Genomic DNA, 230,686 nt, shown 5'->3' with positions numbered 1-230,686 from the left:
GTGGGACTTTATTAAAGGTTCATATATAAACTACAACGAGAAGAACGTTAATTACGTCGTTAATCTTTACTCAAAACGAATCATTGATTCTCTAGAAGCCACATCAGGACTTTAAGCCCACGCAAAAATATATAGAAGGCAGGCGCCTTCTATATACTTACATCAACGCTAATACACTCAAAGCCACTTAACACTTAAGCTGTTTTGGGCACAATCATTGATTCATTAATAGCATTCAATGCCACATAAATATCATTCACATCCTTCTCTTCACCTCGCTCATCCCAAAAAACCAAAGCACCGCTCGATGACAGCATCAAAAGATGACAAGCACTAGGCAGCGAGTTGGCAGCCTGTAACACAGCTGCTTTATCAATACCCTGAGGCAAAGACGCCTCAACGAATGACCACACACCTTCTTTATCCTTTATAACATATAGACCACCCGAGAACTTTACAGTCTGGCTAGAGAAATTTAAGCATTCATAAATATAGGCTCCCAAAATAAAATCTTCATACCTGACTAAACGTTCTTTAAGAGTCTTATTGGGCATTCTAACCTTTAACCCCTTACCCATAGCCCATTGACGCACTTTCATTCTTTCTCTATCTCTAGTGCTAGGCATAACCCAAAAAACAGAGCCCATTAAAGACAACACAATTAATATAACAATCCACGAACCCACAGCATTACCTTTGATTTTACAAATAGTTGATGACGAACAATAATAAGCTAAAAGAAGATTGCATTCTTCTTACACCTCATTAAAGTTAAATCTAGTAGCCTAGTTAATCGAAATAAGGGATAAGACATGACGGAATACAATAAAATATTAGCCGCGATAGATCTTACAGAAGAATCCGCCCAAGTTCTCGATAGAGCAAGAGATTTAGCTAACCGATATAACTGCACACTCGAAATCGTGCACATCATAGAACCTCTTGGTTATGCCTACGGCGGTGATATACCTATGGATCTGACTGAAATCCAGAGACAATTAGAAGATCACGCCAAAGAGTTTCTTGCAAAAGCAGGGAGCCAATACCAAGTAGATAACAGTCAACAGCATGTCATCATTGGCAGGCCTGAAACAGAGATTCACCGCCTTTCAGAAGAGTGTGATTTTGACTTAGTTGTGGTTGGAAGTCACGGCAGACATGGCATAAAACTTTTATTAGGTTCGACCGCAAACGGCATTTTACATGGCGCAAAGTGCGATGTGTTGGCCGTTAGAATACAGTAAATAAAAACTCAGAATAACGATTAGGTGCTAAGCGCCTAATCGTTGACTACAAGTATTACCCTAACCCACCATCTAAAACAGCTTTTAGCTTCTGCATCTGACTTTCCAAAGAGAAGCTAACACTTGAAGCCATTGAAAAGAAACTTAATAGCGCCTTCAAATTAGAATCTCCTTCGCAGACGGTATGAATTCTCTGCCATAACGCCTGATTAACAAGCTGCAATCGCTTATTCCTATCAACCAACCCAACCATATCCCAATCGGGGTCCCCCCCTCCACGCATCTCAAAATGCTGCTGAACAAGATAGATAGACACATTTCGAAGTATAAACTCATCATTCGAAGCAAAAGGCATGTGATGTTGCGCCATCGGTTTTAGTTCAGACAAGATAGGACATTTGCTGGTCGCTAGCACCAACCCCATCAAAGACCTTAAACCCTCTTCTAACCCGGTATGTTTCGAATAGGTTCGCTCAGGCGTAGTAACCCGAACATCCACCTTCTGAAACGCTGGTTGGGTTTTAAAATCAGCAACTAAGCGCTGTATATCAAGCGCCGCTGGACAATATTTCTGACTTTTTCCTAATGGACAGTTAGTGCACTGGCAATGCTCTAATCTAGCCCACTCTTCAGCATTCTCATCAGCCCACTCATCTGTAACCTCGGGGCGCTCAACATCAACTTGATACGCAAGTTGCTTGCTATCACTGAACTCAAAAACATAGTCAATTTTCATTCGCTAACAACACCATTTATAACGATTCTATAAAATCAAAAAACACTATTTAAATAATAGATGCATGCATTTAATCTCTATGATTTATTTATAGCTCATGTTTAAGATAAACACATCCATCTAGTTGATTTATTTTACAATTATTTTATTTTTCGAAACCGTTTTTTAAGCATACTCAGCCATACTGCTAGCCCGCCATACTCTCAAGCTCAACCCATCGATCCATTGCTTCGTTTAATTGCAACTCTATAGACTCCAGTTCTGCCAGCTTTTCACTAACCAATTCATGATCTTGATTATAAAACTCGGCTGACCCTACCGCTTCTTGCAACTGCTCCAACAAGGTTTCAAGTGACTCAATTTGTGCAGGTAACTTTTCAAGCTCTAATTTATGCTTATAACTTAGCTTTTTACCTTTTGCAGTCTCTGCTTTTTGCTTTTCCTGAGTTATTTTAGGTGCTGGACTTGGCTCAGAGACCACATTAGATTTCTCTGAGCTTTTCTCTTTGCCTAATTCGTCAAAGCCGCCAGTATAAGCTACCCAATCAGAATACCCCCCAATATACTCCTGAACCTTTCCTTCTTTTTCAAAGACCAAAGTACTTGTTACAACATTATCAAGAAAGTATCGATCATGACTGGTAATTAAGAGGGTACCTTTAAAAGCAGTGAGAAGCTCTTCTAATAGCTCAAGCGTATCAACATCTAAGTCGTTTGTCGGTTCATCCATTACAAGGATATTGGCAGGTTTACTAAACAGCTTTGCAAGCAACAGTCTATTTGTTTCACCGCCAGAAAGTGCTTTAACGGGCGACCTTGAGCGTGCAGCAGTAAATAAAAAGTCGTTTAAATAGCTGATTATATGCCTGTCTTTGCCTCCAATAGAAAGAAACTCCCGCCCCTCTGACACACTATCAATGACCGTTTTTTCAGGGTCTAACGCACTTCTCAATTGATCAAAGTAGGCAATATCAAGCTTCGTTCCTGTTCGAACAGTACCTTCGGTAGGCTCTAAACTCCCCAGCAACAATTTAAGAAGAGTCGTTTTACCCGTTCCATTTTCACCGATAAGCCCGATTCTATCTCCCCTCATTACGGCTAAAGATAGATTCTTAATGAGTGTTTCACCACCAGGGTACGAAAAGCTGATATTGCTAGCTTCCGCTACTAACTTACCTGATAGTGATGCATCATCTAGGGATATTTTCGCACGACCCTGTTTTTCTCTTCGCTCCTGCCTGACCTTTCTTAAACCTTCGAGATTTCGCACTCGACCTTCGTTTCTAGTTCGTCGAGCCTTAATCCCCTGCCTTATCCACACCTCTTCTTCAGAGAGTTTTTTATCAAATAGGGCATTTTGACGCGCTTCATCTTCTAGCAACTTACCCTTACCTTCAAGATAGCGCTCATAATTGCCCGGCCAGGACGTTAAGTTGCCTCGATCTAACTCAACAATTCTTGTCGCCAACCGCTTAATGAACGAGCGATCGTGACTGACGAATAATAAAGCCCCCCTAAACTCAATGAGCTGTTTTTCAAGCCATGAAATTGCAGGAATATCAAGATGGTTAGTCGGCTCATCTAATATCAGAACATCTGGATCATTGACCAATGCCTTTGCCAGCAACACGCGGCGACGCCAACCACCAGAAAGAGAGTTCATTTTTTTATCAGGGTCTAGGTTAAAGCGTTTAATAAGGTGATCAACTTTATTGTTTAATGACCAACCATCGCTAGCTTCTATTTTGGCCTGCACACGTTCTAATTCGACGAGGCTTGAACCAGAATCTGCATGTTGAATTAACTCATGATACCTCGCTATCCATCCCCCGACTTCATCTAAGCCTTCAGCTACAACCTCAAAGACGGTTTTGTCAGTCGCATCAGGAATATCTTGTGGGAGCGTACCAACAGTGACACCATCCTGAAAGCGAACAAAGCCTGAATCAGGCACCACATCGCCCGAGACAATTTTCAACAACGAAGACTTACCCTCGCCATTACGTCCAACCAAACAAACACGCTCACCAGCATCTACAGAAAAGTTAACCCCATCTAGCAAAGGCTTTAACCCAAATGCGAGACTTACGTCATCAAACCTAACGTTTGACATCACAAAACTCCAACTCAATTATTAGTAAACAATTAGCAATTGTTATTCGCCAAATATCTAATGTTGTCTATCCTTTAAATGACTTAGCATTCAAAGGGTTGTTAAGCCATTACGCATTCAAAAATATCGGTAACGAACAATATAATTAATACAGAGGAAGCCGCATATTTTTCTACACGTTAGCCAGTATAACCTTTATTTACAAACTTTGAGGCACCTTCATACCTCACACTAATTTTATCGCACACATATTGTCAGGAGATGATTTTGAGTGACCAAATGCAGAGCTCTAACGCCCATAACCCCGATCTTGACTGGAGCCAAGTAAGAGAAACCATCAATATGCTTACCTTAGCCGTCGCCCAGATCGAAAGCTCCATGAAAGAAAGCGAAGACGCCGTCTCTAGTTTAACCGAAACATTCACGCGCGTTGCCTCAAAGTTAAATAACCTAGCTGAAAGCGGAAAATCACTTAATGATATCAACGCCGAAGAGCAAGCAAGCGTCATAAGCACAATTAAAGATGAATCAAACGATATCAACACAGAGGTATCGAGCGCAATTGTGGCATTCCAATTTTATGATCGTTTAAGTCAACGACTCGAACACGTAAAGCGCAACCTTTTAAGCCTAAGTGGCGTTATCAGTACACCAGAGCAGCTTTACAACCCTGCCGCCTGGAAAAAACTACAAACCGAAATCACCTCCAATCATTCAGTTGAAGCCGAACGTATAATGTTCGAGCACATATTAAAAGGCGCCACCATTGAACAGGCACTCGAAATTTACAGACATCACTTTGATAAGAAAACAGAAACAGAGAGCGATATAGAGCTTTTTTAAAGTCAGGTCACACTTGCACTGAAAACCTTAATTACGACAACTAAATGATAGTTCTGCCCAACCTAGAGCCACTCGAGAATTTCAACTTTAGCTCCAACGTCTAAGGTGCCCAGATTTTTATGTACCAAATTTTGACCAAAGCAAACGCCATACTCATTTCTTCGGTAGCCCGCTAAGGTTTTTAACGGCTCCTTACCATATTTTAAGGTTGATTCATCAATCGTCGTCATAATACATCTTGAGCAAGGCTTTACTATTTCAAATTCAATCTCACCTACTCTAATACGTTTCCAGCGATCTTCTTCGTAAGCATCACAACCTGACACCACTAAGTTTGGCCTAAACCTAGACATCATAACTGGGGAGTCTAGCCTTTCATTTAACTCCAAAAGCGACGCCTCTGTGGTTAACAAAAAAGGATAGCCGTCTGCAAAACTAACACGCTGCTTATAATCAGCATACTGCCGATCAACCTGCCTAAATGATGAATTTGGCATATACACTAGGTTAACGCGCACACCCAATAAACTTGAAAACCAGTCACTCACCGAAGGCTCTGCTTTAAGCGCACCAACCGCATCCCCCCATACAACCGTATCTACATGCTCTGAAAAACGCGCTGCAGACACCTTCAACTCCGCCCCACCAGAAGCGCAAAACCTTAACGCGACACCTTGATCTTCTACACTTATCGTACCCAAAAGCGGGTATTTTCGCTGAGTAATGAAGACCCCTTTATCATCAATCAGCATCCACCGACGATCATTTTGAATGCCAAAATCGTCAACAATCGTGCTCGCTAAAGGTACGCCTTTTAATGATTTTACAGGATATTTATTGATTGATGCTAACTGCATTTCTTCCTCATATAGCACACCTTGGGCATGCAAAGTGACTGCATTTAAGTAGCGAAAACTACCGACTAACGGATAACACTTTTAAGTCTACTCTGAACAACCTCAGCTAACTCATCAGGTTGAAATTTAGATAAAAACCCGTCACAGCCTACTTTTTTTACCATCGCCTTGTTAAAGTTACCGCTAAGAGATGTGTGCAGCACAATAAATAGATGCTTAAGTCTATCGTCTTGCCTAATGGCTGTAGTCAACATATAGCCATCCATTTCTGGCATTTCTGCATCAGTAATGATCATGAGCAATTTATCAATTTCTTCAATGCCCTGTTCAGCCCACCCTTTTAATATATTAAACGCTTCAAGCCCATTAGTTGCACAAACAACGTCTAATCCTAATTTTTTAACGGTACTGCTCGCCTGCCCCATAGCAACTGGGGAATCATCCACAATCAGCACTCGCCTCCCCTCCCCTTGCGAAAGAATATTTTGGTCTAGGATATCATCAGATATATCGGTATTGTACGGTACAATCTCAGCCAACACTTTTTCAACATCTATAATCTCTACCAACGTGCCTTCATATCGAGTGATTGCGGTGAGGTAGTGATTTCTTCCTGCCCCCTTAGGCGGTGCCGAAATATCCCCCCAATTCATGTTCACAATTCTATCCACTCCACCAATTAAAAACCCCTGAACAGATCGATTATACTCAGTCACTATAATCGTCGAGTCACTCGTCGGTGTTATAGGCGGCATCTTGATAGCCATACTCAAATTAATAATAGGGACGGTTTTTCCCCGAAGGTTCGTTACCCCGCAAACAGCAGGATGCTCATGAGGCATTTTAGTTAACCCAGACAACTTCAACACTTCTTGTATTTTAAACACATTAATAGCGAAGGTTTGGCGGCCATTTAAATTAAACATCAACAACTCTAGACGGTTCTCACCGACTAACTGAGTTCGCTGATTCACTGAATCCATAACCCCAGCCATGAAAACCTCCATTAAAAATTAAGCAAAAAATGTCTATCAGATAATTAATTATCTTTAAGTGTAGATCAAGAAAGCTTGAGTAGAAGTAGACTGAAAATTATAAATTAAACGACGGGAGGAAAACTACATTTTAAACGCTATAAATGTATTATTGATAAATATTAGATAATTGAGTTAATCTTGAAATGTAAATAATCTTGATATTTCAAACACCCTGTAAACCTTGAAAAGACTGAGTATTTAAAATAATTTGGAGCGGGAAACGAGATTCGAACTCGCGACCCCAACCTTGGCAAGGTTGTGCTCTACCAACTGAGCTATTCCCGCTTAAGAAAGGTGTAGTTTTAATTCAACTATAAATTAAACTACTAAATCAACCCCCATACAATCAATGGCTTATATGTTTTTGAACCAGTGCCTTGGAAGTGGTGCTTATTATAGGGGGCTGTTTTTTATGTTGCAAGCACTAAGTTTAATTTTTTAGTTAAGGCTGCATCAATAAATGAATTGCGCGCTTTAAAATAGCTCGGGTTTTAACCTCATCGATCTCACCCTCACTAACAATCCCTTCGTATAACAAGCCCTGCACAGAACTGATAATAAACATGGCGTCTTCTTTTGGAGCAGGTGCATTGGCGATCGTTAGGAAGTCAATCAAGCGACTATACCAAATAGCCCGGTAATCTCTTGCTAATGGCTTCAAGCGCTCATCACGAACTGCCTCAAGCAAAAATGCCATTTCAGCGAGTAGATCTTCTCGTCTAAATTTCACTTGCGCCTTAATATAGGCTACACCCATACTAATTAAGTCTTCAGAAAACTTCTCTTTTGTTTCAGCGTTGTTATGAATCTGCTTAACGTCATAAGTCTCTACAAGCTTATTAAGCTCGCCATAAAACAAATCCAAAACCTGTAAGCTCTTTTCAGCAAACAGCATAAATGCATCACTGATAAGCTCTTCTATATCTTTGAAGTAGTAAGTAGTAGAAGCCAAAGGAACGCTAGCTTCTTTAGCGACAGCACGGTGTTTGACACCCCGAATACCTTCACGAGAAACGATCCTTAAGGCAGCCTCAAGAATTTCTCGACGTCGATGCTCGCTTTTGGCTCTGGCCGCTTTGCGCCCCTGATATTGAATAGAGCTTTTTAATGACTCAAACTCTTTTGTCGTTGCGACATTTTCAGCATTCATCACTTACATCCAACTTACCTGGTTGACTAAAAATCCAGCTGTATTTTTTATTTTTATTGTTTGCAGGATAACTAAATTTTAAACATTCTATCAAATTAATACGAAACGCAATATTGACCTATTCTCATTTCATTGTTTTTTTTCAAAGCCGCTTTGATATTAATCACTTCCTGCCGCTATACTAAGACCATGCACGCTGTAACGGTCATTTGTCATTAAACTATTTGAAAACACACCATTTTCTATACAGCCACCATTATGAAAACAACTCACATGGTTCCGTTTAAATAAATTTATATCGTTACAGCCTTAAACATTAATTAACAGGTAACACGTGTTGCGTATAACTAAAGGGTTTAACATTATCACACTCAAATTACTAACACCCTCAAGGCTTGGTATCATCACCCTATTGCTTTTTAGCTTAGCGACAACAGGTAACACTCAAACAGTTGAAAAACTAAAAGTGGCTTATGTTGAATTTCCGCCGATCGAGTACAAAGATGAAAACAACCAACCCGCTGGCTCATTCATCGAGATAACAAAAGCAGTATTAAACAATGCAGAAATAGAATACGAATTTGTATTTCTGCCTATTGCTAGAGCTTATTTATACCTTAAAGAAGGCAATATAGACATGTGGCCGGGCTTATCTGGCATCCCTTCACTTCAAGGTCATGTCTTAGAAAGTAAGTCTGTACCTAGCAACATCACGCTATCTGCATGGTATCTAAAAGGAACACCACCAATATCACACATAAAAGAGCTTTCAGGCACGCATACTATATTAATCAATGGTTATACTTACGCAGGCCTGATTGATAAGATAACCCACGAAGATTTTGGCATGATCGCGCTATTCACACCCACGCACAAATCTGGCCTAAAAATGCTCCAACTACAAAGAGGTGAATATTTTCTAGACTACAATGAGCCTATCAACGCTTACTTAAGAAATAACCCTGTAGATGATCTTCAGCACAGCGTTTTAAATAAACGCAACTCATCCTTTATAGTGTCAAAAAAATATAGCCATGCGGAAGAATTAATTAAAAAGCTTGATCAGTCATATCATCAACTGATCACTAATGGAACCATCACACCTAACACCAGCCACTAAAACAATGAATTATACATCAACACGCTACAAGACTACCGGTAAGCACTTCTGCGCAGTTGTTCTACTACTACTTCTATCTATCACTAACCTATCTGCAAAAGAGAATATTAAACACAGCTATCAATCATGTACCATTATTACTACCGAAATGCTAACAACGGCTCAATTTTATAACCGTGGAATTCCTCTGAATGAACTCATTGAGAGCTTGCCCAACCTTTCCTCTCAAGGCGAAAAAAAAGTAAGGTCCACTTATAAACTAATAGAAGAGTCTGATTTACTATCAGCGTACTCAGCTATCAATTCAGATTATGCCAAGTGTGCAAAGCAAGTACATACTGATCAAGGAAAGCCGTCCTTCAACTCTCCTGAGTACGGCTACTATTTTTGCGCCGGTGAAAACAAGCTAAGATACGAAATTATACTTGCCATCTTTCTCAAGCAAACGAAAGAAAACGTTATCCCACAAATTCCAAAATCAAGACGTAATATTGCAATCCATTACTTTGATCTAGCTGAAGCTGAAGGTTTAGAAGCCGTTTTTGATCTTATGGCTAGCAGCTTAAAGTATTGCATTAATCAAATTGGCTCGAACTAACCAGTAACGCCTTCCAAACCAAGTTAATAAAAGACAATATTTTTTAATACTTAGTTATTGACATAGTTACACCTCCACCATAGAATACGCGCCACCTTGACGAGGTAAAGCATTGCGTCCCCATCGTCTAGAGGCCTAGGACACCGCCCTTTCACGGCGGTAACAGGGGTTCGACTCCCCTTGGGGACGCCACTTATTCTAAAAGCCCGTGCAATCTTATTGCACGGGCTTTTTTCGTTTTAGGTTTATTAACAATCAATCCAGTAAACGCCTCCCTCTTTTTTATTTTTATTCTACACTTAAATAAATCATCCAAAGAAAGCTTCAGCAAAGAAGAAGAACCCTATCTCGAGAGCACTAATGACCGAACAAAATGTATTGTTAGCGCGACAGCCTATTTATGATACTCAACAAGAATTAGTAGCCTATGAACTTCTGTTCAGGCCAGAAGATAAATGCGATATGCCAAATTTTGATGGCAATATTGCTACGTCCAGAGTATTACTTAACGCCTTTACGGAAGGCGACATAGAAAAAGTAACCGGCAATAAACCTGCGTTTGTTAACTTTACAAAAGAACTTTTACTAGCCCCCCCTCCCTTCAACCCCGAACTCATTGTTGTTGAAGTGCTCGAAGACATCATTATTGATACAGATGTTGTAGATGCAATAAAAAATCTCAAACATAAGGGATACCGCATCGCCCTAGACGATTTTGTGATGGATGAGCGTTACAAACCCCTGCTACCTCTGGCTGATATCATAAAGCTTGAACTTCCCGCCATGAATGCCGATGAATTAAAAAGTGCAATCAACCATTTAAGACAATTTTCTAACACGCTTCTAGCCGAAAAAATAGAAACAATAAAAGACTACAACCTATGTAAAGGTTTAGGTTGCGACCTTTTTCAAGGCTATTTTTTAAGTAAACCTGAGATAATTAAAGGACAAAAACTACCGCAAAATAAGCTAGCAGTACTTCAACTAATTAGCGAATTACAAAACCCTGCCGTCAATGTAACTGAACTTAACGCCATTATATCGAAAGATCCAACGCTAAGTTTCAAGCTACTTAAACTGGTAAACTCAGCCGCTTATAGAAGAGCCGTCACTATAGACTCGATACACATGGCTGTAATGATGATAGGCATCAGCAAGATTAAGAGCTGGTCTAGCCTGCTTGCACTTAGCAAAATGGATGACAAGCCAGTATCGCTAAGACAAATATCGCTAGCAAGAGCAAGACTGTGCGAACTTCTGTCTCAAAAACTATCACCCGATCAGCCTGATTTATACTTTACAACAGGCTTACTTTCGAGCCTAGATATCTACTTCGATACACCTCTGAAAGAACTACTATTATCCTTACCGTTAGAAGCAACGATATCCGATGCACTTATCCATTACCGTGGAAAGGCAGGACTAGCAATTCATACAGCAAAGCATTACGAACAATCAAAGTGGCAGGCAATCCACTGGAATTTACTAGAACGATTCGGGATTTCAAAAATTGATTTAAATAGAATGTATATTGAAAGCGTTACTTGGGCCGGTAAGCATACAGAAGAGTAATTGAGAGCCTACATATAAGGCTCTCAACTTCATTTATAGTTTAACTTACTTCTCTTTTTTCCATCTTTAGCAAAAAAATAAGCAAACCCGACCATAAACGCCACCATCAGGCCTACGGTACCTATGCCAGCTAAAACAACAATATCTGTATACATGTGACACCCCTTTGCTAGCCCCAATCATCAAGGCTTATTTATTGATAATCATAATCAAACCATATACTCATATAGAGGTATAGTTATTGATATTGATCAAATTAGACACAGCCGCACTTGTTTTTCATCATTACCTAAGTAAAAAATAAGAACATATCTATTTCAGCCGTTATTAATAAATAATTACATAAAAAGGTATCGATTTTTCAGCAGGTTGCAAAATGCTAGTCTATTATTCTAATGTAACTTAGCTAAGTAGACTTAATAGCCTTAGGGTTCGCTTTAACCAGACATACTAAGATCTCGGTTAACCCAAAAGACCTTATAATTAGCATACAAGAGAATCCGTTCATTCGACATGCCTAACCTTTTACAGCGCATAAAGCACTTTAAATCAAGCTCACCGCTTTCGTATAAGATGCTCACTTACATTCTTATTTGTAGCTCAATGTTTACGCTGATCACAGCGGGCGTGCAAATTTATTCTGATTACAGTGAAGATATTTCGAAAGTAGATGAAAGAATGTCTGTCATCGAAACAAGCTATATGAGCAGCTTGTCGAGAAGCTTATGGTCTCTAGATCAAAAATTACTCAATGTTCAAATGCAAGGAATTCTTAACCTTCCCGATATCATACAGCTTAGGTTAAATGTTTACCCTGATTCAGAAATAGTGCTAGGTGAGTTAGATTCAAACATTTCCACCGTTTCCCACACGTTCCCCCTTATTCATAATAGTGAAGAAATCTACACCCTAGGGGAGCTGACAATTGTTGCGAGTATGGAAGGAATTTATGAGAACCTTAAACGAAAGGTGTTTGTAATTCTGACCACTCAAGCGTTCAAAACCTTTTTTATCTCAATTCTAATACTTTGGATATTCCAATACCTTGTAACTCGACATCTTGGAAGAATGGCTGAATATGCGCAAAGCCTAAACATCAAGCACCTCGATAAACCACTCGTTCTCGACCGAGAAAATACAAAATTTAATGAGTCTGACGAATTATCTCAAGTGACTAATGCCATTAATAGCATGCGGCTAACGCTCATTGATGATTTACAAAAGCAGTATGAAAGCGAAAATGAAATTCGAAAACTCTCGTTAGCCCTTGAGCAAAGCCCTTCTTCAGTGCTCATTTGTGATCGCAGTTGGAAAATCGAATATATTAATACTAAATTTTCTCAACTGACTGGATTCGAGCTAAACGATGTAATTTCCCAGCACCCGCGAGATATTAATGGTGACGTTTCGACTCAACACGCTCAACTTTGGGACAACATTCAATTACAAGTTGAACGCGTAGGTGTGTGGCAAGGTGAAATCCACAATACTCGCAAAGGCGGAGAACGCTTTTGGGAGCAGTCTATTATTACCCCCATAAAGGATAACGAAGGGAGGCCAAACCACTATCTAATTCTTGGGGAAGACATCAGTATTCGTAAGCGTTACGAACAGCAATTACTTAGACAAGCCAATTACGACATTCTCACAGGTTTACCCAATAGAATGTTAGCACTTGACCGCTTAAAGCTTGCCCTCGCTCAGGCAAGAAGGGACGACCACAAAGTAGGCTTAATGTTTCTCGATTTAGATAATTTTAAGCATATAAACGACACAATGGGGCACGATAATGGTGACAGTCTATTGATTGAAGCCTCTCGTCGTATTTCATCTTGCTTAAGAGGCACCAGCACAGTTGCACGGCTTGGTGGTGACGAGTTCCTCGTTATTTTACCCTCTCTCGATGACGATGCAGCGGCAGAACAGGTTGCGGAAAGAATACTTCAAACATTCACCCCTCCCTTTATTCTAACCAATCAAGAAGTGTTTATAAGTACCAGTATTGGTATTGCTATTTACCCAACAGATAGCGACACAAGCTCCACCCTTCTGCAACATGCAGATGCTGCAATGTATCAAGCAAAAGACAAAGGAAAGAGTTCATTCCAACGCTTTTCACCTGAAATGAATCAGGACTCGCACGAAAGACTCCAAATTGAAACCCGGCTAAGAAGAGCATTAGAACTTGAAGAGCTAGAACTGTACTATCAACCGATAGTACAGGCATCGACAGGTAAAATAATAGGTGCTGAAGCACTAATACGCTGGAACAACCCCACACTAGGCATTATATCGCCTGATAAGTTTATACCGCTAGCAGAAGAAACAGGCCTTATAGTTCCCATCGGCGACTGGGTACTCAATACAGCCTGTAAAGATATTAAACACTGGCAGCAAACGACAGGAATGAACCTTACGATTGCCGTGAACGTATCACCCAGACAATTTAGAGACGGTGGTTTTATTGAAACCGTTAACCAAGTACTGTCTGAGACTCAGTTAGACCCTCAGTTTCTAGAACTTGAAATCACAGAAAGACTTATTCTTGACAAGTCGATCGAAACATCTGGAATATTTAAGCACCTCGACGAAAAAGGTATTAAGCTTTCAATTGATGACTTTGGAACAGGCTACTCAGCACTGGGGTACTTAAAAAGTTACCCTTTTGACACACTTAAGATAGACAAGTCATTTGTACAAGACGTTATTGAGTCGAGTGAAGATGCAGCGTTAGTGACGGCCATCATTACAATGGCCCATAGCCTTGGTTTAAAAGTTATTGCAGAAGGAGTTGAAGAAGCACCTCAACTTGGTTTTCTAAACCAACACAACTGTGATTACGCTCAAGGTTACTTTTTTAGTCGACCTGTGCCTGCTGAAGACTTTAACAACTGGCTCACGAAAAATATCCAAGATAATGCCTAATGAAACATGTTTAAGCACGCCAATTAGGTAGCAGTGACAATAATGCACTGCTAATATAGCCTTTCAAATGAACGGGCATGGTAATGATTGATAATATTTCATCGAGTTAGTTAACCAATATCAATGAGCGCACACCCTATTCCACTAAAATTTAGCCCCCTACTTTTCTAACCAGTAATAAACCTATGAATAACGATACAATTCTTGTTATTAACTGTGGCAGCTCTTCCCTTAAGTTCGCACTTTTTACAGCTAAAGATTTTGACTGTGTGGCCTCCGGACTAGCTGAAAAACTTGGCACCACAGACGCCTTCATAACCATCAAAAAGGGCGACAATAAAACAACCTCAAACTTAACATGCTCAGACCATAGTACCGCTATCAAACACGTTATTAACTCATTAAAAGAGATGCAATTACTCACCCGCGAACCTATAGGTATTGGTCATCGAGTGGTTCATGGCGGGGAGTCATTTAGTAACTCTGTCAGGGTTGATAAAACCGTGCTTGCTGAAATTGAAAAATGCGCTGCACTTGCACCACTGCATAACCCCGCAAACCTCCTTGGCATTACGCTAATGGCGGAGTTTTACCCTTCTACACCACAAGTAGCTGTCTTTGACACGGCATTTCACCAGTCATTACCAAAAGCATCATACCTTTATCCTATTCCCTATCACCTATATACCGACCATGGGATAAGGCGATATGGCTTTCATGGGACTAGCCATAAGTATGTGGCTGAAATCGCAGCCAGTAAACTTAAAAAGCCCTTAAGCGAATGTAATTTTATTACGGCTCACTTAGGTAATGGCTGCAGTGTCACTGCAATAAAAGATGGACTTAGTGTCGACACCAGCATGGGGCTAACACCCCTTGAAGGTTTGATGATGGGTACACGTAGCGGCGACATTGACCCAGGCCTTTTTGAGTTTTTATGTAAAATAGGTATGAATAGCGAAAGCATCAGCCAAATGCTGAACAAAGAAAGCGGTCTTATCGGTGTGTCGGGTGAAACCAATGATATGCGTACCTTATTTGAACTAGCTGAAAACGGTAATGAAAGAGCCGCATTAGCGATTGAAGTATTTTGTTTCAAACTTGCTAAATACATTGCTGCTATGGCGTCATCTCTCCCCTCAATTGATGCTCTTGTGTTTACCGGAGGAATAGGCGAAAACGCGAGCCAAATCAGAGCAATGACACTTGCAAGACTGCCCATATTAGGCTTTAAGATATCAAGTCAGTTAAATGAATGCCATGGCGCTGAATCAGATGGACGAATCACTGATCCAAAGGGGACACTCGCTCTAGTGGTTCCAACCAATGAAGAGTTAGTCATAGCAAGAGATACTTTAAAAAACGCCTTATAACTTAAACTAAGCTTAATCGTTAATTGAAAGTAACTGCATACTAAGCAGTCATTAATTTGCAATACACACCAAAGGTGACACGTGCCAAAAACATTTTTTATAGCGCCCACGGCTCTTAACTCTGGTTTAACATCAATATGCCTCGGCCTCGTAAGGGCGCTTGATAGCGTCGGGGTCAGGGTTAGTTTTTTTAAGCCTGTCGCTCAAATACATTCGAGTGAAAAAATTGATATCGAAACAGTCGACAAGTCGATCCAGTTTGTCCGAGCAAAAACAAATTTACTCCCCCCCCAGCCTATTAGCTTAAAGTATGCACAAACCCTAGTTAGCCAAAACAAGTCTGGCAGACTCATGGAAGAAATTATTGGGCTATACCAACAAACCATTGCAGACTCAGATGTAGTAATCGTTGAAGGGTTAGTCCCTGATCGAAATGAGCCATATACTGCTCGGTTAAATGCTGAAATAGCGCGCAACCTTGATGCCGAAGTCATACTTGTCGCCTCACCAAACAATATGACACCAACAGAGCTTGATGAGCACTTAGCGCTTTCTGCTCGCCTTTATGCTGCATCAGGTGATCCTGACGTCATTGGCTGCATTCTAAACAAGGTCAACGCACCCGATACACCCGACCGTACAAGCTCATATAATTACGATCGGACACATAGCCTTCAAGATAACATTGATCACAACCCTATCAACAAGTATGAACAAGCTTGTTCTATTTTTGATCAAACGTTCAAACTTATCGGCTCTATCCCTTGGCGTTACGACCTTTTAGCCCCCAGAACAAGTGATATAGCAAAACAACTAGATGCTATTTTTATTAATAAAGGCGACCTCGAAAACCGTAGAGTTTCGTTTATTTCTGTTTGCGCTCGTACCATTCCTAATATGGTTGACCAACTTTTACCGGGCGCTTTAATCGTAACACCCGGCGATAGAGAGGATGTCATTATCGCTACCTGTATGGCTGCATCCAACGGTGTACCGCTAGCAGGCCTCGTACTAACCGGCAACTTTCAACCAGACCCCAGAACATTAAAGCTATGCAATCGCGCGTTAGATTCTGGCTTGCCAGTACTTTCGACACGTGCGGATACATTCGAAGCCGCTAACCGGCTCTCAGAAATGAGTGGTGAAGTGCCAGTTGATGACCTTGATCGAATTGAAAGGGTCATGGAAGCTGTTGCAAACGCACTTGATATTGACTGGTTACGCTCTAGGTTAACACTTATCAGAGAGCCTAGACTGTCACCTCCAGCTTTCCGCCATCAATTATCTGAACGAGCCCGAGCAGCAAACAAGCGTATTATTCTGCCCGAAGGAAACGAGCCAAGAACCATACAAGCGGCTGTTATATGTCACCAACGATCGCTCGCACAATGTATCTTAGTGGGTAACCCTGATGAGGTTCACTCAGTTGCAGAGTCACAAGGTGTGATTCTGCCACCAGACATTATCATCATCGATCCAGATGAAGTTAGAGATAATTATATTCAGCCAATGGTTCAACTTCGCCAGCATAAAGGGCTAGCACCCGACATGGCTCAAGCACAACTAGAAGATAATGTTGTATTAGCAACAATGATGGTCGCGTTAGACGAAGTTGACGGCCTTGTATCTGGTGCAGTGCATACCACGGCTAATACTATACGACCTGCACTTCAGCTTATTAAAACTCATCCACAAGCTCGCGTAGTTTCATCAGTATTTTTTATGTGTCTTCCCGAGCAGGTTTTAGTGTATGGCGATTGCGCTGTTAATCCTGACCCTGATGCTCAGCAACTCGCAGATATTGCGATTCAAAGTGCTGACTCTGCCAGAACATTTGGTGTAACACCTCGTGTTGCCATGATTAGTTATAGTACCGGTAGCTCTGGAACAGGGCATGATGTCGATAAGGTTCGCGAAGCCACTCGAATAGCTAAAGAGCAACGACCCGATCTAATTATTGACGGCCCCTTACAGTATGATGCAGCCGCTATTGAAAGTGTTGCTCGCAGTAAAGCGCCAGATAGTCCGGTTGCAGGTAAAGCGACTGTATTTATATTTCCAGATTTGAATACAGGCAACACAACCTATAAGGCAGTTCAGCGAAGTGCTAACGTGATTAGTATAGGTCCAATGCTTCAAGGCTTGAATAAGCCGGTAAATGATCTTTCGAGAGGGGCTTTAGTAGAAGATATTGTATTTACAATTGCTTTAACGGCCGTGCAGGCAACACAAACTGAAAAGTAAACGATAAACAAAAGATATTTAAGCGCCTTCATTTAAGAAGGCGCTTAAACACACCTATTACTGAGTTCTTCCTTTGTTCTTAAACGTCTTCTTAGCTTTTTGCTGAGGCTTACCTTTTACACGGGCAGCATTCTTTTGTTTGCTCGAAACAATTCTATTACCCACATCACTCTTACTCGCAAATGGGTTTTCGCCAGACTTAAACTCAAAACGAATCGGGGTGCCAGACACTTTTAAAACGCGTCTAAAGGTGTTTTCGAGGTAGCGTTTATAGCTTGCAAGAAGTGATTTTGTTTTGTTTCCATGAACAACAATAACAGGAGGATTAGACCCGCCTTGATGCGCATAACGAAGCTTAATTCGGTTTCCGCCCACCATAGGAGGCTGATGCTCTGACACACAATCTTCAAGAATACTGGTCAACTGATTTGTTGACCACTTAGCCATAGCAGAGCTATAACCCGCATCAATGGAGTCATAAAGATCACCCACACCGGTACCGTGAAGTGCAGAGATCATATGTGTATTGGCATAATTTAAGAACGTGAGTCGTCTATCAAGTTCACGACGAACTGCGTCTCTTTCGCTCTGTGTCATGCCATCCCACTTATTAACAGCAAGCACAAGCGCACGACCAGAGTCGATAGCAAACCCTATAAGGTGAAGGTCTTGTTCAACAATACCATCTCGCGCATCAATAACGATAACGACAACATTAGAATCTTCTATCGCCTTAAGCGTCTTAATAATTGAGAATTTTTCGACGGTTTCTTTAATATTCTTTCGTCGCCTAACACCCGCTGTATCTATTAGCGTATAGGGCTTCCCTCTTCGCTCATAAGGGATATAAATACTGTCTCGGGTTGTACCTGGCATATCAAATACAATAACCCGCTCTTCGCCTAACAAACGATTAACTAACGTTGATTTTCCAACATTAGGGCGACCGATAATACCAATACGAACACCTTTCGAGGCATGTTCTGCACTTAACTCAGACTCGTCAATAGGGTGACTTTCAAGTACTTCCTCTATCAATGAGCGAGTTCCACGGTTATGTGCTGCGGCCGTTAAGCGAATATCACTCATGCCTAGTGAATAAAAGTCTAGCGTAGCAACATCTGGGTCAAGCCCATCAATCTTATTAATAACAAGCCAGGTCTTTTTGTTTTTTACACGCAGATGCTTTGCAATCATTTCATCTGCGCCAGTCAACCCTGCCCGTGCATCAACAACGAAAAAGACAATGTCTGCTTCTTCAATTGCGAGCATCGATTGGGCGGCCATTACCGCATCAATACCATCTTCATCACCGGAGATACCGCCGGTATCAATAACAATAAAGCGACGATCTTCTAGCTGGCCTTCGCCATATTTTCTATCTCGCGTTAGCCCAGGCAAATCTGCAACAATAGCATCTCTAGATCGAGTCAAGCGGTTGAAGATTGTTGACTTACCAACGTTTGGTCGCCCAACTAAAGCAATAACGGGTACCATTAAATAAAGCCTCTAAAGTGCAATTTTGTAAGCAGCTAAATCGCCGCTGTTACTATAAATAAAAAGCATGTCATCGCTTATTAACATAGGCGCTCTTACACCATCACTATCCAGGTGTACTCGTCCCATAAAGCGACCATCAATTTGTGACAAAAAATGTACGTATCCTTCAAAATCTGCAACAACGGTGGTGCTGCCAAAGGCTTTGGGTGCAGTCAGCTGTCTGAATTTAAGGTTTTCTTGGCTCCAGACTTCTGTGCGCGTGGCCTGATTATAGGCAACAACGACGCCACTTGCAGTCGAAACATAAACATTACCAAACCCCAAGTCTACGCCGGTATAGCTTGACTGTTGTTTTGACCAAATCTCTTTACCCGTAGGTAAATGGATGGCCGATAACTTTCCTTGGTAAGAAACCGTATAAACAGCATCATCTCGAATAATCGGCTGTCCATCAATATCAACCAACCTTTCTAGTTCAGTTCTACCTTTAGGTATACCTATCTCAGCATTCCATACTGGCGAACCGGTAATATTTCTAAAGGCAACAAGCTCACCATTGGCAAACCCTGCCAAGGTAAGTTCATCAGTAATAACTGGGCTAGAAGTACCTCGAATGGAAAGTACGGGAGCATTACTATCGTAACGCCACATCATCTCTCCGGTCTCTGCGTTTAAGCTGACCACCTTACCATCAATTGATTGAATGACCACTTGACGACCGTTGCTTACAGGTGGTGATAGCACCTCACTGGTTAACGTTGCTCGCCATTGCTCCATGCCACCTTTACGATCAACGGCCACTACCTCACCATGGTAAGTAGCAAAGTAAAGCTGACTGTCATCGCCTCCCAAGGCGCCACTAACCGGCTCTTCGTACTCGACTTCCCAAAGCTCTTCACCGTCAGACTTGTTCAATGCTAACAGTAGACCAGAGTGATCTATTGCATAAATAGTGTCACCGATGATAATCGGCGTCAGCTTCAAATATTGGCCTTCATTACCGTTGCCTATAGACTCATCCCAGACTTTGATGATTTCAATTTCTTCATCAAAGTCTTCAAGTTCCATAGGCTCTTCTTTAATTTCGTCAGAGCTACAACCAACAATTAACAGTGAAGATAGCGCAATAAAAAGAAGTAGAAACTTTTTGTACGCATTAGGTGCGTGCATTAAGCACCCTCCTCAGTGAGTCCAAGGTCAGCCATTTTAAGCGTTAGCATCGGGCGCTGAACGCCAGCTTGTTTCATCGCCTTATAGGCCTCAACATAAGATGCTTTAGCATTTTCTAGGTCACCTGCTCGGTGATAGATATCCCCCTTAATTTCGAGGTATATCGCTGCGTAGGTTCCTGCATTTTTAGCATCAAGCAACGCAAACGCCTCTTCTTGCTTACCTTGACGATCTAATACTCTCGCTAATCGACCTTTAACCAAAGGCGCTAAAGAAGAGTCAGGGTTATTGGCCAATATCCAACGAAGCTCAACTTCAGCACCCTCTAAATCTTTTTTACCAACCGCGTTCTTTGCTAAAAATAACGCCGAGAACGTTGCGTATTCTGTGTCTTCATATTCAGACTTGAGCTTGCTGGCAATAAATTCAATTGAAGATGCAGTCTCTTCTGTAGCGGTTGGTTCTAAAGCAACTTCTAACAGTTGTTGATATAGCGCAGAAGCAGCACTTTTAGTATTTTCAACATTTTGTTGGTACATCTTCCAACCAAAAACAAGTGCTAGCGCCAAACCTACACCGATAATTAACGAGTTACCGTTGTCTTTCCACCACTGCTTAAGTGCTGCAACCTGTTCTTCTTCTGTTCTATGCTCCACCCTTATATCCCCTTGTCCTTATCATTCAATTCAAAAAGTTAACATCGTAGTTGTTTTTTAATCACGCTTGTTTGTTAATCAACACTAGACTAGATAGTCTTCAATAATATCTAAAAGATCGACAATCGGTGCTTCGATCTGTTGTCTATTATTTGACTCTTCAGCCCCTTGTGAAAGATCTCTTAAAGGTTTTACAACAACTGTTTTATTTTTAATTTCATTTTCGCCAATAATAAGCGCTACAGGTGCACCGCTCTTGTCCGCTTTTTTCATTTGGCTTTTAAAACTACCACCACCACAATGAGTGACTACTCTTAGCGATTGAAATTCATTGCGTAATATTTCAGCTAACTTAAACGCCTCTACTTGCGTTCCCTCTCCCACTGAAACGATAAATACATCAGCTGAATTGTTAACTTCCGCCGGTATTTTATCTAAACTTTCGAGCATCAGTATGAGCCTTTCAACGCCCATAGCAAAGCCCACACCCGGAGTTGGTTTGCCTCCCAACTGCTCTACTAATCCATCATATCGGCCACCCGCACATACGGTACCTTGCGCCCCCAAGTCTTGGGTAACCCATTCAAAAACAGTTTTACTGTAATAGTCTAATCCACGTACCAATCGACTATTCACCTCATACGATACGCCATTAGCATCAAGTAAGCTTAATAAGGTTTCAAAGTGCTCTTTTGATTCGGCATCGATATAATCAGCAAAGTCTGGAGCATTATCAAGTACACGCTGAGTATCTTGATTTTTACTATCAAGAATACGCAACGGATTCGACTCGAGGCGTCTTTTACTGTCATCATCTAACGCATCGAGATGACCACTCAAATAACCAACAAGTGCTGCTTTATATGCTTTTCGTGCCTCACTGGTACCCAATGAGTTGATCTGCAATGTAACATTATCCAAAAGGCCTAATGCTTTCCAAAACCGAGCTGTCATAATAATCATTTCAGCATCGATATCGGGGCCTTGCATACCAAAACACTCAACACCAATTTGGTTAAACTGGCGATAACGCCCTTTTTGCGGACGCTCATGTCTGAACATCGGCCCACAGTACCAAAGCTTTTGCGTTTGATTAAACAAAAGACCGTGCTGCTCTGCCGCTCTTACGCAACATGCAGTACCTTCAGGGCGTAAGGTTAAGCTATCGCCATTACGATCTTCAAAGGTGTACATTTCTTTTTCAACGATATCAGTCACTTCACCAATTGACCGTTTGAACAACTCAGTTTGCTCAACAATCGGCATTCTGATTTCACTGTAGCCGTAAGACTGAAGCACTCTACGAACAGTGTCTTCCAAATACTGCCATTTAGGCGTTTGTTCTGGCAGGATATCGTTCATCCCGCGAATAGCCTGAATCTTAGCCAAAGTTCTAATCCTGTTTATCTCTACTAATGTTATATCAATCTGAATGACTAAATCGTTCAGCCTTTTACAATAATTCGATCTGACTGCTGAGTGGCATCTGATGCCTCTTTAAGGGCAATCTTTGCTCTTATCGTTCTCTCAAGATTATCAACTAAGCTTTCGTTTTGTAACTTGTGATCAGGAACACCATCGACATAAAGTAAGTTCGCAGGCGAACCACCTGTAAGGCCGATATCAACTTCTTTAGCTTCACCAGGACCATTTACGATACACCCTATAATTGCAACATCTAAAGGCGTTGTAACATCATCAAGCCTAGCTTCAAGGTCGTTCATAGTCTGAACCACATCAAAATTTTGTCTAGAGCAACTCGGGCACGCAATAAAGTTAATTCCTTTTGCTCTTAGCTTAAGGCTTTTAAGAATATCAAATCCGACTTTAATTTCTTGTACCGGATCTGCCGCTAACGAAACACGAATCGTGTCACCAATACCGTCCATTAACAACATGCCTAAACCAACAGCTGACTTAACAGTCCCCGACCTAAAACCACCTGCCTCTGTTATACCAAGATGCAAAGGCTGCTCTATTTGGCTGGCAATCTTGCGGTAAGCTGCAACCGTCATAAATACATCAGATGCTTTAAGGCTGATTTTATAATCCTGAAAGTCATATCGATCCAAGATATCAATATGGCGCATCGCTGATTCAACAAGCGCATCAGGAGTGGGTTCACCATACTTCTTTTGCAGGTCTTTTTCTAATGACCCGGCATTAACACCGATTCGTATTGGTACGCCACTATCACGAGCGGCACTGATAACAGCTCTAATACGGTCTTCACGACCAATATTACCAGGGTTGATTCTCAAACAATCAACACCTAGCTCTGCCACTTTAAGTGCAATTTTGTAATCAAAATGGATATCAGCAACCAATGGAACATTCACTTCTTGGCGAATTTTCGCAAATGTTTCAGCCGCATCTAGGGTTGGTACTGAGACTCGTACAATATCAGCCCCAGCTTCTTGCAACTGTGTAACCTGCTTAACCGTTGCAGCAACATCTAGCGTATCTGTGTTTGTCATGCTTTGAACAGCAATAGGCGCATCACCACCAACAGGGACATTTCCAACCCAGATCTGCCTTGACTTGCGGCGCGTTATAGGAGATTCAAACTTCATAAGCTAACTGACTTTAGATTAATTTTAATGAGTTAATTCAAGTGAAGCGCGATTATTTCTAACCCTAACGGTTGAAAAATCGATGACCTTATCATTAAACAGCACTGTCGCTTCACTAACAGCACCTATGACCACACTAAACGGTAAACCGCCCGTATAGTTAACTTCTTCACCAGCTTTTTTGAGGTCTGCGATAACGGTCTTACCGTTGCCATTTTTAAGCGTGAACCAGCAATCACCGGTAAATTTCACATTAAGCGTGCCAGTATCTAACACGACCTCAGGTGAAGACTCTTGATTATTATTTACTTCAAGAACCTCTATGTTATTCGGCTCTACCATTACGTCTGGTTCGCTAGCATCCAGCGCGTTATCATCCGCTGCGATTGATTTAGGTATATTAACTGGCGAAACTTTTTCGACCGTTTCAGACTCTATCTCGACCGTTTCAGACTCTATCTCGACCCCTTCAGATGCTGACTCGATCGCTCCAGCTGTAGGGGCTTCATTACTATTATCATCAACTGCATCAGTTACTTCAGCAGTCTTATTCAATTCAATAGCGTTAACGTCCACTTCTAACAAAGGTGGCACTTCTTGAATAACATTGTCAGAAACATCTTCAGATGCAACGTCACGATGAACGTTGACATTAGTAGCCGATGTTGGCGTCTCGGAAATAGCAGTATCACTCATCATTTTATCGCTGAAGAAATACACTATCGTACCTGACGCCGCAATAAGAAGAAGCAATATGACAACATATTTAGAGCGTTTATTTCTCTTTGCTTTGCCATTTGACTGTTTGGTGTTGGCCTCAATTTCAGCTTTTCGCCCTATGTGCGCTTCGAGCTGCTGAATCACTACAGCTTCACTCAAATTAACCAGTCTGGCATAACTTCGTATATAGCCTTTTAGAAAAATATCACTGGGCAATACTTTGTAGTTCTCTTCTTCCATTGCGACAACAATAGAAGGCCTTAGATGAAGCTCATCCGCAACACGCTCGACTGTATAGCCTTTAGCCTCTCTCCCGCTTCTGAGAGAATGACCTAAACCAGAGGCCTGAGCCATCTGTTGCTGTTCCTGTGTTTGTTCACTCATTTTATTTCAGAGCTCTATATTGTTTGTATTCTTGAGATTCAGGATAAAGCTTCTTTAATAACAACGCATAACTTGATTCTTGGCCGCGATCATTAAAATGACGCGCAAGCTCAATACCCAACCATAAGCTTTTAGCTGAATGTGTCATGCCGCTACTCCGAATAACATTGACCATTCGGTTGTAATACTGCTGACCTTTAAGGTATTCACCCTTTTGAACCAGTAATTGCGTAATACCGATCAGCGCTTGAGCTTGGTTGCGGTCTAGTGATAGCGCTTTTTCATACGCCTTTACGGCTTGATCGCTCTGATCTAACTTAAGGTAACATTGGGCTACATTAATGAAAATAACCGATCTTCTTGGGTAATCTGTATCAGTACCCGCAAGCTCAAACTGTTCAAGTGCCTCACTGTACCTTTCTACTCGATATAAAAAAGAGGCATAAAATGTACGACCTCTTGTATTCTTTGCGTCTAACTTAATCGCTTTTTTAAAGTGTTCTTCCGCAAGTTCATTTTCTGCTTGCTGCTGATACAGTAAACCTAGTGCGGCATAAGCCTCAGAACTGTCGGAGTCTATTTCAAGTGCTCGTCCAATATTTGCTCTGGCTTTTTCGAAATCATCTCTCTGAATATAGGCTAAGCCCAACTGAATATAATTCTGTACAGCTTTGCCCTCATCAGCTTTTCGTGAAAATGCACTATCCGTTGTAGTGACACAACCAGAAAGAATAAACACTAAAAAACCAATAAAATAAAACTTCATATATCCCCAGATAACGATAAGTACACTAATAAAATAACGATAGTTTTTTGTATTTATTACATTTTAACGTAACTAGCAACCTCAGTTTAACCCGAGTGTTCTTTAAGTGGAATATACTTTTCACTTCTTCGAGTACGGTCTGCAACCTTACCCACCAACTGCCCACAAGCAGCGTCTATATCATCCCCACGAGTAGAGCGTACAGTGGTAACGTAGCCACCTTCAACCAACACATCCTGAAATCTACGCACTGCATTCCCTGATGGCTTTGTGTAATCGCTTTGCGGGAAAGGGTTAAACGGTATAAGGTTTATTTTACAAGGCAAATCTTTTAACAAATCAACCAATTCATGCGCCAACTCAAGCTGATCATTTACGCCCTCTATCAGCGTATACTCAATCGTTGCTTTACGCTTATCAGACAATGAGTTTAAGTAACCCTGAACAGCCTCTAGTAATTCACTGATGGGGTACTTCTGGTTGATAGGCACCAGTTGATCACGTAATTCATCATTAGGTGCATGTAACGAGATGGCAATTGACGCATCTGTTAAGCCCGTTAGTTTTCTAATGGCAGGCACTACACCCGCCGTACTTAATGTCAGTCGTCGCTTAGAAATACTATAAGCGAAATCATCCATCATCATATCCATTGCATCAATAACATTATCAAAGTTAAGCAATGGTTCACCCATCCCCATCATTACCACGTTGGTAACAGGACGGTCTTTTTCAGGATCAATATCTTCAAATGACTTTACAGCTACCCACACCTGACCAATGATTTCAGCCGCAGAAAGATTGCGGTTAAAGCCTTGTTTACCGGTAGAGCAAAAACTGCAATCTAACGCACACCCGATTTGGGAAGAAACACACAAGGTGCCTCTATTTCCATCGGGAATAAGAACCGTCTCGATGCTACTTCCGCCTTCCATCTCCATCACCCATTTACGGGTGCCATCAGATGAAATATCTTGATAAGTCACTTTCGGAACCGTTATTTCTGCAATATCAGCCAATTTGGAACGTAACACCTTACTAATGTTGGTCATTTGATCAAAATCTGACACACCATACTGATGTATCCATTGCATAACCTGCTTCGCTCTAAATGGTTTTTCACCAATATCAGCGAAAAATTGTTCCATTTTGGAACGCGTTAGACCAAGCAAATTTACTTTTTTGATTGTGCTCATCTTAGTTTTCCAACACCTGCGTAAATATACTAACTACAGCCATAATTTCTCTCTGGCCGCGCTAGTGTTTTTCTGCAATACCCCTATATAACCCAGCGAACTAAATACACATCACTTCGATTGAGCTACCTATAGAAGGCTTTAATTCAAATACTATTTCCACTCAACGTTCATCTTTAACGTGGCTAGATTAAGGTCAAGATACCTGCTGAGTGGAAATAATATTTTTGCGCCTTTATGACGCAGAAAAGCAGGCATCCATTAGGACAACCTGCTTCTCGCTCTGCTTTTTCTAAATCAGAGAGAAATTAGCTTCTTGGGCAAATTTCATCATCAGAGAAGAAGTAAGCAATTTCACGCTCTGCAGACGCTAGTGCATCTGAACCGTGAACTGCATTCGCATCAATTGAATCTGCGAAGTCACGACGGATAGTGCCTTCAGCTGCTTCTTTAGGGTTAGTCGCACCCATAAGATCTCGGTTAGCTAGAACAGCATTTTCGCCTTCTAGAACCTGAACCATAACAGGACCAGACGTCATAAACGCAACAAGATCAGCAAAGAAAGGACGCTCTTTATGTTCAGCGTAAAAGCCTTCTGCTTTTTCTTGAGAAAGGTGCAACATTTTAGAAGCAACAATTTTTAAACCTGCTTCTTCAAAACGGCTGTAGATTTTACCGATAACATTTTTAGCAACAGCATCAGGCTTAACAATTGAAAAAGTACGTTCGATCGCCATTCAAATTCTCCAAATTAATTTAAAATAAGTTTTAACCCAACTCCATTAAGAGAACTTAAGGCGGGTTCACTATAAACGCGCGAATTATACGCGCATTGAGCTTAAAATAATACTGCTTCCGAACGCCGCAGCCATAAGTAATTACCACCCACTCACAGTGCAATTCCCCATGCATGCTGCCGACCTACCGACGCAAAAAATCATTCCTTCCAGGTACCTGAAATTTCTCTTAATTTTTGAACCTTTTCACCAATAACGTCTAACGCCCGATCAACATCTTCTTCAGAGGTGTATCGACCTAGTGAAATTCGGATTGAAGCATGAGCCAATTCATCACTAACACCAATCCCTTTCAATACATACGAAGGGTCAAGACTAGCCGATGCGCACGCAGAGCCTGAAGATACCGCAATATCCTTTAACGCCAACATCAAAGACTCTCCATCCACCCCCTCAAATGCAACATTGAGATTACTCGATACTCGACACTCTAGATCGCCATTCACGCTAACGCCTCCTAGTGTTTTTAGTCCCGACCACAACTTTTCTCGCAGCAAGCTGATTCGCTTGCATTCGTCAGCCATACTCTCTTTTGCAATGCGAAACGCCTCCCCCATACCCACAATCTGATGGGTAGGCAAAGTACCTGAACGCATCCCCCTTTCATGCCCCCCACCATGTATCTGGGACTGCAAGCTAACATTGGGTTGACGCCTAACAAAAAGAGCACCAACTCCTTTTGGGCCATAAAGCTTATGCGCAGAAAAAGACATAAAATCAACGTTGACCTTTTGTAAATCAATGCCTATTTTTCCTGCACTTTGGGCTGCATCCACATGAAACAACACCCCCGCCTCTTTAGTGATCTCACCTATCGTTTCAATATCAGTAATAACGCCAATTTCGTTATTAACATGCATCAGCGTGACAAGAACAGTCTCTTTTTTAAGTGCCGCCTTAACGTGCTCAGGCCTAATCAGTCCGTCCACCCCTGGTTTTAAGTAGGTGACGTCGAAGCCTTCAGTTTCTAGATAAGCACAGCTATCAAGCACAGCTTTATGTTCAATAGACGACGTAATAATATGCCTACCTTGATCTCTATACGCCTCCGCAACACCTTTAATAGCCAAATTATCAGACTCTGTTGCGCCAGAAGTCCAAACAATCTCACGAGGGTCGCAATTAATCAACGAAGCCACTTGTTTTCTGGCGTTTTCAACCGCCGACTCCGCCTGCCAGCCATAAATATGAGAACGAGAAGCCGGATTACCAAAGACCCCGCCCATCGTTAAACAGTTCATCATTTTTTCTGCTACGCGCACATCAACGGGGGTTGTAGCAGCGTAATCGAGGTAAATAGGCGAGCTCATATAGCGGGAAGTCCAAACAGTTAATTAACAAAACAGATATTTTAATGCACTGCTAGCGTAGAAACAACGAGAGGTCATTTTTGAAAACGAAAGCTAGTGGGTTAAAATTAAAGGTAAAACGAAGTAAATAGACGCTTATGATCCCGTAGGAATAATATTGCCATGCGTTAAATTCTGACGGTTAGAGATAGCTTGCACATCTCTTTTTTTCATTAAGTCGCCTAAGCTAATACCACTTAAAAATTCATGTATTTGCAGACTCAAATCGGACCACAAGTGATGAGTGAGGCACTTCTCACCGTTTTGGCAGTCACCCTTTTGTTTGCATTTAGTGGTATCAATTGATTCATTGACCGCATCAACAATCTGCGCAATATAAATTTGAGACTCATGCCCGCCTAAGCAGTAACCACCGCCAGGCCCTCTTACACTTTTGACCAACTCAGACTTTCGGAGCTTTGCGAATAGCTGCTCAAGATAGGATAACGAAATACCTTGTCGCGCTGAAATATCAGAGAGACTAACAGGACCATTACCAGAATGTAGTGCCAAATCCAGCATAGCTGTTACAGCATATCGTCCTTTCGTTGTTAATCTCATTTAATACCCAACTATTTAAAACAATTTTAGCCACCTAGGAAAATTATCCTTTAACCAAGTAAAGCAGTCAAGTATTAGCGCGCTTAGCTAATGATAAGTGAGCCCCCAAAAACAAAAACCTCACCCCAAGAACATTACTGATCTTCATCCCTTACACCTTTAAAATCTTCATCATTTAAAGCGGGCATATCACCTTTTTGATATTTAGAATCAAGAGTCTGAAGCGTTTTGCACATAACTTCCATTTTTTCATCAACCGCATGCATATGATCTAAAATACTTCGTATAGAGCGTGCAACCGGATCAGGCATTTCTTCACTCACGCCATAAGCATCAAAGCCAATTTTCTCAGCCATCTTCTTGCGACGGTCTTCATCTCTCGGAGTGGCAACGATAATCCGCCCTGGAATACCCACTACTGTGGCACCTTCTGGTACCTGTTTCGTCACGACAGCATTAGAGCCAATTTTAGCATTATCACCCACCGTAAATGGGCCCAACACCTTAGCGCCTGCACCCACCACCACATGATTCCCTAACGTAGGATGTCGTTTTCCTTTATTCCATGACGTTCCACCCAAGGTAACACCTTGATATAGCGTTACATCATCACCAATAATAGTGGTTTCACCAATGACAACTCCCATGCCGTGATCAATAAAAAATCGACGACCTATTTGCGCACCAGGATGAATTTCAATCCCTGTCAGCCAACGACTAAACGTTGATACAATTCTAGCCAACCATAACAACCCATTATTCCATAGGCCATGCGCTAAACGATGAAATAAGAGCGCATGAAGCCCAGGATAATTAGTCAGTACCTCAAATGTATTACGCGCAGCAGGATCTCGCTCAAATACGCTTTTTATATCCTCTTTAATCCCATTAAACATGACTATCTACCATTTAAAATTCAAATCAATTAGAGCTTGCCAACAAACAAAAACATGAGAATAAAAAGTCTAACACTTATCTTTGATAGCCTTCAAAACCGTATTTAAGAAACCCCTCATGATATTCACTTCAATCTTATCCATTCGACTTCGCTGAAATAAACGCCTAAGCCGGGGTATTAATTGTCGAGGGTTTTCAGGGTCAAAGAATTCAGTTTTGATCATCACCGCTTCCAAATGCCCAATTAATCCTTCAACCTCATCGGAGGTTGCCAACGCTTCATCCCATCCGTCATTCTCAGGTGACAACGTTGGTGCCGCTTGAGTAGCGTCGCCTAAGCCAGAATATAACAAATAGTCCATTCTTAGCTCATACGCGACAACTTGCAATGCCATCGCGACATTCAACGAACCATAATCAGGGTTAGTGGGTATATGTACATGGTAGTTACAACGCTGTAACTCATCATTGGTCAGCCCCCTGTCTTCCCGCCCAAACACAATGGCTACTTTGTTTTGGTTCTCTTGATCACTACCAGTCTTTGGCAGTAAAGCAAACTCACGCACTTTTTTGGCACAATCTCTTGGATTCATGACTGGCCAGGGTATTTTACGCCCGCGGGCACTCGCACCAACAACCGCCACACACCCTTCCAGCGCCTCATCAAAGGTTTCAACAACTTTCGCGTCAGCCAAAATATCTTTGGCGCCCGCAGCACGTCTTTCGGCCACAATATCAGGAAATGACTTAGGTGAAACTAGACACAATTCACCCAACCCCATATTTTTCATAGCACGCGCTACTGCTCCGATATTCCCTGGGTGGGAGGTATACATCATTACAATGCGGACATTGCTATACATTGATCATTCCTATTTTTTGTTAATGTGAGCTTATTTAAAGACAAATAATACATCTGCAACCGACTGGAAAGAAAACACTTTTACAGATTAATTTAAACAAAGCAGATAAACGATGAATTTAAATAGTGAGACTGAATAAAATTTGCTATTATATCAGCCCTAATTTATCACCTCGACAGACAGAATTCATATCATGCAACCTGTAATCAACATTGCACTTAGAGCCGCCCGTCAAGCAAACGAATATATTCTTCAAACTCTCGACAAGCAACCTGTGAGTTTTTCAGACCCGGAGGCTTGTGCAAAACAGATCAGCAATCTTGAGAATACCGTTTATCGCGTATTTTTTGATGCCCTTAAAAAAGCATACCCTGCCCACCATATTGGAGAGCCAGGCGAGCCGATATCTAGCGAACACGAAAACAGCTGGAGCATATCGCTCATCCACAGCCCTGAAAATATGTTAAGAAACCTACCTTTTACTGGCTATTCAATCACCTGTCAGCAAAAAGGAAAGATTGAGCACGCACTCTTTATTAATCCTATTACAGATGACGAGTTCTCTGCTAGTAGAGGTCACGGAGCCGTATTAAACGGTAAAAGAATCCGTGCATCCGACATCAGAAATTTAGGCCAATCACTTATCACAAGTAACTTACTTGAAAATACGCGTAAGATGGATAACCCTCACGTCGGGATGGACCTTACATCTGATCTTATTCAAGCAACCTTCAGCATTAGAGCGACAGGCTGTGAAGCCGCCGACCTAGCCTATGTAGCAGCAGGACAACTTGATGCCGCCATATTAACCGATGTTGATATGAGCGAACTTCCAGCTGTACTGCTTATCTGCCAAGAAGCCGGCGTACTGACAGGCGACTTTAAAGGTACACCTACAACAGCAGGTACTAAGCGAATTATTGCCGCTAATTCAAAGCTGTTTAAATCGTTGACGCAAAAAGTTCACAACTATAACGCTAGATTCTAAACGCCATCATTGTAAGCGGTATCAATTACTGATTCGCTTACAGTTATGACAGGCAATAAAAAAGGCGGAATATCCGCCTTTTTTATTGCCTGTCTCTTATCTATCTACATTAAGATCTATGGCAGCTCTTCTAACTCTTCACCTTCTACTTCTTCTTTAACCGGTGCAATGAGATCTTCTCTCGACACACCTAGCGCTAACAAGACATTACCGGCCACGTATATAGAAGAGTATGTTCCCACTAAAACACCAATCAACAATGCTTTAGAGAAACCATTAATCATCTCACCACCAAATAGATACAAAGCAATCAACACTAACACAGTCGTTAATGAGGTTACGATGGTTCTAGATAAAGTCTGGTTAAGAGAGACGTTAATAATTTCTTCAGATGTACCTTTACGCATCTTCCTAAAGTTTTCTCTTACCCTATCGGCCACTACAATAGTATCGTTTAGTGAGTAACCGATAACCGCCAAAAGCGCTGCAAGAACAGTCAGGTCAAAATCCCACGACAGAAGCGAAAACAACCCCAAGGTGATAATGACATCGTGCGCTAGCGCAACAACCGCACCCAGCGAGAATTTAAGTTGAAAGCGCATGGCAACATAAACCATGACCACACCTAACGCAAACAGCAAGCCTAAGCCACCCTGCTCGCGCAATTCTTCACCAACCTGCGCACCAACGAACTCAGCACGTTTTAATTGTACATCAACTCCGTCAGCCTTTAATACAGCAATAACCTCTTCACCTACTGTATCGCTAAAGCCTTGAGCCAGTCGCACTAACACTGCAGTGTCTGCTCCGAAGTTCTGAACGGTTAACTTCTCATACCCTGCAGACGTTAACTGTTCACGAACTTCATTTAAGTTAGGTGCCGTTTTGTATTCAACCTCAACTAGCGTACCACCGGTAAAATCGAGACCAAACACTAGGCCTTTAAACGCTAAAGAACCTAACGATATCACCACAAATATTATTGAAATGGCCGCCGCAATTTTGCGCTTACCCATAAAGTCGATTTGCTTACTTACATTACTCATTCGAAACTCCTATTCCCTAATCAAATCGACAGTGTTTTAACGTTACGATTACCGTAAATCAGGTTAACAATCGCCCTGGTTACGACAATAGCAGTAAACATCGATGTCAATATGCCTATCGACAAGGTAACCGCAAAGCCTTTAACCGGCCCAGTCCCCACTGCAAAAAGAATAAGCGCCACTAACAAGGTGGTAATGTTCGCATCAAATATAGTAACGAATGCGCGACTATAACCCGCATGAATAGCAGATTGGGCAGGAAGCCCATTAGCCAATTCTTCCCTTATTCGTGCAAAAATCAGCACGTTGGCATCTACCGCCATACCAACCGTTAATACAATACCTGCAATACCCGGTAACGTAAGGGTTGCGGATAGTATCGACATAAAGGCTAACAGTAAGACCATATTCACAGCCAAAGCAATATTCGCAACGACGCCAAATACTCTGTAGTAGACCAGCATAAACAATAACACCAAACCAAAGCCTAGCTGAACAGACAACACACCCGCGTCTATGTTCTGCTGCCCCAAACTTGGTCCAACCGTTCGCTCTTCTACAAAGTACATGGGAGCAGCAAGCGAACCCGCTCTTAGTAGCAGCGCTAACTCAGATGATTCAGCAACCGAGTCTAGACCGGTAATTCTGAAGCTAGCACCAAATGCACTTTGAATGGTCGCCAAGCTTATAATACTGCGAACTTCTTTATTCTTTCTTTCAATAACTTCTACACCATCAACCATTCTTTTAATGGTCTTGCCTTTTTGTTCAATAAACACAACGGCCATACGGCGCTTAATGGAGTTACGTGTGACACGCCCCATCATTGAACCACCCGTGCTATCGAGTGTTATATTAACCTGCGGCGTACCATTCTCATCGAACGTTGCAGACGCGTTAGAAACACTATTACCCGTAACAATAACATCTCTTTCAAGTAGCGCAGTTCGGCTCGGATTACTTCTAAACTCAAACTCATCACTGGTTGCACGACCTGCATCAGGTTTCGCTTCTAACCTAAATTCTAAGTTAGCAGTAGCACCTAAAATTCGCTTAGCGGCAACAGTATCCTGCACGCCCGGCAACTCAACCACAATTCGGTTTCTACCCTGACGCTGCACTAATGGCTCAGCAACGCCCAACTCATTTACACGATTTCTCAGTGTTGTAAGATTCTGCTTAACCGCATAATCTTCAATTTCTTTAATCTTAGCTTCACTTAGCGTTAGGTAAATATAGTAATAATTACCCTCATCATCATCGCGTCTCTGAAACTCAAGGTACTCACTCTTGATTAAAGACGTCGCCTTGCTGCGCTCTTCATCTTTGCTGAACTTGAGCAACAACGAGAGATCGCCTTCAACAGATACTCCGCGATACCGAATCTTTTCTTCGCGAAGCTTGGTTTTAATTTCGCTTGCATAAACATCAAGACGTTGCGTTAATGCTTTTTCCATGTCCACTTCTAGCAAAAAGTGAACACCGCCACGCAAGTCTAGCCCTAGTTTCATTGGACCTGCACCCATTGAGGTTAACCAATCAGGCGTTGTAGGCGCTAAGTTTAGTGCAGCAATATAATTATCACCCAGTGCGGCCTGAATAATAGGCTTAGCTGCTAATTGATCATCGCCAGAGTCAAAACGTAACATGGCATTTTTATCAGCCACTTCAGCATCTCGATACGCTATTCCAGCGCTATCGAGTGCACGCTCAGCACGCTTAACTATCTGATCATCTATGATGGTTGAGCTACGTGAACCACTTATTTGTAGTGCGTAATCATCTGGGTATAAGTTTGGCAACGCGTAAACGACACCCAAACCAATAGCCACAAGAATTAGGATGTTTTTCCAGAGAGGATACCTATTGAGCATGGTCTGCCCTATTCCTTTTTATTGTCGTAAGAATAATTAAATAAAAAAACGCCCCTAAGAAAAGGGGCGATATAATTAAATGTCTTTTAATGTGCCTTTTGGCAATGCTGCAGATACAGCCGCTTTTTGGACTTTAATTTCTACGTTGTCAGCAATCTCAATTGCAACAAAATCATCCTTAACGTCTCTAATTTTACCTGCGATACCGCCACCAATAATAACCTCATCACCCTTACTTAGGCCACCGATCAGGTCACGATGCTCTTTTGCTCGCTTAGACTGAGGTCTCCACATTAAGAAGTAGAATATCAATATGAAGCCAGCAAAGAAGATTAACTGGCCAATCGCGCCCATACCTTCAGGTGCAGGTGCTTCAGCCAACGCAATTGCAGGGAACATCGCAACTAAAAGAGCGGCTATTTTTGAGAATTTAAAACCCATCTACATTTTCTCCAACATTTAAATTAAAAAACACTAAAAAAATCAAGGCAAAGGAGGCACTTCAGCGCCTCGCAGAGCGTAAAATTCTGTAATAAAGTCGCACAATGTACCTTGTTCAATAGCCTTACGCAATCCACTCATCAAATTCTGGTAATAACGTAGGTTATGAATGGTATTGAGTTGTGCGCCAAGCATCTCACCACACTTATCTAAATGATGGAGATACGAGCGGCTAAAGTTAGTACAGGTATAACAATCACAGGTACTATCAAGGGTTTCTGGGTCACTACGGTGCTTTGCATTTCGTATCTTGATGACACCTTCAGCGGTAAATAAGTGGCCATTACGAGCGTTGCGGGTCGGCATTACGCAATCAAACATATCGACCCCACGACGTACCGCCTCCACGATATCCTCTGGCTTACCAACCCCCATTAAATAACGCGGTTTATCTGCAGGCATATCTTCCGTTAACCCATCCAATACACCCATCATTTCATCTTTAGGCTCACCGACTGATAAACCGCCAATCGCATATCCGTCAAACCCGATATCGGTCAACCCTTTCAAGGACTCCTGACGTAAATTATCGTGCATGCCACCCTGAATAATACCGAACAGTGCCGATTCGCTATCACCGTGTGCATCTTTACTTCGCTTTGCCCAACGCAAAGACAATTCCATCGAACTGCGTGCAGTCGCTTCGTCTGCAGGGTAAGGCGTACACTCATCAAATATCATGACGATATCCGAACCCAAATCACGCTGAACCTCCATCGATCGTTCTGGCGTTAACTCAACCGGAGAACCGTTAATAGGCGACTGAAACTTAACGCCTTGTTCAGTTATTTTACGAAGCTCACCTAAACTGAAGACCTGAAAGCCGCCTGAGTCTGTCAAAATCGGGCCATCCCACTGCATGAAGTCATGCAAATCGCCATGAGCTTTAACGACGTCCGTGCCAGGTCTGAGCATCAAGTGGAAGGTATTACCCAGAATAATATGTGCACCAATTTCTTTTATATCTTTCGGTGTCATCGCCTTGACTGTACCGTAAGTACCTACAGGCATAAATGCAGGCGTCTCAACAGTTCCTCTCGGAAACGTAAGCCGGCCACGTCGGGCTTTACCTTCTTTGCCCGTGACTTCAAAATTCATAAAACATTGCCTGGTCAATTTAAACTCCTGCTTCGGCTGGCTTGCTATTAATCTTAGGGGTGATGAACATTGCATCACCATAACTAAAAAATCGATACTGCTCTTTTACTGCCTGCTCATAAGCCTTCATGACATTTACATGCCCTGCAAAAGCAGAGACCAGCATAATCAACGTTGATTCTGGCAAATGAAAATTAGTCACCAAGGCGTCGACCGATTTGAAGTGATAGCCTGGGTAGATAAAAATATCTGAATCACCCTTAAACTCCGCTAATTCGCCTGATTGACTCGCCGACTCAAGGCTTCTAAGGCTTGTAGTGCCAACAGCGACCACTCGACCACCTGCCGCCCTTATTTGCTTAACCTTATCAACCACCGCCTGCTCAACTTCAATATATTCTGAATGCATGTGGTGATCTTCGATTTTATCGACTTTTACGGGCTGAAAGGTACCCGCCCCTACATGCAATGTTACATAAGCTGTCTCAACACCTTTTTCATGTAAAGCCGCTATAAATGCTTCATCAAAATGAAGCCCCGCGGTAGGCGCCGCAACAGCACCTTCCTTTGCGGCATAAACGGTCTGATAACGCTCACGATCTGACAACACATCTTCACGATCGATATAAGGCGGTAACGGCATATGCCCTAGCTGATTGAGCACGTCAATCACACCAGACTCTTCAGGGAAACCAAGGTGAAACAAAGCCCCTTCACGCCCGAGCATATCAACCTTACGCCCGTCCTCTAAAACGAGTTTACTACCCGGCTTTGGCGACTTGCTTGATCTAACGTGCGCCAACACCTCGTTTTGGTTAAGCACACGCTCAACCAAAATTTCAATTTTTCCACCGCTTTCTTTTTTACCGAATAAACGTGCAGGAATTACGCGTGTGTTATTAAATACCAGTAAGTCCCCTTTATTCAGTTTATTGAGCAAATCAGTAAATTGGCCATGCTCTAGGCCGCCATTCTCGCCGTCCAACGACAACAAACGACTCGCCGTCCTCTGCTCGGTTGGGAAACGCGCAATTAACTCATCGGGAAGATCAAAATGGAAATCAGAAACTTGCATATACAATAACACTGCAACATATAAAAACGGGCGCACAGTTTAACGGAAATGTTTGATGGTTTCTATCAAGCCGTTCATCATAAGGCTAATATTGCAGTGACTTTGAGGCCGCTGGCCTTAGCAGCTTGGCCACTTCTTTTTTAATGACCTTTATATGTGCATTACTAAAACCTGAATGCTGCACATAAACAACCCCATCTGGCCCCACTATAAAGAAAGTAGGCATAGCCAATATCTGATAGTTATGTTGTGTCCTTCCACCTGTATTTTCATCGAGAACAGGAAAGCTCACAGGGTATTCTGTTAAAAACTTAAAGGCTTCTTCTTTTTCCATATCTACATTAATCGCGAAAATCTCAAATGCATCTTCGCTATATTCTTGATGTAACTGTGTTCTAAGCTTCTCATATGCAGGGAAAGACGCCCGACAAGGCCCACACCAAGACGCCCAAAAATCAACTAACACCACCTTTCCCTTATGGTCAGAAAGTTTAACGAGGTCTTTAGTAAACATATTAGGCAAAGAAAAGTCAGGCGCTACATCACCTTCAACCGCATGGCTCGTAGACGCCATTATTGTAAGCGTGATTAACACCTGAATGAATCGCATCTTAGTGTTTATTCCTAATTTCATAACACACCTTAGCTAAGCCAGCCTAATTAGATAAACTCACTTTTTATTTAATCGCCAATCATACTCAAGATACGCTATTGAGATATCCCCTCTTTTGAGTTTTTCTACGTCACTCTTCGCCAAATGGATGGCGTTTGAATAGCGCACAAAAAACGCTTCAAGCGCGTCAATGCCATTCCAGCCTTTTTCAAAGTCTTCTTGATACCACTTAAAAATTGAAGACACCTGCAACTCATCTCCAGACAATCGATTACGTGTATTATCCGCAAGAAATAAACGCGTTTGCTCGTCTAATTGTGCTTGCAACTTTTCTGCAGTGTAAGCCTCAGCCCTTAATGCCGGACAACCAATACTGGCGCAATTAACAGCAAAATGAATACGCGGATCGTTATATCGGCCAGACCCTCTTATTAGGTCATGTTCAACCTCATCTAAACTCAGATTTTTATTAAACGCCGAAATAAACGTCTTCTTCCAAGGAGACCTAAAAAAGCTACCGAGCTCTTTTATCGACGCTAAGTTCGGATATTCTGTCAAAATTAATTCGATCGTTGCGGCATTATAAAGATTTATAAGTATCGCTAATTGTGAATTAGCTGTTTTAGCATCAAAGTCTTGCTGAGTGATGCCTGCCAAGCTATCTAAATAACGCTGAAGCAAAACGTGGTCTTTTTGAAAACCTGCGTAATCGACCTGTGTTACTGATCCATTTTTTATCACGACGACATGTTTTTTTAACAACGTATCCCACAATTGGTGATCAAGGGGCTGTGCAGCCAGTACACACGACCCCAACGAAAAAACCAATACAAAAAAATAGCTCAATTTATTATTCATGACCCTCTTCTCCATGTATGGTATTTCTCTAAGAAACGAAGGGCCGCTTCTGGTGCGTGCGCTTTTTTCCACTCGCCCGCTGCATACTTATTTGCTTCTGCCCACGTTGGGTAGGTATGAATAGTGCCAAGTATCTTATTAAGTCCCAAGCCATGACGCATAGCAAACACAAACTCGGCCAACAAATCGCCTGCATGCTCACCAACTAAGGTCACACCCAAAATTTTATCTTTACCAGGCACCGTCAAAACTTTCACAAAACCATGCGCAGCACTTTCAGCAATCGCTCGATCAAGATCATCGATACCGTATTTCGTCACTTCATACGCAATACCCTGCTCTTTGGCTTCTTGTTCATTGAAGCCAACACGGGCCACTTCTGGGTCAACAAATGTCGCCCAGGGGATAACACTGTAATCTGCTTTAAACTTTTTAAACTGCCCAAATAAGGCGTTTACCGCGGCATACCAAGCCTGATGAGCGGCAGTATGGGTAAATTGGAATGGCCCAGCCACATCTCCTGCGGCATAAATATTTGGATACAAGGTTTCGAGGTATTCATTGGTGATGACCGTTCGATTAGTTTCGATCCCCAATGTTTCAAGTCCGTAGCCGGTCAAACGTGCTACCCGCCCGACAGCACAGAGTAAATCATCATATTCAATTCGCTGCTCAACCCCTTGATGCTCAACCACAATAAACTTTGCACCACTCTCTTGCTCACAGCGCAATGCCGAATGTGCTGTTAACACTCGAACACCATCACGTTCTAAACTCGCTTTGGCCAGCTCAGAGACCTCTTGATCTTCTCTGGCCATAATGCGCTCACCGCGCTCAATTTGAATCACCTCGCTACCTAAGCGCGCAAAGCTTTGTGATAACTCACATCCAATTGGGCCGCCACCTAATACGACTAATCGCTTGGGAATCTCATCTCGCTTGGCAAACTCATCCCATAGGGTATCGCTGGTCACATAACCCGACGCTTCAATTCCCGGTAACGGTGGAATAAAGGGGCTGGCACCCGCAGCGATGACAATACTGCGTGACGTTAACCGTTGGGTACCGCCATCATTTAATGCAACTTCAACAGTCCATGGGTCAATCAGCTTGGCATAGCCTTGTAATACTTCGACGCCCAAGCCGGTATAACGCTCTACGCTATCATGTGGCTCTACTTCAGCAATGACGTTATGAATTCGCTGCATGACTTTTTTAAATGAGAATTCAGGCTGAACATTTCTAAGTCCATAGTTTTCAGCGTTCTGCATTTTCTTGGCTAACTTGGCACTTTTTATTAAGGCTTTACTCGGGACACAACCGTAATTTAAACAATCGCCCCCCATTTTATGGGCCTCGATTAAGGTCACTTTTGCTTTTACTGCCGCCGCAATATAAGAAGACACTAAACCACCTGCTCCGGCACCAATCACAATTAAGTTACGGTCGAACGTTGAGGGCTTTGTCCATTTTTCATACACTCGTTTTGCTTGAAAGATAGCAATAATCTTTTTGGCTATTAAAGGGAAAATACCGAGCAAAACAAAAGAGAATAGCAACGCAGGCGATAAAATCCCCGACAAGCTATCGATTTGCGCTAACTGAGTACCAGCATTGACGTAAACAATGGTTCCGGCCAACATACCAATCTGACTAACCCAATAAAAGGTAGCCGCTTTAATGGGGGTTAACCCCATGAGCAAGTTGATCAGAAAGAAAGGGAAAACAGGCACTAAACGAAGCGTAAACAAATAAAAAGCACCTTCTTTTTCGATGCCTTCATTAATGGCTTTTAACCGATCACCAAATTTGGTTTGTATCGTTTCTTGCAAAAAGTAGCGTGACGCTAAAAAGGCTAACGTCGCGCCCATCGAACTGGCAAAAGAGACTATGACCGTACCCCAGAGTACGCCAAATAAAGCGCCTGCGGCTAATGTCATCACCGCTGCACCCGGCAATGAAAGCGCGGTCACTAAAACATAAACAGTTAAAAAACCGAAGGCGACCAAAAGCGGCGACTCTGATCGCCACACTTCAAAATCACTCAAGCCATTCTTTAAGCCGTCTAATGTCAGTAGGCTCTGAAGGTCATAACTAAAAAATAAAACAATAACGACCGCGATTAAACCTAGAATTATGCCTTTTTTCATCTTTATAACCTTATCAAAGGACCAATGAGCTTCAGTGTAACTGCTACTTTAACCCAACACACAAATAAAACGGTGGATGTTAACGAAATTTAAGCTTCAAACGAAAAAATTTTCTTAATGCATCGCTTACACTGCTCCGCGATAAAATTCATACAACGGTTTCAATGTCGACATTACTTACACAAGTGATCGACTTATAGAAAGCCAAAAAATAATAACCACAATAGATCAACGCCTTATTCTTTCTGGCATATTGATTGCCTTTTAGTAGCCCGAGAGATTCATCTCACAATTACGTTAATCGCCAAACCTTTCGCAAGAAGGGGACGGAAAGCCACGGGCCTAAATAATAACAAAGGCAGCCGGGTTACAAGAAGGAGCATAACTATGATTTATCGATTAATTAGCAGCGCTCTCATTTCAATAGCCTTGAGTTTTAGTGCGAGCACATTTGCAATGCCCACACTAGATTTTGACGTTGATGGCGCAGGTTCATCTGTAGACTCAAGCGGCATTACTTTGTGTTCGGGTTGTACAACCAACCTTACACTTGCGTCTGGTTTAGATAGCGAAATATTTAGTTTAGCCGCCGGCGATAGTTACACCTTTGATTTTTTTAACGCTGACCTTTATGGTCCTGCGTCCGGTTGGGGTGCCATCGGTGGGGTAGTCGAAGCGACACTCGCCTTTTCTTCTCCTGGTGCAGTTGATGCAAGCGGAACCGGACTTGGCGGAGCTGCTTGGGCTTGGGTGTTTGGCTGGGGCGGTGTGGGAGGATTGACCTTCGACCTTTCAGGACAACCTAGCGACATCACCTTAGGTGACGGCTCAATATTTGGTGTTGAGTTTTCTGCGGTAAGCGATTCTTGCGGTGGAAAAGGTTGTACATTATCTCAAACAATACAAGCGACCATAACCGCTAAAAACGTTGTTGCTTCCGTTCCAGAGCCTTCTACAATTGCTCTAATGTGCCTTGGTTTAATGGGGTTAACGTTAACTCGAAACAACACTAAAGCCTAGGCTTTAGTGTTTGTAGGTCGGACTCGCAGCCGACCTACAAACCCGCTACCTTTAGCCTAATGCGCTAACCAACTCCAATACCTGTTGGCGAGCGTTGTCTAAAGACTTCTCTTTAGACGCCTCCCCCAAATTCAAACCTTCTGCATAAATAAACTGCACATTTTTTAAACCAATAAATGCTAAAAATGTCTTCATGTACTCTGTTTGTGTGTCTGCAGGCATTCCTTGATAAACCCCTCCTCTCGCCGCAAGAATGTAAACAGGCTTATCGTCTAATAAACCTACAGGTCCGTTTTCGGTATATTTGAAAGACACACCCGCTCGTGCCAAGTGATCAAAGTACGACTTCAAGACCGATGGAATACCAAAGTTATACATAGGCAATGCAAAAACAATGGCTGATGCGTTTTGAATGTCAGCTAACAACTCATCTGCCTCTGCCACAATAGCGGCCTCACCTTCAGAGCGTTGGTCAGCCGGTGTAACCAGTGCCTTGAACCGCTCACCGTCTAAATGGGGTAATGGGTTTTTTGATAAGTCGAGTGTCTTTACTTCTGTATCAGGTTTTTTCTCAATAAGTTTTGAAACAAAGAAATCTGCTAACTGAGTCGACTGGCCCTGATCGTTTGAAAGACTGCTATTAATTTGAAGTAATTTACTCATACAACTCACCTTAATAAATCTATTTGTTTAAAGTATGGCGCTATTTAATCAGGTTAATTATTAGAAATAAATTAGATAAAATAGGTTTATTTATTCTAAAAAACAGAATAGTTTCATTAACATCCAAACAAACATTCGATGTAAACAAGTCACCTCAATCGAGTCCGAACAAAAATTTTAGTGTACCTGCGCGCTAGCTTGTTACGTTCTAACTTGTTATCGCGTTAAAAAAAGATAAGCTTTAAAGACTATTAAGTGTTGCGCTAAAAATTAGGTTTTAATAGCAACAGCCTGAGAATAAAAGCCAACTTAGCAAAGAAAGCATAAAAAATCGCCACTTTAATTCTAACGTATAGAATCAAGGAAAATATCAATGGCCTATTTATTATCGACCAAGCAGAAAGATCTCGACGGCTTTTGTGTCCGCCGAATATTGCCTAACGCCAAAAAAAGAATGATCGGCCCTTTTATCTTTATCGATCATATGGGGCCAGCAGACTTCAGCGCAGGAGAAGGTATTGATGTTCGACCTCACCCTCACATTGGCTTATCTACTATTACCTATTTAATGGAAGGCAGCTTGCTGCACCGCGACAGCCTTGGGAATAATTTGGAAATTCTCCCCGGTGACGTAAACTGGATGACAGCGGGTAAAGGGATTGTGCATTCTGAGCGCGAAACCATCGAAGTAAAAGCCGGTAAACACAAGCTAGACGGGATGCAATGCTGGATGGCATTACCCAAAGAGATGGCTGAAATAACCCCTAGCTTCACTCATATTAAATGTGCATGCTTGCCCCATTACATGCACGACGGCGTATTGAAACGCCTTATTGCAGGTGAAGCTCACGGCTGAACATCCCCCATCAAAACATACTCACCTATGTTTTATCTTGATGTGTTGGCAAAGCCTGAAAAAGACATTGATCGTCCGAACCCAAGCCAAGAATGTATGGTCTATGTGTTAGAGGGCTCTATTGAGCTAGGCGGACAAACGTATCAAGGAGGCGATGTCATCATTTTAGAAAATGAACAGTGTATGACGTCAAAAAGCCATTGCCGACTGCTCATGCTAGGCGGCGAGACTTGGCCAGAAGTACCTTTTATTGAGTGGAATTTTGTTAGCTTTGATAAAGCCCGGATAGAACAGGCCAAAGAAGACTGGCGCGAGCAACGCTTTCCTAAAATCCCAGGGGATGACAACGAACATACTCCACTACCCTAAAAGGAATAATCTATTTTGCAAAAAACCACGCTAGAACAGTGGCGCATGTTTAAAGCCGTCGTCGATGAAGGCGGCTTTAATCAAGCAGCTGGTAAAATTCATAAAAGCACCTCAAGTATTCACCATGCAGTAAATAAACTCGAAGACTCTCTCGGAGTTAAATTACTAGTAGTAGAAGGGCGAAAAACATCAATCACAGACATCGGTAAAGTCCTATTGCGCCGAGCCCACTATTTGCTTGATGAGGTTAGCCGAATTGAAGCCGTGGCAGACTCCCTAAGCTTAGGTGTTGAGACAGAGTTAAGAATAGCGGTTGATGGCGCCTTCCCTCAATGCATAATTTTTCAAGCACTAGAAAAAGTTTCGGCACTTTATCCTCAGGTTAATGTCGATATTATTGATACCGTTCTTTCGGGCACTAATGAGCTAATTATGGACAGCAAAGCTGACATTGGCTTATCGCCTATCCCGATGAAAAACGGCCTTAACGAAGAGCTTTGTCTAATTAATTTCGTGGGGGTCGCCCATAAAAACCACCCACTAAACCTGCTTGGTCGTTCAGTTAGCAAAGAAGATCTGAAATCCTACCGACAAATAATAGTTAGAGACTCAGCCAGTCAAAATAAAACAGATGCAGGCTGGTTGGGTGCAGAACAACGCTGGACCGTTAGCCATTTACGCGCCTCAATAGAGCTAATAGAGCAAAACCTAGGTTACGCCTGGCTACCCTCTCACAGCGTGAGCGACTCACTGACTAACGGCACACTTAAACACCTTGCACTCAATGAAGGCAGCAAGCGGAGTGTAAGTTTCTACTTAAACTACCTCGACAAAGATCGTATAGGCCCTGCTGCACGTGAATTTATGGGTGAGCTACGTCTATTAACGCTGGATATGCCCACATCTGACACCCACTAGACCAACAGCCATAAGTTCATTCTATTTTATAGAATAAACTGCACCATTTATTGATATTTTTAATCTACATATGCTCCGCTATTATCATCCCATAACTAACGAGGGGAACTATATGTACTACTTTAGATATGGTAATGAACGTGGCAGAGCAAATTTTGGCTGGCTCGACAGCAAGCATTCTTTCTCTTTTGGCCGTTATTATGACCCTAAACACATGGGCTTCTCGGCGCTACGAGTAATCAATGACGACACCGTTAAACCCGGTGCTGGCTTTGACACTCACGGCCATCGAGATATGGAAATTATCTCATATGTGCTATCAGGCTCTATTGAACATAAAGACAGCATGGGTAAACAATATGTTGTTCCGGCTGGTGATATTCAGCGCATGAGTGCAGGAACAGGCGTCACTCACTCTGAGTTTAATCATTCAAAAAATGACTCTTTGCGTTTTTTGCAGATATGGATTCAGCCAAACAAAAAAGGGACCACCCCAAGCTACGAACAAAAAACAGTCGAACAGAAGGGGTCTTTAACGCCACTAGTAACCCCTAACGGCCGCGACGGATCGTTGTCGATGCAGCAAGATGCCAGCCTATACAGGGTTCAGCTTAAAGCGGGAGAAACGCTTCAGCTAGATGCCCAAAAGCGACCTGGCTATCTTCATGTTATTGAAGGTTCAGTCGATATTAACGGCAACATACTAAAAACCGATGATGCTCTAGGTGTAACGGCAGAATGCTTGAACCTAAGCGCACTGACCGACCTAACCGCTCTATGGTTTGACTTGCCAGTGCTAGAAGAATATTAAGCATAAAGCCTAAGTAACGCTAAAAATGCCTACAGGCTATTGAAGTCGCTACTTAGTTTTGACTTAATTAAAACGAAAAAAGCCCGTAATCCAAATGATTACGGGCTTTTAAATAAGTGGTACCGGTGGGCGGACTTGAACCGCCACGCCCGAAGGCAACGGATTTTGAATCCGTCGTGTATACCAATTTCACCACACCGGCACTGCAATGGAGCGGAATTATACGGCAACAGATTGATACGTCAATAGAATAAGATTTCAATTTGATAAAAAAATCAAAAGAAATCATTTTTCCCGTAATCGCCCACTCATTTATAGCCGATCGAATAGCGACAAACTCGTGACCTTTGAGAATGTTGAGTAAGCCGACTCTAGAATAAATTGCTGCATTGAAAGGTTACTAATCGCTTCTGCATAATCGAGATCTTGTAGGTCTGATAATACTTCTTTAGTCAGCACTTCAATGTCTAAATGCTGCTCTCTGGTAGAATCAACCGTGTTTAACCTTGCACCTATATGGCTGCGCGTTTCTAAAATCGAGGTTTCTGCACTGTCGAGATTAGTCAGTGTATCCTCTAATAACGCATCAAAGACGTCCCGCCCCTCTGATGTGGGGTTAAAGTGGTCTAAACCGTAAATCAATTTTTCTACTGTCGTTAAAGTGCCCTGCTTTGCTGTAGATTGAACAAAGAAGGAATCGCCGGCCAGTGGTTCTCCTACGATCTCAAACTGAACGCCTTCAGCTGTAATAGGCGCCCCTGATACATACACGACATCGGGTGATAAAACTTTACCGCTTGATGACTCGATAATGTCGTATTGAAGACCTGTCAGGCTGTTTTTGAACTTAATGACCATATCTTCAGGATAGAACGCGTCATAGGCTTCTTGATCAATCACTTGCCCTGTAGTGATAATGGCCGGCGGCGATGCTTGGTTTGCTGCTCCCACTTCGGTATAAAACGTATTTTTTGCAGCGGGCAAATCCATAAATACAGATTTACCATTTTCGGTTGCTGCAATATTGACGCTGGCCTCAATTTGTATGAAGCGGCGCCCCTCATCACCTTTATAAGTATAGGACCCTGAAATGTTCTGCTGAAAGGGCTCTTCTTTACCCTGAAAACCGCCAAACATAAACTCACCACTGGCATCTTGAGAGTTCATCATCCCTGCAAGCTGGCCTAACCGTTCTTTAATTTCAGCTGAAATAAATTTAAGGTCATCGCCATTGAGCGCCCCGTTACCTGCGTTAATGGTTAACTCACGCACGCGCTGAATAACGTCATTAATACTGCCCAAAATACCATCTTCAAACTTGAGGTTGTTCTCAACCGTATTAATATTGCGTTGGTATTGATCGTTAAGCGCTAACTCTTGATTTAGCTGCAGAATACGAGTTGACGCAACTGGATCATCGGCGGGCGTCAATACTTTTTTATTCGCAGACATCTGCAACTGGGTTTTCTGTAGCTGTGCATTGACGTCATTAATCGACTCAATACCCCGTCCAAACAACTGTTGTGTAGAAACTCTCATGACAGTCTCCTCATCCTATTATTCGCCATCGTATAAACTGTGACGAGGCCTACCCTTAATCTGAACACGTTAGAAGACGCCTAATAACGTATCGAATAATTCTCTTGCTATCGATATCACTTGTGCAGAGGCGTTGTAAGCAGCTTGATACTGTATTAATTTACCCGCTTCTTCATCAAGGTTAACGCCTGAAGCCTCATTCCAGCTTGAAATTGATTGAGACAACAGCGTTTTACTGGCTTCGCTATCAAGTCTTGCTTTATGTGTAAATGTGCCGACCTCTTCAACTAACTGTGAGTAAGCTTCATTATAACTACTGACTCCACCCGATACCGTACCCGAAGTTTCCAAACCCGCAATCGCAAGCGCATTTCGGTTATCTGAAAAGCCACCAGTGTTATATCCAATTGAAAATTCATCGCCCGCACCAGCGGGACCTTTTATGTCTATTTGAAACCCTTTATATGACGACTGTGCAACTGGAGCCTGATCGAATATAGTTCCTGTATCTGCAGTTAACGTGACACCACCTGACAGTGTTGTATCAATAAACCCTCCTACTGCCACAAACTCGCCTGCGTTTATTGTTTGGCTTGATAAAGGTGGCGATAAGGGCGAACCATAAGGGTCTACTTTATTAATATCAAAACTACCACTAGCTGAACCTGTCCCTACAATGATGTCGCGACCACCTGAATTAGTCAGCGTCACTTTGATACCGTCACTCACAGCACGATAACCTAATGCGCCGAGAGCTGAGCTTTCGTTAACCGCGCTAGCTACCAAGTCTGGATCTAAGGCATCAGGGGACAGTACATTAAGCGCTTTATTGACCCCCCCTTCAGTATAATAAAGATTAAATTCAAGTCCCGCACCAGCAAGGTTTGAAATTTCAACTTGAGTATAAGCATTGGCTTCGACACCTTTGAGTTTGTTTAATGTAGCCGCTATATCGGATGCTGATGCATTGTTAGTAATCGTTGCAGTCTGGGAGGTCACTACTCCGGTTTCACTGTCTTGCGTAAAGACAGTTAAACCTTGCCCAACATAGCCATTACCAGGAAACACTGCGGGTACAGTAGGCATAGCGGGAGCACCAATGGCCGTCCCTTGCAAAATAAACGCAGCACCTTGAGCAGAAGCCACCGTTTGCCCTGGATCAACCGAAAACAAACTATTATCTAAACCCGCTATATATTTCTGGTTATTTAAAGGCGGCTTTAAAGGTTCCAGCTTTGCAGGATCAGCAGCATTAAGCACATCATAAGTCGTCTCACTGGTAAACTTTACCACCATAGGTGGGTTTATTTTCCCAGGCATTACAAAGGTGCTTAAAGGTTGGTTGGTAGCGGGGTTTGTCACATCTAACATGACCCCGGGGCTAATGACCGCATCGCCTGTATTACCTAAACTAGCATCGGTTCGTATAGGCGAGGCAAAGGCGATATTCTCAAGCCTGTCAACATTCATTGAAATATCTCGAGCACCGTATCGAGTAGGCTGTATAGTGAACCTATCACCTACTTGAAACGTCCCTGCCTCTAAATTGATCGAAATGCCATCTATATCAATGCTGGCAGGTAAAAACCCCGGCAGTGTTCCTTGAGCCACTGTCTTACCGCTTTCATCATTAACCACACGATAATCCATAGCAGTGGGACCACTAAACTGTAGCTGGTAATTGGCAGTCGTCAGTTTTGACGTGTCGAGTATTTCTACCCCGATTGATCGATCCATTGGCGGTAGGTTATCTTGATGCCCAATCACCCGAGAGTGCATTAATGCAGGGTCATTAATATCAGTAAAAAATGAATCGCCTAAATTGTTCTCTAAATCCATACCCAGTTTATGTTGCTGGTTAATCGTGTCTGCAAGCACAATGGCTATTAAGCCCATATTACCGGTAGATTCTTTAAGAATGGTGTCTCTAAATTCAAGTGCACCACCGATAGCGCCGCCTGTAATATCGCTTGTTATATTCTGAGTACCATTCGCACTCATATAAACAATGTCGTTTTGAGTCGGGTTGCTATTACTTTGAACGGTTCCTAGCTGGTTAAAGTTATTACCAACAACCAGAGGCTGCCCCTTACCAATAAACACATTAACTTGATTATCGCCCTGCGGTATAACACTCACAGTGACCTTTTCAGACAACTGCCTTAGAAGCTCATCTCGCTCATCCATCAACTCGTTAGGTTCACTTCCTTGCCCAGCACCAGTCGCTACGGTGATAGCCCCATTTAATCGAGCGATACCACTCGACAAACTATTGACCTCTGAAATTGAGGCTGATAGCTGTTGTTCTATTCCTTGTGCTTGCAGGTTAAGTCTTGAGTATAACTGGTTAAACCGTCCCACCAATGATTCAGACTGACTTAACAAAAGTTGACGCTCAGGCACTGACGAGGGGTCGGCTGCGCCTCCTTGCAATGCTTTAAAAAAATTACTCATTGAGCTCGACAACCCTGTGTTCTCGCTTGCCAATAAGTTATCTACTTGAGAAGAAAGCGAAAGTAGTACGCCCTGCTCGCTATTAACTGTCGTATCCGATCTTAATTGGGTATTGATGAACTCTTCATTTAGTCTGCGGATATTAGATACAGACACCCCTGAACCAACATACCCAGCCCCCGTAAGCTGACTTTCGTTAGATTCAAAGATAACCTCCTGACGACTGTAACCAGGTGTATTAGTATTAGTAACATTATTACCCGTCGTCGCTAAAGCACTCTGATGAGACTTTAACCCCGTAAGACCAATGTTAATTAAGTTAGCCATAAGTTATCTCCGCCAATACCGCTCTAAAGTGCAGTCTTGGTTGTAAATGAATCTGCTGACCCTGCCAGCACTTCATCATTTTCTGCGTTCAAATCAGTCGTATTCAAAGCGCCTTTAAAAACCTCTCCGCTGAGAATGCGTTGAATTTTTTGACTATATGCAGGGTCGGTTGCATAACCCGCATCTTGTAACAGTTCAGTAAATTTCTGAGGATTATCTAAATACTGTAAAGCCGGTTCGTAGCGTGGGTTCTGCTGAAGAAACTCAGCATAATCTCTAAAACTCTCTTCATAGTTATCATACGAACGAAAATCGGCTCGCTCTTTCATTGCCACGCCGCCACGGTACTCTGTGGTAACAATTTCGGCTTTATCTCCATCCCAGCGACTGTCAGCCTTGATGCCAAAGAGGTTAAAGCTAGCCTGATCATCAGGCTTCTTAATCATGTGTTTACCCCATCCAGTTTCAAGGGCCGACTGAGCTAACATTACTTTGGCGCTAATACCTGTCTCTTGTTCAACTTTTTGAGCAAATGGATACAAGTGCTCTATAAACTGCCCTGGGGTTGCAAAAGTAGCGGGTACAGCTAAAGCGTTAACAGCCTCAGTAGCATTAGCGGCAATCCCTGCTGTTTTGCTTGATTCGTTTAATTTCGCGTCTATTTCAACCAAAGCATCAGCTAATTCAACGGCTTTTTTTGCAGCCTTATCAACCGGTAAGTTACGTGGATAATCTGAGATGCTTTTGTGCAGCAATGGATTATTCGTACCTGGTTTAGAGATGCCCTCTATTTGCTTAGACATCTGACGCATCATTGCTTCTGCTACCCCCAGCCCACGTCCTTTTGACAAGGTTAAGCTTAACTGGCTATCGAACATCTCTTGATAGAACTCAGTTTCATTACTTTGTAGAAAGTTGCCTTCACTAAATGTTTTATTGGCCTCTCTCATACTTTTCATAACCATCGAAATAAACATAGATTCAAACTGTTTTGAAACAGCTTCCAGCGCCGCTTCTTTATCATGAAGCGCCTGACTTTTTAGCGCATTCAGGCCAGAAAAGTCAGTATAGGTATGTGCTTTATCAAGGTTTGAATTAATCATTCGACGCTCCTTAAATCACAATCAACTCGGCTTTTAACGCGCCGGCTGTTTTAAGTGCCTCTAATATCGCCATGATATCGCCTGGTGCTGCTCCAACCTGATTGACTGCCTGAACAATTTCGTTCAGCGTAATTGCAGGTCCAAATTTAAACATTCGTGCGGGCTCTTGTTCTATGTCGATTTCTGTTCTGGGAACTACCGCTGTCTCACCGCCTGCAAAAGCGCCAGGTTGGACCACATCTGCACCTTCGCTGATAGTGACAGACAAACTACCGTGAGTGACCGCTGCAGGTAAAACTTTGACATTTTGTCCTACTACGATAGTGCCTGTTCTGGAGTTAATGATGACTTTTGCAGACCCTTCACCTGGCTCTATTTCGATATTTTCCAGTACCGATAAAAAACTAACTCGCTGCGAGGCATCACGAGGTGCTTTGACTGATACAGAACCTCCATCCATGGCATAGGCTGTTTGAGGACCTAATAAATCATTCAACTTATCGACAACCCGCTTAACAGTTGTAAAGTCTGCGATGTGCATATTAAACGTTAAGGTGTCACCACGGTGGAACCCGGAAGGCACTGAGCGCTCTACCGATGCACCATTTGGGATTCGTCCTACACTGGGTACGTTAACTGTAATCGACGAGCCATCAGCGCCTTCAGCACCAAAACCTCCCACCACCAAGCTACCCTGCGCCATGGCATATACTTTTCCATCTGCCCCTTTTAGTGGTGTCATTAATAAGCTACCGCCTCTAAGACTCTTTGCATTGCCAATAGATGAAACAGTGATGTCGACCGTCTGACCAGGCTTAGCAAAAGCAGGTAACTCTGCATGCACAGTGACTGCCGCTACGTTTTTAAGCTTGGGGTCTGAGCCTTGCGGAATAGTAATACCAAACTTGTTCATGAGATTTCTAAAGGTTTGATCGGTAAACGGCGCTTTATCACCAGAGCCATCAAGCCCTACTACCAAACCATAACCAATCAACTGGTTACTCCGAACCCCTTGAACAGATGCCAAATCTTTAAGGCGATCGGCTTGCAAAGGCAACGATACCAATAGGCCAACCATCACAATCAGGCTTCGCCATTGGTAAAAAAATAAATTTAATGTATTCATATCGTCCCCTTAAACCCCACGTATTACCGCTTAGTATTACCGCTTATTTCTATTACCTAGAACGGAAACCATTCACTCTTAAAGAATCTTGATCCCCACCCCATGCGATTCGACTGATCAAAATCCCCCGTGCCGCCATAAGCTATCCGGGCATCGGCCACTTTGGTCGATGGAATCGTGTTGGCTGTACTAATATCTTCAGGTCTTACCAACCCTGTTAAGCGAATATATTCATCACCTTGATTTAGCGTGAGCCATTTCTCGCCTCTAATCCTTAACACGCCATTAGGAAGCACTTCAGATACTGTCACCGAAATACTGCCATCAAGACTATTACTTTGATCGCTCTCTGCATCACCATCGAAATCGCGTGAAAGACTTAAATCGGTTAGCATACTGAGATTTTTTGCTGAGATAGACGAACCCAACAAGGAGCCCTCGTCTATTTTAATCTCGCTCTCTTTACCGTATGAAGTCTCAGCTTTTTTTGACGATTTAGTTTTTTCAGCCAGTGTGACCGTCAAAATATCGCCAACATTAAGTGCTATCTGATCACCATATAGGCCAAAATTTCGACTTACTTGAAATATTGAACCATTGACTTCTTCTGGGGATCTTAGAGATTGCGCAGGCATAGGCGCATAAGCTGGATCTCCAGGCTCTGGTGCTTCCCGGTTGAGAGTGCTACAACCGCTAATAATGGCCAGCACGCCAAACGAACAGGCTAGTTTTACAATGCTCATTGAATACCCCCTAACGTTTATCATAAATGCGTCATTAAATATTCTGACTGATGTACTGCAACATCTGATCTGCAGTTGACACCACTTTTGAGTTCATTTCATACGCTCGTTGAGTGGTGATCATGTTGACCAACTCTTCAACGACTTCTACATTTGATGACTCAACCATGCCCTGTTGTAGCGTACCTAAACCATCGAGCCCTGGAGTCCCTTCTTGTGGGTCACCACTTGATCCTGTCTCCCTAAATAAGTTATTACCGATGGCTTCAAGACCTTGAGGGTTAATAAAATCGACCGTCGTAATGTTGCCAATAACTGTCGGAGCCGTATCACCCTCTATAACCGAAGAGACAGTACCGTCACTGCCAATGGTAATGGTTGACGTGTTTGCAGGCACGGTAATCGCCGGCTCTAATGGATGGCCATTAGCGGTAACGATGTCGCCATTAGAATTAAGTTGAAACTGACCATCACGAGTATAAGAGATGGTGCCGTCAGGAAGTAACACCTGAAGAAACCCGCGACCATCAACAGCAATGTCTAATGGCTGCTCGGTAACTTGCAAAGAGCCTTGAGTAAACTCTTTAGCAGTGCCAACCACTCGAACACCCGTACCAACCTGTAAACCTGATGGCAGCTCTGAATCTTGAGAGCTAAGTCCACCAGGTTGCCGCTTGATTTGATACAGCAGATCTTGAAAAACCGCACGCTCGCGTTTAAAGCCTGTGGTATTCACGTTAGCTAAGTTGTTAGACGTGGTGGTTAAGGCTGTATCTTGAGCACTAAGCCCTGTTTTACTGACATATAATGCAGGATGCATGAGCACCTCCTAGTTAGCGTATACACGGCGTTTATCTATATCGTTCTAAGGAAACGAATAGCCGCCTATCGATTTGAAAGGCGGCGAGCAATTTCCTTAAATGACGGTTTTATGCCGTTAATGTTGCTCTACTAAGAGATTTGCAATAAGCGTGCCGCTGCTTCAGAATTTTTGTCTGCGGTGCTCATTACTTTTACATGAAGCTCGTATTGACGAGCTAGAGAGAGGATTTCAGTGAGGGATTCTACTGCGTTTACGTTACTGGCCTCTAAAAAACCAGACTCTAATCGAACAGTGCCATCTAGGTCAGCCGGAGGGTTACCCTCTTTCACTCTGACTAGGCCGTCTAACCCCTTTTCAATTTGATCGTTCTCAGGGTTAACTAATTTTATTCTATCTATTTCAGCTATCGCATCTGCAGGCTGACCCAGCGGTATCACCGAAATAGTACCATCAGCGCCAATTTCCATTTTGGCAGATGGCGGAATAGCCACTGGCCCACCATTCCCCAGCACAGCCAAACCTGAGCCTGTACGAAGTATACCATTACTATCTGTTTGTAAGTCTCCGGCACGGGTATACGCCTCAGACCCGTCTGGTGCCTGTACCGCTATCCAACCTTCACCTTTGATGGCTACATCCAGCTCGCGACCTGTTTCATTTAAAGGACCTTGCTGGAAATTAGTGCCTGGCCTTTCAGTCATTGCGTACGCTCTGGTTGGGTGATGCTCACCATATACAGGCATACTTCGGGCTTGCGCAAAATCATTCTTAAAGCCTGTGGTATTCACATTAGCCAGGTTATTCGAATGCGCTTGCTGCGCCAGCATTGACTGCTTCGCGCCACTCATGGATATATAAAGTGCCTTATCCATACCCTTCCCCTTTTCAAATTTACTTAATATAAAGTGAGGCCAGTTTACGCCCTCACCTTATCATTAAATATTAAGGATTGTTTGCGTAACCTGGTCTGCCGTTTCTATCGTTTTAGCGTTCGCCTGATAGTTTCTTTGCGCAATGATTAAGTTGACTAATTGATCAGACAAATTAACATTCGACTCTTCAACCGAACTTGACTTTATTGACCCAAGAGAGGCTGTCCCAGGTGCCCCTACAATAGGACTTCCTGAATCAAACGTTTGCACCCAAGCAGTTCCACCAGAGGGGGACAAGCCTTCCTCATTATTGAAATTAGCCAATGCAATTTGATTAAGTACTCGTGACTCACCATTAGTATAACGAGCAAACATCATGCCAGAATCATCCACATCCAACCCTACAAGCCTACCTGTGGTATAACCATTTTGTTTCATGTCGTTAACCGAAAATGGACTTCCGTACTGAGTGGTCCCCCCCATATCGATCTCAAAATTCGAACTAGAAGCAGGATCAGGAATTGGCAATGAGCCTCCATCAACCACATTATTAGGCCCGGCAGCACCATTGGCATTACCTTGAGCATCGAGTGGGTTCCAGTTTGAAATTAGCACTTGATCAGAAAGGTTCGTGTTCATAGAGCCATCTGGATTGAAAACCAACCAAAAGGAGGCCCGGGTAGGCTCAACACCTACCACTGGATCCCCCACATCTTTACCATCAATCTGAACGTGCATCTGCCAAGTATTAGGCTGTGCTGCGCCTCCTGCCGATTTCTTGACAAAATACATGGTTTGAATATGAGAATTACCAAGGCTGTCATAAATTTCAGTCGAGGTAGCGTGATTATAAGTGCCAGAATCTAACGGATTAAACTCATTATTTAGAAAAGGTACGCCTGTAAAATCACCTATGATAGAAAGGTCCGGCGCAGCAGCGACGACATCTTCAGCGCTCAATGTACTCCCCTCATCAGTGATCACGGTTAGAATACCGGCCACCACAGCCCGGTTATTAGCTGTATTCAATGTTTCACTAGACGCAACATTCTCATTCGCTGCAACATCAACTGACCCTGCCAACGAAGCAACATTAAACTTAAGATCCCCCCCTTGATTATGAATAATATTTAGAGTCAACTCACTGGCTCCAGTCCCTCCATTCGTACCCGTCAGCACAGCTGACACCCCACCTAGAGAAGAGGTGTTAATATCTTGTGCCAACTGCTCCAAACGATCATCATTTGAAAGGCCAGCACCAATAGTAAAAGGAACTTGATTAATTGTGAATGTGTCACCTGGATCAAGCGAAAAAGTTGATGCCACTATAGTGGCACTCGTGGAGGCTGAAGCATCAACACCCGGCAGTGCAGATAAAGAAGCCGCTACTGCGCCAGCTGAAGCCCCCGCCGCTGTCAAAACCCCTGCAGTCGTTCCATCAGCTAAAGTGATCGTCCAGTCAACCTCTGGGAAGGTGTTTACAAGCGGATCTGCTGGAGCCCCGGGAGTCGTAATGACACCCGCAGCTGTCCCCGCATTTGCTGCATTGAGCTGCACGCCTCTCTCTTCTAGTACTGGCCCAGAAGAGTCAAGATTTAATTTAGGATCAATCAGCGTTGTTCTTCTAGGTTCAAGACCACTTTCCTCAACCTTTACATCCGCTAACACACCGCCAACATTGCCATCTTCATCCGCAACAAATCCCTGAAGATTCATGCCATTGCTATTGACAACAAAACCATCTTTATCGACACCAAACTGTCCAGCTCTCGAGTACTTTGTCTCGCCGCCGTCGTTCAATACGTAAAACCCTCTCCCTTTAATTGCCAGATCAAGACTTCGATCTGTGCCGCTAATATTACCACCATCAAACAATTGCCTAACATTTTGTACCTCTACACCCGACCCTGGGCTTCCAACTCCACCAGACAAAAATGAATTCGAGTATATATCTCCAAACTCAGTCCTCGACTGCTTAAAACCAACCGTGCTGGCGTTGGCAATATTATTACCGGTCACTTCCAAATCAGTGGAAGACGCCCTTAATCCACTCAGTGCAACGTTAAACGGCATGGGTCACCTCATACTCTGTTGTTAAAAACCACGTTATACAAACTTGGTTAAAATAGGCCCTGTTATCGTTAAGTCAACTTACATTAGCTAGACAATACAAAAGGGGTTGTTATTAAATCTGACATTTAGACCGCCAAATTTAGTGTATATAATCTGAATCATTAATTAATTTGACGAATCTCACTCAGTGGAACACCACCCATACCCGCCAAATTAAGTGTTATGCCACCCTTCCCAACGGAAACACTGTCAACATTCGCGCTCAGCATGGTGCCTAATTGCTCTGTTTTTCCACTATAACTCGCCTCTGCTTTAATCGAATATTGGCCAGCAGGCATTTGATCACCTACAGTATTTTTTCCATCCCAAAGAAACGGTACCTGACCGGCAAACTGTTGCCCCATTTCATATTGGTTAACAAGTTCTCCTGATTGGTTCAGAACTGAGATACGTAAGTCAGAAGTACTAGCAGGCACATCAACCACACCGCCAATAGTTCCTCCCATCGAAGTAGGCCCAGATGAAGCATTGACCAATACTGAACGCCCGACCATTGAGGAAGCTTGAAGCGCTTGAGTTGACTGATAGTTTGACGTAAACCCTTCAACGGTCGCCGTTAGCCCCTGCATCTCTTCTAGCGAACTGAACTGAGCAAGATCGGCGATAAATTCTCCATTACCCTGAGGTTCAAGAGGATTCTGATTATTAAGTTGAGCAATCATAAGCTCCATGAACTCATTTTTGCCCAGATCATCTCCCGATGCTTTGTTTCCGTCGGTCTTAAAAGAATACTGGCTCAACACGTCATTGGCTGGCGAAACAGTGTTAAAATCGCTCATAACTGGCTCCTGCTATTTCTCATAAACATGTTGAATTATTGGCCTAACGTTAAGATTCGCTGCATCATGGTTTTGGCTGCATCCATCACATCAACATTCGTTTGAAAGCTACGTGAGGCCGACAGCATATCTGTCATTTCTTCTACTACATTCACATTTGGATACATGACATAACCATCACCATTCGCCATGGGGTGATCAGGTTGATAGCGCATATTAAGCGGCGCATCACTTTCCACAATCCCTTTAACTTCTACCCCTTGCGACTCAGGCATATCCGTAAAAGCAGTATTGAAACCTGTTGCCATCACTGACTGCTGTATTGAAGCAAACACTGGCTTTCTGGCTCTATAAACCTCATCAGTGCTGCTACTTGCTGTATCTGCGTTGGCAATGTTACTGGCCGTGGTGTTTAATCTCATGGATTGAGCAGACATGGCTGAACCTGCAATATCAAAAATTCTATTAAGAGACATAATTAATCTCCCCTTATTGCGCTGGTAAGTCCTTTGAACTTACTGTTTAAAAACTGGAAGCTCGCTTGGTAGTCCATCGCATTTTTCATATAAGCGGCTGTTTCTTGCTGCGTATCTACTGTATTACCATCAATCGATGGTTGTGTAGGGTTTCGATACAACAGCGACTCACTAGCATCATTACTGGTTGATAGGTGCTTTGAATTAGTTTGAGCCATCGCCATTGACCCTGCACTACCCGATTGACTAAGACTGTTATTAAGCGCTGCTTTAAAATCTAAATCGCGCGCTTTAAAGCCTGGGGTGTCTGCGTTAGCTAAGTTGTTAGCCAATACTTCGGCACGTTTTACACGAAGGTTCAGCGCCTGCTCGTGAATTCCTAATGCATTGTTAAATGAGATGCTCATAGCCACTCCACTAAATTAAATGCTGTACCCGATGAAAATACGGTACGACGTTTAATTAAATACGGTTAATAATGTCCGCAAAATCTAATTACAAGTAACAAAGCAATACCGATGCCAATTAGCAATAAAGCATTGTTTTTATGGAATATGTTAATTATTCGGTCTATATCGGGCAGCATTACGGCAATGACTTACCGCAGAATAGGCAAAAAGAAGTAAATAGCGGTAATCCATCAACTAGAGGGCTATCTAAACGCATTATTAAAAAAGCGGGGGATTAACGTTAATACGCCAACCCCGTTACTCTGAGGTTAGCGCAATCAATAAACAGAAGTAATAAACGAACGTTATTACTAACGACTACTGAACCTTTAATTGGGCCAGTTTTTTACAAATGTATCGACATCATGAGTCGGAATAGTCTTAGCTTTTCCTTCTGGCGTACCCACATAAAGAAAGCCCACAATCCGCTCTGAAGCGGACAAACCTAGCGCCTCATGAACCTTTGTATTATAAGCCATTGGGCCTGTTCGCCACATGCCACCAAAGCCTTCAGCTTGTAATGATAGTAATAAATAACCCACCCCAACACCCGCAGACAACATTTGCTCTACTTCGGGCACCTTAACATCTTCTTTAATGCACCCTATGGCCACAATAACCATCGGTGCACGACAAGGCATTTTAAGGCATTTATCATATTTAGCTTGGGACAGCTCAGGCTCAGCGTCTAATGCGCTCGCTGCAAACAACTCACCCAGTTTTTCAAGCCCTTCATTTTCTATAACCAGGTAACGCCAAGGTCTAAGCAGACCATGATCAGGGGCTCTAAAAGCTGTCTGAAATAGCGTATTTAAAAGCGCACGATCAGGCGCTGGCGAAGACAGTCGAGCTGATGAGTTACGCTGTAACATTAGTTCAGTAACGGGGTGTGGCATGAGAGACCTATTTAATGAGAATTTTTATCATAACTGTAGCGAAGTGTAGCAAATATCAATAAGATACGACTAACAATGTTGAATACGTATTCGGCACCTGGCTGCAAACCATTTAACAATAATGAATTCAATGACTATAACAAATAAAACAACTCGGCAAATTAAACCCGTTAAGCAAGTCGCCATCCCACCAATGCCGGACTACAACGCCCGCGTTTTAGCCTATTTGGCCGGTGTTGCGATTATTGTTGCAGGTATCTTAAGCGACCATTTTGACCCCAATCTTATCTGGATAATTCCAGGGTCACTACTTTGGCCACACTTGCTTTATTTTGTCGTACGGTATTTTAACAGGCAACGTAACCCTATTGTTCGTCAACGTTTGTTGTTACTAGATGCCTTTCTAACAGGTCCAATAGTCGTATTGATTGATTTCAGCTTGGTTCCGACGCTGCTATTTATTTTAATGCTGAACTTCAGTTTTATTATTGTCGGCGGAATGAAAAGCTGGCTTTACGGCAACCTAGCTTGGTTCGTCAGCATCTGCCTTACATCTATGTTTTTTGGTATTAGTATCGCGCCGCCAACGCCTATTTCTGTCAGCATCATCTCTGGCCTTAGTGTTGGTATCTATATATGTGTAACGGCATACTATACCCACCAACAAGCACGTACACTGGTACATGCAAAATCTCTTATTCAGCATCAACGAGAGCAATCTATAACGCTATCTCATAAGCTAGCGAAATATCTTTCACCTCAGGTATGGCAGTCTATTTTTACCGGTGAGCGAGATGTAAGACTCGAAACACAGCGTAAAAAATTAGCCGTATTCTTCTCCGACATTAAAGGTTTTACTGAACTGTCAGAAGAAATGGAACCTGAAAGCCTGACCGAATTATTGAACACCTACTTTAATGCCATGTCACAAATTGCTCTAAAGTATGGTGGCACCATCGATAAATTTGTTGGCGATAGCATCATGATATTTTTTGGTGACCCCACAAGCCGAGGCGCAAAAGAAGATACTCTAGCCTGTGTTGCGATGGGAATAGATATGCGTAAACGCATGAAGATTCTAAGACAAAAATGGCAGAGCCAAGGTATTAGAACACCTCTTGAGATCAGAATGGGTATTAGCACGGGTTACTGCACCGTTGGTAACTTCGGTGCTGAAAACCGCATGGACTATACCATTATCGGTAAAGAAGTTAACTTGGCTAGCCGTCTAGAAAGCCTTGCTGAGCCGGGTGAGATTCTTGTTTCATACGAAACATTCTCACTGGTTAAAGATATGGTTATGTGCCGCGATAAAGGCGAAATTACCGTTAAAGGCTTTTCGCGCTCAGTGCCTATTTATGAAGTAGTTGATTTCAGACGCGAGATAGGTGCAAACCAAAGCTTTATGGAGCACGAAACGACCGGTTTTGCGATGTATCTCGATACAGGGAAAATCGGTGTAAGTGAAAAAGAGCAAATTGTTCGCGCGCTCGAATCAGCCGCACAAAAGCTTAAAGATTCTGAAGATATTGAGTAATGAGTACCCGCCCTGAAATACTAAAGCGGTACCTTTTTGTCATCCTCACCTTTGCGAGGATGACCGTCGTTTATGAACACGCATGTGTTAAATTAATTTGATGCAACAGCTCAGCCTACTGACGACTTAACCTAATATTGCCTGAAAAGCTCGAATCAGTCGTTCTTAGCGGGTTTATATCCAACCCTCCGCGACGAGTATAACGTGCATACACGGTTAGCTTCTCAGGTGCACAGCGGGCCATGATGTCGATAAATATTCGCTCAACACACTGCTCGTGAAAATCTTGGTGATTTCGATACGATACAATATATCGAAGCAACCCCGCCTGATCTATTGCATTCCCCGTATAATCAATCAATACCGACGCCCAATCAGGCTGTCCCGTTACAGGGCAGTTGGTTTTAAGTAGATGTGATACCAACTGCTGCTCAACACGATCACCTTTATTCGCCGTTAGTGTACTGGCGTCGACTTCATAACCAAACCCGTCTATATCAAGCGAGTCAATAAGTTGCCGCTGTTCGCTGCCAGAGAATAAATCCACCCCCTGCTCCAACGAGATTATATTGACCCCCACCTCACGCCCTGCAACTGCACTTAAGTCTTTTGCTAATACACCCTCAAGCTGATTAGTTGACTCAAAGACCGTCTGGTTGAGTGAGTTCAAATAAAGCTTGAATGACTTAGATTCAATAATGTTAGGCGAATCGCAAGGGATACTAAACTCTACAAGCGCAACCTGAGGCTTGCCTGAAGGGGCTAACCAAGAAAGCTCATAGCTGTTCCAAATATCCACCCCATTAAAAGGTAACTTAGACGAGTCTATCCCCAGCTCATCGCGCTTATCTAAGCGTGGCAGCGGATAAAGCAATGCGGGTGAATACTGGTCAACATAGTCAGTACTTTTTCCCAATAATGAGTTACTTAAATCGACCATAATATTATTCCGAAAATTGAGTTACATTTAGGGCGTTTTAAACCTATATGCTGCGATATTTTACAACCGGTATATATTTTAACTACGGATACCTTTCCCTTTGTTGAGCAAATGTAGCGAGTAGCCAAACAACAATACGGTAAACCCAATAATCATCACAAAGGCAAAGGCTACATTAATATCGGTAACACCCAATATTCCATATCTAAAAGTATTGACCATATATAAAATAGGGTTTGCTTTTGATACGGTCTGCCAAAACTCAGGCAATAATGATATTGAATAAAACACCCCGCCAAGATAGGTCAAGGGCGTTAAAATAAACGTGGGCACGATGGATATATCATCAAATTTAGTCGCATGCATGGCGTTGATAAAGCCGCCTAATGAAAACAAAATAGCCGTTAATAACACTACTGCAACCATTACTGGTGCGTTGTAGACTTGAAGATCAGTAAACCCTAAGGATAGCGCCGTAACAATAGCGCCGACGGCTAATCCTCGGGCAACCCCACCTGTTACATAGCCCGTTAAAATAACCCAGTTAGGCACTGGCGATACGACTAGTTCTTCAATACTTTTTTGAAACTTCATGCCAAAGAAAGAAGACACCACATTCGAATAAGAATTTGTGATCACCGACATCATAATCAAACCGGGGACGATAAAGTCCATGTAGCCATGGCCATCCATCTCACCAATTCTAGGGCCGATTAAGTTTCCAAAAACAACAAAATATAATGCCATGGTAATGGCAGGCGGCAGTAATGTTTGTATCCAAATACGCGTAAAGCGTCGTATTTCTTTTACCACTATGGTTTGAAATGCAATAAATATACGATAAGGCCCCATCTACTTGCCCTCCTCTACCATACGCACAAACAACTCTTCTAGCCGGTTTGCACGCGCTCGAATACTCACTACATCAATTGATGCTTCAGTCAGCAATGAGAAGAGCATATTAATGGTCTGCCCCTGTGAAATATCGACCTCTAAACTACCTTCACTGTTCAGTCTACTCGTAAACCCCGACAGTGATGGAGGTGTCGTTAATGGCTTGGCGACGTCTAGCACAAAAGTTTCAGAGTGAAGATTAGTCAGTAGCTCTTTTTTACTGGTATTAGCCAAAATAAGTCCTTGATCAATAATGGCTATATTACGGCAGAGAGATTCCGCTTCTTCAAGGTAGTGGGTGGTGAGTATGATCGTAGTTCCCTGCTGCTCATTGAGCTCTCTCATAAACGCCCACATTGAGCGGCGCAACTCTATATCAACACCGGCTGTAGGCTCGTCAAGTATGAGTATTTTAGGTTCATGAACCAACGCTCTGGCGATCATAAGTCTTCGCTTCATTCCGCCAGACAAAAGCCTTGAGGCTACATCGCGCTTATCCCAAAGCCCTAGCTTTCTTAAATACTTCTCTGCACTTAATTTAGCTTCTTCGGCAGGTATTCCATAATACCCTGCTTGCGTTACAACAATATCAAATACTTTTTCAAACTGATTAAAATTAAACTCTTGTGGCACAACCCCGAGCTGCATTTTGGCTTTAACAAGGTCGGTATCAATATCATACTCAAATATTTTGACCTGACCCGATGTCTTCCCTACCAAAGACGAAACAATGCCAAGCGTAGTTGATTTTCCTGCGCCATTTGGCCCAAGCAGTGCAAAGAAATCACCTTGCTCAACATTTAACGAAATGCCTTTTAATGCTTCATGGCTATTGCTGTAGACTTTACGTAGCCCTTCGATACTGAGTGCGTAATTCATATAGAACTTTTTAGTGATGACTTGAGGTGCATAATGTTGGGTCGAAAACAGTAATTTCAACCGTAAGCGGTTTAAACTCGTTTAACGGCGCACGTTATATTTATCGCCTAGTCTGAAAGGTAATTCTTACGATAAACCTCTTCGCCCATACAGCGTATTTGATAGTCGATCATATTTTGAAAGCAATTCAGCATCGTACCAACCGACGTTTCAGGCTCTAGAGCATTTAGCGCCTGAGCGACCGCCTCTACTGTTGAAAGTGAGTTTTTAAAAGGTGCTTTGCGGATTCTATAATTTGATTGCTGGGCTGGGGTCAACTGAATGCCCTGTAGATTTTTAAGTACTGGGTTTACATTGATAATCTCTCGGGTATTACGCCATGTTCCGTCCAATACAATCAACGTTTTTGGGAGCTGATCAGCATTATTCACCCCCTGAGGGCAACGTTCTTTAGCCACCCAGTCTTCAAACGTAATAGCTGACTCAGAGGGATACAAAATACCCACGCCTTCACTGGTGCCGTAAACCAATTGGTTAAAATCTACATCATCTGAGAAATCTACGCCTATCTTCAGAACTGCATTCTGCAAACTAAGCGTTACAATCTTTGCTGTCCCTAAAGGCTTTTTAACCTCATCGGAATGCTGAAGTATCACAATCGTCGTTTTATTATCTATTGGGGATATCCACTTACAGATGCAGGCAGATACTGCATTACAGCACACCTTACAACGCTCCCTAGCCATACAAATTATTCCTCATGAAAGAGAACGTGAGCTTAACATGAGGGGATCATCAAAAAATGATTAACCTGTAAAGTGACGCCAACTCCAGCGACTTGTGGCACCCGTAATCAGATAATTAGAAGGGTCTATATCAAACGAACCAGCAGGCAAGCTACCCGATATATTAAGCGTTTCATCTTTAGTTTTATCTTCGTTATACACCAGTAAATCAATCACTTTAGCTTGCTTTAACGGCTGCTTATTCTCATTTAAGACCACGGCCACTCGTGGCCAAAGCCTTCTTTTAGGGTTGTGATTGAGAACAATGCCCACTTCATTGTTGTTAAGTTCAACAAGCGTACCGGTTGGGTAAACCCCAATGGCTTTAATGAAACTTTCGACCAACTCTTCTTGAAATTCAATGTTACGGCTTTCATACAGCTTTGATACCGCCATTGCGGCAGGCGTGGGCGTTACACCCTCTCGAGGTTCGACCATTTCTTGGTAGGCGCTAACTAAACCTGCTATTTTAGCCAATAAGGGGATGCGATCCCCTGTAATGCCGCGCGGGAAGCCTGTGCCGTTATGGCGTTCGCGGTGATGTCGAACCACCTCTATAATCGAACTTGAAATATTCCCAGATGACTCAAGAATCTCGACACTGTAATCGACATACTTTTTATATTGCTCAAACGCTTCAGCATTTAATGTATGCTGATTCTCAAGAATATCTTTAGCTAACTTAGATTTTCCTACCTGCGATAAAAGTACCGAGGTTGAGAGCTGCTTAAGCACGTCTTTTTCTAGCCCTAAGAATCGTCCTAATACCAATGACCAAATCGATGCACTGATAGCATGCTGATAACTAAATTGATCATAGGTATTAATGCGGGTGAGCCAAACCAGAGCATCCGGGTTACGCACAACACTCTCGACCATTCCATCAACCGCTTTATTCACAGCTTTATAGTCGGGAGAAGCCCCAGTTTCGATTGTTTGAAAAATATCACTCAGCGCAACACTCACGTTACGCTGTAGTTTGGCGGCTTTAGATACCTCTTTTTTAAGCGACGAAACCGCCTTTTCAGACGAGATTTGTGGGTAAACGGTGGTTTTTCGTAATTTTAACGGTGGCAGTTTTAAAATATTACCAGCATCGCTGCTTGAAGCTTTATGACTTGAGCGTCTACTAGCATCAGGCACAGCGTGACTCTCATACGCCTGTTTTTTTGCTGACACAGTATCAACATAAACATGCTTACAATAGGTTTCTAGCGACTCAACTTCTGCCACACTTCTGATATAAAAACCCTGAATAGGGAAAGGCGTTTCACACCATGGGCGATCAAGATTAGAGACATACATCCCCACTTGCAGTTGGTTTACGGGTATTTTTTGTTGATTACCCAGCATGTAATTCACCCTTAACAATAAAAATAGTAATGTAGAAAAAGACTTTTAGTTACCGCCCATTTTGCATGATCAGCAGCTCAGTACAATTACACTTCTGTTGTTAAATGTATCTTGTTGTTTCAATTACAAAATATTAAAGCATTAATGATAAGTTCATCACACTGTCAATGCCAACAAGCTACCTTTGATTATTAAATCATAGACACAAACCGGTAGAGCGGGTAACTCCCGCCCCTGCTGCAAGTCAAAACATTCGAAAAGCACTTTAACTATCTGAATCACAAACTTTATTATTCATAGCAGGCGCCTTATCGGCAAGGCTATACCGTTCGACTTTTCGAGTCGCGACACTATACGGAACTACAGACGCTTTAATATAGTCGACATTAACATCTTCACCTTCGATCTTTTGAGTGGTTACGGCAGGCAAACAACGCACTGATATTAATAAGCGGCTTTCTAGGTCAACGATACTTTGCGCGCTCTTTGCATCGGTAATCGACACGCAAGCATAATTGTTATCCGGTACAGGCTTACCCGATAACGATAAGTCTGAAGCCATATCTCCACATGCAACAATCCCCTCATTCGCTGCGGTGCAATCATTGCTGGTTGAGGCCTGATCTGTCAGTGTCCACTTTCGATCACTGCACTGAGTTTCAAGAACAATCTCTGTGGATTTATTATCTGATATCGCCCAGGAAGGGTATTCAGCGGTCTTCCAAGAAAGAGCGAACATTCGCACCTCCCCTTGGGAGTTTTGTGCAGAAAAGCTACCATAATGTGAATAATAAGACGCGCAACCTACGGTGTTTAATATGACGGTGACTAACATTAATCCCTTAACTACTTTTATCATTTACCTTACAACCCTAAATTAAACTCTACCAGCTTTATCAAATAGACGAACGATACGAATGGCCAGTCTACCACGCCCACCTAGCGCAATGTATCCAGCCTTCACAAATTGAGTATTTGTAACACGCTTTTATAGCTAAAATACTACTCGTCAGGCACAAACATCAGTCCGAACCCATCTTCACCCTTTCTAACCACAACCATATCCAATATAGGCGCTTCAAAAGGCAACCCTAACATTTGCACTGTAACGACACTTCCTAATGGAGGAAAAACAGACTCACCTACGATAACGTAAACGCCACCATCTGAAATATCCCTCACATAGAATATTCCGTCGCCTACTATTTCGTGTGTCACTTTTATTTTTGCATTTAGAAGTGTTCTTGCGTGAACTCGTTTATCACCCATATTCTTAACTATCGCCTTAACAACTTAACAATATTGAAAATTCACATTGTATTCATGATCTTGATCATTACTTGATGATAGCACTGGACTTAAAATGAGCGAATAAAAATAGAATATTTATATTTATTTCTTGACAACACACACCTAATTAATGAGAATTATTATCATTAGCATTTTCATTAAGAGAGTTTTATTTTATGTTTAGCATGAAACGCCTTATCCCAACAGCCATTGCTTTAATGGGCACTACAGCCGTCACCTCCGTACAAGCCAACGAGGAGGTTAACGTATATTCGTACCGACAACCTTTTTTGATGGAGCCCATCTTTGATGCATTTACAAAAGAATCTGGCATCGATGTTAATGTTGTATTCGCTAAAAAAGGTCTAACCGAACGCCTAAAGCGTGAAGGAAAAAACAGCCCTGCCGATTTAATTTTTACTGTTGATATCGGCCGACTTAATGAAGTAGTTGAAGCCGGCGTTGTTCAAGGTGTCACAACCCCTGAACTCGAAAAGAATATCCCTGCCCAATATGTAGGCCCAGAGGGACAATGGTACGGGCTCACTACACGTGCTCGCGTAATATACGCGTCTAAAGATAGAGTTGCTGAAGGCGCTATCACACGATATGAAGATTTAGCTAAACCCGAATGGAAAGGTAAAATCTGTACCCGTAGCGGCAAACACCCTTATAACGTTGCTCTAATCGCTTCGATGATTGCCAATAACGGTGAAGCAGAAACTGAAAAGTGGCTAACGGGCGTAAAAAACAATTTAGCTCAAAAACCTCAAGGTAACGACCGCGCGCAAGTTAAAGCAATAAAAGAAGGCGTTTGTGATCTAGCCATCGGCAACAATTACTATTACGGTAAAATGTTGATGGATGAAGAGCAGTCAGATTGGGCACAAGCCGTTAACATTGTGTTTCCAAATCAAGCTGACCGAGGAACGCATGTTAATATCAGCGGTGTTTCACTTACCAAAAGTGCACCGAATAAAGATAACGCTATTAAGCTGATGAATTTTTTATCTAATGGACCTGCTCAAAAAATCTACGCAGAGCAGAACTTTGAATACCCTGTTAAGCCAGGCGTTGGCCCTTCTGCACTCGTTGCATCATGGGGTTCATTTAAATCAGACACGTTACCGCTAACCGATATTGCAAAATATCGCACCTTAGCCGCTAAACTTGTTGATAGAACAGGCTTTGACAACTAAAGTAGTCGCCTGGGCGTGTTAGACATGCCCAGGCCTTTTATTCGCTTGCTACGGCTTAATTAATGTATACACAGACCAACACACTCTCTTTTAGCCGTTTTTTTCGTAATCCTTGGTTTATGTCCTCTGCGTTTATAGCTTTCATGGTCGGCCTGCCGATTATTGCTGTCTTTTATCTCGCGTTTTATCCTGAAGAGAACATCTGGCCTCATTTAATTGATACCGTTTTACCGGGATATGTCTCTAGCACATTAATTTTAATGGCCGGTGTTGGCTCACTCAGTCTATTCATGGGTGTGGGTTCAGCGTGGTTAGTCACCATGTGTAAGTTTCCCGGACGTAAGATGTTAGAGTGGGCGCTATTGCTCCCTTTTGCAGTACCCGCCTATGTTATTGCCTATGTCTATACAGACCTGCTTGAGTATGCAGGAATAGTGCAAGGTTCACTGCGCGAAGTGTTTGGTTGGACCACATACAAAGATTACTGGTTCCCTGAAATTCGTAGCATGGGGGGCGCCATTACTATGATGGCGTTAGTGCTTTACCCCTACGTTTATTTAATGAGCCGAGCCGCTTTTTTAGAGCAATCTATGTCGTTGTTTTCTGTGAGCCGAAACCTTGGACATACCCCTCTTCAAAGCTTTCTAAAAGTCTCCCTGCCTGTCGCGCGACCCGCTATAGCCGTTGGCCTATCGTTAACCTTAATGGAAACGTTGAATGATTTCGGTACGGTAGACTTTTTTGCAGTTAAAACCCTCACCGCAGGCCTGTATGACACCTGGCTAAACATGAATAATTTAGGTGGGGCTGCACAAATAGCCAGTTTAATGCTTATTTTTGTTGTAACGCTTATCTATATGGAACGTTTTTCCCGACGAAAACAAAAGCAGTTTGAGTCAAAAAATCAAGGCCAGTCTCTTGAACAATTTCAGCTGCGAGGCATTAAAGCTGCAGCGGCAACATTTTTCTGCTTACTGCCTGTAGTGGCGGGTTTTTTAATTCCGATCTGTGTTCTGGGCTACTATGCATTTCTGTACTTTGATGTAAGCTGGACCAGCGACTTTGTAAGCCACGCAATCAACAGCTTTACACTCTCTGTCATCGCAGCCATTACCACCATTGTACTGGGTGTTGCACTCGCCTACAGTAAACGCCTTAACGCCAAAGGTATTACAAGCCTACTCGTCCGTTTTTCTGGGCTGGGTTATGCAATGCCAGGTGCCGTATTAGCGGTTGGCATTATTGTGCCATTTGCGGCGTTTGATAACGCACTCGATGACTTCTTAAGACAGCATTTCGGTGTATCGACAGGGCTTTTATTGAGCGGCACTACGTTTGCGATCATTTTTGCTTATACGGTGCGCTTTCTTGCTGTTTCAGCAGGGTCAGTAGAATCCAGTCTCGCCAAAGTAACACCAAGTATGGATATGGCTTCTCGATCACTAGGGCGCAACACCTTTAGCACGTTAATTCGTGTTCACCTACCAATCATTCGAGGCGGAATACTCACGGCAGCACTGGTAGTGTTTGTTGATTCTATGAAAGAGCTACCTGCCACATTGATATTAAGACCGTTTAACTTTGAAACCTTAGCTACACACGTGTATCAACTGGCGTCTGATGAGTTATTAGAGCAAAGCGCACTTGCCTCTCTCATTATTGTTTTAGTCGGAATAGCGCCGGTGATTTTTTTAAGTCGATCAATCTCATCTAGTCGCGCTAAAAGGTAATACGCGAACCCGTTAGACCGTTAGAATCATTCGCTTTTTTGAACCACGAACTCACCCATAAAGCTAACACAAACCTCACCGCCACAGATGATATCTGAATTAATTTTCAGACGAGATTTGCCCATCCTCCGGTATATTTTTAAGAAGCGCTGCCAAGCGGCATTATCAGATTGCTCACTGATCGAAACAAACCCAGTTGTGACAGGCTTATGGTAATGAATACGTCCGTCAAAAATCACAATCACCCCCTCTTCTTTTGCCTCCCGTAATTTTAGGTACAACACCCCCCATGCAGATAGCACTGCCGCACAATATAAACTTCCGCCAAAAGCAGTATTTTTATGATTCACATTTGCAGCAAGAGGCAACGCTATCTCTAACGTTTGCCCATCATATGACTCAACCTTTGCCTCTAACCCGCCCACTAATGGGATATTCTCATCAAAGGTCTGCTGAAGTTCCTTTACTAAATCCATTGGCCTACTCTATTTAATAAGTGTTTTGCTTACCATTCATCCTAAAAAACATACATAACGATGTAAACTAGACTTTGGACTACTTAAAGTAGATTAATCGGCACCGACACTTGACACTATTTGGCTGAACAAGGAAGATTCTCTCCTTTACAATAAAGACGTGTTATATTTCATCCGGCAATAATTTTTCGTTCATTCAATAACAAAAAAATATCAACACCCAACTAAAAGTGGAACCACTGAATGGATCGCGGCGAACCTCAGCTAATACGGAAAAGTAACAGAAAAAGTCGATCAGCCTTTATCTGCACCAAATGTAGACAAGGCAGAATGGAGCCTATAATTCAAGAAGGCGAACCAGAGTACACCGACTTATTCGAATGTAACCAATGCCATAATAAAGCCACAATCCCCTCATTAGTAATTATTTCTAGTCAGCTGGTTTCTGCAATATTGGGTGGTGCCCTATCGGTATACCTCTTTATTCAACACTTATCTAAAGTATTAAGATCTTTCCAATTCAATACCAGCGATAATCTATCGATAAATTTCACGCTATTAGCGATAGCCGGACTATTTATCGCAGGTTTCGCGTATGTGTTTTATCGCGCATTTGTAGGCATAAGCCGAAGAAGTAAATATAAACGTCATTAACCTATACAGAGGTCACCATGTTGAAGCCAATGAAACTCATTGCATTAATGCTCGCTTGCTCGGTTTCTTTAGTTGTCGCGGCAGAACAAAAATCTGTAGCGATCACTCAAATTGTTGAGCACCCAGCCCTAGACTCCGTTAGGTTAGGTGTTAAAGATGAACTTACAGAGCAAGGCTTCATAGCTGGGAAGAACCTCAAGTGGCAGTATGAAAGCGCACAAGGCAACCCAACCACAGCCGCTCAAATCGCGCGAAAGTTTGCCGGAGAAAGTCCTGATGTCATTGTTGCTATTGCCACGCCGTCTGCTCAGACAGCCGCTGCAGCCGCTCGTAATACCGCGATCGTTTTTTCTGCTGTTACCGACCCAGTAGGCGCCAAGCTTGTTAAGAACTTAGAGAAACCTGGTGGCAACATTACCGGCACGACCGATATGCTACCCGTTAAAAAACATCTAGAACTGGTCAAGCAGCTTGTTCCTAACATCAAAACCATAGGTACGATATACAACCCAGGTGAAGCAAACTCTGTCACCATCGTCGAGCTACTCGAAAAAGTGGCTCCTGAGCTTGGCATTAAAGTCGTTAGATCGGCCGCCACAAAGTCATCTGATGTGCTGACTGCGGCAAGATCATTAGTCGGTAAAGTAGACGCTATTTACCTACCGACCGACAACACGGTTATTTCTGCTGCTGAAGCCGTCATAAAAGTGGGTGAACAAAATAAATTGCCCGTCATTGCAGCAGATACAGACACCGTCAAACGTGGCGCCATTGCTGCACTAGGTTTTAACTACTATGACGTAGGTCGGCAGACCGGTGCCATCGTTGCACTGATTCTAAATGGCCAAAAACCAGGGGATATTCCGGTGCAAGGGGTTAATAAGATGGAACTTCATATTAACCCAGGAGCTGCAGAGCGTATGGGACTCACATTACCCGAAGGCATATTAGAAATAGCGAAAGAAGTGATTCGCTAAATACTATAAATTAAAGCCGTTAAGCAGGTTATACCAACTAAATAGCCCGGTTCATATCGACTAGCATCGTTATTCCGATAACGATGACTCGTACTACACGTTAAAGAGGTAATCTGTGAGTCAAATTGCATTTCTGGGTGCCATAGAAACGGGCCTTATTTTCGCGTTAGTGGCCTTTGGCGTTTACCTGTCTTTTAGAATACTAGACTTCCCAGATTTGACGGTAGATGGCAGTTTCCCACTTGGGGCAGCAGTATCTGCCGTGTTGATTGTAAATGGCTTTAACCCTTGGTTAGCCACATTTGCTGCGATTCTAGCAGGCGGTCTGGCAGGGGTTTTAACGGCTTGGATGAATGTTCGCCTTCAAATCCTCAATTTATTGGCCTCGATTCTCACGATGATCGCCCTTTACTCTATCAACCTGAGGATAATGGGTAGGCCGAATATTGCATTATTAGGCGAAAATACGATTCTTACTCCTCTTGAGCAAATTGATCTACCTTATTATGTCACTACACCTCTAGCCTTTTTTGCCATCGCTATCGTTGTACTCATTGCGCTAGTCTACTTTTTAAAGTCTGAAACGGGGCTAGCTATGCGGGCTACCGGTGCGAATGCACGTATGGCGCGAGCACAGGGGATCTCAACCTCTGCCATGATCATTCTAGGTATGGCCCTTTCAAATGGTCTAGTCGCACTCGCAGGCGCTTTATTTGCGCAAAGCCAAGGCGCTGCGGATGTGACAATGGGGGTTGGTGTTATTGTTGTCGGGCTCGCTTCTGTCATTGGCGGTGAAGCATTGATATCCACCCGAACGCTACTGTTAGCGGTTATCGCATGCCTCGTCGGCGCAGTACTTTATCGCCTTGCTATCGCACTGGCGCTTAATGCAGATTTTATCGGCCTACAAGCACAAGATTTGAACTTAGTAACAGCGGCACTGGTTGCTATGGCGATTGTATTACCTCGCTTTAAACCCTCGATGAAAGCGTCTGGTGGAGGTGCGTCATGATTAATATCGATAACCTCAGAGTCACGTTTGGCAAAGGCACCCCCCTTGAAAATAAAGCGCTAAGAGGCCTGTCTTTAACCGTCCCAAAAGGCCAGTTTGTTACCGTCATTGGGAGTAACGGAGCAGGAAAATCAACATTTCTTAACGCCCTAAGTGGTGAAACCGCTGTTGATAGTGGCGCCATCACCATAGCCGACCAACAGGTTACTCACCTACCAACCCACAAACGCGCTCACCTCGTATCAAGAGTTTTTCAAGACCCCTTGGCCGGCACATGCGAAAACCTGACCATTGAAGAAAACTTGGCATTAGCGATAAAACGTGGGAAAAAGCGCGGATTAGGGTTGGCTAATAAAAAGCAATATATAGAATTTTTTAGAGAGCAGCTTCGTTACCTTAATCTTGGCCTAGAGCAACGACTACAAGATAAAATGGGGCTGCTATCTGGCGGTCAACGACAAGCTATTAGCCTTTTGATGGCGACACTGAAACCATCTGAAATACTGCTATTAGACGAGCACACGGCTGCACTCGACCCTAAAACAGCCAAGTTTGTATTAGACCTCACTGAGTCGATTATCGAGCAACATCAATTAACCGCTATCATGGTGACCCACAGCATGAGACAAGCGCTGGATGTAGGCGACAGAACAGTGATGCTGCATGAAGGAAAGGTGGCCTTTGACATCGCCAATCCAGAGAGAGAAGGCCTTGATGTACCTGACCTACTAAACCTATTTGAGCGAAATCGAGGGGAAACCCTTGCTGATGACGGCCTACTGCTTAGTTAAAGATCAGTCAATCACTTTACCTAAATTACATACGCTTTCTTCTTAATACTATTGATCATAACGTCGCCCCCCCTTTGTCACTTCCGACATAGCAACAGGGTTTATATTTCGTTATTCTTCTCGCATCATTCTTTAGGAGACTTTACTTAATGGACGTTACTGCAACCCACCAATTTGATCATAGTGCGGAAACTCTTTTTAATTATTTTTTTGATATCAATAAAATAGAAGATAAAAACCAGCGTTTAGGCAGCCAAAATATTGAGATCGAATGCTGTGAGCTTGTCGGAAACGAGGGTAAAATTCGCTTTAGTCATGATGTTTCAGCCACTGGTGAGGTCCCTTCTTCCTTAAAGTCTTTTCAAAAAGAAAAAAATAGAGTCACACAAACAGAGCACTGGGTGATACAAGAAGACGGCTCATACACGTGCCAATATGATGTTGAAATAAAGGGTGTACCCGCCACACTAAAAGGCAAAATGCACCTCGTTCCCCAAGGTCAAAGCGCCACTAATAATGTTTCTTTAAACATAAAGTGTAAGGTCCCTCTGCTTGGACGCACGATTGCTAAGTTTCTTGCGAGTGATGCAGCTCACCAAATGGAAGCAAGCTATCAAACTATAAAAGAACAGCTTACTGCGAGTTAGTAACTCAAAATAGTTAAAACCCGCTGGCAGCAACTGCGATAATAACTAATACCGTAATAAAGCCTGCCACAGTAAATGTTAACGGTCTCTTATCCGCATACTTATAGGCTTTCTGTTGCGTCCCTGTTTGTTCTAATTCAAGGGACGCATCAGGCTCACTCACGTTTTTACCTTGCTTATCGAGCGCCACCAAAATTAGCGTAATATTGTCACTACCGCCTTTATTTAACGCTTTTTCTAACAGCACATCAGTAATCGCATCAAGTGAATAACCTTGCTGAAATGCTGACAGAATTTCCACATCATCCATTTCGTCAGATAACCCATCACTGCAAAGCAAAATTATATCATCAGGGCTCAAATCACCTTCTACATGACCCACAGTCCAATCGTCATCATTAATGCCTATTGCATGCATTAATATCCGCTGCGTTGGGTGTAAACGCGCTTCTTCAGGGCTTATTTCGCCTATATCAACTAAGTACTGAGCTTGGTTATGGTCGACCGTTAATTGACTGATACCTGTTTGACTATTGATCACGTAAGCACGACTATCCCCCACCCAGCATATCTCGTAATGCGTACCCTTGAGGTGGGCCGCTACAACGGTCGAGGCCATACCCGCAATATCAGGCTTGTCTCGCCCCAATTTAATAACGGTTGAATGTGCGCCCTTGATTGCTTGCGTTAGTGTGGTTTCTAAACCTATTTTTCTTTCAATTGTTTGAGACACTACTTGGCTGGCAAAATCCCCATGGACATTACCACCAACCCCGTCTGCGACGAGCCAAAGCCCCAGTTCAATATTTTCTATAAAACTATCTTCATTACAGGCTCTTAGGTGGCCGATGTGCGATCTAGCAGCAGATTTAAACATGCGAACTCATTAGCACACCCCCGAGGGAAACTTGAAAGAATACTGTTAAGTATAGGCTAAATTTGGGCATTTATACCCAGCCATGGCTCCCCGCAACAGCACCCGCAACCGTTACTAGGCTAATGAGTAATAGCAGCCAGTGCATATTTTGAATGGTTGTAAATGTTTTTTCTGGTTGCAGCTTGGCTCTGCGAATAAATAACGTGTGAAGGAATAAAGGCTCCAGCACAAACAGCATTAGGGTGAATATTAACCACACAACCACCATCATGGTCATCCACCAATATTCAAGCTGACCAAAGCGACTCCAGACGCCTAAACTATGTACAAGGTAGAAGCCAGAAAGGCCTGCTAGTACAGTGGTAATACGAGACTGTATAGCAAACCGACCTTCTACTTGCTCAAAAAAAGCAACGCGCTCCTCCACGGTTTTAAATCGTCGCACAGACGGTAAAAGAATCGTTGTGACCATTGCAACGCCACCAATCCAAAAAACAACACTAAGTACATGTAGCACGCGTGCCACAATCAAACCTTCCATAACATTTTTCCTGTGACAGGTATTTAAGCCTTCACGTAATGCCAATAGAAAGTAATCGAGCCATTAGCTCGGCAACTTAGACCACTATAGACTTCCTAGTGATTGATAACGTTCCATCGGTGAGTGAATGCCATGTTCACTCTCAAGATAATCTTTTATGTCGTCTGGGCAGTTGATGTAGAACAACATAAAGTTACGTCGTAGCTCAATATCATTAGTAATATCGGCAAATTTTATTAACGCTATTAAGTCATCTTCCTCTGTGAGGTGATAACGTTTTTTATATTTATTCTGGGCACGAAAAGCCATTTTTGTTAGGTGAAAAACGCAGGTTTGATTAAGCAGTAACCGTTTCATTAATTTCTCCACATAAACCCATTCAGTACGGACCCACTCCATATGGACCTATTTAATAATTAGGCCAATATTATGAAACCTGCCAGTTTAAATGACGAAAATATGAATTTATTGTGTATTTACCCTAAGGTTTATTAGAACACTGACTCACAATAAACGTTAGATTCCATATCTTTTAGTTTTTTACGCGTACAAAATATTTTAAGCTTATAGACATAACGCGAACGTTACGCTCATCCCATAAACTCAAGACCCTCAAATATGAAACGACCACACGTACCAAAACACAGTTTTTTATTACTGCTTATCAGCTTGCTTATTTTATTAATTGTCCCCTCATACGTAAGAGAATATTCGCCACTTGTATTTGAGGGTATAATGTTAAATCCGTTTATATCTGTCATTTTCTTAACGTCTCTGTATTTGGTTAATGATAACCGCCATTTCTTAATGGTAGGGTTGCTTATATTGCTGCCCGTCATCACCATAAATATTCTGTATTATTTCGACAAACGATACTTAAATTCGTTGATAGGTACGATTTCATATATCGCTTTTTTTAGTTATATCAGCATCTTTTTAGGGCGCTTTTTAGCGCAAAGTAAAAACGTATCGATTAACGTTATTTATGCTGCCGTATGCCTCTACTTTTTTATTGCCATCATCTGGTCATTTATCTATATCGCCACCTACAACACTTTAGAAAATGCATTTTCGTTTTCAGACGCACTCCCCTCCAACCTAAACCCACACGACGATTCAATATCCGTCTTTTCATACTTCAGTTTTGTAACGATGACGACTTTAGGTTATGGCGATATAACGCCCATACACCCAATCGCCAGAGCATGGGTATCAGCTCAAACAGTATTGGGTCAACTTTATCTTGCCATTGTAATGGCGAGATTTGTGGGGCTATATATTTCAGAAAGTAAAAAAGAGAATTAGTTAGATACTTGCAAGAAAGGTGAACCCCCGCTTGTGCAGGGGTTCAATAAACCCGTTTACATAGTCGTAAACTGAGTGGCTATTCTGCCTTTATACGAAATATCGTTGCATAAAACACAGGCACGATAATCAACGTTAAAACAGAGGCGAATAACAATCCAAACATGATGGTAACAGCCATCGCAATAAAGAATGCATCTCCTAACAGTGGCACCATACCTAAAATGGTAGTCAATGCTGCCATCGCGACCGGTATTAGTCTGCTAACACCAGAATCTAGTATCGCTTGGTAAGGCGGCTTACCTTCGTCTAACTCAACGTCGATCTGATCAACTAAAACAATGGCGTTTTTAATCAGCATCCCGGCCAAGCTCATAAACCCTAATAGTGACATGAAGCCAAACGGTTGGTTGAAAATTAACAACCCGGCCGTCACCCCTATTACCGCTAGTGGTACCGTTAGCCAAATAACCAATGTTTTCTTAATAGAGTTAAACAAGCAGATCACAATAAATATCATCAGCCCAAAAAACACCGGCAATGCTGCTGCAATTTGCCCTGACGCTTTTACAGACGACTCTTGCTCACCACCCCACGCCATATAATAACCCGGCATGCCTTCTATCGGAATTTGATCATTCCAACGAATCGGTACTGTTTTGGCGTTATATTTTTCACCTTCTTTAAGCGGTGATGCACCAGAATATTGTTCAAGATCAACCCCTATAGCTTGCTCGACCTTGGGTTTAATACGGGCAAATAACTCACTCGGTAACCCCGTACGTTGATCCACATGAATACGAATCATCGAAACTCTATTCCACCGCCAGATATGAGGGTCTTCAAACTCAGTTTCAAAACGAGACATCACCTGTCCAATAGGAATCATCTGCTGTGCTGCAGGGCTCCATATCCTTACTTGATCAAGACTCTCAAGATCTGCACGCTCGGACTCTGGGGCTCGAGCAATAATAGGTAGCAACTCATCCCCTTCGCGATAAACACCCGTGTTAATCCCTTCTACTGCGTATTTAAACGCATTAGCGACATCTAGCCGTTCTACACCTGCAACTGACGCGGGCGATTCTGAAAACTGAGGGCGTAATACTTTAACCTTACTGCGCCATTCATTTCTTACCGCTTTGGCATCAGGGTCGGCTTCAATTTCAACTAACGCTTTATTTGCTAAACGACGTAACTCACTGGCATCTGGCCCTAGTATTCTCAGCTGAATTTTACCCCCTGTAGCTGGGCCATTAACAAATAAACGAACGTTGACATTAGCCTCAGGAACAAACGCCTCTAGGTCTTCCTGAACCTGAGTCGTTAGCGCTGCCATTTTTTCAAAATCATCAATATCGACAATAATACGTGCGAAGCTAGCGTAATTGTATTCAGGCGTATAGGTCAGTAAGAAACGGATTTCACCACCCCCTACCTGTGAGGTCAAATGAGTAATAGGCGCATACTCTTTAAGCTTATCTTCAACTCGTGCCACTCGCTTAACGGTTTCATTAATGTCTGTTCCTTCTGGAAACCACAAATCTATATAAAACTGAGGACGAGTCGAATCTGGGAAAAAACTATTTTTGAGAAAACCAAAACCATACAAAGAAGAGCCAAATATAAGCAGCACCACACCAATAGTGACCCAACGGAAACGTATGCAACGATCTAGGAATGATCTATACGCTCTATAAAATGGCTTATCGTAGGGGTCTTCGGTTGCACCAGGCTTTTGCTTTTCGGGCTTTAAGAAGTATTCACATAATAACGGCGTTATCGTTACTGCTGTCACCCAGCTCATTGATAGTGAAATAAGAATGACAGTAAATAGTGACCGCGTGTATTCGCCAGTACTGTCGTCATTTGTACCAATAGCCGCAAACGCGGTAATCGCAATGGCCGTTGCACCCAGTAACGGTATCGAAGTTTGCCCTACAACAGCAATGGCGGCCTTTAATGCGTTCTCACCCTTATTGATTCTGATGCGGATTCCATCAGTCACCACAATTGCATTATCAACGAGCATTCCTAATGCGATAATCAATGCACCCAATGAGATTCGCTCTAATGTAATATTGAGCATCGCCATGAAGATAAATGTCCCCATGATGGTCACCACCAGAACGGCACCAATAATAAGGCCACTCCTCAACCCCATAAACAACAGCAAAATTAATACAACAATCACAACGGCTTCAATCAAATTGATTAAAAAACCATTGATAGCGTCAGTAACGGTATCAAATTGAATAGAGATTGGGTTCACATCGATACCCAAAGGAATATTCGGCATGATTAATTCTATTTTTTTGTTTAACGCCTTTCCCATTTCTACAACATTACCGCCAGAAGCTGTGGAAATAGCCAACCCTACGGCTTCTTTACCGTCATAACGTAAAAAGTTATCAGCTGGATCCTTAAAGCCTCGCTCGATTTTCGCAACATCACGTAAAAATATTTGGCTATTATTATCGCTTTGTCGCGAGCGGATTAGGAGGTCACCAAATTCTTGCTCTGATTGAAACTCCCCTGTTGGATTAAGTGCTATACGGTCAGCGCCAATGGTGACATAGCCCGAACTGATTGCTGTATTTTTTGCCCCTAACGCATGGTAGATATCATCAGGTGAGACGCCTAAATCAGACATTTTTTCTCGCAGCATTTCTATATATATAACTTCTTGCTGCACACCATAAAAGGAAATTTTCTTAACATCCTGAACCGTTAGTAGCTCACGTCTTAGGTATTTCGCTAGCTCATACAGCTCTGGATTGGTATACCCCTCTCCCGTTAGTGCGACAAAAACACCATATACATCGCCAAAATCGTCATTGACAATCGAAGGCCCGGCACCAGGTGGCAAGTGCCTCTGATTGTCGTTAACCTTTCTGCGAAGCTCATCCCATACTTGAGGTAAGCCCGTGGCATCATATTTATCTTTCATCGTGACTTTAACGATCGAAAGCCCACGGGATGACTTAGACTCGACTTTATCTAACTGCCCCATCTCTTGAGCTGCTCGCTCAATTAAGTCGGTCACTTCTTTTTCAACCTCAGCCGCTGATGCCCCAGGATACGAGGTAATCACCACCGCCTCCTTAATGGTAAACTCGGGGTCTTCAAGTCGGCTCAGATTATCAAATGCAATTGTCCCTACCACTGCCAAAATGACGGTAAGGGTCCACGTAATAACTCTATTACGAATACTCCACTCAGCAAGATTCATTAGTACGCTACCTTCTCAATCGGTCTAATGATTTTGCCTTCTCGCATTTTGGTCACGCCGCCCACAACAACCATATCCCCTAAATCAATACCGGTTACTTCAATTTCGCTTGAACCTTTTAAAGCTCCCATTACAACAGGCTTTTTCGTCACGCTCGTACTAGACTTATCGACAACCCACACAAATGCATTACTATCTTCATCTGCCACAACCGCATGTAGCGGTAACAAATAAGTACTGCTAACGGCATCGGTATTGACCTTTGAGGCCATCACTTTTGCAGTCATCCCAGGTAAAAGTGCAATCCCCTTGGTATCGTTCATGCCTAACACAACTTCAAAAGTTTGCGTGTTTGAATCTGCTTCGGTTGAAAATTCTTTCACAAATAGGTCAAACTGCTCATCTGGAAACGCATCAAATGTAGCGCTGACTTTTAGTGAATCTTTATCATTATTTCGTCTAGATACGAGGGATTCTGAAATGTTGATCACCACTTCCAACTGACTAATATCCTGCAAACTAATAACTGCTTGTTTAGCTTGTACATCTTGAAAGTTTTCAACATAACGTTTAGCAATCGTGCCTGTAAACGGCGCTTTAAGCTCTGCATCATCGAGTGCTTTTTCGGCTTTTTCTGAATTTGATCTTGCCACATCAAGCGCTGCTTTTAATTTGTCGTATTCAGCCTTCGATATAAACTTTTTAACCAGTAACCCTTCTGCTCGCTTAAAGTTTGATTCAGCATTGATTAAGTCAGCACGAGCTGCGCTTAAATTACTGCGATAGTCCCTATCATCAAGCCGCCCCAACACTTCTCCCTTTAATACTTTTTGACCTTCTTTCACAGGAAAGAATTTTAACTGCCCTGGCACCTGAAATGATAAGTTTACCCGCTGTGAAGCTCTTACTGTCCCAGGTAGCTGCCTGTTAACTTCATTACTAGCGCCTTTAACAATCATTATTTTTGCAGGCTGTATAATTTCTTTTGCAGAGCCTGTTTCTTCTTGTCCACAGCCCATTAATGCCAAGCTAATAACTAGAGGTATAAATCGTTGATAATGCATATAGATTCCGTCCACCGTCTATAAATGAGTAAGCAAGACTCTTCACACCTGTGAAATATGCTCAACCCGCGTTTATTTAGAGTTTGATATGTGATTATTTAATGAGAAGAATAGCTAATTAAGGTGTTTTTTTCACCGTTTTTCTCAATTAATTACGGTAAAAATGAACCATTTTAAAGGTCATAAGCCCTTGATAACACAAGATGATGGCGCGTTTATATAGATGTATATCGATATTAACAATTCAGAAGTGCTAAAATTTTGCTTCGATACATTGCCGTTAATGAACGCCAGCTATAACGCTGAAAATCTGTTCTTAACGCCGTATCAGGTGAAGGATAGGTTTTTAACAAACAATCCACTGCAGCAATAGACTCCTGCTCAGGAGAGTCTATATTTGACGCATATCGATACTTAACGGGGATCAACTGTCGATATGAGAGGCGGTCGGGCACCAATGGCAAGCACCCTGCAGAAACCGCCTCCATAACAGAAACCCCCTGAAACTCGTGTATTGCGGTTGATAAAACCACATCACACTGAGTCAATAACGCTTTATACGCTTGGCTATCTGCTAAATAACCAAATGTGTTGATATACGCTGAAAAACTATTTTTGATCTGTCTAAACTCATCGGGTACTTGCCTAAATGCTTCGCCCACAATATTTAGCTCAAATAGTACCTTTCTGTTTTTAAGCTCACTAATGAAGCCTAAAAGCCTATCGGGGCCTTTGTCATATTCCCATCGATGATTCCAGACCAGTTTTATAGGCGCGCACTGTTCTCGAATCAAGGGACGAGGTAACTCAAACCAGTCGTCATTAATAGGGACAGGTATAACAGATGACTTACTCGCTAACGTCTGACTCAGGCTCATCATTACATAATCGGGTAGCTTCCCCATTAAGCGATCGATACCCGCAAAAAATGAGTCTCGGTTAAATTCAGAATTGAAAAGAAGTGAGTCTGCGGACATCGCGGCGTACAGATTAACCATCTGAGGCTCGATACTGGCCGGCTGGTTTAGTGTTTTAGGGTATTCAAACTGGTTTTCATGAAAATACATGAGCGATGGCGTGGTTGCTAATGATGGAAAAATACCTTTAACGGTCGCTAAATCGACCATGGAGGTTGCAACAATAAAATCATAATCCCTCGAAAGTTCGGCGCTGTACTCAGCCAGAAAACTAATAGGGTTACCTCTAATGCGCCAACTGAAGTATCTGGCTGGCAGCGTCACAACAGTCCAGTCGTATTCAGCCAGATATTGCACTAGCCCTTCCCGCCAATAGCGATGACTGCCTGCATCATAGGCAGACAACAACAGCCCTTTCGCTTTTTTTGGCATGGCAGACGCTAGCGAGGAAGCCAAAACATCATGACAACACAAAAAACAGTCAGCAAGATCACCGCTGTTTTAAAGTTCATTCGCAGGCCGGCAATATAACCATCTCTAGCAGGCGATATAGCCATACCACACCGCTGACAGATAGGCGCCGACCCTTTTGCGATAGGCGCTTCTAATGGTGCCTGACAATTTGGACAACAACGTTCACTCATTCAAAAATCTCTACAAACCCAACTATCTCTAAATATTCATACTGCATTAGGTGGAGTATATATAATTTTGATAAGTATTGTTTGATCAGTATCAGGCTCTAAGCTGGGTTTTAGGTCGCACTACCGGAATAACTCAAATCGCCCCATCTAATCCCTAACCCCGTAACAAGCTTAAGCATATGAGAAATCAAAGTATTAGACCGCTTACTTAAATATCCACATAATATAAAAACATCAACTGCATATAAATAAAGGCAATTAACTGTCGGTGTTGTAAAACCCGCAACTTTAAGTGTCAAATAGTCTAATGACGACTAAAGAGGCACCTATAATGTCTAATGAAGCAAATCATTAAGCTTTTCATTTTATTCTCTGAGCTGAGAAGTAAACCACTTAAGGTGCTGATGGATCAGCACCTTTTTTATGTCAAGCAAAAGCACTATATATAGTGATTTTTACAAAAAATAATTCTCATCAATTAAATGGTCATTCTGTCATTGTTTAACTCTTTTTAACCCGTATAATGCCTGAACTCAGCAGCCACTATGTCTTATCGCAAGACGCTCAATCGTGTATCGCTGTACATAAAATAATAAATAATCAAACTTCACAAAACACTATATAGTGTTATACTCAACACCATCAAAGCGGATATATTGGGTTTCATCCAATTATTAACTAATAATAAGAACAAACTCCAACTTCGCTTTAAAACGCAATCAATTTTTTATATTTATCTCGTCAAATATTCGAATGCTCTAAAAACAAGGGCTCTCCTGTTAGTAACAACTAACACTACATATAGAGCCTTCGGTATTTGACCATTTTGTCGCTAGAGGGCTGAAATGAACGCTAAAGTTGAACCAATCACCACCCCCATACCCATGCAAGACGCTTCGCTGGATATCTGGAGCACTAAATACCAGCTAAAAACTAAAAATGGTGATCCGGTTGATAGCGATATCAAAGCCACTTACTCTCGCGTTGCAAAAGCGCTAGCAGAAGTCGAAAGCAAAAAGACAAAAGATAAAGTTCACAAAGATTTTGTATGGGCATTAGAGCACGGCGCTATTCCTGCTGGACGAATTATGTCTAATGCTGGCGCCGGAGATCACAAGCCTGCGACCTCTACCATCAACTGTACCGTTTCAGGCATCGTCAATGATTCAATGGACGACATTCTGTTTAAAAACCATGAAGCGGGCCTTACGCTAAAAGCCGGTTGCGGTATTGGTTATGAGTTCTCTACTCTACGCCCTAAAGGTGCCTATGTAGCGGGCGCCGGTGCAACCACATCTGGCCCTCTTTCCTTCATGGATATTTTTGACAAGATGTGTTTCACCGTTTCTTCAGCCGGAGGCCGTCGCGGTGCTCAAATGGCGACATTTGATGTTCATCACCCAGATGTTCTCGATTTTATTAGAGCTAAGCGTGAAGACGGACGCCTTCGTCAGTTTAACTTATCGCTTCTTATTACAGATGACTTTATTAAAGCGGTAAAAGAAGATGCCGACTGGAAACTATCATTCCCAGTAACACAAGAAGAACTTGATGAAGATGGTTTAGACGCAAGCGACACAACTAAATTCACTTATCGCGAGTTCCCGGTTAAAGACCAATATGTCACTAACGCTGCAGGCCTAGTTGCATGCCGCATTTACAGCACTGTAAAAGCGCGCTTCATTTGGGATAGCATCATGACATCTACATACGATTTTGCTGAGCCAGGGTTCATCCTGATCGATAAAGTCAATGAGATGAACAACAACTGGTTTTGCGAAAACATCCGCGCCACCAACCCTTGTGGTGAGCAGCCATTGCCACCTTACGGTAGCTGTCTATTAGGCTCTATTAACTTAACTAAATTTGTTGAGAAGCCGTTTACAGATCAGGCAACATTCAACTTCGATAAGTACCGTAAAGTAGTGGCAATTTTCACTCGTATGCTCGATAACGTAGTTGAGATCAACGGCCTACCACTGGAAGGACAGCGTAATGAAATCCTTAACAAGCGTCGTCATGGCATGGGGATTCTTGGCCTAGGCTCTACGCTCACAATGCTAAAAATGCCTTACGGCGACGAAGCCTCAGTCAAGTTCACTGAAGAAGTGAACCGTGAAATGGCGCTTGAAGGTTGGAGGCAAGCACTTGCGCTTGCAGAAGAGAAAGGGCCTGCACCTATCATGGATGAGACATTTACTGTCACTGAAGAAATGCTCATCAAACGTCCAGAAATGAAAGAAGACGGCTTTAAAGCAGGTGACAGCATTAAAGGTAAAGTACTACATGCTAAATACAGCCGTTATATGCAGCGTATTGCTCAGTACGAGCCAGAGTTAATTGAGAAAATTGCTGAAAAAGGCGCGCGCTTCACACACCACACATCTATAGCACCAACCGGTACTATTTCGTTATCATTGGCCAACAACGTTAGTAATGGTGTAGAGCCAAGCTTTGCTCACCACTATTCACGAAATATTATTCGTGAAAACAAAAAGACCAAAGAGAAAGTAGATGTATTCTCTTATGAGTTGCTTGCTTACCGTCACTTGATCAACCAAAAGGCCATGCCTTACAGTGAAGAAGCAGAGGCAAAACTACCTGAGTACTTTATCTCAGCAGACGAAGTAACGCCTAAGCAGCATGTTGATATTCAAGCAGCCGCTCAATTATGGGTCGACTCCTCAATATCCAAAACGGCCAACGTGCCGACTGACTTCCCTTACCCTGATTTCAAAGACATCTACATGTATGCCTACGAAAAAGGATTAAAAGGCTGTACTACCTTCCGCTTTAACCCTGAAGCATTCCAAGGTGTATTGGTTAAAGAGCAAGACTTAGAGAACACAACTTACGAATTTACACTAGACGACGGCAGTAAAGTAAGTGTAAAAGGAAATGAAGAGATCGAATACGATGGTGAAATTCATTCTGCAGCCAATTTGTTTGATGCTTTAAAAGAAGGCACATACGGCAAGTATTAATTCACAACCAAACGCGTAATACTGACAGTTCCTAACAACCAGCAAAGGGTCTGTCAGATTGATCTCAGTAACAATACAGACAACAGGCATTTGATTATGACCGTCAAAATAACTAAGAAAATTGTCGGCTACCAAGTAAAAAAAGCTGAAGCCGCTACACCTGAAACAAAAGCAGAGAACACATTCGCTCCAGTCGAGATGAATGAAAGCATCGCCCGCCCTGAGTTTTTACTAGGTTCAACCTATAAGATAAAGCCTCCGGTTTCAGAGCATGCACTGTATATTACGATTAATGACATCTTGCTTAATGAAGATACCGATCACGAAATTCGTCGCCCTTATGAAGTATTCATCAACTCTAAGTCGATGGAACATTACCAGTGGGTTATAGGCTTAACACGCGTTATTTCAGCGGTATTCCGAAAAGGAGGCGATGTCACCTTTTTGGTTGAGGAGCTTTCTTCCGTGTACGATCCCAACGGTGGTTACTATAAAAAGGGCGGCGTATTTATGCCTTCATTAGTAGCAGAAATCGGTGCGGTGATTGAAAAGCACATGAAGGCCATTGGTCTAATTGAAACAGAAGAGTTAAGCGATCATACCAAAAAGATCTTGGCAGAAAAGCGTGCTGAGTTTGAATCAAAGCAATCCAATAGCGCCAACGATTCAGATACCGCCTTCCCTGCAAACGCAACCGTATGTAAAAAATGTTCAACTAAAGCGGTCATTGTGATGGATGGTTGCAAAACCTGCCTGAACTGCGGCGATAGTAAGTGTGGTTAAACATATAAACAGCAAACTTCAGACTAAAAGCAAGACGCTCTAAAGTCCTGCTTTACTAATATCTCAAGTACCTGTTTTACTACTCAAGGAGGCATTAGCCTCCTTTTTTGTGCTCGGGCTTATCAGAATGCTTAATAAAACCACTTCAACCCTAAACATTCGGGTGCGACTCAATTACAATAGTCGCCAACGCGCTATCGACTGAGCTAGCCAACCAAAGAACAACGCATCAACATTTAGAGCAACACATCAACAGGAAGTTAGAATGATTAAGAATTGTCTATTCCCGGTTGCGGGTTACGGAACCCGCTTTTTGCCCGCTACCAAGGCAATGCCTAAAGAAATTCTACCTGTGGTCAACAAACCACTTGTGCAATACGCAGTAGAAGAAGCCGTAGCAGCAGGCATGAACAACATAGGTTTTGTAACAGGTCGAGGCAAGCGCGCAATCGAAGATCATTTTGATATTAGTTACGAGCTTGAGCATCAAATTCAAGGCAGCGGTAAAGAAGGTCTTCTCACCTCTATTCGTCACCTTATCGAAAACAATCAATTTTCGTTCACACGTCAACGTGAAATGAAAGGCCTAGGTCATGCCATTCTAACTGGTCGTAACCTAATTGGTGAAAACCCTTTTGGTGTAGTGTTAGCCGATGACCTTTGTGTTGTTGAGCCAGGTGAAGACGAAGTCATGACTCAAATGGCCAAGCTGTACAACCAATTTAGATGCAGCATTGTTGCCATTCAAGAAGTCCCAGAAGATGAAACCAACAAATACGGCGTTATTGCTGGCGAATGCATGAAAGAAGGCTTGTACCGCATCACAGATATGGTCGAAAAGCCTGATCCTAAAGATGCACCTTCTAACTTAGCCATCATTGGGCGTTATATTCTAACCCCAGACATTTTTGATATCATTGAAAATACACCGCCTGGCAAAAATGGTGAAGTACAGATCACTGACGCACTGATGACACAAGCCAGAAACGGCTGTGTACTTGCCTATAAATTTAAAGGCAAGCGATTCGACTGCGGTAGCATAGACGGGTTTGTTGAAGCGACTAATTACGTCTACGAAAACATTTACAAGAAAAGTTAATCTAAAAAGGGTGGGCAACCCCCACCCTTTTAGCACGCCCTCCCAGCAATATAAAAATCGTTTATTAGCGCTCCTTTATAGACCGTTTGGCTACATAACCTCACATTAACTGTGCTTACTTTAAATCTTGAACTAAGATAAAGTTAACACTGTGATGGAGGGTTATACGATGTGGTATTCTCTCGTAGGATTAGTTTCCTCTTTTATGTTCTCCCCTATAAGCCCGGGTGATACATCGTTCTATACCCACGGTTTTATGTTTAGCCCACCCATTTGTGAGCACAAGGTCGTCTTTCCACAACTCCCTCAACACATTGGAGTGCTGGCTGACGATGAATCAACCTATTCTGCGCAACTCTATTTGCCTAATACATTCATGAGAGCAGACTGTAAAAACGAACATCCTGATAAGCTCGCTAATAAATCAGATTGGTTAGAAATGAAGATGACTGACCATATACAAAGCCTCGGCGGAAACGCCCTTATTATTCTCAATTATTCTGTTACCGACAACCGCGCCAAGTTTTCAGCCCAAATATTCATGGATAATGAAAGCATACTGCTCAATGGTGCACTGTTTCTTGGAGGCGACACCCTCCTTACGCTAACCACGCTCGAAAGAAATAGGGTTCGCACTCAAACAGACACTAATCGCTTTATAGCCTCTACATTAATATTAAAGAACCTTTAAATTCGATCTACTATCAACCATAAAACCTACGCCAAAAAAAAGAGGATAAAGCACCCTATAAAAAAATAACTATAACTAAATAGATAAATAGAAAGTGAGATATTTATGGGAACGCCTACCGACGAAGAACTAAAGCACGCACTGAAAACGGCAATAGATATGCGCGAACAAGGAGAAGACCCACACTTTATTGCAAAGTCCCTACTTAATCATCATTATCGACTTAAAAAAATGGAGAAAGTAGTTGAAGCATCCAAGCTTTACTTAAGATCAGGACAGTCAACCATGGAGCACGCTAAAATGGTAAGGGCTCTGGAGCACTATGACAGGATTGATAATGAATCGACAGATTTCAATTCTTTTGGTTTAGATTAATCGATAAGGTTTGCCCGATTACGGGTAAACCTTATACCATCAACTGCAATATCAGCTTTTTATTTTCATCATCACTACGCCTATACCGCTTTAATAATTCAACCTCGTCTTCGGTAGGTAGCAGCTTTTCAATCTCGTTATGAAGGTAATCGAGTGACAAATTCACGTCATGCTCGTCTATAAAGGCCAAGCCAGGTAATTCTAGCTGCTCCTCACCTTCACGATCATAGTTAAGCGCTAATAAGGTTTCTAAAGGCGTACCCGTTTTAAGGCAAAGGTCTATAAGATTATCGATAGTAGGAAAGCATCGCTTTTCTGGCTGTTCGGACTCCCACGCCCTCACAACAGAAGCATCTACCTGACAAATAACGCTAATATCATCTTCTGTCAGACGCTTGTCTTCTCGTAGCTGTTTTAAATGCTTATAAAAGTTCCGCAGGTACTTCATATCTAGCCTTCCCGATAAATCAGCGTTAATCATACCAAACATCAATAGATTATGAATAGCTCTAAAAATCCATTCAGCTAACCTATGGCCACTAACCCTTAACCCTTAACCCTTAACCCTTAACCCTTAACCCTTAAAAAGACACTCACCTCTTAATCATTTGTATAACCCTATATAAAATAGCACTATTCTCGAGTATTTTTGCTAGACTAAATGTAGTTAATTTAGGAATAACAAGGAAACCTCAAATGGATGAACTGAATATATTAGCGGGTCCTATTCTGCGTCGCACAGAACAAAGCCGCGCTTGTATTTGGCTAGTTACCAACAAAGAAATCGATATAACCGGCATTCTCTATCAAGAGAGTAACAACTCACTACTAGAAATCGCCAATAGCCGTGCAAACAATGGCCACCAACAAATCCAAGTGTCAGATAGCTGCTTTGTGCACTTAATTCAAATAACAAGCTTAGAAGGGCTCCCCACTGACACCCGCCTTTTCTATGACATTTATTTCGGAGAGCCCGATAAAGGCATCAACCTAAATGCCCTTGGGTTAATCAAAACACACTACGATAACCCATCCGACGACGGCTACCTTAACCTGAATGGCCTGCCACTCCCTTCATTTTATATTCCTACGACCCTTAAGCGTTACCTACATGGCTCTTGCTTTAAGCTTCATGGAGACGGCCAAGAAAGCTTTTCAAAAGGCGAGCAATTACTTCAAGACAGCGTTGATAGCCCTATTTCAAAGCGACCCGCTTGTCTATTTTTAACCGGTGACCAAATCTATGCCGATGACGTTAGCAACACCACCATCAAACAATTAACCCAGTTTATAAGCAACACATTAAAAACAAACGAAGGCCAAGCTCCTTGGTTAGCAGACATCAAACCGCAGTTGGCTGTTGGTGAACGGGTATCTTTGTTTAGAAAGCGGTCTCATGCTCGTTTTAGAAAAGGCGAAAGAATTGGCTACCGCTATACGAAGACATTTACCTCAGGTGCAGCCGACAACCACCTTGTTTCGTTCTCCGAATTCTTTGGCCTTCACTTACTGTGCTGGAACCCAACAAACTGGGACGATAGTGTTTACTCAAACATAGGCATATCCGGTCATCGTATCCGACGCCTACTCGCGAATACCCCTACCTATATGATGTTTGATGACCACGACATCACCGACGACTGGAATATCAACCAAGCATGGCAGAGCACCGTTCAGCAAGACAATCTGACCCGAAAAGTTGTAAGCAATGGACTAGCGGCCTACTTTCTGTGCCAAGGCTGGGGCAACAATCCTGAGGCGTTCGATAGCGCCTTCATCAGCACAGTTCAAGACTATCTACACAACCTTTCAGCCCCAACACCTTTACAGAACGAGTCCTTCGAGACGACATTATGGAACTTTCATCAGTGGCATTTTTCAGTGCCGACCTCACCTGCCATCATTGCATTAGATACCCGTACAAACAGACGCCATAGAGGTAACAATAAAGTTTCAGGGCTTATTAATAATGCCGGATTTGCCGCTATACAGCCGCTATGGATAGAAGCAAACAAGCCATCCGAGATTATCTTAGTATCACCATCGCCCGTCCTCGGTCAGGAGTTTTTAGAGTGGATCCAGCAACTCATGACTAAAGTGGGGAAAATAAGTTCAGTCGATGCTGAATTTTGGCGCGGAGACAAGCCTACGTTTAACCAACTCATGCATACCTTAAACAACACCTTCAAACTAAAGCGATGCATTATTCTATCGGGAGATGTACACCACTCTTATGCATTCAAAGGCAGACTAAAACACAGCGCAGGCGAAACAATCCTCCAACAATTCACCTGTAGTGCACTGCGAAATAGAAGCCCCGCCTGGGATATTATCTATTCTCAGAAAAAACTTGATACAGCCAACTACGGCGTCCCTCGCAGCAGTATGCAAGGCTTCCACTTAAAACAAAAAGGCAAAAAGAAGCTCGGTGACGAATTCGGTGTAATTAGAACGCTACCATTAACATCTAACCTAAAGCTAGACATAGAGCCCATTACCAGTGATACAGGCCTAGCAGTCATCACCCACAACAGTATTGGTGAAATACATGACAAAGGAGCAACGATCAGTCAAACCACCCATGGTGCTTTGAGTACCCTCCTAACCGGTAAATATACCATGACATCAAACTAACCTTTTCAATCAATGAGTTAAGCCAGTGTTAACGACTTACCTTGAGCCCCACTCAATTTAGGGAGAGATCAATGACTAAACACGTTCAGCTTAAACGCCCAGCACCCAATAAAGATGTTGCGAAACTGCAGCATCTTCTTTCATCTCACGGGTATTTTTCAGACCAAATACCCTCACATGGACTCTTTGACGATACAACCCATGCCAATGTGGAGCTATTCCAACTCCAACATATTGGCCCCAACGGCCAAGCTTTAATAGTCGATGGAATTGTCGGTAAAAGCACGTGGTGGGCACTAGAAAACCCCAGCGGCACAGCGCAACGAAATCACTTTTCTGCCGTCACACCTAAAGGCTTAACCGATAAACGATTACAAATCCTTCAAGTCATCCAAGAAGAATATGCCAAGCCAGTATTCGAAGTGCCTGACGGCTCAAATCGTAGTCCTGATATTGATAACTATTGGGGCAACACCGGCGTCATCGGGCAACCCTGGTGCTGCGCTTTTGTCTCTTGGGTACTCGAAGACGTACTAGGCGAATACCCTATCAATGGCAAACACCACCTAGGTGTACAAAACATGTGGCGCGAAGCCCGTCGCCTCAAGCTAGAAACAAACCACCCCAAACCCGGTGATATTTTTATTCAAATTAAATCCGAAGGCAAAGGCCATACAGGCTTTATTATTGGCGTATCAACCGACAACACGGCTATATATACAGCCGAAGGTAACTGTGGCAACCGTTTAAAAATAGGTAAACGAGATATCCGCACTATTCAACACTTTATCGACTGCCTACAAGACCAGCAGCCTTTAGATTTTGAACGGGGAAATTTAACGGTAGAGGATGTAGGAGTAGATACGACACGGTGAAGAAATCACAAGAAGCGTGTTCATGATCTAAAGATGAGCCAGTTCAACAGGTAACATTAAACACGCGTCTTAGTGAACGAAAAACAGCAGTCTTGATGTAAAGAGGCACGACTGAAATCAGGGGTTGGTTAATCGAGAGAAGGAGCTTAGATGGCACACTGTCTCAGCTTATCAAGTCATACAATTATCACATGTCATCGTACTAGCGCTTGCAGTATCGCTAATTGTGTGGGGGTTAATGGCAAGAAAAGGCAGCCAAAATAAACAATCGACATATAGAAATCGAAGAACAGCCATAAAACGGTTTACCAGAAACTCTTCTGCCTTAAATAATAAACCTGTCACAAATGGCTCTGACTTAAAGGTATCTGGTTAAATTCTTTCAGCATTTTTCTATGACGGAATTTATTCCGACAAATATTGAAAATACCACAACGTATTTTTTAAACTATGTCTCATTCTTGTCGGTACAATCACTAACAACGAGCATAGCGTCGGAATAAATTCCGACCTACATGGCTATGCACTTGAATTAAGTTAGTTATATCCTTAAGTGAGCGGCATTCTATTCTGATCCTAATTAATCGTTTATCGCCCAACAACCTCATTCAGAGTCAGCTAAACATGTCTTTTCTGAAATCTCTAAATAGGCAAATGAAAAGAAACCAAGTGGCTAGAAAAGCGTTAGTCGAGTACTGCGATAAGTCATTTATAACTGATATAGACGACTTTAGTGAAGCGCTTTGGCGTTCAATTGCGGCCAGTACATGCAAACAATATTCGCTTGAAATTATCAGTAATGATGAGTCCTCATTAGAATTCATTGTAAAGCTATTGATTAAAATAGGGTTCAGCAGCGAAGACTCAGTAAGGCTTATGATGCGTATTCATAAAAACGGCAGTATCATCTTAGCCAAAGCAGAGGAAGATACTCTTTTAAGGCTTCAAAAATATATAAACATCCAAGCAAAAGCACATGCTTGTCAGCTTGAAAATAGAATTATAAGGACATTGTAATAAGGGATGTTTGTTTAAGGCCCTGATAAACTCAAACCAATTCTAGTGGAATTACGCCTCGCAAAAAATAGATAAATGGAGCTGACGCTTTTATCTAACCAAACATAAGCGCCACACCGATATAGCATCGAATGATTGGATTCAATTAACTGCAACATGGGTATAGCAGTCGTATTGATAGGTGTAATAAAAGAAGATATGTTTACTCAGAACCTACTGTCAGTTAAGACCCTAAATAAGCTCCCAACCCTAATTTTTATATTCAATCTGTGAGTAAAATGAAAACCCCTTATTTTTTAGCTATACCTTTAACAACATCATTATTATCTGGCTGTGTATCTCACCCAGACGTAAACGAAAGGCTTGGCCAGTTCACAGCGGCATCATCCTTTGACATTAGAAATTTGAATTATGAAAAATCTAATAAAACAGCCACGTTTGTTGAAGGTAAAACTTGTTATAAAGTCAACCCTCAAACTCTCCGCTATGAAGCAGGCCCCAAAGATAATCTTATTCAAAGGGCAATGGATGAAGCCATACGAAACGGTCAGAAAGCGGGTATTGATGGTGACCTTCTTGTAAATGCAAGAATAGAACGAAAAACAGAGCATCGAGCCGGAGCAAATATATTCCTCAAAGATCGGTTCGGGTGTGTTTTTGTTAGTGGAGACCTTGTCAAAATAAAGGCTTAAGTTATGAAGGATAAAGAGAAAATTGCGGTATTCATTGATGCTGACAATGCCCCTGCGAAGAAAATTGACAGCGTACTTTCCGAGCTTGCTCGTTACGGTGTCGTTAACATCAGAAAAGCATACGGAAATTGGAAAAACCAAAATTTAAAAGCCTGGGAAGATGCTCTTCATGAGTTTGCCATTCAACCAATTCAGCAATTTGATCTAACAAAAGGTAAAAATGCGACAGATATGGCTTTAGTCATAGATGTCATGGACGTGCTTTATACAAAGGACGTTGATGTTATCTGTCTTGTCTCATCAGATTGCGACTTCACCCCACTGGTAACAAGATCACTGGCAGATGGTAAATTTGTAATCGGCTTCGGTGAACGAAAAGCACCTCTGGCATTCGTCAATAGCTGCTCACGCTTCTTATATTTTGATGACGAAGTCGTTGACCAACAGCCTATTCAGAAGCAGAGCAAAAATATCAAAAGTGATACTAAGTTAATAAACCTATTACGACAGGCTATTGAAGCGGTTGAAGATGACCACGGATGGGCTATGCTTGGTCCAATTGGCACCCATATTTCAAATCATGCGTCATTTGATCAGCGAAATTATGGTTTTAAGAAGTTAAGCGATTTATTTATGGCGATCGACCTATTTGAAATGAAAAAAACAAACGGCTCGGTACTGTGGATTCGAGACAAAAAACGCGCGAAGCAACTTAACAAGTCATGATATGGAGGGTTCACTGGATAACCGCACGATCAAGTCTGAACATCTCTATTAGCACCTTCAAATGCAAACGTTAGAACCCCTCTACACTTCGGAAACGAAGAGCAACCATAAAACTGTTTACCTTGATTCGAGCCTTTTTTTGCCTCTCTCAGAACCATTGTTCCACCACATTTTGGGCAAGCCCTACTACTTTCTTTTTCTCTAATAATTTCTTTAACATGCTTAACGTGCTGAATATTAGTCTTAATGGATGGTGCTAATCTTCCAGAGTTAATTCTTTCAAGCACATTTGAAACTTGAGCTTCTGAAAGCAGTAGTTCAGTCTTTGATTTAATAAACTGAATATAGCCTCCCCCCTTTGTCACGTTTTCTGGCATCTGAGTTTTAAAGGTACTGTCGCCAACAAAAACGATTAAAGAAAAAACACTAGACGCGTCAATATCTAAGCACGCTTCAAGCGTTTTAACGTGTTTATAATTTTGGTGAAGTGGATTTTGAAATTTATGACTACTTCTAAAAATCTTTTGTGTCCAATATTTCTGCTTTTCATTACCAAAAATCCACCCCTTCATATTCTTAGTCTCAACAACAAATACGCCATATTTAGACACAATAATATGATCAATTTAAGTTGTACCATCTACGGTAGGTAAAGTGACATTTTTAATGAGGTGATAATCATTTTTGTTGAGGAAGAACTTGGCTGTGATGTTTACGAGAAACTCTCCCGCCTTACCTTTGAACCATGGTGATTTTATCACTGTCGCAAAAATTGCTAGCGGTACTAAATACCACATAACGTTCATTATTGGAGCAAAAATAATGGAGATGTCCATTCAAACAATTCTCTTATAATTCAACAAACTATTATTTAGGTCGGCTTCAGCAAATCTATCAAGTGTAATAACTGATTTTTAATTTCTTCTGACCCTAATTATTTTAGAGGTAGGCCTACGTGTCTGCTCTCAACCTTTTGGGCAATTCGTCACTTATTCCGGCTAACATAATAGATCTGACACCTTTTCAAACTATTTTTAGATTAACTACTCTTTAATACCCTGCAACTCCTTTTCTATCAACTCAATACTGGGTAGCTGTTGTTCCAAGTCGGCAGGCAAAGCTTGAGCGAGTTGATATTCGGCTATTCCTATTGGTTTACTGTTATCTCTAAGTGCATATTCAGCAACAATTTTATTGCGGGACTTACACAGTAATAAACCAATAGTAGGCAGGTCTTGCTCTGTTTTAATTTGGCTATCGACCGCAGACAAATAGAAATTTAGCTGGCCGGTATGTTCAGGCTTAAAGTCACCGGCTTTTAGTTCAACAACGATGTAGCACCGTAATTTCAAGTGATAAAACAATAAATCAAGATAGAAGTCATCACCGCCTACCTCTAGGTGCACCTGCTTACCAACAAAGGCAAAGCCTGCCCCAAGTTCCAACAGGAATTGACTAATATGCTGCGTTAAGGCCTGCTCGATATCTCTTTCTTTTGCGTTGGCTCCAACCGATAAAAAATCAAATATGTAAGGATCTTTCAAGGTTTGTTGTGCCAATTCTGAATTTGTGGAGGGTAAACTTTGCTCAAAGTTAGTGGTTGCCTGTCCTTCTCGCTCGATTAGTTTACTTTCAATTTGATGAACCAACACATTTCGAGACCAACCGTGTTCTATTGTTTTTTTGGCATAAAGCAAACGGATCTCTGAATTTTCTAGCTTTGCCATCAGTACTAAGTGATGCCCCCAGGGAATTTGTGCAACAGGCTGTTGCACAAATTCTGGGTCAGACCAAACTTCAGCAAATTGGCGCATATATTTCAGGTTTCGAGCTGAGAATCCTTTGATTTCAGGGAAGGCCTTTTTCAAGTCATTTGATAATAGATCAATAACCTTCGCCCCCCAACCTTGCTGTTGCTGTCGTTCCAAAATTTCTTGGCCAATTTGCCAATAAAGCGCGATAAGCTCTTTGTTTACTGACAGTACAGCGCGTTGCTGGGCTGTCTGAATATTCTTTTTCAGGCTGCCAAGCCATTGTTCATAACCTGAAGGCAAATTATTTAGCTCCACACTGCTCTTTTTGAACTCAGTCATGAATTGCTTTTCCTTAAAGGTGTCTTTCAATATTGATATTTAACTTAACGACCCTATGCATTTACAGATGAAACTCCTTCCACCTCAGACGCCTCAACCTCAACCTCTGAATTTGGGTTAGGATTACCTTGCCCTACCTTCTGTAGCTCTTCCTTAATTTTCTTTGCCGATGTAACTGGCCAGTTCTGAGAGAAAACAAAAAAAGCAAAAAAAGCGCACAGCAGTGACAAAGAGGCACCTCCGACAATAATTCCAACACTGCCTGGGTTAACTAAAAAGAAAGCTAAGAATATTACTATTGCAAAGCAAAAGAATAGACTGCCAACTCCAATGTTGTACCAATAACCAATTTTCTCAGTACACTTTTGCTTCCTTACATCAATTTTGGTATCCGATGTTGCACTTAAGTACGGAAGGGCTCTTTTTATATTTGTCCAGGTTATAGAGTGTGAAGTCTTTTCATGTAGATAAATCAGTGATTCTCGTAAACTTTTTTCTGCATATATGCCAGTTGCCACCTTAAAATATTGAGCATCGCGTAAATCTTTTATAACTTTTAATACATCCTCATTCGCAGCATCTTGATTAGCCATATACACTTCTAGCTTTTCCAGCCTCTTCTTTTCTTTTCGTTCTGATATATCGAGAAACTTAGAAAAGTCCTTGTTTAGTAAGAACCATACAAGAATGCCAATGAACATAATTAATCCACTGGGGGTTTGAATAACTCCCTCGATTGCGTCTAAAAGCTCAGAAATACTTTTAACAGCTTCTGTAGCGCCGCTAATTTCTTCAGCTAGTTTGTTCGTTGTGGACATTCCATACCTCCATGTAATTTCATAATTTATTAATGGGTAAGCCTTTACAACGAGCCCCCTTTCCATCGAGAAACTTTAGTTATCATTCATTTTTATGGTTTTGATAAATTGAATGACATCTCTATATACTCGGTGCCGTAACGCATTTGAAAATACTTATACGCAACATTTGATAAACTTGCGTACTATTTCAAGTGCAATTAGCTGCGCTTTATTTTTCTAATTAGTTAGTTTTGGATAGCTCGATACTTATTACTCACCGCACATTACCTTATAGATAAAATATCAAGTCTAGATTATTCGTTAATCAGCGATTTATTCTGCCGCGTCGATTTTATCTATTAAAAAATCAGCAAATGCTTTTGTTATTTCTACTTTGTCGCTACCGTAATTTAAAGTACCCAGTGAAAATGCACCGGCTTTTGTAACCGGCTGATCAGGATACTCAGATAGAAAAGTATCCAATAACGGCTTTCTATCCAGATCGTGCTTCCACCAACATCCACCGTAACTGGGCGACAGATTTCTGCCTTCTATATGCCATGGCCATCGCTGTTTCCAAGGCTCGGTTTGCTGCTCTTCAAATGTCGCTTCTTTAGGTGACCCGGTTATTTGGAAATAAGATAGTAAACAGCCACAGCCCACAGCAGTGGTAATGACAATATCGCCAGCTCGAATTGCACCAGTGCCTTTTTTTGAAAAATCTAGGTTTTGATGTAAATCGGAAAAATCTTTCTGATCTTCCTTCAATATAGGGTCCTCCGACACCCCTACAGGTTTCAAATAGTATCGAGGCTCTTTATTATTTTTATCCCCCTGAAAGTAAACCGAATCAAGGATATCGGATGTAGGTTGTGTTTTTTCGTCCCACTCTGGGTGATCTTTTAACCCCTGCTCAGAAAACATAACCAGCCTATCCACTAGAGATTCTGTGATGTCATGATAATCAATACATTCAAGCACTTCACTTTCCAGCTGTTCAATAGCCTCACCACTATCAATCAATAGGCCCCATTCATGGTTATTGTAAAAACCACTTTGCGTAAGGTTTGCCGAAGTTACTATAACCTTGTGTATATTGTCTTTTTTGAAGATATATATTTTCCCATGCAAACTATTATCAATATGCACCTTAACTTTCGCTTTGGGGCATTTTGCATTCATTAAGTTATAGAAGGATTTTAATGCATGAGGCTTTGTGATCTGGTCTTGATCATTTTTCTTGAGTGTTGTGACTAGCGTAATAGTCTTAACAGCTGAGAAATCTGATTTGCTAAATAATTCCTGAAAGTCTCCAGCAATAAACGGGGAAACCCAAAATAGTTCATCGTAATTATCTTCTAATAACTCAGTAATAAGTGAGCCATGACTAGACGTTAGATTAGATATGACTTTCATGTTTAAATACCCGTATATAATTATCGCTTTATGAATCCCTGCTAGGGTTTTTTATAGAACGTGAGGTATAAGTAAAGCCGCCTTCTATATTTTGAGCAGCTCTGGGCCTTTCTTGTTGAGTTTCTTCAAGCTTCTGGTGCTGCAAACTGGACGCAATTATAGTCAGATCTTTGATATTCCAACCCTGTTGAATAGCGCGTTCTCGATTCACCCCTGAAAATCTTGACTCGTCTATAGCCAAACAAACTAAATGCTTAGGCCTTGTCATAGCGACATAAAGCTGTTTCATGAATTTCGCTTTACGCTTAAGTGGGCTATCGGTTTTAACCCCGACCAAGTAATCCATCATTTGGCCAATATCATACTGATGAAATTGTGTTTCCAATACCAAGGTAGCCGCGTGAGTCTCGCCTTTAACTGAGTGTATTGTTGATATTTCTACGTCTACACTCCTTCCATTGCGTTTAACCGAACAGATATTAAGACTTGAACTGTCTTCAGCCGTTGTGATTTCTCGCTCCTTAAAAGAAGTAAATTCACTCACTCCTGGGTTGTCTATATCTAGTTCAAGCAAATCAATCAAAGGAACTAGGTTTTCAATCCAAACGCCCTCATCCGTAAAATCTTTAAACTGCAATGAAAGTACCATCTGATTGAAAGCTTTGAGTTTGTCGGTATCTTTTAACCAACGCCGCAGACGATCAACTGTTACAGGTTTTATATCACCTATCTGATCTGACAGCTGTACACCAGCGATACGGTAGCATCTTGCCACCCCATCCAATACGAGCCGATATGACTTATGATTACTACTCGCCATTTCAATTTTGTAAAAATAGTCGATCAGCTTCTGCGGTTTAAAATTGTTAGATGCTTGAGACTTATGGAAGTTTGGAAAATACTCCCCAATAGTTAAAGCTGTCGGGTTTTCATTGCCCACAGCACCAACTACTTTGATCGGCGATACTTCATCACTGTGAATATGCTCTATACATAAATCAACAAAGGAGGAGATCACCTGCCCCCTAGTTTTCTCAGAAACTACAAATATAGTATTTGGCGGATCATCTTTAGTTGCCTCATGAGACGAACAAATTGTGAGCCTTTTACTACTTAACCCAGAAACAATCTTTGCAATAGAGGAATTAAAACGGTGACTTGTTGTGATCGCAGGTAAATCAAGGTCATTATAAGTGTTACTACCGTCCCCACTGTTGAATATAGCCTGATCAGCATCACCGAACCGTTGCACCTGACAATATTCAGTATCAAAGATACTGTTGATCAAGTGATCTTGAAAATACTCTGTATCTTGCATCTCATCTACAAACACTATTCTAAATCTTGATCTTAGCGCCTCAGAAGCCCCGCTAACAGTGTCAACATAAGCTTTGCCATATTCATACATCTCACGATAAAAATGCAACCCGGAACCAATTAAACTATTCTTTATCGATGCTAGATCCTGGTAACTATTCGAATTCGAGTAAGATGGAAAGGCAGGCACAGAGGTAACAAACTCACCTTTTTCATATTTAACCTGAAGTCCGCCAATGCTCGCTCTTTTGTTTTCCAAATATTTACGAGTACCCCATTTCAACTTGCTGTTAATATAGTTACAGCAAATTTCATCATCAATTTGATTAACAGGTATACCGACAGTCCGGCAATATGGGATAGCTAAAAAACGATTTACAAATTCTTGTATTGTACCGATAAAGTGGGGGTATTTAAGAAGACGCCTGCCATCAGGGTGCTTCTCTAGACGACTAATAATTTCAAACTTTGCCACATTTGTATGACTTAGAACACAAATTCCATTTGATCCTTGGTTCCATTTTGATGCCAATAGAATCAGCTTAGCGGCAATTAACGTAGTTTTGCCACTACCAGGGCAGGCTTGAATATCATCGTAACCTTTTAAAGCAAGCCTACGAGGTTCATCAAATGACAGGCCAGTTTCCATTTCAATTAAGTCTATATCATCATCCGTGATTGTGAGTGTCATTAACTTATCTCCGAACCAACAACAGGGTCTATTGCTGAAACTCCAACTGGGTTAAAAGTTTCTGTGACATGCTCAATAGCACTAACAATATATGGAGGAAGTTTCCCTCTGAACTCGTCTGATTTTCCCTTGTATTTATCACGAAGGATCTGCGCAAGATGATAAGTTGACTCTGTTTTGCCCGACGATCTAGTCTCAATCATGCTATAGATTTTAATGGCACGCTCCTCTGCACTATATGGCAAATCATTAAACCCAATTACAGCACCTTCAGGTTTAATTGATTGAAAAACCTCACTTGCAAGACCATATTTGGCTAAACAATACTCAAAAGTCCATTCATCAGAGATAAATGTTTTAACGTTACCGCCATCCTGAGCACACTTATTTGACTTCCATGTTGCTAGGTCATCAGGCTTATCGTCATAATAGCTAAACCAACGGTTTAGATTTCCCTTCTTACGTGTTTCCCGATTCGGTTGTTTCTTTTCCTTAAACCCGACAACATTTCCGTCTTTTTTCTCGGCTTTATCTGGCCATATATCAAGGTCAGTAATACACGCCACCTTTATTGGCAGCACTGAACTGCGAACTAAAGATGTTCGGTATATCTTCGCATATCGTTTGTAGGCCAGATTACCAACATTAACAATCGAGACACCGTAATCTTCAAGAGGACGCCCCAGTAGTTCGGCTATAGTAGGAAGCAGAATATTTTCCCCATCGCCTTCGACCAACAAAACACCTTTGGCAAAAAACATATTGGCCTTAGAAACATCTAGAAACTTTTCTAAAAAAGGGTAGTCGCCATTATCCAAAGCAGTACACCCTTTTCTAAGCGGAAAAGCTTGGCCTTTGCTCATAATAATCAAGTTTTCTAATGGAACTTTCGAAGCCAAATTAGGGCTGTGTGTTGATAAAATACACTGCAAGTTGGGCTGTTGCTCGGCAAGGTATTTAATGAATTTCATTTGAAGTTGTGGGTGTAAATGGGCTTCAGGTTCTTCAATGAGAAGCAGTGGAAATCCATCCTCAGCGTCTGTTAGAAGCATTAACTCAGCTGCCATGAATAAAAGGTTACTGTATCCGAGCCCATGAGAAAGGCCTGCTTCATTAAGCCCTAGTGATAATCGCTCGACAATTGCCCTAAATACCGTATTTTTTTCGCCGGTAGTCATTTGGTCCAAATTTTTACTTCCAAGCATATCAATAACAGGCGAGAAAACATTCCCTTTGAAAGTGACTAGTTTTAAGAGGCTTTGAACAGCATCTTTAGTTTGGGAAATAGACGGATCAGCTTTGATTGATTGATTTGCTTGAATAATTAGTTCTATAAGCCGTTCCATGTCGGCAAGATTTCCACCAACACTATTTGGGCTTGCCAATAACTGAGAAAGGCGGGACATACGCCCAGCAGACAGCTCATTTTCTGCGTCTCGAAGAGGTTTAAGATAAGTTGTAGACAAATACAGGCGAACGTCTCTTTCTAGTATTGGACCATCACAATTAGATCCTGATCGAATTTCTGTTCGAATAGCCTGGCCATTTCTTCCCACACCATCACCTAATGATGCTCTCAGATTTACATAAAGAATAGTTCCTCGTTGGCCACTACTATCTTCTTCAAATGAAAGATGCTCAGCAAATGCACCTCCATCGCTAGCGGACAGGTCATAAAACTTTAACTGTATAGATAAAGTACTTGTACCGCTACTGAAATCAGTATTTTTAATACGAACCCACTCGGCTGAGTTTGTATCAAGTGCCAATCGGATTGCATCAATTAAACTGGTTTTTCCAGCATCATTCTCACCTATTAAAAGGTTAAGCCCCTTATTCAATTCTACATATGTCGACTCAAATACTCGAAAGTTGTCTGCTTTAATACTTGCCAAATACATATGAAATCCCTGTAGATAAGTTCCTTAAAACTGCATGATTAAATTAGCTTTTGCTCGGCCATAGCATCAGCTAAATGCAATTGGGTGGTTTGAGACTCACGGATGCGTTCTTTTAGGGTGTCGCATAGATCCATAAGTTTGACAATCTTAGCAACGACTCTAAAAAGTTCCTCTTTGGGTGGGAAAGGAACTAAAACTTGGCTAAGAATCTCTAAATTAATATTCTTTTGAGCGGTCGATGGGGCATATTTTTCAAGGTCACTTTTCGCTGTCCGAATAAAAAACTCAAAATACCTAACATCAATTTCTTTATCAAAAGGTGTATAGCCTACGACGCTATCGGGAAAACATGCATCGAAACCTAGCACGCTTGTATCCGCAATATTGGCTGCAATGGTGATGCACATCGTGCCTTTCGGCCAAAGTCGACTTTGAGCGAGGCCAGTTTTATTGTACAAAGCGGTATATGTTTCGATAACACCGTTAGCTCTAGAAACATCACCTGTTTGAACTAATGGTATGTTCCCATCAACATAAAGAGCCCTATCATTTCTAGGGCGGTGTTTTGATTTACCTCGTGAAAGGTCGCCAATATCAGGCAAGCGGCACCACTCCCACCCCTCCGGCAGCTCAAACGGTTTCTCATCCTCCCCAATCTCCGGCAAAGCCTTCTGCTTCTTAATCCTCCCATCCTTAATCAACTGCGCTTTCTCAGCCGCTATCTTCTCAAGCAACACACTAGCCGGTTCATCATTAGGGTCTTGCGGCACAAGCTTGCCCATCACCGCAAGTTGCAGGATGGCTTGTTTGAGTTGGTCGATGCTGTGTTCGGTGGTGAACAGGGTGTCGAAGTGTTCGGCGATTCTGGCCCAGGCTTGGTTGAATTCGCCCTTTTCGCCTGCGTTGGTGAGTGCGGACAGTAGGGTTTCTACTAGGGTTTGGTGGGCGCTGATGCTGTTTTCTTGTTGTTGTTCTAGTTGGTCGCATAAGGCCATGAGTTCGTCGACTTTGGCGACTATGCGGTGTTGTTCTGCTAATGGCGGTAAGCCAACAACAATGGGGTACACCTTTCTCCCTGAGATTACCGGTTGGGCTGTTGCGCTTTCATTTTCTTTTAGATTTGTTCCCTTCAAAAGCCATGACAGAAAATCTAAGTAGATATTCTTTTCAGAGAAAGTCGTTATGAATGCATTGTCAGTCACCCAAGCCTTTTCAGGTGTAATATGAATTGAACCGCAATAAAATCCAACTCGCCCAATAATAAGGGTTGGCTTATCAACATTCCCTTCACTATGGCACCCTGTTACCCCATTACCACCATAAACTGGAACATCTCCCTCTTTGTTCATCTTTGATGATGTCAGTCCATTACCAGAGGAAATCTGTATAATTTCCTGTAAGCGAACCCAAGTCCAGCCTTTACGCAGGCTGTAAGGCTCTTCATCCTGGGATATTTCAGGTAGCCTTTTAACTCGTTTTGCTTTTTTTTTCGAAATTAAATACTCTCGCTCTTTTTCAATATTTTTTACTAGAACTGAAGCTGGTTCATCATGTTCATCTTGAGGAACTAATAACCCACGTACCGCTAACTCCAAAATTAGCTCACGTAATTTTTTTATTCCATACAACTCAATCTTCTTACTACCACCACGCCCCTGAGAGCCCCGCCGTTTAATAGCCGATGACCAAACATCCAAATTCTCAGTGATTAACCGCTCTGGATTCCCGCCCCCACCAGTGCGTTCTCTCTCGCATTGCGATTCACCTTGATCGCGGGAATGATTTGAAGTGCTGAGGCTCATACCGCCTCCTCTATCGCCAACATATTCATAATCAACCGAATTAACGTTTCTTTTTGCGCAGGCGCTGATTCCGCTACCAATAAGGTCAGCGCTGCGAGGCCGGTGTCATTAATAATGTTCATCATAGAGCTGCCTCGATATTGGTAAACTCACTGGACGGTACATTGTTTTGGCGGTTTTTTGCCAGCGTTTTCAATTTAGCCCAATCACCCTCGATTAACGCTTGTTTTTTGTTGCGACTCCACCCCTTTATTTGCCGTTCTTTGCTCAATGCCTCTAGTCTCGTTTCAAATGCTTGCTGAAAAACTAACTGAACGGGTAAACGAGTGGCGGTATAACAGTTTTTAAAATAAGCCGAATGATGTTGTTCTAAACGGTTTTCTAGGTTGTCTGTATGACCGGTGTAAAAGCTTTTATCTTGGCATTGAAGGATGTATACATGGAATGACATTATGCTGCATCCTTTAATTTTGGAGCATCGGTAACCATCCCTTCGACAAGCTCAGGGTGAACGGGGGGGGTGGTCAACAAAATCCGTTCTTGGTGAACAGGGGGTGTGGCCAATGAGAGTCGTTCGTGGTGAACGATAAGTGTCGTTGATGAGGACCGTTCGTGGTGAACGATAAGTGTCGTTGATGAGGACCGTTCGTGGTGAACGATAAGTGTCGTTGATGAGGACCGTTCGTGGTGAACGATAAGTGTCGTTGATGAGGACCGTTCGTGGTGAACGATAAGTGTCGTTGATGGGGACCGTTCGTGGTGAACGATAAGTGTCGTTGATGGGGACCGTTCGTGGTGAGCTTGTCGAACCATTTGTTCGAACCGTTGTTGGTTGAGTGTATAGCCTTGGGTTAGATGTTCGTTAAGTAGTTTGGTAGCCCATTGTCGAAACTGCACGCACCGCTTGGAGTTAACACGATAGCCCACTGATATAATGGCGTCGAGATTATAATGTTTTATATTTCGGGTAACGTTTCGTTTGCCTTCTTTTTGAACTACCGAGTATTCCTCGGTAGTTGCCTCTTCGCTTAGCTCTTGCTCGGTATAGATGTTTTTCAGGTGCAAACTAATATTGTCTGTGGAGGTATCCAGCAGTACAGAGAGCTGCTTTTGTGTCAGCCAAACAGTCTCTTGCTCTAGCTGAACCTGTATTTCACCATTAGTACTTTCAAAAATCGCTATATCACTCATAAAACACTCCTTGTTTTAATGACTCAGTGCATCACTGAGAATGGTTTTTAATTGATCACGCAGGGCCTGAATACCTTGTTGCTGCTTTGCAAATTCAGCTAACAATTCTTCTGGGTCGTGACTGATGACTTCGCCTACATGGGGGTTTTTAATATCGAGGTTGTAGTTGCGGGCGATAATGTCTTCAATGTTCACTAACCAAGCGAATTCATTTTCTTATCGGTTGTTACGTTGAGTCTTCTCTTCAATCGTTTTCCCTTCTCCCCACCATTCGGCACAGGCGGCGAAGTCTTCCAGCTTCATGGGCTTGGTTTTGTTAAAGGCTTTTACCCCTTCTGGCAGAGGTACTTCGTAGTACCATATATCTTTTGTCGGTGTACCTTTTTCAAAGAACAGGATGTTGGTTTTAATACTGGTGTAAGGGGCAAAGACGGAGTTGGGTAATCGCACTAGGGTGTGTAGGTTACATTCGTCTAATAACAGTTTTTTGATTTTGGTTTTAACGCCTTCGCCAAACAGTGTACCGTCTGGTAATACCACGGCGGCTCTGCCCTTTTCATTTAAAACTTCGATAATGTACTGTAAAAATAAGTCGGCTGTTTCACGAGTTTGAAATTCCGAGGGGAAGTTCTTTTCGATACCGTCTTCTTCAGTGCCACCGAAAGGTGGGTTTGATACGACTACATCCACCATGTCTTCACTATCTAAACTAGAGAGTGGTTTATTTAGCGTATTACCGTGGCGAATTTGTTGTGGTACTTCGATGCCGTGTAGCATCATGTTGGTGGTGCATAACAGGTGCGGTAGCTGCTTCTTTTCGACGCCGTGAACTGATTTTTGTAAAAGTCGTTCGCCCTCGGTGTCTTTAACTTGTTTTTTTAGGGTATCTACCGTGCAGGCTAAGAAGCCACCTGTGCCCCGCAAGCAGGGTCGAGAATGGATTCGCCTAGTTGTGGGTTAATCATTTGCACAATAAAACGCGTGACAGCACGCGGAGTGAAAATAATGTCATTTTGAGAAGCATTAATAGTGTTACCTCCTTGATTTCACTACTCTAAATAACTGTAACATTTTTTTGCGTAATTTAGTGGTTTTTAAAGGGGATAGTCTTCATATTCAGGTTTAACCTGTTACATGAATAGTTAGATTTAAACTGAAAATATTTTGTTTTTAAATGCGTAATGCAAATGCATAAATTCTTTAATTTTTTGTTCTCCCCCCATGCGCCAATAGGTCTCTGATTCTTTCATTAATCCGATTAAATAACTAACCAAATAATTATTATCCTTTAGCAATCGAGGAGACCCTACAGGCGAGCTATAACTTGAACCAATTGACTGCGCATATGAAATAATATGCTGTCGAACATCAAATTTCTGTGTCTCAGGACTACGATTTTGCTGCGAACAAAAATCTAAAAAATGATGTAGATATGTATTTTTTTCATCGCATAACCCCAAAACTCCTTCTAAGTCTTCAACACAAACGAAATGTATATTCCCTAGAGGTATCTTATTTTTAATTACCCCTGTGATTTTATCCTTATATTCATCTCCCAAATATCCGACCAGTTTGCTTGCATTTCCTAAATAGAAATCTTGATGCGTTACTATTACTGCATACCGTTCTTCGTACTTTTGAATACCTGGATACCCATGGATATCCAGCAATGCCGCACACTCGCTAGCTTGCTCAATGGCTTTTATATAACTATCTTTCAGCTTATCCTTAATGATTCTAGGGGAGTCAGATATCAATATTTTTTGATGAGGCTCTACTCCTTTAGCATCAATTAATACTGTTTTCCCACCATTTAAATCTAAAAAATCGATTACTTTCCCCGTAACATATTGTTCTTTATAAAATATATTAATATCCTTTTCTCTAGTTACTGAATAATTAAACTGATTGAATAAATCAGCAATATACTCTTCATAAGCCTTCGTGAATTTATTTCTAAATGACTCTGATTTTAATTCTCTTATGACAAATTCACTAATACCAATAGTTGCGACATATGTGTGAGGTGTTGAAAAGCCATTAGGAAGTAATAATATGGGACTTTTTATGGTTAAGGGTTCAGTAAAATATTCTGCTGGTTTTAGCGGATTCTGTGATCGCCACAGCTGTATTTCATTTTTTAACTGGTCGGGAGTTGCTCCTACTAATTTCAGTAGCTTTGAGATCTTTTCAAGGCTAAATGCTGGATACAATTTAATGATTAATTCTGAATATGGAATATATGAAGCGCTTTGATTTATAAAAACTGAGTTCAAATACCATGCAAAAACAAAATACTCTCTTAACTCTAATCCTGTAATTTCTTTAAACTTGTCATTAAAAAAACTGCTCGAATTTTTATCACACATAATGCTGAATAAGCGAACCATAAAAAATAGATGCGCTATCTGATCTTTTTGGAACATTAATTGAGACAGTAAAAAAGGTCTTAGGGTTAAGTAGGTATTTTGAGATGTCGCTAGCTTCATAGCATTATCCTGCAATGCCCAAATTTTATTTAATATCCTGTATACGTCCTCATCAGTTGCTGGGGATGCATTTTTTTGGGGCGTTAGCTCAAGCGTCCAATCAAGCATTAGACACAACACCCATGGCATACCGTATCCTTTAGATTCATTCTCGTGCTTAGTGTGTAGTTTTATCAAAAGCTCATTGACCAATGATTCAGTTGTATATCTTTGAATTTGTATCCGGATTTCATCAGCTTTTTTATTAAATGCCATATTTATCACTAATCTATATCTCCATTCTGGTATTTCAACCTTTCGGCAAACCCATTGCGTTCAGCAAGAACCTGGTCATACATCCCATAAACTTGCTGAATGTGTTCCCACAGTTGTTCATTTTGAAGCTGATAAGACTCTGCGATTTTTTTGTAGTCTTCCGTACTTTTCTTTAAATGAGTAATTTTTTTCTTAAAGTGTTCAACACTTTCACTGGCTTCAATACCTGCTTTCTTGTTTTTCTGCTTCTCCTTAGCTTTATTAATTTTAAATGCTAAGTCTGGGTACCTGCTATGTATCAATGAGTGTGACACATTCGCTTTGCTTGCAACCTGACTTATATTTACCTTTTCATTATTTTCAACCATTTCGTTGAATATCTTCTCAATCAAAGTTTTAGTATCTTGTTCCATCTCAAGCCTCTTTGATATCAATGGTTAATTGGTTGATCACGGTGTTAGCGGCGCTTAAATTGTCAGTTAAGGCAGTGCTGAATGACAGAAAGCGTTTTTTCATGTCTTCCGGAAATTTTTCAAATGCTTGAAGTTGTGATTCACAACGTTTCTTAATAACAATCCAGTGAGGTAAGTGTTTCGGGGTTGCTATATATGATTGGCAATAGATGCAATGACTGGGGTCAGCAGCATTGCGTACCTTGCAGTCACTACTTTTAGTACAATAACCATGAGATAGGCCTCTAAAACTTGACGTATGCTTTGCTGCAAAAAATAACAATTCCTGCATATTTGAAAAATGAGGTGTACTGCCTGTCGTTAAGTCGTCATTTAATATTTCAGTCAGTCTACTCATGAAACTTTGACCTCCACGTCCAGCCAAAACACCATCTTCAGCTGCTTGAACCATGTCACCCATTGCTTGAGTGACCATAAATTCAGAAAAGCTTTCGGTTAGTTTTATTAGTTCCTCAATCGACTCATAGCCTCTCTGGCTATAAACCAACGTCATACTATTCTCCAAGTGCTTATACTGGTATTTAATATCGTCTAAATCACCAAGACGATTGGCAACGATAAACCAAGCAAACGTATGCCTGAATTGATGTGCCGTAAAATTGAATAACATGCCTTCTTTGTAAGGTTTTTTAAAACCTTTATGACTAGAGCTGACTGACTGGTAGTTGCAACCCATACGGTTCAAAAGCTCCATATCTTCGGTTGTAACAGAAATAGAAAACAAGGTATTAATATTAGTGAAGCTATTTTTTGTTGCCTTTGAGTGAGCTGAAAATTCACACGACTGCTTATGGTGGGAGACGTTAAACAGCTGCCGATTCAATAGACCGAATTTCATATTTAACCGCCTTTTTACCGGTAAAGCAGCGGCGTGATGAGTCAATAGAAGTTCTGCTCGCTGCCTGTAAACCTCGTTCACTCTTGCAAGCAGTACAACAGCATCATGTGTAATTTTATTTGTTATCCACTCTAGCGTTTGAGTCCCGTCAGTAGTTTTTGATAACAGTGTTTTTAAATAGTATTTACCATCGTTTTCTATGGCTGCATCATCAGGTAAAGCGATCGCCTCGCTATAACGCATGCCTGTATAACTTAAAACCAGCACAAACACATAACGGCGAAGTTTGTTAATCGTTTGATGATATTTGGCTAGTTCCTTCTTCCCACTCTTAGTTAACACGTTAATGTATGTGTCTCTAGAAAACTCAGCAGGAGGGCATGAACTAATCTTATCGTTGAGGCAAAGCTGAATGCTATGCCAGGACTCAAATGATGCATTTGCTTTTTTCACTTGTACTTCTGATTCGTGTAACAGTATTTTTAATACCCTGACAGGGATAATCGCATGCTTATTTCTGCGTTGTATGTTTAATGCCTTGTAAGGCGATAAGTATTCATTAATAACATCGAAGACACTGGAATTTTCAATCAACCCGTATAAACGAACCCAATACATTGCATCTAATAATTTTGAAGCATTTGAAGGGGATTGTTCCATATTCATATAGGAGACCATTTCATAAATGATGTTCCTAAGCATCAATTCAGGTAGATCATTTAATTCATCCAGTCCATATATATCGTATCTTTTAAGCCATGTTCCAAATCGTTTTAGGTATGAAATTAAAAGTCGAATAGTTGACCATGAAAGTGGATCCATACCTTCCCTTGAACCCTGAGTGTACATGCCTAGTGCCATTGCTTTAAGTTGATATGCTAATTTAGGACTTGTGTCATTAAATGCTATAGCTAACTTATTATTAGGTGATCGCCATGATTCATCACCAAACTTAATTATATGCCGACGATTTGTGCCGAGGTAATCCCACAGCAGTAGACCATTTACTTTATCCGTCCTGTTTTCATCAAAAGCCCTCAATCTTATAACGCCATCAATGATTAGAGTTTGATCTACGGCTTCTCCAATTCTCGTCATAAGATACCGCCTAAGTTGTTCGTTGAAGTAATGGCAAAATCCCAAAATGGGTGCATACCATTTTCATTAAGTAATTGTTGGCCTTTAGTCACTGCTGCTTTATTTTTTAGCGTTACTTGCGTCAATATCGCACCAACTCGATCATGCAAGGCTTGAATTGCATCAGTCTGAAATTCATTATTTTCTATATCAGAAACACTGGCCGACATATCAACTAAAACATAATCGCGGTAACTTAATAATTGCCAAACATGCTCAGGGTCAGCCACCGTTCTAAAATGTTTGCACCAAATACATGCCAAGAAATCACTGCACCACACCGATTTGGTGTTAGTTTTTTTCTGTAAAGCGCGGTGTTCTTTTTGATATTGTTCAGCTTCATCATCATTACCTGCTGAAGCACATTCTCCTGTCGGCGTTTTTTGTAACGATGCATCGTCAATCATTAAAACTTTAATTTCAGGGCTAATTTCCCGACCAGTAAAATAACGTTGCATTACATCTACTGCTTCATGCAATGTTTGTTGAGTCTTTATTTCATCAATGCGCTGATAATGTTTAATGAACGTGTCGAAGTCATGCCGCATATGTGATTCATATGCACGCATGTCTTTTGCTACTTTACGATAAATATGGTTAGCGCCGTTCTTTCGAATCCGCATTGAATTGTAAGATACACGACAGCCCAAGCCTTTTAATACAGCATTGATATATGAAATCACATTCTTATGATCCAGCCGATAAACTTCAGCCTTTTCGCGATAAATAAATAGACATTTATTCGGCAAAGAACCATTACCTTCACGAATAGGCTGGGTAATATCATTCTTAACGGTCTGAATATCTCGCATCACACTGTTTACAGTGCGCCCATCTAGGTTATAGCAGTCAATGTCATAACCTTTCCGTGGTTTTTGCACTAAAACACTAATAGATTTTTTAGCTGTAGGCAGTGCAATTTCGGTAATATCCGACACCTCAATATCTGTTAGAGGCGCTGTGTTCCAGCAGGTTTTTAATTGGATTTTTGCAAAGTATAAGGCTAACGTTCGCTGACTGGATTGGCCTGACTTAATACCGCTTTCAATATAAAAAACTAACTCTCGTAACTCACCTTCAGTATATAAATCCTCAATGCGAGTCCTCTTCGCATGACGTTGATAGCGTTTAAAAGATAAACCAAATGCTTCAACAACCTGCTGACCTGATGCTCCCATTACCCAACGAATTACTTCAAAATAAGAAGTTCCTGTTCTCAAACTCATCTGCTTTGCTTGAACTGACGATTGAATTTGTTGAAATATTAATTTTTGAATACGATTGTTATCTGTACTTAGGCAGGCTAAGCCAAGCTCTCCAACCTCTTTATCAAAGGCAGGAAACAAATACTTAACTAACAAACGATTGAGCTTATTAAACCTGGTATGCAGTGTTTCCATGCTGTAATTTTTTTCAGGTAATAACGATAACTCTACCTGGTGAAACGTCCTGACTTGCTCAAATAAATGCTTAGACAAACCCGCCAGCGTTGAAAAGTCTATCGTCCTGAATTTATTTGTTTTTTCAAAGTAGAATGGAAATAAGTGAAGTTGATAATCATGCCTGTGTATTGGTTTCTTGTAATGATCACCAAGAAATAGCAATAGTTCGTTAAATCGAAAGCGACTTAATGTGCCTTTAGAAAAAAGCAATAGTGAGTATTCATTATTTTTAAATGCATCTAAGCCTTCTGAGAGACATATACCTTTATTATTCTGCTTGGAGAACACTAACTTTAAAGAGAATACACAGCCTATAAATCGTTGCGTTACCGACTTTAAATCATGCTCTTTGCCTCCAGTATATTTAGGCATTTTAGCTAAAGCGGCCAGCTGCCTGACACAAATAGGGGAAACATGATGTAAATCAGTCACATCAATTATTTTATGATTTATTTCGATAATATGAGTGTTAAAAATTTCCGGTAAATAAACAGACAATAAAGCCAACAAAGATGATTCCATTACTTTGTGCTTGTCAGCGACCTCGGTCTTTTCAAAGACCTGACGATATTCAAAGGTATTAATAAACGCTTTTAAGCCTACTGTATTCAGGGAAAGCGCCCATTCTGGCGAGGCTTTACAGATATCGCGCAATCCTTTCATTGCATTTTGAGCGTAAAACAACTTCGTGCGTGGCGCTAAATGCTCAGTAGTGTCCCATGCTATGAGTGCTTCAGAGATATCTTTGCCCAGCGCTTCGCTCTGCCTGTACCACGCCAAACAATCGATATACGTTAAGTTAATGCGGACGATTGAAGGTCGAGTTACATCAGATTTAACCGTCCTTACAAAGTGCATCAAGCAACGACGAAACACCACTTCATCTTCATGAGTAAGCACCTGAGATTTAATCTCAAACTGAAGCCAATAATCACCTTGCAACAACCTTTCTACGCCATGAGTCAATAATGGTTTAGCAAAAAGCAATAATTCCTGAGATGACTTTAAAAGATGATTAAATAGTCTCAAATGCAGATGGACCTTTTTCTTATTGTTGTCCGTTATGCAGCTTTGCAAAGACTGACGTAAAACATCAATTGAAATAACACTGTCACTCACTGGAATTATCTCCCAGGGCGTTTAAAGCATCCTCTTGCAGAGGCTCTAAAAACTCACCAAATAACTGGTCGACCCAGGAAGACATTTGCTGATCGAAGGTCATTGATCTCGCAAAATTAATGTATTTTTGTGTCGTAGAAAAATTGGAATGTCCCATTAAGTCCATCAGTTTGAATTGAATAAAGCCCAGTGGTAGGTGCTTCTCCAACATGAATCCCGCCAAGTTGGTCGCAAAGGTTGAGCGAAAATCATGAAAGTCACGCTTAAGTACAATGCCGCGTACTTTTAGCTCTTTACGAACTTTAGAGATCACGTTACCAATCGACTTTGCTAGCATTTGTTCACCAGAACGATTTAAAAATAATGGCGCTTCATCACAACTCCCTTGTTTAAGTTGCCATTTTGATAATCGCGTTTGATGTTCTGCGGCTTTACGGTAATCCCAAAGTGACTGCATTAAATGGCGAGAGACCATAATGGTTCTTTCCTTGCCGTATTTTCCCACAATCTCCACATAAAAGAGGCCATTGTTTTTCAAGCTTGGGTCAACAACTAATGACGAGGGAAATGTCGCAATTTCTTCTGCTCGTAAACCACAATGACAAGCCATATCCACTCTAAGCCTGGGACCGTCTTTTGTTAGTTCATGCGTAGAGTAAAGTGCTTTCAGCTCTTCTCTTTCATAGGGTGACAACTCAGAGTTACTGGCTTTCTTTTGACGATATTTTTTGGGTATCAGTAAATCGGTGGTGGTAACCACAATGCCTTTTTCTTCAGCGCCATAACTGGTGAATAACAAATCAATATTGCCATCTTTCCGCTTTTTCTTGATCACCTTGGTTTTATACTTAAAAGGTAACTTATCTATACGGCGCTGTTTTCTAGCCCACTCATAAAAATGACGAACATGGTTGATATACAAATTGCCTGTATCACGATCAATGTCGCCAGCGACTATCCGATCAATTAAATGCTTTCGGTATCGATAAACAGGCAGCCAGTACTTAGCTTTATCACTATCAGTGACAGCATATACCTCTTGCCAGTTAACATTATGTTTTTCAATCCACTGAAGAAACAACGACATTGAATTAGCGACCGAATTCAGTGTGGTTAACGTTATACCTCCCAACTGATTTCTTTTACCACCACGCTTAGGGGGCATAAATGTCCCCTTGAATCGATGTTCAAGAAAAAGGTTTATTTCAAGCGCATCAGCGATTCGCTGCAATGACAGCACTCGCGGAAACTTTTCTACCCAATGATCATGGTGATATTGCACCCGTCGCTTAGCATGCTCATCACTCCCGTCAAAATAAGGGAGGTCACCTAAATTCACGTTTTTCTTCACAACCTTTGGATAAGATTCAATCAAAATAAGTGCTCCATTGAATTACTGCAAATAATATAATTGATGACCAGCGTGATCGTCAACACATATTTTGCATCATTTGATTACTGCATATTTATTTGACTAAGCTCTTACTATGCGCCAATATAATTTACGATTAAATAATTCGGTGGCAACATTTAGTGATGTAGATCGCTAGTGGCTCACCTAAAAACGCACTCAGTAGAGGAAAAGCTGATTAAGCCAATGAATACTACGCTTTGCGAAATAGCAGAAATTCGGCCTGGCCACCCCTTCCGTGGCACGATCGCCCCCGTTGTAGATAGCAACACGTATGTCGTACAAGTGAGGGATACTGATACATCCGGTGAAATACGCACAGATGAGATGATCACCACAGAGTTAACCGGTCGAAAACAACCAGACTGGTTACAACAAGGCGACATTTTATTTGTAGCAAAGGGGGCCAAACATTTCGCGGCCTGCGTGAAACAGTTACCGGTGCAAACAGTATGCTCGCCGCATTTTTTTATCGTGCGTATTAAAACCGAAAACACAGCAACGGTATTGCCCGAATTTATTAGCTGGCAGTTAAACCAAATTCCTGCACAGCGTTATTTCAAGACCACAGCCGAAGGTTCAATGTACGTTAGTATTCGTCGCCAAGTATTAGAAGATGTGCCAATCACGCTGCCTTCAATAGAAAAACAAGCACAACTGGTGGCGTTACATGCCTCCGCAGTTAAAGAACAAAAGATGCTACAGAAGCTCATTACCAACCGACAACAGCTGTTAGATGCTATTGCTTTGGATATTTTGACTAACTGACTTGAGCTAAAGAACAACGTTTAAGCAATTAATCATACTTAAGAACAGGAATATAAAGGGAATAAAATGCCACACAGTCAAATCAACCAAGATGACATAAACAAGGCAGTCTGGGCCGCCTGCGATACCTTTCGAGGTGTAATCAGCTCAGATACCTATAAAGACTTCATACTCACCATGTTGTTCTTAAAATACATCTCAGACGTGTATAAAAACGATCACGATAAACTCGTTGAGCAATATGGTGATAACCCTGCATTAATTAACGCGATGATGGCCAAACAACGTTTTGTATTGCCTGACGGTGCAAGCTTTTGGGATTTATACGAGCTACGCTACCAGGCAGGAAACGGTGAACGTATTGACCTAGCATTACACGCTATTGAAGAAGCCAACGGCACCAAGTTAAAAAATGTGTTCCAAGATATTACTTTCAATACAGATAAACTTGGACAAGAAAAACAAAAGAACGATCTGCTACGCCACTTATTAGAAGACTTTGGCAAAGACATCCTCAACTTAAGTCCTAGTCGTGTAGGCACTTTAGATATCATAGGTAATGCCTACGAATACCTCATCAAGCACTTTGCGGCGGGAGGCGGAAAAACGGCTGGCGAATTTTATACTCCGCCAGAAGTATCCGACTTATTAGCAAGCATCTTAGAGCCCCAAGAAGGTGACCAAATCTGTGATCCTGCCTGTGGTTCAGGCTCACTATTAATGAAATGTGGTCGCATGGTGCGTAACAACTTCAATGGTTCTAAGAAGTACGCTTTGTTTGGTCAAGAATCTATTGGTTCTACCTGGGCATTGGCCAAAATGAATATGTTCCTGCATGGTGAAGATAACCACCGTATTGAGTGGGGCGATACCATTCGCAACCCTTTGCTGAAGGATAAAGACGGCACTGGCTTATTGCACTTTGATATCGTGACGGCCAACCCTCCATTCTCTTTAGATAAATGGGGGTATGAAGATGCTGCAAGCGATCACTATGGGCGCTTCCGTCGAGGGGTACCACCGAAAACCAAAGGTGACTATGCTTTTATTTCGCACATGATCGAAACCTTAAAGCCTGAAAGTGGAAAAATGGGCGTGGTCGTGCCACATGGGGTGTTATTTAGGGCATCATCTGAAGGTAAAATTCGTCAGCAACTGATTGAAGAAAATCTATTAGATACGGTGATTGGCTTACCAGCCAACCTTTTCTTTGGCACAAATATTCCTGCTGCGATCTTAATCTTCAGAAAACATAAGGCAGACGCCAATGTGCTCTTTATTGATGCAAGCCGTGAATTTAGGAAAGGCACAAACCAAAATGAACTAACAATCGATAACATCCAAAAAATCGTCGATGCTTACAAGGTTCGTGAAACCACTGATAAGTATTCATATCTAGCTACTGTTAAAGAAATTTCAGACAACGACTTTAACCTTAATATTCCTCGTTATGTCGATACCTTTGAAGAAGAGATTGAAATTGATTTGATCGCGGTACGAGCAGAGCGACTAGACCTGCAAGCCCAACTGAAAGATATTGAAATAGAAATGGCAGGCTATATTGAGGAGTTAGGTTATGATTCCTAGTGGTTGGAGTCTTTTAAACGTAGCTGATTTTCTGGAGCGCATATCAATACCAGTAATACCAAAAGAGGATAAAACTTACCGTGAGATTGGCATTAGGTCACATGGCAAAGGTATTTTTCATAAAGAACCAACAGACGCTGTAACAATCGGAAATAAACGAGTCTTTGAAATAGTTAACAATGCTTTTATTGTCAATATAGTGTTTGCATGGGAGCAAGCTGTAGCCAAAACCACAGATAATGAAATCGGGTTTATTGCATCCCATCGGTTCCCGCAATTTTTGCCCAAAGATAATTTATGCGATATTGATTTTTTACTGTATTTTTTCAAGTCAACAAAAGGAAAATACTTATTAGGCTTGGCTTCTCCTGGAGGAGCAGGACGAAATAAAACTCTTGGTCAGAAGGAATTCGAAAAACTTGAAGTAATACTACCGCCCATCTTGGAGCAGCGAAAAATTGCCAAGATACTATCTACATGGGATAAAGCAATTAGTACCACTGGAGCACTAGTCAGCAACAGAAAACAGCAGAAAAAAGCCCTGATGCAACAACTACTCACTGGTAAAAAACGGTTTGGTGAGGGTGAATGGGAATATATCAAATTTGAAGAATTATTTAATCTAGAGATCGGTGGAACACCCTCAAGAACTGTTTCTGAGTACTGGGATGAGAATGGTGAGACTGAGAACCATTGGTTGTCAATCAGAGACTTAAAGGGAAAATATATCTCTAGTACATCTGAAAAAATCAGTGATTTGGGTGTATCCAAAAGTAATGTAACGTTGATACCAAAAGATACTATTGTTTTGAGTTTTAAACTCACTATAGGACGCAGAGCATTTTTAACTATGGACACTTATACAAATGAGGCAATATGCGGACTAGAAATTAAAGACAAGACTCGATTGGATAATAATTACCTTTATCAAGCTTTAGAGTTTGTCGATTTTGACAAAGAGATAGATCAGGCGATAAAGGGAAAAACACTCAATAAAGCAAAATTGAAACGGCTAAAACTATTAGTTCCAGATATCGCTGAGCAACAAAAAATTGCAACTGTGCTATCCGTTTCCGACCAAGAAATCGAAATTCTCGAGCAGCAACTCTCTGATTTACAGCAAGAGAAAAAAGCCCTGATGCAGCAACTGCTAACGGGCAAAAAACGCGTAAATATTACTATCCAAAACAGGAGGGCAGTATGTTAAAAGATATCATAATAAAAAACTTTAAGAGTTATTCTGAACAGCAGTTAGCTCTTGCACCATTAACCCTAATGATTGGAGCTAATGCATCAGGAAAAAGTAATGCACTTGAAGCTTTCCGGTTTTTAAGTTGGTTAAGTCAAGGGCAAAAACTTACAGTTTTAAAGCATCGAGTTGATGACTCTGAACAGGTTTTACGCGGCCAACTCAAAGATCTTGGTTATTTGGATAGCAGTGAATTTACTCTCGGCTGCAAAACGGATGATTCTGATTGGAATGACTTTCAGGTATCTATTTGTATTCGAGAGCAAGAGTTACACATCTCGCAGGAGCAAATTCAAGGAAAAGCAAGTACTGTCCCGCTATACCAAATAAAGCAGGCTGCTACAGGACTCAATAGTGATGTGTTGGTTGCCTATAATAATTTCTCAAGTGGTCAGCATAAACCGACAATTACTTGCACAGATCAAATTTCAATTTTGAATCAATTAGAGACACCAGCCGTTTTTGCTCATAGAAAATCTCAAGATGAAATACCTAAAACAGTAAAACGCTTTCAACACTTATTGGAAAATACTCTTTTCTTAGACCCTGTTCCTTCACTTATGCGAGGAGATAGTTTTGCTGAGAAAAAGTTAATGGGAGACTGTTCAAATCTTTCAGGTGTTCTTTTTACTTTATGGAAAGACGAAGCACTTCAGCCAATCATTATTGATTTTATTAAAAGCTTACCTGAGCAAGATGTAACTGGCATAGAGTTTTTCGAAGATCGTCGAGGAAAAATATCTCTTGAATTAATTGAAACCTTTGGAATAACTGCACGGAAGTGGTCTGTTGAATTATTATCTGATGGAACGCTGAGAGTTTTAGCAATTGCTGCTGCGTTACTATCAGCACCAGAAGGTGCAACAGTGGTTATTGAAGAAGTTGACAATGGAGTACACCCATCACGAGCAAAGCAGCTATTAAGAACAATGCGTGAACAAGCTACTAAACGAAATATCCGCCTTCTGCTATCTACACACAATCCTGCGCTAATGGACGCACTACCAGATGAAGCCTTGGCTGATGTCGTGTTCTGCTATCGAGATCCAATTAAAGGTGATAGTCGTTTATTACGTTTGGCTGATTTGCAAGATTATGCGGGGTTAGTATCACAAGGGCCATTGGGCGAACTAGTGACTAACGGTATCATTGATCGTTTTATTAAATCACCTGTTACGTCTGAGCAAAAAAAGAAAAACGCACTTGATTGGATTGACAAAATGCAAGGAGGCACGAGTGAGTGAAATCTGCTTAATTGATACGAGTATTTTTCTAAACCTATTGAACGTACCTGGACGAAATCAAGACAAAGAAGATGTAGTTAGTGATTTCAAAGACTACGCAGAAATGGAAGTTACTTTTATTCTACCTATGGCGACTATATTGGAAACAGGTAATCATATTGCTCAAAATGGTGATGGTGGTACACGCCGTACCACTGCAGAGCGTTTTTGCCTAGCTGTAGAAGGAGCGTTCAATGGTCAAGCCCCTTATCAGCCCAGTGAATTTCCTAACAGTTCAGAGGTGCTCACTTGGCTAAGCCAGTTCCCGGATCATGCAGGACAAAATAAATCTTCAGCTAAAACAACCGAAGGTACAAGTTTTGGTGACCTTAGCATTATTAAAGAGTATGAAAAGTGCCTTAATAAGTTTGGAATGTCTGAAATTTTTATTTGGTCATTGGATAGTGATCTTAGTCAGTTTCACCACAAGCCCTAATGTAATCAAAGAACAAACACAGACGATGAAAGGAAGCAGTAGATGACACAATCCTTAGCAAATTTCAGAGAAGAATTCAGTTCAAAAATCCCTGCATTAACTTTGCTATCGAATCTGGGCTATTGCTTTATTCCTCCAAACGACTGTGAACAATTTCGTGGGGTTCTCAATGTAGGCAATAAAACGACTAGTCAGGTTATATTACAACCGATTATGCGAGAGTTTTTAAGCCAACAGACCTTTCCTTTTGCTGGTAACTCGCACTCCCTTTCAGATTCAGCCATAGATAAAATCATTCATGAGCTGAACCCTACTATGAATGAGGGGCTCAAAGGCGCAAATGAAAAACTCTACAACGCCATGATGTACGGTGTAAGCGTAACCGAGTTTATTGATGGAAAAAAAGCATCCCCCACTATTCAGTTGATAGACTGGCATACCATTAGTAATAACCAGTTTCACTTCACCGAAGAGATGGTGATTCAAAACAGTGAAGGTACGGGTATCCGTATCCCTGATATTGTGTGTTTTGTAAATGGTTTACCTTGGGTAGTGATAGAAGCCAAGCGACCAGACTCCTCTAAAGAAGGAAAATCAACGCTTAATGAGGCGGTGTCTCAGCAAATTCGTAATCAAGGTCAAACTGAAATCCCTCATCTGTTTGCCTATAGTCAGTTATTGTTATCGGTCAATGGTCATGATGGTTTATACGGTACGTGCGGCACACCTGAAAATTTCTGGGCGAAATGGAAAGAAGAAGAAATCATCGAAGCCGAGATTGTTCGCTTAAAGAACAAGACGCTTGATGAAAGCCAGCTCAGCCGTTTATTCGACCATCGCCCTCGCGCGGCCAAAGATGAGTACTTGTCGTTAATTGCAGGCGGTGAGTTAACCGTTACCGATCAAGATCGACTATTGGTGAGTTTATTGCGCCCAGACCGCCTTTTAGAAATGACTCGTCTTTATACCTTGTTCGATAAAAAAGTAGGCAAGATCGTCGCTCGTTATCAGCAAGTGTTCGGCATTAAAGCCTTGGTTGAACGTATTACTAGCTTTGATGAAACAGGTACAAGGCAAGGTGCTCGAAACGGCGGTGTCATCTGGCATACCACGGGCAGTGGTAAGTCGTTCACCATGGTATTTTTATCGAAAGCCTTAATCTGGCTGGAAGAACTTGCTCAGTGTCGTGTCATTATCGTCACCGACCGTGTGGACTTGGAAGATCAGCTTAGTCGCACCTTTGCCTCAGGCGGCGTATTAACGGATCGTGATAAGAAAGACGCTATGGCGACTTCTGGTCGGCGTTTAGCGGAGCAAATAGGTAAAGGAAACGAGCGGGTTATTTTCTCTATCATCAATAAATTTGGTTCCGCGATTAAACATAAAGAATGTTTCAATGACAGCCCGAATATACTGGTATTGGTAGATGAAGGTCACCGCAGCCAGAACGGTGAAAACAACATTCGTATGCTGCAAACCCTACCTAAAGCCGCATTTATAGCTTTTACTGGTACGCCGTTATTAAAGGACGATAAAACCGAGAACAAATTCGGCAAAATCATTCACTCCTATACCATGCAGCAAGCGGTAGAAGATAAAACCGTAACCCCCTTATTGTACGAAGAACGTATTCCTGATTTAAATGTAAATGACAAGGCAATTGACGCCTGGTTTGAGCGTATTACCCAAAAGCTAACCGAGCAGCAGAAGACAGACTTAAAGAGAAAATTCTCACAAAAAGGTCAGATCTATCAAACGGAAGGTCGCATTGAGTTGATCGCCCATGATATTTCAGATCACTTCCAAAATTTTAAACAACAAGGTTTAAAAGGTCAGCTCGCCTGTGATTCTAAAGCCTCAGCCATTCGTTACAAGGTTGCTTTAGACAAAATAGGTAAAGTCTCCTCTGTCGTAGCGATGTCTGCCCCAGACACCCGTGAAGGCCATGAAGCAGTAGACCAAGAAAGCAAAGATATCGTACAAAAATGGTGGAAAGGTAATGTTGACCCAGACTACCGGGGCGATGAGAAAGCCTACACCAAAGCGATAATAGAAGCCTTTGGTCGCGATGACGGCCCAGACATCATGATTGTGGTAGATAAACTGCTAACGGGCTTTGACGAGCCGAAGAACACCGTACTCTATATCGACAAACCCCTTAAAGAACACAACCTCATTCAAGCCATTGCCCGTGTAAACCGCTTGCACAGCAAGAAGCAATTTGGGTATTTGATCGATTATCGCGGCATTTTAAAAGAACTCGACACCACCATAGAGAAGTATCAAGACTTAGCTGAACGGACCCAAGGTGGTTTTGATATTGACGACCTGAAAGGCTTGTATAACCGTATGGATACGGAATATAAGAAGCTACCAGGCTTATATAGCACTCTCTGGGCAATATTCGAAGACGTTAAAAACAAGCAAGACCCTGCTGCACTTCGCCAAGCACTGACGCCGAAGGTTAATGAAGTTCAAGGGCAATTAGTCGATACCAATCTAAAAAATCGTGATGAATTTTATACAGCGCTCACCGCCTTTTCAAATTGCATGAAAGTCGCCTTACAATCAGCCACTTACTTTGACGATAAGAGCTTTGAAGATAAGCGACTGCACTATAAACAAACGCTAAAAATGTTTATCGATCTACGCAAACAAGTACGTGAAGATGCCAACGAAACCATTGATTACGATGAGTATGCAGAAGACGTCAGGCAGTTATTAGATAAACACATTGCCGGAATAGAAGTGAAAGAACCAGAAGGCGCTTATTTGGTGGGTAATTTGGGTAACGATGTTAAGCCACAAGACTTAACGGATGACGAAGCCCGAAACCAAACCGATAAAATCACAGGGCGAATCACCAAGATGATCGAGCAAGATCTGGCAGATGACCCTTATGCTCAAGAGTATTTCTCTAACCTACTCAAGAAAGCTATAGCTGATACCAAAGCCATGTTCGATGCGCCTGTAAAGCAATACATCTTGTTTGCGGACTTCGAACAGGAAGTTAAAGAGCGCAAGGTGGCGGGTATGCCCATTGCATTTACTGATGCCGAAGGTAAACAAAATAAACATGCTCAGGCTTACTACGGTTTGTTCAAACACCTTTTTGATGCAGGGTTTCGCAGCAATACTGAACTAGATGATGACAAGCTCGTTAAACATGCATTTGAAATTGACAGTGTGGTTAAAACAGCCGTGGCTGAATACTCAATTAACCCTGCTGAGATAGAAAACGCCATAAGCATGAAGTTATTGCCTATGCTGTTTACTGATTTAGGTATTGAGAATGCAGAGCGATTTATTCAAGAAGTGCTGCAAATCACAAGGCTGGGCCTTTCTCGTGGGTAAGGGGCGCTCATGAAAAACATAAGCGCTGAAATAAGAACGACCACCCAAGAGCGTGGTATGTTTGCTTATGGCGAGGAAATAATCCATTACGACGTAATCCGTAAAGCGGCTGAATCAAGCTCTGACAATGCCGTTATTAATGGGAGGAAACCGTCTAAGGCTTCACATAAAGTCATTATCAAGGTTCACCCTGACCAACGTGTAGTCGCGACGGTACCGCATGATGCCACCAGTGAAGCCATTCAGAATGCAATGATCAAACGTGCTCGTTGGGTTTGGCAGAGCATCAAGGAGTTCGCATCACAGAATGATTATGTCTTGCCGAGGGAGTATGTAAGTGGAGAAACTCAGTTTTACCTTGGTCGAAGGTATGTATTAAAAGTATTAAATCAGCCTGATGAGGTTACAACGGTAAAGTTACTTCGAGGTAAGTTGGAGGTAACTCTACGCAATGAGCATGCTAACAGGTCAAAATATGTTAAAGCATTAATTGATCAGTGGTATTTGCAGCACGCAAAGAATGTTTTTCATGAGCGCTTACAGACCGTACTGCCCAAAGCCACATGGGTAGAAGGCATACCTTCTTTTCGCATTATGGCGATGAAAAAACAATGGGGAAGCTGCTCAACGAAAGGCAGTTTAATGCTTAACCCTCATTTGGTGAAAGCATCAAAAGAATGTATTGATTACGTGATACTGCATGAGCTTTGTCATATAGCTGAGCATAATCATAGCGAGAAATTCTGGCGATTATTGACACAGGTTATGCCTAATTGGAAAGAGGTTAAAGCTAAGTTGGATGACATGGCGGAGTTATATTTGAATGAATAATTTTTTGAGAAACAAGTATTTGTGAGTAATGGAATCTCACATTGAATAAATTTTTCTTTTGATAAAAAATAGGAGAGAGTTTTGAATTTAGTTAAGGGAAAACCCTTTGTGTGGACTGGTGTATTCGTCATAGTTACGATTACATTAGGTCTATTACCTTCGTTGTCACAAGTATTCTTTACAGGGGTTTGGATTACGGCTCTAATTATTTGTACGATTTTAGTCTTCTTGCTACCAGTCTCGTCTTTGGCATACCATATACATAATTTTTATGGTAAATCATTGAGAGATCTATTAATTCTTTATGTTGAAGCTGTGATTATTTTCGGGTGTGCTTATTTTTTAATAGGATACTTAGGTCAAACAGATATTCATTTTCATGGGGTAGATAACGTCACTCCAGAGCTACTGAACAAGAATCCTGAATTATTATTCACAAGACTAATTGAATACATTCATTTTAGTTTGGTTACGGTTTCAACTGTGGGCTTTGGTAATATATATCCGAAATCGGTTGGTTCATTAGTCGTCACCGCTGGTCAAATTATGCTTGGCTTATACACTGTTGTTATTGGTGTTAGTTCGGCGCTTAGCATTGTCGTTAATAAAAAAATTGCTGCTGAGGAAGAGGCAAAAAAAATACCTCTAAGGCTAGCTGCGTATGAAGATATATCTGTATATGTCAATCGAATGATGAGGCTCTTTATGAACTTTTATAAGCATTCCGTTCCTTCAGATGCACCGATAGACATGAAAGACTTTTTTTCCGTAGATTGTATGGAAACTATTTATGGCATGATCGATTTAAATGGTAGACCCGATGTTATTCCTGATCAGGATTGGTGGTCATACATCCCCGAGGAAGCTAAAAATATTATTGAGCTTGGTGAAAAGGTCCTGGTGAGGCATGCTGGCCATATAGACCCTGAGATATACAGCCTAGTGCATAGTATTGCAGAAAGTCCAGAGTTGTTAACCATGAAAATAATACCTAGATTGAAGAATTTACCGATCAGAGAAAATCACCCACCAATATTAGCTGCTAATGCGGCTACTCCTAGTCATGAATTTTTAACAAATATACTTAAGTTGCATAGTTGGTGTTGTGAATTAAAACAATCACAACCTGAATCTAATAGTCAGATGAGAGGACTATTTGAATATAACCCAAACTTTGAGAGACGCACTCCTCCAGCAAGCATGTATAGCAACAACAATGAACCTTCTAAGCAATTATCTCCTGTTTAATAAAATCAGTCGATTGATGTTCATTTTATACTGGCGCTAAGCTATTTAACGGCCTGTATTTGATGAGTAAATATATGCCACTAAACTTTGTCTCCAGTGGTTTGTGTACGAGCTATAGTGATTACATTAATTGGACTACAAAAAAAATCAAGTCCATGAGGCTCTAGGAACGAATGAGAAAAAATGATAGAGCTTTTGGGTTCAGTAAGAACTTGTTCGCCTCGATTAAATGGTGGTGCATTCCAAGTTCGTGCTCTTTCATCGTCAATCCAGAAATTTAAATTTCCATAGATCAGGTTGAAGCTACGAGTTCTATCAAAGTTTTTTTCTAGTCCGTATGTATGCGCCCGTTTTACAGCATTGTAAATGTATCTAGCTGTTTGAGCTAAACCATATCTATTTAAAGAGCGTTTTATGCTGGATATCGTTTGCTCCCCTGGACGATAAGTTAGTTTGAATACTTCGCAATAATGCATTAATAGATTTAGGGCTTCTTGCAATGCTAGCTCTCCCCATACATCAACAACAGCTAAAGCTTCTTGTATATCAAATAGCTTTTGAACAGAAAGTTGTTTTAATTGAACTAGGACTAAATCTGGGGAGTCTGCTTCAGATCCATTGATTTTGTACAGAATTTCCTCTTCATCAATAGAGTATTCAAAAGTAGATAGCATATGAACGGATTTTTTTACGGAGTCTAAGTCCAGAATAAAAATACCGCTATTTAATATGGCTTGACGATTTTTTGGGTCGACCCTCTTAAGGCTTACCTCATCCTTATTATCAATTAGGCCATATGTGAGACAATACAGACCTAAGAACAATTCTTTACAGTTAAGCTCTGAGTAATCAGGCTTGGAGCGAAAATTGTTTTTACATTTAGAAAGTAACTGCTCTGCTACTACTGATCGGTTAAGTGTTGTTTGATTAATACAGCCATCACAAGTGCAGGATTTACTTGGTTTGTGCTCACAATGTAGGCAACGAGGTAAATCAACCAAGTACCCCTCATTAGTTGTCATTACTACGTTACTGGATGATATAAAACGACAATCATAATAATTATTAAATCGATCGTGAGGATCAATTTGACAAACTTTTTCGGATGCTATATCTAAGAAAAAATTATTTGTTGTTTGACTTGCAGACCTCCTAATGAATGCTGAATGAAATGGTGCTCCACAGTATTCACATTTTATTTTTGTATGAATGTAGAGAGGAAAACATTTGAATAAAGCCTGCTTAACAGGCAAGCCAAACTCTTCAATAATCGATGAATTACTTCGTTTTTCTAAATAATATGCCTTATATATAAGGCTCCAATTCTGAATTGCTTTCATTTAAATTACCGTCAAAAATTAAGCAATTAATTACACCCATCACCCCAGTTTGGGAAACAACTATACATAGTCCCTCTTTTGGGGACAAGTGGCATTTGTCCCTAGTATGGGGACATATGTTTAAATCTATAAGTTCTGAAAAATACTTAGCTTTAATTGGCTGGCTAAAAGATGCTAGAAATGAGCAAAATCTATCTATGCGCGATCTGGCTTCGCTTATAGATGAGCCGCATCAATTTATCGGGAAAGTTGAATCTGCTGAGCGGAGACTTGATGTATATGAGTATTACCAATACTGTAAGGCACTAAATTTAAATCCAGCGGAAGGTTTAGATAGGCTCAAATAGCAGATAAATACCACAGTTACTTGAACCTCAAGACTTCAGTTTTATATCATTTGCTTCTTGAACACTAGACTAGTGTTTCCTAGATATTTTTTCGACATCGAGTTGTATCTCAAATTACCTCGCTTTAAGACAAACACGCCATTTCCAGTGTATTACCGAATTTAACTGCAATATGAATACAACTAGTCTCGGTTATATATTCACTTCTATGGAGCCACAAACTGTAAGTTATTCATAATAAACTCACTTGAAGTTTTGTAACACTTTAGGCTGCAAATTGAAGGTGGTATTTTAACTGTAAACATGTAGATGACATTATATAAAACTCCCCTGCGTTACCGGCGCTTTGTAGGTCTTTTAGGATTTGTTCGTACAGATCACCAAATAGGTGTCGCTCTTGAGAGTTGGTGAAATCAATTTCGTTGAGTTTATTCACTACCTGGCGCAAGAGTGTGCCGTTTTTCATGTAGTTGAAGGCATCACTAAAGGCTTCTTTAACCACATAACCACGCGGGTTGGTAGTAATTGGCGCATTGAGGTCTTTTAGCTCGGTAATCAGTTGGTTGTTGATAAAGCCTAGTAACTCGTCACCGGTCATGCCTTGGTTGTCTGCTGCCCAGTTGCGCCATAAGAACTGCTCTGGGATGGGTGTTCGATAGTTTTCTTGCTCGAATTCTAGTTCTTCTTCTTGGGCATCAAATATTTTAAGGAATAGTAACCAAGAAAGCTGACCTAAACGCTGTGCATCGCCATCGACACCTGCGTCTTTTCTCATAATGTCTTGTATGGATTTTATTACCGATGAAATGGACATAGGTTTACCAAGTTAGAATAACTGGATTCCCGCCTACGCGGGAATGACTAATGTGTTTAAGCGCTGTGCTGATCGTCATACAGCGCTTGTTCTAGTTCACTAATCGCCTGTTTATAGGCTTTTGGGCTGCCGAAGGCATTTTTTACGATTTCGAGTGGACGGCCCATTTTGTCGAAAGGGGCTACTTTTAAAACGTCTTTCGATTCGATCTCTGACACACCTATATCGGCATATTTATCCAGCAAGGTGTTTAATACGATTTGTGCGGCTTCGTTGTATTTGGTGAAGTAATTGCGTTTTTTAACATTGTCTGCCCGCTCTCGGCGAGTTAACGGGGGCTGATCATATACTACATGGCAGATGAGGTCGAACGGCCCCATATCTTTGCTTACATCTTGCTCTAAGGCTTGCCATATCACGCCATGGTTGGCTAATTCATCGATGATGATTTGTTTACGTTCTGCTTCATTCCACGATTTTACAAAGTCATCTAATGATTCAAACTGTTTAAGAACCGTATTACGGGTGTAGTCTTTAAAGGATTCGGTGACGAGCTTTCCGTCGGTATCGTAGTACTGCACACGCTCGGCCACTTTGGTGACATTTACCCCAGCTACGCGGTACTTTATATAATCACTTTCTTCTTTATCCCATTCGCCATCTGCTGCTGTATCACCATAACTTGCTGGCGTTTCACTTACTTCGCCTGCAGCTGGTTCATCGTCATTAATTGTATCGCCAAACTCATCATCAAAAGCGGAGTCTTCTAGATCGGTGATTGCGTCAGAACTACTGTTCATTATTTGCTCTGGTGGGCCGTCGAATTTTTCATCGGCGAAGAGTTCTGTGGCTTTTTTGAAATCTAGGATAGTGAACCAGAGTTTATTATAACGGTCGTCTATGCGTGTGCCACGGCCAATGATTTGTTTGAACTTAGTCATGGATTGGATGTTTTGATCGAGCACAACGAGCTTGCAGGTTTTGGCATCGACACCGGTGGTCATTAACTCTGAGGTGGTAGCGATGACGGGGTATGCTTTTTTGGGGTTAATGAAATTATCTAACTGGGCTTTGCCTAGCTCGTCATCCCCCGTTATTTTCATCACATATTTATCGTTTATTTTGACTTGCTCTGGATTGTGATTAATTAGAGCACGACGCATACGTTCAGCATGATCAATATCGTTACAAAACACGATCGTTTTGGCCATGGGGTCGGTACGTTGTAGATAAGCACTGATGGTTTTAGCCACTAAGTCGGTGCGTTCATCAATAACGAGGGTTCGGTCGAAGTCTTTTTGGTTGTATATGCGGTCTTTTATTAATTCGCCATTTTTGTCGATCTGCCCTTTTTCTGGTCGCCAGCCTTGCAGGTCAATATCTAAGTCCACACGCACCACTTTATAGGGTGCTAGAAAGCCGTCTTCTATCCCTTCTTTCAGTGAATAGGTATAAACAGGCTCACCGAAATAATCGATGTTTGAGACGTCTTCCGTTTCTTTTGGAGTGGCGGTGAGGCCAATTTGAGTGGCGCTGCTAAAGTATTCTAGGATCTCACGCCATGCGCTGTCTTCTGACGCGCTACCTCGATGGCACTCATCAATAATAATTAAATCAAAGAAGTCCGGGTCTACTTGCTTGTACGCTTTTTGGTATTCTTCTGGGCCGGTTAAGGCTTGATATAGCGCTAGGTGGATTTCATAAGCAGGATCAACGGTTCGGCCAGTAATTTTAGTCATCGCCTGACCAAAAGGCTGAAAATCATTAATACGGGTTTGGTCGATTAGGATGTTTCGGTCAGCCAAGAATAAAATGCGTTTTTTTTGTTTTGCCTTCCACAAACGCCAGATGATTTGAAAGGCAGTGTAGGTTTTACCTGTGCCGGTCGCCATCACCAATAGGTTGCGGTTTTCACCCCGAGAAACCGCTTCTACCGTTTTATTAATCGCTTGTAGTTGATAGTAGCGCGGCGCTTTACCGCTGCCGTCGTCATAATAGTCTTGCGTAATATACGGCATTTGGGCATCGGTATAGCCCTTCCAGACGGTAAACTTCTGCCAGAGTTGTTGCGGTGAAGGGAATTCTTCTAGGCTGATTTCATTTTCAATCGGCTGACCTTCAGAGACGGTTTTATCATGGAAAATAAAACCATCACCGTTAGAAGAGAAAATAAACGGTATATCCAACAGGCGAGCATAGTCGAGCCCCTGCTGTATTCCCTTGCCTATTTCATGTTTATTCGCTTTGGCTTCGATCACCGCCAAGGGCATGTTGGGCTTGTGGTATAAGACGATATCTGCAGATTTAACGGTTTTACGCACCCCTAACTGACCCCGCACAATCACCTTACCGTCTCGAAGTTTTACCTCTTGACGGATTTGCGTCATCGAATCCCACCCTGCCTTTTCCACATGAGGCATGATGTACTTCGAGATAATGTCGGTTTCAGTCAGTTGCTTCTTATTCATTCAGGTATCCATTCAAACTGTCCGCACTATGAACTGGCAATTCAGCATTGCGCTCATTCTCATAATCACCCATCTAGTCTTCCTGACTATGTGTGTTGGGTGTTGCGGTTTCATCCTGGAAACCTGTTGGTTTTTGATTTTTAGGTTATATGCTTGGAAACCACATAAATACTAACGTTAACGTGTAACTCCCTTATATCTAAATATTTATAACAAATAAATGCTGAGTAGACTAGGGATATTGAGGGTGTGCTGCACTGGCAGAGCAGTAAAGAGAGAATAATGCGCAAATGCTAGATTGGTGTGGCAGCAAGTACATTTGAATAACGCCGAAGATAATATCAATGATGGTAGCGTTCAGGTTCGCATTCTGATCGGGGGAGAGCCTCAACCGCAAACGGTTTTTATTGAATCCACCTAGCGACTAATATCCCGTTTGCCCTGAGCCTGTTGAAGGGTTGGATGCCTTAAATTCAACCGCTTACCATAAGCCACCGATGGTTCGACAGGCTCAGGGTGAACGGGGGGTGTGGCCAATGGCGAAACTGCACACCTTGTTGTGATTTAAATCGATAGCCAACCCAAATAATCACATCTAAATTAAAGCAATCGATCTGATAGATTTTGCCATCGGCAGCAGTTGTTGCATTTTTTAACAACTGCTGCACTGTTTAGCTCTCCGTCCTAAAACACATTACTTACGTGTCTCGATATTGTGGGTTTATCACGGTCAAATAATTGTGTCTTTTGGTTTAAACTGATCTAGACCGTTTCTTTTGCTAGCTGAACTTGTATTTCACCACTATGGGTTTCAAATATTGTTATTTCATTCATAAAAACACTCCTTGTTTTAATGACTTAGTGCATCACTAAGCATTGTTTTTAATTGGCCCCCAAGCTGTTTAATGCCTTCTTGCTGCTTTGCATACTCCGCCAACAGTTCTTCAGTTCCGTGACTGATGACTTCGCCAACATAAGGTTTTTTAATATCGAGGTTGTATTTGGTCGCTAGTTAACAAGACACCCTCCATTACTGTGATCTATTTAAGACGAAGTGATTTAGACTAGCTTCCTTCGACAGGCTCAGGACGAACGATTGGAGTGGGCGTATCAAAAACGGGTGTGGAAGGTATTGGGTTTAGTTGAATATGCGGAGGTATATAGGGAATATTTAACAGGATTTGTTTACAAGCTATCGAGGTATACTAAGCGAATAAGATATCCACGAAAATAGAGTTTGAAAAATGGAGCTGGCGGCAGGAGTCGAACCTGTGACCTGCGCATTACAAGTGCGCTGCTCTACCAACTGAGCTACGCCAGCTTTATCTTTTTTGCTTATTGCTGAACAGTTTTGCAAATCGCTTACAAACCAAAAATTATTTTCAGACATAAAAAAAGCCGCTCAGCAATGCTGTAAACGACCGATTTATGCTATTTGGTAGGACCTCTACCATGTCAAAATAAAGCCCTAAGTCATTGATAGTTGCCTAAAGCACCCTACCCTTGCCAAATATTGCCTTATGAAAAATCTACTAATGGCGATCAAGTTAATAAATAGGAATTTTAAGTAATATACCGTAATTAAGTGTCTAGACAAGACTAGTCGATTCACAAGTTATATACGATCATAACTATATATGATGGGTGTCTTGATAAATGGGTTTAAGGCGACCGTTAGATTCAGGCCTCATGATTCTGCAAGATTTGTCGCAAAACTTCATCCTCAACATCACCTTGATCCGATTTCGAATACAGGGTGACCATCGTAATGTGGGTCACGGTTTTGACATAGTAAACCACGCGATAACCACCGCTTTTGCCTTTGTTGTTATCGCTGTTCTTTACACGAATTTTAAACACAGTATAACCTACACCGGAGATTTGATCTCCTGGGGTTTTTCCGGCTTTTAACTCATTAATGACAGGCTCGATATCCGAACGGATGCGCCGATAACGGCGGGATAACTGACGTAGGTTTCGCTTAAATTCACGCGTGTAATCAATTTTCATTACGTATCTAAATCATCCCACAAAGTATCAATCGGTTGAGTATCACCGTTCACGGCTTCCTGCCAGCCTTGACGTAAGCTATCTTCAGCCGTTTTCAGGCTGACGCTTTCTCTAAAGGCGTGCACAATATTCAACAACGCAGGCAAATACTCATCCGGCACCTGGTTAATTTCATTTTGTAGCTGTTCATCATATTTGGGTAATGACATCATTTTGCCTCTGTTTTCTATTTCTTCATATATTCTATATAGTATACCTGCCATTTCTTATCTTCGCCTTCTTGGTTAATTAACTTACTGGATGACAATTAACAAGAAACCCATCATAACAGTTGACAACAAAACTATAATACTGGATATTTAAACAGTATAACCAATACTAAATTAGCTTGAAGTAAAAGGACTTTACCTCATGCCTAAGGCTAGAAAAAACCTTATATCTCTTGAAGATACCCCCTACTAGCATTGTGTCTCCCGCTGTGTTCGCCGTAGCTTTCTATGCGGTAAAGATAAACTATCAGGGGCTATTTCGAACACCGCCGCCAGCAGGTAGCAACAATTAACAAGACCTGCCCCTAAAATGCGTTACGAAACGCATTATTTTAACTTTCTATACGATGGGTGTCTTGTTAATCCGATATCTTGTTAATCCGATAAGAAGCAGGCCCTTAGGCCGATATTTTTCAAGGCAGCAATGCGAATCGAAGTAGTAGTTTTTCTGCGTTTTGTTTAGCTCGCATAAATGCGGTAACAAAGACAGTATCGGTAGGTTTGTCATACCTGTAGAGAATTTTATAGCCGCTATCGATCGTCAGCTGAAGATAATCAAATACGCCAATATGTTCTAGTTCTGGGCAAACTGGTCTTATTTCTGGGTGTTTGGCGAGCTTATCTGCTGCAATATCAAGAAGTTGTTCAGTTAATAACTCAGGCTCAGAGATAAACTCAACCATATATTGCTCAAGATAATAAAGGGTTTCGAGCCCAATATGAGTAATCTCAACATTTGCCAAAGCTTGTTAACCCTTCTTGTCTACGCTTTTTAGGGCCTCTTTAGCTTCTTCAGGCGTCATCGTATTACCTGAGCGAATATCTCTTTCGGCGAGGTTCATTAACCTCAATAAAGCGATAGCTTCATCCTTTCGTTGAGCCTGATGCTCGGACTCAATTCTGTAAACTGGTTTACCACTTTGAGTGATAACCATTGGCTCTTCAAGCTCTAAATTAGCAGCGTTCTGCTTCAAATAGCTGATAGTTTCAATTCTCAAAATGTATCCTCATACTTTAAGGGCTTGGTCTAATTATAGACCATTAAAAGACTGATTTATACAGAATAGACTTCTGCATTTTAAGACGAAGTGATTTAGACTAGCTTCCTTCGACAGGCTCAGGACGAACGATTGGAGTGGGCGTTTCAAAAACGGGTGTGGAAGGTATTGGTTATAGTTGAATATGCGGAGGTATATAGGGAGTCTTTAACAGTAATTGTTTACAAGCTATCGAGGTATGCTGAGCGAATAAGATATCCACGAAAATAGAGTTTGAAAAATGGAGCTGGCGGCAGGAGTCGAACCTGTGACCTGCGCATTACAAGTGCGCTGCTCTACCAACTGAGCTACGCCAGCTTTATCTTTTTTGCTTATTGCTGAAACAGTTTTACAAATCGCTTACAAACCAAATTATTTTCAGACATAAAAAAAGCCGCTCAGCAATGCTGTAAACGAACGATTTATGCTATTTGGTAGGACTAGGCAGATTCGAACTGCCGACCTCTACCATGTCAAGGTAGCGCTCTAACCAACTGAGCTATAGTCCTATTGTTCAGCGGGGCGTAATGTAACAAAGTTACTTTGCTTGATCAAGTGGAATATTCTGCTTTCTGGCACTTATCTATCGCACCAAAACCTTCTTGGCGGTCACTATTGATAGGGGTCAAACGTCTAGTTCGGTTAAATAGATAGAATTAACACTCTATCTTCTTATGCCTGTAGTTATATTATGAACGAACACTCCACTATCGTTTACCCTATTCGGGATTCTCTATACATCAATCTGAATAATAGATGTACGCTTAAATGTGTCTTTTGCCCTAAGTTTAATGGTAGTTGGCAGGTTCATGATTATGATCTGGCGCTTGACCATAAGCCTTCTGCTCAAGCAGTAATTGATGAGATCAAAGACCCTACCCCTTACGACGAAATAGTGTTTTGTGGTTTCGGGGAGCCGACGCTTCGCCTTAAAGAGCTTATTGAAGTGGCTCAATGGGTTAAGCATAAAGGCGGTAACGTGAGGGTTAATACTGATGGGTTGGCGAATTTAGCGCATAAAAGAAACGTGTTGCCTGAGCTAGCTAAGTGTGTGGATAGTCTTTCTATTTCTATGAACGCGCAATCAGAAGCGGTTTATAACCATCATTGCAAACCTGGCTTAGAGCACTCTTGGCGCAGTATGATGGAGTTTGTAGCTGAGGCACCTCAATATATTAGCGACGTAACAGCGACGGCAATAGAGGGCTTAGAAGGGGTTGATGTGGCGGCTTGTGAAGCATTAGCGAATGCGCTTGGGGTTAAGTTTAGAAAGCGCACTTTAGATGTGGTTGGCTAACGCGCTTTATCAAGCCATTAACCAACCACAAAGCATAACATTTAAACGTTATAGTACTCGCGATACCAAGCCACAAACTTAGCGATACCTTCTTCGAGTGGTGTTGATGGTTTATAGTCAACGTCTTGAATTAGGTCATCTACATTTGCGTAGGTATCTGGCACATCGCCTGGCTGTAACGGAAGCAGGTTCTTTTCTGCCTTCTTACCTAAACAGTCTTCTATGACTTCAATATAACGAAGAAGTTCGCAAGGGTTGTTACTGCCGATGTTATAGATACGGTAAGGGGCTTTGCTGGTGCCTGGGTCTGGGTTTTGGCCATCCCACTCGGTGTTCGGCGCGGCGACTTGATCTAATGTACGCAAAACACCTTCAACGATATCATCAATGTAAGTGAAATCGCGCCTGTGGTTGCCATAGTTGAATACGTCAATTGGCTTGCCGTCTAAAATGCTCTTTGTAAATAAGAACAGCGCCATATCAGGCCGCCCCCATGGACCATAGACTGTAAAGAATCTAAGACCGGTGGTCGGTACGCCGTACAAGTGACTATAAGTATGAGCCATTAGCTCATTGGCTTTTTTAGTGGCGGCATAAAGGCTGACAGGGTGATCGACGTTGTCATGCACAGAAAAAGGCATTGACTCATTAGCACCATAAACAGAACTACTAGACGCATACACTAGGTTCTCAACCTTATGGTGTCTGCAGCCTTCGAGTATATTCATAAATCCGACAATATTTGAATCTATGTATGCGTGGGGGTTTTCTAGTGAGTATCTAACACCCGCCTGTGCCGCTAAGTGAACGACACGTTGAGGTTTATATTTTTGAAAGAGTTCTTCCATCCCTTCTCTATCTTCGACTGACATACGGATATCAGTGAAGTTAGGATAGACCGTTAACCTTGCCAGTCGAGCTTCTTTTAAGCCCACTTCATAGTAATCGTTTAGGTTATCAACGCCGATAACCTCATCACCACGCTCTAGTAGCTGAATAGCCAACGTAGAACCTATAAAGCCTGCTGTCCCTGTAACAAGAACTCTCACTAAACACTCCTTTTTCTGCAATACGTTATATTCGGACGATAGCTACCGACTAGAAAATTAGCATAGCGCTAACATAAGGGCCATCAGACCTAGCGTCTACTTTAATGCTGCTCACTTCAGTCTTTACACCCATTGCTCGATAGCCTGCTTCAACACCAAAAAAACTCGCTCTGTAGCGTACTTTAGCTAAGAGGTCATAAACAGTGTCATCTTCTATAGAAATAGCGCTACCTTCTACACCTACTGATAAAGACGTTATTGGCAGTTCAAAAACGGCACTTCCATAAAGCATCGGAATAATGTCATCAATATCGGTTTTGCTAGAGCTGTATTTGCCTGTAATCGGGTCAGGATCTTGTTCGCGTAATAACAATAAGCCATCAAACACTTTAGCGGTCAAACCGACATCAAGATTCACCCAGTTATCTAGCACTTCATAATAAAGCGTGAAGTCATAGTTTGTCAGATCTAAGCTAGTTTGAATTCGGCCATCATATGTTTCGCCTTTAAAGTCAAAGTTGCTGACCGAATAAACGACTTGATCCATATCTGAATACTGAAAGCGGAAGTTCGGAATAATTGGCACGGGGTGGTCAAATACCGCCGTAAAAATAGCTGAGTCATCTCTGCCTAAGCCAAGATCTTTATCAACATCAATTTTTCCGCCGCCAGACTGAATGGTTCCAGATGTATCTGGAGACCAATAAGACAACGAGGCAGACATACCTAATACATCGGCATTAGCCGTCGTTGATAGTAACGAAGCCGCGATTACTGAAAACCCTATTTTAGTCAATTTCATTCCGTTCTCCCGCAATTATTGTTATTCGCTTTTTAATCGACTTAAAACTCTACGCCTAAACGTCGCCCGACTTCTTCGTAGGTTTCAATAACATTACCCAACCCTTGGCGAAAGCGATCTTTATCCATTTTATTACGTGTTTCTTTATCCCAAATTCTGCATCCATCTGGGCTAAATTCGTCACCTAGAACAATCTTGCCGTTACAAACGCCGAACTCAAGTTTGTAATCGACTAGCAGCATACCTGCATCAGCAAACAGTGCTTTTAGAACGGTATTAACTTCAAACGTTAAACGTTTCATTTCTTGCAACTGCTCTTCTGTTGCCCAACCAAATGACTGACAGTGGTATTCGTTAATCATCGGGTCATGAAGCGCATCATTCTTTAAAAACAGTTCAAACGTTGGAGGCGTCAAATCGATACCCTCCTCTACACCCAAACGGCGGCATAGGCTACCTGCTGCAATATTTCTAACCACGCATTCAACGGGAATCATATCCAACTTTTTAACTAAACACTCTTGGTCAGATAACAACCGATCGAAATGAGTCGGTATGCCGGCTTCTTCTAGTTTAGTCATAATAAATGCGTTGAACTTATTATTAACCATTCCTTTGCGGTTTAATTGGTCAATCTTCTCGCCATCAAACGCTGAAGTGTCATCCCTGAAAAGCAGCACAAAACGGTCTGGGTTATCAGTTTTGTATACAGACTTGGCCTTGCCAGTAAAGAGTTCTTCACGCTTTTCCATCGGAGTAATGCCTCAAAATTTTAAAATCAGTGTTTTGCAGGAACACCTGAAGCGCCCCTGCATTTAATAACAAACGCTAAATTAGGATATATTATCAAGCAGCAAGCTAAGAATATCCATCTCTTCTAACTGGGTCATCTCGCCATCTTTTTTATCGACGACTAACTGATATCCGCCTTCAATTTCAATTAGCTTCAGCACATAGTTATATTCAGGGCGATCGCTATCCCCTCCAGAAAATAACCCTGAGAACCATCCATCACTTTCTTCTTCTCGGCCATAATCTAAGTAAAATATGCCTTCACTTCTGTTTAAGTCGACAATCTTAATTTTAGCGCCATTCAATCCTTTAGTTGCAGAACTCCAGGCTCTATCAAACGCAAGATCAAGCTTTAAATAAGGGCGCTCATTCTGACCGGTAATTAATGCAACCTTTGAGGCACCACCAATATCTGTGGCTAATAACGAGTAGCTTCGATAAGACTGGTTATTTTCAAGGTATGAACTGATAATCTCAAGAAGCTTCTGTTCTGCCGCTTGACGTCCCGGCAAGCCTGACCACTCTTTAAACGCTTGCGGCCCTTTTTTAACGTCCAACACTCTTACTTGCAGCTCGGTAGTATTTCGTTTTACACCCTGGCCTAACTTAGCTTGTATAAGTAGCGGTCGATCAGCCGTCGCCCCACCCAAGTTGATTCTTGATAGCAACTGTTTGGATAGCAAGCTTGAACCCAGCACTTCTGTTTGCATAAGCCCCAGCCTTGGGTTTTCGAAGGTGACTTTTACACCGTTTTCATCCCAAAAATGATCAAGAGACGGCCAAATACGCCCTGGTGTTTCGTTAACCAACAGCCAAGACTGATCATCTAATGTTTCAATCACATAGTTTTCAGTCAATATCGTAATTGTTGCATCTGGCGGTGGTGGCAACATGTATTTTTCTGGAAGGCTCGTACGCTTTTCAATCGGCGGTATGGGATAGCGCGCTTTTACATCGCTACTCTTGTACCAATCCGGAATGACGATATTTTCACCATGCTCGGCATTGACGTAATCGTTGGATCGGTCTCGCACAATACCGCAGGCAGTTAGCGTTGATAATACCAACACTGCTGCAGTTAGTCTGATTAAAGTCATTAAATACACTGTCTGTTTACGGGCTAATTAATCGATTCAGAAAAAACACATGTTCTTTGCAGAATCACAAAGCACCAGCGCTTTTTAAAGCGGCTAATACATCTTGATGATAAGCGGGGCTCAACGGTGTTAGAGGCAGTCTAATACCATCTTGAATCAACCCTAACTGCTGTAAAGCCCACTTAACTGGAATAGGATTGGCCTCAACAAAAAGTTTGTTGTTAAGCGCTTCCAACCGTTGATTTATCGCTCTGGCTTCATCTGCTTTGCCCTCTAAGGCCAAGCGACACATATCTGCCATATCTTTAGGCAGCACGTTAGCCGTTACAGAAATATTGCCTTTTGCGCCCAATAAAATTAACTCAACAGCCGTCGCATCATCACCTGAGTAAACCGCCATGCGGTCACCGACAAGCTCTATCAACTCTTTACCTCGCGCTAAATTGCCTGTCGCATCTTTTACACCCGTAATATTTGGGATATCAGCTAAGCGCACCACGGTTTCGTTAAGCATATCAACTGCTGTTCTGCCGGGCACATTATATAAAATCTGGTCTACATCAACAGCTTCTGCAACCGCTTTATAATGAAGGTACAACCCTTCTTGCGTTGGCTTGTTGTAATAAGGCGTGACTAATAAGCAAGCATCAACACCTATCTTTTTTGCTTCGCGAGTAAGGTGAATCGCTTCTGTTGTGGAGTTTGCACCGGTACCGGCGATTACAGAAATACGACCTGCTACGCGGTCGACAACACGGCGTATAACGGCGCAATGTTCATCAGGGTTTAATGTTGCTGATTCCCCGGTCGTGCCAACAGCAACGATTGCATCGGTACCGTTTTCGACGTGAAAATCTACAAGCCCATCTAATCGTTCCCAATCAAGTGCTCCATCAGGGGTCATTGGGGTAGCTAGCGCGACAAGGCTGCCAGAAATCATACATCTCTCCATGCAGGGGGAATTAGTGCAAAGTAAAAAGGGATATGTTAATCGCCGCCCCTGTGTTACACAAGGGTAGAAGATAGAATTAACACGACTAAACGGCATTATTAGTAAATAAAACCTACATAATAATACTGTAATAAGTTTTTTATAAAAAACACAGCCCTAATAATGCGATATAACAGTCGATAACCTACTATTGCTTAATCTTTAACTGGGGTTGACAGCTAACCTTACTAAGCAGAACATATATTAAATTCGAGGGCACACCCTTTTCATCAAAATTGTATGTAACACAACTAGACTACAAGAAAATGGGTACTAAATTGCAACTCAGAAACACAACCTCTCTATGTTTACGTTAACTTTCGGAAATCGGACCGTTTAAATGAGCACAACATCCAATAAAGAGAACCATTTAGTCATTTCTGCGATTGGTGGCGATCGTCCAGGCATTGTCAACGAACTTGCTAAGGCCAGCTCAGAAAATCGTTGTAACATCATCGATAGTCGCATGACTGTTTTAGGCGGCGAATTTGCCGTCATTATGATGGTATCAGGGTCTTGGAATGATATTGCTAAGCTCGAGAACATTATTCCTACACTCGCCAAAAAGCTCGACCTTACGACTATCGTTAAGCATACTAAGCCACGCCAACCAAAACCGGCTATTTGTTACACTGCAAACGTTGTGGCTCTCGACAACCCTGGTATCGTTCATGAAATAGCGAACTTCTTTTCTAAGCAGAACATTAATATAGATGACCTTCAAACAGGTACCTATAGCGCCCCTCATACCGGGACGCAGATGTTCAATCTCAACATGGCGATTACCATTCCTTCAGACACTCACCTTGCAACTCTTAGAGAAGAGTTTATGGTGTTCTGTGATGATTTAAATCTCGACGCCGCTATTGAGCCTGCAAGAAACAACTAAGACGCAACCCAATAAACACTATACATCAGGCCATGTTATCCCTGCTTAAACTTGGCCTTTTCGTCTAAATTTAATACGGTAATAAATATGTCTAAGCTAGAAGTAGGCGAAAAGATTCCTCAGTTTGAGTCTTCTGCCACTAACGATACAACCGTTACACCTGACTCCCTGAGTGGAAAAAACGTCGTTATCTATTTTTACCCTAAAGACAATACACCAGGGTGCACCACTGAAGGTCAGGACTTCCGCGATCATTCAGATGCATTTACTGCAGCAAACACAATTATTTTTGGCGTATCTAGAGACAGCCTTAAAGTACACACAAACTTTAAAGCTAAGCATGAATTCCCTTTCGAGCTTATTTCAGACCCTGATGAAACGTTGTGTAAATTATTTGATGTCATAAAACTCAAAAAGCTTTACGGCAAAGAATACATGGGGATTGAACGCAGTACTTTTTTAATAGACGCAAACGGCGTACTTCAAAAAGAATGGCGAAAGGTAAAAGTTAAAGGTCACGTAGAAGAAGTGCTTGATGCCGCTAGCAACCTCTAATATCGAGCATCTAACCGCTATAACCTTTTCACCGTTGAATCTTCACCCTTTTAACCACCTGAATATGAGCGCTATTAAATAAGCGAATAGCGCTCAAAGACGCCCGCTGTATTGTAAATCTTTGTCAACACCGCCTCAATTCTCGATCAAATCACCCTGATTTGTTGAATGTGCTCACAATTTAGCCAATCTCTTCGTTTTATCAGGTACTTCAGTCTTTAAATAACATAAACTTAAAAATAGACACATCAGTTCACAAATTTTTACGTAACAACCAAGCCCCAAACAACAAAAACAAAAGGAAGTTCATAAATGAGAGCATTAAGTAGTTTTTTGTTGATTCTGACACTTATACCCTTTGCGTCACATGCGAGAAGCATAAGCGATGTCAAATTAGAAGAGATTATTAAAGTAGACGCTTCTGATGCAGAGCTAAGTCTTAACGGTGCAGCACTCAGAAAAACATACATGGTCATCAACACCTATGTAGGGGGGCTATATCTTGAGAACCCATCACACGATGAAAACCAAATTCTCGAAAGTGATGAACATCGCCGCATGCTGTTTCATGTACTTTTACGTAAAGTGACGGCTAGAAAAATAGCACAAGCACTTAAAGATGCACTGGTACTCAATATTAGCGTAGAAGAACAAAAAGAACTCGAACCCAATATCAACCAATTCATTGCGATGTTTGAAGGCAAACTTAAGCGCGGGGATGAAGTAAATATTGACTATATTCCTGGCAAAGGTACCCACGTCATTATTGGCGGTACCGACAAAGGGATTGTACCCGGAAAGCAATTTGCTGATGCATTACTATCAGTATGGGTTGGAGAAAACCCTGTTGGCAGTGGCTTTAAGCAAGATATACTAGGTTACTAAAATTTGTATATTAAGCGCTCAAGCCATCAGCTTAAGCGCTTAATATTAACCCCTTTACTTTGCCACCGGCCATGCTGTAAACACAGCTTTCAACAATGTCGCAAGTGGGATCGCAAAAAACACACCCCATAATCCCCACACCCCACCAAAGAACAGCACAGAAACAATGATAACAACGGGATGGAGATTAACTACCTCAGAAAAAAGTAACGGCACCAAGACATTACCATCTAGCGCCTGTATCACGCCATATACAAGCATCAGGTAGAAGAAATCAGACCCCCATCCCCACTGAAACAACGCAATCATAGCCACCGGAATAGTGACGATAGCGGCCCCGATATACGGCACTAGCACTGACAAACCAACCAGAATAGCCAGTAAAGCAGCGTAGTTTAGCCCCATAAATACAAATGCCACATACGTCGCCACACCCACAATAAGAATCTCAACTACTTTACCGCGAACATAATTAGCGAACTGCAAGTTCATTTCATGCCACACGCGAGTCATTAGTTTCTTTTCGGTCGGCAAAAGCGCAGCTAGAGAGCTCAGAATAACTTTTCTATCTTTAAGGAAGAAAAACACCAATATTGGCACTAACACGATATATATCAATGCCGTTACAAATACTGGAAAGCTTTCTATTGAGAACGATACAACCCACTGACCAAACTTTGCGGCTTCAGTGGTGGCTTGATTAAACAGGTTATTAACCGCGCTCTCACTTAATAGTGACGGATACTCTTGGGGTAAAATCTTTATATAGCTTTGAAGCTCCGTAAACATTCTAGGAAACTCTTTAACTAACGACGTCACTTGCCCAAGCACGAGCGGCAGCAGTAAAAACAAAAAGACGAAGAACAACCCAATAAATAAAAGGTAGACCGCTAAAATAGAGCCTGTTTCATTAAGGCCTCGCGATACCAACTTACTTACAAGTCCTTGTAAAATGAAAGCTATCACCAAACTGGCGATAACGGGTGCTAACATTCCACCCACTAAAACAACAACCGCCAAACCAGCGATTAATAAGATAAAGAGAACAACAGCCTCTTCATCTGAAAAATACTTTTCTACCCACGAACGCACTATATTTAACATTCAGGCTCCTTTAATTGGCCTTTAATATATCTCTAAAAAACAGCTATTCACCTTTTAATATCAAATAACAATAGCTGTTATTATTTTCTACGCTTTTAAGCAATTGATTAGCACTCAAATCGGTGAATGACTTAAAGTCTCTTACCGAACCCGGGTCGGTGGCTTTAACCAACAAGGTTTGTCCTGCATCCATTATATTTAATGCCTGCTTAGCTTTGAGTAAAGGCATTGGGCAATTCAGGCCTGTGACGTCCAACACCTGATCAGCATCTAACGCTTGGTCTTCCATTTTTATACCTGTCATCACAACGTGAACCGTGTTTTTATCAATTTTAAATTCTATTTATTAGTTTTTTATACGAAAAGTACTCAGAACCAACAAGTTATAGCAATTATCGCAGTAAAAGCATTAATTACCCTCAATTGTAACTTAACTTGTTTGCAATATGCTGCGGTTAAGAAAAATATCAATAAGAATGCACCTTGATGTTACCCTAATAACAGTTTATTTTTGTTACTTTACACTGTTTTACAACTTTCCTGGGCTGCGTTTACATGAATAAATGGTTCTTTTTCACCCGGATACTCTTCCTATGGTTAGCATGCACTCATGCATCGGTTAGTCACGCCACCTCAAATGAGTTGCCTACTCTGGGAGACTCTACTTCTGGATTTATCTCGCTACAGCAGGAGAAAATTTTAGGCAGCTCTTGGCTACGCTCTCTTAGAAGGCAAGTCAAAACCTTTCATGACCCCTTAACCTATAGCTATCTAACCAGCTTAGTATTTAGATTAGCGCCCAACTCAGAGCTTACTCAGCGCGATCTTAACCTTGTAATTGTAGACAGCTCTGCTATGAACGCGTTTGCGGTTCCTGGTGGCGTCATGGGGATAAACGCCGGACTGTTTATTCACTCAGGGTCAGAACAAGAATTTGCCTCAGTTATCGCTCACGAAATCGCCCACTTAAGTCAGCGACATTACGCGCGTAGTTTAGAGCGCCAGCAGAAAACCACTCCCCTCGCATTAGCGGGTCTTCTCGCAAGTGTTATTATTGCAGCGACAACCGGTTCAGATGCTGGCATCGCAGCCCTTGCAAGTACGCAAGCACTTGCCATTCAATCACAGCTAAGCTATTCACGGCAAAATGAACAAGAGGCTGACCGCATTGGTATTCAGACACTTTTTGATTCCAATATGGACCCTAAGGCCATGCCGACAATGTTTGAGAGAATGCTACGCGAAGCGCGACTCTACGGAAACAGGCCCCCTGAATACTTATCAACCCACCCTGTAACAGAATCGCGAGTTTCAGACTCTAGAAACCGTGCAGAACAATACCCTGTTAAAGCCTATACAGAAGACTTGGAGTTTCACCTCATTCGCAGCCGCGTTTTACTGCACTATTCAGAGTCTGGCGATGCAGCGGTTCGTCATTTTGAATCAGCCATCGACCAAGGTAATACATTCAATAAAGTAGCAAGCCAATATGGCCTTGCTATCGCCCTTAATAAGACAGGAAAGCCTGACGAAGCGTTAGTTGCTATAACCCCTCTTCTCGAACAATACCCTAATCGAATCATTTTCATCGTTGGCAAAGCCACTTTTATGGCAAAGAATGGACAACTCAATGAAAGTATTGAGTTATTAAGGAAACACTTGAGTAGAAATCCCGGAAACTATGCCATTAGCTGGGCGCTATCCAAGCAAATCGCGACAAGAGGCCAAATCAACGATCTGATAGAGGCCGAATCACTGCTTACAAGAATAGCAAGGAGCCACCCTAACGAACCCAAAGTTTGGTATACCTTAGCAGAGGTGAATGGCGAAGTAGGCAACATAGTGCAACTGCATCAATCTAGAGCAGAATTCTTCTATCTTATTGGCGAAATTGATGACGCCCTACTACAGCTGCAGCAAGCACTCAAGAAAAGTCAGGGGAACACTCAGGTCACTGCAATAATTCAACAACGAATTGATGATTTATATAAAGCAAAAAAGGGCATTAATTTCTAATACCCTTTTTGCTGCAAGCAATACGTTATAGCATTTATAACCGTATTACTTAAACGGCAATTGAAGCACTTGCCTTCTTCTTATTCGCTGAAAAATCAAGCATTCGCCTAAGTGGAATTAATGCTTTCTCTCTCAATTCATCATCTACGAAAATCTCCTGATCGCCCTTTTCAAGCACATCAGCTAGGTTATCTAGCCCGTTCATTGCCATCCACGGGCAATGAGCACAGCTTCTACAGGTTGCCCCTGTACCTGCCGTAGGCGCTTCTATAAACGTTTTACCGGGCGCTAACTGTTGCATTTTATAAAAGATACCGCTATCTGTCGCAACGATAAACTCGTTATTATCCATATCTTGAGCCGCTTGTATTAACTGCGACGTTGAGCCGACCACATCAGCAATATCAACTACAGACTCAGGGGATTCAGGGTGCACAAGAACCGCTGCATCAGGATAAAGATGCTTAAGGTCTAAGATACCTTTCGCCTTAAACTCTTCGTGCACGATACAAGAGCCATCCCACAACAATACGTCAGCGCCTGTCGCCTTTTTAACGTAGCCACCAAGGTATTTGTCAGGAGCCCAAAGAATCTTCTCGCCCTGCTTATCAAGGTGCTCTACCACATCTAACGCAATACTCGATGTTACAACCCAGTCAGCTCTCGCCTTAACTGCGGCTGAAGTATTAGCGTAAACCACAACCGTTCGGTCCGAGTGCTGATCACAGAAAGCCGAAAACTCATCTGCGTCACACCCTATATCGAGCGAGCAAGTCGCTTCGAGCGTAGGCATTAATACGCGCTTTTCAGGATTAAGTATTTTGGCCGTCTCACCCATAAACTTTACACCTGCAACCACCAAGGTCGAGGCAGGATGCTCATTACCAAAGCGTGCCATTTCTAATGAATCAGAAACGCAGCCACCCGTTTCTTCGGCCAACTCCTGCAAAATCGCACTGGTATAATAATGCGCAACAAGAACTGCATTTTCACGAATCAGCAAGGCTTTAATTTTTTCTTTAAAAGCCGTTCGCTCTTCAGCACTTAACTCTAATGCTTCATGCTCATGCGCAAAGTGCTCTTGTACAAGAATACTGTCAGACGTTTTACTCATTAATGATTCACCTAAAAAATACGATCAAACGATCAAAGCTGATTAACATCTATCACTGCCGAACCGATTAAAAACACAGCACCGATTTTAGATCAATTTCGATAAGGCCCGATATTTTATCAGATTCCATTTCTAGAAACGAAAAAAGGGAGCCTATTAGGCTCCCTTTTAAACATGGTGGGTCGTGGGCGGCTCGAACGCCCGACCAATTGGTTAAAAGCCAACTGCTCTACCAACTGAGCTAACGACCCAAACTGGTTTGATAATGATTGGTGCTTAATTCGTTAAACTTTCATTTAACGTTATTTCGCTTGAACTAAACCACCGATCTCTTATCTAAACTTTTTAACTTTAAATAAGTGGTGGGTCGTGGGCGGCTCGAACGCCCGACCAATTGGTTAAAAGCCAACTGCTCTACCAACTGAGCTAACGACCCAAACGAGGCGCATATAATACTGTTTTTTGACGGGATGACAAGTACAAATTTATATTTTTTAAATAACTTTTCAATTTTAGAAATTCGAAAGGTATTTCAACCACATTTATAGCTTTGTAATATATTCTTTAGCAAGCTTTGCTGCGGAGCTTTCAGGATATCGCTTTACAACTTCTGTAAGGTAAAACTTAGCATCTTTTAGGTTATCTAAGCGATGGTAGGTTGTTCCTAGCTTAAACATGGCGTCAGCTGCCTTACGGTGGTTAGGGAAACTCCCCACCACTACGGTAAATGCCTGTCTTGCCTGCTCAAATTTAGGCATTACCAAATAAACTTCGCCTAACCAGTAATACGCATTACCCGCTAAATCACTATCGGGATAAAGCGCTATAAACTTATGCAGTTCATCAACAGCCTGATCATATTTTTTCTGTTTAATCAGATCATACGCTTGCTGATATTCTCGTTGCTGCTTAGCTGAGGGCTCTGTTTTAACTTTAGCTAAACCTGCCGCACTCGTCGCCGTTAATGCTGCTGCCCCCTCTACTACAGTATTAGCACCACTAGGCGCAGAGGTATATGTGGCACCATTCAAATGAGGTGATACGTTGCTTGAGGCGCTGCTAGTCGACTCTTTAAGTTTTAGTAAGCGCTGATCCAGATCATGATACCTATCTCGTCCTTGCTGCTTTAACTGCTTAATTTGGTACTCTTGCTGCTCAACAATACCTCTAAGTGCTTGTACTTCTTGTTGCAGCTGCTCAACCAAAAATAATAATTCTGAGGTTGGACTGAGCTGTGTGGAAGTATTAGACGATTTAGAAGATGATGAAGCCGTAGACTGGGCTGAAGTAGCCTGAAATGCTGGTGTTGACTGTGCAATTGCGCTGTCTATAAAAGACAGCGCAAATACAAGAGAAAGTATTCTCTTCATGATATTGTTTTAAGACTCGTTTTATTTGTATTCGATATAAACACGACGATTCTTAGCCCAATCGCTTTCGCTCGTTCCCGCTGATGCTGGCTTTTCTTCGCCGTAGCTAACAACTTCAACCTGAGTGCGAGCTACACCATTTACAACAAGAAAACGCTCTACAGATTGCGCACGACGCTCACCTAGTGCCAAGTTGTACTCTTTAGTTCCACGCTCATCAGTATGACCTTCAAGCGCAACGTTTACATTTGGGTTGGCTGATAAAAATGCAGCATGAGCCATCAAAGCAGCACGAGACTCAGGTCTAACGGCAGACTTATCAAAGTCAAAGTAGAATGTACGGATTTCACGTAGTACCGCTTCTTCTTTTTCTTTTGCCTGACGCTCAAGCTCAGCTTGCTCTGCAGTCATGCCTTCAGTAGTCAAAGACCCAGATTCACCAGGTACGTTAACTTCAACACCACCAGATTGATCCATTGGTGTAACATCTGCACCTGAAGTCTCTACATCATCAGTAGTACTAGTAGATGCACAACCTGCTAAAACAGATGCTGATAATACAAGCGCTAGAGCGTGCTTAGTTGATATCGCTTTCATTGGTTTTCCTTAATTATAATTAAACAAAAATATTAACATGGGATATTGAGCTATAAAGTGCACACATCGATACAACTTAATCAATATCGTGCACGTTATTTAAAACAAAAAACACCTTATTAAATTCAAAATAGTACCCTATTCTAAAGCTAATAACGTTTTACTTCAAAAAAGGCGACCACGCAGGCTCCCTTACATCACCAAACTCTGCAGGTAGAAAGTATTTTGACCGTCCATCCACTGAAACTACGGCTAGTACGCCCTTTCTACCTCTTTGCGTTGAATAAATCAACATTCTATCGTTTGGAGCCAAGCTTGGGGACTCATCTAATGATGTATCCGTCAGGGTTAGCTCATTGCCAGTATCCAGATTCAACGTTGCTATATTAAAAGAACCTTGTGACCGATGCACATAAAAAATACTCTGCCCATCATCGCTAAAACGAGGGCGTGAGTTATAACGGCCTTTAAACGTAAGCCGCTCAGGAGTCTGGTCATTTATATTCATTCGATACACTTGAGGGCTTCCGCTTCTGTCACTTGTAAACACAAGCTGGCGACCATCTGGCGACCAACTGGCCTCTGTATCGATCGCATAATGCCGAGTAAGGCGTGTTAATTTTGAGGTCGCCAAATCAAGTCGATAAATTTCGGCATTACCGTCTTTAGATAACGTTAACGACAATGACTTACCATCGGGTGACCAAGCTGGCGCGCCATTCAACCCTTTATGTGCAGACACTAACTGTCGCTTTCCCGTTGCGATAACATGGGTGTAAACAGCAGGCCGGTTACTTTCGAACGATACATACGCTAGTTTTTTCCCATCTGGAGACCATGATGTAGACAAGATAGGCTCTGACGTTTTGAGTAAAGTAAATGAGCGCTGCCCATCTGCATCAGCAACCTGTAGGCGATATTCATCTTTACCATTCACGCTTTTTTGATGGGTTATAAATGAAATTTTAGTCGAAAAAGCACCTCTTATACCGGTCACCGCCTCATAAATAGCATCACTAATGTGGTGAGCTAAATCTCTCAGGCTCTTTTCACCACCTGAGACCACTTCTCCAACCACTCGTTTCTGCTGATTAACATCAAACAATTGATACTCAATTTTATAGGTTTTAGTGTATTCGGAATATTCTATCCCACCGATTAATAAGAAGTTTTGCTTCAAAAGTCGCCAGTCTCGGTAATACACCTCTTTTGCGCTCGTCGGCAAGCTCAGCATTCGATTGGTGGCCAAAGGGTCAAATTCACCACTTCGCTGAAGGTCTTCAGCAATAATCTTTCTAATATCCTGCGGGATCGCTTTTGTACTTTTATTGGCAAACGGGACGACGGCTATAGGGATTGCAGAGTCTGCCCCCTGAGTAATCTCAATCATCAATTCTGCGACTGACACGCGAGGAATGACTAAAATTATTGATAATAAAAAAGTAAGGTATACATTTCGATTTTGCAAAACTAATCTTCCTGATGACTAAATGACATACTAAATCGTCTAAAATTTCGCTCAAACACTCTGTTATCTGCAGGAACCGGATACTTCGAAATTGACGTTGCAGCACTCAGTGCTGAGCGATCAAATGTAGAGTCTCCGCTGCTTTTCAGAATTTCTGCACGGCCTAACTCCCCTGTAGGAAAAAGATGTAACTGCAGCACCACAGTTGAACCTATTTTTGCACCTGGTGGCTTATGCCAGTTTCGCGTAATTTTAGCGCGAATAAGCGCAATAAAGCGATCGACCTCATTCATTTCAGCTATTTGGTCGGCCTTTAATTGCGCTTGCTGAAGACGATCGGCTTCACGCTGCTGTTGCTGTCGTAGGCGCTCTTCAATTTCTTGTTGCCGCTCCTGCTCAGCCTTAAGCATCATTTCTTGTAATTGAGCTTCTTGCTGCTCTCGTAACAAGGCTTGTTTACGTTTCTCTTCTTCTTTCAGCTTTTCTGCTTTAATTCGTTTCGCTTCAGCTTCTTGCTTTTGTTTCTCTTCTCGTTGTTTCTTTTCCGCTCGTTTTTTCTGCTCTTCTTTCTTCTTTATCAAAGCTTTTTTTTGTGCTTCTTCTTTCTTTTTTTTATCTACCGCCTTTTTTTTCTCTAATAACTTTTTCTTTTCAGCGTCCGTTTTTTTCTTCTGTTCTGCTTTTTTCTTTTTCTCTAACGCTTTCTTTTTTTCAAGTTCTTTTTGCGCTTGTCGATCTTTTTGGCGCTGATTTTCTATTCTCTTTTTGGCCTGATCTGTTTCTTTCTTCTTTGCATCTAACACAGACGCATCAACGACGACGGCGTTAATATGCCGTGGAGCAACAACAGGCCTAACCTCTGCCTGAGAAGACCACCCCGAACCTAAAAGAGCCAACACTGCCGCATGAAGCACTAAGGCATACACAATTGATCGACGATAACTACGATCAAGTGTTTGCCAGAATTGCATTAGAAAACGTATTCCAGACTTCAATATATTTGTTTTAACTTGCTTTGCACCATTTTTACTCATGGGTTTTCAGTCACCAAACCAACACCCTCTGCGCCTGATTGCTGCAGTGCACTCATTAAATCTACCACAACACCGTATTCAACATGCCGATCCCCACGGACCAGCACATTCACTTTCGGGTTTTGCTTTAAAATAACCGCGACCCTTTCTTGTAGCGTGGATAACTCCATCGGCTTGCCTGTTTTATCACCTATTTCTAGATAATAGGCGGCATTCGAATCCACCGTGATAATCAGCGGCTCCTGTTCTGGATCCTGACTAACCGGATCAGAGGCTACTTGAGGCAAGTCGACTTTAACACCTTGCGTCAGCATCGGTGCGGTTACCATAAAAATAATCAACAACACTAACATGACGTCAATATACGGCACCACGTTAATGTCAGACATTGGCTTTCTGGATGATCTAGCCATTTAACACCTGTTTAATTGTTAGACTTAGCCCGTTTATTTACTAATAGTTGCACGTTTAAGCGTGAACTGTGCGATGCAAAATGCTCGAAAACTCATCAGCAAATGTTTCGTATGAGCCAACCAATGCATCGGCTTGAGCCGAGTAACGGTTATATGCAATAACTGCAGGTATCGCTGCAAACAAGCCCATAGCAGTTGCTACCAATGCCTCTGAAATACCAGGCGCAACCGTTGCCAAGGTTGCTTGTTGTACTTGAGCCAACCCCCTAAAGGAGTTCATAATCCCCCAAACCGTTCCAAACAACCCTACGTATGGACTTGTAGAGCCAACCGTGGCCAGAAAGGGTAAGTTTGCATCAAGTAAATCAGCCTCTCTTGACACAGCCACTCTCATGGCGCGCTGCGTTCCTTCCATAACTGCATCAGAGTCAGCACTTCCTTGCTGCCGTAATCGGGTGAACTCGTTAAAGCCTGCTTTAAATATATTTTCTAAACCACCTTGAGGCTGCTCTGCTGCGTTCAGTTCATCATAAAGCTGGTTCAGATCCATGCCCGACCAAAAGCGCTCCTCAAATGCTACTCTCGCTTTTTTCGCTTGTCTGAAAAGTGACCCTCGTTGAAAAATAATCATCCACGATAAGACCGATGCCGCTAAGAGCAAAAACATCACAAGCTGAACGATAAAACTGGCGTTCGCGACCAAGCTCCATATAGATAACTGTTCTTCCACCCATTCTCTCCCAATATACAATAATTAAAATATAGTTTGCCTTACAACGACTTAATTTAAGGCTTCAAGTAAATGCTTATCTAACGCTCTAGGCTTACCGCTATCCAGCGATACACATGCCACTTTAACTTCTGCAGACACTAATACTGTATTATTTTCATCTACTACATGCTGCTCAAAGACCAAATAGGTTTTACCCACTTTAATGATTTCTGATGTTACTGTAATCAAATCATCTAATCTGGCTGACTTTTTATATTTAATCTCTAGACTATGAACGACATAACTTATATTTTGTTGCATCCCAGTTCGTAGCTCTATGCCTAGGCTTCGAATATACTCCGTGCGAGATCGCTCCATAAACTTAAGATAGTTTGCATAGAAAACAATCCCACCGGCATCGGTATCTTCAATGTAGACGCGTATAGGTAAACTAAAGTGCTGATTTTTTCGGGTATTCATTGCCCGCCTCTCTCAAACTATCTACCTGCTTCAATGTATTAACCCTACCGCTATAGACTCGGCTGGCTTCGTTATTAACTATTGCTCGGCGCCGTTAAACCAAAATGTAACCAAGCACTTTTAGTGACCATTCGCCCTCTGGGTGTACGTATAATATACCCTTGTTGAATTAGGTACGGCTCTAACACATCCTCGATAGTGCCACGCTCTTCACTAATAGAGGCGGCCATACTTTCAATACCCACCGGACCACCTTCAAACTGTTCCATCATTGTAATTAACAGACGGCGATCCATATGGTCTAGCCCATGGCTATCCACCTTTAGTAAATTGAGTGCTTTATCAGCCATTTTTTGACTAATAACACCGTCTGATTTTACTTGTGCATAATCTCTCACGCGCTTAAGCAATCGGTTTGCAATACGCGGTGTTCCACGAGATCGCTTTGCTATTTCTTGCGCGCCTTCTGTTTCTATTTCGAGCCCTAACATTTTGGCCGACCGCATAACGATATGGGTAAGGTCTGCAGTACTGTAAAACTCTAATCGCTGCACAATCCCAAATCGATCACGTAATGGTGATGTCAGCAATCCTGCTCGGGTCGTGGCTCCTACCAAGGTAAATGCAGGCAACTCTAATTTGATTGAACGCGCCGCCGGCCCTTCACCAATCATGATATCCAACTGATAGTCTTCCATCGCTGGGTACAGTAGTTCTTCAATGGAGGCATTTAAACGATGTATTTCATCGATAAACAGTACATCACCCTCTTCAAGACTGGTGAGCATTGCCGCTAAATCACCCGCCTTTTCAAGAACAGGGCCAGACGTAGTTTTGATGGTACCATTCATTTCGTTTGCAATAATATTGGCTAGCGTGGTTTTACCCAGACCTGGAGGACCAAATATAAGCACATGATCAAGCGCTTCACCTCGCGCCGCCGCTGCACCTATAAATATCTCCATCTGCTCTGAAACCGCGGGCTGGCCGATATAGTCAGCAAGCTTGGTTGGACGAATAGCTCTATCTTGCCCTTCTTCAGAACGAGATTGAACAGACGTGGCGGATACCAGGCGATCTTCTTCGATCATTAATTACCTCTTACCATGCTTTTTAGTGCTAAACGAATCAACTCGCCACTGTTCAAGCCTTCGGCTTTACTCGCATTAACCGCCTTACTCGCTTCTTGTGGCTTATAACCTAGCGCGATTAAGGCTGACTCAGCCTCCTCGATCACACTGGATGCGCTAGGGGCGGTATTAAGTTCTCCACCATCCAGTAAATCAGCCTCTGGCATCCCCCAGTCTTTAAGCTTATCCCTTAACTCAATCAGTAGACGCTCCGCCGTTTTCTTACCCACACCAGGCAGTTTTACGAGGGTGGCAGCGTCATCGTCTCGAACACACCGCGCCAACTGGTCAGAATCCAAACCAGACAATATTGTAAGCGCAAGCTTAGGGCCTACACCATTAATTTTTATTAACAAGCGGAACAGGTCGCGATCTTTGACAGTTGAGAAGCCGTAAAGAAGTTGAGCATCTTCTCTCACAACCAAATGGGTATGCAGAATAATATCGTGATTCAGTTCCGTTAACGCAAATGACGTTGTGAATGGCACTTCAATTTCATAGCCAACCCCTTGCACATCAACAAGTAACAGTGATGGTTGTTTTTCAACTAATCTGCCTCTAATACGACCGATCAAAAGTAAATCCTCAATTATATTTGTTAGAACTGGACGCTACCTAATCTAAGTAGCAAACATCATAAAATTATTTTATTCGTCCTCGACGACTTGAGGTTGAGCCCGCTATTCGAATGAGCCCTTGGTAAGTATGCGCATGACATATTGCAATGGCCAACGCATCCGCAGCATCAGATTGCGGCTTACCAGGCAACGACAGTAGCGACTGAACCATATGCTGTACCTGAGATTTTTCAGCGCCACCATTACCCACAACTGCTTGCTTTACTTTTCGCGCCGCATACTCTGACACAGGTAGGTCTTGCATCACAGCGGCCACAATAGCAGCCCCTCTCGCCTGCCCTAATTTAAGCGCCGAATCGGCGTTTCTTGCCATAAAGACGTCTTCGATAGCGAATTCCTGAGGCGACCAACGTTCTATTATCTCAGTAACACCTGTAAATATTTGCTTCAGTTTTTCAGGTAGCGTTGTTCCTTGCATTCGAATGCAGCCGCTTGATATATACTCTGGCCGTCCCTGAACAAAGTTAATAACACCATACCCTGTGACGCGCGACCCAGGGTCAATTCCCAAAATAATAGCCATGTATCTGCCAAAGTAACCTGTAAGTGCTTATAGGTGAACGGATATAGATATAAAAAAGGCGGTCAATGGTAGTTATGCTACACCAATAGACCGCCCTTCAAAAGCCGCACTGCAAGCAAAGCGGCACAAATTGTAACTCTAACCATCAACCAAGTCAGATTAGTTTAAGCACTCAAGATCAAGCGCTTAAACTACAGACTTAATTAACTTTCTTCTTTAGCTGACTTACGAACACTAATATTGAGTTCTTTAAGCTGTTTAGCATCAACAGTACCAGGCGCTTGTGTCAACATACAGGTTGCACTCTGGTTTTTCGGGAAAGCAATGACTTCACGAATAGACTGTGATTCGGTCATCAACATCACTAGACGATCAAGACCAAACGCTAAACCGCCGTGTGGAGGACAACCGTACTTCAATGCATCCAGTAAGAAGCCGAATTTCTCCTGCGCTTCTTCATCATCGATACCCAGGATACCGAATACGGTCTTTTGCATTTCGCCATCGTGTATACGAATCGAACCGCCCCCTAACTCTGTACCATTTAGCACCATATCATAGGCTTGTGATAACGCAGTTTCTGGTGCTGCTTTAAGCTCTTCAGGTGTGCACGCAGGTGATGTAAATGGGTGGTGTATAGCGGTCAATCCACCGGTAGAGGTCTCTTCAAACATTGGGAAATCAACAACCCAACAAGGCGCCCACTTGCAGGTAAACAAATCAAGATCTTCACCCACTTTAACGCGCAACGCGCCAATAGCTTCGTTTACGATCTTAGCCTTGTCTGCACCAAAGAATACGATATCGCCATTTTCAGCCCCTAAACGCGACATAATCTGCATTGCAACATCGTCACCTAAGAACTTAACGATAGGTGACTGAAGACCTTCTGCACCCTTCTCTAACTCATTAACTTTGATCCATGCTAACCCTTTAGCGCCATAGATACCTACAAACTTAGTGTATTCGTCTATTTGCTTACGAGAAATGCTCGCACCACCTGGCACACGTAACGCAACAACACGCCCTTTAGGATCTTTCGCTGGACCGGCAAATACTTTAAAGTCGACTGGCGCGACTAGATCAGCGACATCCGTGAATTGTAACGGAATACGCAAGTCTGGCTTGTCGCTACCGTACTTAGCCATTGCTTCTGAGTAAGGAATACGAGGGAAAGAAGCAAAATCAACATTTAATAGATCGTGGAACATTTCACGAACCATTTGCTCCATGATGTTCATCAACGTGTTTTCATCTATAAAGGAGCACTCAATATCCACCTGAGTGAATTCAGGTTGACGATCAGCACGCAAATCTTCATCACGGAAACATTTTGCAATTTGATAATAACGATCAACACCAGAAACCATCAACATTTGCTTAAATAGCTGAGGTGATTGAGGTAACGCGAAAAAGTTACCTGGCTGAGTACGACTTGGAACCAGATAGTCTCGTGCACCTTCTGGCGTAGCACGTGTCAGAATCGGTGTTTCTACATCCATAAAATCCTGACCATCAAGGAAGTTACGGATATAACTTGTCACTTTAGAGCGAAAACGTAGCTTATTAAGCATTTCTGGGCGACGTAAATCTAAGAAACGATTTTTAAGACGCGTATCTTCACCCACATCAACATAGCCATCCAACTGAAAAGGAGGTGTTGCGGCAGCATTTAGAATCGTTAACTCTTTACCGAGAACTTCTACTGCCCCCGTTGGCATATCTTTATTAATCGTGCCTTCTGGACGACGACGGATACGGCCTTTGATCGCAATGACGAATTCACTACGCACACTTTCTGCTTTAGCAAACGCTTCTTCGGTATCAGGATCAACAACGACTTGCGCAATACCTTCACGATCTCGCAGATCCAAAAAGATCACACCACCGTGGTCTCTACGACGATGAACCCAACCATAAAGAGTAACTTCTTGGTCAATATGTGATTCGTTAATAGCTCCGCAATAATGACTGCGCATAGATCAATACCCGTAATTTCTGATTGTATAATTGTTATAAATAACTTTTATAAATAGCGTTTATATTAATAACATTGCCAAACCGTAGCGCTAACCTGCTTCTGCGCTACTGGGTTTGCTATCCTGAGCAAGATTCTTTTTCTTGCCGGTTTTAAAATCTGTTTCATACCAGCCCGACCCTTTTAATCTAAAGCCTGCTGCTGATATTTTCTTGGTAAACGTCTGCTCTTCACAAGAAGGACATTGCGTTAAGGGACTGTCACTTAACTTTTGCAATACATCCTTCTGGAACCCGCACGCCTTACATGCATACTCATAGATTGGCATTTAACGCACCTCTCGATACCGACCCAAAACAAAAACGCGATATTATAGACTTATTTTTTGTCAAAATCAGGTCTAGTTGATGAACTAAATTAAATTAGCGACGCTACCTGCCGATAGCTTTATCGAGAGATAGGCTAAACTATATAAAGACCAAGCAAAAAGTATCTAAAAAACAGTACGAAATTATAAAAATAACTCATAAAAACAAACATCTGAAAAATAATATGACTCTACAGATTAGCACCGAGGCAACAGAAGAGGTTATTACCGATTTCGCCAATGAATTCTATGACGCCTATGAGTTATGTGAAGTTAAGCTCGTTGAATTAGAAAACAACCCATCTAATCCACACCTCATCAATCTAATATTTCGTGCAATACATAGCATTAAGGGTAATCTTTCTTTTGTCGGACTACAGCCCCTACTCCCCTTACTGCAAAGCATGGAAGACTTACTTTCAAAAATAAGAGAAGGTGAGCTGACGTTTTCAGCTAGCCTGAGCGATGTGATTTTACTATCCATTGATCATACTAAAAGTGTCGTTGATGAGCTAACAGGGCAAGGAGAATCAGACTTAACACCGTTAGCGATACAAGAAATAAGAGATAAGTTCAGCAATATCATAAAAGCCAGCCCTGATGAACTTCAGCATGCGATCAATGCAACCATCAACACTTTAGCCCCCGAAACCATCATCACCCAAGAAGAAACGCCTCCCGCATTTGCACCCAAAACAAAACCACCTTCAGCGACACAAAACCTGTTAAAAATACTCCAGCGACACGATATTCCGCTGACAGATGATATTAATTTAATGGTATCCCTTGTTGCACCTTTTGAACTCCGGTCTCCCTACTGGCATGGCAAGTGTGCACGCCAATTACTACTCGCACTAGGCATGAACAAAGTAGCGGATAACCGTGTAAACCCCGCGCAACTTGCTGCCGCCACCATGATGCATGATTTTGGCATGTGTTTCTTCCCTATAGACTTATTGCATAAAAGCACTGAGCATTCAGCAAAAGAAAAGAAACAACTACACCAACACCCCCGAACCACTTACGAACTGTTATGCAAAATGCGACATTGGAGCGACGCTGCCGAGATGGTGCATCAACACCATGAGCACATGAACGGCCAAGGCTACCCTCACCAACTAGTAGAAGAAGAAATTTGTGACGGGGCAAAAATTATCGCCATTGTTGATACGTTTGATGCCATCATGAATGAAAGGGCGCACATAGAAATGGTTAAACGCCCCTTTATAAGGGCCGTACTAGAGATAAACCGTTATTCTGGTACCCAGTTTTCAGCTGAGTGGGTTAATATATTTAATCAGTTTGCGCAAAAACTACATCTGTCATATCGAACAAATACCCCCTGACCTAACACCCATGACATTTACACAGTAATTATAAGACTGTTCATAGCACTAAAAGGTCTTAATATAGTGCCAATAAATCTAAATTATCTGTATGATGAACATTCGTTTTATGTCAGCAACTTCTATTAACTATTAGACGACCGTTTAACGACAGAGGAAAAGCAGTGTCTGTAAGAGCCGAACAAAAACAGAAAACTCGCAGAGCATTAATGGATGCCGCTCTAAATCAGTTAACCGCTGATAGAGGTTTTGCGAATTTGAGTTTAAGAGAGGTCGCTCGCGAAGCAGGGATTGCGCCTACATCATTTTATAGACATTTTAATGAGCTTGATGAGCTTGGGCTAGCGCTAGTCGATGAAGCAGGCCTCGCATTAAGACAACTAATGAGACAGGCACGCAAGCGTATAGAGAAAAATGGTAGCGCGATTAGCACCTCCGTTGATACCTTTATGGAGTATTTGGCATCCAACCCTAGCCACTTCCGCTTACTTTTAAGAGAAAGAACAGGGCTTTCAATTCAATTTAGAACCGCTATCAAAGCAGAAATAAACCACTTCGCCACCGAGCTATCAGAAGACTTAAGAAGAGCTGGCGAGCTCAAAAACAGACCTATTGATGACCCACAATTAGTGGCAGACACTATGGTAACAGTTATGTTTAACCAAGGATCTGAAGCGCTCGACTGCTTGCCCAAAGAAAAAGCAGACCTAAAGGACCGCCTTAAAAAAGAACTTCGAATGATTCTTCGTGGCGCCGAAATAGTCACCACTGAAAATAGAGAAGCGGGTAGAACGTCTTAATCCCAGCTTTTCTCAGCCACCTGACTCAATAAGTTTATCTGGTTAGCTAGTTCAGCTGCTGAATACTTAACAACCGGATGCCTTCCCCAAACAGGCGCGGGCCAAGCGGCATCACCCTCAAAGCGCACAACGTGATGCACATGCAGCTGATTAACCACATTCCCTAAAGCCGCAACATTCAGCTTATGACCTGCATATACCGCCATTATTTGCTGCCCTAAAAACACCGACTCTTGCAACAACTGCCTCTGATCGACATCTGATAGTTGGTAGATTTCACTGGCGTCTTTACGCCTAGGCACCAAGATAACCCACGGGTATTGACTATCATTCATCAACAAAACATCTGATAGCGGCCACGATGCTAGCTTTACCGTATCATTCCTAAGGCGCTCATCTAAGTTAAAGTCTTGGTTATCCATCATATTTATCTTACCTCCGAACACGTAAACAAAAAGAGCCGACTATTTAGTTAGCCAGCTCTTTTATGTCAAACCTTGATATCGCTATAGCTTAATTAGTGCCTATCCTGAAACCCTGTAATAGTCGCCTCTTGTCATACTCGCGCACAAGGAGAATTGCGAAGCAGAGAGAGCGCCCTGGGGTGGGCGGGAGTGACGGCTGTTTCAGGTTGCTCGCTAGCTAGCATCATAAGCGATACGCCAAGCTATTAAGACTGAAATTGATTCAAGCCACGACCAATTGCGTAGTAAGTGAATCCTTTACGCGCCATTGCTTCTGGCTCGTACAAGTTACGCCCATCAAACACAACCGCTTCACTTAACGATTCTTTGATTAGATCAAAGTCAGGTGAACGGAATTCTTTCCACTCAGTCACAATAGCAAGCGCATCTGCACCTCTAAGCGCTTGCTCTTTAGTGCCACATAACACCAAACCTTCTTGGTCGTTGTAAATACGCTGAGTTTCTTCCATTGCTTCAGGGTCAAATGCTTGAACCTTAGCACCTTCTGCCCATAGAGATTCCATCAGCACACGGCTAGATGCTTCTCTCATATCGTCTGTATTAGGCTTGAATGACAACCCCCAAACGGCAACGGTCTTGCCTTTCAAATCACCCTTAAAGTGGTGTTTAATCTTATCAAACAACACACTTTTCTGAGCATAGTTAACGGCTTCAACGGCGTTTAACAATACCGAATCGTACCCTACCTGACCTGCAGTACGCGCTAACGCCTGTACATCTTTAGGGAAACAAGAACCGCCATAGCCACAACCTGGATAGATAAAGTGATAACCAATACGTGGGTCAGACCCTATTCCCTTACGAACCTCTTCAATATCAGCACCTAGACGCTCGGCTAAGTTAGCCATCTCGTTCATAAAGCTAATTTTGGTAGCCAGCATGGCATTTGCCGCATACTTAGTTAATTCAGCAGACCGGATATCCATAAACACCATACGATCATGGTTACGGTTAAAAGGCGCATAAGCTTCTCGAATCATGTCTTTTGCACGGTCGCTATTAGCACCTACAACGATGCGATCTGGCTTCATAAAGTCATTAACCGCTGCCCCTTCTTTTAGGAACTCAGGGTTAGAGACAACATCAAAATCAATCTGCTTTCCTCTTGACGATAACTGCTCTGCGATCATCGCATTCACTTTATCTGCCGTTCCTACAGGTACAGTAGATTTATCAATCACAACTTTATAGTCATTCATGTTCTGACCAATGCTTTTAGCCACAGCCAACACGTATTGTAAATCTGCAGAACCATCCTCATCAGGAGGTGTACCTACAGCAATAAACTGCAAGTCGCCGTGCTCAACCGCTTTCTCAACATCAGTGGTAAACTTCAGTCTTCCCGACTTTACGTTGGTTTCTACAACAGACTCTAGACCAGGCTCGAAAATAGGGATAATGCCATTCTCAAGATTAGTAATTTTATTAACATCAACATCCATGCATAAAATATCATGGCCAACGTCTGCCAAACAGGCTCCTGTTACCAGACCGACATACCCTGTACCAAAAATAGTAATCTTCATTTAAATCCCTTATTTAATCTAAAAAACAAACAAATATTTACAGATAAAAAGCGTTTACTTCTTAGCGCTCTTTTTCTCTTGCCACAAACCTTCCCAATTTAATGCCGACTTGACGATAACCTCTAGGTCATTATGGTCCGGTTCCCAACCAAGCACTCGCTTAATTTTACTGTTATCGGCCATCAACGCATCAGGGTCACCCGCTCTACGTCCCACCTCTTCTACCGCAAAATCAACATCGGAGCTCTCTTTTACCACTCGAATAACTTCATTTACCGTAAACCCGCTTCCATACCCACAATTAAGTACATCAGACTGACCACCTTTTGCCATATAATCTAATGCCATTACATGCGCTTTAGCCAAGTCCTCAACGTGAATATAGTCTCTTACACAGGTACCATCTCGGGTTTCATAATCAGTGCCAAACACCTTCATTCCATCTCTTACACCACGAGCACACTCACACGCCACCTTGATAAGATGTGTTGCTTCTGGTGTTGCCTGACCCAAACGCCCCTCAAGATTAGCGCCTGCTACGTTAAAGTAACGTAAGATCACATGCTTGAGATTTGATGCTGAAGATAGATCTCTAATCATCTGCTCGCTCATCATTTTGGACGCCCCATAGGGGTTAATCGGTGCAAGCGGCATATCTTCGGTCAATACTTTTTCATCTGGCATACCATAAACTGCCGCCGTTGAAGAAAAGACCATATAAGGGACTTGATGCTTCTCAATAGCACCCAGCAAGTTAAGTGTGTTACGGGTATTATTACGGTAGTATTTAAGCGGGTTTTCTACTGATTCAGGTACCACGATATGAGCGGCAAAGTGCAGAACGGCTTCAAATTGATGTTTTTCAAATAATTGATCGATTGCCTCTACATCGGCTAAATCACCAATCACTAACTCTCCGAAAGTAACGGCCCACTCGTATCCGGTTGACAAATTATCGTACACAACAATGTCATGACCCGCTTCGCCTAATTGACGAACTACATGACTGCCAATATACCCTGCTCCACCCGTAACCAGTACTTTCATAAACTTAATCCCTTGCTGTTAGCTTATTGCTTATCGATCGACTCGATAACTTTTTTGTCTCGCTTTTTCTGCGCTCTACGCTGCGCAAAAAAATCACTTATTATTAACCTGCATTCTGTTTCGCAAACACCCCCCAAGTACACTACTCGAGTATTGACCGAGTCATGATCAAACAAACAGTTTTGGCTCACTACCGCACCGGCTTTAGGCTCAGTAGCACCAAAAACAACTCGATCAACGCGCCCATGAATCAGCGCACCTACACACATCGTGCAAGGCTCAATGGTTACATATAGAACACTACCGGGTAGGCGGTAGTTGTTTTCTTTCGTACCCGCATCTCTAAGCGCCATCACTTCCGCATGTGCCGTCGGATCATGGTTACCAATAGGGCAGTTCCAACCTTCACCAATGACTTGGCCATCGCGAACAATCACCGCACCTACAGGCACTTCCCCAAGCTCATACGCTTTACGCGCAAGCAGAAGTGCATGATGCATCCATCGCTCATCTTCTGAAAGCGCTTGGCTCAATTATTCACCTTCTTTTACAATCTACACAGTCTAATAATGACACCACACTCAACCGTCATTCCCGTTCTCAACTGTCATTCCCACAGTTGACAACAACTTAGCCGCTTATTCCCACTCAATCGTAGCCGGTGGCTTAGAGGAAATATCATAGGTCACTCTCGAAATACCGGATATTTCATTAATGATTCTATTAGAGACTAACTCAAGTAATTCATAAGGCAAATGCGCCCAACGTGCTGTCATAAAGTCGATGGTTTCAACTGCGCGTAGCGCTACAACATATTCGTAACGACGAGCATCCCCAACAACACCCACAGACTTCACAGGTAGGAATACAGCAAACGCCTGACTGGTTTTGTGGTAGTAGTCTGCCCTACGAAGTTCTTCAATAAAGATCGCATCGGCACGACGCAGAATATCGGCATATTCTTTTTTCACTTCACCTAAGATACGCACACCTAAACCAGGCCCAGGGAATGGGTGGCGGTAAACCATGTCATACGGTAGACCTAACTCTAAGCCTAGCTTTCTTACTTCATCTTTAAAGAGTTCGCGTAAAGGCTCAACGAGCTTTAGCTTCATATCTTCTGGCAAGCCACCTACATTATGGTGGGACTTAATAACATGTGCTTTACCCGTTTTAGATGCCGCTGATTCAATTACATCAGGGTAGATCGTACCTTGAGCTAACCATTGAACATTGTCTATTTTAGCCGCTTCTTGATCGAAAATTTCGATAAAGGTATTACCGATAACTTTACGCTTTTTCTCAGGATCAGAAACACCTTCAAGACGAGACAAGAATAGGTCTGCAGAATCTGAGCGGATCACCTTAACGCCCATGTTCTTGGCAAACATGTCCATCACTTGATCGCCTTCGTTTAAGCGAAGCAAGCCGTTATCAACGAAAACACAGGTCAACTGGTCGCCAATCGCCTTGTGAAGCAGAGCCGCTACCACTGAAGAATCCACGCCACCTGATAAGCCTAGCAATACATGATCAGAACCGACCTGTTCGCGAATTGTTTTGATCGCGTCATCAGCAATATGGCTTGGAGTCCATAGCGCTTCACACTCAGAGATTGATAGAATGAAGTGCTCAAGCATTCGACCACCTTGCAGCGTGTGTGTCACTTCTGGGTGAAACTGTACACCGTAGAAGTGCTTCTCACGATTGAACATACCTGCAATCGGCGCACTTTCTGTAGACGCCATCAACTCAAAACCTTCTGGCAGAGTCACAACTTTATCGCCATGGCTCATCCACACATCAAGTAACGCGTCACCTTCCTCACTAACATGATCTTTAATATCAAGCAGTAGCGGGTTATCTGACCGAACAGTGATTTGAGCATAGCCAAATTCACGCTCTTCTGAGCTTGCAACCTTTCCGCCTAACTGTTCTGCCATAGTCTGCATACCGTAGCAGATACCCAACACCGGCACCCCCATAGAAAACACACACTCTGGTGCTCTTGGCGTTGAATCACCTGTTACCGACTCCGGACCGCCAGCCAAAATAACCCCTTTTGGGTTAAATTCAGCGATCTCGCTTTCTGTCATATCAAAGGCGCGAATCTCACAATAAACGCCGATTTCTCGCACTCGTCTTGCGATTAACTGGGTGTACTGAGAACCAAAGTCCAAAATTAAGATGCGATGAGCGTGAATATTTTGAGTCATAAGGAGTTAACCACTCTTGAGTAAACGCAAAACGGGGCGAAGCAATAATGCTTCATCCCCGTAATAAAATAGCAAATTTTTTGTGAATCGTTCAGGATCTTCAACAGCTCCATCATTACCCTATACGATAATTAGGCGCTTCCTTAGTAATAGTCACATCATGCACATGGCTTTCCTTCATGCCTGCAGACGTAATACGTACAAACTGAGGCTTAGTACGCATGGTCTCTATGTCTTGGCTTCCGGTGTAACCCATACTTGCGCGAAGCCCGCCCATCAACTGATGCACAATATTAGTCATCGGTCCCTTACAAGCAACACGACCTTCTATTCCTTCAGGCACTAGCTTATCAACACCAGAACTTGCATCCTGGAAATAACGATCGCTTGAACCTTGATTTTGTCCCATAGCACCTAATGATCCCATGCCACGGTAAGCTTTATAGCTTCGACCCTGGAACAATTCAATTTCGCCTGGTGCTTCATCAGTACCTGCCAACAGGCTACCAATCATAATGCAAGAGGCACCGGCCGCTACCGCCTTAGCTACATCACCAGAAAAACGAATACCACCATCAGCGATTAGTGGTACGCCTCGATCTTTGAGTGCCTCAGCTACATTCGAAATGGCAGAAATCTGTGGAACACCAATACCCGCAACAATACGCGTAGTACAAATAGAACCAGGGCCAATACCCACTTTAACGGCATCTGCACCTGCGTCAGCCAATGCGATTGCTGCTTCAGCTGTTGCAATGTTACCACCCACTACTTGAACATCAGGGTAAGTGCTTTTAACCCAACGAACACGATCAATAACACCTTTAGAGTGTCCGTGAGCGGTATCAACCACCACCAAATCTACGCCCGCTTGAACCAATGCAGTCACGCGATCTTCAGTATCAGCACCAGTACCTACTGCCGCACCTACACGTAAACGCCCTTGATCATCTTTACACGCATTGGGGTAATCTTGTGACTTCTGAATATCTTTTACAGTCATCAGACCTTTTAGTTCGAAGTCATCATTAACCACTAATACTTTTTCAATACGATATTTGTGCAGAAGGTTTTTAACCGTTTCAAGGTCAGTTCCTTCAAGCACTGTCACCAATTTTTCTTTTGGTGTCATTATTTCTGAAACTTTAGTATCTAAACGACTTTCAAAACGGATATCTCGCCCCGTTACAATACCGATAAGATCTTTACCATCAACAACTGGCAAACCAGAAATTTTGTTTGCGAAGGTAATATCAAGCAATTCTCTAACGCTCGTGTCAGGCGAAACCGTGATAGGATCCTTAACTACGCCGCTCTCATGTTTTTTTACAGCTCTTACTGCCGCAGCCTGCTGTTCAATCGACATGTTTTTGTGAATAATACCGATACCACCTTCTTGAGCCATTGCAATCGCTAGCGGCGATTCGGTAACCGTATCCATTGCTGCAGACACCAGCGGTATGTTCAAAAAGAGCTCACGGGTGATTTGAGTTTTAAGCGAAACATCCTTGGGTAAAACCTCGGAATATCCGGGAACTAGGAGAATATCGTCAAATGTTAGAGCTTCTTGCGCGATCCGCAGCATATGAACAACCTTATAAACTTGCCAAGATGAATCCGACAATTATATATAGGTCATCCAACACAGTAAACCAGGCAATAGTGTATGCAGACTAATTCCTTTGAAATAGCCGGTAAAAAAAGAGTTTCAATGACTGTTTCTGAATTAAACAGGCAAGTGAAACAACTTTTAGAGGCCAGCTTCCTTCAAATTTGGGTAGAAGGTGAGCTGACGAGCTTTTCTAAACCGTCCTCTGGGCACTGGTATTTCACCCTTAAAGATGACAGAGCACAAATTCGTTGTGCGATGTTTAGAGGACAAAATCAACGACTCCGTTTTACCCCTAAAGAAGGCGATAAAGTCGTCGTGAGAACCAAAGTGAGCCTTTACGAAGGTCGTGGCGACTATCAATTAATTGTTGAGTCCATGGAACCCGCAGGCGCTGGTGATCTTCAAAGAGCATTCGAACAACTCAAAGCCAAGCTCGCGGCAGAAGGCTTATTTGATCAAAGTAGTAAAAAACATTTGCCTTCGCACCCTAAATCAATCGCCGTGATCACCTCGCCAACAGGTGCCGCGGTGCACGACATCCTCACGGTGCTTAACAGACGCTTTCCGGACATTAAGGTAACGCTCTACCCTACTGCCGTTCAAGGCGAAGGGGCAGCTAAAGAAATCGCGCGGATGATAAACCTGGCCAACACTCGCAACGAAACAGATGTGATTATTGTGGGCCGTGGCGGCGGCTCACTAGAAGACCTTTGGGCGTTCAATGAAGAGGTCGTCGCCCGAGCGATCTACCAAAGTGCAATCCCGATTGTGAGTGCCGTTGGACATGAAGTCGATTTCACCATTGCAGACTTTGTATCTGATTACCGCGCCCCAACCCCTTCTGCAGCAGCAGAAAAATTAAGCCCTGACCAGTACGAATGGCGTCAAAATCTAGACCATCTAATGGACCGTATTAGCCATGCTATACGCCGTAAGCTTGCTATGGAAACACAAAAGGTCAGCGGGCTTCGCTCTCATATCAAGCATCCTGGAAAAAAACTACAAGAAAACCAGGCTCGATTAAAAGAACTCAATATTCGCCTAACCCAAAGCCAAAACCGTAATATTGTGAGCCTTCAACAAACGGTTAATTCATTACAGCAACGATTACGCAGCCAGTCACCCGCAGATAAAGTAACGGCAGCCAGTGCCGCACTTAAAAAAGAATTTCACAAACTGCAGCTTTCAATGAAACACACCCTAGAGAAAAAACAGCAGCAACTTGTTAGTAATATTCAAACACTGGACGCAGTAAGCCCTTTAGCGACGATATCTCGAGGTTACGCTATTGTTTCTGGCCAGCAAGGCGCCATAGTCAGATCGATAAATACTGTAACGCAAGGTGAGTCATTAAAGACCCAATTAAAAGATGGTTATATACATAGCCAAGTCGTTTCAGTTGAACCCTCAAATGACTAAAAACACTCAACATAATAAGCGCTAAATACTGACGATCAATCAACTTACGAACTAACGATTGATTAAGTAGCAAAAACTCTACTGTACGATTTGGCTTACTCAGCTTAAAATACGCACATTCACGCTCTTTGACTCACAATATTCTTAGAGCGAACACCTTATATATTTCTAATGGAACATAAATCCTATGCGCGCTAGTCGTTATCTTATTGCAACACTCAAGGAAACCCCTGCTGACGCTGAAGTGATCAGTCATCAGTTAATGCTCAGAGCAGGCATGATCAGAAAACTTGCCTCTGGTCTTTATACTTGGTTACCCATGGGGCTGCGCGTACTCCGTAAAGTCGAAAATATCGTTCGCGAAGAAATGGATAAAGCGGACGCACAAGAATTATTAATGCCCGCTATACAGCCTGCTGAGTTATGGCAAGAATCGGGGCGTTGGCAGGAATACGGCGGTGAGCTGCTACGCGTAAAAGACAGACATAATCGTGATTTCTGCGTTGGCCCCACTCACGAAGAGGTCATTACTGACCTTATTCGTAATGAGTTAAGCAGCTACAAATCACTGCCTGCTACGTTTTATCAAGTACAAACAAAGTTCCGTGATGAGCGCCGCCCTCGCTTCGGCATCATGCGCTCACGCGAGTTCATCATGAAAGACGCCTATTCATTTCATATCGACCAAGCGTCTCTTGATGAGACTTATCAACTGATGTATCAGACCTATACCAATATATTTACCCGTCTAGGGCTAGATTTTAGAGCGGTACAGGCAGATTCAGGCAGTATCGGTGGCAGCGCATCACATGAGTTTCATGTATTGGCTGATTCAGGTGAAGACGATATCGCCTTTAGTTCAAACAGCGATTTTTCGGCCAACATCGAAATGGCAGAAGCTATCGCACCTGCGGGCGAGCGTGCGGCGCCTTCAGCAGACATGCAAGAAGTCGCAACCCCTGATCAAAAAACCATCGACGATATCGCCAACTTACTCAATGTTGCGGCCAACACCATTGTTAAAACACTGATCGTAAAAGGGGTTGAAAACGAAGAAGGTCAAACGCCGTTAGTGGCCCTAGTAATACGTGGCGATCATACATTAAACGAAATTAAAGCAGAGAAAATTGACGGCATTGCATCACCGCTTTGCTTTGCGTCTGATGAAGAAGTAAAAGCAGCAACAGGCTGCTCAACAGGTTCTTTAGGCCCTGTTTCACTAAACCTCAGAACCATCATTGATCGCAGCGCAGCGCATCTATCTGACTTTGTTTGTGGTGCGAATAAAGAAGGCATCCACTTGACTGGCGTTAACTGGGAAAGAGACTGCCCTGTCGGCGAAATCGCAGATCTACGTAACGTCGTTGAAGGCGACCCTAGTCCTGATGGAAAAGGCACTATTGAGATCAAACGAGGCATCGAAGTCGGTCACGTATTTAAGCTAGGCAACAAATACAGCACCGCAATGAATGCAACCGTATTAGATATCAACGGTAAAGCTTCAATTATGGAAATGGGATGCTACGGTATTGGTGTTTCTCGTATAGTTGCAGCCTCAATAGAGCAAAACAATGACGAGAACGGCATCATCTGGCCTGACGCAATTGCACCGTTCCATATCGCCATTATCCCAATTAATATGCATAAGTCTGAAGCCGTTGCTGAAAAGTGTGAGCATTTATATCAAGAACTCACCGCAGCGGGCTACGATGTATTGTTAATGGATGAAGAAAAGGCGCGTTTAGGGGGCATGTTAGCTAACGTTGAGCTGATAGGTATTCCACACCGTATCGTCATCGGTGACAGAGGGCTTGAGAGCGGTAAGATCGAATATAAAGGCCGCCAAGATGCAGACAAACAAGAAGTAGCGAGTGATGAAATCGTTAACCTATTGTCGTCTAAAATCACCTTAAGCTAACGAATTCGGCACTTCAACGAATTCGAACAGCGCAGCGATTTGGAATAGCAATATGAATAGAAGTAGCTTGAGATCGGCAATCGCCTTATGTGTGGCCATGATGCTCGCTACTTCTGCTTTAAGCCAAACGGTTGACCCTGAGTTACGCGCGGCATTAAAGCGTAATGTGAATGAATCAAATAGCTTTGAAGATCGCTTTGATGCAGAGGTTTGGCTAGTTGATATGTCAGGCCGATTAAGCCGATACATTAAAGACCCCAGCCAGCGACTCCAGCTTCTAAGAAAGGTCCACGGTGAAGCAACAAAAGTCGGCGTAGAGCCTGAGCTTGTTCTTTCAGTGATTCATATTGAGAGTGGTTTTGACCGATTTGCAATTTCTCGGGTGGGCGCACAAGGCCTCATGCAGGTCATGCCGTTCTGGAAAAATGAAATCGGCCGACCAACAGACAACCTCACTAACATCGATACCAATTTACGGTATGGCTGCACCATACTCAAACATTATATTGATCGTGAAAAAGGTGACTTGATAAGAGCACTAGCAAGATATAACGGCAGTCTTGGAAAAACTTGGTACCCAGAAAAAGTTTTAACCGCCTGGGAAAAATACTGGTTTGTAAACAACATCTAATTAATATTCATAGATTTCATGCAAAAAATTTCAATCGACCTCACCATATCTGCTGACGAATGGCTCAAAGTATACCGAGGCTCCGCCCGAACCGTGAGCACGACAAGTTTAGATGGGCGAAAAATTCAGTTTCCCGCCAATATCCTTCAAAAGTATGTCACCCATTTTGGTATATCAGGTAGGTTTGATATCTACTTTGATGATCAGGGGAAGTTTGTATCTATTACTAAAGTAATTTGAAAAAGCCAAAGGACCCCAGCTGAGAGCGACTCCTACATGAGATGAAAGAATATCCTCCACCCCTGTAGGCGTGCCACTTTGGCGCGATATCTTCAAAATATCACTGCATTAACATTGCTACTCAACCTGGTGAGCCGTGCTCTGCGCTAGATCCAACAACTCCCTTAAGGCAACCGAATACATCGAAAACTCCGTCTCCGTTGTCGTTTTCAGCTCTGAAAGCATCACATTCCAGCGTTCAATCAAGTCTCGGTGGTAGTCGACCCAAATATCCAAACGCTTCTCAACGTCATCCGGTGCATTCCTCATTTTCAGTACACCCACAGTCAATGCCCGCTGCTGCCAATCTAAGTCTTCACGAAAGGCTTCTCGAGCCAATGCCTGCCAGTGAGTTGAAGGCGCTAGAATATTAAGCTGCTGTCCAAACCAGCTTAAATCAAGGCGATCACCCAGTGCAAAATATACATTCGCAACACGGCTGATAGACGAACTACTCATATCTTGTGCTTCAATAATCCCTAAAGCAGAGTAAAGATGCCCTGCCCCAGCTACGGTCTCAGCAAGATCCTTTGGCACACCTTCTTCAATCAATTGATTGAAAGTCTCTTCCCATTCAACTTTAGGGTCACCCGTTAGGTAATTGGACAAATTACTCGATATATCCTGAATCCCTTTGGCAAACTTCTCCATATTTGCAACAACATTTAGCTCACTACGTCGATTTCTTAACAGCCAACGACAAGCCCTACGAATTAACCTCATCAGCTCGTTCATCATTCTGATTTGAGTGGCACTGCTAACATTATAATCTAACGCCTCTATCTGCTCCCACCAGTGCTCCAACCTAAATACATCTCTTGCGATAATATAGGCTAACGCTACCGCAGCTGAACTAGAGCCTGCAGACTGCCTTAGTCGATCTACAAACGTAATCCCCATATGGTTGACCATGTCATTGGCTATTTGGGTCGCGATAATTTCACGTCGTAGTTTGTGATTATGTACTTCTTGACCAAATCTCTTAACCAATTTTTCTGGAAATACTAATTCTATTTCGCCAGACAAACATTGATCATCAGGTAACGTACTGTTGGTAATCAGTTCTTTTAAATCACCTTTAACATACGAAATAAGCACTGACAGCTCAGGGCGTGTTAGCCCCTTACCCAATGCTTTTCGTTCTGCGATCGCCTCTTCATCAGGTAAAAACTCAAGCGAGCGGTTAAGCTTGCCAGCGGCTTCCATGGTGTTAATAAGACGCCGATACTCCTCTATTCGGGGAAACGCTTCGGAACTTGCGATGCTAATAGCTTGCGTTTGACGGTAGTTATTTTTCAATACCAACTCTGCTACTTCATCGGTCATTTCGGCTAATATTTTATTACGCTGCTTTTCCGTTAAATCGCCATTGGCCACAACTTCATTTAACAGAATTTTGATATTAACCTCGTGATCAGAGCAATCAACGCCCCCTGCATTATCGATAAAGTCAGTATTCAGGCAGCCGCCTTTCAAACTGTACTCAATACGAGACAATTGGGTAAAGCCTAGGTTGCCCCCTTCACCCACAATCTTAGCCCGTATATCTCGACCATCAATACGTAAGCCGTCATTGGCCTTATCCCCTACATCGCTATGGGATTCAGTTGAGGCTTTAAAGTAAGTGCCAATGCCACCTATCCAAATCAAATCAACCTGCGCTTTTAAAATATGAGAGATCAACATGTTCGGAGGCATACGGTCACTCGTCACCCCTAATAATGCTTTCATCTCATTACTAATAGGTATCGATTTAGCAGATCGATTAAAGATTCCTCCGCCTTTTGAAATCAGTTTACTGTCGTAGTCTTCCCATGATGAGCGCGGCAATTCAAATAATCGTTTTCGTTCAACATAACTCTTGGCCGCATCTGGGTTAGGGTCAATAAAGATATGCATATGGTTAAATGCTGCAACCAGTTTGGCATGCTTAGAACGCAGTAACCCATTACCAAACACATCACCAGCCATATCACCAATGCCCACCACCGTAAAATCTGTGGTAGCTGTATTATGGCCCATCTCTCTAAACAAACGCTCAACCGATACCCAAGCACCTCTTGCTGTAATTCCCATTTTTTTATGGTCATAACCATAACTACCACCAGACGCGAACGCATCTCTAAGCCAAAAGTTATAATCACTTGATATCTGGTTGGCAATATCTGAAAACGTAGCCGTCCCCTTATCAGCCGCTACCACTAGGTAGTAATCATCTTCATCATGTCTAACAACCTGCTTCGGGGGGACTAATTCACCCTCGACCAAGTTATCCGTCACATCTAATAGTCCACGAATAAAGGTTTGGTAACACGAGATACCTTCTTTCATAAAGGCTTCTCTGTCTCCCTCTGGTAGCTTTTTAGCTACAAACCCGCCTTTTGCGCCCACCGGTACAATAACCGAGTTTTTAACTTGCTGCGCTTTAACCAACCCTAGCACTTCTGTACGGTAATCTTCATAACGATCAGACCAACGTAAACCACCCCGCGCGACTTTTCCACCTCGCAAATGCACCCCTTCTATTCGTGGCGAATAAACAAAAATCTCAAACATGGGTACAGGCAACGGCATATTGGGTATCGTTTTAGGGCTTAATTTAAACGACATATACGTTTTATCTTGCCCTGCAGGCGAGGCCTGATAGTAGTTGGTTCGCAATGTCGCTTTGATAAGATCAATATATAAGCGAAGTATCTTATCCTCGCTCAAGTTTGATACGCCATCTAAGCCTTCATTAAAGTCAATTTCAATCTTCTCTTGAGCAGCTTTACGCTTAACAGGGCTCGCATGCTTATCGAGTGAAAAGCGCGCATCAAAAAAGGCTAAAATTTTCTCTGTTAGCCCGACATTATTAACCAAGGTATTAGAAATAAACTGCTGACTATTACTCACCCTTAGCTGTCTCATATAGCGAGCATAAGATCTTAGCATCGCTATTTGACGCCAATTCAGATATGCCGCTAATACCAGGCGGTTGAACGGATCACTTTCAGCCTCGCCGTGCCACACTTTCTCAAACAACTGCTCAAATATATCCCTGACTTTATGTATATCGACAACCTGATTTGAATAAGTTGAGAGTGTAAAGTCATGAATCCAAACGCGTTTTCCCGTTCGATCTGTTGTTTCAAAGGGGTGCTCTCCTATCACTCTAAACCCCATATTCTCAAAAATAGGCAACACATCAGATAACGTGACAGGTTGATTGGCATGAAAGAGTTTAAAGTGAATCGTTTTATCGTCTTCTTCGAGCGCCCGATAGAAGCTCATTGAAAGCGCCTTCCCTTCTGATACCGCCGCGATGTGGTCGATATCAATTACCGCTCGCCTAGGGGAAAACACTTCTTTATAGCTTGATCTAAACGCGTTCTGATATAAATGAATATATCGATTGGCCAATTCTTCTCCATGCGCTTCATAAAGCGCTTCGGTTAGGCCATCTTGCCAAGATTGAGCAATCGCAATAATCTTGTCCTGCAACTCTGCCACATTCAGTTCCCGACTTTCTTCTGGGTTGACGCGAATATTAAACTGCGTGCGAGCCAGCACGGATTCAGAGAAAAATGTAATAAAGTCTATATCGATGCCGTTGACAGCCTCAACCAAGACCTTCTCCATTTTACGTCTGAGGTCTGTGTCATAAATTTCTTTTGGAACATAAACTAAGCAGGACACAAATCGACCGTAAGCATCCTCGCGCATAAATAAGCGAATCTTACGACGCTCTTGTACATACAAAATGCCCATCGCCACATCAAATAGCTCATCACTATTGATTTGAAAAAGCTCATCCCGAGGGTAAACTGATAAAATTTGATCGAGTTCCTTACCCCCATAGTCCGCTAAATTCAAGCCTGAGCGCGCAATAACATCGGCGGTTTTTCGGCGTAACAATGGAATTTCAGAGGGGCGTTCGTTATAAACTTTTGCCGTATATAAGCCAAGGAATCGACGCTCACCAACCACCTCTCCCTTGCTATTAAACTTTTTAACCGAAATATAATCTGGATAAGCAGGACGATGAACCCTTGAGCGCTCGGAAGATTTAGCAAATGTAAATATATCCGGTTTTAGAATATGTTCTTGTGTGCGCTTAGGTAAATCTGCCAGCTTAAAACGATGATGGCTCTCCGTATGGCTTTTCATGATCCCTTTTTGAGAGTCTTTAACCACCTCCAAAATGACATCACCGTTTGCGCGTTTGTAGCTATATTCAACCGACCCCAAAAATGTAAAGTGATCAGCGACCATCCATTTAATGAATTCTCCAGCTTCAGCAATATCTTCAGCGGAGAAAGATTTTGGCAGCTTACTAAACTCTTTAATTAACCCTTCAGCATTTTCTCGCATCCCTTCATAGTCGGATACCGCTACTCTAACCTCTTTAACCACTGTCTCGAGTGCTACCTTGAGCTCATCAAGATTAGCCGTTTCGTTGTGTCGATCAACTTCTATGAACATCAAAGATTCAGACTTATCAGACTCAGCTTTCGGGTCTCTTGCCAGTAATTTTTTTAAATGCCCCCCCCGATCCCGGTCTGACTCTAGTACTGCATGTTGAATCGTATGAACCGTCAGTTCGCGCTGATTAAGCGCCATCCTAATTGAGTCCACTAAAAACGGCATATTCTGGTGTAACACCGCAACAACAGTATGCGTAGATTGCCAACCATCTTCTTCTAAGCCGGGGTTGAACACCCGGATTTTGGGTTGTTTCAAGTTATGATGCTGAATAAATTTCCAACTCGCTAATACGGCACCATAAACATCAGAAAAGCGTTTACCCGTGATTTCTTCCATTGGCAAACCGCCAAAAAACTGGAAGACAAAATCGATGACCTTTTTGGCTTCCGCCTTTTCTAGTTTTCCCTCAAAAGTGTCGGCTAACTGCTTTAAAAAAACAGCTTTAGAATCAGTCGTAACGTGGTTCATCTAACTTGTCCTCAAGTTAACATCCTTAGCGAGTTGAGCTAAGGCTGAGTAGGATTTACGTTTTTTATTATGTGCTGATTATCTCAATCTAGAAGATCGCTAATATTAAGAATAGTTCATGCTTTGGAAATTGCTTATTGAAGTGAGATCTATTAGTGTAACGGCTATACAAATAACGATTTAATTCAGCGACTTTTACGCACTTGCTTAACGTTATCTGAACTTTTTTGACACCTTATTTACTATAATGACAACAGAATAAAGAGCTTCGTACAATGACGTCTCAAAGTACTGATCAAACTGAAAACATTGCGCCAATAGAAAGCGCCGTACCCTCTCAAAATGCATTTAAATCGCTTAAACAATATTTAACCCAGCAAATTATTGGCCAGGAGCACTTGGTAGACCGGTTATTAATCGCTTTATTAGCTGACGGTCACCTTTTAGTAGAAGGTGCGCCAGGGCTTGCAAAGACCAAAGCGATTAAAGAACTGTCTAAAATGCTCGAAGGTAATTTCCAACGAATTCAGTTTACACCTGATTTGCTACCATCTGATGTCACCGGCACTGAGATCTATCGTCCAGAAGATGGTCAGTTTCATTTCCAGAAAGGGCCTATTTTTCATAACTTGGTGTTAGCGGACGAAATAAACCGAGCGCCAGCAAAAGTACAATCAGCACTTCTTGAGGCAATGGCTGAACGACAAGTCAGTGTGGGCAAGCAAACCTTTATGCTTGATCGCCTATTCTTAGTGATGGCGACACAAAACCCAATTGAGCAAGAAGGGACATATCCTCTTCCAGAAGCTCAGCTCGACCGATTTTTAATGCATGTTAAAATTGACTACCCAGATGCCGAAGCAGAAAAATCTATTTTGCGGTTAGCTAGGCAAGAGTATAAAGAGCAAGACAACACGCCAATTGAGCTCGAAAAAATACAGCAAGCCAATATCTTTGAAGCACGCAATACCGTTAATCAACTGTATATGGCAGAAGCCGTTGAAGAATATATTGTGCAACTTATTATCGCGACCCGTGAGCCGGGGCGTTATGGAGATGATCTAAACCGTTGGATCGACTTCGGTGCAAGCCCACGAGGCACTATTTCATTAGATCGATGTGCTAAAGCGCATGCATGGTTACATGGCAAAGATTTTGTCAGCCCTGATGATGTTAGAGCCGTCATTCATGACACTCTTAGACATCGAATACTGATTACATTCGAGGCTGAAGCAGAAGGCATTACAACAGATAAGATAATCGATACGCTTGTTGAGCGTGTCCCTGTTGCCTAAAGCCATTAAAGGTCAACGACATGTTTCTGTTTAACCGCACGAATCAAACTACAGCCAACCGGTCAAATAGCAACAAGCAAAATCAGCCAAGCAAAACAGGGTCTGTGTACTGTGATGTTAAATCGCTGATGTTGCTTCGCTTTGAGGCTATGTCTCTTTCAATGCCGTCCGCAAGACGCGCAGTGAGGCAGCAAGCCGGTGCGCATCGCTCACCGTTTAGAGGGCGCGGCATGGAGTTTTCAGAAGTCCGACTGTATCAACCTGGCGATGATGTCAGAAGTATCGACTGGCGCGTGACTGCACGCAGGCAAAAACCGCATACCAAGCTTTTTCACGAAGAGCGCGAACGCCCTATCCTAATTATCTGTGATCAAAGTATTTCACAATTTTTTGGCAGCAAAACCACATTTAAATCTGTGCGCGCCGCTCAATCAGCCGCATTGCTTGCTTGGATGGCGATAGAAAAAGGCGACCGTGTTGGTGGCATTGTTTTTTCAGACAGCGGCCATCAAGAAATAAAACCAGCCAGAAGCCGAAAAGCGGTGATGCGATTTATTAATGTATTAGCCGACTTTAATCAAGCCTTATCCATTAAAAGCCCGAACTCGAATAACCAATCATTCACCCTTAATGATGCATTACTCGAAGCTCAACGAATTTCTAAGCCGGGAACACTGATATTTATACTCAGTGACTTTCTCGATTTTAATGCCGTGACAGAACAGCACATCCAAGTGCTCGCTAAACATAATGATGTGGCGGCTGTGCGTAACTATGATGAACTTGAAATGAAGCTACCTCCGCCGGGGACGTATTCAGTGAGTGACGGAAGTAACACCCGTACACTCGATACTCAGGCATGCTCATCTCAAGCGCTTTATGCAGAACATATTAAAGCATTCAATAAACATCTACGTGCCACAATGACGCGATTGGGTATCCCTTATATAGAGCAAGATACGGTAGAGCCAACGCGAGATACAGTGCAAAAACTAATGCAGTTCATCAACTAATATCGACTGCTCATTATGTTACTGAAATTATATATGGATAAATCGACATGACTCCTGAAGCGCTATTGAGTCAGCTAAAAGAAATACACGAACCTGCCGCCATTGGTCTTTGGCCGCCGGCACCTGGCTGGTGGATCCTCATCATTTCAACCTTATTTATCATCACATTAATGGCGTATTTAATCCGTTCATACGTTAAAAAGAATGCGTGGAAGAAAGACGCTAAGCAGGCAATCGCAGCGATTGGCCAACAGATTAATGAGCGCTCCCCTCAACAAACGCTTCACCTCATAAACCAATTAATTAAGCGCATCGCTATTCACCAGCTTAATGACCCATCAATAAAGGCATTAACGGGCAGTGCTTGGCACCAATTTTTAGTCTCATTTATAGAGGGCTCTCATCGCTTGAGTCAAGAGCAGCTAACACTGCTATCAGAAGGTCAATACAAACAAAACATGGGCGCTGATGATGAAATACAGACAGAAATCACCGTTCTCCTAACCGCACTACACAACTGGATAAAGGAGGCCTAATGTTAGAATTCGAATGGCCTTGGCTACTGTTACTACTGTTCGCACCATTATTAATTAAACCTCAAAAGATCGTCGTATCAAAGCCAACAAAAGCACTGCGCATTCCTTTTTTCAGTCAATTAGAAGCAGCTGGTTTAACCCGTGAAGGCTCCACTCAGCATAAAAAGTCGAAGTTATTACAGGCGCTTAAAGTCATTGCTTGGGTCTCTTTAGTAGTTGCGGTCAGTCGTCCTCAATATGTTGGCGAGCTTATCGAGGTCCCCATATCGGGTCGTGATTTAATGCTTGCGGTTGATATTTCCCCTAGCATGAAAGAAGAAGATATGATTCTTAGAGGCTATCAAGTGACGCGCTTAGATGTAGTAAAGTCTGTAGTCAGCGACTTTGTAGATCAACGTAAAGGCGACCGAGTGGGCTTGATTCTATTTGGTACACAACCCTACATTCAATCGCCGCTCTCGTTCGATACCGTTACCGTCAATACACTACTGCAAGAGGCATTTTTGGGCATGGCAGGACGGGCAACTGCGATAGGTGATGCGATTACCCTAGCCGTTAAACGGCTAAGAGACCGCCCACAAAATAGCCGAGTGCTTATTTTACTGACGGATGGCGCTAACACGGCGGGTGAAATTCAGCCTATTAAAGCGGCCCAGTTAGCAGCCAAAGAAAACATCAAAATATATACTATCGGTATAGGCGCAGAAGAAATGATTCAACGGGGTTTCTTAGGCTCCAGAACGGTTAACCCATCTAGAGACCTTGACGAAAAAACCCTTCAAGAAATTGCCGACACCACAGGTGGTCAATTTTTTAGAGCCCGAAATACAGCCGAACTTGAGTTAATCTACGAAGGCATCAACCGCTTAGAACCGATTGAGCAAGAAGTCAGAAGCTACCGCCCAACCCGATCATACTTTCACTGGCCGTTAGCAGTCTCATTTTTAGCATTATTAGGCATTATCTTAACTAAGTTAGTCGCGCCAAAACTACAAACGCTAACCCGCAAGACGGAGGGGTAACGTATGTCTTTTTTCGAACTCGCATCCCAGTTCCACTTTTTACGTCCGCTTTGGTTGCTCGCACTTATCATAGTGCCGATTGTGCTATGGCTATCCACAAAAGCTCAAACCTACAACGATTCTGACTGGAATAAAGCCATTCCGCCTGAGCTACTTCAACATTTAATGGTCGGCGAACAAACTTCATCCAGTAAAAGCACACAACACTGGAAATGGTTTGCAATCATCATCGCCATTATGATTCTAGCGCTTGCAGGTCCAACCTGGATTCAGAAACCTCAACCTTTACACCAACAAAGTGATAATCTCGCAGTGGTCTTAGATCTATCACTATCCATGCTGGCGTCCGACCAAAAACCAGACAGACTAACACGTGCCAAACACAAACTTCGCGATTTGCTGGAGCAACGAAAAGAAGGCAATACGGCGTTAATCGTTTACTCCGGTGATAGCTATGTTGTGACCCCGTTAACCGACGACACCAACACGCTTAAATCAATGCTGCCGCCACTAGACCCCTTTATTATGCCTGCTATGGGAAGCCGACCTGATCTAGCCATAAAACAAGCCATAAACGTCCTTAAAAACGGGGGCGGTACCGGTGGAAAGATACTCCTCATTACAGATGGCATCGAAGAAAACAACCTGCAACAAATTGAGAGCCTATTGAAAGAAACGCACTTCCCTCTTTCGGTTCTCGCAGTCGGAACCGAAGAAGGCGGACCGATTAACATCCCTGAACGTGGCTACTTAAAAGACAATGGAAGCGTCATCATCCCTAAAACTGACTTTAATCGACTCAATCAACTCGCCGCTAACCATTCAGGCATTATGGCACGAATCAGCTTTAGTGATAGTGATATCGAAGCATTAAAAGCCATCACCGATGCGGATTCAGATTCAATCAATACAAACGACAAAAATGACGATACACTCGATGAGAACAGTCTCTACGATCAATGGCATGATGCAGGCTACTTGTTTGCACTATTGCTTATTCCTATCGTTTTACTAGGGCACAGAAAAGGGGCTTTTTCATTAGTGCTACTACTGTCTTTCACGCTTCAACCCAACGATGTCATGGCGTTTGAGTGGAAAGACTTATGGAAGACACCTGACCAACAAGCCATGGAGATAGTTCACGAAGACCCGGCAAAAGCAGCCGAGCTATTTCAAGACCCTCAATGGAAAGGTATAGCCCAATATAAAGCTAAGCAATTTGAACAGGCCCAGCAGTCGTTTGAGACAGAATCGTCCACAACATCACTTTACAATCAGGCTACCGCTTTAGCTCGGCAGCAAAAATTTGAAGAGGCCGTCGCCGCTTATGATGAGGTTTTAAAACAAGACCCTAATTTTGACGATGCAGCCTCCAATAAAGCACTTATCGAAAAATTTCTTGAAGAGCAAGAACCAAAAGATCAGCAGTCATCAGAGCAATCAGAGCAATCAGAGCAAGGCGATTCTGACTCTAAAGACCAGCAGGAAAACCAAGATCAGCAGCAGAATCAAGGTCAGGATCAACAAGGCGAAAATAGCGAGCAACAAGACTCTCAAGATAGCGGTTCAGAAGGTGAGCCGCAGGATCAACAACAGAGTCAATCAGAGGGATCTGAAAACCAACCTTCAGACCAAGGTCAGCAAGGGCAAGACCCCGCTGATAAGCAATCTGAAGCGCAACAAGCTCAAGAAAAGTCAGAACAAGAAGCCGAAGAACAAAAACAAGCTCAACAAACCGATAAATCTGAACCATCTGAACAACAGTCAGCCGAAGAGCAGCAGGCTCAAGGCGCAGAACAAGATGAGTTAACCGATGAAGAGACTCAGGCGTTTGAGCAGTGGATGAGGCGCGTACCCGACGACCCCGGCGGGTTACTCAGACGTAAATTTTCTCAACAATACCAACAAAAACGAGGCCAGCAGAGTCAGCCAGAGGGACAGCCAATATGGTAAATTATACTATCCACGAGACATTAGCGAACGCCACTTTATCGCTTCTTAAGCGTTACCTTTCAGTGCTGGTATTGGTTATCTGCTCAACATTATCAACCCCGCTATTCGCAGCGGATGAAGATGAGCTATATGCCAGCGTTGACCGCACGCAAATATATCAAAATGAAACCATCGAGCTAACTATCATCGGCCAGTTAGAGCTTGAGCTGAATTTCAGCAACCTATTCAACCTACGAAATATGGAGCTACCCGCACCCGATATCGGCTCGCTCGAAAAAGACTTTGCTATTGTTGACCAGCAACAGAAATACAATATCCAGTCGATTAATGGCGACAATAAAGCCACCATTACTTGGGTCTACAGTTTAGCGCCCAAGCGAACGGGTGAACTGACCGTTCCCGCTATTAAGCACAATGAAAAAACCTCCAAACCGGTGATCATCAAAGTACTTGAAGGCAAGCCCAGCGTAGATGATGGCAGACCGCCTATGATCTTTATGGAGGCCGAAGTCGATAAACAAGAAGTTTATGTACAAGAACAAATCGTCTACACCTTAAGGCTGTATTATGCCGATAATCTAGCAGGAGGCGAGTTAAGCAGCCCAGAACTGAATAACGCGATTATCGAGCAAGTCGGTGACCAGAAAAAATACAACCGTATGCGCTACAACCAACGCTACGAAGTAATCGAACGAAAGTTTTTAATCTTTCCACAAAAAAGTGGCGAAATCACCATCGCCCCTCAAACATTCAACGGCACCATCATCGATACTCGCATGCGTAAGCGCCGTCATGTGAGAGACAACACCGAAGCAGTCACCGTTAATGTGCTTCCTCCCGCGTCAGAGTTTACAGGCCAGATATGGCTACCCGCCATCAGCCTAAATTTAAACGAAAAATGGGATAAGCCCCTTGAAAACATCTCAGTGGGTGACTCATTCACACGTACTATTTCAATACATGCACTCGGGCTACTAGGCTCAGCATTGCCACCTTTTAATCTGCCTGAAAACGGCGGTTTTAAACAATACCCCGATCAACCCAAAACCGAATCACTAGAACACCCAGCCGGCGTAGAATCGAGCAGAACGATTTCAATCGCAATGGTCGCAGTCAACGCCGGAACAATCACGCTGCCAGAAATAAAAATTCCTTGGTGGGATACCATCAACCAAGTAGAACGCATAGCGATTATCCCATCACGAGAACTAACCGTCGCGGCCAGCAGTCAAGGTGCGCAAACAGGCATGGATCAACATGATACAACCTATGCTGACTCTTCACCTGAAACTATAGCCAAAGAGCCTGAAGCATCATCTGATGGCGAATCAGTATCAAGCGACACAGGTTCAGATAACTCAGTGCTGTATATCGTTATCATCCTACTGCTCATAGCTGGCTGGGGAGCCACCACAGTCATTCTGCTAAAGAGAAAGACAGCAGATAATAACCCACAAGAAAAAGGTTCAACAACAGCCCCCGAGTCAAACGAAGAAACCGCGTTTAACGCCTTATCTGAAAGCATACGCCAGAAATCCCCCTCTATGATGGGCGATCTCGTGCAATGGGCAAAACTAAAATGGCCAACCGCCACCATAAACAGCGTTGCCGACATTGATCGATTATTAGATGATGAAGCGTTCTCTGTGTTGATTTCAAGAGCAGAAACCGACCACTACGCCTCCCCTGCCTCTAAGCAAAAAGGGACAGCCGAATGGGATAATAATGCGTTAATAAAGCGCTTGGCTAAGATAAGAAAGAAGAGTGAAGGTCAGACAAAGAAAGAATTACCGGGGTTTTACCCATAGATAGTGTAATTAAAGTGCAGACACAAAAAATGCGATCAAATTAGATCGCATTTTTATTGAAGCGAGATTATTTCGTATTTATACGTTAATCACTTCTATCAATACAGTCTTAATAATAAAACCCATTACACCCAAGCCTAACGCACCAAACAACGCGATTGTGCCGATTTTTCCAGCTTCAGAACGCTTAGCAAGATCCCAAACAATATAGCCCATATAACAAACCAGTGCGGTTATTAAAACCGTTAAAGAAATGGACTCAAATTGTGCTATAGACATAAAGCTCTCCCGTTGTCGTGCGACTAAAGTATAATACCTAACTTAATTTGTCGGGTATTATAGGGAACGAGCTTAATAAGTAAACTTAATTCACAAGATTTGACCTATATCAAAGCAATAAAAAGCCGAATCAGTGACATCAAACCCCATAAGGGCAGCCTTTGATTGCTTTGATAACTGAGGTTAATGAACGCCTTTTAATAGACCGGATACACTCAGGTCTTCATCAATATCTGGCCAATAAATACCCTCACCATCACCAAGAATTTCCCAGTTATCTCTTTGAGACTGGGAAGCCTCGAGTAATGTAGGGAACCACGAAATAGGTACAGTAATAGTGCGTCCATCTAGTAATTCAACACTTAAAATATCTTCAGTGCAGTTTACATTGCAAGCTAATGGGTGGAGTTCAACTGCTAAAGTAGCCATTCCAAGCCTCCAAGAAAGTTTTTCGGTTTTAAGACACGAGAATTTGTAGTTTGCGAAGTTCTTTGGGAGAAAATCGAGTTGAACTAGCAAGTGCAACAGGTTTCAACCAAAATTTTGCAAGCATTCTCTCACGCTGTATATGTATGTGTGCTGGCTCGCCGTCTTCGTTGCTATAAAAAAAGAAACGGTAGGGGCCAATTCTTAAAATAGTAGGCATTATGTGAGCTTACTTAATTTGTAATGCCTGCACAACTTGAAGCAATTAACAACGCGCTATATAAACCTAGTTTTATTCAAGTAACATTATGCCCCATTTCGCTCTTGTAGCCTTAATGAAGCGCAGAGGCTGTGGAAGTATTCTTTAACATCGCTTCGCGGCTAAGAGCCGCTCCTACAAATGCTCAATAAACATACGAAATCTCGTGTAGGAGCGGCACTTTGGCGCGAAAAAGGTCTAATTTAGTACGCGTTTTTGCGTTATAGAATTCAGAGGTGAATACTTTCACAGCCTCGCAGCGGAATCAGGGTTTAGGTTCTGCATTCCACAATGACCATTCCTTGATTCCAGTCGTGCTTCCTTTCATCACGGCTACAAAACCTCGATGCAGCTCTGACTTACACCCAAACGCCATTGCGCCCTTGTAGCCTTGATGCAGCGAAGCGGAATCAGGGTTTTTGTTAGGCTCCCTCAATATTCCGAGTAAACACCCAGTCATCACCTTTTGTCATTTCAGGGTTAAAGCTATAACCTTCGTAATCAAACTCTTTGATACCTTCTACATCGGTAATTTTGTTTTTAATAATATAGGCAGACATCAACCCCCTTGCCTTTTTGGCATAGAAACTAATGATTTTATATTGCCCATTTTTCATATCTTTAAATACCGGTGTAATCATTCGAGCATTCAGCGATTTTACCTTTACCGATTTAAAATATTCATTTGAGGCCAGGTTAACCAATACATTGTCATCCGCTTCTAGCTCTTGGTTCAGGCTGTCTGTTAACGTGGAACCCCAAAAATGGTAAAGGTTTGCACCGCGCGCATTATTAAACTTGGTTCCCATTTCCAACCGATACGGTTGAATCAGATCTAGCGGTTTTAATACCCCATATAACCCTGAAAGAATACGAAGGTGCGTCTGTGCAAACTCAAAATCACTTTCAGAAAAAGTTTCTGCGTCCAACCCCGTATACACATCCCCTTTAAACGCTAATACCGCTTGTTTAGCATTGTCTGGTGTAAACGGAATTTGCCAGCTTTGAAAGCGGTCTGCATTGAGCTCTCCTAACTTAGGACTGATACTCATTAAGGTAGAAATATCGTGGGGTTCCAGTAACTTCAACTGCTCAACCAATTCACAAGAGTCATCTAAGAACCTTGGGATTGAGTAAGTGTCCGTAACGGGTGGAGTTTCAAAATCAAGTGTTTTGGCAGGTGATATGACGATAATCATGACGGCTCTAATTCAAGGTTCAAGGTTCAAGGTTCAAGGTTCAAGGTTCAAGGTTCAAGCAATAAAAGAACATCGTTTGGTTCAAATGGCCAGCCGATTTCTTTTCCGTTTTGGGGGTTCTTTAATACAGGTATTCTCACACCATATTGTTCCAACAAAATGTCATCGTTGGCAATATCAATTTCATCAAGCATACAGCACTCGCCTTGCAAGGCAACCTGCAAGACCTCGACCGCCTGTTCGCAGAGGTGGCAACCGGTTGTGCTGTATAGAATAAGTTCGATCAATGAACACCTCTAGTGTAAATGTGTATATAGGCAACCTCAAACACTCTTCCTTGATTCCAGTCGTGCCTCCTTTCATCACGGCTACAAAAACTTCATTGCCTCACCCTTGTAGCCTTGATGCAGCGAAGCGGAATCAGGGGTTTGGGTTACCTTCAATATCCTGAGTTTATCGTAATCACTAAAAAGATTCCAAATCAGTCTTGGCACTCCAATTAACATCCTTCATAATCGATTACCTTTTCAGTCTATACGTTTCAGCCGATTTTTATCAACAAACGTTTTTTTACAATCATTTTTCTACAAAAACTGGATATAAAAACAAACTATGTGGTTTAAAAATATTATTGCTTACCGCTTCACCAAGCCATTTACACTGTCTGAAGAAGCACTCGAACAAAAACTTGAAGAAAGCCCTTTTACCCCTTGCGGCCCTACTGAAGTAAACAGACAAGGTTGGGTTTCGCCTTTAGGTCGCCATGGCCAGCAATTAGTACATGTTACCAATGGCCACTGGATGATCTGTTTAAAGCGTGAAGATCGTTTAGTGCCTTCAACAGTGGTTAAAGAGGCGGTAGCCGAAAAAGTCGCTGAGATTGAAGAAACGCAGATGCGTAAAGTCACCAAAAAAGAAAAAGATGAGCTTAAAGAGCAAATCACACACGAACTTCTTCCAAGAGCCTTTACCCGCTCTAAGCACACCTACGCTTACCTTTCGCCAAAAGATGGTTTTTTAATTGTAAATGCATCTTCTGCAAAAGCTGCTGACGATATTACCAGTTATTTACGTAAGACAATCGGCTCACTGCCTATTCGTATTCCTGCGGTTAATCAAGCCCCTGCGGCGGTTATGACTAGCTGGCTAACAAAAGATGCGCTCATGCCAACAGGTTTTGAAGCCGAACCAGAATGCGAACTACGCGACCCTGGTGAAGAAGGTGGCGTGGTTAGATGTAAGGGCGTAGAGCTCGATGGCGAAGAAATTAGCACTCACCTAGATGCAGGGAAACAAGCTGTCAAACTGGCCATGACATGGGAACAAAACATCTCGTTTGTCATGAATGAAGATTTATCTATCAAACGTCTAAAGTTTGGTGATGTTATGCAAGAGCAGCTAGACGATTCAGGCGCAGAAGATGCCGCCAGTAAATTTGACGCCAGTTTTGCCATCATGTCGATGGAGTTTGCTAAATTACTACCAGCGGTATTAGACGCGTTTGGTGGTGAAGACAAATCTGCGATTATTGAAGAGTAAAACAGAATAGATAAGGGGCAAGGGACAAGTGGTAAGAAGATTCCACGACCCAACTTGTCCCTTTCAACTTGCCCCTTCCTTTTCCCTATTTCAATTGCTCTTTTTGCCATTCATCCTTTGGTACATTTAACGGTAATCTTAGCGCCATCACTTCTTCTTCTGGGTCCCATTTAGATTCAAAACCCAGTTTTTCGGCGAGCCTTAGCATCGGTTTGTTATCCGGCAAAACTGAGCCTATCATTTCGACGGTGCCTCTCGACTTACAATATTCGATCATTTTGGTCATTAGTGTGAACCCTAATCGCTCACCTTTGAGTTCATCACTCACGATGACCGCGAATTCACATTGCAGGTTATCAGAGTCAGTCCAGACTCTTACCGTACCTAATGTTTCGTTGCCTGAGCCATCGTCCTTAGCAACAGTTGCGACAAACACCATCTCTCGATCGTAGTCGATTTGAACCATCTGGGCGAGTTCTTCGTGACTAAAGGATTTTCGGTAATGGAAGAACCGAAACCGTATCGATTCAGGCGACTGTTTTAGGTGAAAATCAATATGCGCGGGTTCATCTTCAGCAATAATTGGGCGCACTTGCACGCGTCGTTTTGATAAAGGTAATGTAATCCACTCAGCGAGCTCTGCAGGGTATGGCTGAATTGAAAGTTTGGCTGGTAAACCTAAATCTATCGCGATATCCACCGCGACTACACCGTCTTTATTAAACAATAGCGGTAATATTTCTAACCCTTTAATCTCGGGTATATCCACAACAATTTGAGATAATGTGATTAATGTTTCACAAACGGCTTGAATATCTTGAGCGGGTCGATAGCTGTATTCTTTTAAAAGCTGATACATGTAGGTTTGACTGAGCAAGTCTTTTGCTAACACCATGTTTAAAGGCGGCAATGCGACCCGTCTGTCAGTCATAACATTGACACTCGCACCCGCAGCACCACACACAACTAATGGCCCAAAATTGGGGTCTCGCGTAATGCCCAGACTAAACCCTAGACCACCAATATGTTGATGAGAACAGTGCACTGAATAACCTAAAAACCCACTGTTAGGAAAGTGCTCTTTATATTGCTCAAATAGCTCACCACAAGAGCTAATAATGGCGTGTTCTTCGTTCAATCGACGAATAGTTGTTTTATAACGGCCTCTGCCCGTCTTTTCTTCTAAAAACGGATGGCTGCTCTTTTCATGTAGTAAGGTAATGTTAATGGGGCCGCCTACCTTTTTGAAAACATCAACAACCTCTTCTACATCATCACAATACCAAGTCTCGACAGTGGGCACCCCATAGTCGGTGATCAACTGTCTCGCTTCTCCGTTAGAGAGATGATTGCGACCACTTTGTAATGCGTTGTGTACAATTTTTTTCGCGCTTACACGGTTGGGCGCATACTCAATATACGTAGATGGCGTTTCTCTAAGCAGCCGTTGACTACGCTGGTGATTAACCAAATGCATAAACGCTTTAATCGCTTTCTCGGGCGAAAAGAAAGTTGGGATACCCGCTTCAAAAAACGCCTCTCTGGCATCTAAAACCGTGCTCTGTCCCAGCCAACAAGTAAATATATTAAGACGCGCTCGCTTAGCTTTAGTAATAACTGAATCGGCGATTTGTAAACTATCTTCGGTTAATGAAGGCGCATACATGACCAATACATTCGATACGCCCTTATCTTTAGCGAGAATATCCATGACGGCAGCATAGGTTTCAGGGGATGCATCATAATTAAGGTCAATTGGGTTTTTTCGTGTCCAATAAGGAGGCATCAATTCTGCAATAGCGTCGATGGTTTGTTCTGATAACTCTGCTAACTCACCACCCAAATTCGCAAGTCTATCTACTGCCAGTACATTGGGACCAAGACCATTACTCATGATTACTAAGGTGTCTTTTTTTACCGGTTTCATTCTTGTTAGGGTTTCAAGTGCATCAAACATTTCATCGGCACCGTTAACCCGTAACATCCCAGCACGCCTAAAGAGTGCATCAAATACAGCATCGCCATTAGTAATACCATCAGCTAGAGGTACAGGCTCCCACTGAGACTCAGGCACTCGACCACTCTTAATGCCGATCACAAGCTTACCTCTTGATGCCGCTCGTACCGCTGATATAAATCTGGCAGGGCTGCGTATCATTTCTATATGCAGCAATATAGCCTTGGTGTGTCGATCTTGTGCGAGATAATCCATTAAATCATCTGGCTCAATATCCATGCTATCGCCAAGGGTTAAAAAATGTGAAAAGCCTACCCCTCGGCTAAACGCCCAATCCACCACGGCACTGGCAATGGTGCCAGACTGCCCTATAAAGGCTATTTTGCCTGGTAACGCCCCCATGTGGAGATAGGTTGCATTCACCTTGTTTCTTGGTGCCATAATACCAATCGTATTCGGGCCTAAAATCCGAATACCTGATTTTTTTGCCGCGTCGCGAACAGAATACATCAACGGCCGGCCACTTTTACTGTGCGTTCTCGACAAGCCGCCAGTCAAAATCATCGCCGTTTTAACCCCCATTTGGCCTAACTTTTTAATATCACGAGGAACGGATTCTGGCGGTGTGCAAACGATGGCTAAGTCTGGTGTGAACGGCATTTTCGTGACTTTTTTAACGCAAGGAATACCATGTACATTATCGTATTCATTAGGATTCACAACCAACAATTGACCAGGGTACTCAGATGAAAGCAGGTTTCTTAATACGATCCCACCTAAGTTAAGGGAGCGCTCCGAAGCCCCCAAAATAACAATAGATTTGGGATTAAATAAAGCATCAAGATGTCGGGTACTCACATTCGTCTCCTAGACAAAGGTCGAAATCACTATCACTGTGGTGTGGTATAGAATATAGTCCACTATAGCGCGCAACTCTTTCTATTTAGTTGATTTTGGTCACCATAGAAGAGCCTGTTTCAATTTCTGACCTAGATCAGATCAGACTCAGTAACTATAATACTAGTCGATGTGATCATATCTATTAATGACAGTGTTAGTTAAACTGACTCCATCGACTAAAAAACAATAATCTAGCCTAATAATAACGTTGTCTCCATTATGAAAACCGCTTATATAAGTCATCATGACTGCACGTTGCACAATATGGGGCCCGAACACCCAGAAAGCCCTCTTAGGCTGATGGCAATTTTAGATCAATTGCAAGACACCCGCCTAAATCAAGAGCTCGACTTTATGCGCGCAGAACTTGTTAAACCTGATCATGTCAGGCGCGTTCATCCTGCGACTTACGTTGAGCAACTCGATCTTATACAGCCTAAAAAAGGCCGTATATATGCAGATGAAGACACTATCATGATGCCCGACACTATGCGAGCAGCCAAGTTAGCCGCAGGCGCAGGCATACAGGCAGTTGATGCGGTAATGTCTGGGCAAAATAAAAATGCATTCTGTGCCACTCGCCCACCAGGGCATCACGCTCAACGTAATAAAACCATGGGGTTTTGTTTTTACAACAACATCGCTGTTGCGGCAATGCACGCCATTGATTTTCATGGTCTTGACCGAGTCGCGATTATTGATTTTGATGTACACCAATGCAACGGCACCGTCGATATATTTCAAGACGACCCTAGGGTGTTAGTCTGTTCAAGTTTTCAGCATCCTTACTACCCCAATAGTCATTATGCTATCGATAAGCCCAATATCATCAATTTGCCACTAGAAGCCCACACACAAGGAATAACCTTCCGCCATAAAACTGAAGCGGCTTGGCTAAAGCAACTTCAAAATCACAAGCCTCAATTAATTTTAATTTCAGCAGGGTTTGACGCTCACATAAATGACCCCATGGCCGATCTGGAGTTAGATAAAACAGATTACCGGTGGATTACAAAATTAATAATGGATGTAGCGAGGGTCTATAGTAACGACAGAATAGTCTCGATTTTAGAAGGGGGATATAACTTAAAAGCATTAGCCGAAAGTGTTGAGCAGCATTTAGAGGCTTTGGCGGGCGTATAAAAAAAGGGGCTTTCGCCCCCTTTAAATAGGTGAATGCATTGAATTAAACGATACCCTGCTCTAGTGCTTCTTCTCGAATACCATCCCAACCTTCTTTAACTTTACGTAAGTGACCCGCAACTTCTTCAAGCATTCCGATATCATTTTTAACATTAGCTTCAAATAATCGCTGCTCAATGTACACATACAAGTCAGATAAATTAGACGCGAGACCCTGACCTTCTTCTATGTTAAGAAAACTACGCAAGCCAGAAACAATTTCAATTGACTTATTGATCAACCGATTCTTGCCTTCAAAATCATTTGCCTGAATACGAGCTTTAGCCATATTAATACGCTCTAACGCGCCTTCAAACAATAACTGGATCAACCGATGTCGATCAACATCAACCACGCTCGTCTGTGTATTTACTGCTTGGTACTGGTGTAATGCATTCATAATTCACCTGATTATTAATGACTAAAAACTAATTCTATTATTGCTCAAGTTTAACGTTAGTAATATTTAATACTAATCGTCTTTAGAGCCTGTTAACGCAGCCAATTGGCTTTTTAGAAAATCCTGCGTGTTATTCAGTTGAGAAACCAAAATATCGGCAGCCGTAAACTGTGTAGCCAGTCTCGACCTCAAATTCTCAACTCTCAAATCAAGCTGAATTCTGCCTTTGGCTATTTCAGCTAACTGATCTTTTAAGCCTGATTCTTTAGCACCAATAATGCCTTCAAACTCCAGAAAGCTATTCAACTTATCAACTAGCTGATCACCTATACCTTCTATAAAGGTTACCGACCCCCGACTGCCAATAGTTGAGCCTTCTACTTTAACCGTTAAGCCTTCACTTTCATCATCAGCAGCGCCTTTAAGCAGCTGACCTTTACCTGTAGCAGCTTCACCGTTGATCGTCCCCTCTACATCAAGACCATCAACACCGGCGATCGCATCAATACCCAACGACGCCAAGGTATTCATATCGACTGAAGTAAATGACACGGTTGAGTCACTACCAAATGTACTTGAGGTAAACTGTAATTGACCACTACCATCTAGTGAGACAGATATAGCCGCCCCTGCACCACTTAAATTGGCATCAGCATCGAGCTGTTTTTGAAATTCAGTGACTAGCTGAGCTTCAGAATAAGTGCCTGCTGTTAGAGTGATTTCTGCGCTTTCGGTTCCATTAACACTAATTTTAAACGTATCGTTATTTGCATCAATGACCGTTGAAGCGCCAATAGCTGCAGTGCCCGTAAAATTACCGTTAGTCGCTGCTTGCGTAATATTAACATCATAGGTACCCGGCACCGTTTTTCCGCTTTTAGATACAAACGAAACCTGTGCATCAGACGCATGGCCCTGTTCAGCAAATAGCGCAATAACATCGTCTGGTGATTCAGTTAATGCTTTGGTAAACATATCATCATCAACCGTCAGCATACCTGTTTGTCTGTCAGTCGAAATACCAACTTCAGCCAAACTTCGAACGGCTGAACCGTCTAAACCGGGTACTACCTGTGAAAGCACGCCTCTAAGCTGAGCATTAATAGAGCGTACCGTTGAATCACCCAGTAACACGCCTGTTTCTTCAGAACTGTTTGGGTCGAACGCGGTCACTTCGTTGAGAATTGTTTTGACTTCATTAAACGCATCTACAAAGGTTTGAATTCGTTCTAGCACTTTTTCAGTGTCTTGTGTAATGGCTATCGTAGCGGGAGATCCATTGGTTTTACCGGCTAGCGTGAACGTCACACCATCAATTGCATCTGAGACTGTGTTGGATTGCCGTGAAATCGGAATACCATTTATCGAGAAAAGTGCGTCTTTTGCTATGACAGACTCAGTGAGATGGTTGTTTGCGCCATCAAATGAAAGCTGAGAAAGACCTAACGCATCGATACTATTACCATCGCCGGTATCATTAACACTAATCTCTATCGCGTTTTCTGTACCTGAATTCTGTGCCGCAAAAACCAATACAAAACCAGAACCGGTATCAATCACACTTGCATTTAACGCTAAATCTTCTTCAGCGTTTACCGCATTAGCAATACCTTCTAGTGTGTTGTTGCTACCATCAATCGTGATCTCTTTAGTAACGCCACCTACTGTAATACTCAGTGAGCCCGTACCAAGCGACGTAATATTTTTATCTGCTAATGCAGCAGTACTTAACGAGTGTGCTTGAGCAAGATCTGTTACTTCAAGCGAATATTGACCTACAGCCGCACCTTCAGCCGCAGTCGCGCTTACATTACTCGAAGAAGATTCCGCATTTAAAGACTGAAGCGCATTGGGGTTACTAAGAACACGCGTGGGAAGTCGAAGATCGGTCAGCGCACTTCTAATACGACCAACAGCCGACAGCTCTGCTTGCACCTGCTCTTCTTTACGGTCAAAGCGAAGCTCAGTGGGCGCTCGCTCTGCACTGGCTAACTGATCGATCAGATCACTGGTAAGAACACCAGAGCCGATACCTATTGATGAAACTGACATATTGATTGCCCCCACTAAACAGTTATGTAAGCCAGTTGTTTATTTAACTCTGTTAAGTACCATCGTTAAAGTAAAGCGTGTCACTGACTTACTAACTGTATCGGCAACGACAGGCAAAGCTTTGCCTTTTCCCTGTAAATAAATGTAACTTGTTGCCGATTTCACACTTTAATGTTAAATAAACTAAGTGGTTCATCCTGCTGCAAGTCTTGCGCCAACTTCAACGCCACGTCATCAGGTATTTGTCGGACCACTTCAGAGGTCTGACGGTCAACAACGGTTATAACAGTTTTTCCAGATGAGTCGTCCGTCTGAAACTCAAGGTCTCGCTGCACATTCTGAATATAATCATTCAGTTTTGTAACAGCCCCTTCTAACTGTTTATCTTTCTGCTCTTGAGTCTGCTCGTTTTTGTCAACTTCAACCAAACTAATATCAGCCTTTGGTCTAACGTTTTGCACAGATTCATCAGTCGCGCCAGATACCTTTGCCGCCTGTTGAGAGTGTTGCTGAGGTGGCGACGCCGCTGACCCGACCCGGAGGGCAAGATCTACACTATTTGTTTTAACGTCATTCATAATACACCTCTACTCTTTTAGGTATAACTATAAGTTTAACTGAAAATCCGGCCTTAATAGACCTCATAAGAGAGTATCAAGGCCGGCTTAGTTATGGCTTAAGTTATCCTAGTAGTGACAACACCTGCTGTGGCTGGGCGTTAGCCTGGGCTAAGATCGAAATACCTGCCTGCTGTAGAACCGAAGATCTAGACAGTGCAGCGGTTTCTGCAGCAAAGTCAGCATCTTTGATTCGTGAGTTCGCAGCCGAAAGGTTCTCGGAGTTTATCTGGTTCGATGAGATCGTGTTATCGAAACGGTTTTGAATCGCACCTAGTGCAGCACGTTCGGTGTTGACTTGAGCTAGGGCGTTATCTACCGCTTGGATGGCTTTGTTGGCGCCATCTACTGTACTGATATCAACATCTTTTAGTAAAGTGCCCGATTCCGTACCACCAAAACTACCTACATTAAGACCTGCGTGCTCATTATCGCCAGTATTAGTTCCAATGGTAAACTCACCCGCAGACGACAACGTTAGTGACCCTCCCGTATTTCCAGCAGTTAGCCCGGTATCGCCAGCAGTACCCGTTGCAAGCTCAATTGTGCGCCCGTCAGCAGCTACTAGGTTCAACTTGTCACCGTCAATAATTGAAGCAGTGACTCCCGTTTGCCCTGCTTTCGCATTAATTGCATCAACAATAGTGGTCTGGTTAGCAACCGCATCTGCTGTCGTTGTCCCACCGATGGCAACATCATTGATCGTAATCGCAAACGCGCCTGCAGTGGTACCTGTGATAGCGGCCCCAACCACTGATGTAGCATTAGCTTCTGCAGTAACGCCAGTTTGATCAGATATCCTGTTGATAGCCGCCGCTTTAGCTATTGCAGAGCCTGCATTATTCGCTAAGGTAGAGGCAGTATCATCAGTCGACTTGGAAGCGCCAACAGACACCCCGTTGATTGTAATGTCGCCTGCCACCAACGCGTTAGCAGTGTCAACATTATCGCTGACTGCGCCACCTTGAGTCCCACTAAATGATCCTACTTCGAAGCCCGCATTATCGATGTTGCCGGTATTAGTCGTAAGGTTGATATCACTACCATCTACACTCGCCAAGGTAATATCACCCGTGTAGGTATTACCTGTGGTACCAGCGTTGCTTGCACCACCCGTACCAAGGCCCGTCGCTAAACCAAATGTGCCTGCAGCAGCACCTACGATCGTAATATTACGTCCATCTTCGGCCGCTAAATCAATACGAGCACCACCGTCCACTTCGATGACTGTAGCTACGACACCCGTCGCGCCAGACTTTTCATTAATCGTTGCTGCTGCAGTTGCTAAATCTGCGGCTGCATCGCCTGTTGCCGCCTTAGAAAGTGAGAATGATTGACCGTTGATATCGATATCAGTTGCAGCAACCAACGCTGCAGCATCAGCAACCAATGTACCCTCCACCGTATTCACGTTAGCCGTTGCAGTAACACCTGTATTACCTGATGCGGCGTTAATAGCCGCCGCTTTGGCAATCGAGCTAGAAGCAGCATGGGTCGTTGATGCCGTATCTGCCGCGCCTGAAGAAGCCCCTATTGCCGCACCGTTAATCACAAGATCGCCTGAAACCATGGCATCCCCATTAGCAGCGCCTGCACCAGTTAATGGTGTTTGCGACATAGTAGAGGAAATACCGGCTGTTTCTGCGCTACCTAATGTAGAGGTAGTTACAGCTGCAATATTTACATCAATGGTTTCACCAACGTTTGCACCTACTTGGAATGACTGAGCTTGGAAGTCTCCATTCAATAACTTAACGCCGTTAAAGTTGGTCTGATCTGATATACGTCCCACTTCTTCGATAATCTGTGCTGCTTCTTTGTTTAGGGCGTCACGGTCAACATCAGAGTTGGTGGCGTTAGCAGACTGAACCGCTAGTTCACGTAAACGCGACAGGTTGGTAGTAATAGAGTCCAATGCACCTTCAGCTGTTTGCGCTAGTGATACACCATCACCTGCGTTTCGTGTAGCGACATTCAAACCACTAATCTGTGATTCAAAGCGGGTTGATATGGCTAAACCCGCTGCATCATCCTTTGAACTGTTAATACGCAAACCTGAAGACAAACGGTTAAGAGCCTGAGCATTGTCTGACTGTGCATTATTCAGATTACGTTGCGCGGTTAGCGAGCTTATATTGGTATTTATAATTTGTGGCATAATTTTTCTCCTAGAACCTTCATCAAACAAGGCGCTCTCGTTATTGAGTTACCATCCTCTCGAGCTACATCATTTATGTAAGCTGTCGAATAGATAGATACTTGCCTTGTGATAGTTAACGGCAAAAAATTAACGACCTTTAATTTTTAATGTTACGGAGTGTAATCCAGCAAGAAGTTGTCAATATAAAGTGGGAAATCTTAAGCACCTTTTGCCTTTAAATATTTGATTTATATGTACTAAGTAACTTTACAAAGAACTTTCATTACAACTTTTATTTTTTCTTTCCACTTAGAGTTTACTACCAAGCCAAAAGCGGCAATATACCGCCAAAATACCGGCAATCTCCTGTATAACTGCCACTCAATAGTTATACATAATTTTTAATACGAATTATTTTAACTAATACTTTCAACATATTACAGTCAATTACTAAAAACTGGCACAGCTAATGCTTTAAGGCTGTTAAGCGCAGAAATGATGTTCTGAACCTTCATCATATCGTTAAATAACTTTAAAGCAGCCGGTAATTGCTGATCCCACTTTAGTTAGGGAATGCTGACAACCGGTATAGAAGATAAGCAGGAGAGCACAATGCCTCAAATCATCAATACCAATATTGCGTCTATCAACGCACAGCGGAACCTGAATAACTCTCAGGGTGACTACAATACATCGCTCCAACGTTTGTCTTCGGGCTTACGCATAAACAGCGCAAAAGACGACGCAGCGGGCTTGGCAATATCAACACGTTTCACCACTCAAACTCGTGGGCTCGACGTTGCCATGAGAAATGCTGGAGATGGTGTTTCATTATCTCAAACAGCAGAAGGCGCTCTTGGCTCAATGACCGAAAACTTACTTCGAATAAGAGACTTGGCACTCCAGTCAGCTAACGCCACTAACAGCGCCGTCGACAGAGATGCTCTGAACATAGAAGTACAGCAACTAAAAGACGAAATTCAGCGCATCTCTGAGCAAACAAATTTTAATGGCACCAAACTTTTAGACGGTACGTTTGAAGACGTTACATTTCAAATTGGTGCCAATGAAGGAGAAAGCCTCACTTTTGGTATCGCAGGGGTAACGACCTCTACATTAGGCAGTGCTGAAACAGCCGGTATTTCCTCTACCATGCCACAAACACCACTAACGGGTCCTGGCGCTGCCAATGGGGATGCCATGGTGTCTGGTGATTTAGTTATCAATAATATCGCAGTAGAAGCATCTTCAGGTGTTGCAGATACGGCATCGACGACCCATGCGGCATCTAGCGCGATTGCCAAAGCTTCGGCTATTAACGCCGTATCAGATAGTACGGGCGTTACTGCAACGGCTAATATAAATACAGTTAAGGGAACTCTGATTGCTGATGCCGCAATTGCTGTTGGCGCAACTCCTATAGATATCAACGGGCAAACATTTTCATTGTCAAAAGTTGCATCTGGCAATGCAGCCGCAGATTTGGCAAGTGCTGCGGCAACCATAAACGAAAAATCTGGCGCAACAGGCGTTGTGGCAACAGTTATTGATATGCCTTCTGGTGCACGCATTGACTTGACCGCGGAAGACGGGCGCAATATTACCATCGTAGGTGCAACCGCAGGTTCATTTGGTTTAGCGACGGGGCTTGGTACGGGTGGTGCAAGTAACCCGGGTACCACAGGTAATACCTACACAGGGGATATTACTCTAGCAAGTACAGATGGCAGCAGCATAAATCTTACGACCAATACGGGTAACATCGATAATGCGGGCTTCGAAGTAGGAACATATAGTGGGACCCAAGCGGGCACAATTAGTGACAATGTAGACACTGGCAACGCTTTAGCCGCAGGAGACATTACAATAAACGGAGTCTCGGTTGGTGCATCCAAATCAACGGATGATACCGCCTCTACTTTAGCGAATAATGCTGGCTCGGCAATAGCTAAAGCAGCGGCCATCAACAAAATATCTGACCAGACTGGCGTTACCGCAGAAGCTAATGCCACGTCAGTGGTGGGTGCGGCTATCACGGGTACCACAGCGGGAGCGTTTGCCATCACGATCAATGACGTCGCCATTGGTGGGACGACAACAGCAGATGCGGTGGCTAACCAAACCACTATTGTTGATGCAATTAATGCCAAAGCAGGTCAAACGGGAGTTACAGCATCAATTATCGATGGTGATAAGTTGAATTTAGTAGCTGAAGATGGACGTACGATTGAGCTTGCTACAGCTACTGCGGGTGATACTGGGCTAACTGCGGGCAACACCGGTGGCTCTATAACGTTGACCTCTGCGGGTCAGTTCACTATTGGAACGAACACCGGTGATAACGAGCACGCAGGCCTTAACGTAGGTAGTTTTGGTGGTACTGAATCCGGAATGTTATTGAAAGATGTTGATATCAGTACAGTAGATGGCGCATTAGCAGCACTTGAAGCTGTTGATAACTCACTCAACAAAGTTAACTTCATCCGTGCTGACTTAGGCGCCATCCAAAACCGCTTTGAGTCAACCATTGATAACCAAGCTATTACAGCTGAGAACTTAGAGTCAGCAAACTCAAGAATCAGAGATGCCGATTTTGCTGCTGAAACTGCAGAATTATCTCGTGCACAGGTGCTACAGTCTGCAGGCTTGTCGGTGCTTTCTCAAGCAAACGCGCAACCACAACAAGTTCTGCAGTTACTACAGGGGTAAACCTAACTAATCGATACTATCTCGCTGATAGTATCGATTTTTAACTATAAACCTGCTCTGATGAGCAGGTATGGTAATTTAAACCAAAGTAACTTATCTTAAACAAGTGTCCTAATTACTCCTTAATCAGACAGTTACATACCTAACCACTCAAACAATAAAAATTTGTACTTTGGTAGCCATCAATGTCAGACGATAAAAAACCTCTTAACTTTACCCTTTTTGATCTTGAACGCTTGATTGCTCAAAGAAACTACCCCGAGTTTGCAGCCTATCTAACAAGGTTACTTATCTTTATTGATAACAAATCTGACATCGAATCCAGGCTGTATACAGACGAAAAAGGGGAAATCAGAAGTTCCCATGTTGGGTTAGTACCATTTACAAATCAGTTATCTTTTAGCGACAAGCTTGATTTATATAGTAGGCTCGCGTCAACTATCACAAATTACCTTTCAGATACTCAGCATACTCCTGATAACGTCACCCTATTGCACTTTGTTATTTACAAAACGCATATTATGAATATTTTTTACCTGAGCTGTTATGGTAATACCGATCATATTTTGTTCAACAGGGCCCTCCTAGATGAAAATAACACTCTGAAATTGCAAACAGATCAGGACATTCTATTTCTTTACGTCTGCTTATCATTGAACACCAATATCCAATTTAATGTAGAGCAGTTAGTTACAGCAGATCCTTTATGGGGGATGTATTGGTACCTTGGCCTACTCTATGGACGCCACCACTCCTACAATACAAAAATCGAATCAAATTTAAATAAAGTCATTGATGCACACCCGTTAATTCAAACAATGCCGTTTGATGATACAGCCGTTGAAATCTCAGCGTCGCCCTGGATGCTCTGTTCTTATCTAGACCGCGATGACCGACATAAAATTAAGCAATCAATTAATATTGCCCTGCAAAAGTGGATAAAGAGCAAGCAAATACCCGCTAAAACTTACAAGAACATTGCCAATTATATTAATGATACATCTGAAATAAAGAACATCATCGTTCTTTCAGAGCATTACACATCTAAGCACGCCATGTACCGATGCTATCACCCAGAATTGAAACTATTGAAAGAACATTTTCATGTTACATTGGTTTCACCTTCAAAAGAGTACGATAGTCAATCAAAGGCTGACTTTCACAAAATTATAGATATTGACGACTCTGTAGCAGGTATGGTACGCATAGTAAAAGAAATATCTAAACTAAAACCCGACCTTATATTTTTTCCGTCTATAGGTATGGCAACATGGACCATACCATTAGCTAATATGCGATTAGCTAAGCATCAGTTAATGTGCTACGGACATCCAGCCTCTGCATTCTCTCAGTTTATTGACTACAGTTACAGTAGCGAACCTAAAGCAGAATGGAATTTCCAACAATTTTTTATGGAGAAACTTGCCCCTCTATACCAAGGAAAAGACTTTATTTGGGAGCCCCACCCAGATTACAGACCGCAAATTGATCAAAAGCCCCATGATGGTGTTATACGGATTGCAATTAATAGCTCGCTACCAAAGATCACAATTCGCTTTATAAATCTATGCAAGATATTACTTGAGCACTCATCTGCCCCTATCGAGTTTAATTTTTTCTTAACTAGCAATAATACTGCTTTTGAAAAGTCTTTGTTTAAACGATTAGGCGCATCTGTAAAAGTTTACCCACCTGCCGATTACACTACATATATGAAAAATTTGTCTAGGTGTGATTTAGCTATAGGAACATTCCCTTTTGGCGGATCAAATACTAACACAGACATTGCATTACTAGGAATTCCGAAAATTATCTATAGCGAGGGTTGTGGTTTGGCATCTTATTCAGACCAAACAGCATTGGAGAAATTAAACTTACCGGTAATTTTAATGCCAAAGTCTGAAGGCGAATTATTAGCGAACCTCATATATTTAATTCATAACGAGCCGTTCCGTGAAGAACTTTCAACCAATATAAAAAAATCCAACCCTTATGATTTGTTTTATAAACAAAAAAGTGACGAGAGTGCGGTCGCCAGCTGTAAATTAGTGGATGTTATCCGGTGGATAGAAACCGCTAAAACAAAGACTTCACCAAAAAAAGCATAGCCGTAACTCAGGAATAAGTGACATGAATAGACTAAAAGAAGAAGTCTATGTTTTTGGAAATACAGAATACACTCCTCATTTAAAAACGATTTATACAGTCAAAGGTATTATTGACGAACAAAATCCTAATACTAGCATTTGGGGCATACCCAACATTTCACTTTGTGACATAAGTAAAAGTGAAAAAATCATTAATACTGTCAACAATTCTCGTGCCTACCAAGTTCAGAAGCGTCTGATTGATGATGGTTTTACTAAAACTATTTTTATTGGTGACATCATCAATGAATACCCTGCCGAATTTGAATCTACATTTTTAACTCAAGCCCAAAGCGCAATGAGAATAGATTATGAGGCCCTTTTACATAATCTGGACAATTTTTCTGACGACCTATCAAAAGAAGAATTTAAAAACATATTAGATTTTAGACTGACACTTAAGATTGACCACCTATCAGCATTCAAAGTAAAAATTAATCAACAATATTATGAAGACTTTCTCTTAAAGTGTGACTTTAAAGCCTTAATTGATGGCGGTGCTTACGATGGCGAAGATTCAAAACGCTTTATCGAGTTTTTTCCTTCATACAAACAGGTTATTGTTTTAGAGCCATCTGACAGTAACCGCTTACTGGTTGGAAGAAAGCTGCACAATTACCCCAATGTTCACATTATTAAGGCTTGTCTAGGTGAGAGTAATGGCTACATCCGATTTGACGGAGAAGGCACTTCCGCAAAAACAGTATTGGAAGGTGGTGTTAAAGTTGAGCAACGCACAATTGACAGCTTCGAAATAGATCAACGGACGCTTGTAAAACTTGATATTGAGGGGGCCGAAATGGCTGCGTTAAAAGGAGCCTCTAAGGCATTTGAAAATCCGGACTATAGCTTTGCTATTTCTGCGTACCACTTACCTCATGACCTTTTAAATATTTTAAAACTATTTAAGTCTTCCCTGGTTAAAAGAAAGCTTTATTTTAGACATTACTCAGGAGGTATTTGTGAGTCAGTTTTATTCGCTATTTGAGCCCAATTTTTTCATTTACTATTGCTGATAACCCCCCTACTGTTTGAAACTGCTGAGAGAGCATATCTTCATCACTTATCTCAATATCAAACTTATCTTCTATTTGTAAAATAAACTTCATAACAGCTAATGAATCAATATGCCCAGACTCCATAAACCGATAATCATTTATATCTAAGACCGCTGGAATTGCTTGCTTTTTTTCCAACAGAGAAACGATAAAGTCTCTCACAACATTACTCATAATAAACCTACAAAAATGTGTTAATCCAATCAACTAAATAGAAACCCAACAACGTTTCTTTACTGACAAAGCAATGGCCTCGAATAGCTGCAAACCCTCTACAGCATGCGACACACCATAAACCTCTCTAGATGTGTATGTACCGGTATTTTTATACTCAAAATAACAGTCTGCCATATCACAATATATATTTGCAAAGGCTTCTATAAAACCCGCAGGGTGCCCCGCTTTAAAACGATTATAGCGAGGCAAGCAAGCTTCAGAAACAAAGGATGCCCGATCAACAATCTCACGTTTCCCATTAATATAACTCAGTAATAACTCCTCTGGTTGAACCTGAAGCCATTCTGCACTTCCTCTATCTCCAAAGACCCTCACCTTTAAACCATTTCTATGCCCTAAAGCCGTTTTACTAAACCACATTTGGCAACGGATATCATCAGTATAACGTAGCATGCAAGTAACACTATCAACCACATCCTTAAACCAACCATAGGAAGCCTGATCAGCGACAACATCAACAGGACGTTCTTGAGTTAAGTAATGAATAATATGGTGAAGATGAATGCCTAAGTCTAAGGAAATGGTAGGCACGGTGTTATCCCGTAATCGCCATGCCTGTGGCTGCGTTTGATTTCCCTCGGCATCTAAACGAATAAACCCCTCTTGAGGCATTTCTATCTGTATTTGCTGAACACGGCCCAGATCACCCGCTTTAATAATGCGTCGTAACTCTCGCATCATCGGGTAACCTGAGTAATTCAAGGTTACTGCCAAAAAACCATTGTTCCTCTTGACTGATTCTTCTATTAATAATGCTTCTTGACTAGAAGTCGACAGCGTCTTTTCGCAAATAACAGCATAGCCCGCATCTAATGCGGCAATTACAATATCGGTATGGGAGGGTGTAGGTGTTAGGACAACAATAGCATCGAGCTTGCCTTGCTCTTTTTCGATAAGCGCCTTGTAAGTAGAATAAGTGCGTTCAGAACTTAACCCCCACTCTGCTGCAGTTTTATCATTAACTGATTTATTTCTACTGAAACAGCCCGCCACCAACTGCCAACGCCCATCCATTTGGCTGGCTATTTGATGGGTATGCCCAACGGCAGAATCTATAGAGCCACCAATAAAGCCTAAAGATAAACATCTTTTCTCCGCGCTTAGACTCATGACGCCCCTGCTGATACTTTGTGAGTAAATTGACTTATAATCGCTTGCTTCATCACCTTACCCATGGCATTTTTTGGTAGAATTTGACTAATAATATAGTGTCGGGGTTGCTGATAGTCAGCCAATTCTCTTGCGCACAGTCGCTGCAATTGTCGCTCTACAATCTGCTCTCCCGCTTCAGCCACCACAACAGCTGTTAATCGCTCACCTAAGATATCATCCGGCAGTGGAATCACTGCACATTCGGCCACACTATGATGTGAGTTAAGTACATCTTCAATATCCTTAGGGTAAATATTAATACCTCCGGTAATGATGATATCTTTTTTCCTGCCTAGAAACGTTAGATAACCGTCTTTATCCAGTTTCCCAACATCCCCTGTACAAAAATACTCTCCTCGCATAGACGATGCTGTTTCAGGTGTTTTTTTATAATAGCCCGAAAACAGCATCGGCGTTTTACAGAGTATTTCGCCGACTTCTCCAACCATCGCAAGCGTGCCATCATCCCTAAGTATTTGAATTTCTACCTTGGGTGCAGCAGTTCCGACCGAGGCATTCTGTACGGAGCGGTGGTTTAAATTTGTTGCAATGGCTATTTCTGATGCACCATAACATTCATGGAACTCGCAAGTAAGAACGTGTTTCATTTCTTTCCTGACGCTGTCAGGAAGCCGTTCAGAAGAAGACACTAGGCAGCGTAATGAATCGAGAGATCGTCGATTCGACGTTAAGTCTGCTAAAATTTGTTTCAATTGCGATGACACGATAATTGAAAAACTAACCTCCCTTGCAATCACTTCATCGATCCACTTCCTGGCCGTATAAGATTCCAAGATCACAGACGTTCCCCCACTCATGAGCGGGATAAGAACTAAGCGCTCTGCCAATGAGTGGTACATTGGCGTTGCAACTAAAACAACATCATCAGCGCATACTTCATACAACTCTATGGCGGCTTCAGCTCTCTTTTCTTTAACCCCTTGCGATAAAACAATCGGCTTTGGGTCGCCCGTAGAGCCCGAAGTCATTGTTAATATATAAGCTTGCTCTGGGTTAATGTTATGATTAGCTAGACGATACTCTTGATCGCCAGACAGAAGCGCATTAAAGTCAGTACAGCCATCTACATCACCACCTACAGCTATCAACAAGCCATTTTGAGCCAACTCATCATCAAAAACTAACCTCAGATCAGTTATCAAGCCATTCCAGGCAAACACATGCTTTATATCGGCCGCTTGCAATGCACGTGATAGCGCATTACTGCCTAAAGTCATATTGTGAGGCACTAAGACAATACCTATATTAGCCGCGACCAACATAACAATAACAAACTCGATGCTATTGGGTAACAACACAGCCACGTGATCACCCTTTTTAACACCCTTCGCCAATAAATTATGAGAGATACTCGATACCTGGCAAGCTAGCTGCCTATAAGTAAGTACAGTATTGCCAGCAATCAGGGCTGTCTTATTAGGTGTTTTCGTTACATTTTCTGAAAACTTTTGAATAATGGACATAGCGGTATTAATCGTCTTTTTGTTTGATGGGGCTGGCTTTCATCGCACTTGAAAATCTCAAAAAACTCTCACTAGCCATACGATGCTTCTCACCACTTGCTGATAGAAAAACATTACCAAACTCTGTATTTCGATTAATCTGAGTATTAGCGCCTACAAATGTTTTACTTTCAATTAATAAGCCGTGACCCAGAGATGAGTTTACCCCTAAAAAAACATGACTTTTAATCCTTGTCTCCCCTGCCACCGCTACCCCTGCATTGATCCAGTTATTATCTCCAATTGAACAACCATGACCGATATTGCTATTACTACTTATAAAATTACAATTGCCAATAACCGTGTAAGGATGAATGGATGCATGATCAAGAATAATGTTATTTTCACCTAGGGTTAGGCAACTATGCTGGATCACAGATGAGTGAATATAATTCACAAACCGATAGCCCATGGCCTTAGCCTCAAGATATTTTTGTTCTCTAATATTATTCATCCCAACAAATCCAACCGCTGTGAGCATATAATATTGCTTAGGGGAAAATGCCTGTTCGATTTCATCAAAGGGTATTAATGGCAAACTGGCTATGTTTTTTATTTCAACATTTTCTACGCCGATACAAGACCGGTCTACAGTAAAGGCGACTACGTCAAAATCATACTTAACGAACTGGTAGATCATTTTAGCCATATGACCATTACCATATATAATTAGTTTCTTTTTATTCATTGTTCGCAGTGCCATAAAAGGGTTGATATCATAATCAACTTATAACAATTTGCTTCCAATGTTATAAGTTTTACTTAGTCAAAATTAGCACAATGCTCCTTATCATTCACCATGCTCATTCATTAAGCTAAACTATATGGCCATATTCCATTATATCCGCAATAATATTCATAGTGTGTATTATAAGTATTTTCTAGCCACACAACCTCAACGCCAAGGAACTAAAAGTGCAGGTAGCCTTCCAGAATATTGCCAAGCTTCATAATGATTGCACCAGGGAATTAAAGCAGGCCGCCAACCAAGTAATAGAAAGTGGCTGGTATCTATTAGGCAAAGAGCTTGAGTCGTTTGAAACAGCCTATTCATCTTATCTCGGGAGTGGGCATTGTGCTGGTGTTAATAGTGGCCTTGATGCCCTACAAATACTTTTAAAAGCTGCCGGGGTTTCCCCAGGCGATGAAGTTATAGTTCCCTCCCATACATTTATTGCTACGTGGCTAGCAGTTATAAAAGTAGGCGCTACGCCAGTACCTGTTGATCCAAAACCAGACACTTATAATATTAATCCTAGCCTGCTTTCCGATGCCCTAACCTCTAAAACAAAAGCGATTCTAGTAGTTCACTTATATGGGCACCCTTGCGAGATGAATAGTATTAGCTATTTTGCAAACCAGCATAACCTTTTATTATTAGAGGACGCTGCTCAGGCCCATGGGGCGCTGTATTCAGGTAAGCCTATAGGCACCTTTGGCTCTGGTGCTGCATGGAGTTTTTATCCTGGAAAAAATTTAGGAGCGCTAGGTGATGGAGGAGCAGTAACATCCCAATCTCAAGCACTTATAGATAAGGTAAAAAAAATTAGAAACTACGGGGTAACACAAAAATATAATGCAGAAATAATAGGTAATAATAGTCGGCTAGATGAATTACAAGCAGCTCTTTTAAGAGTTAAGCTTAAATACTTAGACCAATGGAATAGTCAACGAAGCAAGTTGGCAAAACATTACAACGAATGTCTAGGGCACCTATCAAACATTCAGCTACCTACTACTCTTCCCAATACAAACCCTGTGTGGCATCAATATGTCATCCGATCAAATAGACGTGACCAACTAAAAGTTTATCTAGAAAAACAAGGAATACAAACTCAGATACACTACCCTATCCCTGTTTATAAACAAAAAGCCGTGTCTAATATAAATATTAAGAATTTGGATTTACGGCTCAACGATCAACTATGTAATGAACTATTAAGCTTACCTATTAGCCCTGAACATTCATTAGATGAAGTTGATTATATTAGTGAGTGCATCACTCAATTTTAATTATCATACCAATATTAGCTAAAAGCTCTCGGGGAATTCTATCAGCAATAGTATTCATTGCTGTTATAAGCTCATGACTATGCTCTAACATCATTCCATTCGGCAGTGTTTTTAAGAAAAATCCCGTCTCCTCAATCACCTTAAAACCTGCCTTCTCGATATCTTCGCGTAATGTTTCATGTGAGTACACTCGTTGATGACCCACAGCCAAATCACGAGGACTTAAGTCATCCAATTCATTTTGCAAGCCCATTTCTACTGCTAGCTGGCGATGGATTGAGTTTTTATTAGGTACAATAATGACTAACTCCCCATTCTCAGACAACCAACCTGCCATCATTTTCAATAAGTTTACGGGGTCATCTACATGCTCAAGTACATGCAAAGCAAGAATGCAGTCATATGTTTTATCAGTCTGAAATGCTTCAAAAAGAGTTTGTTGTATATTTAACGATGGATTATCACTTTTCGCACGCGCTATAACTTTAGGTGATCCTTCAATAACATCAACTGAAAAGCCATTAGCTAGTAATTGTTTATTGATAATTCCATCACCGTAACCCAATTCCAATATACATCGCTTTCCCTCTAATTTTTCAAAAATCCACGTCAAACTTTGCTCTTGAGAAATTTCTTCAATAAACTTATCAGGGACATTAGCATTATGGTAACTCTCAGCGATAGCATCTAACTTTGAGACATAATCATCCATTAAATTAATCCTTCTGATGATGCATATTTAAGTGCTTGAACTATCTGATTATTCATTGATGATACTCCAATTCCCAATGAAGGGCCCATTAAAGAAAGTCCTCTCACCTTGCTAAGTTGAGATAAGTTATATTTATTCGAAGACAGATTACCAGGTGTCGGAAACGCCAACTTATTCATTAGATATACGGCATCCACATTAGTTATCCTTGGAGATTCAACAATGCTATATTCAGACAAAAACCGCTCAATTTCTTTTATATACGCCCTTTTCTCAAAATAATCAGGGCTCTGTGCCACCACATAATCGTAATTATACTCCACGACTAAATAACTACTCCCCCTCTCCCCCTTTAAACGTCCATTATTCACAATACGAAAAAACAAAAATGAGTTATCAGCATTAAAGAGAACATTAAAATCACAAACATCCTCCACCTTCATGAAAATTAGAACATAAGAGGTTTTTACAAGAGGACGTTGCTTAATATCTAACAAAGAGGCCAGTATATTTTGAGGCAATGAAGAAATAAGTTTCGGCGCTGTCATTTCGTTATTTACTAGCCAATTCCCACTCTTATTCTCTAAAGAAGAGGTGTCTTGATAAATTTCTACTCCATCACAATCACAAACCTGCTGGTAGAGGGCCTTGGTGATTGTTGCAATATTTCCTTTGACAGGATAGCTAAATGCCGTAGGACTCAAGCCTGAGTCCCCTTCTTTAAATTGTTTGAGTAAGGTCTCGGGGTAGTAAATAGGAGCCCAAAAAAGACGATGGTACTTTCCTAAAAGATATTTAGACGAAAGGTTAGTTACCTTGTTAACTAATGGCTCAAATAACGCCTGATGTAAAAACGCCCCATGATTAGATTCAGAGCTAGCAGAAAAACTAACGCAATTATAATTAGAACCACACGCTTTGTTACTGGGGTGATACTCGTTAACTAACATACAGTCAGTTAACTGAGCTTTAATTAATGTCTGTTGCTCAGAGGTAAATAGATCATTTAAACCACTCAGGTCATTAGAAATGAAATAATCTGCCGTTATTCTGCCATTATTTGACACAACAATATCATCGACCCGTTTATACTCCACATGCTTCTTTAAATAAGCTTCGACTACGTCACTAAATGCACCAACCCGCCCTAATGTAACGTCATTATATAAAGAAAGATCTGAAGTTTGCTCCATATAAGAGTCAAACTCTAGCAGCACCATACCAAGATCAAAATCAAACCCAAATGCAGAATATTCAGAAAAATGCCCGCCTATAGATTTTTCGGGAGCAACTAAAGCAATACGCTTACCTGCAGAAGCGAGCTCATTAGCTACAACAAGAGAACAAAGATTCCCCCCTAAAATAACGTAATCATATTCCTTCATTTATCCTTCCGTTTACAAATATCTCTGCACCATTATCTGGAAATTCAGAAACTAACGCATCTAACCCTTCCAATAAATCAGAACTAAAAACCTCTTTATCTAATAGTGCTTGCATCTGTTGATGAGTGAAAGGTTTAATAAAAATCGACCCTTTACTCTCAATTATCAAACCACACTCTTTTAGAAGTTTTGTCAGCGAGTCTAGGTCAAATGTAGTATTTTGTTGATATCGATGTTGTCGCTCAGACTTCTCATATAGACTACTTATCAAGCCCATTTTAAGAGCCAACAATCTATGAAAAGACTTAGCATTAGGAACATTTATATGAAAAAACGTTTCTGGGCTCGCAACAGAAATCGCCGCTTTCACTAGCTCAGCAGGGTTATCGAGTTCATGGAGTAAACTGCTAATAACAATAAAATCAAATTTTTCTTTTAATTTTTCAACAAGCGCCCCATCAAAAACACCCTCCATAAGAATTACGTTAGCAGGTTTCAATCTCTTTACTTCTGCGCAAAAATCTTCAGACGGTTCTACAATCACCAAGGAATCAAAGTCGGTGTAATACTCGTAGAGCGGCCGCAGACCACAACCTATTTCTAAAATATTTTTGGCATGATGCTTACGAAGAAACTCAAGCGTTTTTCTATGACGATAAAAAATCAAATGCTCTTCAAATGGATTATTTTTATATTCGTCTTGATAGATATTGATATCCCGCATTAGGATCGTTCTTCAGTTCGCTGATTATTTAATGACAGGTTAAGCTTTAATGTAACGTCACAACCTAACGACTCTTTAAACCGGCACAAGCCAATATTTGCCACACCCTCTAACGACGAAGGTCCAATATCTAAAGTATCTAAACATGGTTTATAGTAGTTAAATAAGTTCTCGGCTAAAAAATGAATTGAATTTAAAGAATTGAACTCAATATCATTCCCCCAATAAATGACTTGCCCAAAACGTTCAGCTATTTTATATACTACAGCGCTTGCTATGGCTTGTCCTTGATAGTTCACTATAAAGAAATCAACCGCTGATAGCCTTTTCACCGCAAGTAAATTTTCAAGACTTAGTTTCAGCGGGTTACCTCGCTGTATCCGGTTCTTCTGAATAACATCATAAGCCATTACGACTCTCTCGGCATCTTCACAGAGAGAAAAATCCAGTTTGTGTGATTTAGATTTTTTAAGACAACGTCTAGCTATTTTTTTGAGCCCATCATCAAATGAGTTTTTTCTCAGATCTAATGAGTAATTTAAGTCACTATGTTTTACTTCATACCCAGCCGCCTGCAGTGCAAACACTTGCTTAGCAATTAATGGCGCACCATAACAATCAGGAGGAAGAGTAATATAACTTTCTAGTATTTTATTGCATACAAGGTAGGATTTTAATAACTCAACGGCAGCTATATAATCTGATATCGACAGCGGGCTAACATGTTCAATAAAACCTCCGAACGGAGCAGAAAATGGGCTCTTTAACGCTTTATTTTTGACCCCTGCGACAAGACTTAAACACAGTATATTATTTTTTTTGAACCTGAACTCTACAATTTCGTAGCCGCTATCTATATAGAGTTGATTATAACTCAAACGTTGAAATAGAAGCCCTTCGGCTTCTTGGCTAGAGTTCTCAGCAATACTCGCATTAACTATGTCTAATTTCACAATAAATATTCCAACACCATGTCATTGTTCTGATACGCTCTTTCGCAATAATCATCGATTTTCAAGACAATTCATCATACTCAAAAAGGGTTTCGTTATGACGATTTACTTGCAACAAATATATACCAATCTGGAATTTTACTTTTTAGTGTACTATCAATTTTTAATTCAGTATTTTCAGAAATAACAGCCCTAACTTCTTCGCACGTTCGCAAGCGCCCACCAACTAGCAAATGCAACCAAGAAGCCGCAATCCTATTAAAATCAAGCCGATAACATCCCTCATGCACAATCAAGATTCCACCCGGCTTTAGCGCTTTTTGACACATAGAAACTATCTTCTTTGCTTTCTCATCATTCCAATCAAAAAGGATTCTATTTAGAGTAATGCAATCATATGCGTCATTTAATTCACTATTAAAAAAATCGCCTGGAATAAAATGCAGCGATGGGTCCAGCACCTGATCATTCTGTAGCTTTTTGAAGCCCTCTTCGGCCAGAGGCAAATCAAACACTCCCACCCACTCTATCAACGGATTGCCTACCTTAATATAATGAGCTAGTAGGCCATACCCTCCACCCACATCCAGAACTTTTTTAAACAATGAAAAATCAATTGTCTGAATCAATGAATCAGCCATAGGTTCAACACTATCAAGCATTGCGTTAGAGTAATTAGCTGTTTCTTCCTTAGTGGCCAGACCTTGTGTATAGCTATATTTTTCTGATACTTTTCCACTGTCCCAAGTATCATTCAATAAAAACTCTGGCATGGTAGACATGTCTACCATGCCTCGAGACCAGTCATCAACCAGCGGAGCTAGCTTCGGCAACTCAGGCAATAGAGTTAACATTTTTTGACTATTTCTATAGACACCCGCCTCATTAACTTCAAACCACTCCATAGTGACTAACGTATCACATAACAACCTTGTCGCTACTGAATTCCACCTATAATAGGCACAAATCTCATCCAAACTCAGCTCATTTTCAGCTAATAGTTCAGGTAAGTTAGACTCAATAGCCTTAATTAGAGACACCGATCTAAAGTAGCTTTTTACATCCGTTAACAATGTTTTTAAAGCGTCTTGTGTTTCAGGTTTAAAAAAGTGTTTTCCCAAAATTGAACCCTATTATTGTTTTAACTTAATATAATTTTCTCTTATTATGCATAATCTAGTAGTAGCTGGCAGCAATCATAATCAACTTATACTCTTAGACTATTCCATTATTTTTTGACCACAGATTTAATAAATAAATCATAATCTCTGATGTAGTCTGATTCCTCATACACATGGTCAGCAAGAATCATCAGCACACAGTCATCAGAAAAACTATACATTTCTCTCCACACACCCGGACCTATATATAACCCTTGTGAAGGGTTATCTAGTAATAATTCTATTTTCTCTGTTCCGTTATCAAGAAGAAACCTGACAGATCCTTTAACTGCAACCGCAAGTTGCCTTAAATTTTTATGCGCATGCATTCCTCTTCGAATATCCTTTTCTGTATTAAACAGGTAATAAACTCGTTTAATATCAAATGGAATATTTATATCCTGTTCAAGAGCAATTAACGCGCCTCTATCGTCTCCATGCTTTTGGAACTCAATAAACCTAACTTCCATATTTCTCTACCTTTTATTACGGCAAGGGGCATCACTAGATGTCATTCAGCGTATCTAAATATTGCTTGAAAGAAGACTGATCCACATAAAAAGTAACGAAAGATTTATAAGTATGATCAGCAGCATTCTCATTCGTTAAAAAATACGTTAAATTAAGATTCACTATTTGCGCTAATTTTGCAAATACAGAATAGTCTGCATGCGATCCCTCCCCTACAGCAATAGGAACCACGAGTGCCCCGGGGTTACAAAACACAATATTCGCCAAAGCAGCACCCGCTTGCCCTATAACAATAGATGCTTCTGAGAATATTCTCACCTGATCCGAAAATGACAGAGTTTCAGGCACCACTATTTCAAAACCATATTCCTGAACCAATGATTCAACTTCATCGCTATTAATTAAACTACGTCGTGAGTCACCTAAACGCTTAAGGTAAATCTTTCTAGTTGCTAGGCAGTCTGTTCTCAGGTGCTTTGTTTTTTCTCTCAGCCAGAAGATAGATTTCGGGCTAATCAGTGTATCTTGAAGAAGAGGTCTTTTATCCGCCCTAATATCACACGGCATGGTTGCCCAACCATTGGTGTGAATCAAACGTTTTACTGACACACAGTTATCCGTACCTGACTCAAGAATTTGATACCTCCCTCCTGTAACCACCCTGATAATCTCTTTAAATTGTTCTGGTACTTGCTTGCGAATAAGAAGTTTTACTGGCTCATTAATTTCATCTAACACCATAATTCGAGGCACCCATTCTATTAACCAATGATAATAATTCGAACATGTTGAACCGATTAAATTTAATACTAACTCTTCAACTTCCTCGTCTACCATACGCTTATTGGCTATTCCTCTTTTCGCCGGAGAACGAAGTGTTGGTATATAAATGATCAATTTATCTCGTTCATCATTTAAGACTAAATCATCACGATGGAGTAGTGAGAACTCTTCTCTTATTGCTGAGTCCCCTGCAAAAAAAGCATGCGATTCAGCGGTTACTATGGCATTAGGTACTTCTGCCATATACACAGGGTGAGTGTCATAAAAACCATGGAGGGTATCAGTATGTGTTTTTGGAAATGAATGTATAGGAGATAAGTATAACGTTTCTGAAGCTGCAACTTGTTTCACTGGAATATTATTTTCAAGACAGTAATGCTGAAAATCTTTGAGTATTGGAAAATCTATATCGTCAGTCGATTTAAGGTGAGCTAAGGTATGTATCCAACCTATGCGAGCAGCGGAATAATTAATATCATTATGCGCATGCAATAATAAGTCTAAGGCTTCTCTTTGCTTGTTGAGAGCACATAAGAAGCTAACATATGCTTCCATTACTACATCGTCATTAGGCGCTAAAGTATAAGCCTTATTATACAGTGCATGAGCCATCCTATGATCTTTAATAGCTACCCATGCATTGGCAAGACTGCACAGATCCAGAGGTAATACATCTGCATTCATTAGTAATAATTGCCGAGTTTTTTCGATTAGTATGGCATTATCCATATGTTTTTTATTACCCCATTAAGTTAATAGCCACTAATTAAATTCTACCACTTGCAAACAAGCATAATTCTTACCAAAGGTTTAATTAGCATTCAAGCCGTTGCAGCATTAAAGGATACTTGCACAAATATTCTACAAGTTAAATATCTCCAAGAGTATTGCCAACCCACTTATATCTAGAAGTAGTAAAAACCCCAGGCAAGTCAACTCATAAACACTAGATTACAATCTAGTGTAATTAAAAAAATAAAATACAGAATAAATTATAATGGCCGATAAATAAGATATAGCAATCTATATTTGATAACGGCATATTTATCGCCATACTAAAATAAAAGTGTCAATAATCAGGCGTTAATCATATGATCCCTTATTTCATACCTGACATGCCAAAAACAGAAGCATTGATTCCTTATCTTAAGGAAATCGATAATAATCTCTGGTATTCAAATTTTGGGCCTTTATACCACCAACTCATACAAAAAATTGCTGACAACTGTCTCGACAACATAGCCACAAACAAGCTAACCCTAGTCTCTTCTGGAACATCAGCCATTGAGCTCGCGTTAAGAAGCCTTAATCTACCCGCTGGCGCGAAGGTCCTTACTACTAGCTTTACCTTTCCCGCTACAGTCGAAGCTATTATCAATGCGGGTTTAACCCCAGTATTAAGTGATATCAACAAAAACAATTGGTTTCTTACACCAGAGATTGCCTTACGTAATACCAAACTGCACAATATTGCCGCTGTTGTACCTGTTGCAGCCTTTGGCATGCCGGTTTGTTCTGAAAGCTGGGCGAACTTTTATAAAAAAACGAACCTACCTGTCGTCATTGATGCCGCTGCTGCATTAATGAACCAATCGATTAATGAGAACCTTATTTACGCATTCAGCTTGCATGCAACTAAACCACTAGGAGCAGGTGAAGGTGGGCTGGTGGTTTGCCCTAACAAATCTCAGGCAAGCTTCATTAGAAAAATGTCTAACTTCGGCTTTGAAGCAGGCAGAACCATAAATAATGTCGGTACTAATGCAAAAATGAGTGAATATCATTGCGCAGTGGGTTTAGCACAACTAGATCGTATTAAAGAGATAAAACAAAAAAACAGCTTTATACTCAATAAATATAAATCATTATTTGAGCAGCATCATTTAAAAGTACAAACTCAAGCTGGCTTAGAGTCATTTGTACCCGCTTCTCTTTATGTGCTTTTTGAACATCATACTGACGAGTTATTTGAACGTTTACTAGAGCAAGGCATTGAAAGCCGTCGCTTATACTGGCCTCTAATACAAGGGTTTCCAGCATTTAGTGATAATACAATACCCGCCAGTTTAAATTTTAAAAATGCCAATAGAGTTTCATCTCAGGGGCTGGCCCTGCCTTTCCATAACCACCTTACCGAGCAGGATATAGAGAACACAGTTAGCATCCTCTCAACTGTTTTGAATAAGAAAGCTCAACAGTTATAGCGTAGCTTTTTAAGCGCTATCTGGAGCCAATCTAACCCAGTCGCCGCCAGCATAATAACTTATACTATGTAAACGCCCTTGTAGCCTTGATGCAGCGAAGCGGAATCAGGGGTTGGTTCTGCATCCACCGTCACCTTTCCTTGATTCCAGTCGTGCCTCCTTTCATCACGGCTACAAAGACCTAAGCCCTCCTCTAGCTTTACTGAAAACATTCCCACTTCCTCCGTAAAACTTGGCACACCATTCGCTTAGTTACTCTCTATATAGAAATAGAGCATTTAAACCCTAAAAAGCGGAAGAGGTTTGCCTACATGAATACGATGACATCGACACTACAGCCAACCATTAATGAATTCTTAAAATCTGAGCTGGCTGACATGGCGCGGATACTCATCCACGCGAACGATTTGTATCAAAACGCCAATAACCTATCGACCCCTGCTGCAGATCGTCAGGCATTTTTAGACAATGCTTATCAACTGGTATCTGAAGTAATGAGTGCCGACCCGACTAACAGCCCAGCCATCAATCTTTTAGGTCGTATAGAGCTAGACCGGGGCAATATCTCAACCGCTAAAGCCTTGTTCAACCGGTGTTTAAAGCATGAGCCGAGTAATACCCAGTACCTGACCAACGCCGGTTACCTTTACTTAGTCGCCGATGAGCCTGAAAAAGCCCTTGAGCATTTTCATGCAGCGCTGTCGTTTGACAAGCGTTATGTGAATGCATTTTTAGGTATTGCACGCGCACAACAAGCGCTACGTAACTTTGATGTGGCCTACCTGCATTACCGCTCTCTTGTGGCTCATGGTCACAATAATCAAACCATCTTACAAGGCATGCTGAATTGCTGTGAGCATATTCAGGTTGACCGTTATGAAGCCGATTTAGAAGCGGATCTGCTAACGCTATTGGCGAACGATAATTTGCCGCTTGAACGTTTAAGCCACTTTGCTGCTCAGCTGATTTGCAAAAAATACGACCTTGAAAACCCTAATGCGCCGATCGACTTATTAACCGTCGCGAATGACCCTTTAATATTTCACTCGCTCATCAAATGCAACTTACCTAATCCCTTTGTTGAGGAGTTTATTACTCTACTTCGTCAAAGCATATTGTTTGAAGCGGTAGAAACTCGCCACCTTCGTGATGAACTGCAACTGCTAACCATCGCAATCGGCGTTTACGCTGAGCGTGGTAACTACTCATTAATTATTGATGAAGTCGAAGCCTCACACGTGCAGCATTTTGATCAAATACTCACTCAAACCCTGCAACAAAACTGGACAGTTGATAATGTCGCAGGTGCTTTGATTCTGGTAGGTATGTATCAGGCCTTCTTTTCTCAGTGCTATGCCGTCAACCTAACGGCGCTTAAGTTAATTGACTGGCCTGAGGTATTACACCCGCTGATGTCTGCTTCACTCTATAGACGCGCAGAACGAGAGGCGTTTAAGCAGCAGTTTCCAGAAAAGCAAGATGAGCTGTTAATCGCTAAAGAAGATTTGTCTGCACCGTTTCCACGCTGGAATAATTTAGCGCTGTTTAACGAGCAGTCACTTAAAAAAGATTTAATTGAAAGCTTTAATCTATCGGATGAAAGCTTACCAGAGCGTTTATTGCTATTAGTCGCAGGCACCGACGCAGCCCAAAAAGCAGTTGAATATGCCCGTTACTTCACCGATGTAGAAGTATTAGCCGTTGAACACAGCTTAGAGAATCTGGCAGAAAGCCATCTTAAAGCACAAGAAGAACAACTCACCAACATCGCCTTCTGGCCACCTTCTTTAGCAAGGCGCTTTTTACAAGACGGCAATGAGATTCACTTTGCTTCAATAACTGGCGACGCAAAAGTCATAGATAACTCGTTTATCAGTCTTATTCAAAATAACCTAAGCAAGAATGGGGTTATGAATATCAAACTACAGCAGTCACCTGATAACGCGACTAAAGATATTCAAGCACTTGTAAGCAAGCAAAAACTACGCGCGACATCTGCCAATATTAGAGCACTTAGAGCCACGATCTTAGCGGATAAATATAGCGATTATTGGTCTAACTTGATTAATGATGAGTATTTTTATTCGATTGATGGCTGCCGCCAGTCATGGTTCACTCCAAGCACACAACAAGCCATACTGGGTTCTGTTATTGGTTTATTGGCAAACCCTGAGTGGACGCTTTCAAAGGTACTCAACCACCACAGCAAAGCCGTCGCAACCGCCTTAGCGAAGAAGCATTTGATTAAGTTTGCTGAAAAGCAGCAGGTTGATAATGCGTATTCTATTTATTTGGTTAAGGGGTAAATAAGATAAGGGTAAAAGCGAGCCTTTTACCCTTTCAATCGAGTGGCGATCAGATAGTACTCAAACGCTATATGGTGTCTGGGTATTTTTCAACCTTTAATAACTCAGCCTTTTCGATTCGTACAATACGATGATATCACCTCTTCCACCGCAAATAATCCTCATACTCATCAACATCCCAAGTCGTATCCAACAACTGGTAAGTCAATCTACACCCATCAGCCCGCTCTACCGTTGACCGAAGAACAGCCCCCTGCCCCCATGCAATATTATCCAGCAACATAGGTGCAACTTTTCGAGCACCGAGTAGTACATAGCCACCATCTTCAGCAGGCCCGAGTACTAAATCGCTATCATCCAACACCTTAACGGCTTGCTCTAGATAAGCTTTATCAACCGTTGGGCAGTCACTTCCGACGATAATCACTTTTTGGTATGTCTTCAATCCACTAGAAAGCGCATGAAACATTCGCGCACCTAAATCATCTCCCTTTTGACAGGCAATGGGGACTGATAGTTTTTGGCAGTTTTCGGTTAGCAATTTTGCTTCGGGGTTTTCAGTTAGCAGTTGGTCAAACCATAGCGCCACTGAACCAACATTAGATGAAGTTAGGTTTTTTAGTACCGTTTGAGTAAGTTCTATATGCGCGCTATAAGCGGCCTGATCACCCATCTTTTTAGCAAGTCGGGTTTTAACTTTTCCGAGTTGCGGCCACTTTGCAAATTGAATTAATAGCGTGCGGGTCATAGAGGATAAGTATCCACTTAAGGATAATATTGACGGTGAAGTTTTTCGACATCGACACCTAGCATATACTTAAACCGCAACGACCACATTAATAATATCGTCTTCCATACACCGTGTTTTTCCCATCGACGGCTATCTGTGGTGACAGGTATCTTAATGCAATAAGGGCGGCTAATTTTTTTAAGTTTTTGGGTTAGCGCAACGTCTTCCATCAGCGGTTGCTGGGGGAATCGGCCTACCCGTTCAAAATAGGCTTTTCTAACAAATATCGCCTGATCTCCTGTCGCGATACCCGTTAGCATCGAACGCCAATTCATCATAGATTCAACCACTCGATACATCTTTTTATCGCCAGACAAACGCACATTAAATCGGCCCCAAATACTCGTCGATTCGATGAAGGCTTTAAGTAAATTAACACTATTGCCGGGGAGTACCGTATCGGCATGAAGGAACAGCATCGCAGTAAAGCGTGCAACGTCTGCCCCCGCATTCATTTGAGTCGCTCGTCCTTTGGGTGCGTCGACCCAGCAGTCTACCAAGTGATTACATTCAGACTTGGTGTTATCACGACTCCCACCATCTGCAACAATCACCTCTGCACCGTACAGTCTCAACAACTGTAGTGCTTTTAATGATTTCTTGATGGTTTTTTCTTCATTAAGCGTAGGGATAATAATACTAATACGCAGCTGCATTAATTTTACTCCAGCGATCCACCACAACTACTACCCTGACCTGCAGTACATCCATAACAATGGTTAGCCACTACTATAGGACGTCCTTCCATATTTTGCTGCAATAATTCAGATAAATGCGTACGATCAGAAGCAATTTTATTATCTGGGTTAACCAGCGGCATCTCTAACATTTGATTAAAATCACAATCATAGACATACCCTTGCCAATCAATACTGATAAGGTTGCGGCACATAACAGAGTTTAGATTTTGCTCTAGGTAAGCGCCCTTTAGCAACCCCATATAATTATTAAACTCGCCTTTTGATAAAAGCACACTACCAAATCGGCTAATAGGCATATTGGTAATAGAAAATAACTGATTAAACGCAATAGTAAAACGGTCAAATAACTCCCGCTTATAATCTAACTCTAACTGCTGTTGAGGAGGCGGAAGAAAAGCGCCACCGGGGTTATACACTAAATTCAATATCAGACCGCTACCTTCAACACCGTACCCTAATTTATTGAGACGCAAAAGTGCTTCGATACTGCCATCATAAACACCTTTCCCGCGCTGTTTATCTACGTTTTCTTCGCTGTAACAAGGCATAGAGGCGACGACCTCTACTTGATTATCCGCTAAAAACTGCGCCATATCCTCGTAACCAGGCTCAAGTAAAATCGTCAAGTTGCATCGATCAATTACAGTGACATTACGCTTGCGGGCTTCGAGCACCAAATAGCGAAACTCAGGATTCATTTCCGGCGCGCCGCCCGTTAAGTCAAGCGTTTTGATATTTTGTGCGTCTATAAACTGCAGAAGAATATCGACTGTTTTTCGATCCATCATCTCTGTTCGATTAGGGCCTGCAGCGACGTGACAATGCGTACAACTTAGATTGCACTTGTAACCTAGATTTACTTGAAGGGTATGTAGTTCTGCTCTTCTGATTTCAGGAAAATCAGACAACAAAAGCATCGGTCGGGTATCAAGCATAGCTAACCTTATTGTTTATATAATTTAGTTAGCAGTGAGACTACCAGAATTCCAATTAGTTCAACACCATGAAGCAAGTTCTCTGTTCTCATTTTGCATTAACTCAAGCACATTCGCCTCAAGAATTCGATAACCAACATTACCGTACAGTTTTTGCCTACCACCATTTAAAGAATATGTTGGACTGCCTTCAATATTTAGACTTTCTTTAAGCTCCATATCTCGACACAATGCAGCGATAGCCGCTCCATTGTTAAGTCGCTCATCAACCGCCTCTACAGGAATACTTAACCTCTTCGCAATCTCAAACAGTACATCATGTTTCGATACATCTTTAACCTCTACAAAAAAGGCCAAACGAACATGCCAAACAAACGCTTCACACAGTGTACGCCCATCATAAGCCTCAACATGCTGAGAGCTAATAACGCCTTCTTCTTCAAGTAACTGAACCGCTTTTATAAAACAATGAGTCGATGCAGATGACTTTGGCCGAGAAGTCTTCCAAACAGCCTTGTTAATCTCAACATGCGGGAAGGACTCACACACATCCACGACATGGTCAGAAAACCCATCAAAGCCTCCCCTATCTTTCCAACCCTCACCGATACGATGTTCCGTACACCCAAACGTTGGTGTAAAGTGATGTTTGATATCAACACCGTCACCAAACTGAGTACGGAGCTCATCGAGCTTAACTTGTGCCACATAAGCCCAGACACACAACACATCTGAGTAGTGAGAAATCAATACTGGTTTACTCATCTTAATGCCCGTGTTTATGAACCGTGAAAGTGATTTTTAATATCTTCAAACGAGGCGCTAATTAGATGAACATTTTTATACCCCATATTCCTCAACGATTTAGCAGAAAGAGCAGCCCTTCCTCCCGTACCGCAATGAAGTAAAATGCAACGATCAGGGTCATCACACAGCTCAGGCATTTTCATCTCTAAAACTCCACGAGGTATGTTGATAAAGCCTTCAACCGAATCAAGGCTGTGCTCAGCCGGTTCTCGTACGTCAATTAACAGCGGTTTTTCACACTGCCCAACCAACTTCAATGACTCGACAACTGTTAAACAGTGCTCACCCATTTTTGCCTCTGCCACAATATCTGATAGCTGTTTTATCATAATTTACCCTCTTATTAATATCTATATAACTATACAGATATCATAGCTGATACCCAATGAAAAGCCTTTCCTATAAGCATGGCATAAAAATAAGAATTTAATACACGTCACAGCTAAATAAGCACGGCTAAGTCCTTGAGAAATAGCATTCATGACGCTATCATACGCCTTCTTTAGTGCCCCGATGGCACAGCTGGATAGCGCGGCCCCCTCCTAAGGGGCAGGTCACAGGTTCGACTCCTGTTCGGGGCACCATTTTCTTCTTTATTTTCAGTTTAATTACGTGTTGCTGTTCAACATGGCCGATCACGTAAATCTGAACGTCCTCCTCCCCTATTTGCATATATAGACCAATATTAAACGTTGATTTCTTATGCATTCAGGCTTTAAAAGTATCACCTTTATCTCAACATTCGCTTTTAGGGCGGACACATAGGTCTGCCCCTACATTTTTCGATATTCACAGGATTGGGGCAGGTCTCGCATTTTGCACAAGAATCCCCCCCACATAGTAAATCTGTCGAGCCTCAAAATAGAATATTTATAATTGCTATTTATCTAATAATAGGGCTATTATAGGACTGTCCATCCATACAGTGTTATATTAAATATGAACGTTACGCCTTTATGCATTTTACACTCTACATTTAAGTCAACTAATGAGGTGCTATCTGTACTGAGTCGTCGTCTTGCGTGCGGTTTTCCGTCTCCTGCGGATGATTATTCTGAAAGTATACCTAGCCTTAACGAACTGCTTATCAAGCATCCTGCTGCGACTATTCTAGCCAAAGCCGAAGGTGATTCTATGATTGAAAGAGGTATCCTTGATGGCTCTCTCTTAATTATTGATCGTTCCATTCGACCTGAAGATGACAGCACGATTGTTGCGTCCATCGCAGGTGAGTTGACCGTTAAGGTTTTAGATTTAAAGAATAAAATTTTAAGACCCGCCAACCCCAAGCACCCACCGATTCCCTTACCTGAGGATATTGATGTTATGTGTGAAGGCGTGGTGACGTACTGTATTTCACCTCAAAAGAATTTTGCTTTTTCATGCTAGCACTTGTCGACTGCAACGCCTGTTATGCGAGTTGCGAACAAATATTTAGGCCTGATTTGAGAGGCAAGCCGATTGTTGTGTTATCCAATAATGATGGCTGCATTGTTACGCGTAATGCTCAAGCAAAAGCATTAGGGGTTCCGGGGCTGGTTCCCTACTTTAAAATTAAGCCTTTACTAGAGCATCATCAGGTTCATATTTTTAGCAGTAACTACGAATTATACGGCGATATTTCGGCACGGTTAATGGGCTTGTTGGCGACGCTGGGTGACCGCATTGAAATATACAGTATTGACGAGGCTTTTCTTGAGCTTAACGGGTTTAGTGATGTTATTAGCCATGGTCAACTAATTAAGAAGCTTGCATGGCAACATCAACGGATGCCTGTATGTGTTGGTATCGCTGAAACAAAAACATTGGCAAAATTGGCTAATCACATTGCAAAAAAATCAAACAAACTAAATGGTGTCTGCCGAGTCTCCAATCTTCATAAATGGGAAAACGTCTTTAAAAAAATAGCCGTAGATAAGGTCTGGGGAGTTGGCTCTAGACTCGCCAAAAGGCTTAACCTGTTTAAAATATACTCTGTTCATGACCTTAAAAGACAACCCCCAAAACGCATTAGGAAAGAATTTGGCGTTACATTAGAGCGAACCGTACTCGAATTAAATGAGGTGCCGTGTTTCGATTTAGAAACCCAACCACAACCCAAAAAAGAAGTGTTTTGCAGTCGGTCTTTTTCTAAGAAAATAACATCTAAACAAGCGATAAAAGAAAGTGTCGCACATTACGCCAATAGAGCGGCTGAGAAATTACGGCAGCAAAACGGGCTCACTAAAAGAATCTATGTGACCATTCAAACATCTCGTTATTCAGACCACCCCTACAGCAACAGTGTTACTCTTCCACTGCCTTACCCGACTAACGACAGCCGAATAATTATTAGTACCGCGACGGAAGCATCAGATTCATTATTTCGTGAGGGTTATGGATATGCGCGAGCAGGTGTTGGTTTACTTGAGCTAACCAATAGTAAGTATTATCAAAATGACTTCTTTCAGAGTGATTCTGAACGATCTGTAAAGCTGATGACGATGATCGACCAAATGAATAAACGGTATGGCCATGGCAGTGTATTTTTTGCAAGACAAGGAATAAAAAGGGGGTGGTCAATGGCGCGTAGCTTTAAATCTCCGGCTTACACAACCCGAATATCAGATTTACCTGTGGTTAAAATATAAGCGTAATATCTCGATAGAGAAACAACACCTTAAACAAAGAGTCTTTAATTAAACCCTTAGAATTAGGCATCAAAAGGGTGAAACCGCAAACAAGGGCAAACTTGTAGCCTGCCCTATCGGAAGGTGTTTAGTGCCCGTATACAAGCATGTCAGCCTGAATTACAAAGTCGGTAAAGTACACTTCACCTATACTAGGCCTGCTGCCAAATTGCACATGCGGCATGTCGATATCCATTCTTAAATCAACATTAGTAACCGCTAAACCGGCACTGCCCGTTAAGTTACTATTACCTGCTGAGAGGTCTGCCGACACACTTGCAAAGCCAAAGCTACCCACTGAATCTGAACCACGAGTATTATGGATTTTTAGATCTCTGAGTTTTAAACCTGCAAAATTAAATAACACAATTAGGTCGCCGTTATCCCAGTTCATATCTAGGTCGTCTACCCGAAAAAAGGCATCAACTTCAACTTTTGAATCTGAAACTGACAAGTTGCCGTTGGCAGTATCTGAGTAAGTATTGGTTCCATTTCTAATAACGATATCTGCAGGCCCGAGACGCCCTTGCATGTTGATATCTGAGAACATGAGTGAACCGCGTGCGGTTGCTGTGCCTGGGCTATAAGTGCTTTGTGCATATTCAACTGAGCCAACGGTCAACTCAAAGTCGGTGGCTGTTTTGTAAGCATCTAGATTCTGGCTTGCAGTATTTGACGCCAGTACACCGGGGTCTGTTGCATCTACATGTATAACCAAGTCACCATCATTGAACGTTTTACCGAACAATCCGCCACCTTGATCATATTTTGCGACAGCATCTGCCACATCTGCATCAGCAGTACTCACTAAACCTTGATCTGCCCACTCAGCCATACGGGAAAAGCCATGACCCAATGTTTCATTGTTACCAGACACATCGACTGTCATTAAAATGTTGTCTAACGCAGTTCCACCGATCCCCCCCAAGAACATATCTCTGACGAGTAAATAGCCGCCATCTTGATAGGCTATTTCGCCAATATTAACCTTGGCTTCCAACTCGATAGAAATCCCTGCCTGCCCCGTTACACCACCCATTGTTTCGTCATCTAGTGTTTTCATTTGCGAGAACGAGGGTTGTGCGGTTAACAGCGCGACTGCAGCTCCTAGATAGACTGTTCGGCGTTTCATGATAGTTTCCCTGTGGACATAATTTTTATTAGTATATTTTTCACTTTAGGATACTGCTTACTGCACGACAAAACTGAGAACTGCGTCACCCCTACTTACATTTATTAACATTACAAACACAGTAGTTCTACTCGCATCATGACTGAAAGTTCAACACTATTTATTTTACTTAAATGTCGGCACAACCATACAAATAATGGCCTACCTTTTGCTTTATCTATCATCAGTAATCGATATAGACAGTATGGAGGCCAAAAATATGTCACTTATCAGCAACGAGATTGCATACCAAATACCCCAAGACCTCTCACGTTCAACGCTGTTGAATCCTGAGAAAAGCGAGGTAAATAGCACCCCGGCCAACGATATCCTACCGGCTGACGCGGTTAATTTAAGATTGAGTGAAGGGTTTCAATCAGCGCCTAAGAAAATATCAGTCAATGAATATAAGGATGCAGTGGGGAAAGATACTGCCTTTATAAAAGAAACACTTAGGAACAAACTTGCCGAAGTTGGGATGAACCCCGAGATGAGGTTGGAAATATCCCGCGATCTATTTGGGAATTTTCAAGCTAAAGGAAACGGTATTCCTAGCGCTATGGAGCAAGTTAATAAAGACCTCACAAATAACAAAGCATTCCATGAAGCATTTAATAGGTTAAGTACAGACCAACCAACACTAAATTATGTCGATAATGTCGTTAAAGTGGCTAATGCCTACGGCGTACATAACAATGTATTTTCAAGCCTTGTTAGTGCGACACCCGATAACAATGGGCTTTCTGATATCGCCCATCGCTATGATGCACTTAAATCTAACGTAGTCAGCATGCAAAAGCCTGACGACCAGATTCAAGAGACACAAGAAGATGAGCAGTTTCGATTTATTCTTAATGGTTAACGCGCCTCGTTAACCATTAAACACTTTATGTTCTAAAAGGCTCTGGGTCACCTTTACCCTCTCGCACAATGTGAGGAACATCATCGGTTAATTTCACCACAGTCGTTGGCTCAAAACCACAGAAACCGCCATCAATCACTAGGTCAACCTCATGCTCGAGCATACTTCTAATCTCGTATGGGTCAGTCATAGGCGTGTCGTCACCCGGCAGTATCAACGTCGTGCTCATCAGTGGCGCATTAAGCTCTTCTAATAACGCTAAGGCAATATTGTTTTCTGGCACTCTCATGCCAATCTCACGCCTTTTGGGGTGCATCAACCGTCTAGGCACCTCTGCACTCGCAGGCAGTATAAATGTATAAGCCCCTGGCGTATTATTTTTCAATAAACGATAACAACTGTTATTTACCTTGGCGTAAACGCCAAGCTCTGATAAATCACGACAAACCAACGTAAAGTTATGCTTATCATCAAGACGACGAATACGCTTAATTCTATCCACTGCATTCTTATCACCAATATAACAACCTAGCGCATAAGCTGAATCGGTAGGGTAAGCAATAACACCGCCAGACCTAACAATATCAACCGCCTGAACAATCAGTCGGTGCTGCGGATTGTCTGGGTGTATTTGAAAAAACTGACTCATAAGTTATCCCCCTTTGAGCCACCCATGCAATTGGGTGACGCAGGTACACCTTCGTTTTTTGTGTTCCATTCATCTTCGGTATAAAGATGAAGTGCCAGCGCATGAATGCCATTTTTCATCGCATCTTCCAACGCTTTATATATTTTTTGATGCCTAGCCACTTTTCTTACATCATTAAAGTCAGGGCTGACCAAAACCACTTTAAAGTGGGTCTCTGAATTCGGTGGCACACTATGCATATGGCTTTCATTCAGCACATCTAAATGTTTTACATCAAATGATGCAGCTAACGTTTCTTCTATCTGTTTTTGCACATGCATTATTCAAGGCCTTGAAATTAAGATCAGAATGTTGATATGAGTTAATTCTACTATCACTACAACCATTTAGCATTAGAATATGAATCAAATATGATAGTAACGCCCTTACTATTTAACCCCAACGCCTACAAATTCTGGCATGGCGTTCGAGTAAATTCTGGTATAGTGGGTCTATCGGATTCAACTTTAGTGTAACCTCTTATTCATGCAGTTAATCATAGCAGAAAAATCTAGTTTAGGCCGAGCTATAGTCCAAGCATTACCTCTTCCCCACTCGGCGCAGCAGGGTTATATCCAATGCGGGCAAGATATCACTGTTACTTGGTGTTCAGGGCATTTACTCGAGCCTTGTAGTCCAGAGGCATACCTACCTCAGTACGCAAAATGGAACCTCTATGATCTGCCTATTGCACCAGCAAAATGGAAGCTAACGCCTCGCAGCGAAACAATGAACCATTTGAGGATTATCGGCTCACTGATAGAGCGTTCGCACGAAATCATTCATGCAGGGGATCCTGATCGGGAGGGACAACTCATAGTTGACGAGGTGCTGCATTATTTTAACGTTGAAGTCCCTGTGCGACGTTTGCTAATTAATGATCTCACTCCAACAGCCATTGCAGCGTCCCTTAATCAACTAACATCCAATACTGAGTATCAAAACTTATCGCGCTCCGCACAATGCAGACAACAAGCAGACTGGCTATATGGCATTAATCTGACAAGAGCTCTTACGCTGGTGGCGCGGGATAAAGGCAAAGAAGGCGTGTTTTCAGTAGGACGAGTACAAACACCGGTGCTCGGCCTGATCGCTAAACGAGATGCCGAAATAGAACACTTTAAGCCTACTCGTTACTATTCAATAGTGGCTAACTTTGAGACGTTGAACACTAAAAGCCCCCTCCCCGTTATCGACACTCTATGGCAAACACCGCCATCCAGAGAAATGCATTGCGATGAACAAGGCCGGCTACTGAATCGAAAAATAGCAGAACGCGTTGTTCGGTCTGTATCAGTGAACGAAATCATTGGCACCGTCATTAAAGTGACAGACAAACAGCTAAGTGAGCCATCGCCATTGCCTTTCTCCTTGTCGACGCTGCAAATTGAAGCGGCTAAGCGCTTTGGGTATAGTCCGCAATATGTGCTAGACGGATGCTTAATGCTGTTTGATAAGTACAAGCTGATCACCTACCCTAAATCTGACTGTCGATACCTACCCGATAATCAGTTTAATCATCGTGCAGACTTACTCAACACACTGATTCTCAATGCCCCCTTGCTGACGAACGCCGTTCATGGTTGTAATCTAACCATTAAGTCTCATGCATGGAATGACCAGAAAACAGGGCCTCACCATGCGATCATCCCTACCGCACAGACCCTCGATATTGCGACATTACAAACGCGAGAGCAGGCGCTTTATACACTTATCTGCCGCCGCTATATCGCTCAATTTTACCCTAGTCTGATTACAGACGAATCGATCTTCGACATTTCGATAGATAAAGAACGATTCCAAGGAAAGCAAACAACAGTCCGCCATAAAGGGTGGAAAGCCATTGATGAACCAGATCAACATGATGATGGCGGCATTGCTTCTGCAGCTCACGCAACAGCGGGAAATTCACTTCGCGAGGGGGAGCAAGTCTACTGCCGAACCGTTAAAATCATGACTCACGAAACACCGCCGCCTGAACATTTTGACGATGCCAGTCTGTTATCTGCAATGACAAGTATTGCACATTATGTCGAAGACCCTTACATCAAAAAAACGTTAAGAGCGTCAGACGGTTTGGGTACAGAAGCCACTCGCGCAGCAATTATAGAGGCCCTTTATCGGCGAGATTACATTGCCAAAAATGGTCGCCGCATTGTATCAACGGAAAAAGGAAGGGATTTAATCTACAACCTTCCTACTAATTGTATAACGCCAGACATGACAGCTATCTGGGAAGCCGCTCTCGATACTATAAGCTCTGGCAGCACCAAACCGAAAGATTTTATAACGCGCATTACCGATGAGATAAGTCACCTTATCGAGACATTAACAGGTATTCCTGTCAAAAAGGCCAACGGTTCTCAGCAGGCTATCGCGCCCCCCCCCTCCTGCCCTAAATGCCAGTCTGAAATGGTCGAAAGAACCGGTAAGTACGGAAAATTCTGGGCCTGCAGTCAATTCCCTAACTGTAAGGCGTCATTACCCTGGAAGCTCAACACCACTAAAAAAGCCAAAGCCGTCAAGATGGGAGACTCTCCCCCAATACCTTGCCCTAACTGCCATGCGCCACTAATTCGGCGTACCGGAACGCGAGGCGAATTTTGGGGCTGTAGCAACTACCCTTCATGCCGCAAAACGTTTAAAGACATTGAGGGTAAGCCACTAATTCATATTAACCCAAGACCCTAATAAATTTTAAACGTATTGGTTTATAATTTTTACAAATAATTCTGACAGATATAAATAATTTCTTTCATTAAATTAAGCAACTTACTGTAACGAACTAGAACAACTTAACTAATGACGCCAGTGTTTTTCTCTGGCAGAATCAGTCATTAATAGCAAAAATATAATAATAGCGGTGCTGCCTTTAAAGATCCCGCAGCCTACTCAAATAGCCATTGATGGCATCAGGGGACATGCGATGAAAATTGGACTACTTGAAGACGAAGTAGAACAAGCTCGAAATTTAAGTGATGCATTAATAGAAAAAGGGCATGCTTGTGAATTTTTTCACACTGGTCAGTCCTTTCTATATGCCGTCACGCACAATAGTTATGACCTCCTTATTATGGATTGGCAGTTGCCAGACATGGAGGGAACAGACGCATTAAAAGATGTACGCAAAGAATTAAACTGGAAAATCCCAGTAATCTTTCTCACCCAGAGAGATAGCGAAGAAGATATTATCACGGCATTGGACGCAGGCGCAGACGACTATTTAGTTAAGCCTGCCCGGATTGGAGAGTTAGCGGCACGAATACACGCACTGTCTCGCCGAACATCGAGTGACGAAGACGGCAAGAGCGAAACATTTACCCTAGGCCCTTTTGATGTAGATATACATGCGCGAACGATACAGTGTAAAGGTGAGCTCGTCCCAATGACCGATAAAGATTTTGATTTGGCTGTATTTATGTTCCAGAACGTAGGACGATTACTGTCAAGAAACTTTTTGTTAGAGCGAGTATGGGGCGTATCAAGCGATTTGAACACCCGTACCGTCGATACCCACGTCAGTCGATTACGTCGAAAACTAGGCATCAAGCCTGAAAATGGGTTTCGCATAAAAACAATTTATCAACATGGCTA

The 230,686-nt window shown here is 42.1% G+C and carries 209 protein-coding genes, 9 tRNA genes, 4 pseudogenes and 1 riboswitch (2 of these 223 only partly in view); of the genes and pseudogenes, 77 read left to right on the top strand and 145 right to left on the bottom strand.

The genetic code is table 11. The features are described from left to right. On the top strand, nt 1–115 hold the 3' portion of the coding sequence (locus NKI27_RS08375; RefSeq protein ID WP_265049209.1) for a hypothetical protein. The gene continues 713 nt to the left of window position 1, outside the view; 115 of the gene's 828 nt are visible here — the last part of the coding sequence; its start codon lies off the left edge, out of view; its stop codon occupies nt 113–115. Between the two features lie 79 nt (nt 116–194). Here the strand turns inward: NKI27_RS08375 and NKI27_RS08370 are convergent, their stop codons facing one another. Then, the gene (locus NKI27_RS08370; RefSeq protein ID WP_265049208.1) at nt 195–686 is read right to left on the bottom strand and encodes a hypothetical protein; all 492 of its coding nucleotides are present in this window, start codon (nt 684–686) and stop codon (nt 195–197) included. A gap of 126 nt (nt 687–812) precedes the next feature. On the opposite strand from NKI27_RS08370, the gene NKI27_RS08365 reads away from it, so the two are divergent. After that, a complete protein-coding gene (locus tag NKI27_RS08365) occupies nt 813–1,244 on the top strand; it encodes a universal stress protein (RefSeq protein WP_265049207.1) in 432 nt (143 codons plus the stop codon). A gap of 55 nt (nt 1,245–1,299) precedes the next feature. Here NKI27_RS08365 and NKI27_RS08360 read toward each other — a convergent pair whose 3' ends face one another. Together NKI27_RS08360 and NKI27_RS08355 are read right to left on the bottom strand one after the other, a co-directional pair. Next, nucleotides 1,300–1,980, bottom strand: a complete 681-nt coding sequence (locus NKI27_RS08360) for a DUF6901 family protein (protein ID WP_265049206.1) — start codon at nt 1,978–1,980, stop codon at nt 1,300–1,302. A gap of 187 nt (nt 1,981–2,167) precedes the next feature. After that, nucleotides 2,168–4,093 (bottom strand): ATP-binding cassette domain-containing protein, encoded by a 1,926-nt coding sequence (locus NKI27_RS08355; RefSeq protein WP_265049205.1) that lies wholly within the window; start codon nt 4,091–4,093, stop codon nt 2,168–2,170. Between the two features lie 267 nt (nt 4,094–4,360). Between NKI27_RS08355 and NKI27_RS08350 the strand changes: the two genes are divergently transcribed. After that, nucleotides 4,361–4,936 (top strand): hypothetical protein, encoded by a 576-nt coding sequence (locus NKI27_RS08350; RefSeq protein ID WP_265049204.1) that lies wholly within the window; start codon nt 4,361–4,363, stop codon nt 4,934–4,936. Between the two features lie 62 nt (nt 4,937–4,998). Here the strand turns inward: NKI27_RS08350 and NKI27_RS08345 are convergent, their stop codons facing one another. The 4 genes from NKI27_RS08345 to NKI27_RS08330 all read right to left on the bottom strand — a co-directional run bounded on the left by NKI27_RS08345 (nt 4,999) and on the right by NKI27_RS08330 (nt 7,980). Continuing rightward, on the bottom strand, nt 4,999–5,793 hold the full coding sequence (locus tag NKI27_RS08345; protein ID WP_265049203.1) for an MOSC domain-containing protein: 795 nt from the start codon (nt 5,791–5,793) through the stop codon (nt 4,999–5,001). 65 nt (nt 5,794–5,858) lie between these two features. Further along, complete coding sequence (locus NKI27_RS08340; RefSeq protein ID WP_265049202.1) at nt 5,859–6,788, bottom strand: chemotaxis protein CheV; 930 nt, start codon at nt 6,786–6,788, stop codon at nt 5,859–5,861. A 251-nt stretch (nt 6,789–7,039) separates the two neighbouring features. Beyond that, nucleotides 7,040–7,115 (bottom strand) — tRNA-Gly (locus NKI27_RS08335). A 157-nt stretch (nt 7,116–7,272) separates the two neighbouring features. Then, nucleotides 7,273–7,980, bottom strand: coding sequence for a TetR/AcrR family transcriptional regulator (locus NKI27_RS08330; protein ID WP_265049201.1), 708 nt, complete (start codon nt 7,978–7,980; stop codon nt 7,273–7,275). A gap of 334 nt (nt 7,981–8,314) precedes the next feature. Between NKI27_RS08330 and NKI27_RS08325 the strand changes: the two genes are divergently transcribed. From NKI27_RS08325 to NKI27_RS08310, 4 genes are all read left to right on the top strand, one after another. Then, a complete protein-coding gene (locus NKI27_RS08325) occupies nt 8,315–9,100 on the top strand; it encodes a substrate-binding periplasmic protein (RefSeq protein WP_265049200.1) in 786 nt (261 codons plus the stop codon). Nucleotides 9,101–9,104: 4 nt separating this feature from the next. Further along, the gene (locus NKI27_RS08320) at nt 9,105–9,698 is read left to right on the top strand and encodes a hypothetical protein (RefSeq protein WP_265049199.1); all 594 of its coding nucleotides are present in this window, start codon (nt 9,105–9,107) and stop codon (nt 9,696–9,698) included. Between the two features lie 116 nt (nt 9,699–9,814). After that, nucleotides 9,815–9,890: transfer RNA gene (locus NKI27_RS08315), tRNA-Glu, on the top strand. A 168-nt stretch (nt 9,891–10,058) separates the two neighbouring features. Further along, entirely contained in the window at nt 10,059–11,270 is a 1,212-nt protein-coding gene (locus NKI27_RS08310) for an EAL and HDOD domain-containing protein (RefSeq protein WP_265049198.1), read from the top strand. A gap of 29 nt (nt 11,271–11,299) precedes the next feature. On the opposite strand, the gene ccoM is transcribed toward NKI27_RS08310, so the two are convergent. Further along, nucleotides 11,300–11,425 (bottom strand): cytochrome c oxidase subunit CcoM, encoded by a 126-nt coding sequence (gene ccoM / locus NKI27_RS08305; RefSeq protein ID WP_265049197.1) that lies wholly within the window; start codon nt 11,423–11,425, stop codon nt 11,300–11,302. A gap of 448 nt (nt 11,426–11,873) precedes the next feature. Between ccoM and NKI27_RS08300 the strand changes: the two genes are divergently transcribed. The 3 genes from NKI27_RS08300 (at nt 11,874) to pta (ending at nt 17,812) form a co-directional block, all read left to right on the top strand. Further along, nucleotides 11,874–14,195 (top strand): bifunctional diguanylate cyclase/phosphodiesterase, encoded by a 2,322-nt coding sequence (locus tag NKI27_RS08300; protein ID WP_265049196.1) that lies wholly within the window; start codon nt 11,874–11,876, stop codon nt 14,193–14,195. Between the two features lie 185 nt (nt 14,196–14,380). Beyond that, entirely contained in the window at nt 14,381–15,568 is a 1,188-nt protein-coding gene (locus tag NKI27_RS08295) for an acetate/propionate family kinase (protein WP_265049195.1), read from the top strand. 81 nt (nt 15,569–15,649) lie between these two features. Next, nucleotides 15,650–17,812 carry a phosphate acetyltransferase gene (gene pta / locus NKI27_RS08290; RefSeq protein WP_265049194.1) on the top strand — a complete coding sequence of 721 codons (2,163 nt, stop codon included), beginning with the start codon at nt 15,650–15,652 and terminating at the stop codon, nt 17,810–17,812. Nucleotides 17,813–17,869: 57 nt separating this feature from the next. Here the strand turns inward: pta and der are convergent, their stop codons facing one another. From der to NKI27_RS08225, 13 genes are all read right to left on the bottom strand, one after another. Then, the gene (der, locus tag NKI27_RS08285) at nt 17,870–19,309 is read right to left on the bottom strand and encodes a ribosome biogenesis GTPase Der (protein WP_406803045.1); all 1,440 of its coding nucleotides are present in this window, start codon (nt 19,307–19,309) and stop codon (nt 17,870–17,872) included. 12 nt (nt 19,310–19,321) lie between these two features. Next, nucleotides 19,322–20,482 carry an outer membrane protein assembly factor BamB gene (bamB, locus tag NKI27_RS08280; RefSeq protein WP_265049193.1) on the bottom strand — a complete coding sequence of 387 codons (1,161 nt, stop codon included), beginning with the start codon at nt 20,480–20,482 and terminating at the stop codon, nt 19,322–19,324. Then, on the bottom strand, nt 20,482–21,138 hold the full coding sequence (locus NKI27_RS08275; protein ID WP_265049192.1) for a YfgM family protein: 657 nt from the start codon (nt 21,136–21,138) through the stop codon (nt 20,482–20,484). The genes bamB and NKI27_RS08275 overlap by 1 nt, the downstream gene beginning before the upstream one ends. A gap of 84 nt (nt 21,139–21,222) precedes the next feature. Further along, nucleotides 21,223–22,527 carry a histidine--tRNA ligase gene (hisS, locus tag NKI27_RS08270; RefSeq protein ID WP_265049191.1) on the bottom strand — a complete coding sequence of 435 codons (1,305 nt, stop codon included), beginning with the start codon at nt 22,525–22,527 and terminating at the stop codon, nt 21,223–21,225. Nucleotides 22,528–22,583: 56 nt separating this feature from the next. Further along, nucleotides 22,584–23,711 carry a flavodoxin-dependent (E)-4-hydroxy-3-methylbut-2-enyl-diphosphate synthase gene (gene ispG / locus NKI27_RS08265; RefSeq protein WP_265049190.1) on the bottom strand — a complete coding sequence of 376 codons (1,128 nt, stop codon included), beginning with the start codon at nt 23,709–23,711 and terminating at the stop codon, nt 22,584–22,586. A gap of 24 nt (nt 23,712–23,735) precedes the next feature. Further along, nucleotides 23,736–24,815 (bottom strand): RodZ domain-containing protein, encoded by a 1,080-nt coding sequence (locus NKI27_RS08260; protein WP_265049189.1) that lies wholly within the window; start codon nt 24,813–24,815, stop codon nt 23,736–23,738. Nucleotide 24,816: 1 nt separating this feature from the next. After that, nucleotides 24,817–25,581 (bottom strand): type IV pilus biogenesis/stability protein PilW, encoded by a 765-nt coding sequence (pilW, locus tag NKI27_RS08255; protein WP_265049188.1) that lies wholly within the window; start codon nt 25,579–25,581, stop codon nt 24,817–24,819. Between the two features lie 86 nt (nt 25,582–25,667). Then, on the bottom strand, nt 25,668–26,777 hold the full coding sequence (gene rlmN, locus NKI27_RS08250) for a 23S rRNA (adenine(2503)-C(2))-methyltransferase RlmN (RefSeq protein ID WP_265049187.1): 1,110 nt from the start codon (nt 26,775–26,777) through the stop codon (nt 25,668–25,670). Between the two features lie 308 nt (nt 26,778–27,085). After that, nucleotides 27,086–27,514, bottom strand: coding sequence for a nucleoside-diphosphate kinase (gene ndk / locus NKI27_RS08245; RefSeq protein WP_265049186.1), 429 nt, complete (start codon nt 27,512–27,514; stop codon nt 27,086–27,088). 200 nt (nt 27,515–27,714) lie between these two features. Next, nucleotides 27,715–28,884 (bottom strand): IscS subfamily cysteine desulfurase, encoded by a 1,170-nt coding sequence (locus NKI27_RS08240; protein ID WP_265049185.1) that lies wholly within the window; start codon nt 28,882–28,884, stop codon nt 27,715–27,717. Nucleotides 28,885–29,019: 135 nt separating this feature from the next. After that, the gene (gene iscR / locus NKI27_RS08235; RefSeq protein WP_265049184.1) at nt 29,020–29,484 is read right to left on the bottom strand and encodes a Fe-S cluster assembly transcriptional regulator IscR; all 465 of its coding nucleotides are present in this window, start codon (nt 29,482–29,484) and stop codon (nt 29,020–29,022) included. A gap of 134 nt (nt 29,485–29,618) precedes the next feature. Continuing rightward, complete coding sequence (cysE, locus tag NKI27_RS08230) at nt 29,619–30,380, bottom strand: serine O-acetyltransferase (protein WP_265049183.1); 762 nt, start codon at nt 30,378–30,380, stop codon at nt 29,619–29,621. A gap of 69 nt (nt 30,381–30,449) precedes the next feature. Next, nucleotides 30,450–31,244, bottom strand: coding sequence for an RNA methyltransferase (locus NKI27_RS08225; protein WP_265049182.1), 795 nt, complete (start codon nt 31,242–31,244; stop codon nt 30,450–30,452). A gap of 193 nt (nt 31,245–31,437) precedes the next feature. Here NKI27_RS08225 and NKI27_RS08220 point away from each other — a divergent pair, with 193 nt between their 5' ends. Further along, complete coding sequence (locus NKI27_RS08220; RefSeq protein WP_265049181.1) at nt 31,438–32,232, top strand: inositol monophosphatase family protein; 795 nt, start codon at nt 31,438–31,440, stop codon at nt 32,230–32,232. A gap of 116 nt (nt 32,233–32,348) precedes the next feature. Here the strand turns inward: NKI27_RS08220 and secF are convergent, their stop codons facing one another. From secF to NKI27_RS08180, 8 genes are all read right to left on the bottom strand, one after another. Beyond that, nucleotides 32,349–33,278: a protein translocase subunit SecF gene (gene secF / locus NKI27_RS08215; RefSeq protein WP_265049180.1), complete on the bottom strand. Its 930-nt coding sequence runs from the start codon at nt 33,276–33,278 to the stop codon at nt 32,349–32,351. A 20-nt stretch (nt 33,279–33,298) separates the two neighbouring features. Beyond that, nucleotides 33,299–35,152, bottom strand: a complete 1,854-nt coding sequence (secD, locus tag NKI27_RS08210) for a protein translocase subunit SecD (protein ID WP_265049179.1) — start codon at nt 35,150–35,152, stop codon at nt 33,299–33,301. Nucleotides 35,153–35,227: 75 nt separating this feature from the next. Then, the gene (gene yajC, locus NKI27_RS08205; protein ID WP_265049178.1) at nt 35,228–35,593 is read right to left on the bottom strand and encodes a preprotein translocase subunit YajC; all 366 of its coding nucleotides are present in this window, start codon (nt 35,591–35,593) and stop codon (nt 35,228–35,230) included. 42 nt (nt 35,594–35,635) lie between these two features. Beyond that, a complete protein-coding gene (tgt, locus tag NKI27_RS08200) occupies nt 35,636–36,751 on the bottom strand; it encodes a tRNA guanosine(34) transglycosylase Tgt (protein ID WP_320109450.1) in 1,116 nt (371 codons plus the stop codon). 19 nt (nt 36,752–36,770) lie between these two features. Beyond that, nucleotides 36,771–37,826, bottom strand: a complete 1,056-nt coding sequence (gene queA, locus NKI27_RS08195) for a tRNA preQ1(34) S-adenosylmethionine ribosyltransferase-isomerase QueA (protein WP_265049176.1) — start codon at nt 37,824–37,826, stop codon at nt 36,771–36,773. A gap of 85 nt (nt 37,827–37,911) precedes the next feature. Beyond that, on the bottom strand, nt 37,912–38,460 hold the full coding sequence (locus tag NKI27_RS08190; protein WP_320109449.1) for a TlpA family protein disulfide reductase: 549 nt from the start codon (nt 38,458–38,460) through the stop codon (nt 37,912–37,914). Nucleotides 38,461–38,496: 36 nt separating this feature from the next. After that, the gene (locus NKI27_RS08185; protein ID WP_265049175.1) at nt 38,497–39,297 is read right to left on the bottom strand and encodes a DUF547 domain-containing protein; all 801 of its coding nucleotides are present in this window, start codon (nt 39,295–39,297) and stop codon (nt 38,497–38,499) included. Then, complete coding sequence (locus NKI27_RS08180; protein ID WP_265049174.1) at nt 39,294–41,447, bottom strand: FAD-dependent oxidoreductase; 2,154 nt, start codon at nt 41,445–41,447, stop codon at nt 39,294–39,296. The genes NKI27_RS08185 and NKI27_RS08180 overlap by 4 nt, the downstream gene beginning before the upstream one ends. Nucleotides 41,448–41,740: 293 nt before the next feature. Further along, nucleotides 41,741–41,822, top strand: a riboswitch (cyclic di-GMP riboswitch). Nucleotides 41,823–41,834: 12 nt separating this feature from the next. Here NKI27_RS08180 and NKI27_RS08175 point away from each other — a divergent pair. Then, nucleotides 41,835–42,467, top strand: a complete 633-nt coding sequence (locus NKI27_RS08175; protein WP_265049173.1) for a PEP-CTERM sorting domain-containing protein — start codon at nt 41,835–41,837, stop codon at nt 42,465–42,467. A gap of 51 nt (nt 42,468–42,518) precedes the next feature. Here NKI27_RS08175 and NKI27_RS08170 read toward each other — a convergent pair whose 3' ends face one another. After that, complete coding sequence (locus NKI27_RS08170; protein ID WP_265049172.1) at nt 42,519–43,130, bottom strand: FMN-dependent NADH-azoreductase; 612 nt, start codon at nt 43,128–43,130, stop codon at nt 42,519–42,521. A 373-nt stretch (nt 43,131–43,503) separates the two neighbouring features. On the opposite strand from NKI27_RS08170, the gene NKI27_RS08165 reads away from it, so the two are divergent. The 4 genes from NKI27_RS08165 (at nt 43,504) to NKI27_RS08150 (ending at nt 46,084) form a co-directional block, all read left to right on the top strand. Continuing rightward, a complete protein-coding gene (locus NKI27_RS08165) occupies nt 43,504–43,986 on the top strand; it encodes a pirin family protein (RefSeq protein ID WP_265049171.1) in 483 nt (160 codons plus the stop codon). A gap of 27 nt (nt 43,987–44,013) precedes the next feature. Next, nucleotides 44,014–44,355, top strand: coding sequence for a pirin-like C-terminal cupin domain-containing protein (locus tag NKI27_RS08160; protein WP_265049170.1), 342 nt, complete (start codon nt 44,014–44,016; stop codon nt 44,353–44,355). A 15-nt stretch (nt 44,356–44,370) separates the two neighbouring features. Next, entirely contained in the window at nt 44,371–45,273 is a 903-nt protein-coding gene (locus NKI27_RS08155) for a LysR family transcriptional regulator (protein WP_265049169.1), read from the top strand. Between the two features lie 112 nt (nt 45,274–45,385). Next, nucleotides 45,386–46,084 (top strand): pirin family protein, encoded by a 699-nt coding sequence (locus NKI27_RS08150; protein WP_265049168.1) that lies wholly within the window; start codon nt 45,386–45,388, stop codon nt 46,082–46,084. A gap of 117 nt (nt 46,085–46,201) precedes the next feature. Here the strand turns inward: NKI27_RS08150 and NKI27_RS08145 are convergent. The 12 genes from NKI27_RS08145 to flgB form a co-directional block, all read right to left on the bottom strand. After that, nucleotides 46,202–46,286: transfer RNA gene (locus NKI27_RS08145), tRNA-Leu, on the bottom strand. 110 nt (nt 46,287–46,396) lie between these two features. Then, nucleotides 46,397–47,623, bottom strand: a complete 1,227-nt coding sequence (gene flgL / locus NKI27_RS08140) for a flagellar hook-associated protein FlgL (RefSeq protein ID WP_265049167.1) — start codon at nt 47,621–47,623, stop codon at nt 46,397–46,399. A gap of 69 nt (nt 47,624–47,692) precedes the next feature. Continuing rightward, nucleotides 47,693–50,404 (bottom strand): flagellar hook-associated protein FlgK, encoded by a 2,712-nt coding sequence (flgK, locus tag NKI27_RS08135; RefSeq protein ID WP_265049166.1) that lies wholly within the window; start codon nt 50,402–50,404, stop codon nt 47,693–47,695. Between the two features lie 23 nt (nt 50,405–50,427). Next, a complete protein-coding gene (gene flgJ / locus NKI27_RS08130; protein WP_265049165.1) occupies nt 50,428–51,507 on the bottom strand; it encodes a flagellar assembly peptidoglycan hydrolase FlgJ in 1,080 nt (359 codons plus the stop codon). Nucleotides 51,508–51,517: 10 nt separating this feature from the next. After that, complete coding sequence (locus NKI27_RS08125) at nt 51,518–52,633, bottom strand: flagellar basal body P-ring protein FlgI (RefSeq protein WP_265049164.1); 1,116 nt, start codon at nt 52,631–52,633, stop codon at nt 51,518–51,520. Nucleotides 52,634–52,689: 56 nt separating this feature from the next. Further along, nucleotides 52,690–53,376 (bottom strand): flagellar basal body L-ring protein FlgH, encoded by a 687-nt coding sequence (gene flgH, locus NKI27_RS08120; protein WP_265049163.1) that lies wholly within the window; start codon nt 53,374–53,376, stop codon nt 52,690–52,692. A 34-nt stretch (nt 53,377–53,410) separates the two neighbouring features. Then, nucleotides 53,411–54,196: a flagellar basal-body rod protein FlgG gene (gene flgG, locus NKI27_RS08115; RefSeq protein ID WP_265049162.1), complete on the bottom strand. Its 786-nt coding sequence runs from the start codon at nt 54,194–54,196 to the stop codon at nt 53,411–53,413. 131 nt (nt 54,197–54,327) lie between these two features. After that, the gene (gene flgF / locus NKI27_RS08110) at nt 54,328–55,071 is read right to left on the bottom strand and encodes a flagellar basal-body rod protein FlgF (RefSeq protein ID WP_265049161.1); all 744 of its coding nucleotides are present in this window, start codon (nt 55,069–55,071) and stop codon (nt 54,328–54,330) included. Between the two features lie 63 nt (nt 55,072–55,134). Then, nucleotides 55,135–57,144 (bottom strand): flagellar hook protein FlgE, encoded by a 2,010-nt coding sequence (locus tag NKI27_RS08105; protein WP_265049160.1) that lies wholly within the window; start codon nt 57,142–57,144, stop codon nt 55,135–55,137. A 161-nt stretch (nt 57,145–57,305) separates the two neighbouring features. Then, a complete protein-coding gene (locus NKI27_RS08100; RefSeq protein ID WP_265049159.1) occupies nt 57,306–57,983 on the bottom strand; it encodes a flagellar hook assembly protein FlgD in 678 nt (225 codons plus the stop codon). Nucleotides 57,984–58,018: 35 nt separating this feature from the next. Beyond that, nucleotides 58,019–58,459: a flagellar basal body rod protein FlgC gene (flgC, locus tag NKI27_RS08095; RefSeq protein WP_265049158.1), complete on the bottom strand. Its 441-nt coding sequence runs from the start codon at nt 58,457–58,459 to the stop codon at nt 58,019–58,021. 2 nt (nt 58,460–58,461) lie between these two features. Then, the gene (flgB, locus tag NKI27_RS08090) at nt 58,462–58,866 is read right to left on the bottom strand and encodes a flagellar basal body rod protein FlgB (protein ID WP_265049157.1); all 405 of its coding nucleotides are present in this window, start codon (nt 58,864–58,866) and stop codon (nt 58,462–58,464) included. 140 nt (nt 58,867–59,006) lie between these two features. On the opposite strand from flgB, the gene NKI27_RS08085 reads away from it, so the two are divergent. After that, nucleotides 59,007–59,147, top strand: coding sequence for a hypothetical protein (locus tag NKI27_RS08085; RefSeq protein WP_265049156.1), 141 nt, complete (start codon nt 59,007–59,009; stop codon nt 59,145–59,147). A gap of 90 nt (nt 59,148–59,237) precedes the next feature. Here NKI27_RS08085 and NKI27_RS08080 read toward each other — a convergent pair whose 3' ends face one another. Continuing rightward, a complete protein-coding gene (locus NKI27_RS08080; RefSeq protein WP_265049155.1) occupies nt 59,238–59,804 on the bottom strand; it encodes a nitroreductase family protein in 567 nt (188 codons plus the stop codon). Nucleotides 59,805–59,934: 130 nt separating this feature from the next. Between NKI27_RS08080 and NKI27_RS08075 the strand changes: the two genes are divergently transcribed. Further along, a complete protein-coding gene (locus NKI27_RS08075; protein ID WP_265049154.1) occupies nt 59,935–61,341 on the top strand; it encodes an adenylate/guanylate cyclase domain-containing protein in 1,407 nt (468 codons plus the stop codon). Between the two features lie 115 nt (nt 61,342–61,456). Here NKI27_RS08075 and queF read toward each other — a convergent pair whose 3' ends face one another. From queF to NKI27_RS08040, 7 genes are all read right to left on the bottom strand, one after another. Further along, complete coding sequence (gene queF / locus NKI27_RS08070; RefSeq protein ID WP_265049153.1) at nt 61,457–62,281, bottom strand: NADPH-dependent 7-cyano-7-deazaguanine reductase QueF; 825 nt, start codon at nt 62,279–62,281, stop codon at nt 61,457–61,459. Between the two features lie 78 nt (nt 62,282–62,359). Further along, a complete protein-coding gene (locus NKI27_RS08065) occupies nt 62,360–63,133 on the bottom strand; it encodes an ABC transporter permease (RefSeq protein WP_265049152.1) in 774 nt (257 codons plus the stop codon). Beyond that, nucleotides 63,134–64,054: an ABC transporter ATP-binding protein gene (locus NKI27_RS08060; RefSeq protein ID WP_265049151.1), complete on the bottom strand. Its 921-nt coding sequence runs from the start codon at nt 64,052–64,054 to the stop codon at nt 63,134–63,136. It lies immediately after the preceding gene. A gap of 107 nt (nt 64,055–64,161) precedes the next feature. After that, nucleotides 64,162–64,800, bottom strand: coding sequence for a tRNA-uridine aminocarboxypropyltransferase (locus NKI27_RS08055; RefSeq protein WP_265049150.1), 639 nt, complete (start codon nt 64,798–64,800; stop codon nt 64,162–64,164). Nucleotides 64,801–64,860: 60 nt separating this feature from the next. Next, nucleotides 64,861–66,192 (bottom strand): HD-GYP domain-containing protein, encoded by a 1,332-nt coding sequence (locus tag NKI27_RS08050; RefSeq protein ID WP_265049149.1) that lies wholly within the window; start codon nt 66,190–66,192, stop codon nt 64,861–64,863. Nucleotides 66,193–66,457: 265 nt separating this feature from the next. After that, the gene (locus NKI27_RS08045; protein WP_265049148.1) at nt 66,458–66,931 is read right to left on the bottom strand and encodes a hypothetical protein; all 474 of its coding nucleotides are present in this window, start codon (nt 66,929–66,931) and stop codon (nt 66,458–66,460) included. A 263-nt stretch (nt 66,932–67,194) separates the two neighbouring features. Then, nucleotides 67,195–67,461, bottom strand: a complete 267-nt coding sequence (locus NKI27_RS08040; protein ID WP_265049147.1) for a PilZ domain-containing protein — start codon at nt 67,459–67,461, stop codon at nt 67,195–67,197. A gap of 206 nt (nt 67,462–67,667) precedes the next feature. Between NKI27_RS08040 and NKI27_RS08035 the strand changes: the two genes are divergently transcribed. Both NKI27_RS08035 and NKI27_RS08030 read left to right on the top strand, forming a co-directional pair. Further along, a complete protein-coding gene (locus NKI27_RS08035; protein ID WP_265049490.1) occupies nt 67,668–68,681 on the top strand; it encodes a Fe(3+) ABC transporter substrate-binding protein in 1,014 nt (337 codons plus the stop codon). A 62-nt stretch (nt 68,682–68,743) separates the two neighbouring features. Further along, nucleotides 68,744–70,411 carry an ABC transporter permease gene (locus tag NKI27_RS08030; RefSeq protein ID WP_265049146.1) on the top strand — a complete coding sequence of 556 codons (1,668 nt, stop codon included), beginning with the start codon at nt 68,744–68,746 and terminating at the stop codon, nt 70,409–70,411. Nucleotides 70,412–70,437: 26 nt separating this feature from the next. On the opposite strand, the gene NKI27_RS08025 is transcribed toward NKI27_RS08030, so the two are convergent. Next, nucleotides 70,438–70,887 carry a thioesterase domain-containing protein gene (locus tag NKI27_RS08025; RefSeq protein WP_265049145.1) on the bottom strand — a complete coding sequence of 150 codons (450 nt, stop codon included), beginning with the start codon at nt 70,885–70,887 and terminating at the stop codon, nt 70,438–70,440. Nucleotides 70,888–71,217: 330 nt separating this feature from the next. On the opposite strand from NKI27_RS08025, the gene NKI27_RS08020 reads away from it, so the two are divergent. The 5 genes from NKI27_RS08020 to NKI27_RS08000 all read left to right on the top strand — a co-directional run bounded on the left by NKI27_RS08020 (nt 71,218) and on the right by NKI27_RS08000 (nt 74,968). Then, nucleotides 71,218–71,541 (top strand): hypothetical protein, encoded by a 324-nt coding sequence (locus NKI27_RS08020; protein ID WP_265049144.1) that lies wholly within the window; start codon nt 71,218–71,220, stop codon nt 71,539–71,541. Nucleotides 71,542–71,558: 17 nt separating this feature from the next. After that, nucleotides 71,559–72,518 (top strand): ABC transporter substrate-binding protein, encoded by a 960-nt coding sequence (locus NKI27_RS08015; protein ID WP_265049143.1) that lies wholly within the window; start codon nt 71,559–71,561, stop codon nt 72,516–72,518. Nucleotides 72,519–72,633: 115 nt separating this feature from the next. Further along, nucleotides 72,634–73,530 (top strand): ABC transporter permease, encoded by an 897-nt coding sequence (locus NKI27_RS08010; protein ID WP_265049142.1) that lies wholly within the window; start codon nt 72,634–72,636, stop codon nt 73,528–73,530. Further along, nucleotides 73,527–74,321, top strand: coding sequence for an ABC transporter ATP-binding protein (locus tag NKI27_RS08005; protein WP_265049141.1), 795 nt, complete (start codon nt 73,527–73,529; stop codon nt 74,319–74,321). Before NKI27_RS08010 ends, NKI27_RS08005 begins: the two co-directional genes overlap by 4 nt. A 149-nt stretch (nt 74,322–74,470) precedes the next feature. After that, a complete protein-coding gene (locus tag NKI27_RS08000; protein ID WP_265049140.1) occupies nt 74,471–74,968 on the top strand; it encodes a DUF2505 domain-containing protein in 498 nt (165 codons plus the stop codon). Between the two features lie 13 nt (nt 74,969–74,981). Here the strand turns inward: NKI27_RS08000 and NKI27_RS07995 are convergent, their stop codons facing one another. The 3 genes from NKI27_RS07995 to NKI27_RS07985 form a co-directional block, all read right to left on the bottom strand. Further along, nucleotides 74,982–75,845, bottom strand: coding sequence for a PP2C family protein-serine/threonine phosphatase (locus tag NKI27_RS07995; protein WP_265049139.1), 864 nt, complete (start codon nt 75,843–75,845; stop codon nt 74,982–74,984). Between the two features lie 70 nt (nt 75,846–75,915). Beyond that, nucleotides 75,916–76,386: a hypothetical protein gene (locus NKI27_RS07990; protein ID WP_265049138.1), complete on the bottom strand. Its 471-nt coding sequence runs from the start codon at nt 76,384–76,386 to the stop codon at nt 75,916–75,918. Nucleotides 76,387–76,470: 84 nt separating this feature from the next. Beyond that, nucleotides 76,471–76,743, bottom strand: coding sequence for a hypothetical protein (locus tag NKI27_RS07985; RefSeq protein ID WP_265049137.1), 273 nt, complete (start codon nt 76,741–76,743; stop codon nt 76,471–76,473). 378 nt (nt 76,744–77,121) lie between these two features. On the opposite strand from NKI27_RS07985, the gene NKI27_RS07980 reads away from it, so the two are divergent. After that, nucleotides 77,122–77,691: an ion channel gene (locus NKI27_RS07980; protein WP_265049136.1), complete on the top strand. Its 570-nt coding sequence runs from the start codon at nt 77,122–77,124 to the stop codon at nt 77,689–77,691. A gap of 79 nt (nt 77,692–77,770) precedes the next feature. Here the strand turns inward: NKI27_RS07980 and NKI27_RS07975 are convergent, their stop codons facing one another. From NKI27_RS07975 to NKI27_RS07960, 4 genes are all read right to left on the bottom strand, one after another. Further along, nucleotides 77,771–80,923 (bottom strand): efflux RND transporter permease subunit, encoded by a 3,153-nt coding sequence (locus NKI27_RS07975; protein WP_265049135.1) that lies wholly within the window; start codon nt 80,921–80,923, stop codon nt 77,771–77,773. After that, nucleotides 80,923–81,987: an efflux RND transporter periplasmic adaptor subunit gene (locus NKI27_RS07970; RefSeq protein WP_265049134.1), complete on the bottom strand. Its 1,065-nt coding sequence runs from the start codon at nt 81,985–81,987 to the stop codon at nt 80,923–80,925. The genes NKI27_RS07975 and NKI27_RS07970 overlap by 1 nt, the downstream gene beginning before the upstream one ends. A 236-nt stretch (nt 81,988–82,223) precedes the next feature. Further along, a complete protein-coding gene (locus tag NKI27_RS07965) occupies nt 82,224–83,336 on the bottom strand; it encodes a tRNA-queuosine alpha-mannosyltransferase domain-containing protein (protein WP_265049133.1) in 1,113 nt (370 codons plus the stop codon). 8 nt (nt 83,337–83,344) lie between these two features. Continuing rightward, nucleotides 83,345–83,548, bottom strand: coding sequence for a DnrP protein (locus NKI27_RS07960; protein ID WP_265049132.1), 204 nt, complete (start codon nt 83,546–83,548; stop codon nt 83,345–83,347). Nucleotides 83,549–84,393: 845 nt separating this feature from the next. Between NKI27_RS07960 and NKI27_RS07955 the strand changes: the two genes are divergently transcribed. The 5 genes from NKI27_RS07955 (at nt 84,394) to NKI27_RS07935 (ending at nt 89,480) form a co-directional block, all read left to right on the top strand. Continuing rightward, on the top strand, nt 84,394–86,532 hold the full coding sequence (locus tag NKI27_RS07955; protein WP_265049131.1) for an adenosylcobalamin-dependent ribonucleoside-diphosphate reductase: 2,139 nt from the start codon (nt 84,394–84,396) through the stop codon (nt 86,530–86,532). A 96-nt stretch (nt 86,533–86,628) separates the two neighbouring features. After that, the gene (locus NKI27_RS07950; RefSeq protein WP_265049130.1) at nt 86,629–87,315 is read left to right on the top strand and encodes a TSCPD domain-containing protein; all 687 of its coding nucleotides are present in this window, start codon (nt 86,629–86,631) and stop codon (nt 87,313–87,315) included. Nucleotides 87,316–87,580: 265 nt separating this feature from the next. Continuing rightward, a complete protein-coding gene (gene galU / locus NKI27_RS07945) occupies nt 87,581–88,414 on the top strand; it encodes a UTP--glucose-1-phosphate uridylyltransferase GalU (RefSeq protein WP_265049129.1) in 834 nt (277 codons plus the stop codon). Nucleotides 88,415–88,583: 169 nt separating this feature from the next. Then, nucleotides 88,584–89,105, top strand: coding sequence for a hypothetical protein (locus tag NKI27_RS07940; RefSeq protein ID WP_265049128.1), 522 nt, complete (start codon nt 88,584–88,586; stop codon nt 89,103–89,105). 105 nt (nt 89,106–89,210) lie between these two features. After that, nucleotides 89,211–89,480 (top strand): hypothetical protein, encoded by a 270-nt coding sequence (locus NKI27_RS07935; protein ID WP_265049127.1) that lies wholly within the window; start codon nt 89,211–89,213, stop codon nt 89,478–89,480. 31 nt (nt 89,481–89,511) lie between these two features. Here the strand turns inward: NKI27_RS07935 and NKI27_RS07930 are convergent, their stop codons facing one another. Then, entirely contained in the window at nt 89,512–89,961 is a 450-nt protein-coding gene (locus NKI27_RS07930) for a helix-turn-helix domain-containing protein (RefSeq protein WP_265049126.1), read from the bottom strand. Nucleotides 89,962–90,176: 215 nt separating this feature from the next. Between NKI27_RS07930 and NKI27_RS07925 the strand changes: the two genes are divergently transcribed. The 5 genes from NKI27_RS07925 to NKI27_RS07905 all read left to right on the top strand — a co-directional run bounded on the left by NKI27_RS07925 (nt 90,177) and on the right by NKI27_RS07905 (nt 95,424). Next, a complete protein-coding gene (locus NKI27_RS07925; RefSeq protein ID WP_265049125.1) occupies nt 90,177–92,114 on the top strand; it encodes a metallophosphoesterase family protein in 1,938 nt (645 codons plus the stop codon). Between the two features lie 71 nt (nt 92,115–92,185). Next, nucleotides 92,186–92,989 carry a CHAP domain-containing protein gene (locus tag NKI27_RS07920; protein ID WP_265049124.1) on the top strand — a complete coding sequence of 268 codons (804 nt, stop codon included), beginning with the start codon at nt 92,186–92,188 and terminating at the stop codon, nt 92,987–92,989. A 654-nt stretch (nt 92,990–93,643) separates the two neighbouring features. After that, nucleotides 93,644–94,006, top strand: coding sequence for an ATP-dependent Clp protease adaptor ClpS (locus NKI27_RS07915; protein ID WP_265049123.1), 363 nt, complete (start codon nt 93,644–93,646; stop codon nt 94,004–94,006). A 278-nt stretch (nt 94,007–94,284) separates the two neighbouring features. After that, entirely contained in the window at nt 94,285–94,698 is a 414-nt protein-coding gene (locus tag NKI27_RS07910) for a hypothetical protein (protein ID WP_265049122.1), read from the top strand. 3 nt (nt 94,699–94,701) lie between these two features. After that, the gene (locus tag NKI27_RS07905) at nt 94,702–95,424 is read left to right on the top strand and encodes an NYN domain-containing protein (RefSeq protein WP_265049121.1); all 723 of its coding nucleotides are present in this window, start codon (nt 94,702–94,704) and stop codon (nt 95,422–95,424) included. Between the two features lie 29 nt (nt 95,425–95,453). Here the strand turns inward: NKI27_RS07905 and NKI27_RS07900 are convergent. The 16 genes and pseudogenes from NKI27_RS07900 to NKI27_RS07825 all read right to left on the bottom strand — a co-directional run bounded on the left by NKI27_RS07900 (nt 95,454) and on the right by NKI27_RS07825 (nt 115,763). Continuing rightward, nucleotides 95,454–96,260, bottom strand: a pseudogene (locus NKI27_RS07900) (NERD domain-containing protein). A gap of 207 nt (nt 96,261–96,467) precedes the next feature. Further along, nucleotides 96,468–97,517, bottom strand: coding sequence for a PDDEXK nuclease domain-containing protein (locus NKI27_RS07895; protein WP_265049120.1), 1,050 nt, complete (start codon nt 97,515–97,517; stop codon nt 96,468–96,470). Nucleotides 97,518–97,570: 53 nt separating this feature from the next. Next, nucleotides 97,571–98,335 carry a hypothetical protein gene (locus NKI27_RS07890; protein ID WP_265049119.1) on the bottom strand — a complete coding sequence of 255 codons (765 nt, stop codon included), beginning with the start codon at nt 98,333–98,335 and terminating at the stop codon, nt 97,571–97,573. A gap of 315 nt (nt 98,336–98,650) precedes the next feature. After that, the gene (locus NKI27_RS07885) at nt 98,651–99,733 is read right to left on the bottom strand and encodes a phospholipase D family protein (protein WP_265049118.1); all 1,083 of its coding nucleotides are present in this window, start codon (nt 99,731–99,733) and stop codon (nt 98,651–98,653) included. A gap of 28 nt (nt 99,734–99,761) precedes the next feature. Then, nucleotides 99,762–101,741 (bottom strand): UvrD-helicase domain-containing protein, encoded by a 1,980-nt coding sequence (locus tag NKI27_RS07880; RefSeq protein WP_265049117.1) that lies wholly within the window; start codon nt 101,739–101,741, stop codon nt 99,762–99,764. Then, nucleotides 101,741–103,642 carry an ATP-dependent nuclease gene (locus NKI27_RS07875; RefSeq protein ID WP_265049116.1) on the bottom strand — a complete coding sequence of 634 codons (1,902 nt, stop codon included), beginning with the start codon at nt 103,640–103,642 and terminating at the stop codon, nt 101,741–101,743. The genes NKI27_RS07880 and NKI27_RS07875 overlap by 1 nt, the downstream gene beginning before the upstream one ends. A gap of 38 nt (nt 103,643–103,680) precedes the next feature. Further along, entirely contained in the window at nt 103,681–105,444 is a 1,764-nt protein-coding gene (locus tag NKI27_RS07870) for a restriction endonuclease subunit S (RefSeq protein WP_265049115.1), read from the bottom strand. Then, complete coding sequence (locus NKI27_RS07865) at nt 105,441–105,569, bottom strand: hypothetical protein (RefSeq protein WP_265049114.1); 129 nt, start codon at nt 105,567–105,569, stop codon at nt 105,441–105,443. The genes NKI27_RS07870 and NKI27_RS07865 overlap by 4 nt, the downstream gene beginning before the upstream one ends. Beyond that, nucleotides 105,566–105,895, bottom strand: coding sequence for a GIY-YIG nuclease family protein (locus NKI27_RS07860; RefSeq protein WP_265049113.1), 330 nt, complete (start codon nt 105,893–105,895; stop codon nt 105,566–105,568). The genes NKI27_RS07865 and NKI27_RS07860 overlap by 4 nt, the downstream gene beginning before the upstream one ends. After that, a complete protein-coding gene (locus NKI27_RS07855; RefSeq protein WP_265049112.1) occupies nt 105,895–106,635 on the bottom strand; it encodes a virulence RhuM family protein in 741 nt (246 codons plus the stop codon). Before NKI27_RS07855 ends, NKI27_RS07860 begins: the two co-directional genes overlap by 1 nt. A gap of 15 nt (nt 106,636–106,650) precedes the next feature. Beyond that, nucleotides 106,651–107,636, bottom strand: a pseudogene (locus NKI27_RS07850) (N-6 DNA methylase); the annotation flags it as partial. A 147-nt stretch (nt 107,637–107,783) separates the two neighbouring features. Next, nucleotides 107,784–109,379 carry a GapS1 family protein gene (gapS1, locus tag NKI27_RS07845; RefSeq protein ID WP_455168461.1) on the bottom strand — a complete coding sequence of 532 codons (1,596 nt, stop codon included), beginning with the start codon at nt 109,377–109,379 and terminating at the stop codon, nt 107,784–107,786. 8 nt (nt 109,380–109,387) lie between these two features. Beyond that, nucleotides 109,388–109,792, bottom strand: a complete 405-nt coding sequence (locus tag NKI27_RS07840) for a hypothetical protein (RefSeq protein ID WP_265049110.1) — start codon at nt 109,790–109,792, stop codon at nt 109,388–109,390. A 1-nt stretch (nt 109,793) separates the two neighbouring features. Continuing rightward, nucleotides 109,794–111,788, bottom strand: coding sequence for a hypothetical protein (locus NKI27_RS07835; protein ID WP_265049109.1), 1,995 nt, complete (start codon nt 111,786–111,788; stop codon nt 109,794–109,796). Next, nucleotides 111,785–114,388, bottom strand: coding sequence for a hypothetical protein (locus tag NKI27_RS07830; protein ID WP_265049108.1), 2,604 nt, complete (start codon nt 114,386–114,388; stop codon nt 111,785–111,787). Before NKI27_RS07830 ends, NKI27_RS07835 begins: the two co-directional genes overlap by 4 nt. Further along, complete coding sequence (locus NKI27_RS07825) at nt 114,381–115,763, bottom strand: tyrosine-type recombinase/integrase (RefSeq protein ID WP_265049107.1); 1,383 nt, start codon at nt 115,761–115,763, stop codon at nt 114,381–114,383. Before NKI27_RS07825 ends, NKI27_RS07830 begins: the two co-directional genes overlap by 8 nt. A 174-nt stretch (nt 115,764–115,937) precedes the next feature. On the opposite strand from NKI27_RS07825, the gene NKI27_RS07820 reads away from it, so the two are divergent. The 8 genes from NKI27_RS07820 (at nt 115,938) to NKI27_RS07785 (ending at nt 126,555) form a co-directional block, all read left to right on the top strand. Further along, nucleotides 115,938–116,567, top strand: coding sequence for a restriction endonuclease subunit S (locus NKI27_RS07820; protein WP_265049106.1), 630 nt, complete (start codon nt 115,938–115,940; stop codon nt 116,565–116,567). A 66-nt stretch (nt 116,568–116,633) separates the two neighbouring features. Beyond that, nucleotides 116,634–118,154 carry a type I restriction-modification system subunit M gene (locus NKI27_RS07815; RefSeq protein WP_265049105.1) on the top strand — a complete coding sequence of 507 codons (1,521 nt, stop codon included), beginning with the start codon at nt 116,634–116,636 and terminating at the stop codon, nt 118,152–118,154. Next, on the top strand, nt 118,144–119,361 hold the full coding sequence (locus NKI27_RS07810) for a restriction endonuclease subunit S (RefSeq protein WP_265049104.1): 1,218 nt from the start codon (nt 118,144–118,146) through the stop codon (nt 119,359–119,361). Before NKI27_RS07815 ends, NKI27_RS07810 begins: the two co-directional genes overlap by 11 nt. After that, the gene (locus NKI27_RS07805; RefSeq protein WP_265049103.1) at nt 119,355–120,647 is read left to right on the top strand and encodes an AAA family ATPase; all 1,293 of its coding nucleotides are present in this window, start codon (nt 119,355–119,357) and stop codon (nt 120,645–120,647) included. The genes NKI27_RS07810 and NKI27_RS07805 overlap by 7 nt, the downstream gene beginning before the upstream one ends. Next, a complete protein-coding gene (locus NKI27_RS07800) occupies nt 120,640–121,122 on the top strand; it encodes a hypothetical protein (RefSeq protein ID WP_265049102.1) in 483 nt (160 codons plus the stop codon). Before NKI27_RS07805 ends, NKI27_RS07800 begins: the two co-directional genes overlap by 8 nt. A 42-nt stretch (nt 121,123–121,164) precedes the next feature. Beyond that, a complete protein-coding gene (locus NKI27_RS07795; protein ID WP_265049101.1) occupies nt 121,165–124,476 on the top strand; it encodes a type I restriction endonuclease subunit R in 3,312 nt (1,103 codons plus the stop codon). Between the two features lie 9 nt (nt 124,477–124,485). Next, the gene (locus NKI27_RS07790; RefSeq protein ID WP_265049100.1) at nt 124,486–125,307 is read left to right on the top strand and encodes a M48 family metallopeptidase; all 822 of its coding nucleotides are present in this window, start codon (nt 124,486–124,488) and stop codon (nt 125,305–125,307) included. A gap of 81 nt (nt 125,308–125,388) precedes the next feature. Next, on the top strand, nt 125,389–126,555 hold the full coding sequence (locus NKI27_RS07785; RefSeq protein ID WP_265049099.1) for a potassium channel family protein: 1,167 nt from the start codon (nt 125,389–125,391) through the stop codon (nt 126,553–126,555). An 80-nt stretch (nt 126,556–126,635) separates the two neighbouring features. On the opposite strand, the gene NKI27_RS07780 is transcribed toward NKI27_RS07785, so the two are convergent. Continuing rightward, nucleotides 126,636–127,895: a hypothetical protein gene (locus NKI27_RS07780; RefSeq protein WP_265049098.1), complete on the bottom strand. Its 1,260-nt coding sequence runs from the start codon at nt 127,893–127,895 to the stop codon at nt 126,636–126,638. A 116-nt stretch (nt 127,896–128,011) separates the two neighbouring features. Between NKI27_RS07780 and NKI27_RS07775 the strand changes: the two genes are divergently transcribed. Beyond that, nucleotides 128,012–128,242 (top strand): helix-turn-helix domain-containing protein, encoded by a 231-nt coding sequence (locus NKI27_RS07775; RefSeq protein WP_265049097.1) that lies wholly within the window; start codon nt 128,012–128,014, stop codon nt 128,240–128,242. Nucleotides 128,243–128,561: 319 nt separating this feature from the next. Here the strand turns inward: NKI27_RS07775 and NKI27_RS07770 are convergent. The 6 genes and pseudogenes from NKI27_RS07770 to NKI27_RS07750 form a co-directional block, all read right to left on the bottom strand. Beyond that, nucleotides 128,562–129,056 (bottom strand): annotated as a pseudogene (locus tag NKI27_RS07770) (type I restriction-modification system subunit M N-terminal domain-containing protein); the annotation flags it as partial. Nucleotides 129,057–129,112: 56 nt separating this feature from the next. Next, on the bottom strand, nt 129,113–131,524 hold the full coding sequence (gene hsdR, locus NKI27_RS07765; RefSeq protein ID WP_265049096.1) for an EcoAI/FtnUII family type I restriction enzme subunit R: 2,412 nt from the start codon (nt 131,522–131,524) through the stop codon (nt 129,113–129,115). A gap of 473 nt (nt 131,525–131,997) precedes the next feature. Then, nucleotides 131,998–132,192, bottom strand: coding sequence for a RhuM family protein (rhuM, locus tag NKI27_RS19400; protein ID WP_406803018.1), 195 nt, complete (start codon nt 132,190–132,192; stop codon nt 131,998–132,000). A gap of 577 nt (nt 132,193–132,769) precedes the next feature. Next, nucleotides 132,770–132,845: transfer RNA gene (locus NKI27_RS07760), tRNA-Thr, on the bottom strand. Between the two features lie 359 nt (nt 132,846–133,204). Then, on the bottom strand, nt 133,205–133,534 hold the full coding sequence (locus NKI27_RS07755; protein ID WP_265049095.1) for a type II toxin-antitoxin system RelE/ParE family toxin: 330 nt from the start codon (nt 133,532–133,534) through the stop codon (nt 133,205–133,207). Further along, complete coding sequence (locus tag NKI27_RS07750; protein WP_265049094.1) at nt 133,534–133,797, bottom strand: hypothetical protein; 264 nt, start codon at nt 133,795–133,797, stop codon at nt 133,534–133,536. The genes NKI27_RS07755 and NKI27_RS07750 overlap by 1 nt, the downstream gene beginning before the upstream one ends. A 148-nt stretch (nt 133,798–133,945) precedes the next feature. Here NKI27_RS07750 and NKI27_RS07745 point away from each other — a divergent pair. Beyond that, a pseudogene (locus NKI27_RS07745) lies at nt 133,946–134,076 on the top strand (Type I secretion system protein TolC); the annotation flags it as partial. Between the two features lie 140 nt (nt 134,077–134,216). Here NKI27_RS07745 and NKI27_RS07740 read toward each other — a convergent pair. The 4 genes from NKI27_RS07740 to NKI27_RS07725 all read right to left on the bottom strand — a co-directional run bounded on the left by NKI27_RS07740 (nt 134,217) and on the right by NKI27_RS07725 (nt 135,349). Beyond that, the gene (locus NKI27_RS07740; protein ID WP_265049093.1) at nt 134,217–134,546 is read right to left on the bottom strand and encodes a hypothetical protein; all 330 of its coding nucleotides are present in this window, start codon (nt 134,544–134,546) and stop codon (nt 134,217–134,219) included. A gap of 6 nt (nt 134,547–134,552) precedes the next feature. Next, nucleotides 134,553–134,801 (bottom strand): type II toxin-antitoxin system Phd/YefM family antitoxin, encoded by a 249-nt coding sequence (locus NKI27_RS07735; protein ID WP_265049092.1) that lies wholly within the window; start codon nt 134,799–134,801, stop codon nt 134,553–134,555. Nucleotides 134,802–135,082: 281 nt separating this feature from the next. Beyond that, a tRNA-Thr gene (locus NKI27_RS07730) sits at nt 135,083–135,158 on the bottom strand. Between the two features lie 114 nt (nt 135,159–135,272). Beyond that, nucleotides 135,273–135,349 (bottom strand) — tRNA-Val (locus NKI27_RS07725). 182 nt (nt 135,350–135,531) lie between these two features. On the opposite strand from NKI27_RS07725, the gene NKI27_RS07720 reads away from it, so the two are divergent. Then, nucleotides 135,532–136,137 carry a TatD family nuclease-associated radical SAM protein gene (locus tag NKI27_RS07720; RefSeq protein ID WP_265049091.1) on the top strand — a complete coding sequence of 202 codons (606 nt, stop codon included), beginning with the start codon at nt 135,532–135,534 and terminating at the stop codon, nt 136,135–136,137. A gap of 41 nt (nt 136,138–136,178) precedes the next feature. Here NKI27_RS07720 and NKI27_RS07715 read toward each other — a convergent pair whose 3' ends face one another. The 5 genes from NKI27_RS07715 to dapA form a co-directional block, all read right to left on the bottom strand. Beyond that, a complete protein-coding gene (locus tag NKI27_RS07715; RefSeq protein WP_265049090.1) occupies nt 136,179–137,186 on the bottom strand; it encodes an NAD-dependent epimerase in 1,008 nt (335 codons plus the stop codon). A gap of 49 nt (nt 137,187–137,235) precedes the next feature. Continuing rightward, on the bottom strand, nt 137,236–137,988 hold the full coding sequence (locus NKI27_RS07710) for a TIGR04219 family outer membrane beta-barrel protein (protein WP_265049089.1): 753 nt from the start codon (nt 137,986–137,988) through the stop codon (nt 137,236–137,238). A 41-nt stretch (nt 137,989–138,029) separates the two neighbouring features. Continuing rightward, entirely contained in the window at nt 138,030–138,740 is a 711-nt protein-coding gene (purC, locus tag NKI27_RS07705) for a phosphoribosylaminoimidazolesuccinocarboxamide synthase (protein ID WP_265049088.1), read from the bottom strand. Between the two features lie 81 nt (nt 138,741–138,821). Beyond that, nucleotides 138,822–139,877 carry an outer membrane protein assembly factor BamC gene (gene bamC / locus NKI27_RS07700; protein WP_265049087.1) on the bottom strand — a complete coding sequence of 352 codons (1,056 nt, stop codon included), beginning with the start codon at nt 139,875–139,877 and terminating at the stop codon, nt 138,822–138,824. A 64-nt stretch (nt 139,878–139,941) separates the two neighbouring features. After that, complete coding sequence (gene dapA / locus NKI27_RS07695; protein WP_265049086.1) at nt 139,942–140,817, bottom strand: 4-hydroxy-tetrahydrodipicolinate synthase; 876 nt, start codon at nt 140,815–140,817, stop codon at nt 139,942–139,944. Between the two features lie 391 nt (nt 140,818–141,208). Between dapA and NKI27_RS07690 the strand changes: the two genes are divergently transcribed. The 3 genes from NKI27_RS07690 (at nt 141,209) to NKI27_RS07680 (ending at nt 143,197) form a co-directional block, all read left to right on the top strand. Then, the gene (locus NKI27_RS07690) at nt 141,209–141,757 is read left to right on the top strand and encodes a glycine cleavage system protein R (RefSeq protein ID WP_265049085.1); all 549 of its coding nucleotides are present in this window, start codon (nt 141,209–141,211) and stop codon (nt 141,755–141,757) included. An 87-nt stretch (nt 141,758–141,844) separates the two neighbouring features. Further along, on the top strand, nt 141,845–142,312 hold the full coding sequence (locus NKI27_RS07685; protein WP_265049084.1) for a peroxiredoxin: 468 nt from the start codon (nt 141,845–141,847) through the stop codon (nt 142,310–142,312). A gap of 312 nt (nt 142,313–142,624) precedes the next feature. Beyond that, complete coding sequence (locus NKI27_RS07680) at nt 142,625–143,197, top strand: chalcone isomerase family protein (RefSeq protein ID WP_265049083.1); 573 nt, start codon at nt 142,625–142,627, stop codon at nt 143,195–143,197. A gap of 54 nt (nt 143,198–143,251) precedes the next feature. On the opposite strand, the gene NKI27_RS07675 is transcribed toward NKI27_RS07680, so the two are convergent. Beyond that, nucleotides 143,252–144,301 carry an AI-2E family transporter gene (locus tag NKI27_RS07675; protein ID WP_265049082.1) on the bottom strand — a complete coding sequence of 350 codons (1,050 nt, stop codon included), beginning with the start codon at nt 144,299–144,301 and terminating at the stop codon, nt 143,252–143,254. A gap of 43 nt (nt 144,302–144,344) precedes the next feature. Continuing rightward, on the bottom strand, nt 144,345–144,605 hold the full coding sequence (locus tag NKI27_RS07670) for a sulfurtransferase TusA family protein (RefSeq protein ID WP_265049489.1): 261 nt from the start codon (nt 144,603–144,605) through the stop codon (nt 144,345–144,347). Nucleotides 144,606–144,856: 251 nt separating this feature from the next. Between NKI27_RS07670 and NKI27_RS07665 the strand changes: the two genes are divergently transcribed. Next, complete coding sequence (locus NKI27_RS07665; RefSeq protein ID WP_265049081.1) at nt 144,857–146,317, top strand: M48 family metalloprotease; 1,461 nt, start codon at nt 144,857–144,859, stop codon at nt 146,315–146,317. Nucleotides 146,318–146,366: 49 nt separating this feature from the next. On the opposite strand, the gene nadA is transcribed toward NKI27_RS07665, so the two are convergent. The 15 genes from nadA to NKI27_RS07590 form a co-directional block, all read right to left on the bottom strand. Continuing rightward, nucleotides 146,367–147,431 (bottom strand): quinolinate synthase NadA, encoded by a 1,065-nt coding sequence (nadA, locus tag NKI27_RS07660; RefSeq protein ID WP_265049080.1) that lies wholly within the window; start codon nt 147,429–147,431, stop codon nt 146,367–146,369. Nucleotides 147,432–147,606: 175 nt separating this feature from the next. Then, nucleotides 147,607–147,682, bottom strand: a tRNA-Lys gene (locus NKI27_RS07655). 109 nt (nt 147,683–147,791) lie between these two features. After that, nucleotides 147,792–147,867, bottom strand: a tRNA-Lys gene (locus NKI27_RS07650). Between the two features lie 106 nt (nt 147,868–147,973). Continuing rightward, entirely contained in the window at nt 147,974–148,801 is an 828-nt protein-coding gene (ybgF, locus tag NKI27_RS07645; RefSeq protein ID WP_265049079.1) for a tol-pal system protein YbgF, read from the bottom strand. Nucleotides 148,802–148,822: 21 nt separating this feature from the next. Continuing rightward, entirely contained in the window at nt 148,823–149,398 is a 576-nt protein-coding gene (gene pal, locus NKI27_RS07640) for a peptidoglycan-associated lipoprotein Pal (protein ID WP_265049078.1), read from the bottom strand. 160 nt (nt 149,399–149,558) lie between these two features. After that, nucleotides 149,559–150,866: a Tol-Pal system beta propeller repeat protein TolB gene (tolB, locus tag NKI27_RS07635; protein WP_265049077.1), complete on the bottom strand. Its 1,308-nt coding sequence runs from the start codon at nt 150,864–150,866 to the stop codon at nt 149,559–149,561. A 2-nt stretch (nt 150,867–150,868) separates the two neighbouring features. Continuing rightward, nucleotides 150,869–151,900, bottom strand: coding sequence for a cell envelope integrity protein TolA (tolA, locus tag NKI27_RS07630; protein WP_265049076.1), 1,032 nt, complete (start codon nt 151,898–151,900; stop codon nt 150,869–150,871). Continuing rightward, nucleotides 151,897–152,313 (bottom strand): protein TolR, encoded by a 417-nt coding sequence (gene tolR / locus NKI27_RS07625; RefSeq protein ID WP_265049075.1) that lies wholly within the window; start codon nt 152,311–152,313, stop codon nt 151,897–151,899. Before tolR ends, tolA begins: the two co-directional genes overlap by 4 nt. A gap of 55 nt (nt 152,314–152,368) precedes the next feature. Further along, a complete protein-coding gene (tolQ, locus tag NKI27_RS07620; RefSeq protein ID WP_265049074.1) occupies nt 152,369–153,043 on the bottom strand; it encodes a protein TolQ in 675 nt (224 codons plus the stop codon). Nucleotides 153,044–153,094: 51 nt separating this feature from the next. Then, the gene (gene ybgC, locus NKI27_RS07615; protein WP_265049073.1) at nt 153,095–153,505 is read right to left on the bottom strand and encodes a tol-pal system-associated acyl-CoA thioesterase; all 411 of its coding nucleotides are present in this window, start codon (nt 153,503–153,505) and stop codon (nt 153,095–153,097) included. 74 nt (nt 153,506–153,579) lie between these two features. Beyond that, nucleotides 153,580–154,596, bottom strand: coding sequence for a Holliday junction branch migration DNA helicase RuvB (ruvB, locus tag NKI27_RS07610; protein ID WP_265049072.1), 1,017 nt, complete (start codon nt 154,594–154,596; stop codon nt 153,580–153,582). Then, nucleotides 154,596–155,210: a Holliday junction branch migration protein RuvA gene (gene ruvA, locus NKI27_RS07605; protein ID WP_265049071.1), complete on the bottom strand. Its 615-nt coding sequence runs from the start codon at nt 155,208–155,210 to the stop codon at nt 154,596–154,598. The genes ruvB and ruvA overlap by 1 nt, the downstream gene beginning before the upstream one ends. A gap of 67 nt (nt 155,211–155,277) precedes the next feature. Then, nucleotides 155,278–155,796 (bottom strand): crossover junction endodeoxyribonuclease RuvC, encoded by a 519-nt coding sequence (gene ruvC, locus NKI27_RS07600; RefSeq protein WP_265049070.1) that lies wholly within the window; start codon nt 155,794–155,796, stop codon nt 155,278–155,280. A 203-nt stretch (nt 155,797–155,999) separates the two neighbouring features. Beyond that, nucleotides 156,000–157,775 carry an aspartate--tRNA ligase gene (gene aspS, locus NKI27_RS07595; RefSeq protein WP_265049069.1) on the bottom strand — a complete coding sequence of 592 codons (1,776 nt, stop codon included), beginning with the start codon at nt 157,773–157,775 and terminating at the stop codon, nt 156,000–156,002. 90 nt (nt 157,776–157,865) lie between these two features. After that, complete coding sequence (locus NKI27_RS07590) at nt 157,866–158,102, bottom strand: FmdB family zinc ribbon protein (RefSeq protein WP_265049068.1); 237 nt, start codon at nt 158,100–158,102, stop codon at nt 157,866–157,868. A 224-nt stretch (nt 158,103–158,326) separates the two neighbouring features. On the opposite strand from NKI27_RS07590, the gene NKI27_RS07585 reads away from it, so the two are divergent. Both NKI27_RS07585 and fabR read left to right on the top strand, forming a co-directional pair. Beyond that, nucleotides 158,327–159,487: an HD domain-containing phosphohydrolase gene (locus tag NKI27_RS07585; protein WP_265049067.1), complete on the top strand. Its 1,161-nt coding sequence runs from the start codon at nt 158,327–158,329 to the stop codon at nt 159,485–159,487. A gap of 164 nt (nt 159,488–159,651) precedes the next feature. Then, the gene (gene fabR, locus NKI27_RS07580; RefSeq protein WP_265049066.1) at nt 159,652–160,287 is read left to right on the top strand and encodes an HTH-type transcriptional repressor FabR; all 636 of its coding nucleotides are present in this window, start codon (nt 159,652–159,654) and stop codon (nt 160,285–160,287) included. Here the strand turns inward: fabR and NKI27_RS07575 are convergent. From NKI27_RS07575 to guaB, 6 genes are all read right to left on the bottom strand, one after another. Continuing rightward, entirely contained in the window at nt 160,284–160,712 is a 429-nt protein-coding gene (locus NKI27_RS07575) for an HIT domain-containing protein (protein ID WP_455168457.1), read from the bottom strand. The two genes, fabR and NKI27_RS07575, sit on opposite strands and share 4 nt — an antisense overlap. A gap of 245 nt (nt 160,713–160,957) precedes the next feature. Beyond that, nucleotides 160,958–162,298 carry a UDP-glucose dehydrogenase family protein gene (locus tag NKI27_RS07570; RefSeq protein ID WP_265049065.1) on the bottom strand — a complete coding sequence of 447 codons (1,341 nt, stop codon included), beginning with the start codon at nt 162,296–162,298 and terminating at the stop codon, nt 160,958–160,960. Nucleotides 162,299–162,352: 54 nt separating this feature from the next. Then, nucleotides 162,353–163,345, bottom strand: a complete 993-nt coding sequence (galE, locus tag NKI27_RS07565) for a UDP-glucose 4-epimerase GalE (RefSeq protein WP_265049064.1) — start codon at nt 163,343–163,345, stop codon at nt 162,353–162,355. 23 nt (nt 163,346–163,368) lie between these two features. Next, the gene (gene tadA, locus NKI27_RS07560) at nt 163,369–163,878 is read right to left on the bottom strand and encodes a tRNA adenosine(34) deaminase TadA (RefSeq protein WP_265049063.1); all 510 of its coding nucleotides are present in this window, start codon (nt 163,876–163,878) and stop codon (nt 163,369–163,371) included. 105 nt (nt 163,879–163,983) lie between these two features. Further along, nucleotides 163,984–165,561 (bottom strand): glutamine-hydrolyzing GMP synthase, encoded by a 1,578-nt coding sequence (gene guaA / locus NKI27_RS07555; protein WP_265049062.1) that lies wholly within the window; start codon nt 165,559–165,561, stop codon nt 163,984–163,986. A 115-nt stretch (nt 165,562–165,676) separates the two neighbouring features. Continuing rightward, nucleotides 165,677–167,146 carry an IMP dehydrogenase gene (gene guaB / locus NKI27_RS07550; RefSeq protein ID WP_265049061.1) on the bottom strand — a complete coding sequence of 490 codons (1,470 nt, stop codon included), beginning with the start codon at nt 167,144–167,146 and terminating at the stop codon, nt 165,677–165,679. Between the two features lie 81 nt (nt 167,147–167,227). Here guaB and xseA point away from each other — a divergent pair, with 81 nt between their 5' ends. The 4 genes from xseA to NKI27_RS07530 all read left to right on the top strand — a co-directional run bounded on the left by xseA (nt 167,228) and on the right by NKI27_RS07530 (nt 171,381). Further along, nucleotides 167,228–168,592: an exodeoxyribonuclease VII large subunit gene (xseA, locus tag NKI27_RS07545; RefSeq protein WP_265049060.1), complete on the top strand. Its 1,365-nt coding sequence runs from the start codon at nt 167,228–167,230 to the stop codon at nt 168,590–168,592. Between the two features lie 187 nt (nt 168,593–168,779). After that, nucleotides 168,780–170,510, top strand: coding sequence for a proline--tRNA ligase (locus NKI27_RS07540; protein WP_265049059.1), 1,731 nt, complete (start codon nt 168,780–168,782; stop codon nt 170,508–170,510). A 52-nt stretch (nt 170,511–170,562) separates the two neighbouring features. Then, on the top strand, nt 170,563–171,141 hold the full coding sequence (locus tag NKI27_RS07535; protein WP_265049058.1) for a lytic transglycosylase domain-containing protein: 579 nt from the start codon (nt 170,563–170,565) through the stop codon (nt 171,139–171,141). A gap of 18 nt (nt 171,142–171,159) precedes the next feature. Continuing rightward, complete coding sequence (locus tag NKI27_RS07530; protein ID WP_265049057.1) at nt 171,160–171,381, top strand: DUF2835 domain-containing protein; 222 nt, start codon at nt 171,160–171,162, stop codon at nt 171,379–171,381. Between the two features lie 117 nt (nt 171,382–171,498). On the opposite strand, the gene NKI27_RS07525 is transcribed toward NKI27_RS07530, so the two are convergent. Then, complete coding sequence (locus tag NKI27_RS07525; RefSeq protein WP_265049056.1) at nt 171,499–176,355, bottom strand: NAD-glutamate dehydrogenase; 4,857 nt, start codon at nt 176,353–176,355, stop codon at nt 171,499–171,501. Between the two features lie 275 nt (nt 176,356–176,630). Between NKI27_RS07525 and NKI27_RS07520 the strand changes: the two genes are divergently transcribed. The 6 genes from NKI27_RS07520 to NKI27_RS07495 are packed head-to-tail and all read left to right on the top strand — an operon-like array spanning nt 176,631 to nt 183,982. Beyond that, a complete protein-coding gene (locus NKI27_RS07520; protein ID WP_265049055.1) occupies nt 176,631–177,650 on the top strand; it encodes an AAA family ATPase in 1,020 nt (339 codons plus the stop codon). A gap of 20 nt (nt 177,651–177,670) precedes the next feature. Beyond that, nucleotides 177,671–178,663 (top strand): DUF58 domain-containing protein, encoded by a 993-nt coding sequence (locus tag NKI27_RS07515; protein ID WP_265049054.1) that lies wholly within the window; start codon nt 177,671–177,673, stop codon nt 178,661–178,663. Nucleotides 178,664–178,710: 47 nt separating this feature from the next. Beyond that, entirely contained in the window at nt 178,711–179,199 is a 489-nt protein-coding gene (locus NKI27_RS07510) for a DUF4381 domain-containing protein (protein WP_265049053.1), read from the top strand. Continuing rightward, nucleotides 179,199–180,221 (top strand): vWA domain-containing protein, encoded by a 1,023-nt coding sequence (locus NKI27_RS07505; RefSeq protein WP_265049052.1) that lies wholly within the window; start codon nt 179,199–179,201, stop codon nt 180,219–180,221. The genes NKI27_RS07510 and NKI27_RS07505 overlap by 1 nt, the downstream gene beginning before the upstream one ends. A gap of 3 nt (nt 180,222–180,224) precedes the next feature. Further along, nucleotides 180,225–182,174 carry a VWA domain-containing protein gene (locus NKI27_RS07500; protein ID WP_265049051.1) on the top strand — a complete coding sequence of 650 codons (1,950 nt, stop codon included), beginning with the start codon at nt 180,225–180,227 and terminating at the stop codon, nt 182,172–182,174. After that, complete coding sequence (locus tag NKI27_RS07495) at nt 182,168–183,982, top strand: BatD family protein (RefSeq protein ID WP_265049050.1); 1,815 nt, start codon at nt 182,168–182,170, stop codon at nt 183,980–183,982. The genes NKI27_RS07500 and NKI27_RS07495 overlap by 7 nt, the downstream gene beginning before the upstream one ends. A 78-nt stretch (nt 183,983–184,060) precedes the next feature. On the opposite strand, the gene NKI27_RS07490 is transcribed toward NKI27_RS07495, so the two are convergent. The 5 genes from NKI27_RS07490 to NKI27_RS07470 all read right to left on the bottom strand — a co-directional run bounded on the left by NKI27_RS07490 (nt 184,061) and on the right by NKI27_RS07470 (nt 186,432). Beyond that, nucleotides 184,061–184,261 carry a DUF2788 domain-containing protein gene (locus NKI27_RS07490; RefSeq protein ID WP_265049049.1) on the bottom strand — a complete coding sequence of 67 codons (201 nt, stop codon included), beginning with the start codon at nt 184,259–184,261 and terminating at the stop codon, nt 184,061–184,063. A 183-nt stretch (nt 184,262–184,444) separates the two neighbouring features. Then, nucleotides 184,445–184,690 carry a DUF2442 domain-containing protein gene (locus tag NKI27_RS07485; RefSeq protein ID WP_265049048.1) on the bottom strand — a complete coding sequence of 82 codons (246 nt, stop codon included), beginning with the start codon at nt 184,688–184,690 and terminating at the stop codon, nt 184,445–184,447. Between the two features lie 28 nt (nt 184,691–184,718). Further along, nucleotides 184,719–184,907, bottom strand: coding sequence for a DUF4160 domain-containing protein (locus NKI27_RS07480; protein ID WP_265049047.1), 189 nt, complete (start codon nt 184,905–184,907; stop codon nt 184,719–184,721). Nucleotides 184,908–185,368: 461 nt separating this feature from the next. Then, the gene (yaaA, locus tag NKI27_RS07475) at nt 185,369–186,145 is read right to left on the bottom strand and encodes a peroxide stress protein YaaA (protein WP_265049046.1); all 777 of its coding nucleotides are present in this window, start codon (nt 186,143–186,145) and stop codon (nt 185,369–185,371) included. 47 nt (nt 186,146–186,192) lie between these two features. Then, the gene (locus NKI27_RS07470; RefSeq protein ID WP_265049045.1) at nt 186,193–186,432 is read right to left on the bottom strand and encodes a glutaredoxin family protein; all 240 of its coding nucleotides are present in this window, start codon (nt 186,430–186,432) and stop codon (nt 186,193–186,195) included. Between the two features lie 325 nt (nt 186,433–186,757). Between NKI27_RS07470 and rdgC the strand changes: the two genes are divergently transcribed. Further along, complete coding sequence (gene rdgC / locus NKI27_RS07465; protein WP_265049044.1) at nt 186,758–187,684, top strand: recombination-associated protein RdgC; 927 nt, start codon at nt 186,758–186,760, stop codon at nt 187,682–187,684. An 85-nt stretch (nt 187,685–187,769) separates the two neighbouring features. Here the strand turns inward: rdgC and NKI27_RS07460 are convergent, their stop codons facing one another. Next, nucleotides 187,770–190,499, bottom strand: a complete 2,730-nt coding sequence (locus NKI27_RS07460) for a bifunctional acetate--CoA ligase family protein/GNAT family N-acetyltransferase (RefSeq protein WP_265049043.1) — start codon at nt 190,497–190,499, stop codon at nt 187,770–187,772. A 261-nt stretch (nt 190,500–190,760) separates the two neighbouring features. Here NKI27_RS07460 and NKI27_RS07455 point away from each other — a divergent pair, with 261 nt between their 5' ends. After that, a complete protein-coding gene (locus NKI27_RS07455; RefSeq protein ID WP_265049042.1) occupies nt 190,761–191,684 on the top strand; it encodes a histone deacetylase family protein in 924 nt (307 codons plus the stop codon). A 43-nt stretch (nt 191,685–191,727) separates the two neighbouring features. On the opposite strand, the gene fliS is transcribed toward NKI27_RS07455, so the two are convergent. From fliS to NKI27_RS07430, 4 genes are all read right to left on the bottom strand, one after another. Further along, nucleotides 191,728–192,123 carry a flagellar export chaperone FliS gene (gene fliS / locus NKI27_RS07450; RefSeq protein ID WP_265049041.1) on the bottom strand — a complete coding sequence of 132 codons (396 nt, stop codon included), beginning with the start codon at nt 192,121–192,123 and terminating at the stop codon, nt 191,728–191,730. Between the two features lie 72 nt (nt 192,124–192,195). Beyond that, nucleotides 192,196–194,175 carry a flagellar filament capping protein FliD gene (fliD, locus tag NKI27_RS07445; protein WP_265049040.1) on the bottom strand — a complete coding sequence of 660 codons (1,980 nt, stop codon included), beginning with the start codon at nt 194,173–194,175 and terminating at the stop codon, nt 192,196–192,198. 161 nt (nt 194,176–194,336) lie between these two features. Then, nucleotides 194,337–194,753: a flagellar protein FlaG gene (locus NKI27_RS07440; RefSeq protein ID WP_265049039.1), complete on the bottom strand. Its 417-nt coding sequence runs from the start codon at nt 194,751–194,753 to the stop codon at nt 194,337–194,339. 103 nt (nt 194,754–194,856) lie between these two features. After that, nucleotides 194,857–196,950 (bottom strand): flagellin N-terminal helical domain-containing protein, encoded by a 2,094-nt coding sequence (locus NKI27_RS07430; RefSeq protein ID WP_320109448.1) that lies wholly within the window; start codon nt 196,948–196,950, stop codon nt 194,857–194,859. A gap of 594 nt (nt 196,951–197,544) precedes the next feature. Here NKI27_RS07430 and NKI27_RS07425 point away from each other — a divergent pair. The 3 genes from NKI27_RS07425 to NKI27_RS07415 all read left to right on the top strand — a co-directional run bounded on the left by NKI27_RS07425 (nt 197,545) and on the right by NKI27_RS07415 (nt 202,776). Continuing rightward, a complete protein-coding gene (locus tag NKI27_RS07425; protein WP_265049038.1) occupies nt 197,545–199,641 on the top strand; it encodes a flagellin N-terminal helical domain-containing protein in 2,097 nt (698 codons plus the stop codon). A gap of 185 nt (nt 199,642–199,826) precedes the next feature. Then, nucleotides 199,827–201,749, top strand: a complete 1,923-nt coding sequence (locus NKI27_RS07420; protein ID WP_265049037.1) for a hypothetical protein — start codon at nt 199,827–199,829, stop codon at nt 201,747–201,749. Nucleotides 201,750–201,771: 22 nt separating this feature from the next. Then, nucleotides 201,772–202,776, top strand: coding sequence for an FkbM family methyltransferase (locus NKI27_RS07415; protein WP_265049036.1), 1,005 nt, complete (start codon nt 201,772–201,774; stop codon nt 202,774–202,776). On the opposite strand, the gene NKI27_RS07410 is transcribed toward NKI27_RS07415, so the two are convergent. Genes NKI27_RS07410 through NKI27_RS07395 form a run of 4 tightly spaced genes read right to left on the bottom strand, consistent with a single transcriptional unit; the run spans nt 202,769 to nt 206,446 of the window. Then, on the bottom strand, nt 202,769–203,020 hold the full coding sequence (locus NKI27_RS07410) for an acyl carrier protein (RefSeq protein ID WP_265049035.1): 252 nt from the start codon (nt 203,018–203,020) through the stop codon (nt 202,769–202,771). The two genes, NKI27_RS07415 and NKI27_RS07410, sit on opposite strands and share 8 nt — an antisense overlap. Before the next feature lie 33 nt (nt 203,021–203,053). Beyond that, the gene (locus NKI27_RS07405; protein ID WP_265049034.1) at nt 203,054–204,193 is read right to left on the bottom strand and encodes a Gfo/Idh/MocA family protein; all 1,140 of its coding nucleotides are present in this window, start codon (nt 204,191–204,193) and stop codon (nt 203,054–203,056) included. Then, nucleotides 204,190–205,719 (bottom strand): class I adenylate-forming enzyme family protein, encoded by a 1,530-nt coding sequence (locus NKI27_RS07400; protein WP_265049033.1) that lies wholly within the window; start codon nt 205,717–205,719, stop codon nt 204,190–204,192. Before NKI27_RS07400 ends, NKI27_RS07405 begins: the two co-directional genes overlap by 4 nt. Nucleotides 205,720–205,726: 7 nt before the next feature. Continuing rightward, nucleotides 205,727–206,446, bottom strand: coding sequence for an LbetaH domain-containing protein (locus NKI27_RS07395; RefSeq protein WP_265049032.1), 720 nt, complete (start codon nt 206,444–206,446; stop codon nt 205,727–205,729). A 227-nt stretch (nt 206,447–206,673) separates the two neighbouring features. Here NKI27_RS07395 and NKI27_RS07390 point away from each other — a divergent pair, with 227 nt between their 5' ends. After that, nucleotides 206,674–207,771 (top strand): DegT/DnrJ/EryC1/StrS family aminotransferase, encoded by a 1,098-nt coding sequence (locus tag NKI27_RS07390; protein ID WP_265049031.1) that lies wholly within the window; start codon nt 206,674–206,676, stop codon nt 207,769–207,771. Here NKI27_RS07390 and NKI27_RS07385 read toward each other — a convergent pair. From NKI27_RS07385 to NKI27_RS07355, 7 genes are all read right to left on the bottom strand, one after another. Then, nucleotides 207,758–208,483 carry a class I SAM-dependent methyltransferase gene (locus NKI27_RS07385; RefSeq protein WP_265049030.1) on the bottom strand — a complete coding sequence of 242 codons (726 nt, stop codon included), beginning with the start codon at nt 208,481–208,483 and terminating at the stop codon, nt 207,758–207,760. The genes NKI27_RS07390 and NKI27_RS07385 overlap by 14 nt on opposite strands. Then, a complete protein-coding gene (locus NKI27_RS07380; RefSeq protein ID WP_265049029.1) occupies nt 208,483–209,868 on the bottom strand; it encodes an NAD(P)-binding protein in 1,386 nt (461 codons plus the stop codon). The genes NKI27_RS07385 and NKI27_RS07380 overlap by 1 nt, the downstream gene beginning before the upstream one ends. Then, nucleotides 209,855–210,592, bottom strand: coding sequence for a class I SAM-dependent methyltransferase (locus NKI27_RS07375; RefSeq protein ID WP_265049028.1), 738 nt, complete (start codon nt 210,590–210,592; stop codon nt 209,855–209,857). Before NKI27_RS07375 ends, NKI27_RS07380 begins: the two co-directional genes overlap by 14 nt. Continuing rightward, nucleotides 210,592–211,545, bottom strand: coding sequence for a hypothetical protein (locus NKI27_RS07370; RefSeq protein ID WP_265049027.1), 954 nt, complete (start codon nt 211,543–211,545; stop codon nt 210,592–210,594). Before NKI27_RS07370 ends, NKI27_RS07375 begins: the two co-directional genes overlap by 1 nt. Before the next feature lie 95 nt (nt 211,546–211,640). After that, on the bottom strand, nt 211,641–212,666 hold the full coding sequence (locus tag NKI27_RS07365) for a methyltransferase (RefSeq protein ID WP_265049026.1): 1,026 nt from the start codon (nt 212,664–212,666) through the stop codon (nt 211,641–211,643). A 107-nt stretch (nt 212,667–212,773) separates the two neighbouring features. After that, nucleotides 212,774–213,175, bottom strand: a complete 402-nt coding sequence (locus tag NKI27_RS07360; RefSeq protein ID WP_265049025.1) for a sugar 3,4-ketoisomerase — start codon at nt 213,173–213,175, stop codon at nt 212,774–212,776. 34 nt (nt 213,176–213,209) lie between these two features. After that, the gene (locus NKI27_RS07355; RefSeq protein WP_265049024.1) at nt 213,210–214,688 is read right to left on the bottom strand and encodes a glycosyltransferase family 61 protein; all 1,479 of its coding nucleotides are present in this window, start codon (nt 214,686–214,688) and stop codon (nt 213,210–213,212) included. A 362-nt stretch (nt 214,689–215,050) separates the two neighbouring features. On the opposite strand from NKI27_RS07355, the gene NKI27_RS07350 reads away from it, so the two are divergent. Next, complete coding sequence (locus tag NKI27_RS07350) at nt 215,051–216,163, top strand: DegT/DnrJ/EryC1/StrS family aminotransferase (protein WP_265049023.1); 1,113 nt, start codon at nt 215,051–215,053, stop codon at nt 216,161–216,163. 59 nt (nt 216,164–216,222) lie between these two features. On the opposite strand, the gene NKI27_RS07345 is transcribed toward NKI27_RS07350, so the two are convergent. Next, nucleotides 216,223–216,375 carry a hypothetical protein gene (locus NKI27_RS07345; RefSeq protein ID WP_265049022.1) on the bottom strand — a complete coding sequence of 51 codons (153 nt, stop codon included), beginning with the start codon at nt 216,373–216,375 and terminating at the stop codon, nt 216,223–216,225. A 99-nt stretch (nt 216,376–216,474) separates the two neighbouring features. Here NKI27_RS07345 and NKI27_RS07340 point away from each other — a divergent pair, with 99 nt between their 5' ends. Next, entirely contained in the window at nt 216,475–218,469 is a 1,995-nt protein-coding gene (locus NKI27_RS07340) for a tetratricopeptide repeat protein (RefSeq protein ID WP_265049021.1), read from the top strand. A gap of 136 nt (nt 218,470–218,605) precedes the next feature. Here the strand turns inward: NKI27_RS07340 and NKI27_RS07335 are convergent, their stop codons facing one another. From NKI27_RS07335 to NKI27_RS07315, 5 genes are read right to left on the bottom strand one after another with little or no spacing between them, the layout of a single operon-like run. Further along, nucleotides 218,606–219,217: a TIGR04282 family arsenosugar biosynthesis glycosyltransferase gene (locus tag NKI27_RS07335; RefSeq protein WP_265049020.1), complete on the bottom strand. Its 612-nt coding sequence runs from the start codon at nt 219,215–219,217 to the stop codon at nt 218,606–218,608. 17 nt (nt 219,218–219,234) lie between these two features. Continuing rightward, nucleotides 219,235–219,915 carry a TIGR04283 family arsenosugar biosynthesis glycosyltransferase gene (locus tag NKI27_RS07330; RefSeq protein WP_265049019.1) on the bottom strand — a complete coding sequence of 227 codons (681 nt, stop codon included), beginning with the start codon at nt 219,913–219,915 and terminating at the stop codon, nt 219,235–219,237. A gap of 5 nt (nt 219,916–219,920) precedes the next feature. Next, nucleotides 219,921–220,895, bottom strand: coding sequence for an arsenosugar biosynthesis radical SAM (seleno)protein ArsS (gene arsS / locus NKI27_RS07325; RefSeq protein WP_265049018.1), 975 nt, complete (start codon nt 220,893–220,895; stop codon nt 219,921–219,923). A gap of 60 nt (nt 220,896–220,955) precedes the next feature. Continuing rightward, on the bottom strand, nt 220,956–221,660 hold the full coding sequence (locus NKI27_RS07320) for a DsbA family oxidoreductase (RefSeq protein ID WP_265049017.1): 705 nt from the start codon (nt 221,658–221,660) through the stop codon (nt 220,956–220,958). Nucleotides 221,661–221,674: 14 nt separating this feature from the next. Beyond that, nucleotides 221,675–222,031 carry a rhodanese-like domain-containing protein gene (locus tag NKI27_RS07315; protein WP_265049016.1) on the bottom strand — a complete coding sequence of 119 codons (357 nt, stop codon included), beginning with the start codon at nt 222,029–222,031 and terminating at the stop codon, nt 221,675–221,677. Nucleotides 222,032–222,209: 178 nt separating this feature from the next. Here NKI27_RS07315 and NKI27_RS07310 point away from each other — a divergent pair. The 3 genes from NKI27_RS07310 to NKI27_RS07300 all read left to right on the top strand — a co-directional run bounded on the left by NKI27_RS07310 (nt 222,210) and on the right by NKI27_RS07300 (nt 224,332). Then, nucleotides 222,210–222,286: transfer RNA gene (locus NKI27_RS07310), tRNA-Arg, on the top strand. 355 nt (nt 222,287–222,641) lie between these two features. After that, entirely contained in the window at nt 222,642–223,091 is a 450-nt protein-coding gene (locus NKI27_RS07305; protein ID WP_265049015.1) for a LexA family protein, read from the top strand. Beyond that, entirely contained in the window at nt 223,085–224,332 is a 1,248-nt protein-coding gene (locus NKI27_RS07300) for a Y-family DNA polymerase (RefSeq protein WP_265049014.1), read from the top strand. The genes NKI27_RS07305 and NKI27_RS07300 overlap by 7 nt, the downstream gene beginning before the upstream one ends. 127 nt (nt 224,333–224,459) lie before the next feature. Here the strand turns inward: NKI27_RS07300 and NKI27_RS07295 are convergent, their stop codons facing one another. Beyond that, nucleotides 224,460–225,503, bottom strand: a complete 1,044-nt coding sequence (locus NKI27_RS07295) for a DUF6160 family protein (RefSeq protein WP_265049013.1) — start codon at nt 225,501–225,503, stop codon at nt 224,460–224,462. A gap of 259 nt (nt 225,504–225,762) precedes the next feature. Between NKI27_RS07295 and NKI27_RS07290 the strand changes: the two genes are divergently transcribed. Further along, complete coding sequence (locus NKI27_RS07290) at nt 225,763–226,404, top strand: hypothetical protein (RefSeq protein WP_265049012.1); 642 nt, start codon at nt 225,763–225,765, stop codon at nt 226,402–226,404. A 25-nt stretch (nt 226,405–226,429) separates the two neighbouring features. Here NKI27_RS07290 and NKI27_RS07285 read toward each other — a convergent pair whose 3' ends face one another. Together NKI27_RS07285 and NKI27_RS07280 are read right to left on the bottom strand one after the other, a co-directional pair. Beyond that, complete coding sequence (locus NKI27_RS07285) at nt 226,430–227,053, bottom strand: L-threonylcarbamoyladenylate synthase (RefSeq protein WP_265049011.1); 624 nt, start codon at nt 227,051–227,053, stop codon at nt 226,430–226,432. After that, entirely contained in the window at nt 227,050–227,373 is a 324-nt protein-coding gene (locus NKI27_RS07280) for a BolA family protein (RefSeq protein ID WP_265049010.1), read from the bottom strand. Before NKI27_RS07280 ends, NKI27_RS07285 begins: the two co-directional genes overlap by 4 nt. A 205-nt stretch (nt 227,374–227,578) precedes the next feature. On the opposite strand from NKI27_RS07280, the gene NKI27_RS07275 reads away from it, so the two are divergent. Both NKI27_RS07275 and NKI27_RS07270 read left to right on the top strand, forming a co-directional pair. Further along, on the top strand, nt 227,579–229,783 hold the full coding sequence (locus NKI27_RS07275) for a DNA topoisomerase 3 (RefSeq protein WP_265049009.1): 2,205 nt from the start codon (nt 227,579–227,581) through the stop codon (nt 229,781–229,783). 235 nt (nt 229,784–230,018) lie between these two features. Then, nucleotides 230,019–230,686, top strand: partial view of a response regulator transcription factor gene (locus NKI27_RS07270; protein WP_265049008.1) — the 5' portion only. Its footprint extends 25 nt past the window's final position; only the first 668 of its 693 coding nucleotides appear in the window; it begins with the start codon at nt 230,019–230,021; its stop codon lies off the right edge, out of view.

It is taken from the genome of Alkalimarinus alittae (genome assembly GCF_026016465.1).
Lineage (GTDB): Bacteria > Pseudomonadota > Gammaproteobacteria > Pseudomonadales > Oleiphilaceae > Alkalimarinus > Alkalimarinus alittae.
Note: the sequence above shows the minus strand (reverse complement) of the source record. Positions and strands in the feature narration are given on the sequence as shown.

Bases quoted from the DNA above. Each gene is read 5' to 3' on its own strand.
- NKI27_RS07590 (WP_265049068.1), bottom strand. From the start codon at position 158,102: ATGCCAATCTATGAGTATGCATGTAAGGCGTGCGGGTTCCAGAAGGAT.
- flgL (WP_265049167.1), bottom strand. From the start codon at position 47,623: ATGAGAGTTTCTACACAACAGTTGTTTGGACGGGGTATTGAGTCGATT.
- pal (WP_265049078.1), bottom strand. From the start codon at position 149,398: ATGAAAGCGATATCAACTAAGCACGCTCTAGCGCTTGTATTATCAGCA.
- NKI27_RS07790 (WP_265049100.1), top strand. From the start codon at position 124,486: ATGAAAAACATAAGCGCTGAAATAAGAACGACCACCCAAGAGCGTGGT.
- NKI27_RS07965 (WP_265049133.1), bottom strand. From the start codon at position 83,336: ATGCCAAAAAAAGCGAAAGGGCTGTTGTTGTCTGCCTATGATGCAGGC.
- NKI27_RS07930 (WP_265049126.1), bottom strand. From the start codon at position 89,961: ATGATTAACGCTGATTTATCGGGAAGGCTAGATATGAAGTACCTGCGG.
- NKI27_RS08050 (WP_265049149.1), bottom strand. From the start codon at position 66,192: ATGCTGGGTAATCAACAAAAAATACCCGTAAACCAACTGCAAGTGGGG.
- NKI27_RS07585 (WP_265049067.1), top strand. From the start codon at position 158,327: ATGACTCTACAGATTAGCACCGAGGCAACAGAAGAGGTTATTACCGAT.
- NKI27_RS08320 (WP_265049199.1), top strand. From the start codon at position 9,105: ATGAATTATACATCAACACGCTACAAGACTACCGGTAAGCACTTCTGC.
- flgK (WP_265049166.1), bottom strand. From the start codon at position 50,404: ATGGCTAACTTAATTAACATTGGTCTTACGGGGTTAAAGTCTCATCAG.
- NKI27_RS07430 (WP_320109448.1), bottom strand. From the start codon at position 196,950: ATGCCACAAATTATAAATACCAATATAAGCTCGCTAACCGCGCAACGT.
- NKI27_RS07540 (WP_265049059.1), top strand. From the start codon at position 168,780: ATGCGCGCTAGTCGTTATCTTATTGCAACACTCAAGGAAACCCCTGCT.
- NKI27_RS08125 (WP_265049164.1), bottom strand. From the start codon at position 52,633: ATGAATACATTAAATTTATTTTTTTACCAATGGCGAAGCCTGATTGTG.
- NKI27_RS08015 (WP_265049143.1), top strand. From the start codon at position 71,559: ATGTTGAAGCCAATGAAACTCATTGCATTAATGCTCGCTTGCTCGGTT.
- NKI27_RS07955 (WP_265049131.1), top strand. From the start codon at position 84,394: ATGAACGCTAAAGTTGAACCAATCACCACCCCCATACCCATGCAAGAC.
- NKI27_RS07950 (WP_265049130.1), top strand. From the start codon at position 86,629: ATGACCGTCAAAATAACTAAGAAAATTGTCGGCTACCAAGTAAAAAAA.
- NKI27_RS07455 (WP_265049042.1), top strand. From the start codon at position 190,761: ATGAAAACCGCTTATATAAGTCATCATGACTGCACGTTGCACAATATG.
- NKI27_RS07535 (WP_265049058.1), top strand. From the start codon at position 170,563: ATGAATAGAAGTAGCTTGAGATCGGCAATCGCCTTATGTGTGGCCATG.
- NKI27_RS07990 (WP_265049138.1), bottom strand. From the start codon at position 76,386: ATGGAAGGTTTGATTGTGGCACGCGTGCTACATGTACTTAGTGTTGTT.
- rdgC (WP_265049044.1), top strand. From the start codon at position 186,758: ATGTGGTTTAAAAATATTATTGCTTACCGCTTCACCAAGCCATTTACA.
- NKI27_RS08085 (WP_265049156.1), top strand. From the start codon at position 59,007: ATGGAATATGTTAATTATTCGGTCTATATCGGGCAGCATTACGGCAAT.
- NKI27_RS07960 (WP_265049132.1), bottom strand. From the start codon at position 83,548: ATGAGTGAACGTTGTTGTCCAAATTGTCAGGCACCATTAGAAGCGCCT.
- NKI27_RS07970 (WP_265049134.1), bottom strand. From the start codon at position 81,987: ATGCATTATCAACGATTTATACCTCTAGTTATTAGCTTGGCATTAATG.
- NKI27_RS07335 (WP_265049020.1), bottom strand. From the start codon at position 219,217: ATGACCCGCACGCTATTAATTCAATTTGCAAAGTGGCCGCAACTCGGA.
- NKI27_RS07340 (WP_265049021.1), top strand. From the start codon at position 216,475: ATGAATACGATGACATCGACACTACAGCCAACCATTAATGAATTCTTA.
- tgt (WP_320109450.1), bottom strand. From the start codon at position 36,751: ATGAATTTTGAAGTCACGGGCAAAGAAGGTAAAGCCCGACGTGGCCGG.
- NKI27_RS07775 (WP_265049097.1), top strand. From the start codon at position 128,012: ATGTTTAAATCTATAAGTTCTGAAAAATACTTAGCTTTAATTGGCTGG.
- NKI27_RS08345 (WP_265049203.1), bottom strand. From the start codon at position 5,793: ATGCAGTTAGCATCAATCAATAAATATCCTGTAAAATCATTAAAAGGC.
- NKI27_RS07670 (WP_265049489.1), bottom strand. From the start codon at position 144,605: ATGACAGGTATAAAAATGGAAGACCAAGCGTTAGATGCTGATCAGGTG.
- NKI27_RS08260 (WP_265049189.1), bottom strand. From the start codon at position 24,815: ATGAGTGAACAAACACAGGAACAGCAACAGATGGCTCAGGCCTCTGGT.
- NKI27_RS08310 (WP_265049198.1), top strand. From the start codon at position 10,059: ATGACCGAACAAAATGTATTGTTAGCGCGACAGCCTATTTATGATACT.
- NKI27_RS07890 (WP_265049119.1), bottom strand. From the start codon at position 98,335: ATGTCCACAACGAACAAACTAGCTGAAGAAATTAGCGGCGCTACAGAA.
- NKI27_RS07570 (WP_265049065.1), bottom strand. From the start codon at position 162,298: ATGAAGATTACTATTTTTGGTACAGGGTATGTCGGTCTGGTAACAGGA.
- NKI27_RS07995 (WP_265049139.1), bottom strand. From the start codon at position 75,845: ATGTTTAAATCTGCTGCTAGATCGCACATCGGCCACCTAAGAGCCTGT.
- NKI27_RS07395 (WP_265049032.1), bottom strand. From the start codon at position 206,446: ATGAATAAAAAGAAACTAATTATATATGGTAATGGTCATATGGCTAAA.
- NKI27_RS08175 (WP_265049173.1), top strand. From the start codon at position 41,835: ATGATTTATCGATTAATTAGCAGCGCTCTCATTTCAATAGCCTTGAGT.
- iscR (WP_265049184.1), bottom strand. From the start codon at position 29,484: ATGAGATTAACAACGAAAGGACGATATGCTGTAACAGCTATGCTGGAT.
- NKI27_RS08065 (WP_265049152.1), bottom strand. From the start codon at position 63,133: ATGGGGCCTTATCGTATATTTATTGCATTTCAAACCATAGTGGTAAAA.
- NKI27_RS07720 (WP_265049091.1), top strand. From the start codon at position 135,532: ATGAACGAACACTCCACTATCGTTTACCCTATTCGGGATTCTCTATAC.
- NKI27_RS07295 (WP_265049013.1), bottom strand. From the start codon at position 225,503: ATGAAACGCCGAACAGTCTATCTAGGAGCTGCAGTCGCGCTGTTAACC.
- NKI27_RS07755 (WP_265049095.1), bottom strand. From the start codon at position 133,534: ATGAAAATTGATTACACGCGTGAATTTAAGCGAAACCTACGTCAGTTA.
- NKI27_RS07880 (WP_265049117.1), bottom strand. From the start codon at position 101,741: ATGACACTCACAATCACGGATGATGATATAGACTTAATTGAAATGGAA.
- ruvC (WP_265049070.1), bottom strand. From the start codon at position 155,796: ATGGCTATTATTTTGGGAATTGACCCTGGGTCGCGCGTCACAGGGTAT.
- NKI27_RS08100 (WP_265049159.1), bottom strand. From the start codon at position 57,983: ATGAGCGATTTTAACACTGTTTCGCCAGCCAATGACGTGTTGAGCCAG.
- NKI27_RS07975 (WP_265049135.1), bottom strand. From the start codon at position 80,923: ATGAATCTTGCTGAGTGGAGTATTCGTAATAGAGTTATTACGTGGACC.
- NKI27_RS08150 (WP_265049168.1), top strand. From the start codon at position 45,386: ATGTACTACTTTAGATATGGTAATGAACGTGGCAGAGCAAATTTTGGC.
- NKI27_RS07680 (WP_265049083.1), top strand. From the start codon at position 142,625: ATGAGAGCATTAAGTAGTTTTTTGTTGATTCTGACACTTATACCCTTT.
- NKI27_RS08005 (WP_265049141.1), top strand. From the start codon at position 73,527: ATGATTAATATCGATAACCTCAGAGTCACGTTTGGCAAAGGCACCCCC.
- NKI27_RS07275 (WP_265049009.1), top strand. From the start codon at position 227,579: ATGCAGTTAATCATAGCAGAAAAATCTAGTTTAGGCCGAGCTATAGTC.
- NKI27_RS07980 (WP_265049136.1), top strand. From the start codon at position 77,122: ATGTTAAATCCGTTTATATCTGTCATTTTCTTAACGTCTCTGTATTTG.
- NKI27_RS07385 (WP_265049030.1), bottom strand. From the start codon at position 208,483: ATGGATGATTATGTCTCAAAGTTAGATGCTATCGCTGAGAGTTACCAT.
- NKI27_RS07315 (WP_265049016.1), bottom strand. From the start codon at position 222,031: ATGATAAAACAGCTATCAGATATTGTGGCAGAGGCAAAAATGGGTGAG.
- NKI27_RS08295 (WP_265049195.1), top strand. From the start codon at position 14,381: ATGAATAACGATACAATTCTTGTTATTAACTGTGGCAGCTCTTCCCTT.
- NKI27_RS08165 (WP_265049171.1), top strand. From the start codon at position 43,504: ATGGCCTATTTATTATCGACCAAGCAGAAAGATCTCGACGGCTTTTGT.
- NKI27_RS08160 (WP_265049170.1), top strand. From the start codon at position 44,014: ATGTTTTATCTTGATGTGTTGGCAAAGCCTGAAAAAGACATTGATCGT.
- NKI27_RS08055 (WP_265049150.1), bottom strand. From the start codon at position 64,800: ATGGCTAGGGAGCGTTGTAAGGTGTGCTGTAATGCAGTATCTGCCTGC.
- queF (WP_265049153.1), bottom strand. From the start codon at position 62,281: ATGGTCGATTTAAGTAACTCATTATTGGGAAAAAGTACTGACTATGTT.
- NKI27_RS07495 (WP_265049050.1), top strand. From the start codon at position 182,168: ATGGTAAATTATACTATCCACGAGACATTAGCGAACGCCACTTTATCG.
- flgJ (WP_265049165.1), bottom strand. From the start codon at position 51,507: ATGATTAATTCAAACCTTGATAAAGCACATACCTATACTGACTTTTCT.
- aspS (WP_265049069.1), bottom strand. From the start codon at position 157,775: ATGCGCAGTCATTATTGCGGAGCTATTAACGAATCACATATTGACCAA.
- NKI27_RS08330 (WP_265049201.1), bottom strand. From the start codon at position 7,980: ATGAATGCTGAAAATGTCGCAACGACAAAAGAGTTTGAGTCATTAAAA.
- NKI27_RS07280 (WP_265049010.1), bottom strand. From the start codon at position 227,373: ATGCATGTGCAAAAACAGATAGAAGAAACGTTAGCTGCATCATTTGAT.
- NKI27_RS08075 (WP_265049154.1), top strand. From the start codon at position 59,935: ATGACTATAACAAATAAAACAACTCGGCAAATTAAACCCGTTAAGCAA.
- dapA (WP_265049086.1), bottom strand. From the start codon at position 140,817: ATGATTTCTGGCAGCCTTGTCGCGCTAGCTACCCCAATGACCCCTGAT.
- bamB (WP_265049193.1), bottom strand. From the start codon at position 20,482: ATGCACGCACCTAATGCGTACAAAAAGTTTCTACTTCTTTTTATTGCG.
- NKI27_RS07865 (WP_265049114.1), bottom strand. From the start codon at position 105,569: ATGATGAACATTATTAATGACACCGGCCTCGCAGCGCTGACCTTATTG.
- NKI27_RS07985 (WP_265049137.1), bottom strand. From the start codon at position 76,743: ATGAAACGGTTACTGCTTAATCAAACCTGCGTTTTTCACCTAACAAAA.
- NKI27_RS07425 (WP_265049038.1), top strand. From the start codon at position 197,545: ATGCCTCAAATCATCAATACCAATATTGCGTCTATCAACGCACAGCGG.
- NKI27_RS07525 (WP_265049056.1), bottom strand. From the start codon at position 176,355: ATGAACCACGTTACGACTGATTCTAAAGCTGTTTTTTTAAAGCAGTTA.
- arsS (WP_265049018.1), bottom strand. From the start codon at position 220,895: ATGCTTGATACCCGACCGATGCTTTTGTTGTCTGATTTTCCTGAAATC.
- NKI27_RS07940 (WP_265049128.1), top strand. From the start codon at position 88,584: ATGTGGTATTCTCTCGTAGGATTAGTTTCCTCTTTTATGTTCTCCCCT.
- NKI27_RS07805 (WP_265049103.1), top strand. From the start codon at position 119,355: ATGTTAAAAGATATCATAATAAAAAACTTTAAGAGTTATTCTGAACAG.
- NKI27_RS07870 (WP_265049115.1), bottom strand. From the start codon at position 105,444: ATGAGCCTCAGCACTTCAAATCATTCCCGCGATCAAGGTGAATCGCAA.
- galU (WP_265049129.1), top strand. From the start codon at position 87,581: ATGATTAAGAATTGTCTATTCCCGGTTGCGGGTTACGGAACCCGCTTT.
- cysE (WP_265049183.1), bottom strand. From the start codon at position 30,380: ATGTTTAATGGGATTAAAGAGGATATAAAAAGCGTATTTGAGCGAGAT.
- NKI27_RS07440 (WP_265049039.1), bottom strand. From the start codon at position 194,753: ATGAATGACGTTAAAACAAATAGTGTAGATCTTGCCCTCCGGGTCGGG.
- NKI27_RS07400 (WP_265049033.1), bottom strand. From the start codon at position 205,719: ATGTCCATTATTCAAAAGTTTTCAGAAAATGTAACGAAAACACCTAAT.
- NKI27_RS07685 (WP_265049084.1), top strand. From the start codon at position 141,845: ATGTCTAAGCTAGAAGTAGGCGAAAAGATTCCTCAGTTTGAGTCTTCT.
- NKI27_RS07410 (WP_265049035.1), bottom strand. From the start codon at position 203,020: ATGAGTAATGTTGTGAGAGACTTTATCGTTTCTCTGTTGGAAAAAAAG.
- NKI27_RS08340 (WP_265049202.1), bottom strand. From the start codon at position 6,788: ATGGCTGGGGTTATGGATTCAGTGAATCAGCGAACTCAGTTAGTCGGT.
- NKI27_RS07290 (WP_265049012.1), top strand. From the start codon at position 225,763: ATGTCACTTATCAGCAACGAGATTGCATACCAAATACCCCAAGACCTC.
- flgF (WP_265049161.1), bottom strand. From the start codon at position 55,071: ATGGATAAGGCACTTTATATATCCATGAGTGGCGCGAAGCAGTCAATG.
- nadA (WP_265049080.1), bottom strand. From the start codon at position 147,431: ATGAGTAAAACGTCTGACAGTATTCTTGTACAAGAGCACTTTGCGCAT.
- NKI27_RS07320 (WP_265049017.1), bottom strand. From the start codon at position 221,660: ATGAGTAAACCAGTATTGATTTCTCACTACTCAGATGTGTTGTGTGTC.
- NKI27_RS07360 (WP_265049025.1), bottom strand. From the start codon at position 213,175: ATGGAAGTTAGGTTTATTGAGTTCCAAAAGCATGGAGACGATAGAGGC.
- NKI27_RS07840 (WP_265049110.1), bottom strand. From the start codon at position 109,792: ATGGAACAAGATACTAAAACTTTGATTGAGAAGATATTCAACGAAATG.
- NKI27_RS07505 (WP_265049052.1), top strand. From the start codon at position 179,199: ATGTTAGAATTCGAATGGCCTTGGCTACTGTTACTACTGTTCGCACCA.
- NKI27_RS08365 (WP_265049207.1), top strand. From the start codon at position 813: ATGACGGAATACAATAAAATATTAGCCGCGATAGATCTTACAGAAGAA.
- NKI27_RS07375 (WP_265049028.1), bottom strand. From the start codon at position 210,592: ATGCGGGATATCAATATCTATCAAGACGAATATAAAAATAATCCATTT.
- NKI27_RS08045 (WP_265049148.1), bottom strand. From the start codon at position 66,931: ATGTTCGCTCTTTCTTGGAAGACCGCTGAATACCCTTCCTGGGCGATA.
- NKI27_RS07345 (WP_265049022.1), bottom strand. From the start codon at position 216,375: ATGTTTTCAGTAAAGCTAGAGGAGGGCTTAGGTCTTTGTAGCCGTGAT.
- guaA (WP_265049062.1), bottom strand. From the start codon at position 165,561: ATGACTCAAAATATTCACGCTCATCGCATCTTAATTTTGGACTTTGGT.
- NKI27_RS08170 (WP_265049172.1), bottom strand. From the start codon at position 43,130: ATGAGTAAATTACTTCAAATTAATAGCAGTCTTTCAAACGATCAGGGC.
- NKI27_RS08185 (WP_265049175.1), bottom strand. From the start codon at position 39,297: ATGAATAATAAATTGAGCTATTTTTTTGTATTGGTTTTTTCGTTGGGG.
- NKI27_RS07530 (WP_265049057.1), top strand. From the start codon at position 171,160: ATGCAAAAAATTTCAATCGACCTCACCATATCTGCTGACGAATGGCTC.
- NKI27_RS07780 (WP_265049098.1), bottom strand. From the start codon at position 127,895: ATGAAAGCAATTCAGAATTGGAGCCTTATATATAAGGCATATTATTTA.
- xseA (WP_265049060.1), top strand. From the start codon at position 167,228: ATGCAGACTAATTCCTTTGAAATAGCCGGTAAAAAAAGAGTTTCAATG.
- queA (WP_265049176.1), bottom strand. From the start codon at position 37,826: ATGCAAGTTTCTGATTTCCATTTTGATCTTCCCGATGAGTTAATTGCG.
- ybgF (WP_265049079.1), bottom strand. From the start codon at position 148,801: ATGAAGAGAATACTTTCTCTTGTATTTGCGCTGTCTTTTATAGACAGC.
- ndk (WP_265049186.1), bottom strand. From the start codon at position 27,514: ATGGCGATCGAACGTACTTTTTCAATTGTTAAGCCTGATGCTGTTGCT.
- NKI27_RS08190 (WP_320109449.1), bottom strand. From the start codon at position 38,460: ATGAAATTAGGAATAAACACTAAGATGCGATTCATTCAGGTGTTAATC.
- NKI27_RS07710 (WP_265049089.1), bottom strand. From the start codon at position 137,988: ATGAAATTGACTAAAATAGGGTTTTCAGTAATCGCGGCTTCGTTACTA.
- NKI27_RS07920 (WP_265049124.1), top strand. From the start codon at position 92,186: ATGACTAAACACGTTCAGCTTAAACGCCCAGCACCCAATAAAGATGTT.
- secF (WP_265049180.1), bottom strand. From the start codon at position 33,278: ATGAGTAATGTAAGTAAGCAAATCGACTTTATGGGTAAGCGCAAAATT.
- ccoM (WP_265049197.1), bottom strand. From the start codon at position 11,425: ATGTATACAGATATTGTTGTTTTAGCTGGCATAGGTACCGTAGGCCTG.
- NKI27_RS07350 (WP_265049023.1), top strand. From the start codon at position 215,051: ATGATCCCTTATTTCATACCTGACATGCCAAAAACAGAAGCATTGATT.
- der (WP_406803045.1), bottom strand. From the start codon at position 19,309: ATGGTACCCGTTATTGCTTTAGTTGGGCGACCAAACGTTGGTAAGTCA.
- NKI27_RS07665 (WP_265049081.1), top strand. From the start codon at position 144,857: ATGAATAAATGGTTCTTTTTCACCCGGATACTCTTCCTATGGTTAGCA.
- NKI27_RS07355 (WP_265049024.1), bottom strand. From the start codon at position 214,688: ATGGATAATGCCATACTAATCGAAAAAACTCGGCAATTATTACTAATG.
- NKI27_RS08360 (WP_265049206.1), bottom strand. From the start codon at position 1,980: ATGAAAATTGACTATGTTTTTGAGTTCAGTGATAGCAAGCAACTTGCG.
- NKI27_RS07500 (WP_265049051.1), top strand. From the start codon at position 180,225: ATGTCTTTTTTCGAACTCGCATCCCAGTTCCACTTTTTACGTCCGCTT.
- ybgC (WP_265049073.1), bottom strand. From the start codon at position 153,505: ATGAATACCCGAAAAAATCAGCACTTTAGTTTACCTATACGCGTCTAC.
- NKI27_RS08030 (WP_265049146.1), top strand. From the start codon at position 68,744: ATGTATACACAGACCAACACACTCTCTTTTAGCCGTTTTTTTCGTAAT.
- NKI27_RS07835 (WP_265049109.1), bottom strand. From the start codon at position 111,788: ATGACGAGAATTGGAGAAGCCGTAGATCAAACTCTAATCATTGATGGC.
- ispG (WP_265049190.1), bottom strand. From the start codon at position 23,711: ATGAAGTTTGAATCTCCTATAACGCGCCGCAAGTCAAGGCAGATCTGG.
- NKI27_RS07490 (WP_265049049.1), bottom strand. From the start codon at position 184,261: ATGTCTATAGCACAATTTGAGTCCATTTCTTTAACGGTTTTAATAACC.
- NKI27_RS07895 (WP_265049120.1), bottom strand. From the start codon at position 97,517: ATGACTGAGTTCAAAAAGAGCAGTGTGGAGCTAAATAATTTGCCTTCA.
- yajC (WP_265049178.1), bottom strand. From the start codon at position 35,593: ATGGGTTTTAAATTCTCAAAAATAGCCGCTCTTTTAGTTGCGATGTTC.
- NKI27_RS07330 (WP_265049019.1), bottom strand. From the start codon at position 219,915: ATGCAGCTGCGTATTAGTATTATTATCCCTACGCTTAATGAAGAAAAA.
- NKI27_RS07305 (WP_265049015.1), top strand. From the start codon at position 222,642: ATGAACGTTACGCCTTTATGCATTTTACACTCTACATTTAAGTCAACT.
- NKI27_RS08300 (WP_265049196.1), top strand. From the start codon at position 11,874: ATGTTTACGCTGATCACAGCGGGCGTGCAAATTTATTCTGATTACAGT.
- gapS1 (WP_455168461.1), bottom strand. From the start codon at position 109,379: ATGGCATTTAATAAAAAAGCTGATGAAATCCGGATACAAATTCAAAGA.
- NKI27_RS08025 (WP_265049145.1), bottom strand. From the start codon at position 70,887: ATGGATTTAGTAAAGGAACTTCAGCAGACCTTTGATGAGAATATCCCA.
- NKI27_RS07510 (WP_265049053.1), top strand. From the start codon at position 178,711: ATGACTCCTGAAGCGCTATTGAGTCAGCTAAAAGAAATACACGAACCT.
- purC (WP_265049088.1), bottom strand. From the start codon at position 138,740: ATGGAAAAGCGTGAAGAACTCTTTACTGGCAAGGCCAAGTCTGTATAC.
- NKI27_RS08180 (WP_265049174.1), bottom strand. From the start codon at position 41,447: ATGAAAAAAGGCATAATTCTAGGTTTAATCGCGGTCGTTATTGTTTTA.
- NKI27_RS07905 (WP_265049121.1), top strand. From the start codon at position 94,702: ATGAAGGATAAAGAGAAAATTGCGGTATTCATTGATGCTGACAATGCC.
- flgC (WP_265049158.1), bottom strand. From the start codon at position 58,459: ATGTCTCTTAATAGAATTTTTGATATTGCAGGTTCAGCCATGTCTGCT.
- NKI27_RS07885 (WP_265049118.1), bottom strand. From the start codon at position 99,733: ATGAAAGTCATATCTAATCTAACGTCTAGTCATGGCTCACTTATTACT.
- guaB (WP_265049061.1), bottom strand. From the start codon at position 167,146: ATGCTGCGGATCGCGCAAGAAGCTCTAACATTTGACGATATTCTCCTA.
- NKI27_RS07675 (WP_265049082.1), bottom strand. From the start codon at position 144,301: ATGTTAAATATAGTGCGTTCGTGGGTAGAAAAGTATTTTTCAGATGAA.
- fliS (WP_265049041.1), bottom strand. From the start codon at position 192,123: ATGAATGCATTACACCAGTACCAAGCAGTAAATACACAGACGAGCGTG.
- NKI27_RS07815 (WP_265049105.1), top strand. From the start codon at position 116,634: ATGCCACACAGTCAAATCAACCAAGATGACATAAACAAGGCAGTCTGG.
- NKI27_RS07420 (WP_265049037.1), top strand. From the start codon at position 199,827: ATGTCAGACGATAAAAAACCTCTTAACTTTACCCTTTTTGATCTTGAA.
- NKI27_RS07875 (WP_265049116.1), bottom strand. From the start codon at position 103,642: ATGTATTTGGCAAGTATTAAAGCAGACAACTTTCGAGTATTTGAGTCG.
- NKI27_RS07855 (WP_265049112.1), bottom strand. From the start codon at position 106,635: ATGAGTGATATAGCGATTTTTGAAAGTACTAATGGTGAAATACAGGTT.
- flgB (WP_265049157.1), bottom strand. From the start codon at position 58,866: ATGAGCATCTCATTTAACAATGCATTAGGAATTCACGAGCAGGCGCTG.
- NKI27_RS07485 (WP_265049048.1), bottom strand. From the start codon at position 184,690: ATGGCTACTTTAGCAGTTGAACTCCACCCATTAGCTTGCAATGTAAAC.
- NKI27_RS07575 (WP_455168457.1), bottom strand. From the start codon at position 160,712: ATGATGGATAACCAAGACTTTAACTTAGATGAGCGCCTTAGGAATGAT.
- NKI27_RS08220 (WP_265049181.1), top strand. From the start codon at position 31,438: ATGCAACCTGTAATCAACATTGCACTTAGAGCCGCCCGTCAAGCAAAC.
- rlmN (WP_265049187.1), bottom strand. From the start codon at position 26,777: ATGAGCACAATCAAAAAAGTAAATTTGCTTGGTCTAACGCGTTCCAAA.
- NKI27_RS07910 (WP_265049122.1), top strand. From the start codon at position 94,285: ATGAAAACCCCTTATTTTTTAGCTATACCTTTAACAACATCATTATTA.
- NKI27_RS07750 (WP_265049094.1), bottom strand. From the start codon at position 133,797: ATGGCAGGTATACTATATAGAATATATGAAGAAATAGAAAACAGAGGC.
- NKI27_RS08080 (WP_265049155.1), bottom strand. From the start codon at position 59,804: ATGCCACACCCCGTTACTGAACTAATGTTACAGCGTAACTCATCAGCT.
- tolR (WP_265049075.1), bottom strand. From the start codon at position 152,313: ATGGCTAGATCATCCAGAAAGCCAATGTCTGACATTAACGTGGTGCCG.
- NKI27_RS07795 (WP_265049101.1), top strand. From the start codon at position 121,165: ATGACACAATCCTTAGCAAATTTCAGAGAAGAATTCAGTTCAAAAATC.
- NKI27_RS07415 (WP_265049036.1), top strand. From the start codon at position 201,772: ATGAATAGACTAAAAGAAGAAGTCTATGTTTTTGGAAATACAGAATAC.
- flgG (WP_265049162.1), bottom strand. From the start codon at position 54,196: ATGCATCCTGCATTATATGTCAGTAAAACAGGGCTTAGTGCTCAAGAT.
- NKI27_RS08040 (WP_265049147.1), bottom strand. From the start codon at position 67,461: ATGGGTGATAAACGAGTTCACGCAAGAACACTTCTAAATGCAAAAATA.
- secD (WP_265049179.1), bottom strand. From the start codon at position 35,152: ATGCTCAATAGGTATCCTCTCTGGAAAAACATCCTAATTCTTGTGGCT.
- NKI27_RS07380 (WP_265049029.1), bottom strand. From the start codon at position 209,868: ATGAAGGAATATGATTACGTTATTTTAGGGGGGAATCTTTGTTCTCTT.
- NKI27_RS07520 (WP_265049055.1), top strand. From the start codon at position 176,631: ATGACGTCTCAAAGTACTGATCAAACTGAAAACATTGCGCCAATAGAA.
- NKI27_RS07935 (WP_265049127.1), top strand. From the start codon at position 89,211: ATGGGAACGCCTACCGACGAAGAACTAAAGCACGCACTGAAAACGGCA.
- NKI27_RS08355 (WP_265049205.1), bottom strand. From the start codon at position 4,093: ATGTCAAACGTTAGGTTTGATGACGTAAGTCTCGCATTTGGGTTAAAG.
- tolA (WP_265049076.1), bottom strand. From the start codon at position 151,900: ATGAGTAAAAATGGTGCAAAGCAAGTTAAAACAAATATATTGAAGTCT.
- NKI27_RS08000 (WP_265049140.1), top strand. From the start codon at position 74,471: ATGGACGTTACTGCAACCCACCAATTTGATCATAGTGCGGAAACTCTT.
- NKI27_RS07285 (WP_265049011.1), bottom strand. From the start codon at position 227,053: ATGAGTCAGTTTTTTCAAATACACCCAGACAATCCGCAGCACCGACTG.
- NKI27_RS07810 (WP_265049104.1), top strand. From the start codon at position 118,144: ATGATTCCTAGTGGTTGGAGTCTTTTAAACGTAGCTGATTTTCTGGAG.
- NKI27_RS08035 (WP_265049490.1), top strand. From the start codon at position 67,668: ATGAAACGCCTTATCCCAACAGCCATTGCTTTAATGGGCACTACAGCC.
- NKI27_RS07915 (WP_265049123.1), top strand. From the start codon at position 93,644: ATGAAAAGAAACCAAGTGGCTAGAAAAGCGTTAGTCGAGTACTGCGAT.
- NKI27_RS07405 (WP_265049034.1), bottom strand. From the start codon at position 204,193: ATGAGTCTAAGCGCGGAGAAAAGATGTTTATCTTTAGGCTTTATTGGT.
- NKI27_RS08020 (WP_265049144.1), top strand. From the start codon at position 71,218: ATGGAGCCTATAATTCAAGAAGGCGAACCAGAGTACACCGACTTATTC.
- NKI27_RS07515 (WP_265049054.1), top strand. From the start codon at position 177,671: ATGTTTCTGTTTAACCGCACGAATCAAACTACAGCCAACCGGTCAAAT.
- bamC (WP_265049087.1), bottom strand. From the start codon at position 139,877: ATGACTTTAATCAGACTAACTGCAGCAGTGTTGGTATTATCAACGCTA.
- NKI27_RS08225 (WP_265049182.1), bottom strand. From the start codon at position 31,244: ATGTATAGCAATGTCCGCATTGTAATGATGTATACCTCCCACCCAGGG.
- NKI27_RS07925 (WP_265049125.1), top strand. From the start codon at position 90,177: ATGGATGAACTGAATATATTAGCGGGTCCTATTCTGCGTCGCACAGAA.
- yaaA (WP_265049046.1), bottom strand. From the start codon at position 186,145: ATGATTATCGTCATATCACCTGCCAAAACACTTGATTTTGAAACTCCA.
- ruvB (WP_265049072.1), bottom strand. From the start codon at position 154,596: ATGATCGAAGAAGATCGCCTGGTATCCGCCACGTCTGTTCAATCTCGT.
- galE (WP_265049064.1), bottom strand. From the start codon at position 163,345: ATGAAAGTACTGGTTACGGGTGGAGCAGGGTATATTGGCAGTCATGTA.
- NKI27_RS07480 (WP_265049047.1), bottom strand. From the start codon at position 184,907: ATGCCTACTATTTTAAGAATTGGCCCCTACCGTTTCTTTTTTTATAGC.
- hsdR (WP_265049096.1), bottom strand. From the start codon at position 131,524: ATGAATAAGAAGCAACTGACTGAAACCGACATTATCTCGAAGTACATC.
- NKI27_RS07690 (WP_265049085.1), top strand. From the start codon at position 141,209: ATGAGCACAACATCCAATAAAGAGAACCATTTAGTCATTTCTGCGATT.
- NKI27_RS08240 (WP_265049185.1), bottom strand. From the start codon at position 28,884: ATGAGCTCGCCTATTTACCTCGATTACGCTGCTACAACCCCCGTTGAT.
- fliD (WP_265049040.1), bottom strand. From the start codon at position 194,175: ATGTCAGTTTCATCAATAGGTATCGGCTCTGGTGTTCTTACCAGTGAT.
- NKI27_RS08060 (WP_265049151.1), bottom strand. From the start codon at position 64,054: ATGAATTACGCACTCAGTATCGAAGGGCTACGTAAAGTCTACAGCAAT.
- NKI27_RS08105 (WP_265049160.1), bottom strand. From the start codon at position 57,144: ATGCCGTTTAACGTTGCACTGAGTGGATTAAGGGCGTCTTCCACTGAT.
- NKI27_RS07860 (WP_265049113.1), bottom strand. From the start codon at position 105,895: ATGTCATTCCATGTATACATCCTTCAATGCCAAGATAAAAGCTTTTAC.
- pilW (WP_265049188.1), bottom strand. From the start codon at position 25,581: ATGAAGTTTTATTTTATTGGTTTTTTAGTGTTTATTCTTTCTGGTTGT.
- NKI27_RS07300 (WP_265049014.1), top strand. From the start codon at position 223,085: ATGCTAGCACTTGTCGACTGCAACGCCTGTTATGCGAGTTGCGAACAA.
- flgH (WP_265049163.1), bottom strand. From the start codon at position 53,376: ATGAGCATTGTAAAACTAGCCTGTTCGTTTGGCGTGCTGGCCATTATT.